Below are 230686 nucleotides of genomic sequence, written 5' to 3' on the forward strand. Positions count from 1 at the left end.
TGACGCCGCCGCCGCCGGCGGTATCTGGTCCCAGACGGCTGACACTTTCGCGCACACCCGCGTCGAGGGCGCGCCCGCTGGAGCAGTCGTCCGGGTGCTCGACGGCGGCGAGATCACCCACCGGATCGAAACTGACGTACCGTGCTTCTCATGCGCGCTCGGCGGGCCCCAGGATCGGCACTTGTTCCTGCTCTGCAACGAGTTCGAGGGAGTCGACCAGCTCAGGGCCGTGCAGGAGCGGCGCAGCGCCCGGATCTTCATGACTGAGCTGCCGAACTGACCGGCGCCTGAGTCACCGCGAGGATGTCATGTATGTGATGGAAACGTGAAGAAGCTCCGACGAGAAACCCGTAAGGAGCAAAGCATATGTTTGACAATAGACCAACCCTGGCACCACGCTGTTGCCTAAGGCGAGACTCGATGATCATTGCGGAACAGCATGCGGGTGGGGGTACTGTCACACAAGTCTTCTCGGTGCGGCAGGCACGGGACGGTCCCTCCCGATGGGCTCTCCCCAGACGCCCGTTTATGGCGCAATAGGAAACTTTGAACCGGCCCGAGCCGACGGCGACCTCGGCCAGATGAAAGGAAGAAGAATATGACCGATCCCCAAGAGCATCCCCCAGTCCCCACTCCCGGGAGCGCGCAGGGCTTGAACCAGAAGGTGGAGGGCGGATGCCCGGTGGCCCATGGCAGTGCCACGGCCCAGGGCAGCGAAAGTGAAAACCCGGCGATCGATTCCCCCCAGCCCAAAGGCCACCGACCGCGGACCAACCAGGACTGGTGGCCCAACCAGCTGGACCTTTCCGTGCTGCACACGCACGGCAAGTCAAGCAATCCGCTGGACCCGTCGTTCAGCTACCGAGAGGAATTCCAGAAGCTCGACGTCGAGGCTCTGAAGCGTGACATCACCCAGGTCCTGACTACCTCGCAGGATTGGTGGCCGGCGGACTTCGGCCACTACGGTGGCCTGATGATCCGCCTGAGCTGGCACGCGGCCGGCACCTACCGCGTCCATGACGGCCGCGGTGGAGCGGGAGACGGCAGCCAGCGGTTCGCGCCGCTCAACAGCTGGCCGGACAACGCCAACCTGGACAAGGCCCGGCGACTGCTGTGGCCGGTCAAGCAGAAGTACGGCCAGAAGCTCTCCTGGGCTGACCTGCTGGTCCTGGCCGGCAACGTCGCCTTGGAATCGATGGGCTTCGAGACCTTCGGCTTTGCCTTTGGCCGCGAGGACGTGTGGGAGCCCGAGCAGATCTTCTGGGGCCCCGAAGACACCTGGCTCGGTGATGAGCGTTATGTGGGTGAAGGCCAGATGTCCGAGGACGTCGGTTCCACTGAAATGGGCCTGATCTACGTCAATCCCGAAGGCCCCATGGGCAATCCGGACCCGGTAGCTGCTGCGGCCTTCATCCGGGAGACGTTCAAGCGCATGGCGATGAACGACGAGGAGACCTTCGCGCTGATCGCCGGCGGCCACACGTTCGGCAAGACCCATGGCGCCGGCCCCGCCGAGGCGCATGTGGGCCCCGAACCGGAGGCCGCCAACCTGGAGGCGCAGGGCCTGGGCTGGCTCAGCACCTACGGCAGTGGCAAGGGCGCAGACACCATCACCTCGGGCCTCGAGGTGACCTGGACGGACATGCCGACCCAGTGGAGCAACCGCTTCCTGGAGATCCTGTTCGAGTACGAGTGGGAACTGGTCAAGAGCCCTGGCGGTGCTCACCAGTGGGTTGCCAAGGATGCTCCCAATATCATCCCGGACGCGCACGACCCGGAGAAAAAGCACCGACCCACAATGCTGACGACGGACCTGTCACTGCGCTTCGACCCCGTCTACGAGGAAATCGGTCGCCGCTTCCTCAAGAACCCGGAAGAGTTCGCCCTGGCGTTCGCCAAGGCCTGGTACAAGCTGCTGCACCGCGACATGGGGCCCGTTGGCCCCCACATGCTGGGCCCGTGGGTTCCTGAAGCCCAGCTGTGGCAGGATCCCGTTCCCGCCGTCGACCACGAACTGATCGACGAGCAGGACATCGCTTCGCTGAAGACCAAGCTGTTGGGCTCCGGCCTGACCATCCCGCAGCTCGCGGGTACGGCCTGGGCCTCGGCAGCCACCTACCGCAAAACGGACCGGCGCGGCGGCGCCAACGGTGCAAGGATCCGCCTGGAGCCGCAGCGCAGCTGGGAAGCCTCCGAACCGGAGCAGCTGGCAACCGTTCTTCCGGTGCTCGAACGGGTGCAGGAGGAGTTCAACTCTGCGGAAGCTGGCGGCAAGAAGGTCTCCCTTGCAGACCTGATCGTCCTCGGCGGTGCCGCCGCGGTGGAAAAGGCCGCTGCCGACGCCGGATTCCCCATCACCGTGCCATTCCGGCCGGGACGCACCGATGCCGCCCAGGAGCAGACCGACGTCGAATCCTTCCAGTACCTGCAGCCCAAAGCTGACGGGTTCCGCAACTACCTGCGGCCCGGCTCGAAGCTCCCGCCCGAGGCCCTGCTGYTGGACAAGGCCTACATGCTGGACCTCACCGCACCGGAGATGACGGCGCTGGTAGGCGGCATGCGCGCCCTAGGCACCAACCTGGGCGGTTCCAGCCACGGCATGCTGACAGACAAGCCACAGGTCCTGAGCAACGACTTCTTCGTCAACCTGCTCTTGCCGGGCACCAAATGGAGGGCGTCGGAGTCGGAGGAGAACGTCTATGAGATCACAGACGCCGCCACCGGCGAGCTGAAGTGGACGGCCACCCCGGTGGACCTGGTCTTCGGGTCCAACTCACAGCTGCGCGCCCTTTCCGAGGTCTACGCCAGCGAAGACGCCAGGGAGAAGTTCGTCAATGACTTCGTGGCCGCGTGGGCCAAGGTCATGGAGCTGGACCGCTTCGACCTCAAGTAACAAGTTCAACTGAACCGCGGTGTCAGGGCTGGTTGCAACTGCAGCCGGCCCTGACACTTTTCGAAACCTAGTGTTCAGCGGGGAGGCTGACCTCAGGAACCCTCCCATAGTCGCTGAGCAGGGTAACGTGCCCGCGATCTGCAGCGCGGCGCGCTCCTGCTCTAAGAAGTACTGCGATTCTCACAAGACCGGCACATCTTGTTCAGCTGCATCAGCGCCTGATACGCGCCGGGGTGCTGCTTGCCGATGTTCACTTGGCTCATCCGTGTTGGTCGTCTTCTCTCCACACGGTGAAATCGTGCGTTCATCGACAGGACGATGCAGTGCCGCACGTTGGGAGGTCGAGGGGAGGCTTATGCTTCCGGAGCCCACAGCGAGAGCTTTTCGGGGTTCACCACCATCCGCGCCTTCGTTACCAACCCGCCGAGGACGCCAAGGGTGACGACACCGGTGATGCGTCCTTCGCGCCACATCGCGAAGCCGAGCCACGTCGTGGGTGTCCTGCTCGACGACGTCTGTTCGAGGATCTTTCGTCAAGGCACCGCGGAGAAACCGTGCGACCTTGTCGGCACAAAGATCGGGTTGCGTGCGACGGTACCACCGCGGAAGAAATATGGGCGGACATCGACGGTTGGCTCCGTTCGATGGAGTCCTGTTCCACGTCAGAAATCGGAAGATCAACAATCCACATCCAGCCAGTTCGACCCATAAAACCCCGACGGCCAACTCTGCTGAGGACGCGCACTGTCCGGCGTCAGTCATGGTCGCCCCGTGGAGGCATGGTTCGTCCCGCGGTCCCGGCCCTGAAGTAGCTGTCGTTCGGGGTCACGGAACGGGCCTCTGGTGAAGTCAGTCCTTGGCTTCCTTGCGGGAGGTGAAATACCCGAGCCCGTCGTCAGAGCCGTGCCTGCTGTGAAGTTCACATGATGGCTGTCATGACGTTCCAGCCGACACCGACTCGCACTCTGGGGTCGTATCCGCCTACTGCGTCCCAGGGTAGAGCCAGAGGTCGCCGGACCCGTCGCGGGCCAGGACATCGGGATGGTCATCGCCGTCCAGATCTCCCGGGGTGAGCATGGCGGTCATGACGTTCCAGCCGATGCCGACCAATTGTCGATCGAGCCATTGGCCGGTGGTCGTTAGTTGGTAGAGCCAGAGTCTTCCCGCTTGGTCGCGTCCGAGTATGTCGCTGCCCGGTTCGGAGGTGTTTCCCTGTCCGAGAATGGTCGTGATCTCGTTCCATCCGGTCCCGATTTTCACGCGCGCGAGCCATCCCCCCGTGCCATTGCCCGGGTAGAGCCATAGATCCCCGGCGGCGTCCCGGGCGAGGACATCTGCTTTGCCGTCGAGGTTGAAGTCTCCAGGTGTTACGACGGCGGTCACTGCGTTCCAGCCAACCCCCACCTTGGATCGGGGCAGCCAGTTCGAGTCCCCGTCGCCGGGGTAGAGCCACAGGTCCCCATTGCTGTCGCGTGCAAGAACATCCGGGTTCAGATCGCCATTGAAGTCGCCCGGAGTGGTGATCAGGTTCATGGTGTTCCATTCGGAGCCGACCTGCTTGCGGCGCAACCAGTTTTTGTCCGCGTTGCCCGGGTAGAGCCAGAGCGCCCCGTTCGCGTCACGCGCCAGCACATCGGTGGCGGCGTCGGAGTTGTGGTCTTTCCAGACGTGCTCAGTGACAGGAGCGTGGAGCACCACTGCTACATCGCCGTCAATGGGTGTCCCATAGCCCTTGGTGCCGTGCGGTTCCATTTGGAAACTGTCGATGCTCCTGGACATCAGGGTACTGGTCAGCACCTTATGCGAGGGCAGGGCCAGTACCACAGCGAAGTCCCCGACGATGTAGAGCCGTGAGCCGTCAGGGCTGATCTGCAGGGTTGGACGCCCGCGACCTGAGTATCCTGTCCCGAGGGGGGTGGCAGTGTTATTTACCAGGTCCACCTTTGCCACGAAGTAGGCCCCTGGTTCGTAGCGGCCGTTAACGTACCTGCCCACTTCCTGGTCCACGACATAGGCCGTCTTGCCGTTGGGGGCGAAGACTGTCAAGGATGGTGGGTATGTTGTTTTGATCTTGCCCAGCACAGTGTCGTTGGCGACGGAAATGATGGCCAGCCCGTTCTCTTGCGGCCTGTTGAAGGGGTAGTAAATCCTGGACTTGTCCACCGACAGCGCGCCGTTGGTTCCCACAGGAACATGGATCGTCTTGATGAGGGTGTTGGTCACCGTGCTAATGACGGACACGGTGTCATCAAACATGTTCGGAACATACACTTTCCCCCCGGAGACCAGTGGCTGGCCGGGCCCCGAACCCACCGCAACGACGGTGTCGACCCGTCGCGAGGCGACGTCGATGACGGTGACAGAACCGGGCGCAAGGGGTTCGGGCGAGGTCGCATCCACGGCCATAGAGCGTGGAACCGTCGGGGGTAACAGCTAAACGTCCGCCCTCTGCCGCCAGCCGAAGGGTGCCCGGAACCCTAAGCGTGGCGATGTCCACGAACGTTACCGTTGAGGTGTCGAAGTCGGTAATCAAAAAGGCAGTGGATTCATCGGGGGAAATCACCATGTCCCCTCCCGCTCCAGGGACCTCGATGCTGCCAGAAACGCTGTCGCTTGCACGTCGATGACCGAAAACCTGCCGCCTCCCACAGCGAATGCCTTGGACCCGTCGCGGCTGAACTGGATACGGCGTGCTCTCACGCTAATGGTCGAGGGCTGTTCCACGGTTGCTGCCGGCACGCCCATAAGCCGTGTGGCTTCACGGTGATCTGGAGATGGGACTCCTGTGGCGTGCGCCACCCCGGGCATGCCGCAGGCTACCAACCCCAGGGCCATGACCATGCCAAGAAACCCCGTGCGGGGGCGAATGAATGGTGTGCGGAACATCATGAATGCCCCGATTTCATGCACCGCTTCCCTCAGAGCACGGCGCGCTAGGGGCATAGCCTATCCACCATCAATTGGAAAAACCATGCAAGGACCCAGACGAGAGCATATTCGCTCCTCCAAGGTTGGTTTGCTGATCGGGTCGATCCACCAACGACTCGCAACGAAACGCCAACTCGACATTCCAGCCAAGGGCATGTTCCCGTCCATGGTCACGAAGGCCCCTGGCTCCTTACAAGGACACGTACCCCCTGCCGCCGGTGTCCATCAAATAATCCCAGTCTGCTTCCCAGAGGCCGATTCCGGCTCCGCAGGGGGAACCGGAACACGTGCATACAGAGGGTTTGGAACGGGAGTGTTTCCTGGAACCGCTTGAACTATGTGCTCGTCACATCGACACCGAGTAAGTGCGCGAGCTCATCAAGAGAGTCAACGCCGCATCGCTGCCGGTACCAACCGGTCTTCAATTTTAACTGCCGGCCCCTCCTCAAACACGGCGATAAACCTGTCTATTTCCCTGCATCCCAAGGGGCCACCAGAGGGCTGCGGCCCTCCAGTAATGAACACCAGGCGGAAAGTTTGGCCGGGTCGTCGGTCATGCTGTTGCGACCCTTTACGCCATGAATAGGTGACAAGCAACTTCACTCCCCTGCAAGCGAAGGAGCAACCAGGTCACACAAACGGCCAACGAAAAAAAGGGCCCCGAAGGGCCCATTCGTGAACATTTGGCCACGCCCACCGGCCAACAGACTGCCGACATGCGACAACACAGCGCCCCAAGTGGGACTCGAACGGGACTCCAGGCCTTGGAAACACCGGGCACCTGCAAGAACATGCGGAATCCGAAGCAGTCCAACGGATGTGCGACGTGCTCCGACGGCGAAAGTGTGGACATTGTGCACACCCTCATTTGCCCCTGAAATGGGTCCCACGGGCCAAGCCGGCGTGCTCGCCCCGGTATGCCTAGGCGGGTTAAGTGGCTGGTGCCACAACGTCCTCCAGCACTGACCTGTCGAAAAAGCGGATCTCGCCCGTTGCCTCGAAGAACACAGGAACTACTGATGTGCTCAGGTCTTTGGACGTTTCGTAGATTTCAGCCGCACTCCCGTGCTTCCTCGCAATTGTTCCAACCAGTTCGGTACCGCGAACCCGAACAGTTCGATATTTATAGCTCATCGTGACCCCTTCGTCGGCTAAGGCACACCCTACCCCTTGGGAGTGCCGCTTCGGGGGGGGTGGGCTCCTATGGCGCCAACACCATTGGTAGCGGCGGCTTCGGATCACTTCCCCATAAATGCAGCGGAAGCATGGAACTGCACTCGAGTCCTTACGAACACTGGGGAATCCGCGAAAACGTGATCCTTGCCGATACGAGACCAGTAGGAGCCAAACCAAGGCTAAAAGCGTCGACAGCGACCGCATTTTCCGACGCAGTGCCCCTGACGTCGTGGCACTGAGGCCGTGAACGGTCATCACCGCAATCGAAGCCGCCGTGCGAACCAAATCATCTAATTCTGCCGCTGCCGCAGCAGAAATATCTGCCGTACTAATGGGCAGGCATGACATCCACGAGGGCATCCACCCTTCCGTCCCCTTTCTCAAGGAAACGGCGCCGGTCACCGCGGGCACCCCCCTAGCCAATAGGGATCAACAGCCCTCCGGCTGAAACACGTCCGAACACTGTGGCCTGCCGGGAGCGACCTAGCATGGGAGGAACAACGCAAGCGGCGCCCTGGGAACGGAATCATTGCTGATGCCGAATTCATGCCGCTTCGTTCCTTCGCTTCGATAGACAAGCGGAAGTTCTATCGCTGCTTGTCATTCTCATATGCCCCATGCTCGCTGGGCGGGCAGTCCGCGCAATCAGGACGCGACCGCGCCGGCCCCCGAACTGGGAACTCCTTCATTGAAAGATCGAAGCATTGCCTCCGACTGAAGTTTTCGCCCCGGCCCCGGTTCCCCAAGTTGCACTCCGGCCCCTCAGCCCAGCGTGTCGTCCATACCAGAACGACCCCTACAACCAACAACCGCAGAAAAAGACACGGCAACACAAAGGGTGAAGGGAACCACGGGATCATGAATACGCTCGGTCGAACGTAGCTTGCGGATCGCCGTCATGTCGCTAGGGCCACTTATATGCGATGAGTAAACGTAGGCCGAAGGAGGGGACAGTGATGGCCGCAGTCAACCGCAATAAAGAAGATGTAAGTGTGGACAGTGTCAACACCCCTTTGGCCTCACAAACCTTGGCCGGTCATGCCTCCTCACCCAGGAACGAGCCCGAGCCGGGTGGTCTCGAGGCACGATCCCGAAGTCATGTTGTGCTCAGTCCACCTACCCATGAAGAGGTGTAGGACAACCACGACCTACCTGACGAATCAAGAGAGGAATGCCACAGCCCCAGTTCAAAGCCAGCGGAGAGCCCACTTGCCAGGACCCTGAACCCGCTCCCCCACAACCAAACAGGCGACCCACGGCGCCAGGCACACCCCGTGGCCCGTGTCAGAGGGGCCTGACCACCCGGAATGTACACACGTTAAAGCAAAAAACCCCCTCTGACGAGGGGGTATGCCGTGCCCGAGGTGGGACTCGAACGGGATTCCAGGCCTTGGGGACGCTGGGAAGTGGCGGAAACATGCAGAATCCGCGACAATCCTGCCGATATACGACCCGATCCGAAGCGGAAAGTATGTACGTTGAACACACTTCCTTTCTGCCCCCGCACCAACGAATACAGTATGTCACCGTTCGGTGACATACTGGAAGTGACAAGGGAGGCGTCATGACATCAGGAACCAGCATCAACACCCCTGCCGCAGTAGGCACCGTCATCCGTGCCCGGCGCCAGGACCGCGGACTGTCGCAGCAGACCCTTGCTGACAGGGCAGGGGTCTCGAGGAAGTTTCTCATGGACCTCGAAGCCGGCCATGACCGTGCCGAACTCGGCAAATCCCTAGCCATTCTGGCGGCGCTCGGCTTGTCATTGGAAGCCACAGACCCCCTGCCCCGGGGCAGGGACTACGACCCAGCGCGGCGCGACTACGCCCAAACCTTTTCACGGCTTCTCGCGGACCGGGACTTCGAGTTCGCCATCAAAATGCTTGCCGACTATGCCACTGCTTCCCTCAAGGCCGGCAAGCCCCTGCTCCAGCGCAGTCCGCGGCTCAAGGAGCCCCACTGGTCCGCCGCTCTCGCCGGTATCACGAAGTACACCGCACACCGCCTTGGCCAACCTGCACCATCCTGGACCAAACGCATCAAGCCCCTCAACGAGCCATGGATGCCCGCCGAGTCCTACCGGCACATCCGTGAACCCATGAAGCAGCTCACCATGTCCGAAACGCCACAGGAGCTCGCCGCGATGAACGTCTACATCCGCGAACGCAGCCTGGCCACCGCATGAATGGCGGGGAACTCAACGCCGAGCAAATACGGGCTCTCCTCCGGGAACTCGGCCGGCGCCTGCACGCCAAAGGCGTCCATGGCGACATCAAACTCGTCGGCGGAGCCGCACTTATCCTTCAAGGGATTGGCAACCGCCCCACTGCCGATATCGATGCCAGCTATGCCGACAAGGCCGCCGTCGATGCCCTCGTCACTGAAATGGCGGCCGAATTCGACCTCGCACCCGAATGGCTCAATTCCAACGCCGCAGCCTTCGTCCCAGACAAGGCCACTTGGGTAGAACTCGAACACCTCGACGGACTCACCATCCAAGCAGCAGACACCGAAACACTCCTCGCCATGAAAATCGCTGCCGAACGCGACAAAGACACCCTCGACATCGCCCGCCTCCTACGCCGGCTGAACATCACGAACGCCAACGACGCCGTCGACCTCGCCTACAACAAATACGGCGAAGACTCCATCCCCCTCGCCGCCGGGCGAGAGAACTACCTGATCGTTGTCGACGACGCACTCGACGCCGCCACCGCACTTGAAACTGAAAGCGGGCCCTGAAATCGTTCGCGTGAACGCTCGTCCGTAAGGGGCGTAAAAACACGGAAGCCAGCCGACTAGAACCTCAGCGCGACACCCACGCAGGACAGTCGAACGATCCCCCAAAGCCTGAAGATCCCAGGACACTAGACCGCCGCTAACGGCGCATATGTCGGCGCCAAAGCAGTTCGCCCTTCCGCAACGGTTGAGACGATCCGCAAAGCACGAACTGCCGCCGCGGAGAGTTGGGCGGCTTCGTCTTGCCGTGGCTCCCTAACCTGTCCATGGACGGTCAGAAGCAACATCGCTGTTTGTCATTCTGATATCCGATCATCGCCAGGCGGGACCTCCGCGCAACCAGGGCGCTCCGCGCCGGAACCGATCCGGAAACTTCGCTCGGCGCTCCTGCGTCGATTGAGAACCAGCCCCCAACACGTGGCACCCATCCTCACCACCATCGGCTACATCAACTGGTGGCAAGGCCGAGGATCCCAAGCACACCAATACATGTAGCTAGCCCTCGACATCGACCCCGGCTACCGCTTCGCCAGGCTCAGCGACCAAATGCTCGGAGCCGGAATCATCGCCGGCTGGAACACCAATAGAGACACCGCCTACAAAACCCAACTCGACATGCCCTAACCGGAAGACAATCACAGTTCGTATAGGTAACTCGAGTAAAGCGAGCGTCCAGCAATGCGGCGCTCGCTTCGTGTAAGAAACCCGCTGAAATGATGCCGCCTCCATGGGCAACTTCCGAAACTGCCGGTCCCAGCCTGCACTTCACGAGCGGCTCCAACGACTGTGGTGCAGGTCATGGAAAACCCTTGACAACCTTGTACAACTCTTTCCATACTTGAGGGACAAGGTTTCAATGAAGCACCTGGAGGACTCATGTCGGCAAAACTCACGGACGTCGCAAAGCTCGCAGGCGTATCACTGGCCACGGCTTCGCGGGCCTTCGGGGATCCAGGGCGGCTGGCCGCAGAAACCCGGCTGAAGGTGATGGCGGCAGCGGATGAGCTGGGCTACGAGATTCCCGGGGTGAACGGCAGCCGCACTTTTGGCGTCATCGTTCCGGACATCTCAAACGCCGTGTTCGCTGCATTGATCAAGGCAATCCAGAACCAGGCTTGGCATGGCCGTCACCGGATGGTCCTGGCGGACACGTCGGAATCCTCCTCCAGGGAGCGGGCACATCTTGAGAGTTTCGCCATCGGCGTTGACGGCATCATCCTGTGCTCGCCCCGCCTCCCCTCGGACCAGATCCACACCCTGGCAGGCAACGCACCACTTGTCGTCATCAACGGTGAAGCCGAGCATGCCGCCTGCGTCCTGATGGAGGCCGGTGAGGGGCTGCGACAGACAGTGGAGCACCTTTACGCTTTGGGTCATCGCAAAATCGCCTACATCCCAGGCCCTGCGTCATCGTGGGCCAACCGCCAGCGCCTGGCCGCGATCACCCAGTTCTGCTCCGATTGGAGCATTGATCTCGTCACGGTCGGGAACCAGAATGCCACGGTCGACGGCGGACTGGCGGCTGCGGCTTCTGTCGTCGCCAGCGGCGCCACGGCCGTCATCGCCTACAACGACCTCGTGGCCATTGGCATGCTGGCCGGAGCCCGCACGCTGGGCTATCACTGCCCCGAAGACATCAGCGTGGTGGGCATCGACGACCTCGACATTGCCGCTGCGGCCGAACCAGGCCTGACATCCGTCCGAGTCCCCATCGACCGAAGCGGCGCCCTTGGCCTCGAACTCCTTCTCGAGCAAATGGCTGGAAAGCCAACCGCCACCGAAGCTGTCCACCTCAGCTCCCAACTCATCGTCCGCGGTTCAACATTTGCCGCACGCACAGCAAACCAAGCCCTCCAGGGAAAGTAACCATGAGAATCGTCATCGCAGACCCCAACCTGCTACCCCACCGCTCCACCTTCGAAGCTGCTCTGCCCGAAGGAGCACTCGCTTCCTGGCATGACAGCTGGAACGAGCATTCGGTGCTCACAGACCTCAAAGACGCAGACGTTTACGTCGGCCCGCGCTTCACTGGCGCCATGGGCGCAGCGGCGCCCAACCTTCGCTTGGTTCATGTTGGCGGCGCCGGCTACGACGGCATCGAGGCCGACGCCCTGCCTTCCGGTGTTGTCTGCGCGAATACCTTTCACCACGAGAGCTCGATCGCTGAACACGTCGCTACTGTGCTTGTTGCCCTCCGCCGAAACCTGCTCGGACAGGACGCCGCCCTCCGGTCGGGTGTGTGGTCCTCGTCGGTTTACTCGACATCCATCAGCCAGCCCGAAACTCTTCGTGGCGCGGTGGTGACCTTCCTCGGCTTCGGCCACATCGGCGGCGCAGCATGGAACCTTCTGAAGGCATTCGGCGCCGAAGGAATCGCGATAACGCGCAATGGAAATATCGACGCCAAAGCCAATGGCCTGCGCTGGGCAGGCCCCGTCGACCGGCTAGGCGAAGCTCTCAGCGAATCTACAGTCCTCGTCATCAGCATCCCCTTGGCCGAAGAAACCGCAGGCATCATCGGAGCTGCCGAACTCGATGATCTCGGGCCGGACGGGCTTCTCGTGAACGTGGCCCGCGGACCCGTTGTGGACGAAGCCGCCCTCTACGAAGCCCTAAGGGACCGGCGTATCGCAGGTGCCGCCGTCGACGTCTGGTACCAGTACCCGGGGACCGACGGCCGCGGCGAACCGTCAACCCATCCTTTCGGGCGACTCGACAACATCATCATGACTCCACACTCCTCCGGTGTTACCGCGGAGACGTTCCGCAACCGCGCCCGCGAAATCGCGGAGAACATCACCAGACTGTCCAACGGCGAACCTCTCAAGAACGTAGTGATTTCCAAATGACCCGCAAAATCGTCAACGTCGACGTCCTCGTTACCAGCCCCAGCCGCAACTTCGTCACCCTCAAAATCACCACCGACGACGGCCTGGTTGGCTGGGGCGACGCCACCCTCAACGGCCGCGAACTGTCGGTGGCGAGCTACCTGCGGGACCACCTTGCGCCCGCCCTTCTGGGCAGGGATGCGGACCGCATCGAAGACACCTGGCAGTACTTCTACCGTGGCGCCTACTGGCGCCGCGGCCCGGTAACCATGGCCGCTATCGGCGCCATTGACCTCGCCCTCTGGGACATCAAAGGCAAGGCCCTCGGCGTCCCCGTGTACCAGCTCCTCGGCGGCGCCGCGCGGGACAAGATACTTACCTACACGCATGCGACCGGCTGGGACCTGCCCGAACTCTTGGATTCCGTTGACCAGCGCCGTGAGCAGGGCTTCCGCGCCGTGCGCGCCCAGTCTGGAGTTCCCGGCTTGGACAAGGTCTACGGCGTCACCAAGGGCGCGGCGAGTTACGAGCCAGCGGGCCGCGGCGTAGGTCCCGTGGAGGAGGACTGGGACACCTCGGCGTATCTTCGCCACGCCCCCAGGGTACTTTCCGCGGTCCGAGACCACGTTGGGCCGGAGCTAAAACTCCTGCATGACGTCCACCACCGGCTCAACCCCACCGAAGCTGCACGCCTGGCCAGGTCTTTGGAAGACGTGGACCTCTTCTGGCTTGAAGATGTGACGCCCGCCGAGAACCAGCGCCTGCTGCGGACACTCCGCCAGCAGACCACCATCCCGCTGGCGATCGGTGAAGTGTTCAACACCATCTGGGACGCGGAACTACTCATCACTGAGCGACTCATCGACTTCATCCGCACTGCCGTGGTCCATGCCGGCGGCATTTCGCACGTCCGCAAGATCCTCGCCCTTGCCGAGGTTTACCAAATCAAGGGCGCACCGCACGGCCCCTCGGATGTCTCCCCCATCAACCTCTCCGCCTCACTGCACCTCGGCCTTGCCACGTCCAACTTCGCCATCCAGGAGTACATGGGCTATGACCCCCTGGTGTCGGAGGTCTTCCGTTCCAGCTTCCGTTTCGAGGACGGATACCTGCATCCCGGCGACGAGCCCGGCCTCGGCGTAGAGGTAGACGAAGAGGCCGCCGCCCGCTTCCCGTACAAGCAGGCCTACCTGCCGATTGCCCGTGAGCTCGACGGCTCCATGAAGGACTGGTAAACCATGGCATCCCCAAAGACCCCACCACTCTCGCTGGGCACACCTGGCCTCATCAGCAGCCGCACCGCCCCTCCTGCGGGCATTGTCCACTTGGGTCTTGGCAATTTCCACCGGGCACACCAAGCCGTCTACACCGACGCGGCCATTAAAGCCGGCGGCGGCGACTGGGGAATCATCGGCGTTTCCAGTCGGTCCTCGACTGTCACCGACGCGATGCACGCCCAGGACATGCTCTATACCGTGGTGGAAATCTCCCCCGAAGGCTCGGGATTTTCGATCCCCCGGGTACACACTGACGCGTTTGTGGCAGCCAAGGATCCGGAGCGCGTCCCAGCAGTCATCGGTGACCCAGCCACCAGAATTGTCTCCCTCACCGTGACCGAAAACGGCTACACCTATTCACCCTCCACAGGATCGTTGAACCTGGCAGATCCCGCCGTACAACACGACCTGGTCAACGCCAAAGCGCCCAAAACGCCGATCGGCCAAATCGTCCGCGGACTTCAACACCGTGCCCGCATACACTCAGAACCCATCACGATCCTGAGCTGCGACAACCTGGCCGACAACGGCCACCACACCCAGCGGCTGGTCCGCGAATTCGCCTCCAGGCTGCCAGCTGCCGAAGCAACGGAAACCCTGGCGTGGATCGAGGCCCATGCGAGCTTCCCGTCATCCATGGTGGACAGGATCGTACCGGCCACCACCGAACAGTACCGAGCCCTTGTCGCGGAAGAACGCGGCTACATCGACGCCATCCCGGTCCCGGCGGAACCCTTCTCCATGTGGATCATGGAAGATAACTTCATAGCGGGCCGCCCCATGTGGGAAGCCGGAGGTGCTGTTTTCTCCAACGATGTCGCCGGGTATGAACAGCTCAAGGTCCGGCTCCTCAACGGCACCCACTCCCTGATCGCCTATTTGGGTGCGCTCACCGGAGCCGCCACTATCCCTGAATCGGTAGCGCAGGCCCGCATCGAACAGGCAGCCCGTACGGTGCTGCGCGACGAGTACCTGCCCAGCGTCAACGTTCCCGCCGGCGTGGACGTCAGCGCCTACGAGGAGCAACTCTTCTCACGCTGGCGCAACTCGGCCTTGGGCCACCGCACCAGCCAAGTCGGTTCCGACGGTTCGGTGAAACTCAGGCAGCGTATTCCGCTCCCGGCGCTGAAAATGCTCGACGCCGGGACCATGCCGCAGCTTCTGGCCCTCACCACAGCGGCCTACCTGACGTGCCTCGCACCGTTGGGGGGCTTCGAGCCCGGGGAACATGCAGATGCCATGGAAGATCCCGCCCGTCGCCTCCTGTCCGGTCTGGCGGCCCAGTCCCGCTCCGGCCATGAGCTGGCCGAAAGTGTCCTGGCCGACCACCATCTCCTCGGCGAGGAACTGGCCGAGCGCACTGACTTCATCGAACGCACCGGCGAATTTATCGACATCCTGCATTCCCATGGCCCACTGGCCGCGATCGCCGATGCCAGCAATCCGACATCCCGTCCCCACGCAGCCCACCGGAGCACCACATGAACACCCAAACCATCCTTTCGGAACATCGCACGGATCTGCCAACGACCACCGAAGCAGCCGTCCTGCATGGCGCCGGCGATATCCGCATCGAGAACAAACCTCTGAAACCGCTTGGCCCCAACGACGTGCTGGTGGAGATGCGTTCCGGCGGCATCTGCGGCTCCGACATGCACTATTTCGCAGAGGGTCGCAACGGCAGCAACGTCCTTGGCCAACCCACCATCCTCGGCCACGAAGGCGCCGGCGTGGTGATTGCCGCCGGCGAAAAGGCCCGCACCGCCGTGGGTACCGCCGTCGTCATCGAACCGGCCATGCCATGCCGCGAATGCCCGGCATGCCTCTCCGGCCACTACAACGTGTGCCCAACAGGAACCTGCTTCGGCTCCCCGCCCACGGACGGGCTCTTTGCCCGCCACGTGGTGGTGCCCGACGCCACCCTCCACGCCCTACCTGAAGCCGTACCAGCCGAAATCGGAGCTGCGATCGAGCCACTCGCCGTCGCGGTCTGGGCCGTCGAACGCGCGCAGGTCCAGAGCGGGCATCGGGTGCTGGTCACTGGTGCCGGACCCATTGGCCTTCTCGTGGCCCAGGTCGCAGCGGCCCAGGGCGCCAGCGAAATCGTTGTCACGGACGTCAACGACGACCGGCTCGCCGTCGCTGCCCGGCTGGGAGCAACACGCACCATCAACACCTCCACGGAACCACTTGACCTCAAAGACATGGACCGCCTCATCGAATGCTCCGGAAACATCCGCGCACTCGCGGATGGCATCCACACACTGGGTCCGGGCGCCCGCGCCACGGTGGTCGGGCAAGCCCGGCCCACAGTAGACGGCATTCCGCTTGGCTACCTGCAGCGTTACGAAATCGACCTTGTGACGGCGTTCCGGTACGCCAACGCGTTCCCGACGGCGATCGACCTGGCCTCGTCCGGAAAAGTGGACCTGCGGTCCATCATCACTGCCACATATCCGCTCAAGGACGCAGCAGCGGCCCTCACGGCTCCCGTCAACGATCCGCGGAATCTCAAAGTATTGATCAGCTACTAAACACCCCCGCATGGCACGGATGCCGCCGGAAAGCATCAAAGAAACATCCATTCAAAGGAGTATGGAAATGACGACAGCAGCAAACCTCCCACCCACGCCCGTGGACCAAACCAAGGTCCGGAAGGCCGCCGTCGCAGGTCTCATCGGTACCACGCTGGAACTCTATGACTTCGTCATCTACGGCACGGCCTCGGCCTTGGTCTTCAGCAAACTCTTCTTCCCCAACATTTCCCCAGCGACCGCGCTCCTCGCAAGCTTCACCACCTTCGCCGTAGGCTTCCTTTTCCGGCCCCTGGGTGGAATATTCTTCTCCCACTTCGGCGACAGACTCGGCCGGAAATGGATCCTGGTTGTAACCCTTCTGCTCATGGGCGGCGCAACGCTGGTCATCGGCCTGCTGCCCACCTTCGACCAAGTCGGACTGCTGGCACCGATCCTCCTGTGTGTCTGCCGGGCCGCCCAAGGCTTCGGCGCCGGCGCAGAACAATCCGGAGGTGCCACGTTGCTGACAGAGTCGGCTGCTCCAGGTACCCGAGGACGCTTTGCATCACTGATCATGGTCGGCGCGGCAGCCGGCACCGCACTAGGTGCACTCGTATGGATCGCCGCCCAAGCGCTGGCACCGAACGACATGCTCACCTGGGGTTGGAGGCTGGTGTTCCTCTCCAGCATCTTCGTCACCATTGCCGCCCTCGTCATCCGGCGCAAACTCGACGAGTCTCCGGTATTTGAAGAAATCAAACAAACCCGCACAGTCCCGCCCGCACCGCTGAAGGAAGTTGCCAAGAACGGCAAGGCCAACGTCCTGCGCGTCATCCTCATGAACTTCGGCGTCAGCACCCAGTCCTACACCATCCAGGTCTTCATGGCCTCCTACCTCATCACCGTCGTGGGCACCGACCCGAAATTCATTCCACCCGTACTCCTGATCGGTTCACTCTGCGGCGGCGTGGCGGCAGTATCCTTCGGCATTCTGTCCGACAAGATCGGACGCAGGCGCGTTGTTTCCCTCATTACCGGAGCCCTGATCCTCTTCCCCGCCCCAGCGTTCCTGCTGCTGACCACGGGCTCCCCGGCAGCAATCGTCATGGTCATCATCATCGGATTCATGCTCGCCTGCCAAGGCGTGGTCGGCGTCCACATGAGCTACTTCCCCGAGATTTTCGGCAGCCGCTACCGCTACGCAGGCGTGACCCTGGGTCGGGAGTTCTCCTCCATCATCGGCGGCGGCGTCGCTCCCATGATCTGCGCAGGCCTGCTGGCAATGTTCAGCAACTCCTGGATCCCGATCGCCATCTACATGTCCTTGACCATGGCCGTCAGCTTCATCGCCACACGGATGTCGCCGGAAACACTGAACCGAGATCTGACCGATCCCGAGGACGCCCGCCCAAACCGGCCCCTGCTCCAAACAACGGTCGTAAATAACCAGCTCTCCGCCACCGACGCCTAGCACCCCAGCGCTCATTGACTGATCACCCCACACCACGAAGGAACATCATGCTCCAGCTCGATACCAAGGAGATTCCCATCCGTCCTGACCTGTCAGCGATGCTCCGCGATACCGGCGTCGTCGCTGTCCTTCGGGCCCGGCACGCACGGGAGTATGCGCCGGTGATCGACGCACTCCAACACGGCGGTGTGCTGAGCATCGAACTGACGCTGAGCACACCAGGCGTCTTCGATGAACTCCCACTGTTGCGGGATCGATTCGGCGACGGTGTGGAAATCGGCGTCGGAACGGTAACTACGGCCGGAGAGGCCGAAACGGCGTTGGACCTCGGCGCTGCGTACATCGTGACCCCCACTACCCAGCCGGAGATCATCGCTGCGTGCGTACAGCGGGACGTCCCAATCTTTGCCGGTGGATTGACGCCCACCGAACTGCATGCCAGCTGGAAACTGGGCGCCACGGCCGTCAAGATCTTCCCCGCATCCGCGGTGGGTCCAGCATATGTTCCGCAACTGCGTGGCCCTTTCCCGGACATCCAAGTGGTTCCCTCCGGCGGGGTAGAGATCCAGGACGTCCCGGCCTGGATCAAAGCCGGAGCCTTGGCGGTCAGCCTGGGAGGCCCGTTGCTGGGTGATGCGTTCGACGGCGGGGACCTCGGTCAGCTGACGGAAAGGGCCCGTCGCCTTCGAGCCCTCGTTGACGAAGCGCGTGCACTGTGAAGCCCGGAACGTATGTAGTCACGTTGGGCGAAACCATGGCCCTCATGGCCGCGGACCAACCGGGACCCTTGGCACATGTACCAAGCATGAGCCTGGGCATAGGAGGCTCGGAATCAAATGTCGCAATCGGCCTCCAACGCTTGGGAATCCAATCAGTGTGGTGTGGCAGGGTCGGTGACGATTCCCTGGGCCAACTCGTGGAACGTGAGATCCGTGCCGAAGGCGTGGACGTCCGCATCACCGTTGATCACGAAGCCCCCACGGGCCTGATGATCAAGGAGCGCCGGACGTCCGCCTCCCAAAGAGTCATGTACTACCGCTCAGGCAGTGCAGGTTCCCGTATCGCCCCGGACGATGTCGATGAACAACTCATCTCCGGGGCCGCGTTGCTCCACGTCAGCGGCATAACCCCCGCGCTGTCACCACAAGCCGCCATAACGCTTCACTATGCCATTGGTACCGCCAGGGCCGCCGGTGTTCCCGTGTCCTTCGACCTGAACTACCGTTCGCGACTCTGGGACGAAGCAGCGGCTGGAAGCGCTTATCGGGACATCATCGCCTTGGTGGACATTGTCTTTGCCGGCCTTGAGGAAGCTGAACTCGCCGTAGGCGAAGCACCCTACAGCAATGGTCCTGAGATTGCCGCCCGAAAGATCGCAGCATTGGGCCCAAGCCAGGTAATCATCAAGTTGGGCGCCGCGGGAGCGTTTGCACTCATTGATGGCACCGAATTCTCCCAAGAGGCCACACGCATAGATGCCGTGGACACCGTCGGCGCCGGTGACGCCTTCGTGGCGGGCTATCTGGCTGAATTGGTTAACGGAATGGAGCCGCAGAAACGGCTGGAGACCGCAGCAAGTGCCGGCGCATTCGTTTGCCTCGTCCCCGGTGACTGGGAAGGCCTCCCGCGCCGCGAAGAACTGCCGTTGCTGAGGGCCCATGAACCGGTCAGCCGTTGATCACAATCCTTCTGCATCCTGGCGCCAGCAGTGAGACGCGCCCTGAGTTTGGTGGACGGAATGGACTGGGACGCCTTCGAATACGGGGCGAAAGATCTGTCCTGGCAGGCGCGCCGTCGGCATCAGTTGGTATGCCTTGGCTGCGGCGGCCAGGCAGTCTTCAAGATGGGTCCCGTGCGGCAACCGTGCTTCGCCGCACGGCACCGCCGCGGCTGCTTGATTGCCGCAGCATCATGTAGCGCGTACCGCTACCTGCAGTAAACACCCCCAATTCAGCTCGTCACACCACCCCTAGTCCGGTCAAGAACGTGGAGCGACAATGCCTCAACACTACGAACAAAATGCTTTCTTCATCGGAGCGTATGCAGCTGCACCAAGCCTGATTGCGTGGGACCCGGTCGCCGAAGGAACATTCCTGAAATCTGTTCTGGCGCTGCAAGGCGTCGCTGGCCTGGAAGTTCCGTTCACCGGAGCCCTTCATAAAGACGACGAAGATTGGTTCCTCCGGCAGCTTCCCGAACATGCAGACTATGTCGTGACAACCATCCCCGGAACCATGGCCAGGCTCGGAGCGGACCCGGCATTCGGCTTGGCCTCCACCTCAGCAACGGGCCGCCGGGCGGCCATCGGATTCGTGCATGAAGCCCTGCAGGCCGTGACCAGGCTGAATTCACGTGTTGGACGCCCGGCCGTAATCGCGGTGGAAATCCACTCAGCCCCTGTGGCCTCCAGCGGCAAAGCCTCAGTCACCGCCTTGAGCGAATCCTTGGCCGAGATCTGCTCCTGGGACTGGCAGGGAGCACGCGTCGTCCTCGAACACTGTGACGCTTATATCGCTGGCCAAACACCTTCCAAGGGCTTCCTGACACTGGAAGCTGAAACCGAAGCGGTTCATCGCGCCAAATCCTCAGGCGGTGCTTTGGGCATGTCCATCAATTGGGGACGTTCAGTCATCGAGCAGCGGAGACCGGAGGCCGCACTTGACCACATCACGTACCTCCGCGATGCCGGATTGCTGGCAGGAGTCGTTCTTTCCGGCTGCGCCGACGCAGACACACGCTTCGGGCCTGCATGGGCCGACGTCCATGTCCCCCCGGCTCCTGCCGGATCCGGTTCAGGCACGGAGACGAGTTCACTCGGACCGTTGGACGGACTGCTGGAGCCCACGTCCCTGATGACAGCCGAGCGAATCCAGGAATGCCTCCTCGCTGCAGGACCGGAAGAAGAGACAGGGTTTCGCGGTCTGAAGGTAGCAGCAGCGCCAAACGCCACTGTGGAAGAGCGAATATTAACAATTGCTATGACCTTGGAAATGTCATCCGGCCTTCAAGAAGTCCCCGCTCCGGCCGAAGGACATTGGTGACTCCTTCGGCATCTGCCGGACGATGATTCGGACCCTTTCCATGCCCCGAACTGATCATCGTTATGTCCGGAAGATTGCCGGTCCGGTTCTTCACATGCAGTCTGTCGGAATTGTGTCACATCGCGAATTTGCGATGAAGCCGAGACCGCTCGTTCCCCATGTCTGCGATCGGGTGGCTCCCAGTGCCGTCCGAGCCAGAGCAGGGCCATGGTTTACGGCCGTCCATGATCAGTCCGAACTCTGCTCGGGTGAGGAACATCATCTCCTCCTCAGCCTTCTCAACGCTCGGCAACTGCACACCTCGGCAGGGATTGCGCGTGATGTACCCCAGCATCTCCTGCTGTGTTCATCGACGCGGAGATCAACCCATGGACATTCTGATCGTTTTCGGTGAGCGGCCTTTGGCCATCATCGACTTCACCCAGTAGGCGATCATCCGGTAATCCAGCTTGTCTACAGGCACGTGCCCGATGACCTTCTTCACATGAAGGTCGAGCATGGTCTGATAGGTCTTCACGGTCCCGCTCGAGGGCCGCACCAGCAGGTCGATGTGTTCCTGGATCACTTCGCCGACAGTCGGAATTTTCGCCCTGTTGTCCAGCAGTGCTTGCTGGGCGATTTCGAAAGACTGTCCGTTCGCATCGAGCAACCGTTTCAGAGTTCCAGCCTCATGCGCGGAGTCGACAGTGATGCCCTGTTGTTTCCGGATCTTGGGGTCGCGCCAGACCACCATGAAGGACGAAGAGCCGTCCTTTTTGACGCGTTTCCGGATACTAGCCACATAAAAATGCTAGATCCGTATCAACAGATTTGGGGGTTTTGTCAACAGTCAGGGGCCATATAGGCCCCTGACCTGCGACAATACAGTGCCCGAGGTGGGACTCGAACGGGATTCCAGGCTTTGCGAACTCTGGGAAGTTGCGGAAACATACGGAATCCGGGCCAGTCCGATGGCTGTACGGGCCAATCCGGGGCGGAAAGTGTGGACATTGTTCACACTTCTTTTTTGCCCTGTCGCGACCACTCCCGAGGCCGTAACTGGCCATGAAAGTTCGGGCGAAAGCACCATGTTCCCGATGGGCAACAACGCAGCAATTTCCATCAAATCGATTCACCTCCTTTCATATCCTTCATGGCGCGCACGTCCTGAAGTACATGACGGAGATCAGCAACTCGTGTGCCACATCGGAAGCCCGATGCGCTGGTCAGCCAACCGCGGGTTCACTGGATCGAGTGAGGATTTGCCCAGGTGGAGTTCAGCGGAGGTCGGTCCTATAAGGATGCACCGTCCGGTCCAGCGCTCCCGCAGTTCCCAGCCGCGCAAGCCCCCGGAGCTAGGAACCCAGCCGCATGTTTCAGCTCGTAATTCCAGATCCCCCAGTGTGTGACCCCCGAAGCTTGCATGAGGCATTGCTTCAAAGACGTGCAATCAATCGGGACGCCGGCGGCTAGGAGTTTTCGGTGCACTTGTCGTCATTTCGCTTCGTCGCTGCGCCTCATCACGGTGATCGGCTGGCCAAACGTAGACGCCGGCTACGAAGTACCCCGTCCCATGAAGGACGAGACAAGACCATGATGAGGAACCTCGCACCTACGTAAGGTTACTGGCTACTGATCGCAACGCCAGCTTGTCATGCCAGACCGTTGCCCACGTTCATCTATCGGAGGCAAAGCGATTCACGACAGCGCCAATGGGTTCTATTGAATTCGAGGCATCGCTCCGAGTGCCGTGGCGCCGGACTGGTGGCTCATGGGCCGGGCCGGCCTCAAAGCCGTCGGCGTTCTAGGCGCGAAACCATGAAGTACAAACGCGACAACCTCATGGGCACTCTGAACCTGCTCCTTAGCCTTATCTAGCCCCCTGGCATCCGTTTCGAGTGCTGCCTGGCTTGATCCACAAGCTCAGTCATCCATGGCCGGTGCCCACGGTGGAGTGTCAAGCCCTCGGCCAGTCCGCTCACTGTGCATTCGGACCCGAAGACATCGATAGTGACGGGTCCGCGGCCCGTCGGGGCATTGGTGATATGTAGTCGGCCAAAGGACTCCGGGAGCGCCGGATCCAGCCACAAGCCTCCACGGGAAACGTGCGCGTCGTATCGCATCAGGCTCGTCACCAGCGCGATCGGAGCAGTTGCTGCCCATGCCTGCGGCGAACAAGCAGTGGGATAGGGCACGGGCTGCGCCACCTGTCCCCTATCAAAGCCGCAGAAAAGCTCGGGCAGCCGTCCGTTGGAGTACTCGGCGCCCTCCAGCAAGGCGGTGGCAATACGTTGTGCCTGCTCAACGAAGCCGTAACGTACTAGGCCCATGACAATGATGGCGTTGTCATGGGGCCAGACTGAACCGTTGTGATAGCTCGCGGGGTTGTAGGCTCCCATGTCGCTGGCCAGAGTCCGGACTCCCCAACCGCTGAACATTTCTGGAGACATTAGTCTTTCAACCACCAACGGCGCCTTGTCGTCGTCGACGATGCCAAACCAAAGACAATGACCCATGTTGGACGCGCACGCATCGACCGGACGCTTGTCGCGGTCCAGTGCGATGGCGTAGTAGCCACGCTCTGGCAGCCAGAACTGCTCATTGAACTGCTTCTTTAGCCGCTCCGCGCGGTCCATGAGTTCGGCCCCCAGCGACTCGTCACCGACGTCGTACGCCATCCAGGCCCGTGAAACATACGCGCCGTAGACATAGGCTTGCACTTCGCATAACGCCATCGGTGGCTCCGCCAGGGTACCGTCGGCAAAATTTATGCCATCCCACGAATCCTTCCAACCCTGGTTGATTAGGCCCTGATCGTTGAGGCGCGCGTACTCGACAAATCCGTCGCCGTCTTTGTCCCCGTAGTCCCGGATCCAAGCTAACGCACGGTCGGCATGGGGTAGCAGAGCAGCGGTGGTATCCGGGGAAAACCCCCAGCGGCTCACCGCCCCGAGCATCATCACGAACAGCGGTGTCGCGTCGACGCTGCCGTAGTAGGCGGACTTGCCACCCAAAGCCAGCCCGCTGGAGACATCAAGCCTGACCTCGTGGAGGATCTTGCCGGGCTCCTCCTCGGTAACCGGGTCCACCACCCTGCCTTGGCGGTCAGCCAGCGTTTGCAGGGTGCCCAAGGCCAGGGATGGGTCAACGGGAAGCGCCATTAGAGACGTCCAAAGCGAGTCCCGGCCAAACAAGGTCATGAACCATGGCGCCCCTGCGGCTACAACCACACGCTCCGGATGATCCGGATCCTCGATCTGCAAGGCCCCCAAATCGTCGTAGCTGCGTCGCAAGGTCCGCTCGATGGAATGGTTACCCATCTGCAACACTGGAATTTTGGCCACCCACCCCCGGCGGCGCAGATCGCTGGGTGACGGTCCGCGGAGGTCCGGATGCATGAACGGTTCCACGTGATCGGCTCGGTCACCAGACGGCACTACGCTCAGTACAGCTTTCCAGTCGCTCGCTGGCCCCACCACCGTCCGGTATGTCAGAGCATCCGCCTCCACCTGAGCACCAATGGCCGTAATAACAACCCCTTTGCTGACCTCCTCCCAGAGTGCCTGAATGGTGAGTGAATCACTGTTCGGTCGTCGACTTTCGTCCCAACGCCGCTCGATCTTGGCTTCCTTCACTTCGAACACATCGGCGAAATCAGCCTCAACGCTGAGGCGGATCAGACATTCGACTGGACTTACCGAATAATTCCGAACGGTGATCTGCTCCAAGAGCCCAGCACCTACTTCGCGTAGCCGCTCAACAATTAGCGGGCTGTCTGCATAGCCGTCTGAACGGGGAACACGGCCGATAAAAAGTGCCCGGTAGGGTTCCTTCGTCTCCGCTGACAGTGGTTCAAGCGATTGGCCGTTGATAGTCAGGGCCCAGTTGGACAGAATCCGCGTGTCTTGAACAAAAACTCCCTGGGGGTAGCCCGGCAGGATGTCGCCGTTGGACGAGGAGATGCAGAAGGACGATCCTTCCACTAATGTGACCGCCGCGCTCCCCAACGGCCCTGCCGCAGTTTCTGCATTCCATCCCGCCATGTCCGATCCCTTCGAAAGGGTTTTTATGCGGCAATCGATGCGAGCTCCGGCCCGACTGCGGCCACCGTATTCATTGACATATCAGACGCTACGCTTCTCTTTCTTCCGGGACCAGACCGTGAATTGACTCGCAAAACCTCCACCAGGCGGTTCGACCGTGGAAGGGCCCTACAGAAGTAAATCAGCATCTTCACGCCGACGAACGGAGCCGCTGCGTTGGAAATAGATGCCGGTGCTGGATCCGACCATGCCGAAGTCGCTTTGCTCGGCGAACGGTCCTGCCATTACTACCGCGGCGGTGTCGGGCGAACGGTTCGCCACACGCCTGGGAGCCGCTAGCGCCTAAATCCTGCCTAGCGGCCTCACTTCACGTTTGGTTGAGACCTTGACAACCAAAGGGTGTGTGCTGTGTCATATTCCTAATGCCTAAAGGTATTAGGTGTGAACCACAAGCCTAATGCGCACACCCCATGGGCCTCAGTCCACGTTCACCCCCTGGTCCCCAAATCTCAGGGACTTTTCTCCGTTCTAAGACGCAGCATCCCACCCCATAGGAGTCATCGTGACCCAAGCTCCATCAACCGCGGCCAGGCCACCAGTTACTGCAGGCTCCATCCCGCGGCGCCAGCTCGCCGCCGCCGCCGTTGGAAACCTCATCGAGTTCTTCGACTGGAACGCGTACGTCTTTCTGGCGGTCTACTTTGCAAAGCAATTTTTCCCAGCGGATACGGATCCGATGGCTGCCTTGATTGCCACTTTCGGAATCATGGCCATAGGCTTCCTTGTGCGTCCGATTTCGGGTCTGGTCATCGGAAAGATCGCGGACCGCCTCGGACGCAGATTTGCCCTCATGCTGACCGTTTACGGCATGGGCGGCGCAGCCCTCGTGATCGGGCTGACCCCAACGTACGCCCAGATCGGCATAATGGCGCCCATCATCCTGATTCTTGCCCGAGTGGTCCAAGGGATCTGCATCGGTGGAGAGTTCGGCGCGGTGACTGCTTTCTCCATGGAAGTCGCTCCCGAAGGACGCCGCGGATTCATTTCGGGCGTGATCTACGCCGTCGCGTGCGCCGGTCAAATTCTGGTCACGCTTCTTGTCGCCCTCGCGACATGGACGCTCTCACCGGCAGACATGACCAGCTGGGGATGGCGTGCCATCTTCATGTTCGGCGCCATGCTGTCCTTTGCCGGTATCTGGATTCGGCGCGGAATGGCAGAGACAATCGACACCGAGCCTGCCAAGTACGAGCCGCTGGGGATCTTCGACGCCATCCGTCAGCATCCGAAAGCGACCCTGAAGGTCGTTGGCCTGACGATCGGCTACACGGCGATGACCTACGCATGGGGAAACTACATGCCGACTTACGCGGCGACGTATAAGGGCCTGGACCCCAAGTACGGGCTCGTTTCATTGGCAATAGCAGTGTCCATAGTCGGCGTCGCTTCCATCGGGATCGGCCGACTGACCGACCGCTTCGGCCGTAAGCCCATTCTGCTGACAGCAGGTGTCCTACTAACCGCCGGCACCGTACCCGCCCTGGCGCTGCTCAACGACCAGCTCATTACCCTGGTTATCCTCCAGACGATCGCCATGAGTACCCTTGCTCTGATCGCCGTAACGGCGGCACCGACGTTCGCTGAAATGTTCCCGAAGAAGTTTCGCGCCGCAGGACTGGGCTTCCCATACGCCGCCACTGTGGGCCTCGTGGGCGGCACCACTCCACTGGTCGGCACTCAGTTTGTCGCTTGGGGAGCGCCCCTTGCATTCCCGTGGTACCTCACCGGTTTGATGGTCATCTCAGTCATCTTTTACGCAACCATGAAAGAAACTGCGTTCAAACCAATTCCCAGCTAGTAGCTGAACCTCTTCATCATGATCCGGTTTGGCCACGAGAGCAGGTGGTTTGATGCCGTTGGTGGCATCAAACCACCTGTTCTGGCGCATCCCGATGGGCCATGGCCAGGAACTGTCAGAGCGTTGACCGCGCCATCAGCCCTGCCCTGGATGAACGCCGGCGGAGCTTTGGGCCGAAAGACCCCTCAACTACACCATCCCAGTCAAGCTCGACACACGCTCGCCGGAGACATGGCCGCCCGCCTTGACATGTGCTCCGGGTGAGGACCATTCTTTTAAGGTATGTGGTGTAGACCTCATACCCTAAGTATAAGAAGACTGCAGCCAATTCATTGCTCGCTAAACGCCTGAGGAGAACACCTTGACCATGACAGAACCAACTCGCCCGAGAATCGGCATTACAGCCCGGCTCTCCCGCTTGGGTTGCGGGTCGACTGACCCGGCCATGCAAGAGGCAGAAAAGGCTTTTGACTCAGTAGTCGCCCTGATTCTCGAATCCGGCGCCGAACCTGTCATCATCGGCCCTGGAACCGACGAGGAACTCATGGAGAGGTTCGCCTGCTGCCACGGATTCGTTCTGCCTGGCGGCGGAGATGTCAACCCTGTTCTATTCGGCGGGGCGGACGATGATCCGACCCTGTTCGGGGTCGACCCGGAACAAGACCGCATTGACATGGCTGCCATCCGATTCGGCCTCGACAACGGCCTGCCTGTGTTGGGCAGCTGCCGCGGGATGCAGTTATTGAACGTTGCCCGTGGCGGTTCCCTGCACACCGACCTGCGTCCCAGCAGCGTCTCCCACTACGAATTGCGCCATAACAACACCATGGATTTTGCGGTTCACGAGGCTGAACTGGAGGCCGAAAGCCGGGTTTCAGCCGTCTTTGTAGGCGCAGCCCGGATTAAGGTCGCGTCATTCCACCATCAAGCCATCAATGTCCTCGGTGACGGCCTGCGCGTCACAGCCCACGCCGACGACGGACTCGCCGAAGCCATCGAACTCACCGGAGAAAACTGGGTACTTGGTATCCAGTGGCACCCGGAGGCAAACCTGCCTGAGGCCGAACTGGGGCAACCCCTCTTCACCGCACTGAAAAAGGAGGCGGAGCTAACGCTCCTTCCCCTGACGACTCCCAACTTCGAATGCCAGGAGGCCTAACATCATGAGCAAGATTGCGGGCTTCATCCGCCCCGCAGAGCGACTGGACAGCGTCCGGCCTTCGACCATTCGCGGCCGTCTTCAATCGTTCCGTGCAGATTGAGAGCCCGGCAACTACTTCCCGGCCACCGTCCTGACCGATATCCCCGCCAATGCGGATGTCCGCACCGAAAAAATCTTGGCCCCGTCGCAGGGATTTACACCTTCGAGACGGGTGGCAGACGCTCTCGACGCCGGCATGACCGCACCACCGCCGGCTTGCAGCCGGCCCCTCCGCCCCTCGGTGGAAAAAACCAATCCGGACTCCACGGGCACGGGGGCACTGACGGCCTCGAGGCCTGCCAGGAAACCAAATACACCGGAATCCTGCTCTAAGAACCAGCCCGCCCCATCCTCCCCGAACTGGAGCCACTTTGCACACCGTACCTGCTTATTCCGCCGCCGGCCCCGGCGAACCACTCATTCTCACCACTGTGGAACGACGGGAGCCTGGGCCTAGCGACGTCCTGATCGAAATCAAGTACGCCGGCATTTGCCGTTCGGACATTCACACGGTTCGGGGCGACTGGGGAGCCCAGAAGTATCCACTCTGCCCCGGCCACGAGATAGCCGGCATCGTTGCGGGCAAGGGCTCCGACGTGACCCGGTACGCCGTCGGCGACAGAGTGGGCGTCGGATGCTTGGTCGATTCCTGCCGCGAATGTGCGCACTGTCTCGCGGGTCAGGAGCAGTACTGCCTGAACGGTGGCGTCGGCACGTATGGTTCCATTGACCGCGACGGGAGTATCACACAGGGCGGTTACTCCACTCACGTTGTAGTGACAGAGGCATTCGTACTTCGAATCCCGGACGCGCTAGCCCTTGACGTGGCTGCGCCACTGCTCTGTGCGGGCATCACCACATACTCGCCGTTGCGCCACTGGGGAGCGGGCGCTGGGCGGAAAGTGGCCGTTGTTGGCATGGGCGGCCTGGGGCACGTGGCCATCAAGATTGCGGCCGCCCTAGGTGCCGAAGTCACAGTCCTGTCCCAGTCACTCGCCAAGCAAGAGGATGGGCATCGTTTTGGAGCAACCACTTACAAGGCAACCAGCGACCCGGAGACCTTCAAAGAGCTAAGCGGAGTCTTCGACCTTATCCTCAACACCGTCAGCGCACCGATCGACATTGACGCGTACCTCGGGATGCTGGCGTTCAAGGGAACTTTGGTAAACGTAGGAGCCCCAGCTCAGCCCTTGCCCGTCAACGTCTTTTCGTTGCTCCGCAACCGCCGCTCGTTTGCCGGCTCGGCCATTGGGGGCATTTCTGAAACCCAGGAAATGCTCGACTTCTGCGCCGAACACGCCATCGGCGCGGAGGTGGAGGTTATCTCAGCCCGGGACGTCAACGACGCTTACCGACGAGTCATCGATTCTGATGTCCGATACCGTTTCGTCATCGACGCCACCACTATCGCCGGAAGCAGTGAGTAGGGTCACAACTGGCCTTTTCCATGACCCTCTGGGAGAGGATGGCATCCACAAGACCGAGGTGACCACTGCTGCAATCCATGGTCCGAGGTCCTTCCGGAAGGACGATGGGCCGACGCCGGACCGCCGCCGGCAATCCGTGGAGGAGGTGCTCGGCGATCTCAACGAGTTGCAGGCAAACAAAAAATTTGCTGAAGTCTGGGCTACCTCCACCAAAAGGACACCCTTTGGCCTTAAGCTGGGACCTATGTCCGATCAAGTAACTTCCGTCTCTGTTCCCCAAGGCGTGGCCGAATACGTCAAAGGCTTGATACATCGCGGCGAACTGGGCCCGGGTGACAGGCTCCCTCCTGAGCGGCAGCTCGCAGAATCTCTCGGCGTGGCAAGAGTAAGTTTGCGGGAGGCCTTCAAACAGCTTCAGGAAGAGGGCTACATCGTGGCCCGCCGGGGCAAGAGCGGCGGTAACTTCGTTACGGCCCTAAGCCAACCGCTCGCCGAATGGCGCCGGAACATGCTCGAACGCGAAGATGAGCTGGACGATCTCACAACGATGAGAGTTGCCGTAGAGTGCCACGCGGCTAGCTTGGCAGCATCGCGTCGGACATCAGCCGACTTGGAAGCTATGCTCGCCGCGATTCACCAGCAAGCCGCCGCTACCAACCACACCGAGTTCCGGTTGGCGGATGCTTCCTTCCACGATGCAGTTGCCAAGGCGGCAGGGAGCAAAAGGCTGGAAAACGCGGTCCGGCACGCCCGCAGTGAATTATTCAGCCCCGCGGACATGTTGGACCACCCCGATCCAATGGAAGATGATCAACTGCAACACAAGCTCGTGTTCGAAGCCATACGGGACGGTGATCCCTCACGCGCACATCAAGCGATGCAGGATCACATTGAGCACACACGGCAAGAGATCCGCCGAGTCATCGAAAGCGGACGCAAATAGTTTCCACTACCGTCCCCTGATCGAATAGCAGAGCGGGGCAGGGGGAACCGCGCTAAGCCGTCCTGGGCAGTGCCCGCCGCCACCCTGGCAGCGCCATCGCAGTGCCTTACTGTCTAGGACGATTCTGACCAGTCCTCCGCTGCCATCCTTCGATCAAGACAGTATAGGGATTCTTCTAGGCATGGATCCATACAGCTTCGAGACTTCCCGCCTCTACCCCACCGCCTAAATAGGATGGCAGTCTCGACCAACAGATTCACTCATGACGAGCCGTAGAATCCACTGTCGGGCAACAGATGGCGGTGGCTGGCGGTACGCCAGTGTCCCAACTGAACCTCCTGATTCAGCTGGGACGTGTAACCGGGCAGGTCATGCGCTAGGACTGCGGGTGGTACTTCGGCGCAACAACCGCATCGTTCCATGACCTTGTGGACGTAAATTCGGGATGATACTCGGCGCCCCTTGTCACGACCCCCATCACGTTTCGAAGAGAGGCAAGGTTCCTGCGGGGGTCACCCATGATGGCAACGAGATCCGCGTCATGGCCCGGGGACAAGGCCCCTGTCACACCTTTCAAACCCAAGGAAGTCGCCGCAGAAGCCGTGGCCGCCAGCAGCACCTCATCATTGGTCATGCCCAGTGCCGCCATGCCCTCCAGGCCAGCCACATATTCAAGATGGCTCGCGTGACCGATACCGGCATCCGTACCGGCAACAATCCGGATGCCTTGGTCCACGAACTTACGCATCATGTCGAACGGCACAAATTCGCTGCCATCCATGACGGTGAACCACGCGATGTTCAGGGTTGAGCAGACGAAAACGCCACGGCTCGCCGCCAACTGAATAAGTTCGGGACGTTCCTGCCGCGATCCGTCCGCCATCCGGAAGCTGAAATGCTCCAAGCTGTCCACTCCAGCTTCGATGGCGCGACGGATACCTTCTTCGCCGTGGGCATGCGCCGTGACCATAAGGCCATAGCGATGTGCTTCCTCGACGATGGCCCGCAGCTCCTCAAGCGTGAACTGAGGCTGCGAGGGCATCGTTCCGGGAGTCAGGTCTCCACCGGTCGACATAATCTTTATGCAGTCTGCCCCGTCACGCCGGGCGGCTCTGACCTTGCGCCGGACTTCCTCCACACCTTCACACTCACCACCGAAGAACCAGCAATGACCCCCCGTGATGGTCAGAGGCGCCGTGACCGTCAAGAGGCGGGGGCCCCTAGCGTTGCCTGAATCAATTGCCCTCTTCGCTGCCTGGTCCAAGAGATCAGGCGCGCCCAGATCACGCGCCGTCGTCACACCAGCGCTGAGCAACTCCCGGGCGTTTTTCAACATGCATGCGAATTTTTGGCGGTCATCTGAATTGTTAAATGCGGTCAGCGGGTCCGGACTCCCGTCCAAGGCCAAGTGGACGTGTGTGTCTATTAGCCCGGGAAGGATCGTGGACCCCGGCCCGAAATCGCGTAAGGAATGGCCTTCGTCGACCAAGTCGCCCAGAGGCGCCAGCGCAATGATCTTGCTGCCGTCCACAAGAATCCCTGAGCCGTGGAAAGACTCAATGGAGACTCCTCCATGGTCAGCCGTGATCAGCGTTTCTGCCGTATAGATCGTTCCCACTGAAGTCCTTTCAACGTGCCTTTGTCGGCACGCGGCGGTTTGTCACAACAGCGGCTCTCCGGGTGGACCTGCAAGACGCCAGCCAGGAGGAGCTACTCCTGCTCCGGCCGACCGCATTGTTGGACGCTCTGTTTAGCTAAATTAGACAAGGTATTAGGTGTGTACCATACACCTTATGATGATGGCAGGCAACGGCGTCTCAATCACATCGTCCGACCTGATGTTCCTACGACTCCTCAAGAGGACGATGCAATAAACGAAACCTTTGATCTTCGAGCATCGCCAGGGCCAAATCTGGACGCGCCGGCGCCGGGGCAACGCGTCACATTCCGGAAACCAAACGGTGAATCGGGGATCAATAAGCGGTCTTGGGACAACGCCAGCACCTCCCCAGTGCCTGGAACTGTCCTGCTGAGGATCCCCGGCCCGACGTCCCGGCAGCCGAAGTATATGGAAAGTCGAAGCATGCGCCGTCGCTCCGCCGGAATCCGGGAGGTGTGGATCCTGGCGTGCGGTTAACATGCCTTCAGCTACATTCTCGGCAGCGATTCCCAAACACTCCCACTAAACGCCGAGTTGGAAGGCCTGGGACATCTCCAAGGCGTGCCGTCGCTTCAGCGTCTGAGAGGTTGCCGATGCTTTCATCGGGCCGGTCATGGCTACTGCTGAGCCCACCTGCCTGACAATGCTGGCTGTGGCGTCGATGCTCCCGTCTGGCAGGTAGGCGCCGCGCTGTGGACTAGGGCAACTAGCCGGCTCCTGAAGGATCCGGTTCCCACTCCCACCAAGGCCATCACAATCATTTGCAGCCACATCCGGAGTCATAAGGCAGCCCCGCTATGGCTACATTGTCGTCCGGCCAGAGAGACCGGCGGCAACTTTGCCAGCGCAGGAGCCAGCCGCTGCAGAATGGCGCCGCAGCATGCTTGGAAGTGCAGAGCAGCTGGACGACCTTACAACCGTGAGAGTTGCCATAGAGTGCGGGCCGCGACTTTGGCAGCAACGCGGCGAACAGTAACGGTCTTGACGCCATGCTGGCTGCAATCAGCCAGCATGGCCTCTGCATCCAATTCACGAAGATGGCCCGGCTGGCCTCCTCTTGTGAGGAAGCCTGCCGGGCAGCTTTATGTTTCAGTTTTCGAGTCATGGAAAGACCTGGGAACTTGTGGAATGCTCTCCCGCGAGTGCCGGACTAACCCTCCGGCCGGTTGAAGCGTGTGTCGTGGGTCGATCCAGGGTTTAGAGGCGCCCGGCCTCCACAATCTGGCGAAGGAATTCGCGCGTCCGTGGCTGCACGGGGTCGCCGAACACCTGTTCGGGAGGGCCTTGTTCCAAGAGGCGTCCTTGTTCCAAAAAGACGACAAGGTCAGAAACTTCGCGCGCGAAGTGCATTTCATGTGTCGCCAGCATCATCGTCATCCCATCTGCCGCGAGCTCACGAACTATGTTGAGAACCTCAGCGACTAGCTCTGGGTCAAGTGCGGAGGTGATTTCGTCCAGAAGCACAGCTTTGGGCTCCATCGCGAGTGTTCGCATAATCGCTACACGCTGCTGCTGGCCCCCGGAAAGTTGTTCCGGGAAATAGCTCGAGCGGTTTCCGAGGTTGACCCGCTCGAGGAGTGCGTAGGCGCGTTCACGCGCTACATCAGGGCGAAGTCCCAGGAGCTTGATCGGACCAAGGGCAACGTTATCCAATACGCTCATGTGCGGGAAGAGGTTGAATGACTGGAATACCATTCCTACCGCCCGGCGCAGACTATTGACGTTCACCCCGGGGCCACTGACCACGTCTCCGTCAATGCGGATCTCGCCTGTATCTATCGGCTCCAGAGCATTAATGCAGCGCAGCAAGGTCGATTTGCCCGATCCGGAGGCACCAATCAACGTGACGACCTGATGGCGCTCGACCTGGAGGTCGATGCCTTGCAGCACGGTGTGGGCGCCGTAACTTTTATGCAGGCCGGCCAACTCAATGAACGACATTATTTACCTCCCTTTCGTCCGCGGCGGGTAACGCCTCGCGCCAGCATCCAATCAACGAAGCGGGTTTGCGGGATAGTGATCAGAATGAAGAGTACGGCGACAACTGTTACTGACGAGAGGTTGAAGTTCGCCGATGAATAGAATTTGGCCTGGTTGAACGCATCCATGGTGCCAATAATGTTTACCAGCGAAGTGTCCTTCTGAAGAGAAATGAACAAGCTAAGCAGCGGCGGGACCACGCCCCGCACGGCTTGGGGCAAGATAACAAATCGGAGCGTCTTGCCGAACGAGAAGCCGAGCGAACGGGAAGCGGACCACTGGGACGGATGGATTGCTTCTATGCCCGCCCTATAGGTCTCGGCGGTATAGGCGCTGAAAGTCAGAGTCAGCGCGATGATCGCGAACCATTCCGGCGGCAGATCGGACAATACTGGAAGCTGCAGCAGAGGCAAGCCGAAACCTACCAAGTAGATGACGATAATCGCCGGCACTGCGCGCAGGCAATCGATGTAGGCGATGGCAATGGCCCGAACAGGCCGCCAGGCATTTCCGGGGGCAAGGCGAGCTACTGCCAGCAGCAGACCGAAAGTAAGAACGAAGATCTCGGTGATGACCGCAATCCAAATGTTCAGGCCGAAGGCTGCGAAGATGTCACCTACGCTTTCAGCCATGAAGTCCCAGCGCAGGAAAGTCCTCTGGATGATGGCTTCGTTTACGGTGAGCAGCACCGCACCTGTGATGACGATGAGGACTGCAATGCCCAGCCCGAAGGTGAAGGTCGCATCATGCAGGGATGCTGCGCCACTCGCCCGGGCGTCGAGAATCCGTCCTTCACGCACTTCCTTGGAAGCACGGAGAGACCGGCGCAAGGACCGCACCGCGATCCACAACACGGCAGCTGCCGACAATACGCCGACAGTACTCAAGAGCCAGCCGACAACATACGTGGTGGTGCCTTCTTCGGAGCCATTCATCGCGGCGGCACCGAGTGCCGCGACTGAAAGTACGATGAACAGGGCGAAAACTGCAGCCGCCGCCGAAAGAGCGAGACTCCTTGGCGGAGGGCTGAGACGTGGCGCCGCCGCTAGAGGCGAGGCAGCAATCGACGTCACTTGACGACCCAGAACGGGACGGAATTAGGGTCAACTCCGAACGTGGGCTGAAGGTAGTCAGCGGCTAGAGACTTCAGTGTCCCGTCAGAATCCAGGTCGCCGACGGCCTTGTCGACAGCCGCGGTATTCTCCGAGTTGCGCGGTAGCACAACGCCGTAGCCCTGATCGAGAGCTATCTGACCCGTTACGGCGAGAGCACCCCCTGTCTCTTTCACGCTGGTCAGGGCGATTGTTGTGTCGGTAACGACTGCGTCGACCTGTCCGGCACTGAGCGCAGTGAAGATGTCCGCAGCGGATTGGAAGACTGCTGCGGACTTGGTGGGCTTGAGCACTTCTGCCACCCACTGTGCGCCTACGTTGCCCTGGAGGACTGCGATCTTCGAGTCACGGAGGGTGTCGGCCGTGACTTTTGAATCCTTCTTGGTCGCTATGCCAAGGTTTGAGGAAAAATACCTCCGCGAGAAGTCAAAAACTTCCTTGCGCTTATCGGTAATTGTCACTGTTGCCAGTCCAATGTCGTAGCCGGATGCCGTTCCGGAGATGAACTGATCCCATGCAAAGTTTTTCAGTTGAACTGATTTGAGGCCGGCACGGTGGGCGATATCTGCGGCCATGCAGTATTCAAATCCGCTCTTGACCGAATCGGGGCTAGTGCCATTGGACCATCCAGGGTTTGGCAGAACGACGGCGACCGTCAGGACATCGGGCTTTTGAGTTTTGAGCTTGATGCTGTCCGGCTGGCCAGTGACTTTGCAGTCTCCGAAGCCGGAGGCGCTGCTGGACGAGCTCGAGTTTGCGTTGCCACCACATGCGGTCAGGGCGAGAGCCCCGATCGTCACAGCGACGGCGGCAAGGAAGTGCTTCTTCATCTGGATGCTCCCAAGGAGAGTAGTGAGAAAGGACGGCAGCCTAAAGGTGCGACAGAGATCGCAGTGAATAGGTAGCCCATCCTTGGCGTAATGGTCCTAGATATGGTCCATTGGCCTGCAAACTATGAAACATGACACAGTTTCAGGTGTCAAGGGCTTCTAAGTGTCGGAGCCGAAGGCCGAGCGCAGCGGCTTGACATCACCTCACAAACCCGCCATTCTTCTAAGGTATTTGGATCACACCTAATACCTAATTCCCTTAAGCCGACGCTAACCGATCGACACCTCGCTCAAGGGCACATTTCGGCCATATCTGTGACGCACTTCCCGTTGATCGGCATTCCAGTCCGCCTCTCCGGCCCTTGGTTGCGGGGTCCCCCGTCCGCACGAGGGTGAGAGTGCTTTTGATCCAGCGGTCGCCCTGATTGGGCTGCGTGGGTCGCGGAGCGGCCCACGTCCGTCTTCGTCAGTTCGGACCAACAGGCAGTGTGCTGCTGTGCGCCCTCCACGAAGCTGGCCTGCGAGTACTGGAAGACCTCGCGGTTTTAGCTTTTGATGGCTCACCCGAATCCGAATACACTTGGCCCCGGCTTAGTACAGTCGCCCGGCCCGTGAAGGACCTCGGACCGCCCTGGAAGCCCTCCTGGCCCCCCCGGCTGGAAGCGAAACCCAAACCAAGATCTTCCCCAGCGAACTCGTACTGCGCACATCCTGTGGCTGCCACTGACACCAACAAAGCCATTCCGACGACTTTCTTAGGCATGGAATGGCCCCCGCCCCTGTTGCGAGCAAAGGGCGGGGGCCAGCGTGAGGGCGACGATCAGCGCTTATCAGCGCGAGGACATCGCGTTTAGACTGCGTACGGGTCGGGGATGGCGATGTACTGCGCAGTGGTGTATTCGGCGAGGCCTTCGGCGCCACCTTCCCGGCCGAGTCCGGACTGCTTGACGCCACCGAACGGAGCCGCAGCGTTGGAGATCATGCCGCTGTTGAATCCGACCATGCCGAACTCGATCTGCTCGGCGACCCGTAACATTCGGGCGTGGTCGCGGGTGAAGAGATACGACGCCAACCCGTACTCCGATGCATTCGCGAGTCGGATGGCTTCTTCCTCGGTTTGGAAAGTCGCGACCGGAGCAACGGGACCAAAGATCTCGCTGGCCAGGATCGTTGCATCGTGCGGGACGTTGGCCAGAACGGTGGGCGGATAGAAGTAGCCCGCGCCGTCGCGCGGTGCCCCGCCGGTTGCCACAGTGGCGCCCTGCTCTACTGCTTCGGTGACAAGAGCGTGGATGTCCTTGCGGGCGCCGCCGTCGATGATGGGGCCGACGGCGGTGCCCGGGTCAGTGCCTCGGCCCAGCGTCAGTGAACCCATGGCCGCAGCGAACTTCGAGGTGAATTCGCCGGCCACTGTCTCGTGGACGAGGAAACGGTTGGCTGCGGTGCAGGCTTCGCCCATGTTGCGCATCTTCGCTGCCATCGCGCCTTGTACAGCCTCGTCCACGTCGGCGTCCTCGAACACGATGAACGGAGCATTGCCGCCCAACTCCATCGAGGTGCGCAGCACGTTGTGCGACGCGTCCGCAAGTAGCCGTCGGCCTACCGGCGTCGAACCCGTGAAGGAGACCTTCCGAAGGCGCGAGTCCTTAATCAGGGGCCCCGAGATCGCTGACGCGGATGATGAAGCGACGACGTTCAGCACACCGGCAGGCAGGCCTGCTTCCTGCATCACCTGGGCGAACAACAGCGACGTCAGCGGTGTGAACTTGGCTGGCTTGAGGACCATGGTGCAGCCGGCCGCAATGGCCGGAGCAACCTTTCGAGTGGCCATCGCCAGCGGGAAGTTCCACGGTGTGATCAGCAGGCACGGCCCCACGGGCTTGCGCTGGACCAGTATCTTGTTCTTCCCCTCAGGGGACGTGAGGTACCGGCCGTAATCGCGGACGGTCTCCTCTGAGAACCAGCGCAGGAACTCGGCGCCATAGGTCACTTCGCCGCGTGCCTCAGCCAGAGGCTTACCCATCTCCAGGGTCATCAGCAGCGCAAAGTCTTCGGCCCGTTCGGTGACTAGTTCAAAACCGCGACGCAGGATTTCCGCCCGGACGCGAGGGGCCGTCCGCGCCCAGGACGCTTGTACGGCGTCGGCAGCATCGAGTGCTGCCATCGCATCGGCGCTGGTAGCATCCGCGATCTCCAGAAGCTTCCTTCCGGTTGCGGGGTCTTCGACGACGAACGTACCGCCACCGCTGGCATCGCGCCACTGGCCATTGATCAGCAATCCAGTGGGAACAGTCGAGAGCAGAAGGCGCTCGAGTTCGGGGGTGACAGTGGCCGTTTCAGACATTGTGGGTTCCTTCCAAGGCAAATGGGTCGAGATCACTGACGACCTCTGGGTGGAGCTCATCAAGGATCGGCAGCAGGTGAGTCTTGAACAGCGGGTAGTTCTCGGCCATCGGGAAGTGCCCGATGTCCTTCATCGCGCCACCCTTGGCCCCCGGAATTTCGGCGATGGCATCTGCGGTGTCGGCTGGAGTGCAGGCGTGATCGTATTCGCCCGTGAGAAGGTACACGGGGCAGGCTTCGGTGTCGATCTCGTGGCCCCTTCCCCTCAGGTCCAGATCCTGAGAGTAGAAGTAGGTGTCACCCCGGTAAATCCCCGGGCCACCTTGACTGTAGATCCACCAAACCTCTCGCCGGGAAACCTCAGGGCTTTGCGGCGCCATGAGGCTCGACGTCCAGGTGGGCACAGATTGCTGGGCATTAACATCCGGCCGCAGGGACCAGTCCTGGAAGCGCCCGTTGACCTTGAGCGCTCCTGACAGGCCAATGACTCCGCCGATTTCGTCAGCGTGCCTGCGAGCCAATTCGAGCACGAGGGACCCAGCCATGGAACAACCAATCACTGTCGGTTGATCCAGGTTCAGGGCGGCGGCAAAGTCGCGGACAATAGCGACGTAAGCATCGGCGGTGAGTAGATATTCTTCTTCCCACCACCCTTCGGGTGGGAGTGACCGGCCGTGCCAGGGAAGGTCGAACGCTACCACTCGGAATCGGCTGGTGATCTCCGGATCATTAAGCAGGTGCCGGAACTGTCGGGAATCCGCTCCCGCCGTGTGCAGGCAAAGCAGGACAGGTCCGGTGCCGGCTTCTTCGAAGTAAATGCGCTGCTCCCGGCCCGACGAGCGCAGGTTCACGTAGCGGCCAACGACATCTTCGATGCTGGCTAATGGTGTGTCAGTGCTGGACATGGAGGGCCTTTCCGAGGTCCACGAGGCGTGAGAGGACCCTCAAGTTGCGGACGAGTTCGACGTCGGAACCGCCTAGCGTTACATCCGGGCTGTTCTTTCCGAGCGCAAGTAGGTCATGCAGCAACGGTTTAGGTTGGGGGTCGAAGATCTGTCCCCAGCCAACTGGTGTGGCCGAAATGACAATGTGGTCAAGCGGCAAGTCTTTCCAGGGCGTGGGAATGAGGCTGGAACCGTGGAAGTTCAGGGCAACCCGCCAATGGCCTGGCGAAACGGCGTCAATCCAGAAGTTGCTGTATCTGCCGATGACCTGAAGCTCCCGATCACCGTGCACTGCATTGGCTAGATGGGTGAACCACAATTCCGAAATGGCAGGGGGTGTGCCGGTAGTTGAATTCATGAAATATCTTTCTGCGTTCGGGGACGGACTCACAGTGCTCGGTTGGGAGGCCCGGACAATAGCCCCGGCCCTGCAACCGCGATACGACTCAGATGCTTAGTTCGTCCACGCGGACGGCGGAGTTGGCCCTGCTGTCACGAATTGTTTTTGCAGTGACGATGGCGATGAAACCCAGCGCTGCCGAGATGACCATGTACCAAGCGACCGCGTTGCTGGACTGATACTGCTGAATCAGGAGGGTCGCGATGATCGGCACTGGTGCGGAAGTGACGATGCCACCGAGCTGATATGCGAGGGACGTCCCTGTGTAACGCACTTCCGTGGGGAAGAGTTCTGCCGTGAAACCTGAGATCACACCATACGAGACCCCATGAAGGATGGGAAGCGCGATCACGAGGGCCAAAAGGATCCCCCAAAAGGTTCCCGTGCTGAAGAGAGCGAAGACCGGAAAGGCACCCAATCCCACCAGGACGCAGCCGGTCAGCAGGACCTTCTTCTGGCTGTACTTATCCGCGAAGGTGGCGAAGAAGGGCAACGTGAATACCTGAAGTGAGGCGGCGATCATCAGCGCAACGAAGATCGTGCTTGACGGGATGCCGAGCTGTTTGGGGCCATAGCTGACCAGGAACACGGTTGCGATGTAGAACGTAAAGTTCGGAGCGAACCCGCAGAGAATACCGTGCATGAGTGAGCGCTTGTGGTGCTTGAAGACCTCGAACGCCGGTACCTTGGGGACTTCGTTCTTTTCCTGGATTTCCAGGAACTCAGGAGACTCGGTGACTTTGAGCCGGATCCATAGGCCAATGATGACCAGCAAGATGGAGGCAACAAAGGGAATCCGCCAACCCCAGGACAGAAGCTGGTCCTGAGGCATGAGGGCAATAAGAGMAAAGGTGCCGCTGGAGAGAACCGTGCCGGCCGGGACGCCGGCCTGGGGGAAGCTGGCAAAGAATGCACGCTTGTTGGCTGGGGCGTGCTCCAAAGACATCAGTACGGCGCCTCCCCATTCACCGCCGACAGCGAAGCCCTGAAGGAAGCGGCAGACGACGAGCAGGATCGGAGCCCAGATACCGATGGTCGCGTAGTTGGGTAGCAAGCCAACGACCAACGTGCCAAGTCCCATCGCCAGCACCGACCAAACGAGCATCTTCTTCCGGCCGATCTTGTCACCAAAATGTCCAAAGAAGGCGCCACCGAAAGGGCGGGCGATGAAAGCGACCGCAAAGGTGGCAAATGAGGCAAGCGTGCCTGCGAACGGGTCCAAGGTTGGGAAAAACTGGCTGTTCAGCACCAAGACTGTGGCGGCACCAAAGATGTAGTAGTCATACCACTCAATAGTGGTGCCGATGAAGCTGGCCATGGCGACCTTGGCCGGTGAAGGCGGCGACGCCAGTGTCGCGGATGATGCGCGCATTACGCTCAACCTTTCGAAGCAGAGTTGGAGAACCAGCTAGAGCTGGAGGTCATAAGACCGTATTACGGTCTTATGAGCTTAGAGGCCCTGTGTGACCCACGTCAACCGCGACGAAACAAAAAAGGCCCCGCTTCCGCCATCGGACGGAACGGGGCCAGAAAGGTGCCGGAATCAATTCGCCCGAAGTTTACGCATCTCCCCCAAGGCGGCTTCGGCAGCATTGCGAACATGCTCTTCGCACGCCGAACGGGCTTCATCAGGATCGCGATTGACGGCCGCCGCAGCCGTGATCCGGGTTATCTCAGCGATGGTGCGGGCGTCGCGGCCGGGTGACGCCAAGGAAAGCGTTCGGAGCATCTGCGTCCGCGCATTGACGCTTCGCAACATTCGTGCGATCTCAGCATTTCCCGTGCCGTCCAGAAGAACGTCGTAGTAGCGATCCTTCGCGGCTAGACGCTTTTCGGGGTCTCCTGAAGCCACTGCGGCTTTGACTTCGCCCAATCGGGAGACCAGCTCCGCGCACTGCGAATCGCTTGCCCGCTCCGCGAAGAGACTGCCAGCGAGGGATTCGAGGGCGCGGCGGACTTCGTACAGACTTTCCGCGTCATGGATGCTGAGCGTGGCAACTTCGGGACCCCGATTCGGAACCATTGTCACGAGGCCCTCAGACTCGAGCTGCCTTAGAGCTTCGCGTATCACGGTCCGACTCACGGAGTATTTCTCGCACATTACCGTTTCAACGAGTCGGTCGCCCGGAGCAAATTCCTGGGCAACAATGGCGCGGCGTAGCGCGTTAACCACTTCCGTACGGAGTGGCGCTGCTGTCCTGCGGATAGCGTCAATAGTCATGGCATTCCTTCTAAAGGGTTTCATCATCATACGCGATAATGCCGATAGTGGGACTGGACACACTCGCAAGTATTACTGTAATACTGGATTAGCGCGAAGTGCAGCTCATGAGAAATATGCCGCCGGCGACGGCGGGGACTGGAGTAGAACGATGAAGTTCAGAGGAGCGGTTCTGGAAACCATCGGGGCGCCCACGCCCTGGGAGGAAACAACCCCCATCAACGTTGCTGAATTGACCCTTGATGCCCCGGGCCGCGGTGAAGTACTCATTCGAATGGAAGCCGCGGGAGTGTGCCACTCAGACCTCTCGCGCGTCAGTGGTGTACGCGTCTGCGCAGTACCGATGGTCCTGGGTCACGAAGGCTCGGGCATCATAGAAGAGCTTGGGGAAGACTGCGACGATCTGAAGGTCGGGCAGCGGGTCACGATGACTTTCATGCCGCGCTGTGGTGAATGCGCTGCATGCACCTCCAGCGGTTGGGCACTCTGCCTTGAGGGCACCAAGGCCAACGCGGAAGGAACGCTGCTTCATGGCGACCGGCGTCTCCGCATTAACGGCAAGCCCCTTGACCACCACGGCGGGGTATCGGCGTTTGCCGAGTATGCCGTCGTGGACAAGCACTCGGTGGTCCCACTGCCCGAAGGAGTACCAGCCGACGTCGGGGCCCTCCTTGGATGTGCCGTCCTCACGGGTGGAGGCGCAGTCATCAATGCAGCGAAAGTTCGGGCAGGTGAGTCCGTCGCCATCGTCGGTATGGGTGGCGTGGGCCTGGCCGCGGCACTTGTGGCCATAGCCGCTGGTGCCGGTGAAGTTGTTGCCATCGACATGCTCCCCTCGAAACTGGAAACATCCCTGGAAATCGGTGCAACTGCTGCATATACACCAGCCGACGCAGCAGCCGCCGGCCTGAAGTTCGACGCCGTTATCGAGTGCGTGGGAAACCCTGCCGCGCTTTCCGGAGCCATCGACTTGACCAAGCCAGGTGGCCGAACTGTGACAGTCGGACTTCCACGCCCTGAAGCACGTCTGGAAATCTCGCCGTTGAGCCTGGTGGTTGAAGCCCGGCAGTTGATCGGCTCCTACATGGGCTCCGGTATTCCTTCCGAAGACATAGCCCGCTATGCCCAGATGTACCTGGATGGTGTCCTGCCGGTAGAAAAGCTCATCTCTGGCACCATCGCTCTGGACGACATCAACCACGCCATGGATGAACTCCGCGAAGGCAAAGTCATCCGCCAGATCATTGACCTTAAGGGAAGCGCCTCGTGAATTTCACCGACCAAACTGTCATAGTGACCGGCGCCGGCAGCGGTATCGGCAGGGCAGCTGCCCTCCGATTCGCTGAGCTTGACGCCAACGTGGTCATCGCCGACAAGAACGAAACGGCTGCCCGGGAAGTTGCCGACGAGGCCGGCGCCAAGGCCCTTGCAGTCACCGTCGACGTCAGCGACTCAGCAAGCGTCCAGTCAATGATCAAGACGGTCGTCGATAACTTTGGGGGCATCGATGTCCTCTGCAACAATGCAGGATTCGGTTTCCCCGGGAACGTCCTGGAAATTGACGAGGACAACTGGGATCGCCTCATGTCCGTTAACCTCAAGGGCGTATACCTCTGCTCAAAGTACGCCATCCCGGAACTCGCGAAAACCGGTGACGGCAGGATCGTTAACACTTCCTCGTACACCGCGAGCGTTGGCATCCGCGATCGCGCCGCATATGTGGCCTCGAAGGGTGGGGTCTCTGCCTTGACCCGGGCCATGGCCCTTGACCACGTGGATCAAGGCATTCGCGTCAATGCCGTCGCTCCAGGAACCATCAACTCGCCCTATTTCGACAAAATGATCTCCGAGTCAGAGGAACCGCAAAAGCTCGTAGACGCCCTTAACGGCCGTTCGCCCATGCATCGCATGGGCCGTCCGGAAGAAGTAGCCGAAGCCATTGTCTGGCTTGCCGCCAAAGAGTCCAGCTTCGCCACGGGATCTGTACTCACCATCGATGGAGGAACGTCGACATGGTAATCGCCGACACTCACGCTTCCCTGTTTGTAGGACTCGGCAACATGGGCCGGCCGATGGCCATCAACTACTCCCCCGGCCGCGAACTGTTCGTATATGACACGAATCCTGCAGTCGCCGCGGAGGTAGCCGCGGCGACGAACGGCACAGCACTGCCGGACCTGGAGAACATCCCGTCACACGTGGGGACCGTGATCCTCATGCTCCCCAACAGCCGGATCATTGAGTCCGTCCTGCGCACCAGTCCGGGACTACTTCGGCAACTGGCAGCTGGAACGTTGATCATCGACATGAGTTCCTCCGAACCCGAAAGCACTGCCGCCCTCGCTGCTGAAGCCGCTGCTCTCGGCATTGATTACGTCGATGCACCGGTGTCCGGTGGTGTCGCAAAAGCCCTGACCGGGAAGCTTGCCATCATGGTTGGAGGCGAAAGCACCGCCGTCGAACGTGCCAAACGGCACCTTCGTAACCTTGGTGAGTCCATCACTCACGTAGGGCCCCCGGGAACGGGGCACGCAGCAAAAGCACTGAACAACCTGCTGTCGGCCACCAACCTCGCCGCCGCCGCCGAAATCCTTACAGTTGCCGCGACGGCTGGTATTGCGCCGGAAAAGATGTTGGAAGTCATCAATGGCTCCACGGGGCGCAGCCAGGCGTCGGAGTTCAAGTACCCCCGCCATATCCTGACCGGCAGTTTTGATTCCGGCTTTGCCATGGACCTGATGCTCAAGGACCTCAAGATTGCTAGGAACCTCATTTCCAAGCAGTCCGCTGAAGCACCGATCGTGCTCACTGCGCAAGAAACCGCCGAGAAAGCGCGGGAAATCCTGGACAGTGACGTCCCGGACCACACCGAATTTGCCCGATACTACGAAAAACTCAACGGCACACCGCTGCGCGCCAGCTGATCGCCGCACCATCCGGAAGGACTCCAGTATGACCATTGACCTCAACGACCAGACGGCCGAGGCCCAGACCTACATCGACGATATGGCGCGCAAGCGCGGGTACGTGCTCGATTACCACAAGGTCATGGCCAAGCACGATTTTCCCGTACTTCAGGCGGCGAACCATGTCGTTTCCGCCGCTTACTTGGATGAGCGCACCCTTGACCGAAAGACAAAGGAACTCATCTTCATTGTCAGCCTCACCGTCATGCGCGCGTCAAAGGGCCACATCCAGTCCCACATCCGCGTAGCGCTCGACCTTGGCCTCACGCCGACCGAAATCCTCGAAGCGATCGAGATTTCGCTCCCCGAAGCCGGCGTCGTAGCATTCCAAGCTGGTTTCGAGGCTTGGCGCGGAGTGGTCGGCGCTGACGGAATCGAACCCTCCGTGGCCGTTCACGAGGGCGGCAATGGCGCCGGCTAAGAACGACGGCGGCTACCGGGTTGTCGCCGTTCGCGTCGGGACCCGGGCCACAGAACGCAGCGACATCTACCTTAACTACCGCTTGTACGGGGAAGACGACGGCCCGACCACGGTGGACTACTACTTCTGGGTCCTTCAAGGGTCGGAAGGAACCGTTGTCGTGGACACCGGCTTTGGCGAAGATGCCGGCCGCCGACGTGGCCGCACTCTGCTGTTGCACCCTGCCGAGGCACTTAACCTGCTGGGCATCGCCCCGGCCGGTGTTGATGACGTCATCGTGACCCACGGTCACTATGACCACATTGGCAACCTGGATCTGTTCCCGAACGCGCGGATACATATGGCGGAAGCAGAATACAAGTTCTGGACGTCCGCCACAGCTGGGCACATCCAGTTCTCCTTCTATTCAGAAGACGTCGAGATTGATCAGCTCCGCCTGGCAGAAGCCCAGGGGCGCCTGAAACTATTCTCGGGCGAAACATCACCGGCGCCGGGACTCAGGCTCGTGGAAGTCGGCGGCCACACGCCGGGGCAGGCAGTTGTCTACGTCCCCACCTCGGAGGGCGAAGTGCTGCTGGCCTCAGATGCTGTCCATTTCTACGAGGAGCTTGAGCGGGACATGCCTTTTACGGCAATCAGTGACCTGCCAGCCATGTACGAGGCCTTTGCCTTCATCCGGGAAGAAGTGCGGCAGCGCGGACTTACCGTCGTCGCGGGCCATGATCCAGACGTGCTCACGCGTTTCCGCGCCTGCCAAGAGCTCCCCGCCGGGGCCGGCGTGGCCATCGGCGCATCCCACCAAGACCAATAGGAGACATCATGACCAGCACTTTCAATGTCGTTGCCAGATACAGAACCAAGCCTGGAACCACGGATGAGGTTCTTGGGCATCTGGGAAGAATGGCAGCCCAAACCCGCGACGAACCCGGCAACATCTCCTACGAATTCTTCCGTGGAGTTGAGGATGACCGGAAGATTGTCATCCTTGAGAGCTATCACACTGCCGAGGACTTCGATCTGCATCGGCAGACGCAACACTTCCTCACCATCGGGGCTGTACATATCATCCCCGAGCTGGAAGCGCGGACCGTTTCCACCTATGTCACTGCCAATAGCCCCGCAGAAGCTCCTTAGGAAGGCACGCGGATGGAAACAGCCTCCACCACCGAAGCCCGGACCAGTCAGAACTGGTCCGGGCTTCGGCCTACCCAGAACGTCCTGGTAAGTGAATCTGTTGGCGAGCCGTATCGGGCAACAGTAGACGCGATCACCGAAGACTGCACTGTCATCTGGGTATTCTCCGACACTACCCACCAGCGCAGGGCTTTCGACTACCGCGAAGGCGTCATCGTCTCCCCGGCCTAGTCATTAACCCGCCGCAGAACGCACCCCCGGAGGACCGTGAAACACTCACCACCCGCCACGTCAACAATGCGTGCACTGGCCGTCAGCCCTGAGGCGCCCGGCCGAATCGCCATCCAGGACGTCCCCATGCCTTCAGTACAGCCTGAAGAAGTCCTGGTTGAGGTTCATGCCATTTCCCTAAACCGAGGCGAGATGCGTGCACTTCGCGCTGCGGCCGCAGGCATCATCCCAGGCTGGGACTTCGCTGGTGTCCTCATGGAGGACGCCAGCGACGAACTGACGGCTGGTTCGAGGGTTCTCGGAATAGTGGAACATGGCGCTTGGGCAGAGATGGTCGCCGTGCAGCGAGACTCGATTGCAGCCATTCCTGATGAGCTGACGTTCGCTCAGGCCGCTGCCCTGCCGACGGCCGCACTCACCGCCTTACGCACATTGCGGCTGGGCGAGACGGGCCTCGGCGATCATGTCCTGATCACCGGCGCCTCCGGCGGTGTTGGCCAGTTCGCTGTTCAACTCGCCGCGCGAGCAGGAGCCATGGTTACGGCTCTGGTCTCGAAGGGCACCGACGCTGAGGCGATCAGGGCCATGGGCGCCAAACAGGTCGTATCCAACATCGAGCAAGTCCACGATCGTTTCGACGTGATCATTGAGTCGGTGGGCGGCCACGTGCTTGGACGCACACTTTCCATGCTGGATCCACGGGGCCGCCTGGTTGCCTTTGGTAATTCGTCCGACGAGCCAAGTACGTTCAATGTCCGTGATGTTTACAACGGGGCCTTGGTCAGGATCCTGGGTTTCGAACTGTTCTTCGATCCTCTTCCCTTCGGACGGGACCTGGCGAAGCTCCTGGAGCTCATGGTGCAAGGTGCACTCGACCCGCACGTTGCCGCAGTCCTGCCATGGGATGAAATGGCCGTCGCGCTGGACCGTTTAGAGAATCGCGCTGTTGGTGGGAAACTGATCCTCACGATGAGAGGCTGACGCGAGCCATCGATGCGTAAGTCCGCCAAACGACTAAGAAAAGTAAGCCGCCCCAGCCCGGGGCGGCTTACTTTTCTTATGCGGGAGTAGGCGTCGATCCTAGGCGTCGTCCGCCGTCGTTGAGAGCACGCGGCCGAGTCCTTCGTATGCCGCAGGGCGCTTGGCCTTCAGCCAGAATGCGATGAGGAGGCTGAAGACAAACCAGCCGATGCAGAACCACGGGATGAGACTGACCCAGATGATATCGCCCCCGAGGGAGCTGAGATTCGACCACAGCAGGTAGAGAGCGCCACCCAAACCGAGTGCTCCGATTCCGGGGGCCAGCATGGTCCGCCACCAGTGCGCGTGCATGCGGTGCGCTGGCAGCCGGTGGTACCGGATGGTCGCAATGGAACACAGAATCTGATTGAGCATGACCCAGAAAGTACATGCAATGGCGAACCAACCAAAGACCTCGGAGTAGGCGGCCGTGTTGAAGTCGTTGCCAGCGAATTCCTGGGCCGAAGGAGCCGCAAAGTAGAAAGCCGTGAAAAGTGCCAGAATGAGTGCCGCTCCAAAGAACGTCGCAACGGCAGCGTGGTGGGGGCTTCCATAGCGCGCGTGTGTGTGGCCCAGCTTGCCCGGGAACAGAACACCCTCACGTGCAATCGCGTAGATATAGCGTGAAACAGTTTGGTGGAATGCCAGCACAGACGCGAAACAACCGGTAATCACAAGCCAGTTGATGCAGTCGGCTGCCCAGGCGCCAACATACGTTTGTGCGAGAGAGATGTAGGACTGGCCCAACAGGCCGGTTGTTTCATCGACTACTTTGCCGGTTCCGAAGCCCGTGATTGTTGCCCAAGCCGTGACGAAGAGAATCAGGCCGATGCCAATGACTGCAAGGTAGGTTGCCAGCGGCACAAGTTTCTTGGGGTTCTTGGATTCTTCAGCGTAGTTGGGTACCACTTCGAATCCGAGCCAGGACCAGAAGGCGAAGAAGATCCCGATGCCTGGGGCGATTCCTCCGAAGGCGTTGATGGGGTTGATCGGTTCAAGGCTTACGCCCTCCGGTCCACCGTTGATGAAGATGGCACCATTGACGATGGCAAGAATGATAATTTCCCCGATGAACAGGACGCCGAGAACCTTAGCTGAGAGTTCGACTCCGAAGTACGATGCCACAGCGGCGAGGACCAGTGCGATACCTGCGATGACAAGCCAAGACACGTCCATCCCGAAGGACTGCTTCAGTGCGGCAGAGCCGAAGTAACCGATCGCCCCCAACACTGCCACCTGGACGCACAGGTACCCCAGCATCAGGGATAGCCCTGATGCCAGCCCGAGCGGTTTACTCAGACCGTTGCTGATAAAGCTGTAAAAGCCGCCGGTCGCACTGAGACGTCGTGTCATTGCTACATAGCCGACGGCGAAGCAAAGGAGTACGCCCATTGCGACGATGAATCCGGCTGGAGCTCCAACCCCGTTGCCGAATGCGACCGCAAGCGGAATGTTGCCCAAGCAGCCCACCAAGGGCGCTGCACTGGAGAAAGCCAGCAGAAGAATGCCTACCAGCCCAAGGGAACCGGACTTGAGGCGATGGACTTCTGTCTGTTCAGATGACGCGGAAAGGGCACTGGAAGTTGCCATGGGGGGTCCTTCTTCAAATTTTGGCGCACTGTTGGGGAGCACGACAAAGAACATTGGGAGGATGCGGAACCGTCGTTGTCATGAGACGGAGTTGGACCGCATCGTTCTGCCACCTCCTGTGGAGGGTTTACCGCACATAGGGGTGGCAGATCAGTCGTAGTCAGGCAGGACATCGCTGCGTCCAGCGAGAGTCCGAAAGAATGAAACACATTCATCTTTCATATTTGAAGTATGAGGCATGGCTCACACTTCATGCAATAGGCAATTTCCGGCAGCGACGCATGATCCGTAATGAACGCCTTAGACTGGGCTGAGGTTAAAGGTGAAACATCTACGTATTTGGGCAGGCCGAAGGGGGCGCCAGATGAGTCAGGCAGCACAGCACGAGGTAGACGGACTTCTGCCAAGCCCTGACGGGGTCGATCCCTTGGCGACGTCGGGACCACCGCACTCCCTGTCCGAGCTGCTGACCGAAGCATCCGCCACGGTCGGCGCTCATAGGACGGCCGTACAGAAGCGGAGCCGGTCGAAGATGGAGACAGTGCTGAATGCCGCAATCGATCTTCTCGTCGAAGGCGGGCCTGAGGCCGTCACTACTACTACCGTAGCGGCGCGGGCAGGTGTATCTGTGGGCTGGCTCTACAACTTCTTCGATGGCCGGGAGGCCTTGCTTGAGGAAATCCTTGTATCTTGCCTGCAGGACCTGGATAACCGTCTGGACAAGGTTGATTTCGACCTGGGCGGACCTGACTGGAAACAGAAGGCCGAAGCCGGCGTAGAGGCCCATATCGAATTCTTCAACGAGACGCCGGCCTTCCGTGCTATCTGGTTCTCCACAGAGTTCACCGGCCGCATGATCCGGGCCAACCGTATGCACGACGACGAATTGGCAGCCTTTTTGGCCCGAACCATTACCAACGTCAAGCCCGAAGCGCCTCAGGTTCCGCTGGGCGTTGTGACCCAGATTTTTGTCGGCATGCTGGACAAGGGATTTGACCTTGCGTACCGAGAGTCGCCTGATCGAGGCAACGAGGCGCTGCTGCAGGAAATGAAACGCTCCAGCATCGAATATCTGTCCACATATCTGCCGTAGGATCCCGCGCCCGCGGCCGGCCGAGACAGCTGTCAACGCGTCGGCCCGGACGCGAACGCCCGGGCCGATCCAGAAAGCCGTATTAATTTCAGTTGGGTCCCGGGGCGCGAAAGCCGCCCCAGGAATTCGTCAGTACTCGAGGAATCCCTAGGTGGGACGTGGAGCCGTCAGCTCCCGGTCCCCCAAATGAAAAGGGCGGAGGTGCGACCAGGGCCTGGCGGCTTCGAATGCTGCGGCGGCCCTCAGAACCTTCGCATCCGAGTGAAAACCGCCCGCAATTTGCAGTCCAACGGGCAGCCCTCCCGAGGTAAATCCGGCGGGCACCGTGATGGATGGCGTCGTCATCATGTTGAATGGATACGTGAGCAACCATCCGAGGATCTGCTCCCGGAGCGGCTTACCCTCAAGCCAGCTGGGCGCGAACTGTTCCAGAGGAAAAGCCGCTGAGGTCAGGGTTGGAGAAATCAAGAGGTCGAAACCTGACATGAACTCTCTGAAGGTCTGCCACATCTGACCGCGGTAGAGGTCGGCCCGACCCTTATCTTCTCCATTCAGCGTCTTGCATTGACTCATGATCTCCAGAAGGTTTTCATCCAACTGTCCCGTCATGCTCTGCCAGTCCAGCAGGTCAACCTGGCTGGCAAATCCAGGAAGCCAGACGCCGTTCCACATCGCTTCCTGGGCTCCGCCCCATGACGGAGTGGCCTCTTCGACAACCGCACCAAGTTCCTCGAAAGCGTCCATGGCAGACCTGCAGATCGCCGAGACTTCCGGGTCCACGTAGCCAAGGCCCAGATCTGAGGACCAGGCGATCCGTAGGCCGTCGATCGGCTTCTTGATCACCTCGGTGAAGTCAATATTCATGTCCGGAAGACTGGTTGGGTCTTCGTCGTCCGGGCCAGCCATGACATTGAGCATGAGCGCAGCGTCAGCCACTGTCCGGGCAATCGGCCCATGATAGATCCAGGTATAAAAGCGACCCCCCAGAATTGTCTGTGGGATGAGCCCATGGGTTGGTTTCATTCCGACAACACCACACATTGAAGCCGGGATCCGAACCGACCCCGCTCCATCGCTCCCCTCTGCAATGGGCGCAAGGCCTGCAGCCACAGCAGCAGCCGATCCCCCGCTGGACCCGCCGGCCGAGTAGCCGCTTTTCCAGGGATTGTGAGTGGGCCCGTACAAATGGTTGTCCGTCCCCCCGTAGTAGCCACCTTCGGGCATATTCGTTTTTCCCAGAAACAACCCCCCAGCCGCTTTGAGACGCTTAACGACGGCAGCATCGTGCTGAGCTACGGTTCCTTTCAGCGGCAAGTAGCCGTACGTTGCCGGCAGTCCACTCATGGCGGTGAGTTCCTTGACTGCGAAAGGGACCCCGTGAAGCGGCCCAAGCTCTGCACCCGAGTCCACCTGTGTCTGCAGGCGTTCGGCGTCCGTGTTGACCTGCTCCTCGTCGAAGGTAACGTACGCGTTCAATTGCGGATTCACAGCCTTGATGCGGTCCGTCATCGATGTGGCGATATCGACAGGGGAAAGTTCCTGGCGGCGTACCTTTTCGCTTATATGTGTCGCGCTCATCCAGGGGATGTCTTCAGTGGTGACGTGGTCCATGATTCTCTCCTTGAGTTTGAGGTTTGTGGTGTAGTCGTGGCTGGTCACTGAGCGCGTCACTTGGACCGCTGCACCCAGAAGCGAATTGCCTCAAGGCCGGCGGCCAGGACCAGAACACTGCCCGTCACGATTCCGGCGATTTCCGGCCCCAAGTTGAGTAGCGTTAGCCCGTTCTTAAGGATGGCGATGAGCCATACTCCAAGAACCACGCGAAGGACGCTGCCACGTCCACCGTTGAACGGCACACCGCCAAGGAGCACGGCGGTCAATACGGTCACTTCGAATCCGACCCCAAGGGTGCCAGAAGGGGCGCTGTCCAGTCTCGCCACCTGCAGGACACCTGCAATACCGGCCGCCAGTCCTACTACAACGTAGAGAAGCACTGACAAGCGTTTGACTGGGATGCCTACAAGGTAGGAAGCCCTTGCATTCACCCCGATTGCGATAATTTTGCGGCCAACAGGGAGACGATTCATGGTGAGCAGGGCTGCGCCGATGACCAACAGGGCTGCGAGGCCCAGATAGGACACACCGAAAATGGAGCCATTGCCCAGGATATTGACATCAGACGGAAAGCCGTAAAGCGAATCGGGGGCGAGATACTGAGCAACACCCCGAGTAGCTGCGAGCATTCCCAGCGTTACTACCAAGGGAGACAGTTCCAGCCATCCAATCAGCAATCCATTGATGGCGCCGATTGCTGTACCTACTGCGATTCCTACTAAGAGCCCGGGGATGAGACCGGAACTCAGGAAAGTGAGCCCGGAGCACACTCCGGCCAAGGCCAACGTCGAACCGACGGACAGATCTACGAATCCGGCCATCAGCAACACTGCAGCCACCACGGCCACTATGAAGGTCGGCCCATTCTGGGTTAGTACCGCAAGGAGGTTGCCGCCGGTAAGGAAAGACTTGGTCGCCAGAGAAAAATACACCATGAGACCGAGGGTGGCGGCCGGCATAAACCAGTTGATGCCCTGAAGAACCAGCTTTTTGCCGGCAAGGACACGCTGTTTGGTCCCTGGGCTGTTGCTTGGGGGACTCATGGTGGTGGACTCCAACGTAGTCACTTTGATGTTCCTTCCGCTTCGCCAGAACTGCCCTGGGCAGCTGACAGTAGGTAATTTTCTGTGATGTCTTCGGGGGCGATTTCCCTGGGCACTCCATCCACCAGAACGAAGACACGGGTGGCAAGCGCGAGGATTTCCTCGGGTTCGCTGCTCGCGAAGATCACGCATCGCTCAGGACCGGAGACAAACTCGCGGAGTAATTCGTAGATCTCGTGTCGGGATCCGATGTCCACCCCTTGAGTTGGTTCATCCAGGAGCAGAACCGATGTGTCGCCAAGCTCACCGGCCCAACGCCCCACAACCAGCTTTTGGGCATTTCCCCCCGAGAACGAATCCGCTGGATTCCCTGGAGACATCGGACTCAGCCGGATCCTCCCCGCGGTCTCAAGAAAGGCCGCCCGTTCGCGGCCACGGCTACGAAATCCTCGTGAGAGCTGGAGGTAGTGCGGAAGAAGTACGTTTTCTTCAGCCGTCATGCTGCCGAAAAGTGACTGTTCTTTTCGATCGGAAGCCACCAGGGAAATGCCTGCCCTCAGTGACTTGGACCGAGTGGAGGCAGGGGACGTCCGCGACAGGCTTACGCCGCCTCCCACGGGCCTCCTTACTCCTGCCAGAGACTCCAGAAGGTTCGTCCGTCCCGAGCCCAACAGCCCGAACAGTCCGACGATTTCATTGGCGTGCACTGTCGTCGTCAAAGGCCCCGTGAAGGAGCACTGTAGTGCCTCCAGCTGCAGCATCGGCGCACCTGGTTCGCAGTCTGATGCCCGGCCGGTCAGTGAGCTGCCTGGGGAGATGCCATCAACCAGGTCCTTCATTTCAAGGTCCAGGCGATCCCGGGTCCAGTGCACCCGGCCGTCGCGGAGGACAGTCACAGCGTCGGCGACCTGCAACACCTCGTTCAGCAGGTGCGTCACGTAGATAACAGTGAGTCCCTGCGTCGTGGCCAGCCGGCGCACGAGCCGGATCAGGGCCGTCACTTCATGAGGGCCGAGGGCTGCCGTTGGTTCATCCAAAATGAGCAGGTCCGGTTTCCGTCGCAACGCCCGGGCGATTTCAACGATCTGCTGCTCCCCCACTGATAGTGAACCGACCAAGGATTTGGGGCTTATGTCCACGTCCAAAGATTCGAGGATGCTTTGTGCTTCACGCTCCTGCCGGCGGGTATCGATGGCCCCGAGGACGCTACGACGCTCTTGGCCGAGAAATATGTTGTCCGCGACGGAGAGCGACGCGATGAGCTGAAAATGCTGGTAAATGATGGCGCATCCAGCTTCAAAAGCTTGTGTCGGCGTGAGCCCACGGTATGGGCGTCCCCCGATGACGATTTCACCATCATCGGGACTGGTAGCTCCGCTGAGGCAGCCCAACAGTGTGGACTTCCCCGCACCATTGGCGCCCAGAAGTGCGTGAACTGTGCCCGCAGGAATATTCATGTCAATGCCCCGCAGCACGTGATTTGCCCCATACGATTTGCGGATACCCGATAGCATCAGGCCGAAAGTCACAGACTTTTCCTGGTCCAGAGCGTCCCGTGGCATCTCATTGGCCCTTACGCTCAAAATTCCCGATGAGATCGGCCACCAGTTGCGGGTTGTCAGCCTTGGCCAGAACCGTTGGCGTGACGAGGTTGGTCTCGCCCTTACCCGTTGCGGCGGCCATGGCAGCGTCAACGATGGACGCTGCCAGGGCATCCATGGGTATCGCGGAGCTTGCCCGGTACATGCCGCCCTCCTTGACCGCGGCCAGACCTTCCGGTGAGCCGTCCTGGCCAGCTATGTAGACGGTTTTTGGGTCGATTCCAGCGTTTTTGAAGGCCTTCATTGCGCCTATCGCGGACTCGTCGCTGAGCCCAATGAATATGCGCAAATCGGGGTGCTCGCGAAGGGCGTCTTCGGCAATTTGCAGACCACATGCTTGATCCGTGCAGTTCTGTTCAGAAACGACCTTGAGCCCGGCCGCTTCAATGGCCTTGATGGGAAGTTCGTATCTGGGGCGAGAAGGCGGCAGTGTGGTCAACGTAGTGACCGCGGCTGTTGCCCCGCCGTCGGGGTAGTTCTTCTCGATCCACTCTGTGACATCCGCCGCGATTTGCTCTCCTTGGAGCTTGTTGTCAAATCCCACGCTGCCATCTTGTCCGTCCATGCTGGTCAGATAAGTGAGCCACTTGGTGCCCTGGCTCTGCGCCTGCTTCTGGAGACCGGCGAAAGCCGTCGAGTCGACCGGCCAAAGGACGATGGCGTCTACTTGCTGCGTCACCCAGCTTTCGACCGTGGCGCGCTGGCTTTCCAATTTCATTCCCGTGGTGTTGTCCAGAAGCAGGTCGACGCAACCAACCTTGGTGGAGTACTCCTTCGCCAATGACTTCAAAGCTTTGATCACCTCGGCTTCCCCGATCGGGTGACTGAAGCCGACGGTGTACGTCTTGGAACACTCGCCGTTGGACGAACTGGATGTTGGTGCGCTGCAGGCCGAAAGCGAGGCCGTAGACGCCAGGGCCAAGGCCGCGACGCCGGCAACGAGGGCTGGTTTGAGATGCATGGTGGTGAGCCTCCTGGGGGATGGATTGTGGGGCCGCAGGGTTGTGATTCCTGGGGAGTAGATCCAGCCTAGGAAGGCCGCGCTCTGGCTACCATCGGTGATTTCACGTATATTTGTGATGCGGATCGCTTTTACAAAGTGCGAGCCCTTCATGCGAACCCCAACAGACTTGCTGTCCGGGTCATTGTCGCCGTTGGTTTTATCTGACAACCAATGTGAGCTTTTCCCTACGAACCATGGAGGCCACATGGACTCCGCTTCCCGGGTTCTCATCTTGCAGGACCTACAAAGCGAAGACATTATTCGCCGGCGCAACGCATACTTCGACCTCGTTCGCTTCGAAAGCGGTGCAGGGGCGATCCTTCTGACGTATGTGGATCCTCTGGCGCACACTCACATCGCGGTCGGCAGCTCAGGCTACAGGGACAGCGTTGTGGACTACATCACCCGGGATCTGCTTCTCCACGACAAAGCGGCCAGACAAGCACTGCGGGATGAGTCCACCATTTATGACTGGGATAACCTGCCAGGTTACCGGGCCTCAGCGCCCGCGCTTCTGCATTTCGGACCCGAAGGTTTCAACAACGGAGTCACGATGCCGTTGACAGTTAAGGGACAGATCGTGGGGACTTGCAACCTGAGTACGGATCGCGCGGCCTGGCCGGCGCCTACGGCACCCATGTTGACGGCTCTGCGACCGGTTCTAGCGGATATGGTCGAACGCGCCAGGCAAAGCCGGAGCCTGGGGCTTACTCCGCGTGAGTTGGAGATCCTTCGAATGGTAAAATGGGGCCTGACGGACACCCAAATAGCCAGCGAACTCTTTCTCTCACCACGCACGGTTTCTACGCACATGGAGAACGCAAGGGGCAAGCTCTCTTCGACAACCAGAACACGGGCCGTCGTCGTTGCCACGGACCTTGGGCTGATCTAGCAAATGCCACCATCCAGAGCGCAGCCCTGATCGCGGTCCGACCAAGCGGACGGATCGTCATCCGCAGGCGATAGACCTCGGAGCGTCCACTTTTCAGCGTATTCCTCAACCTGGCTGGCAATGGCCCTCGTGGAAGTGTCGAGCCGAAGCTGGTCCGCAGCCAGCGCCATCAATTGCACGGCCCGGGATGCGATTCCCGGATCGTCGAGTCCTATCCGGGCAGCGGCTTCCCAGTCCGGGGAGCCGGCGCAGATGCCTCTGGCTTGGTCTGAGACAGCGGGATTGGAGATGAGCGCGGAAACGACGGCGGCGGGGACAGCCCACCAGCAGCCGGGCTGGGCATCGATGTATCTGATTTCGAAATACCCTTTGGGCCGAACGTGCGGGAAAAGTGTACTCAAGTGCTGCTGCAAATCTTCAAGGTTTGCTGGCGGCCGGTCCGGTACCACCGCTGTCCCTAGACGGAGCCAATCACGGAACGTCAGACCGGCGGGGGCATGCCACTCCCCCGCTACACGTCGAATCATCATCAGGGGGGCGTCCAGGGCCCACCGAGCGTAGGACACCCCGGGATCCTGGGCCGCGCTGAAATGTGGTACGCCAGTCCTGGCCGGGTCCAGAGCGAGCCACGCTGCGAGCCGTGTGCCCTTCCAACCGCTTCGCCGGCCACCGATCCAGCCGGAATTCGCGAACGTCGCTGCCAGCACTGGCCCCATTGAATACAGCAGGTTCCAGCGATGACGGATTTCGACATCGTCCGCGCCCGCTTCGACGTTGACCTGCACTGACGCGGTGGAACACATCATGGTGGTGCCCGCCGGCGCCCACGGTTCAAAATACTGCTCCATGGCAGCGTAGCGGGGGGCTTGAGTGATCCGCCTGGGTTCGAGATGGGGTGATACTCCGGCACCCACAAGGATTGCGTCCAGATCGGCGGCCTGCGCCCGCAACAATTTGAGGCTGCCATGCACTGACAAAATGAGCTCCTGCAAAGAGGCTTCGGGGTGCGAGCTGAGCTCAAGCTGACCACCGGGTTCGAGCGTAAGACTTCCGCGAACGTCCAGATGACGCAGTTCTGAGAACAAACGCCGGTAGTTGTCGTCAGCAAACGGACGCTGCAGGGACGGGTCTCCGATTCGACCCATGAGCAACTCAAGTTCAAGTCCGATGCGCCCGGCAGGACCGGTCGAGAAGCATGTGCGCTGAATCCACTCCTCGGCAGCAGCGACTGTGAGGGGTACTTCCTGCTGATCAGCGATGGTGCTGTCGCCGCGGAGAAACCCGGTGGAAGTCATCATGCTTTGGTCCTTTCGAAAAATAAAGAAAGGGGTCCGGGTGGACCACCTCCAGGAAGCGATCCACCCAACCCCAACTCCGCGCGGCCTCCCGCGCGCAAGCCCAATCAGGCCGGGATGTCGCCGTCGTACCGCTCGGCACCCGGGAGAGCCTCGACCCATGGCTGCGCGGACCGGCACCAGACTTCCACGGTCGGCTTGAGCCATGACGTGTCGTTGAGTGTYCCCGCCTTGACGAAGGCCAATCCAGGCATCGCGTCAATGCGCCCAACAATTGGCGAACCGCATTCCCCGCAGAACGACCGGTTGGTGTTGGTCTCGTGCTCAGAGCCGACGGTAATAAACGTCTTCACCGCGTCGCCTGTGATTTTCAGCTTTTCGTCGTCAACACCGATGACCAGCGAGTACGCGCCACCTGTCTGACGCTGGCAATCGGTGCAATGACACAAGGCCGTGAACTTCGGCTCGCTGTCAATCGTGTAGGTGACTTCACCACAAAGGCACTGTCCGTCGAGTTTCATGTCTGCTCCTTGAGCTTCATTGGTAAGGGACTTCAGGGGAGGTCGCACTGCTGTCGTGTCGATCATCACATCCTAAACTGAAACAATATCGTATTTCAGAATTTACCAAAAGATCTTGCGAGTCCAACCCACTGGCCCTAAACTGAAACATGAATCTGTTTCAGCATTCGATTTGTTCACCGCTCCACGGCAAGCCGCCGCACGACAGGAGAGATCACATGGGAGTTTCCATCACAGAGGGCGCGCGTACCACCACGCCCCCGAACTTCAACGGACCCTACGGACTGCTCATTGATGGCAACATCGTTCAGACTGAGGACCATTTTGACGTCTACAACCCAGCCACAAACTCGGTCCTCGCATCCGCACCTCAGGGCACACGGGAACACATGGAACGCGCCATCGGTGCCGCCAAGCGGGCTTTCCCCGCGTGGGCTGCGCTGACCGCAGACGAGCGCGAAGCGATCATCGTCGAATTCTTCGAGGCCCTCGAGGCCCACAAAGAAGAGTTCATTACCTTGCTCTCACTGGAGCAGGGCAAGCCACGACACAATCAGGCGACGTTCGAAGTTAACCTTGCCAACCCCTGGATCCCCAACACCGCCAAATCGAGGCTGGAGGACAAGGTACTGGTGGAGGACGATGAGAAGCGCGTAGACCTTCGCCGCTCACCGCTCGGTGTCGTGGGGGCCATCATCCCCTGGAACTATCCCTACCTCCACGTTCTGTGGAAGACCGTCCCCGCGCTGATCACCGGCAACACCGTAGTTCTCAAGCCTTCTCCCTATACCCCGCTCTGCGCATTGCGGATCGGGGAGCTGGCAGCCCAGGTCTTCCCTCCCGGCGTCTTCAACATCGTCACAGGCGGCAACGAACTTGGGCAGATCCTCACCGAGAGCCCCGACGTCGGGATGATCACCTTCACGGGATCCACGGAAACCGGGACCAAGATTATGGCTTCAGCCGCCCGCACCATCAAGCGGGTCACTCTCGAACTGGGTGGAAATGATCCTGCGATCCTACTCCCGGACGCGGACTGGCAGGACGCCGTGCCGCAGGTATTCAACGCCGCCTTTGGTAACTCGGGTCAGTGGTGCATCGCGGCCAAGCGCATCTACGTACACCGTTCCTTCCATGAAGACTTCGTCACAGCGCTCGTGGACTATGCCAAAACGCAAAAGGTCGGCGACGGCATGGATCCCACCAGCGATCTTGGCCCCATCAACAACCGCATGCAGTACGACAAGCTTCGTGACCTCTTCGAAGACACTCGCCGCCATGGGTACGACGTCCCACTCGGAGGCACCATCGACGAGTCCCTGGACGGCAACTTCGTTCCAGTCACCATCGTCAACAACCCTCCCGAAAACAGCCGCATCGTCCAGGAGGAACCTTTTGGACCGATCGTACCCGTACTCGTGTACGACGACGTCGAGGACGTCATCGAGCGCGCCAACGCCACAATCTTCGGCCTTGGTGCCACCATCTGGGGGCGAGACGAAGAGCGGGCACTGGCCGTGGCGGACCGCATCGACTCCGGCAACGTCTGGGTCAATCAAGGCCAGAGCCACCCGGATCATGCGCCGTTCGGCGGCCACAAACAGTCCGGCCTGAGCGTCGAACACGGTGATGAAGGCCTGGCTTCGCATACCAACAACAAAACCGTCGTGATTCGAAAGCGCTAGCGGCTTTTCTTCAGCCAAACCATCCCAGGGTGCCGCAATAGGACCCGCTCATTCACAAGGAGAAACCATGCCCAAGAACCTCAAAGTCGTCCCGACCGACGAATATGACCAGATCGTCACCACCGTTCAGAAGTATGTCGAAGGCCTGCGCGTCGGCAGCCCCGAAGGCGTTGCAGAAGCCTTCCATGAAGACGCCACCATGTACGGCTTTACCAACGGCCAGCTTCTGGGCGGCCCCATCAAGAACTTGTACGACTTCGTCGCCGACAACGGCGCGGCTCCTGATGTCAAGACCCGCGTGGACATCATCGGCATCACCCAGACAACTGCCGTGGTGAAGGTTGACATGGAAAATGACGCCATTGGAGCTGACTACACCGACTTCCACACCCTGCTGAAGCAGGACGGCGATTGGAAGATCATCGCCAAGGTTTACCACCAGTACGAGGCCTAGTCGAACAGAACCGGGGGAGGCTCACCGCCTCCCCCGGTTTTTTCGTTCGTACTGGTATTCAGCACGCGAGGGGCGAGAATGATTTCGGAAACAATCCAGCGAACAGCCGCGCCATTGCGCCAAGAGGTGGTCGCCGCCCTTCGCCGGGCGATCGTTACCTCCGAGTACAGTCCTGGAGAGAGGCTGGTCGAGACTACGCTTTGCGATAGGTTCTCCGTCAGCCGAACAGTGGTTCGTGAAGCACTGCGGCAGCTGGAATCCGAGCGGCTGGTAGTGACGGCGCCGAACAAGGGTCCCGAAGTTGCAACCCTCACACCCACCGAAGCCCGAAGTCTCTATGAAGTTCGCGGCGCTTTGGAATCGCTCGCTGGAAGCCTGTTCGCTGAACGAGCCACAGAGGCTCAGCGTGGGCAACTCGTTGCGAGACTTTTTGACATCCGTAGAGCAGAGTCAGCTGGCGGGGCGCAGCTGTTGCTGGCCGCGAAAGACAGCTATTACGAAGTGCTTCTGGCTGGTGCTGGCAACAAAGAAATCTCGGGCATGCTTCGGCAAATCAATGCCCGCACTCAAGTACTTCGGGCCCTATCAACGAGTTCCCCTGGGCGGAGTCCGCACATGTTGTCCGAGCTGACGGACATCACCACGTCAGCTGCCATCACTAGAGATCCGGAGGCGGCCCGGCGAGCATGTGAAGTGCATGCATCCAACGCCGCGGAAGCCGCACTCATTGCCATGGAGTCGACGCCTAAGTCCGGACATGCGTGAAGCTGTAGGGAAGCGCGAGGAGGGGAGGCACGCGCTTCGCATGCCTCCCCTCCGTTCTTGCAAAAAGCTCGTCTGCTTGTTAGCCAACCAGCCCGGACACAGCATCTTCCACCGCGGTATCGCCATCGGTTAGCTCGACAATGGTCCGGCTCAACTGCGGGTTATGGAGCGCCGCGTCAATGAACGCCGCGACGTTATCGCGTCGAATGTCTCCGTACTCAATCGCAGGACCGGCCGTTACCCGCCCATCTCCTGGGGCGTCGGTCAGAAGCCCCGGGCGAACTATCAGCCAATCCAGATCAGTGCGTGTGAGGTAGACGTCTGCTGTCTTCTTCGTGCGCATATAGTGCTCAAAGCGTTCGTTCACCGATTCACCCCGCCCTGACTCCGGGAAGGCAGATACCAGGACAAAACGGGACACTCCGGCGAGGGCGGTGGCATCGGCAGCCTTCTCCAGCCCCTTGCCGTCGATGAGGGTGGTTTGGTCCATCCCGGTGCCATGGGCGCCCGCAGAGAAGACGACGGCATCGTGTCCCTTGAATTTTTCGGCCAACACCTCAGTGGAGTCCTTAATCAGGTCTCCCTCTACGGGCGTCGCGCCGCTGGAGGCAACGGTGTCAGCTTGAGCGGGATTCCTGAACATTCCCGTGACGGTGTCACCGCGGCCGCTCAGGCGCTGGGCCAGACGTCGGCCTACTCCCCCGGCTGCGCCTACTTGGAACACCTTCATGTGCGTCTCCCTTCACTTTAAGTTCGATATTCATCGTAGTACGACAAGCGTAGGATTTGTAAATCGCCAGGTCCTCGAACTTCTTGGATAATCGAAGCATGCGAACTCTGGACCACCCTACGCCCGACGCGATTCACATCGATGGCGTGCTGTCGGCGCTGGCCGATCCCATCCGGCGTCGGATCGTGACCCAACTGGCCGATGGCCATGACGACCAGGCGTGCATCGCGTTTGAGTTGCCCGTGAGCAAGTCCACGTCCACCCATCACTTCCGCGTGCTACGCGAAGCGGGAATCATAGAGCAGCACTACCAGGGAACGGCGATTCTCAACACGCTTCGGACCGGTGTTATGGAATCGCTGTTTCCAGGTTTGCTCAATGTCGTCATTGCGGCTGAACGCAATTCCGGACTGAGGCAACGAGCATCCTGACGTATGATCGCCCGCATCTAGGGCTGGGGAACCAGGACGTCGCCAACCTTTGACTCGGCAGGGGCCTTGCGGCCGCTTCGGAGTCGAAGCTCAATGTACGTTGCCAGTCGCGATAGTCCCAGATTGATGACAATCATCACAAGCGCGATCACTACCAGCGCCGGTATGTAATTCGAATACGCAGAGCCGGCCTGGATTCCTTGCCGCACTGCTTCCACGTAGGTGATTTGATAACCAAGCGCAGTGTCCTTCAGCGCCACAACCAATTGAGCGACGATTGCCGGGAGCATTGCCGTGATTGCCTGGGGCAGAAGAATCATACGGAGGGTTTGTCCACTGCCCAGCCCAAGAGCCACAGCAGCTTCCCCTTGGCCTCGCGGAATGGCTTTGATTCCTGCGCGCACAATCTCTGCAATCACGGCCCCGTTGCTCAGGGCAAGTCCTGTAACTACTGCCGCCACTGTAAGATCGGTTGACGGGAACAGGTCGTAGTCGGCGAAGAGCTGGAAGCAGAAAATCATCAGAATCAGCAGCGGAATCGCCCGGAAGAACTCCACCACGGCGGCGCACCCGTAGCGCACGAATCGATTGTCGGCGAGACGTCCGACGCCGAGCAGGATACCCAGAATTATGGCGAGGACGATGGCTAACACCGCAGCCTGCAGCGTTCCCACAATCCCGGGCAGAAGGTACGTCTGCCACATTTCAGGCGTGAGAAACGGCTGCCACTTCTCCGGCGCCAGTTGCCGCTTCTCTGCCAGGGCTGCCATGACGAACCATCCGGCCGCTGCCAGCCCAACGACGCACAGAGCACTGATGACGATGTTCAGAATTCGGCCCTTGGGGCCCGGCACGTCATACAGATTGCTGATGGCCGCTCGAGTGTTGCTCATCGCTTGACCTCAAACTTCCTACTTAGGTATCCGAAAGCCGCGCCGGTCGGAAGAGTCAGGCACATGAAGCCGGCCCCGAAGATCAACCCAACGACGATGAGGGCGGAGGTGTTCTCGATCATTTCCTTCATCAGAAGAGCGGCTTCAGCCACGCCTATGACGGAGGCAACCGTTGTGTTCTTGGTCAACGCAATGAGGATGCTGCCCAGCGGTGCAATGACGGCCCGAAACGCCTGTGGCAAGACGACGTGGCTCAATCCCTGCATGAAGTTCAGGCCCAACGACCGGGCTGCTTCCGACTGGCCGGGAGGGACCGTATTAATACCGGCCCTTAGCGCTTCGGATACGAACGTCGACGTGTACAGGCTGAAGGCCAGGACGGCCAGCCTGAACGAGCTGTCTGTGATGGATGTGGGTGACTTTGGATCTGCCAAGGTAATCCCGAGTTGCTGCGCCAACCCGAACGATGCGAAAAGCACCACAAGGGTCAGAGGGGTATTCCGGACGATGTTCACGTACCCGGTAGCAAGCGTCCGCATCGCCCAAATTGGTGAAACCCGCATGGCTGTCAGTACAGTGCCCATTACCAACGAGCCCAGTGCAGACAGCGCCGTGAGTTGCAGGGTGATGAGGAAGGCCGCCAGGATCTGATCCCCGTATTCGTTGAGGATGTTCATGTTAAGTATCCAGTCTCTTGTCTGGCTGCTTCGACTAGTAGCGGTCTACCACTGGCGTGGCGGGCAATGCATAACCGGACGGTCCAACGTTGCTCTCAAACGCTTTGGCCCACGATCCGTCGTCGATCATGGACTGAATGGCGTCGTTGATCTTGGCACGGCCCGCGGTGTCATCTTTCTTCAGACCGATGCCGTAGTTCTCCTTGCTGAAAGTGCTGCCAACAAGCTTCAGCTTTCCCTGATTGGCAGCTGCGTAACCGGCAAGTTGAATATCATCCGTCGTCATTGCGTCAACGGCGCCGCTCTTCAGGGCTTCAACGCATGCGGAAGGGGTGTCGTACTCCTGAAGCTGCGCGTCCTTGCTGTAGTTCTTCTTGATGTTCTGTGCTGGTGTGGAACCGGTCACCGAGCACAACTTTTTGCCCCCATTCAGGGACTCCGGGCCAGTGATATCCGTGGAGTCAGAACGAACCAGGAGCGACTGGCCAGCCAGGAAGTAAGGCCCCGCGAAGGCGACCTTCTCCTTTCGGGCGTCGTTGATGCTGTAGGTATTCACCACATAATCCACCTGCCCGTTCTGGATCAGGCTCTCGCGCTGCGCCGGAGTCGCTTCCTTCCAGGTGATGGAAGACTCCTCAACGCCAAGCTTCTTGGCGACGTACTTGGCAACGTCAACATCGAAACCCTTGAATGATCCGTCCGGAGTCTTGATTCCAAGCCCTGGGCGATCAAAGGAAATACCGATGGTGAGGTGGCCCGACTGAGCGCTTGCTTCAACTGTTTTCGCTTTGTCGGAAGCACCGGAGCAACCGGCGATCGAGCTGGCAAGGAACAGCGCTGCGGCCGGAATGGCCAGGAACTTGAGCTTCACGATGTGCTGCTTTCTAGATTGGGGTGGCTTGTCAGTGGCTGAGGATCTTGCCGAGGAACTCTTTGGCCCGCTCGGTGGTTGGGTTGTCAAAAAACCGGTCAGGGGTTGTGTCCTCGAGGATCTGACCATCGGCCATGAACACCACCCGGTCGGCGGCGCGTCGAGCGAAGCCCATCTCGTGCGTGACTACGAGCATCGTCATGCCTCCTTGTGCCAGCGACGTCATGACATCCAGTACTTCGGTGACCATTTCCGGGTCAAGAGCCGAGGTAGGTTCGTCGAAAAGCATCACCTTCGGCTCCATGGCCAACGCCCTGGCAATGGCAACACGCTGTTGCTGCCCACCCGAAAGCTGGGCGGGGAGCTTATGCGCCTGATTTGCTATTCCTACTCGCTCGAGCAGGGTCATTGCCCGCGTCTGAGCCTCGGCCTTTCCGATTCGTCGCACCTTGAGTGGCGCAAGCATGACGTTTTCGAGAATGGTTTTGTGGGCAAAGAGGTTGAATGACTGAAAGACCATTCCGACGTCGGCCCTGTAGCGCGTCAGCGCCTTGCCTTCCTTGGGAAGAGGCTTGCCGTCGACGGCGACTGTGCCGGCTTCGACGGTCTCCAACCTGTTGATAGTTCGGCAGAGAGTCGATTTTCCCGAGCCAGAGGGACCCAAGACAACCACAACCTGACCCTGGGCAACCTCAAGATTGACATCACGGAGGACGTGCAGAGGTCCGAAATGCTTGTTGACCCCCCGGATGGAGATCATCGCCTTCTTCTCATCACCAGCAGCTTCAGAAGTGCTGTCAACAAACTTTTGCAGTTCCATGTTCGCCATTCGTTCGGGGATATTTCGTCTCGACGGTCGTGGCGGGAGGTGCAGGGCTTCTTCCCTGAATTCCCATGTGACCTAAGTTACGAAAGTAAGAATGTTAACATTTGTACTGCAAAGACACTGAGAGGGCAAGTCCGCCGAGAGAGCTCCAAACCTGGACGAAGCCGGCACCGGGCTTCGTCCACCGGCGGACTTTCAGAAGGACATGTGACTAGCCCGCCCCTTCGAGGTGTTCCCTGCTGTCGAGGTCGGCTTTGATTCTTTCGAACGCAGTCTCGATGTGCTCACGCACCAGCCCTTCGGCCTTCGCACCATCCTTGTCGCGGATCACGCGGAACATTTCCCTATGCTCAGGGCCGATGCGGGTCCTGTAGTCATCATGGCCTTGCTGTCGATTAAGGAGAAGCAGCGCGATTTGCGAACGCAGGCCCAACCAAACCTGCTCCAATCTCTCGTGACCGGCACAGGCGTAGATCGCATCATGAAACGCAATGTCCGATTGGAGCATGTCGCCCCTATCCCCCAGGGCGGCAGCCCGTTCAATGTCCTCGGCACGCACCTGAAGTAGGTCCAAATCCCTCTCGGTGCGGTGTGCAATCAGCCGCTGAACGGCGAGCAACTCTATCGAGTACCGGAGCGAGTAGATCTCTTCGAGGTCTTTGTGCGTAAAGACGGTAACCCGCGATCCCCGGTGCCAGTCGCCTTGAAGCAGGCCCTCCTGCCGCAGCAAAACGATGGCATCCCTCACTGGTCCACGACTAACGGATAAGGACGCAGCCATCTCCACTTCATTGATCCGCTCCCCGGGAGGTATTTCACCGGCCAGAATCGCGTCACGGATCCGGTCCGCGACATCCTGGGCCATACCGCGACGTTTCAGGGGTGCACGAAGGGTTCCGTTCTTGACATTTGCTGTGGTGTCAGATTTCATAATGTTAACATTCTTGCAGTTGGAGGCTTGCTGGTCACGTCTACCACACTATCCCAGCACTCCATTCGGAACCTGTCCGGATCGCGGGATGCTGCATTCAAGAAGACCGCCTGCTTTCGATGCAGGCTCGATTCCACCACCTGTATCCCCTGAAATTGGAGTATCCCTATGAGTACCGCTACCACTACACGGTTTGGACGGTTTGCTGATCGGTTGCGGGATATTGGTCCGTCGCCTATTCGGGCGATCTTTGATAAGGCTGCGGCGTTGGAAGCTGCAGGTGAGAAGGTGTATCACTTCGAGATCGGACGCCCGGATTTTGATACCCCGCAGGTGGCCAAGGACGCTGCTGCTGCTTCGTTGGACCGCGGGGAAGTTCATTACGGCCCGAACGCGGGAACGTTGGATCTTCGCGAGGCGATCAGCGGGTATCTTCAGGAACGCCGCGGGACCAGTTATGACCCGGGCACCGAAGTGCTCGTCACGATCGGCGCGAACGAAGCGGTGTTCCTGGCGTTGATGGCTTTCTGCGGGCCCGGTGATGAAGTGATCTTCCCCGTCCCCGCCTGGGCGCATTACGAGTCCTGCATCCGCCTGGCCGGGGCCACTCCGGTCCCTGTCCGGCTCGACGCGGACAATGATTACCGCCTCGATATCGACGCGATCGCCGCCGCGATCACCCCCGCTACGCGCATGGTGATCCTTTGCACCCCGAACAACCCCACCGGCGGTGTCGCCACGCCTGAGGAAATCGAAAAACTCGCCAGCGTCCTGGAACCCACCGACGCGCTGCTGATGTCCGATGAAATCTACGCCGACCTCGTCTACGACGGGATCCGCCACCAGTCCCCGGCCTCCGTAGGGAACCTCCGCGAACGGACTTTGGTCATAGGCGGCTTTGCGAAAGCCTTCGCCATGGACGGCTGGCGCCTCGGCTGGCTCGCCGGCCCCAAAGAACTCATCACACCGGCACTAAGAGTCCGCCAGTACACCACCGTCTGCGCCCCCACCTTCCTCCAACCCGGCGCGGCCGCAGCCCTCCGCCACGCGGGCCCCGAGGCGGAAGCGATGCGCATCCAATTCCAGGAACGACGCAAAGCCGGTCTCAAGATCCTCACCGGCGTTCCCGGCGTCACGGTAAGCCAACCCGACGGCGCCTTCTACTTCTACCTCACCTATACACCCGACACCGCCGAACCAGCCGAACAACTGGCACTACGACTCCTCGATGAACAACGCGTCGCCGTCGTTCCGGGGACCGCGTTCGACCCCGACGGTGGTACCCACTCCATCCGGATCTCTTACGCCTGCCACATCGATGACCTCACTGAAGGCCTGCGACGCATCGTCCAGACCCTGACCACACCACACCCCAAGGGAGCCTGACCACCCATGACTACCACCATCACCCAGGACCGCCACACCGAAGTGGTGGACGCGATCGTGCGCCTGGCCCCCGACGGCGTCGCCTACGTCCCCTCCGCGTCCATCGCCCCGATCATCAACGGCGTCCTCACCGCCCAAACCAACGGCGACCTGCCCCTGGTCTACCCCGTCTCCCGCGAAGAAGAAGCCATCGGCGTCGTCGGCGCCTACCCCCTCGCCGGGAAATTCGGGGTCATCATCATGCAGGACAACGGCTTCGGCAACGCCCTGACCGCACTCACCACCTTCGCCGTGTCCTACCACCTGCCCCTGCTCATCGTCGCGAACACCCGCGGCGGGCTCGGCGAATACAACTCCATGATCCACACCATCTCCGCACCCGTCCCGGCCCTGCTGGCCTCCACCAACATCCCCGTCTTCCAGGTCGACCGGCGCAACACCGCCCAGGACTGGGGCGCGACCGTCGCCGAAGCCGGCAACCACGCCCGCATGACCTACCGACCCGTCGTGGTCCTCATGGAATTCTTCGACCCCAAAGACGCAAAGGCAAAAGCATGAAACGCATCGAAGCCCTCCGGGCCATTGTTGAGACCACCCCGGACGTTCCTGTGATCGCGACCTGCGCCGCGACCTCCCGCGAACTGGCCTCCATCGAAGACCGCCCCAACCACCTCTACCTCCTGGACGCCATGGGCCTGGCCATCTCCGTCGGCACCGGCATCGCCCAAGCCATCAAAAACACCCCCGTCACCCGCGCCGTCGTCATCGAAGGCGACGGATCCCTCCTGATGAACCCCGGCTCAGCCATCACCGCCGGCTACCTCGCCCCCGAAAACCTCGTCATCATCCTGCTCGACAACGGCGTCTACGCCTCCACCGCCTCCATCCCCACCCAAGCCGTCACCATCGACCTCGGACGCTTCGCCGAATCCGTGGACCTTAAAGTCCTCCGCGCCGAAACCCCCGAAGAACTCACCCTCGCCCTGAAACAAACCCTCACCCAGGACGGGCCCTGGTTCATCCACACCCGCACCGAACCCGGCAACGAACCAGGCACCAAACTCCTCCTCATCGACCCCGTCACCCACGGCAACCGCTTCCAAAACTGGCTCACCCCACAACTGGCCGAGTCAAAGTAGCCAACAATCAAACACTTGCCGGGCCCGAGGGGGCCCGGCAGTGCCCATCTGCTGAAAGCACGAGAACTTCCATGGAAATTACCACCACTGCCTCCGCTTCCCCGCTTGGATTTCCGGAGAAGCTTATGCCCATCGGCGGCTCGTGGATCTCCTCGAGCAACGCTGCAACTCTCACAGTCGCCAACCCGGCCACTGGAGAACCCATTGCGGATGTTCCCTCTGCAACGGTTCAGGACGGTATGTCTGCTGTCGATGCCGCGGTCGACGCACAGCCTGCCTGGGCTGCTACCCCTGCGCGGGAACGTGCCGACATTCTCTTTCGCACCTACGAGGGAATCCTGGCTCGTCGCGACGAGTTCGCGGCACTGATCACCGCGGAAATGGGTAAGCCCCTCCCGGAGGCCCAGACTGAAGTCGATTACGGTGCCGGGTTTTTCCGCTGGTTCGCCGAATCCGGCGGCAGGATACACACCGAAGGCCAGTTCGGCATCGAACCCGGAGGCAACTACCAGATCGCAGTCTCCAAACGCCCCGTGGGACCGTCCCTGCTGATCACGCCCTGGAACTTCCCGCTCGCGATGGGCGCACGGAAGATCGCACCGGCCCTCGCCGCAGGGTGTACAACGATTCTTAAGCCCGCCGAGCTGACCCCCTTGACTTCGCTATTACTGGCGCGGGTTCTTGAAGAAGCAGGCGCTCCTGCCGGTGTTGTCAACGTCATCACCACCTCCAATTCCCGCGACGTTATCGCCGCAATTATGAAGGACTCACGAGTCCGGAAGATCTCCTTTACCGGATCGACACAGGTTGGGCGTGCGCTCTTGGCCCAAGCAGCTGAGAACGTCATGAACACGTCCATGGAGCTCGGGGGCAACGCTCCACTGATCGTGTTCGATGACGCCGACCTTGAGCAGGCTGTCGAAGGCGCCATGCTGGCCAAACTCCGCAACGGCGGCCAATCCTGCGTCGGCGCCAACCGCATCTATGTGCAAAGTGGCATTGCTGCCGAATTCACTGCCCGTTTCACCGAGCAGATGGCTGCTGCTCGTCTCGGCGACGGCGCACACCCCGACACGGATCTGGGTCCGCTTGTGGATGCAAAACAAGTAAATACGGTGGCTGGATTGGTTGCCGACGCCATCGCCAAGGGCGCCGTTTGCCTGACGGGCGGAACTATTCCCGAGGGCCCTGGTTCTTACTACCCTGCCACGGTCCTGACTAACATCCCAGCAAACGCAGACATCCGCACCGAGGAAATCTTCGGTCCCGTCGCAGCAATATACGAGTTCGCTACTGAAGCCGAAGCTATTCACGAAGCCAACAACACCCCCTACGGACTGGCCTCCTACGTCTTCACCGAAAACCTCTCCCGTGCGCTGCGCGTCGCAAACGCCATAGATGCCGGTATGACCGGCATCAACCGCGGACTCGTCTCCAACCCGTCCGCACCCTTCGGCGGAACAAACGCCTCCGGACTGGGACGCGAGGGCGGAACCGAAGGCCTCGAGGCCTACCAAGAAACCAAATACACCGGGATTCAGCTTTAGCCGGATGGAAGTCGCTCAGGTCGACCAGGAATGTGGGGCTGATCCATGCAGACGGTGATGATTTTCCTGGGGATAGGTGCGGGTGTTGCTTCAGTGGTCCTGTCCGTTCCGTCTCTCCGTCGTCGTACCAGTGCCGCAGAGTCGCTGTCTGTGGCAGCAACCGGGGCCGTGATATCCGGTTTGCTGGCGTTGGCTTTTAGTGGTGAGGACCTAGCCGGTCCTGTGAGTGCACTCAATCTATTGGCATCGGCGACCGGTGCGGCAGCATTGCTGGGGTTAACGCTCGCCTCAGGGCGGACACGCACACCACCTCACCAGCGATACTGACTGTACCGGGAAGCGACCGGCCCAAGGAACGGTCCTTTCCCGGTCTGATGTCACCAATTCTGGCGGGTTGGGGAGATCACCAAATCGTTGACGGTGGCATTTGCTGGTTGGTTTAGGACATAAACCACGGCGTCGGCCACGGCCTCCGGGGTAATAGCCAGTGCATTGAGCTCCTTGGCCGCTGCTCGTCCCGCAGGGTCGCCCACCTTGTCCGCCCACCCGGTGTCTATGACTCCGGGGCTGATAGTGCTGGCCTGAATACCGTGTTGTACTCCCAGTTCCTTGCGCATGCTTTCGGTGATGGCTCGTACGAAGAACTTGGTTGCGCTGTATACGCCGGCAGATTCACCAATCTGATGACCCGCCACTGACGCCATGTTCAAGATGTAGCCCGATTGACGCTCCAGCATGATTGGCAGGACGGCCTGGATACCGTTGAGATACCCCCGGATGTTCGTATCGATCATCCGGCCCCAGTCGTTCACAGCCAGATCTTTCCAAGCGGAAAATAGCATTAGCCCTGCGTTGTTGACCAAGATGTCTATGCCGCCGAAGGTCTCGACGGCATACAGGGCCAGACCCTCCATATCTGCAGAATCCGTAACGTCGGCGACACGCGCTGCCGCGGTTCCCCCAGAGGCACGAATCTCCCCGACGAGGGCGTCGAGGCGGTTCTGGTCCCGGGCAGCGAGCACCAGTTTCGCGCCATGTGCTGCCAGTGCCTTGGCTGCTGCGGCACCGATGCCCGATGACGCGCCGGTGACAATGATGGTCTTGTTGAACAAGTGATTCATGGAGAGACCTTCCTACTTCTTACGACGTTGTACGGCGTAGCCATATTGTGCGGGCCACTGGGGTTCGATGCCGAGCTCACTGGCAGCCTGCTGCGGCCAGTACGGGTTGCGGAGCAGCTCGCGGCCCAGGAATACGGCATCTGCCTGTCCAGCCGTCAAAATGTCCTCAGCCTGGTGGGCATCGGTAATAAGACCGACAGCACCGGTAGCAATTCCAGCTTGGTCGCGTGCTTTCGCCGCAAAGGGAACCTGATAGTTGGGACCGACCGGAATCTTGGCGTCCCGAACAATGCCTCCGCTGGAAACGTCAAGGAAGTCAACCCCGTGAGCCTGTAGTTCTTTGGCCAGACGGACGGTGTCGTCGGCGGTCCAACCCTCGCGGGGATCATCGTCGTTCTCGCTTAGCCAGTCGGTGGCTGAGGTACGGAAGAAGACGGGGAGGTCCTGAGGCCAGACTGCCCTGACGGCGTCCACTACCTCGAGCGCAAAACGCATCCTGTTTTCGAAGCTTCCACCATAGGCATCCGTGCGTTTGTTGGACGCCGGAGACAAGAAGGAGTGGATCAGGTATCCGTGAGCGCCGTGGACTTCGACAACCTCAAACCCAGCTTTGAGAGCCCGCTTCGCGGATTCGGCGAAATCGGTGACAAGCTGCTTGATTTCGGCGACGGACAGCTCCGTTGGCTGAGACAGTCCTTGGAAGGCTTCCGGGCTGGGGCCGACCGCAGTCCAGCCGCCGTCGCGTTCGCCCAAGTACCCATCAGAAATCCAGGGCTTGTCAACGGACGCCTTTCGCCCCGCATGCGCTAACTGGATAGCGGGCACCGACCCAAAAGAACGGATTGCTGCCGCGATGCGAGCAAAAGACTCTTGCTGTTTGTCATTCCACAGCCCCAGATCCCAGTGGCTGATGCGCCCATCGGGCCTCACACCGGTTGCTTCGACCATGACCAGGCCGGCACCGCCTGCCGCACGACTGGCCAAGTGGGTCAAATGGAAATCCGTGGGGACGCCGGTTTCCGGGCCCTCGGCAGCGGCCGAGTACATGCACATCGGGGACATCCAAACCCGGTTCGGAATTGTTAGATCCCGCAGCTTAAGTGGAGCGAAAAGGCTACTCAAGGAAATCTCCTTCTTGGTTCTGTGTGGAGGACGACGGCCAGCGTTGTGCACGAGCCGACCCAAGTACGATAAGCCTCGTAGTATGTCGGTTGTCAAACTACGATGAGTGTCGTACCTTTGATGTTGACCAACGAAAGGGGCACCATGCGCTCTGCCGCAGCTACATCTGAGGCGCGACTATTGGATCACCCCGAGCCTGAAGAGATTCGACTCGAGGCAGTTCTACACGCACTGTCGGATCCCATTCGCCTGAAAATTGTCGGCGACCTGGCCATGGGGCACGACGACATGGCATGCATCRCATTTGAGCTGCCCGTGAGCAAATCCACGTCGACGCACCACTTCCGCGTGCTTCGGGAGGCTGGCGTCATTCAACAGCATTACCGGGGGACATCCCGGATCAGCAAACTACGCAACGACGACCTTCAGGCGAGATTCCCGGGACTGCTGGATGCCGTACTACTGTCGTCGGCGGACGCGTCAACGACGACGGAACGCACCGGGGATTGACTTTCCGGACGGACATTCGGGTATTGAGGTGAGCGACTGAAAGGCCTACCACTACTCCCCCACTGCAGCGAAGCGGGAAGTGACAATGCCCAGATCGAACTAATTTGCCCCCACGGCAGTGTGCCCGTGGGGCGCACTTTCGGCATCATTCGTGAAACTGGCAAGCGCAATGTCACCGGCGTTCTTAACGTGGGCACGGCACAGCCTGCTGGCTTCATCCGCATCTCGGCTACGGACCGCCCGAACGATCTCGTCCAACTCAGCCACCGTCTGGTCAAATCGACCCGGAGAGGACAGGGTCATCCTGCGCAGCATGGTTACACGGTTGTTCAACTGCTGGAGCATCTGCGCGAGTACGTGGTTTCCGGACCCAGCCAAGAGAACCTCATAGAAGCCGTTCTTCGCCTGGAGTACGTTTATCTGATTGGACGCAATGTCCGACTCGTGGAGAGTTCGAACAGAGGCGGCGAGCTTGTCGATTTCGGCGTCTGACGCCTTAATCGTGAAGCAATATGCGAGGTGCCCTTCAATGAGCCCCCGGGCCTCATAAATTTCACGGGCATCTTCCTCGGTGATCACCGCAACTGACGGGCCCTTGTGGACCACGTTGGTTATCAGCCCTTCGGCCTCCAATTGCTTCAGCGCTTCCCTCAGGAGAGTACGACTAACACCGAGCCTGTCGCAGAGGTCCCGTTCTATAAGCTTTTGCCCGGGTGTGAAGGCGCCGTACAAGATAGCGTCCCGCAGCGTGTTTTCGGCTAGTTTCCGCAGCGACATGTCGTCGCGCTGCAGCCTCAAACCCAGTGGTGACTCCATGACAACCTCCCCTCCCCGTCGTGAATATGCCTTGACCTAGGGTACTACGGGCAGGGCCAGACCGGCCATAATGACTGGCGATCCGATTGTCCGACACGCCACCCCCCCGAGAAGGCGGACGAAACCGCGCCAAAAGTCTATTGCCCTGACACTCTCCCACTCCTATACTCATCCAAAGAAACTGTTTTGTATGACAAAAATGCATTGGGACAATCGTACTCAGCAGTTTTGGTGTGATCTGCACTTCCCGAGGAGGGGATGGAGCAGATACCGACCGTAAGGACAAAGTAATGGTCAATGAAGACCTGAACCTCGATTCGGCCCCGAGAGCAATGGCGGCCGAAAATCACGAGACAGCTGTAGCAATCCAGGACGTGAAGAAGTCCTTCGGGGAGACACAGGCCCTGCGAGGAGCCAGCTTCTCCGCGCGTGCTGGGGAAATCCACGCGATTGTCGGTGAGAACGGCAGCGGGAAGAGCACGCTGGCGAAAATCATGTCCGGCATCGTTCTCCCCGACGAGGGATCCGTGGACATCCATGGTCACCACGTGTCGAGTCCCGCCGAGGCACTCAAGACAGGCGTCGCGACCGTGTTCCAGGAAGTCCTCGTCGCAGAAGGCGCCAGTATTTCGGACAACGTTTTCATCGGATCGCAGGGCGTATGGCGCTCCCGCATGTCCAGGAGCGAGCAGCACCGACGTGCAACCGATGTGCTGGAGCAGCTTATGGGCCATCCCGTCGACGCCTCGGCATTGGTGGAAACCCTGAGTCTGGCAGACCGGCAATGGGTCACCATTGCGCGCGCCCTTGTCCGTTCCCCGAGAGTAGTGATCTTCGATGAGTCCACGGCGGCACTCGACCTATCGGGGGCCGCACGGCTTTACGCCCAAATGGAGAGGCTCCGTTCCGACGGTGTCTGCGTCGTGATTGTTACTCACCGTATCGCTGAGCTCACGACTTTCGCCGACAGTGCAACTGTTCTGCGCGACGGAATCGACGTCGGGATCCTCAGAGGCAGCGAGATCACCGAATCCCGTCTCATTGAACTCATGACCGGCGTCAAGGAGCGGAACGGCCTGGCAACTCAATCGCGCAGGCTCTCCAAGGGCGGAACGGCAGACATCGTCCTTCAAGCCGCCGGTCTCGTGGCAACGCAGGGAGCACGGCCTTCGGACTTTGTGCTGCATAGTGGGGAGATCGTCGGCTTTGCCGGGCTGGATGGTCAAGGTCAGGCTGAGTTCCTCCAAACCCTCACGGGCGTTCGACAGGCGATCAACGGCGAAGTTACCGCCGTTGCCAGGACCGGCGCGGAGCACCCAATCAGCAACCTGGCAGGGGCTATAGCAGCGAACGTCTCCTATATTTCAGGCGATCGACGCAAGGAGGGGATTTTCCCAAACCTCAGCATTTTCGAGAATTTCGGAATGCCGTTGTACCGTCATCACCGCCGTGCCGGCGTCATCGACAGGACGGCCATCTCCGCGCGCTTTGATGACATGTCCAAAACCCTGAAGCTACGGGCAGGCGCATCGTCGAATCCCATCACCTCCCTCAGCGGCGGTAATCAACAAAAGGTCCTCATCGGTCGGGAACTGGCTCAAGATCCGCAGGTTGTTGCCCTCAACGATCCCGCACGGGGAGTCGACATCAGCACAAAGCGTGAACTGTATGCCCAGTTGGAACATCTCGCCTTGGAAGGAGCCGGAATCATTTATCTCTCTACTGAGATCGATGAACTCATCGGGCTCTGCGACCGTGTGGCTGTTTTCCGCGACGGCGCACTCCTTGGTTGGGTGACCGGCGACAACATCACCTCCGACCGCGTTCTTGCCGGAATGTTCGGTCACCTTGAAGCAGACTTCGACGTCGAGAAAGCACTGGTGGAGCAGCAATGAAACAACAAAGCCGATTCGGCAGATTCACCAGCAAATCTGCCTACGCATTCGCCGCGTGGGGTTTGCTTGCCGTCCTTCTCATCGTGTGCGCAGTACGCGCGCCTTACCTCTTCACCGCCAGCGGAATCGGAGGGCTGCTGGTCTCGGCCGTACCTCTGATCCTTGTGGTGATGGGAATTACCGTCACGGCCCTGGTGGGCAGCGGTGTCGATCTGTCCGCTGGTCCGCTGATGATCTTCGTCAATGTCACCCTCGTCAAAGTCCTCTTCGACCAACAGATAGGGTCACCCGTTGCTGTCATCGCGTGGGCACTTAGCATTGGAGTCTTGATACAAATCATCCAGGCCGTCGTCATTACGGTCGCCCGCATCGAACCTGTGATCGTGACTCTGAGTGCATTCCTGGCATTGTCCGGGATCAACCTGGTTATTCTGGCACAGCCTGGCGGACAAGCTCCGAGGTGGCTCGCTGAATGGGGGTCCGGCAGGTCGATACTCGCCCCAATGACGATCGTTCTGATCACGGCAATATTGGGTTGGTGGGCATTCACCAGGACCCAACTGTTCACGAATCTAAGGCTCGTCGGGTCGAACCAGCGCACCGCGTTTGTCAGCGGCGTACCCGTAACAATGATCCGCGTCGTCGCTCACGGTATTTCCGGGTTGCTGATTGGTGCGGGTGGCCTGGCCTACACCGGTCAGATAGCGTCGGGAAACCCCACCCAAGGAGGCACCTACACACTCGCAGCGATCACGGCCCTGGTGCTTGGAGGTATCAGCCTTGCGGGTGGCCGCGGCGGCGTATTGGGCTCCATTCCCGGGGCCATCGCCGTCACGCTTATCTCATTCACGCTGACCACGTTCTCACTGGGGTCATTGGCTTCATTCGTTGTGCAGCTCTCGTACGGCCTCATCCTGGTTGCAGCACTCCTGATCAGCGTGATAATTCCATCACTGTGGCGCAAGCGCCAGGAGGTAAAAGCATCATGACCACCGTCAAAGCGCAACAACGCACCATCCGGGTACCGCTGCTGTCCAAGGCCTCAGGGCAAAAGAACGTCATCCTCGGGCTCATCATGCTGGCGGCTTTACTTGCCGTCGGCGCCGCCACAGTACAAGGTTTCCTCTCCGGCTCGAATGTTCGCTCCATGCTGCTACTCGGCGCATTCCTTGGCCTGGCATCGGTTGGGCAGACTCTCTGCGCGTTGCTCGGCGGGCTTGACCTCTCCATTCCCTACTTGATTGGTTCGGCCAACATCGGGACCCTCTACATGATCAGCTCTGGCGTACCGGCCGGCATGGCGATCGCGATAACTCTTGTTCTCGGCATCGTTATCGGAACGATAAACGGCCTCATAAGTCTCCATCTCCAGAATCAAGCTCTCATCGTGACGCTGGGTGTTGGATTCGCCACGGTAGGGGCAACACAGGTTCTCACCAGCGCAGGCGCATCGAATGCCGGGGGCACGAGCGGAGTGGTACCTGATTGGCTCGCCAACATTTCCTCACTGAGCGGAGAAACGTTGGGTCTCCCTGTACCTCCAGTCATCCTCATCTGGCTTGTTCTCGCCGCTGCCCTGATCTTCATCATGCGTTCAACATGGTTTGGTCGGAGCACATACGCCTTGGGTGGAAACCGCTCAGCCGCACGGCTCATGCTCATCTCCGAACCGCGCCGGTGGGTCACTGTCTACGCGCTCAGCGGCCTCTTCTCAGGAGCCACAGGAATACTCCTGCTCGGCTTCACTGGTGGAGCGTTCGTGCGTGTGGGCGATCCCTACCTGTTCCTCACCGTGGCCGCAGTTGCCGTGGGCGGAACCTCGTTGCTTGGCGGCAGGGGAGGATATGGCAGCACTCTGGTCGGCGTGCTCGTCCTTATCGCCCTGACCTCGCTCTTGGTGGGCTACGGATTGAACAACAACGCACAACAATTTGTACTCGGCCTACTGATCGTGCCTCTCGTCGGCTTCTACGCGCGCAATCCCCACATCAGACAGCAAATCTAAATCCCGATATCCCCATCAACTGTCTGCCCAAGGGAACTCCGGCAGTGGCGCCGCTCCCCGGGACCGACTGAATACATGAAGGACCGAAATGACTAACCAGTATGAAGCAGACGAACACAGCGAACTATGGAATGACGGAATTAAGGTACGCCGGGAGGTTCTCGGGGATTCATACGTCACTGGTTCCCTCGAGCGCACAGCCGGAACCGAAAGTGAAGCCCTGCAGACCCACATCACCGAAACAGTGTGGGGTGCCGTGTGGACACGACCCGGCCTTGACCGTCGAAGCCGTAGCCTCCTCAATATCGGTATGCTGGTCGCGCTCAACCAGCACCACGAACTTTCTGTGCATGTCCGGGGCGGCCTAAGGAACGGTTTGAAACCGAGCGAGATCGTAGAGTCAATCGTCCAGGCCACCGCCTATTGCGGCGCACCTGCGGGGCTCGCAGCGATGCGCGTCGTCCAGGAAACGCTCAATGAAGTTGCCCGCTCCGCCGGCGCCAACGAAGTCACAGCCGCCGATGCTGACGCCGACGAGATGAAGGCTATATAAGGCCCCCACGATGACATGATCGCCTGAGTTGGAAAATGCGCTCAAGCCCGGCTGGGAACCCCGTCGGGCTTTTGCGTGTCCCCTGCGCGATTCACGACGAGTCCCCAAGTTCCTTGGCACTGCGGCGGATTGTGCCAAAGCCGCGGCTATCCAACGGACAGTCTGGCCGTATTTCGGCTGATACAGCCCTCCCTGTCGACGTTAAAGACGTCCGTCGCCGCGGCCCCAATTATTTGGGTGTCGCGACGACCGACGGGAACCGCTGATTGCGAGCTTGGGCATCTGCTGCGCTGCACGAAAGAGAACCACGTGTTCTCCGCTTTGTATGCCGCTCGCTAATACGCCTTCTGTAAGAGCTCCCTAACATCATCGGCTGACACCGGTCGCGGTGCTTGACGAATGACGGCTTCCGCCTCGCCCATCGTCGCGCGAACAACGTTCTCCAACGCCTCCGGGCTCAGGCCAAATTCACGGATTTGCCGCGRCACGCCCAGCTTGTCGAAGAGTAGCTCCAGCTCTTCAGGAGCTGACATCGCGTTCGTTGCTCCTCTTGCCGCTGCCATGGCGGTCGCCATAATGGCCTGTTGGCTTGCGGTCGCTCCAGCGTAGAATCGCATAACGTGCGGCAGCGTAATGCAGGACGTTACGCCGTGAGGAACACCGGCCGCACCCAGCTGGTGGCCTATGGCATGGGATAACCCCACTGGTACGTTGTGAACTCCGACCAGTGACATCCAGGCCGCCTGCTGGCAGCGCAGAGCCGCTTCGTAGTCATGAGGGTCAGACGCCGTCAGGGGAAGATCCTCGGCCAGGGTGCGGAGAGCAGCAGTGCACAGCGCGGTAGTGACCGGGTGCGCATTCGTGGCATAAGCAATTTCGATCGCATGATCGATGGCCCTTACACCGGTTGTGATCCACAATTTCCTGGGAGTTAAGGCACACAGCTCCGGATCCAGCACAACAATCCTTGGTGTAAGGGCGAGGTATCTGGTGAGTTCCTTGGTGTTGGTCGTGTCGTCGACAAAGGCGGCAACGCCATTCCACTCTGCCGCCGATAGGGTTGTCGGCACCCCTATGACAGGAAGCGGGACACCCTGCAGCTCCGGCAGCCCGTGGGAAATGCTGTAGCGCAAGAAGTCCTGCTCCGAATGAATACCCTCCCCCACTCCCAAGGCGGTGAGCTTTGCCGCGTCAACAGCAGAGCCTCCGCCGACGCCTATCACGACGTCGGCATGTGCGTTCCGAGCAATCTCCACAAGCTCAGCCAGTCGCTTGACTGGGTTATGGGCCTCGACCCTGCTGTAAACCTCTACGGCTCTGGCTCCCAGCGCGCTGACGAGCTCCTCGAATGGTTGGGTGGCGCTGATTGACTTACCTGTTATGAGAAGAGCGCGTTTAAGTCCTCGCCGCTCGAGTTCGGCAGGAATTTGCTGGATTGCACCACCGCCCTCGATGACTCGTTCGATACGCGGCATGTCGAAGACACGTGGTTGACTCATTCTTCCTCCCAAAGGGAGTGGCACGCCCCGTTCCCGAGGCGTGCCAACTCCTGTTATCTAGTTTTATGCCCGGATGGGGACTTGGCGAGGTAACCCCGCGGCAGGCCTCTCACCTGCATCAGCTACCGCCTGCTTCCGGCTGCCTCAGCAGCCTTCGACGCAGCTTCGGACTCCGGCACTGCGGGGATGGCCGAGCCTTGGCTGTCTGCCGCCTCAGCCGCACGGCTGGCGAGTGGAGTCGCCGGTCCCGAAACGGAGGCGTCGCCTGATTCCAGCTCGTTCAGGTAGCCCACAGCGTTCGCTCCTGCGACTCGGCCAAAGGTCATGGAGCGAATTGAGGACGTCGCCGGCGGGTACTCGTGGTAGAACAATCCCGTGATTTCGCCCGCTGCGTAAAGGCCTGGGATCGGCACTCCCCCGCCGGAGATAACCCGCGCCTCGGTGTCTGTTTTGAGCCCACCAAAGGTGAACGTGATCCTAGCCTCAAGCGGGTATCCGTAGTATGGCCCGGATTCGATCCGATTCGCCCAATTGGACTTTGGCGGGACGAGACCTTGGGTGCTCAACCCGTCAAGGATTTCGGGTTGGAATGGTCCGCCGGTGGTAGCGGCGTTGAATTCCTGAACGGTCGCTTCGAGTGCTTCCGGGCTGAGGCCCAGCTTGCCTGCCAGTTCAGCCAGTGTCGCGCCTTCCTCAGGCTCCAAATCGGTGGTCTCATAGACCCAGCCTGGACGCATGCGTTCCATGACTGGCTTATCAGTGATGAAGTAGGCCTTCTGGTTCTGGTTTTTCCAGACTTCGTATGCCAGCAGTTCGAAGTGGGCAAACAGGTAGTCTTCGCCCTCGTCGAAGAAGCGCTTGCCCTGTTGGTTGACACAGATGCCGTAGTTGTGGCCCCAAATTACAGAGTCAGGGCGACTGGTCCGGGAGTCGACGACCTCCGAGTGGAACATGTCGAACTGTCCAGCGGTGTCGGCCCCGATGTCCATGGCCATGCGGATACCTGCGCCCTTATTGCGGTGCAGCCCTGGAACGATTGGCTTAATGTCGACAGCGTTGTTGCCAAGGTACTGAGTCAACATTTCGGGATTGCCCTCGAACCCACCCGATGCAATGATGACGGCCTTCGAGCTGAGCGTTCGAAGAAGCCCGTCCTTACCGCGGACCACTACGCCGTTAACACGCCCTTCATCCGAGATGCTGAGCTTCACCGCCTCGGTTTCATAGAGGATTTCGGAATTATCGAACTTCTTGAAATGCGCCAGGAGGTTATTGACGATTTGAAGGCCGCCTCCGACCGGCCATTTGATGCTCTTGTCCGTTTCGTATTCAAGAGCGACATCGTTTTCCCAGTGCTGGTACAGCTCGACCCCGTGGGCTTCCAGGTACTTGATGGTTCCAGGGACTTCGCGCTCGAGTGCCAGGCAGTATTCCAAGTCAGCCAGCCCCTTGGAAGTTTCCTGCACTCGGTCCTTCCAAGATTCGTCGAGCCTGCCGTCTTCGTAGACGCGAAGCCAAGCCATGGTCCAGCGGGACCCTCCAGAACGTTCGTCTTCTGCTCCAACTTCGACCAGTGCTACGCGGCCGGAACGACCTTCGTCGGCTGCTTTTTCGCAGTAGCTCAGAGCCGCGGAGGCCCCGGCAAAACCGCTACCAATTACGACCAGATCATACTCAGACATTTCTCGTATTCTCCATCCATCATCTTTGATGTCTGTCAGCGCATCTGACAGCTTCTTGGTTTTGTTTCTTTGGTAACTATCGCTTCCGGTGATCAGCTATCTCGGGAGCGGAGCATGCCCGACTTCTACGGCTTCTTCCAGGCAAAGGGATCACTTGGCTTCTCGAAGAAAGCATCAAGCTTGGTGCCGGTAAGCCACCCATCCTTAGGTTCCAGCCAGCCATCGGCGTTAGGATCACAGTTGGACCCGAGGGCCTCCTTGGCTTCGTCGTAACTTATGGGCGACACGCTTAGAACAATGGATTGAATTTTCGGCCCCTGCTGCTGAAGGATCCGGACTGCGGTCTCGATGCCAAGTTCCATCTCACCCTTGGGCGGCCAAATATTGTAGCCAGTGTCAGCGAATTCCGGATGGTTCACCCAATAGCACGCAGCTCCTGTTTCGCCACCGATGTTAATCGGAACCACGGGACGGCCAGACTGCTGCAGTGCCTGCAAGGCACCGGTAGCGGAGGCAGGCTGAGCGACGATGCCGTCGAGCTGGCCTGGGTGGGTCGCTAGGAACTTCTGCACCTCGGTCTTTGTCACCGGCGCTGACCACATCCCGTTTACAGAGCCTACAAGCTTAACCTCGGGGTATTCCTTCAGCGCATCCTGAACCCCGGCTTCGAAATCGATGGCATTTGTGGCTCCCGGCACACCTTGAACATCCAGGACGTTGCCCTTGCCACCGATCTTGTCGAAGACTGACTTCGCAAAGACGCTTCCGGCCTGACGGTAGTTGGTCACAGCACTGACGGTGTAAGGCGAATCCACATGCCCACTCCATGCAACGAAAGGTACTCCCTTTTCATGAGCGTACTCAATGGACTGGTTCAAGGCGGTTTTTGCTGAGCAGCAAGCGATCAGGATGTCGGCGCCTTGGTCTACGAGTTGCCGGATCTGCTGGTTTTGCACCGTGTCGTCGCCCCCTGATTGGGCGACGATCACCTCTTTGATGAGGCCAGCCTTCTGGTACCGCGGAACTACATCCTTCATCAGGTGGTCCATGGCCGTTGTCTGCCAGGAATTGCCCGCGTAGGGACTTGTATAGCCAATGGTCCATGGTGCAGGCCCCTTGGGCTGCCATGATTCACCGTAGGGCGTTTTTCCGGTCAACGCGTCAGCATTCTGGTAAGCGGTCTGTGCATCAGGCGGAAGGGATGACAATGCTGACTCGGAAGACGTTGAAGTCCCAGAACCACCCGCCGGACCAAAGTCATTACCCCCGCCGCCACAGGCAGTGAGCGCCAAGACCGATGCCACGGCAAATGCCCACCCCGCACGCCTGACCAGTTTCTTCCCGCTGCCGGGAGAAGAAACGCAATCGTGGTCTTCTTTGACCATTCTGAACTCCTTATAAGTTGGCTGACAGCCACTTCAACGTCAGCCGGCGACGGATACGCACCAACTCGTTTGTATGAAGAACGAATGTATGACAATCATAACGAGCTGTTCCATGAGTATAGGTATGAGGCAGGTCACGCGCAATAGCTTTTGTGTGCAAGTGCCAGTCTTGATGATCGGCCGATCGTCTGACAGTATGGCGATCTACTGCTGTGACCTTGATTAGGGAATGGAGTGCGATGACAGATCAGTTGAAGGTCCGTGTTCTGGAGACCGGGGTGATGGAAGCCGACATGGCGTGGCTCCTGTTGAAGCCAGGAAGGATCATCGCGGACCGCAACAATAAGGAGCGTCAGCGTGAGTGGGGCGAAATCCCAACGCATGCAGTCCTGATTGAACACCCCGAAGGACGCATTCTCTGGGACACCGGCGTCCCCCGTGATTGGAGTTCGCGCTGGCAAGAGAGCGGCATGGACAATTTCTTTCCGGTCAAGACTGATGCATCCAGCGCATCTGGTTTCCTGGACTCTTCGCTCGCACAAGTCGGCCTTGAACCCTCGAACATAGACTTACTCATCCTTTCCCACCTGCATCTTGATCACGCAGGTAACGCGCGGCTCTTCGACAACGGCAAGACCAAGATCGTCGCGAACCGTAAGGAACTGGAGGGAGTCAAGGAAATAATGGGCTCGCACCTGGGAGGACACCTAAAAGCGGACTTCGAAGGTCTCAACATCGATGCCATCGAGGGCGATACGGAAATTGTCCCTGGGGTTTCCGTCATAGACACCCCCGGCCACACTTGGGGAACAATGTCGCTTCAGGTCGACCTGGCGGAGGACGGGACCAAGATCTTTACCTCGGACGCAGTCTACTTGCGGGACTCCTTCGGCCCACCAGCAGTTGGTGCCGCCGTTGTGTGGAACAACCTCCTCTGGCTTGAATCAGTAGAGAAGCTGCGGCGAATACAAGAGCGGACGAACGCCGAAATGATTTTCGGGCACGAGTCCGAGCAGACGAGCCAGATACGGTGGGCACAGCAAGGGCATTACCAGTGATTCTCTATGACTTCCGTTGCGCCAATGGACACGATTTTGAAGCTGGCCTCACGTCGATGTTTGCCAACGATCCCGCCTGCCCCATCTGCTCTTCTGCAGCCAAAAGGAGACCTCCACGTGTAGGCCTGAGTGGTCGAGTCGATCCTGGGCCATCAAAAGAGGACCGCCCCCGCAGCTGGCAACAGGTGAACGGCGGAGACCCGGAGACTGTCCGCGCATGGCAACGAAGCATCGAGAAAAGAGAAAAACTCGAAGAGCGCTACACCGAACTTGCTGGAGACAATCGGCCGGTGCTGGCGCACGAGGGGATCTTCGCCCGCCAACCCCTCAGAGCTGGAGACGACATCAGCGTGACAGTGGCACAGACTGCAAAGTCGGCGGAACCATAAGCAGGGATAATCCCCCGCGCTCCTTCACCCCGAGGTGCCTCACAGCGCTCTGTACTTTCCAGCGGCGGCGCAGTTGGCGACAGCATTCGATCCTGCATCCACGTCTGCGCCTTTCCCGGCCAGGTGGCGAGCCAGCGTGAGGCCCCTTTTTTTCTCACAAGTGCTGTGGCCCAAGCCGTCACCGTCCCCATCGCCCAATCAAAAAGAACTTGGTGAGCACCGAATCGGATATCTGCAGCGCGATTCGAGCGCTCATGGAGGGCGCCCCATCGTCGACCTCCTAAGCCATTGGCGATGCGGGCAGTCGAACAATTCAGCTGTGCACAGCATCCACAGGACCTCCGATCGCACAAGCGGTCGGACACGAGGGCCTAATGTCCTGATAGACACGAGCCTTCAGGGACTTCCGACGAAGATTCCCCTACATCATGTTGTGTTTCGCGGGCCTACCCATGAAGACGTGTAGGCCAACCACGACCTACCGGACGCACCAAAGAGAGGATCGCATAAACCCAGTTCAGAGCAAGCGGAGGGTCAACCCGCCAATACCCTGAGCCCGCTCCCCCGTAACTGAACAGGCCAACCGGCGGCCAGGCACCAGCCGGCACCACATCAGAGGCTCCTGTCAACAGCTGTCAACACGTTAAAGCAAAAACCCCCTCTGACGAGGGGGTATGCCGTGCCCGAGGTGGGACTCGAAGGCGATTCCTGGCCTTGGAAACACTGGGAAGTGGCGGAAACAAGCGGAATCGGGGCCAGTCCGACGGCAGTACCGGCCAGTCCGGGGTGGAAAGTGTGGACATTGTTCACACTTCTTTTTTGCTCGATCGCCACCGACGAAAAGGGGACCCAAGCTGCTCTGCACAGTCGGAGCGGCACCAGCAAAAGGGGAGCCGCCACACACTGGAGATCGCCTGCTAAGGCTCAGCCTTTTAGCCCGCTTGGAGCCTCCTGCCGGGATGAGGCGGCGGCCCCTGGGGCACGACTCACACCCATCCGTCGAACGAACCAAAATCCGACCACACCCTACCCGGCAGAACGATGAAACATCCAACACGACGGCGGCACCTCCTTCCTTGTTAACATGGCGGAGAAGACCACGAGCATCATGACAAGACCTTCCGACCGACCCGACGACAGAACATCGGTATCGGCCAGCAAGTGGGACGAGTAGAAAGACGGAAGAGAACCCGTCTCGGCATGCTTTTGCGCGTTTTCCCATGTCAGGGGCCCCAAGAAGACTCTGCACCTTCGCAGCACTTCATCGAACACCCACGACCAATCACCTTGGACTCGCAAACATTTTTTCTACCCTGCGTAGAATTGATACGTGCGCAGACACCCTACCCTCCTGGGAGGTCCGCGGCGTCCCGGGAGGAACCCGGCGCCGATGCGCCACTGCTCCGTGCATCAGGGCTATTGGCCGCTGATTACTCACACTCGTTGGAGGAGAGGGGGACGGTCCCACGCACCCGCTGGGGCTAGGCACAACCGTCCGGCCGAGCCAGCCCGATGAGCGTGTGGTCACCCCGGATGGTCAGCAATGCAGCCTTCACAGCTTTAGAAAGGCCACTTCCGGTGCAGTAGACTCTGCCGGGTTTGAACGCGAAAAGAACCATTTGGAGGAATACCTACGGTTCCGAATAGCGGATTCCGACAGGTGTCCGCCCCGATCTGCATCAAGCAAGTATCCCTATCAAGTTCCGGATGTGAGCTCCGGGCAACCCAGGCTTTGGCCTGACGGGAACGAAGTTGGTGTAGCTCGAGGCGGCCTGACGAGGCCACCCCTATGCACCCACTTCAGACGGCTCATCTCGGCCTGCCGTGACATTCCACGGGTGGGCATCAACCGTTTTGGGACGCCGAGGATCTTGAACCGCTATCTCGTTGGGTCCTCGCGCCATCCACGGTTCCGCTGGTCGGCCTTTCGCATTTCGATGGGCAGCCGTAAAAGCCTCTTCCACTCCGCGAAATCGTCCATGGTTTCTCTAGCGTTTGGGCGGACATGACCAGTCAGGTCAGAGTTGGATGCCGGTGTATTTGGTTTCCTGGTAGGCCTCGAGGCCTTCGATTCCCCCTTCGCGCCCGAGGCCTGATTGTTTGGTCCCGCCGAAGGGTGCGGCCGGGTTGCTGATGAGTCCGCGGTTGATTCCTGTCATGCCGGCATCAATCGCGTCGGCGACGCGCAGTGCCCGCCCAAGGTCCTGAGTGAAGATGTAGGAGGCCAGGCCATAAGGGGTGGCGTTCGCTTCGACGATGGCTTCTTCTTCGGTGTCGAAGGTGTAGATGGCTGCGACGGGGCCGAAGATTTCTTCTTCCCTGATGTTGGCGTTGGTTGGAATGTTGGTCAGGACGGTGGGTTGGTAGTAGTAGCCGGGGCCGTCGATGACCTGGCCGCCGGTGAGGCAGGTTGCTCCCTTGGCGACGGCGTCGGTGACGAGGTTGTGGACGGTTGCGCGTTGCTTGTCATCGATCAGTGGTCCTAGGCCGGTGCTGGGTTCGTGGCCGTTGCCTACGTTGACGGCGGCGAGGCGTTCCGTGAAGCGTTTGGTGAACTCGGGCGCGATGCCGGCCTGGACATAGATCCGGTTGGCTGCGACGCAGGACTGGCCGCCATTGCGGAGCTTGGCGAGGTAGGCGCCTTCGATGGCGGTATCGAGGTCGGCGTCGTCGAAAACAATCAATGGCGCGTTCCCGCCGAGTTCCATGGAGGTGTTCATGACGTTCTGCGCGGCTTGGGCCAGGAGTACCCGGCCGACTTCGGTGGAGCCGGTGAAGGAGATCTTTCGGGTCCGTTCGTCGCTCATGATGCCGCCGATCAGATCCCGGGAGTTGCTCGTCGCGACGACGTTCATCACACCGGCGGGCACGCCTGCTTCCTGGAGGACCTGGGCGAGTAGCAGGGACGTCAGTGGGGTCTGGGCGGCAGGCTTGAGGATGGTGGTGCAGCCGGCGGCCAAGGCCGGTGCGATCTTGCGGGCGCCCATGGCAAGGGGGAAGTTCCATGGGGTGATCAGCAGGGAGGGGCCCACCGGGCGTTTGGACACTGCCATGTGGTAGTTGGAGCCCGGTTCGACGCCGAACTGGCCTTCGGTGTGGATACGTCCGGCGGATTCTGCGAACCAGCGGAAGAAACCTGCGCCGTAGTCGACTTCGGATTGGGCTTCGGCCCAGGGCTTGCCCATCTCATCCACGATCAGGCGGGCGAAATCGTCGCGGCGGGCGATGATGCCCTGATAGGTGCGGGCGAGGATGTCCGCGCGTTCCCTTGCCGGTGTTGCTGCCCACGCGTCCTGGGCCGCGCAGGCGGCGTCCAGGGCCGCCACTCCGTCCTGGATAGAGCCGTCGGAGACGTGCGCGATCGCTTCGCCGGTGGCGGGGTTGATGACCGGCAGCATGGCTCCTGTGCCGGATCGTCTCCATTCCCCGCCGATGAACAGCCGGGTTTCGGTGAGGTTCAGGGCAGTACTCATGGGCGTTGCTCCAGTTTCAGACTTTGTTGGGAAGGGGGCGGGACCCGGCGGTGGACCGGGCCCCGCTGTTTTTGTGGATCATGCGCTGCTAGAAGGCGGTGTATCCGCCGTCTACCGGGAGCGTCGCTCCGGTGATGTAGGACGCTTCCTTGGATGCGAGGAAGAGGATGGCGTCGGCGACTTCTTTGGGCGTGGCAAGGCGTTGGAGTGGGATCTGGCCTTCGCGTTGCCGACGGTAGGCCTCGGGGTCGTCCCTGCGCTGGATTGAGGCTTCGATGATTGGGGTAGCGGTCAGGCCTGGAGCGACGACGTTGACGCGGATGTTCCGTGAGGCCCACTCGATGGCCGCGCCCTTCGCCAGCATGATCAGGCCCCCCTTGGCCGCGGAGTACAGGACTTGATCTGCCATGCCGACCATCCCGAGCCGTGAGCTGACGAGCACGAACGAACCTCCGGCGGCTGGCATCAGCGGCGCGAAGTGCTTCATCATCAGGAACGAGCTCAGCAGGTTGCTGTGCAGCACGTTCTTGGCATCCTCATAAGCCATTTCCGTGAGCGGTCCGGTGACCTGCAGGCCGTGGTTGAGGACGACTACGTCAACGGTGCCGAAGGATTCGGCGGCCTGCCGGGCGAGGCTTTCGACGAATGCTTCGTCGTTAAGGTCGCCAGGCACGTACAGGTCCTCATCTTGGGCACTGCCGAGTTGCGCCCGTCGGCCGGTCAGCAGCAGGCGGGCGCCTTCCCCCCGGAAACGTGAGCTCACTGCCTCGCCGATTCCGCTGCTGGCGCCGGTCACCACGGCGGTGGTCTTGTCTAGTCTCAAGTCGGTCACTCCATTGTGTGAGGTTGGTTGTTTGGGATGAGGACTGGGGAATGCCGGGGGACGAATGTTCAGTCCCCCGGCACTCCAGTCAGTTGAGGAATCCGCGGGCGTCCACCGGCCACCGTTCCAGTGACGTTCCGGTGCTGTCGGTGACGATGTACTCCTCGAAATTGACCACCACCGGGCACACGTGGTTTGGCACCACGGGAAGCACGGTCCCGACGCGGGGGCGGAATCCGTCCCCGGGCAGGGGAAGGAAGCCGTGGTACTCGTTGAGCTTGGACAATACGGCCGTAGTGCCCGCAATGCCGCCGTACCCGATCTCGGGGCTGCCTTCTCGGCCGAGGGCTTTGGTTCCGATATCCAAAAGAACCTGATCGGGGACCCAGTCGCTGACCACTGTGCCAGCGAGGAACAGCGCGATCTGGTCCTCAGTGCAGGCACCAAGCCTGGTGTTGTTGAGGTCGTTGAAGACGTACTCGCCGGGCCGGATCTCGGTGATGACGCTGTTGGTGGCGAATTCCACGGTGGGTGTGGAGCCGGCGCTGACCACCTCCGGTGTCACGCCAACTGCGCTGAGGCTCCGTACGGCGGTGATGAGTGCGGCGTCCTGGTCCTCCGCGGCTCGCTTGCGGGCGTCCGGTCCGGCACTGCCGTGGCCGGGATAGGTGAAGACACCGGCCGGGATCAGGCCACGCTTGCGGGCTGCGAGGGCGAGGTCACCGGCAGCCTCGGGAGCGGCCCCGGACCGTCGGGCACCGCAATCGACCTCGATCACTACCTGCAGCAGCTCCGCTTCTGATCCCATCGCGTCGGCCAGGGCATCGATCGAGGCGATATTGTCGACGCCGACCCGGAGCCTGGTTGTCTCAGCGAGCTTGCGGATCCGCGGGCCCTTGGTTCCAGCCGGCCAGATCGGATAGGCGATGAAGATGTTGTCGAACCCGGCAGCGGCGAAGACCTCTGCCTCGCCGACGTTGCCTGCGGTGATTCCGACGGCACCTGCTTTGAGCTGGCGCCGGCCGATTTCCACGCATTTGTGGGTTTTGACGTGTGGCCTGACTTCGAGGTTCTGCTGGATTGCGAAGGCCTGCATCCGGTCGATGTTGTCCTGCATCACGTCGGACAGCACGATGGGTGAGGGCGTGTCGATCCGACCGATGAGTGTCCCTAGAGCTTGCTGAATGCGGTTCACGCTGTGCTCCTTATTGTTCATGCCCTATGCCTCCGTGCAGACCATCTGGATCTCGACCGGGCTCCTACGCGGCAGTCCGGCGACACCGATCGCAGTACGGGCGTGCCGTCCGTTCTCGCCCAGCACCCCGATGAGCAAGTCACTGGCTGCATTGGCCACCTGCGACTGCAGGCCGAAGTCCGGAGTGCTGGCCACAAAGACGAGCATCTGTACGATGCGGACCTTGTCCAGATCCCCCACCGCTTGGACGGCGGCAGCGAGTGCGTTAAGCGCGGCGTGGCGGGCCAGCTCCTGCGCTGTTTCAAGCTCCACGTCGCGGCCGACGATCCCGGTGCCCAGGAGCTCGCCGTCTTTGTACGGCAGTTGGCCTGAGATGTGAATGCTGGAGTCCATCGAGCGGTGGTGAAGGTAGTACGGGTTGTCAGCGAGTCTGGGCAACTCCAAACCCAGAGCCTGAAGCCGGTGTGATGGCGAGCCGGACACGCCGTTGGCGACCAGCCCGATTCGAGTATCAGTGGGGGCGAAGGGAAGGCTCATATCAACGCTTTCACTAGTTGTGGGAAGAGGAGTGTCCGGCCGCGGCAGCCTGCGTGCTGTGGACGCTCATGAACCGTTCCGGACGCACGAAGTCCAGCCCCTCGAATGTTTGCGAGCCAAGTGCTTCGCGTGCGGCGATCTCGCCGTATCCGGTGGCCATTTTGAAGCCCCCGCCGGAGAACCCTGTCGCGCAGTAGACCCTGCTGCCTGGATCCAACCGGCCGAGCAGGGGGTTGCGGTCGGTCGTGAAGAGGTCCGGGAAAGCGTCCGAGCGGACGATGTTCGGATACAGGCCGGGGAAGAACTCGCTGACCGTCTCGATCGTCTCGGCAACCTCTGCCGGAGTAAGTTCCCTGGGAACTGCATCGGGGTTCCTGGTAGGCGTTGGCCGGAAATTCAGGGTTGCCTTAACGGTGACCCCGTCAACGGCGGGCGCACCATACATGGAGCGGTCTCCGGAGAGCCGGACGAAGACAGGAAACCGCTCTGGAGAGAAGAGCGCTGGATTTTTCGCGACGAACCACGTGAGGAAGACCCTGTTGGGTTGGGTGTGTGCTTGGAGCGACTCCGGCATGAGCTTCTGTGACCAGCCGCCGGAGGCGACGATGACGTTCTCGAACGTCCAGGACTTGTCCCCGGAGGTCACCACGACACCGTCTACAGTTTCCCGGATCCCGTCTACTGGGGTGTTGGTGAGCACGGTCGCACCGTTGGCCTGGGCTGCGGAGACCGCAGCCGTGACGGCCCGATCCGTCCTTATCGCGCCGCCATTGGGGTCGAACACACCGATGTCGTCCGAACGCAGGTTGTGCTGCGGATACCGCTCGGCCATCTCCCTCCGGGAGAGGATCTGGTGCGCTACGCCGGTCGCCCGCGCCGACTCGAGCAGCTGCGGGATGTACTGGCCGTTCGCCGTACCAATGTAGATTCCGCCGCAGCGCAGGAGGATGTCCTGTCCGGTTTCGTCCTCAAGCTCGGCCCAGAGACGTTGGGAGCTCTGCAGGATGGGGTTGAAGCCCGGGTTTAGGTTGAGCATGCGGAACAGGCGGGTGTCTCCGCCAACGGCACTGCGTCCGTGGGCAGGGAGCTGCGCTTCGAATCCGACCACGGAATCGGATAGCCGGGAGGCCTGCCATAGGGCCATGCTGCCAATGGTGCCGAGGCCGATGACGGCCAGTTTTCCATCTGTCATTTCAGAGCACTTTCTCGAGGAAGGACTGGGTGCGGGACTCTTGGGGGTTGGCGAGGACTTCCCGGGCGTCGCCGCGTTCGACGACGTAGCCGTCGTCCATGAAGATCAGGGAATCGGCCACTTCGCGGGCGAAGCCCATCTCGTGGGTGACTACCACCATGGTCATGCCCTTCTTGGCGAGCTCCTTCATGACTGCCAGGACTTCACCGACCTTTTCGGGGTCCAGTGCAGATGTTGGTTCGTCAAAGAGCATGATGTCCGGGTCCATGGCCAGCGATCTGGCGATCGCGACGCGTTGCTGCTGCCCACCGGAGAGCTCGGCGGGGTAGCGATCCCCGAACGCGCCGAGCCCGACGCTTGTCAGCAGTTCCTGGGCTCGTTTGGCTGATTCCTTCTTGTCCGCGCGCTTGACCAGGACCGGTCCGGACATGACGTTCTCCCGGGCGGTCATGTTCGGAAACAGGTTGAACTGCTGGAAGACCATGCCAACCCTGGTGCGCTGCTGGGCCAGTTTCTTCGTTGGCAGGGCGTGGTAGGCCTTGTCGGTTTCGTAGTAGCCGAAGTCCTCGCCGTTGACCTTCAGAACACCGGAGTCCACGGTCTCAAGACCGTTGATGCAGCGAAGGATGGTGGACTTTCCCGAGCCGCTGGGGCCGATGATGCAGCAGATCTCTCCGCTGGCAATCTCCAGGTCGATGTCCTTCAGGACTGTCTTGGGTCCAAAGGACTTTCGGATTTTCCGGGCAAGGATAGTGCCGTCGGTGCTCATCGGGCGATACCTTCCGGGTCGGTCAGCACAACGGGTTTCGACTTCCGGGGAAGCCTGGCGGTTGCGCGGGAGTACTTCTGTTCGAGCTTGGACTGCGGGTAGCTCAGCAGCAGCGTCATGACCAGATACCAGAGGCTGGCCACGATGAGCAGCGGGATGGTCTCAAAGGTGCGCGCGTAGATCAACTGGGTGCTCTGCAGAAGCTCGGCCACGCCGAGAACGCTGACCAGTGATGTCTCCTTGAACATTCCGATGAACTGATTGCCGGTTGCCGGGATGATGGACGGCATGGCCTGCGGGATGATGACCTTGCGCATCCTCATGGACGCGCTCATTCCGAGCGAGTCGGCGGCCTCGAGCTGGCCTTTGCCTACCGCGGAAAAGCCGCCGCGGATGATCTCGGCCATGTACGCGGCCTGGTTGAGAGTCAGGCCCACGAGGGCTGCGGTGATCGGGCCCATGATCGTGTTGACGTCGATGGCGGTGCTGATGTCGGTGAACGGGATCCCGATGCTCAGGTTCGGGTAAAGGGCGGAGATGTTGAACCAGAAGATCAGCTGCACCAGCACTGGGGTGCCCCGGAACAACGTGATGTAGAGCCCGGCTGTCATGGAGACCGGCTTCACGTGCGAAGCCCGCATGATCGCAAGGGCAAGCCCGAGCAAGGTTCCCAGGGCCATGCTTGCAACCGTGAGGAAGATCGTGAGCATGAGCCCGCGAAGGATCGTCTCAGCGAAGAAGTACTTCCCGACGATCTCCCACTTGAAGTTGGAGTTTGTCAGGACGGAGGTGAGGATCCCGACGCCGACGAGGATGCTAAGGATCCACCCCGCGTATTCCGAGCGGGTCCGAAGCCGAAGCCGTGGCTTGAGCGCTGCATCAATGCTTCCCATGGCAGCTTTGTTTCCTTTGCTGATAGCCGTTGTCATTCAGGCACCTGCTAGTTCAACTTGGCGTCGGTGATGGCCCCAAACTCGAGGCCCCAGGTTTTGAGCGACTCTTTGTACTCCGGGTCCGCGAGGATCGACTGGACTGCTGCCTGGATGGCCGGGGTCAGCGGCGAGCCCTTCTTCAGCGCAACTGCCGTGATGCCGGTTCCGCCGACGTTGAGCGGAGGTGTGAGCATCTGGAAGGAGCCCGGCTGCTGCGTCTGTGCCCAAGCGAGTGCCGTGGTGTCGTAGAGGATGCCGTCGATGCGCTTGGAGTGCAGCTGGACAAGGGCTTCCTGGATGTTGGGCAGCGTTACCGCGTTGATCGCGGGCTGTCCCTTGGAGGTGCAGGTCATCTCGTTCAGGGCCGGAAGGCGCAACAGCTGACCGGTGGATCCCTGGGTGACGGCGATGCTCTTCCCGCACAGAGTCTCGTTGGTGAGTTTCTGCGGGTTTCCGGCGGTCACCCCAATGGAGCTGCCAGCCTTGAAGTAGTCGATCATGTCTACGACCTTGAGCCGGTCCTCGGTCTTGGCCATGGTCGAGACTGTGAAGTCGAAGCGGCCACCGTCAAGTCCCGGAATGATGGTGTCGAACTTCGTGTCCTCGAACTTCACCTTTACGCCAAGCTTCTTGGCAATGAGCCGGGTGATGTCCGGGTTGAGGCCGATCGGGGTTTTGTTGTCTTCGGCGAGGAAGACGGTCGGCGGGTAGTGCAGGTCCGCGGCCACCGTGAGCTCGCCCTTGTCCTTGTACGACTTCGGCAGGAGGCTTACAGCCTTCGGATCGGGCTGGACACCCTCCGAGATGTCCCTCAGGCCCAGCTCGGTGGGGCTGGCCGAAGGTTCGCTACCGGCGGCGCTGCCACACGCGGTTAAGCCAATCAGGAGGGCCAGTGAGGCCACAGCGGCGTGGACCTTATTTTGTGTCTTCATGGTGTTTTCCTTGGAATTTTTTTTGGTTGGGATGGTGCGGTTACAGGTAAGCCGTGCAGTGGTGCCAGATGGATGCAGTTAATGACCGGGACGGGGCCTTACGTCACCTCACGGGTTCGCCGTCGAGGTCTGGACGGTAAGGAACCGCTCGGGGCTCAGGAGCGGGATCGTGCTGTCACTGGCACCGTGAAGGGCGTAGTCCGCGGCGATTTCGCCGAGCGCCGGCGCAAGCTTGAACCCATGACCGGACAGGCCCGTGAGGACAGTGATGCGGTCCTCGCCGCCAAGCCGCCCAACGATCCCGTGCCCGTCCTGGGTGTAGCCCTCCATGTAGGCGGCCACACGGACAGGATCCGGATAGAGTGCCGGGAAGGAATCGGCCACGAGTTGCCTGAATGCCTTCATTTCGTCGATGGGGACCGTGCGGTCGAGGGCGTCGGGGTCATCGACCAGACGGTTGACGGTGCCGGACAGGCCTAGTTTCAGCCCGTTCCCGTCCATCGCCGGCAGTCCATAAAACTCTTCAGGCGTCGTGCGTATGAAGCATGGGAAGTTGGCCGGATCAAATGCTCCGCGTTCCTTCGTGACGAACCACGCTGATACCGCCTTGCGAACCTGCACGAGTGGCGCGAGTTCCGGAAGCAGCTTCGCAGCCCAGGGGCCGGTGGTGACCACAACGTGGTCGTATCGCTCGCTCCGGCCATGGGCGCTGACCCAGACCCCGCCCTCCTTGACTTCGACCCCTTCAACTGGGCTGTAGGTGCGGAGTTGGGCGCCCAGCGACATGGCTCGGTAGGCGGCCTTCAGCACCGCGAGCTCAGGGCGAAGATAGCCAGCCTCACGGTCCAGGACAACGGCGTCGCCCTCGTGGAACGGATGATGCGGCCAGCGGGTGCGCGCCTCGTCGAGCGGAATGATGGAGGCGTCCACCCCGAACTTGTCGATGGAGTCACTGACGTTGGCCATCTGCGATGATGCCTCCCCCAGCATGAGATTGCCGGCAAGGGTAAGGAGATTGGTGCCTGTCTCGCCCTCGAGCTGTTGCCACAGTGCCTTGGCGGTGCGAAGCAATGGCACGTATTCGGGGTCTTCGAAGTAGGCGGTGCGGAAGATACGGGACTCGCCCGCGTGGGCGCTGCGGTCGTGGGCGATTCCGAACTGCTCGTAACCGACTACCTCCATGCCCCGTGAAGCCAGGCGCCAGGCAGACATGCTGCCTGCCGTTCCGAGACCGATGACGGCCACTCGCTTCTTGGTGGTGCTCACTCTGAAACCTCCTGGGTTAGAACCATAAGGAGTCCGTCTGCGGCGATCGCGGGACTCGTGGTGATGATCATGGGTATTCCGGCGTGCGTTGCCTTGACTTTGTGGATGACGTCGCCGAAGAGGTCACTGACCTGTCCGAGAAGCTCCCCCTTGGAAACAGGCTTGCCAAGTTCGACGCTCGGTTGCCACCAACCGCCCACCGGCGAATGAATCCAGCTCCAGCCTTGGTCGTGCTCCGCCTGGCCAGGGGTCTGCTCAACGTCATAGGGGAGCATTCCCAGGGTCGCCGCCACATTCCGCAGGCCCCTGACATGAATGGCGACAGCCTTGCGATCGATGATGCCGCCGCCTCCTGCCTCAGCGGTGATCGCCGGGACACCGGCATCCGCGGCCGCAGAACTCGTGGTGCCGGTGGTAACCCGTGAGGCGGCAGGCTGCCTGATCACGTGCTGTGTTCCGTACGCCACCGCGATCCGCCGTGCAGCCTCACCCACCGGTGACTCGTCGTAGATAACTACCGGCTCGATAGCTTCCGGTACGTCTCCGGAATGAAGGTCGACGACGAAGTCGGCTTCCCGGATGAAGCGTTCGAACACATGGTGTGCCAGTACGTCCGAAAAGCTGCCGTTCGGGTCGCCAGGAAAGCACCTGTTCAGATTCTTGCCGTCCATTGGAACGATGAAGGGCGTCCGGCTCAGGTAAGCCGGGAGGTTTACCACGGGAACCGCGGTGATGATCCCCCTCAGTTCCGCAGGATTGACCTCTGCAACAAACTCCCGCAGAGCAGCCATGGCCGCATACTCACAGCCATGGACGCCCGCGAGCATCGTCAGCCGCGGCCCGGGCTCCCCGCCATGGATCTGGATGTACGGCAGATCCAAACCGCCGCCAGGGAGAGCAGCGATGTGGAAGTGGCCGCGAACCACGGCCTCTTGGCTTCTGAAGCCATCATGCATTTTGATGTCCTATCCGACCATAGTGTCCGACAATCGTGTCCGACATGATTGTTTGATACTATCGTTTGGTGATCTAGTGTCAAGGCCCACTCCAAAGCGCGGGTGGCTGCCATTAGCCGATAGGGGTGTGAGCGCAATGGAGAGTCAACCTACCTCTGAGCCAGCAAGGACGTCTCTCGCGAGAACGCTTGCGCCTCGGGTTGCGGAGCGAACAACGCTCGTGGATCAAGTGGCGCACCGAATCAGGAGGGAAATCATCCTGGGAACCCTCGATCCGGGTCGGCATCTCGTAGAAAAGAGGCTCGCTGAAGATCTGTCTGTGAGCCGCGGCACAGTCCGCGAGGCCCTGACGCGCCTTGCCGCAACCGGGCTCGTCGAATTCTCGCCGGGTTCAGGTAACCGGGTTCGATACTTCAGCGACGGCGACATCGCCGAGATCGGGGAAGTCTTCGCAGCCCTCGAAGGACGAGCTGCCATGCACGCCGTGCTTCCGCCGTCCGAAAGCGTTGAGAAAGAACTGAGGCGCATCGCCGAACGCATGCGGGGGCTTCGTCTGCCAGAGGACGTAGACGATCTCATGAGGTTGGACCGCGAGTTCCACGGAACGCTGATGAATCAGCAGCCAAAGGCCAAACTGGTGGAGGCATGGCAGAGCCTGGAGTCGCTTCTCGCCGTCATGATGGTGCCGATAATGCGGCGCGGCGTGGGAACCGCCGACAGCCAGGCGGACAGGCATCTGCTGCTGGTCGACGCCGCAATGAGCGGAGAGCCCGAACTGCTCATCAAGGGTCTCGAACAGCACTACTACCAGGAGTAACAGCAGATCGGCCACGCCGTGGCCTCGTATTTCTTTGCGGCACCGAACCAGAATGCTCACCGCTCGAAAGTGGTTGATCGAGACCTGGCCTAAAAGTAGTGGGCTGCTATCTGACGACTCTTTGGATCAGGTAAGGAACCGGTCGGGCGTGGTGCTGCGCACTCGCCCGCGTCACGTTGCCGTCGTTCGCCTCAGCCACGAGGGCACCGGATCCGAACTCGAACCGCAACCTCTGGCGGGCCAAGTCCCCGCCGCGGCTCAGCAATCAAACGGTAGCTCTAGAGACATTTCCCGGGAGCGCCACCAAAAACTGGAGTGAGATTTCGGATCCCTTCCCTAGAATTTCCCACTTTTCTTCCAGGACGAATCACGTCAGAGACAGAATGTCAGGAGTCCCTGACTGCATCGACGAGACGATAACTAGTGAGTTGGAGGCGGATGCGCGTTTCGCTGCCGATGCCATCGCCGCCCGGATCGGAATCACCCGGAGAATGCGCAGCCCGAATCGCATGGTTGGTATGCGTTTCGCCCTCTCCGGGTCCGAGGATCTTTGTGCTCCCCGTCATAATGAGAGCTTGTCTTCTCCGGCGGAAGGTACGGGCGCTGAGTCGGCGGTTACGTCGTTCAGCCACTCCAGCGCTTTGGGCCAATACGAATGATCGGGCTGCAGGACGAACATGTGGTCGCCCCCCTGAACTTCCCGAAGTTCAACATTGTCCCCCACCCCGGCGGCTCTGGAGACGTATGCCTTGCTGTGGCTCAAGGGGACCCGGACATCATCCGAGCCGTGGACGACCAATTGGGGAACACGGATCGGTGCCTGCTCCAAAGGCGAAGCTTCTTCAAAGACTTTCTTGGTAAGACCAGCCTTTTCGAGGAAGACCGGCGTCGCTCCCTCTCCCAGTCCTTCAGCCGCGCAGCGGGCGACATCCGTGATCGGGGCGAGCGCAACGACAGCAGCCAGTCGCGCTGTCTTGGCCGCGAGCAGGGCCAGGTGTCCGCCGGCGGAATGTCCAATGACCGCAATGGATGACGGGTTTACCCGCAGCGGCTCTGAGGTCAGGTGGTGAATGGCTGCCAGGACGTCGTCCAATGTCCCAGGCCAACCGCCGTCGTCGCCATCGATCCTTCGATACTCTACGTTCCAAACCAAATACCCCCTCTGATGCAGATCAGCAGCCAGCTCATCCATCAGATGCAGGTCGTGTTTAGCACGCCACCAGCCACCATGGAGCAGCACGACAGCACTGTCCTGTGACCAGTTCTCGGGAAACCAGGCTTCGACAAACTGAGAAGGATGCTTTCCGTAGTTAATGACTTGCTTTGTCATTGCCACGCCCCATGGAGGACGCTGCGAACCACGGTTTCGGGGTTCTGAACGGTGTGCGCAAACGCCTTGGCACCTTGCGACCAAGGGAACTGGTCAGTGATAACTGATGCCGGATCAACCACGCCCTCCTGGACCAAGCGCACCGCCTCGGAGTACATGCCTGGGCCTCCCTTGATTCCCAGCACCGACAGCTCTTTGAGCAAGATGCTCGCTGGCGACGGGGAATGCGGCCCACGGCCCACGATGGCAACAACGGAACCCGGGGCTGCTATCCGTTCGGCGAGGTCGACGCCCGCGCCGGCCGCGGATGTCTCGATCACCAGTATCGGGCCGCCTTTAAGTGTCTCGATGTCCTCAGCTTCCGCCGGATCGAACATCTTCACGCCAAGGGAGCTGCCCAGGTCCCGGCGTCGCTTCTGGGGCTCGAAGACAACGCAATCCCATCCAAAGTGCTGGGATACCTGTGCCTGCAGGATGCCCAACGGGCCTCCACCAATGATGGCGGCGGCCCCCTGGCCGGGCATTAAGGGCGCCACCCGGCGAAGTGTGTGAAGGGCCACGGCGACGGGCTCCAAGACGGTGGCCGCCAGGTCTGATACCGCGTCCGGCAGCGGAATGAGTTGTGCCGCCGGAAGCTGTACATATTCAGCGGCCAAACCTGGGCCGAGCATGCCGAGGTATCCGCCGTCCGCGCAGAGCTGCACCTTGCCTTGCCGGCACATCGCGCATTTCCCGCATCGGACGACGGGGTCAACGGCAACGCGTTGGCCCTCTTGGAGATCGACTCCAGGCCCTACCGATTGGATGATTCCGGCTCCGTCATGCCCCGTTACCCATGGATACATGGATCCCCGACCGGAGTAGATGTGAAGGTCTGTGCCGCACAGGCCCAGAGCGACCATGCGGACAACGACTTGACCGGGGCCGGGCTGACCTAGGTCAGGGCGTACGACAGTATCCATCTCATAGGGTGCTGTCAGCTCAAGAACACGGCCACCGAGGCTGATGGCTGCAGCACTCATGAGATGCCGTACTTGCCCGGCGCGATGGTTCCCTTGGGATCCAGTGCCGCCTTAATTTGATGCGTGACCTGCTGCAGTACCGGCAGACGGGCCATGGCCCGTTCCTGCCAGTCAGTCGGGGTTCGTCCGATGGGGTAGCCGATCTCGTCGTATGCTTCGACCAAGGCAGCATAGGCGGCGTTCATGCGGGCTACCTCATCAGCGTCCTGACGGTTGAAGATGATGAGGTGCAGGCCGCGTGCTGCCCTGGTGCTGCAAACGAACTCGACGAAGTACTCAAACCCGTGCTCGGCAAGGACGCGGCGTGAGGTTTCGTGCTGAAGCTCAGCAGCTTCGCCGATCATAGGTGTGGCGGGCAGGAACCAGGTCGCGCCACCGCCAGGGCGCCAGTTGAGCATGTCGACTTCACTGTCTGTGGGTTCACCACTGTAGGTGTCGAGATGGATCTTGTAGATGGGGTTATCCAGCATTTCCTTGTGGGAAATGTAGGTGGCCTTACCTGATGCCTCGAAAACGGCGCGGATCCTACCGAGCGTGGGCTGCAGCGCCTCCTCGGAAGGCCCATACAGGGCGCCGGACACGAGCCACGCTCCGGTGCCATGCTTTTCCTGCAGTTCCCGGCGGATGGCATCCGGCAGTGGCACCTGACCGTCGGTGCGGTTATAAGGGTAGGTATCCTCCGTAGCGAAGCCGTAACCGCCGGAGGTCACCTTGATGAGGGTAGGAACCACCGAGTTGAGCTTCAGCGGGCGCACCATTTCAAAGATCTCGGAAAGGTCCTCGTCCTCCGCGAAGGAGAAAGCAAATCCCACAATGACCGGCGGGCGTGGCATCAGCCAGACAGCAGTCTGCGTGACAATGCCGAAGTTGGATTGAGTGAAGATGCCGTCCAGGAGCGGTCCGAACCCCGACTTATTAGTAAAGCGGCTATTGGAATTGGGAAGGGACCCGTCTCCGGTGTTGAAGATTTCCCCGTTGGGCAGAACTACTTCCATCCCGCAGAGCGTGCCGAAGTGATCGAAGTGAGGGGTGTAGCCGGCACCGCGGTCGAGGGCATTGCCGATGATGCTGCCATCGGGCGGACCGGAGGTTCCGCTGATCATGAACTTGTCGCCGAGTTCGGCCATTTTTGCCCGAAGCTGTCGGAAGGTTACTCCCGGTTCGATGACGGCGTAGCCGAGTCGTTCATCAACTTCCAGGATGCGGTTCATCCGTTTGCCCAGGTGCATAACCACCTGGCCTTCCCGGACTGGGGAAAACTCTCCCATGCCCCAGTTATGGCCCGTGCTGGTCGGCCACAAAGACACTCCATGCTCGGCGGCCAGGCGAACAATGGTGGAAACGTCTTCAGTGGAAGAAGGAAAAACAATCCCATCGGTTTGACGGTCTCCGCCAGGGAGCCGGTTGCTGCTGTATGAGGCGCGGCCAGCATCCGAAACGTCAACGGCATCTTGACCAAGGATCTGGGAGACTGCCTCAAAGAACTTTTCTGACATTAGAAGAAACTCCTGTTTGAAGGGTTTTTTGTTTGGCGGCTAAATCGCCGACCAGCCGCCGTCGGAGGCCAGAACCGCGCCGTTTAGGTTGGTGCCGTCGTCGCTGAGCAGGAAAGTGATTGAGGCTGCCAACTGTGCGGCGTTAGCGGGCGTGGGGATATTGGCCTGCATGAGTGGGATGAGCCGTTCGGTGGCCAGTTGGGAGCCGAAGTTTGCCTCGATGCCAGTGAGTGTGGGCCCGGGAGCCACGGTATTGAAGCGAAGACCCTTCGGGCCGTACATCACGGCGGAGTTCTTGGTCAGGCCAACAACGGCATGTTTGGAGGCAGTGTATGCAGCCCCGGCAGCCGAACCGCGGATGCCGGCCTCTGAGGAAACGTTGACTACCGACCCCGCCCCGGCTTCCAGCATCAGCGGTACAACGGCGCGGGTAAGACGCATGAGGGCGGTGACGTTGATCCGGAAAACGCGGTCCCAAAGGTCATCGTCCACCTCATGGATTGGTGCGAAGTTATCCATGATTCCGGCAATGTTCGCCAAGGCGTCGATGCGCCCGCCGGCGGCAGAAACCACAGCGGCAATAGTTTCCTCAGTAGAGATGTCACCGGCCACTGGCACCAGGTCCAGGTTCTTATTCTCTTCAACGAGAGCGTCGAGGCGCTGCTTGCTGATGTCCGCGGCGATAACCTTGCCGCCCTCCTTGGCGATGCGCATGGCAGTCGCCTGCCCTATGCCGGACGCTGCACCCGTTACGACGACGGTTTGTCCCGCAAAGCGGCCATTAGTGATGGTTTCCTGCCACGAGGCTTCGCTGCCCATGATGTCCTTCCAGACGCTGATGATGTCGCAGCCAAGATTACGACACTCAGTGTCATAATGGAAGGGTGAATACTGGTGAGATGCTTTCGAACGATTCAATCACTATCCACCGGTCGCCGGGGCGGCCGGTGAGCATCGACCCTGAAGCGGTTGCCGCCCTTGCCCTCAAAATGTTCGCCGAGCGGGGGTATGAGCAGACCTCGATGGAGGATATTGCGCGGGAGGCCCGCGTTGGGCGGAAGACTTTGTACCGCCATTTCGCCAATAAAGCAGAGTTGGTATGGGGCGGGATGGGACCTGTAATAGAAGCCTCCGCCGCCGCCTTGGAGTCGGCCCCTGCACATCCCCTGTCCCGACAGGCGATTCTGGACGGACTTCGGGAAGCCGTGCTTACGGGTATTGCCGCCCTCCCGGACCTCGCCGTGACCCGCGGGAGACTCCGATTGATCGCCGAACACCCGGAGCTGCTGAGCCGCAGCCAGGAATTCTTAGGGACTCGCAACGACCAGACCCGCTCCTACCTCACCGCCCGTGGCATTCCTGAAGACACTGCCCGGTACCTGTGCGCCGCTCTTGCTGGCGCATTATTCGAAGCCTGGCTGCAATGGGCGGCTAATGATGACACTGACCCTGCCCCCTACCTTCGGCGGGCGCTTGCCGTCCTCCAGCTGGGCTAACCAGGTCTTCGCCCCCATCTTGGACGGATGACGTACGCTCCAGGGTCAAAGTTTGGCCCGGAGGATCAACTGCTTCGCATTTCGATGCTTGAGCTGGTGCGATCCACTGGAGTGGCTCTTCAAGGGCTTTGCTGCAGCCGACACCCATCTGTGCGCCGCGGCCGCTCAATGCACTGCATTCCCAACGGGAAATTTCAGCCCCTATTGACGCGTGTCACCCACGCGTGATTAGATCGGTGACGCGCGTCACCCACGATGTCGCGACTAACCGCGAGAGCGCCTGACTTCACGAATAGTTCACGATCGATCCCCGCAGAGGAGAACGTTCCACGATGACCGAATACCCTGTTCCAACCACCATCAGCCTCGAGGCACAGAATGTATTGGCCATGGCCGCCGGAAGGCCGCCGCAGCCTGATCCCGCCCCTGAGGATGTCGAGGTCTGGCGTGCCCTGGCGGCGGCCGCCGAATCCTCAGACCCTGTCTTCGTCGAAACCATGGCGCGAGCGACAACTGGCGCCGTGACATCAGACGTTGCAGTAGCAGTAGAAGCCGGCAAGGTTCATGGGGCGAAATTCTTTATGGCTGAGCCGTCGGACATCGCAGCTGACGACGAGCGGGTCCTTCTGTACATCCACGGCGGAGGTTTCCTTTGGGGCGGCGGGCCCACTGCGCGCCGCTCCACCGAGCTCATCGCCGGCAACATCGGCGTGCGCACCTGGGGAATGGACTACCGGCAACTCCCGGACAACCCGTTCCCGGCTGGCCTGGATGACTGCATGACGGTATACCGCGAACTGCTGAAGAGCCATAGGCCGGAGACGATCGCCATCGCCGGGCAATCCGGAGGCGGCAATCTCTCAGCAGCCCTTCTCCTTAGGGCCCGAGACGAGGGTCTGCCAATGCCAGCCGCCGCCTGCCTCATTTCTCCTTGTGTCGATTTCACGCTTGCCGGCGACACGTACACCACCCTCGGGTTTGGCCTCAGCGAATGGCACCCGAAGAACATGCTCGAGCTATACCGCGGTGATCAGTCACTCGAGCACCCCTACATCTCACCTCTGTTCGGCACATATACCGCAGACTTCCCGCCTGTCATGCTGACCTCCGGGACGCGCGACTTCCTCCTCTCGGATACCGTGCGGTTGCACCGCAAACTCCTTCAGGCCGGCGTCCGCGCCGAACTTCATGTCTGGGAAGGTGCCCCGCACGGCATGTTCATGGGAGAGGCTCCGGAGGATCGAGAACAGATCGAGCAGGCGCGCCGATTCCTTGAAGCCTCCTGGGCAGCAGCATGAGCTTCATGAGAGACGACGACGCTCAACCGCGGGAATCAACCATCCGTTGACGTGCACCAGCGCGTGGTTAAGCCGTGACGAGTCACTGACAATCGCTATTGATTTTTCTAGGAGTGCTAATGGCCAGGAAACCATTCAACGAAGGATGGGCCGTCCGGACGAGGGTCAGTGCTTTCGCTGAACTGGGCGGAGCAAGTGAACAGTGGGTTGATGTAATGCTTCCGCATGATGCGCTGATCTCGAAGACCAGAAGCGGTGATGCTCCTGCCGGCGCGGCTGGCGGATATTTTCCCAGTGGTGCTTTCGAATACCGCAGGATGCTCGATGTTGATGAGGCAGATCGCGGCAAGGTGTTCGCTCTCGAGTTCGACGGCGTTTACCGGGACGCGATGGTGTACGTCAACGGTGCCCTGGCCGGCCAAGACGCTTATGGCTACTCGCGCTTTACCGTGCGCATTGACCCGTTCCTTCGGTTCGGTGCCGCGAACGAGGTCCGGGTGGTCTGCCGGGCGCATAAGGACAGTCGCTGGTACACCGGTGCCGGGATCTACCGGGACGTGCACCTGATTGTTAAGGAGCCTATCCACATCGGGGTAGATGGTGTCCGTGTCACCACTGCTGACATCGACAGCAATCGCGCGATGGTGGAGGTGACTGCAAGGATCACCAACACCACCGCCGTGACCACCACGGTCAACTTAGCAGCGTCGGTCAATGAAGAAGGCATCGCCGAGGTCGCCAGCGACGAGTCCCCTGTCACACTGCTTCCAGGCACCTCGGCTGTGGTGCGCCATCGGCTGATGGTCGAGAATCCTGCCTTGTGGGGATTCGATTCGCCGTCCTTGTACACGTGCGTCCTGCTGCTGCGAGACGCAGGCGCGGTCATCGACAGGGAATCCGTCACGTTCGGGATCCGTCGGATCCAGGTCGACGCCAAGAGAGGGTTGAGGCTCAATGGTGAGACGGTGAAACTGCGCGGTGCCTGCGTTCATCACGACAATGGACCTTTGGGTGCGGCGACTATTGCCGCGGCCGAGGAGCGCCGGGTCCGGGTCCTGAAGGAAGCCGGTTTCAACGCCATCAGGAGTTCGCACAACCCCGCGAGCTCGGCACTCCTGGATGCCTGTGACCGGCTCGGGATGCTCGTCATCGATGAAGCGTTCGACGTTTGGACCTCGGGTAAATCCGATTACGACTACGCCACTGATTTCGCGCAGTGGTGGGAACGTGATCTTGAGGCCCTTGTGGCCAAGGACATCAATCACCCCAGTGTGATCATGTACTCCATCGGCAATGAGATTCCGGAAACCGGAACTGCTGATGGCGGGGTGTGGAGCCGCCGGCTTGCCGAAAAACTGCGGTCGCTGGACGGGACCCGGCCCATCACCAACGGTATCAACGGTTTTGTATCGAGTCTGGACATTGTCCTGGCCGGCATGAAACAGCACCAGGGCGCAGCTGGCGACACCGGAGCGGGCGTGAACGGGATGATGACCCAGGTCGGAGACATGATGAACCATATCTCGGCCTCCGAAATGGTCAGCGAACGGACCGCCGAATCCTTTTCGGTGCTTGACGTGGCAGGAATGAACTACGGTGACGGACGCTACCTGCTGGATAAGACGCTCTTTCCGAACCGCGTCATTGCCGGCACTGAGACTTTTCCGGGGCAGATCGCCAAAAACTGGGACCTCGTCAAAGCCAACGATCATGTTATTGGCGACTTCGCCTGGACCGGGTGGGACTACCTGGGAGAAGCCGGCTTGGGCTCGGTGGGATACGCCGACGGCGGCCATGGTGCAGCAGCAAGCGTGGCACGTCCCTACCCGTGGCTTACCGCGTGGACAGGCGACATCGACATCACAGGTGAGCGCCGCCCCGCCTCCTACTACCGGGAGATTGTCTTCGGGCTCCGGTCAACGCCATACATCGCGGTCCAGCGCCCGCAGTTTCATGGGCGCACACCGCTCATGACGCCTTGGTCCTGGAGTGATGCGATCAGCAGCTGGACCTGGGAGGGATTCGAGGGACAGCCGATCCAGGTGGAGGTGTACTCGGACGCCGACGACGTCGAACTGCTCCTCAACGGGGTGCCTGTCGGACGATCCAAGGTAGGAGAAAACCTGGCCTTCCGTACCGATTTCGACATCATCTACACCCCCGGTGACTTGACCGCTGTCGCGTATAAGGACGGCCAGGAGCATTCCCGTGTGCAGCTATCCACGGCACGCGACCGATTGCACCTTGACGTGAGCTCCGACGTCGACCTACTCACAGCCGGCACCGGGGACCTCGCCTTCCTGCGAATAGCACTCACGGACGGAAGCGGCGTTCTTCACAACGGCCGGGACCGCGAGGTCGCCGTAACGGTGGACGGACCCGCGGTCCTCCAAGGCCTCGGAAGCGCCAATCCCGCTACAGACGAGCCCTTCACAGCAGGCTCACATACAACCTTTGACGGCCGCGCCCTGGCCATCATCCGCCCAACCGGGCAAGGCCCTGTCACCGTCACCGTGACAGCCTCCGGATGCCAACCGGCCACCGTCACCATCGGTGCCAACGCAACCGAAGCAACGGGAGAACGTCAGCTCGTCTCCTAGCACAAGCACCACCGCTCCAACTGTGTTTACTTCACCTCAATCCCCCAACACCCGTACATCAAGACGACGGAGTCCTGCCGTGAAAAACAACAACAACCTTCCTCCGGCCACCGCCACCATCGGGGGCACACCAGCCGAGGTGGCGGAGGAGCAAATACTTCTTGCTCCTCCTGTCACCGGGCAGGTGGACCTGCCCAAGGTCAGCGCCAAGTACATTTGGCTCCTGCTGCTGGGCATGTTCGGAACCTACATCGCCCTCGTGACACCCATTGCCCTGTCCCTGGCCATCAAGATCAAAGCAATTGCACCGGATCACGAGGAGTACCTGGGGTTCGTCATCGGCGCCGCCGCCGTAGTCTCGCTGGTCTCCGGTCCCATCATCGGGGTGCTCAGTGACCGCACCCGAAGCCGCTTCGGGCGCCGCCGCCCCTGGCTCGTAGCCGGCTCCCTTCTCGGAACCCTGGGCCTGCTCATTATCGCCCTCGCACCGGACGTGCCCATGGTTACCGTGGGGTGGGTTGTCACGACGCTGGGCTGGAACACCGTCATTGGAAACTTGACCAACTCCCAGGCAGATCGCCTGCCGGAGTCCCAGCGCGGAAAAGTCGGCGGCCTGGTCGGCTTCGTCACCATGGCAGCACCGGTGACAGGCGCCATCCTCGCCGGCAGCCTCGCCAAAGACGCCTTGCTGCTCTTTATGATCCCCGCGGTGCTCGGCCTGGTCCTTACCGTTCTGTTCACATTCGTCATCCGTGAGGACGACAGCCGCACCCGCAACTTCGAGGACAGGCTGAACCTTCGCCTGGTCCTGTCCAAATTCGTGTACAACCCCCGCACGCACCCCGACTTTTCGTGGAACTGGCTCGGACGATTCCTTTTCTACTTCGGCCTCACCATGAGCTCAACCTTCACTGCGTTCTACTTCGCACAGCGGCTCGGGGTTCAGATCACCGAAATAGGCACCCTCGTGGCAATCGGCGGGATGCTCGGTATCGTCACGGTGATCATCGGCTCCATCGGAGGCGGCTTCCTTTCCGACAAGCTGCGCAAGCGCAAGCCCTTCGTGCTCAGCGCCGGTTTCATGTTCTCCGCCGGCGCAGTAGTCATGGCTTTCGGTGACAACCTGCCCATGCTTCTCATCGGTTCAGCCATCTCAAACCTGGGCCTTGGCATCTTTTCCGCCGTTGACCAGGCTCTGGTCCTGGACGTACTGCCCGAGCGGGACACCGACGCCGGACGGTTCATAGGCATCAATGGACTCGCTAACTCCCTGGCACAGTCAGCCGCCCCGCTGATCGCACCGCTTTTCCTGGGCATTGGTGTAGCCGCTGGAGGAGACAAAAACTACTCCCTGCTTTACCTGCTGGCCGGAGCCTTCACGATCCTCGGCGGCGTCGTCGTCCTGAAGGTCAAAGCCGTCCGCTGATCCCGCGGTCCGACACGGAATGCAGCAGACAAGCGTGCAACCGGGCCACCCCTACTACAGAGGAATTCCATGCAGAACATCGACGTCAGCCAGCTGACGCTGCAGCAAAAAGCGTCCCTGTTGATCGGAGATACCTTTTGGTCAACCACTGCCATCAAGGACCATCACATTGGTGCCGTGACCATGGCGGACGGACCCCACGGCGTCCGCATGCAGAAGCATGGGACTGACCACCTCGGGCTATACCGCAGTCAGCCCGCAACGTGTTTTCCGCCTGCGGTAGGAATCGGATGCAGCTGGAGCGAGGACGTCGCCGCACGCGTCGGCGCCGCCTTGGCCAAAGAATCACAGGCCCATGGCGTGGACATCCTCCTCGGCCCGGGCGTGAATATCAAACGCTCACCTCTGGGAGGCAGGAACTTCGAGTACTACTCCGAGGACCCGCTGTTGTCCGGCGTACTTGGGAGCGCCTACGTCAAGGCTTTGCAGGAGCACGGTGTGGGAGCATCCGTGAAGCATTTGGCGGCCAATGACCAGGAGACCGAGCGCATGGTCATCAGCTCCGACGTCGACGAACGCACACTCCGCGAAGTGCACCTGTCAGCCTTCGAACGAGTCGTCACCGAAGCGCAACCGGCGACGGTCATGTGCTCATACAACAAGATCAACGGCGTCCACGCCTCAGAAAACCGCTGGCTTCTCACTGATGTACTGCGCGGCGAATGGGGATTCAACGGCGTTGTGGTGTCCGACTGGGGCGCGGTCCGCACACGGCCGGCAGCACTGAACGCCGGCTTGGATCTGGCAATGCCCGGACCAGGGCAGTACGCCACCGAAGCGCTCATCAAGGCCGTCCAAAACGGGAGCGTGAACGAGTCGGCGATCGATCTGGCAGTGGAACGGGTTCTGGACCTTGCCGCCTACAGCGAACCCCGCATCACCGGGACCGCCCCAACTGAGTTCGATTCCGCAGCGCACCATGAACTGGCACGTGAGCTCGCCACCGAGTGCGCTGTCCTGCTCAAAAACCAGGACGGCGTACTGCCCCTGAAACCAGGAACATCCCTTCTGGTTGTCGGAGAATTCGCCACCAACCCCAGGTACCAGGGCGGGGGCAGCTCACACGTCAACGCCACACTCATCGACATACCCCTGGAGGAACTCAAGGCGGGGGCCGCTGTCTCTGATGGCAGCGTCCACTACTCGCAGGGCTTCTCTCTCCAACCCGGCGAGAACGATGCTGAACTCCGTGCCCACGCCGTGGAGGCGGCCCGCACCGTGGACGTCGCTGTCATATTCGCGGGCAACCCCGAAGAGGAGGAATCCGAAGGGTTCGACCGGACGAGGCTGGAACTCGCCGCTGTGCAGGTCGAGCTCATCCGGGCGGTCGCGGCCGCCGCCCCCCGTACCGTCGTTGTCCTGGCGAACGGGGGTGTTGTCTCCCTTGAAGAATGGCATGACCAGGTGGACGGCATCCTGGAAGGTTTCCTCCTCGGCCAGGGCGGCGGTAGAGCGATCGCTGACCTGCTGTTCGGTGTGACGAGTCCCTCCGGACGCTTGGCCGAATCCATTCCTTTCCGGCTGCAGGACACGCCCACTTACCTGTCCTTCCCCGGCGAGCAGGGCCACGTCCGTTACACCGAAGGCGTCATGGTCGGCTACCGCTACTACGAAACGGTGCAGCGGCCCGTCCGGTACCCTTTCGGGCACGGGCTAAGTTACTCCACCTTCGAAACAACGGACCTCCGGGCCGAAGCGCGCGGCCATGACGAAATCGCTGTTACGGCGAATATCACCAACACCGGAAAGATCCCGGCAAAACACGTCATACAGATCTACCTTTCAACCGACGCCGGGCCGGTCCTGCGCCCGGAACGGATCCTCGCCGCCTTCACCAAAGTCCTCCTTCAACCGGGCGAAACCCGGGAGGTCCATTTCCTCCTGGACCGCAGGAACCTTCGGTACTGGGACGTTATCCTTGACCGCTGGGTTGTCGCCCCGGGCTGCTACACCGTGCAAGTATCCGACAATGCCTCACACGTCCTGCTGGAGCAGGACGTGGCACTTGACGGTGACGAACTGCCACGCCTCCTGTCGCTGCAATCCGACGTTGCGGAGTGGCTCGCACACCCCACGGCGGGGCCGGCACTGGCGAACGAACTCAACCCCATCATGGCGGCATCCGGCCAACAGCTGGACGACGACAGCGACGGCACCCGCATGGTGCTCTCCATGCCCATGAACCAGATCCTGAGCATCCTCGGCGGTGCCATTGACGGCGATTGGCTTGTCTCCCTGCTTGAGCAGCCCGCTGAGGCTACTTCCTCCCCCGCCTAGCCCACCGGCCTGAAACCCACGGAAAACACACCCATGACTGAGATTCCCACCCCGCACATGACACCACGCCCCATCGAAAGGACACCAATGACAACGTTTGGCCCGGATTTCCTCTGGGGTGCTTCGACGGCGCCGCACCAGATCGAGGGAAACAACATCAACAGTGACTGGTGGGCCCGGGAAGGGCTCTTCCCTGGTATGGAGCTCAGCGGTGACGCGAACGACAGCTATCACCGTTACCGGGAGGACATGACCCTCCTCGCCGAGGCTGGCTTGAACTCCTACCGGTTCGGAATCGAGTGGGCGCGCATCGAACCCCGGCCCGGAGTGTTCTCCCCTGCACTGCTGGCTCATTACCGTCACATGATTGACACCGCCCTGGAGCTGGGCATCAAACCGGTCATCACCCTCCACCACTTCAGCTCCCCGCGATGGTTCGCAGACGAAGGCGGATGGAGTGCCCCCGCTGCACCCGAACGCTTCTCACGCTACGTGGAGGCCGCTTCGTCCATTCTGGGCGACGTCGGACACGTCATCACCATCAACGAACCCAACATGCTCGCCATGATGCTCAATCTGGAAGCAGCAGCCAGCCGTGGTGAACTGGACTCGTGGCAGAGCCCCACTGTCGAAAACCAGGGTGAGACCGAATATAGGCAGCCTCCGCTGCCGGTTCCGGTGCCAGACGACGGGAAGTACGTCGTCGAAGCCCACCATCTGGCGCGCGAGGCACTGCGCCAGCGCACGGACGCCCAAGTTGGCTGGAGCGTGGCAAACCAGTCCTTCACTGCAGCACCGGGAGGAGAAGAACGCCTCCTGCAGATCCGGTGGAACTTTGAAGACCTTTACCTTGAGGCCGCGAAGGGTGATGACTTCGTCGGTGTTCAGTCCTACACCTCCCAGCAGGTAGACGCCAATGGTCTGGTGCCGCATCCGGCCCATCCGGACAACACCATGATCGGTACCGCATACCGGCCGGACGCGCTTGCTATGGCGGTAAGGCACGCCGCCCAAGTGGCAAACGTGCCCATCCTTGTCACCGAGAACGGTATCGCCACCCCGGATGACACACGGCGCATCGCCTATACCCGCGAGGCCCTGCAGCACCTGGCCGCGGCCATGGAAGATGGTGTCGACGTCCGCGGTTACCTGCACTGGTCACTGTTGGATAACTACGAATGGGGCCATTGGGAACCGAAATTCGGCCTCGTCGCCGTAGACCGGACCACCTTTGAACGTAAACCCAAAGAAAGCCTCGGATGGCTCGGAAACATCGCCCGCTCCGGCGGCGCGAGGCTCAGCGGGTCCTGACAGGCCCGGGGGAACGCCGCCATGGGCAGCCCGCCCTGAAGCCGAAGCTATGATAATTAGACCTCGAACAACGGAAGGCGGGCGGTCGTGATACCCACCAGCCAGGATGTCGCCAACCGTGCCGGGGTGGCTCGTTCCACGGTCAGCATGATCCTTAACGGGAAAAAAGCCTTTTCGCAGGAGACGCGGGACCGTGTTGCCAAAGCTGTGGCTGAGCTAGGCTACGAGCCATCGTCAGCAGGACGTACGCTGGCCCGCGGCGCCAGCGATATCGTGATCGCGCTGATTCCTGACACAACCTTCGGACGCAACCTTCAAGACATCTACGGTCTGCTCACGGATGAACTCGCTGCACGAGGCCTGACACTTGTCCTGCGTCTATCGAGCCGTACTGACGCTGATTTCGACAGGCTCATCGTCGGGCTGAAGCCACGTGCAGTCCTGACGCTGGCTGCCCTTTCCGAGGGACAGCGCGCGCTGCTTGAACGCCGGGGCGTCAAGCTGCTGGAGACCGACGAATCCGGCAGTCACGGCATCAACGCGCAAATCGGAAGACTGCAGGCGCGATACCTCATCGAACGCGGCTATCAACAGCTTGCGTACGCGCACCTGCGGGACGCGCGCAGCGACCCGTTCGGCGGCCCCCGCGAACGCACCTTCAGGGAAGAGTGTCTTAGGCAGGGCCTTGACGAACCCCACGTTCTGCATCTTGATATCACACCCGTGGACGCCCGAAAGGCGCTGGAAGAATTGGGACACCGAGGATTTGCCGTGGCCTGCTACAACGACGACGTCGCCACCGCACTTTTGCACGCTGCCCACGAGAAAAGCTGGAACATCCCCGAAGACATCGCTCTGATCGGAATGGACAACACCCCATTGTCGCAGCTGACCATCCCCCCGCTGACCACGATGGGATACGACCCCACTCAGGTCAGTCAGCTCTCGATGCAGTCGCTGCTTAACCGTTTGGATGAGCAGCAGTCGGACCAACCCCTTCCCGAGCTTCACATCGACATCATCGAGCGGTCGACCGCCTAGGCCACCAGCCCAGGATCACTACCCGCGGGCGGATGAGCCCTGCCCGGTATGCACACCCCTCCGCCCGTGAAAAAAGATCACCCCCGCCCAGGCCTGCGGAGTGTCTAAACAAAAACATCAACGGATAGTGAGGAAGATCATGGACATTAACCGTCAGCAAACAGAAACGCCGGGCATGCTGGAAGTACATGCCAAACATGCTTCCGAAGTAGACGAGGCCCTTACGAAAGCAATCGGCGTCGTCAAGATCGCCGCAATGGAACACAAAACAGGGATTCTTATATCGCGCATCGACGCTGGCATATACATGGTGCGGGCACATCCGGCCGTCCCGTTCGGGCTGGTCCGCCAACAGCACTAACCTCTGGATGGACGGCAGAGTGGTGCAGCGGATGATTGATGTAGAGGACACAGTGCAGTCACCTGACGGAGGTTGAGGGAACGTCCGTTGTCGGCGTTTGAGTGGGACGCAGCCGACTCCGTCTTCGTTAGACCCCTGCGCAGGGGTCGTTCGTTCGCTCTTCAGCAGCTAGCAGTCCTGCCAGAGTCAGGAAGACGCTGGAGGTCCACGTGTATGCTCGATCGCGCAGACCGGCGCCGGTGACCGCGTCAAAGTTTTCGGCCATTCCCGAGGCAGAGGCCATTGCGCACAAACTTTCGGCGAGATCCAGGGCCAGTTGTTCTTCCCCGCCATCGATGAGACCGTCAATGATCAAAGCGGTACACGGCGCCCAGATCGGACCTCGCCAGTAGCCATCGGCGATATAGGCCGGGCTATCCGTGGCTTCGGTTGCCAGACCATATTCCGTCCGGAACCGCCCCAGGTCACTGACAAGTGTGTTGAAGACCTCTGATGGTAAACGGGATCCGAGCACTACCGGTAGGAGGTGAAGGAGCGATGCGGACTCGATGACTGTTGAGTCGAGCTTGCGGGCGATGAATCGGCTACCGTCCCACATTTCCTTGAGCAGCGAATTGAGGAGAGAGGATGAAACGGTTGCCCATTTCTTGGCTTCGTCCGGACGCGACAGTCGCGAGGCAATCTCACTGAGCGCTTCTGTCTGCAGGACCAGGAAGGCCGCGAGATCAGGAGACTCTACAGGCACCGTTGTGGCGAAGATCGTGCTGTTGTCCCACCCGGAGTCATTCCCGTGGAAGTAGTGCGGCAGAATGCGTCCGGAGGCGACTCGTTCCGTCAGCCACCATTGCGTCCACCGTTGGAGAGGATCATAGGCACGAAGCAGCCACTCGTCGTTGACCGCGCCCGCCCTAAATAGCGCCATCAGAGCCCATCCGTGAATTGGAGGCTTGGTGAAGGTGTAATCGATGACCTTGTCGTTGACGGAGTCCGGCAGCCGACCGCTTGTCGCTTGGGCGTCAAACGGCACGAAGAACTGGTCTTCAGCGAGCTCGGGAAGCTGTGCTAATGCGATTGCGTTGAAGCAGTTGTCCCAGCTCCAAACGTTGGTCATCGTTCCCTTCGACATGTACATCGCCGGCCGTTGCACTGCTCCGGAGGGCTCTACTATCGAGGACCACATGATGTAGCTGGCGAGCTGTTTCGCCGCCTGATGCTCGGGTTTTACCTCGGGCATAGCGGCGGCGAATACATCGAATGACGGTGGCGACCAGGGTTTCCGAGCGGTCGGCGTCGCATCATTCGTCTCCTCAATGAGCACGACGCTGCCGGGCGCGAACTGGAGTGTAGCCATGGTGTGACGTTCTCCAGCCCACGTCGATTCCTCTATGCCTCTGCCCCTGAGAACGCGGATGGCAATCGTTACCTGTGAGGAGAATCTGAGGTAGCGCCATTCATCTTCGGCCACACGGACCAGCGTGTCGTAGTTGCTTGCCGCCTCCATGATGAGCTCGAAGCCAACGCCTGCGCCGGAAACACTGAGAACGCGGTGTGTGTTGAAGTCGACGCTGACGTGACCTGCCGCTGCGGGAAGCACAAGGTGGTCGATATCGAACGCTGCTTTGCCGTGAAGTCCGTCGCGAGGCGCGATGCGCAGAAGTGCACGCGTTGCCGCCCTGCCCCGGACCGTCCGCAGCTCCACCCATTTCCCGGCGTCTTCAGTGTTCACGGCTGATGTCACGGCGAAGTACGAGCCAGCCGTGGCGAACGGGAGGTGTTCGAGGTCAAAGGGATTCACAGAGTACTCAATTGCAAGGTCGGTTGAGGGGGTGGAAGAGCACTGACTGGACATGGGTCAGACTCCGATGGTCCCGAAAATCGCTGACCCGGACTGAGTCGCGCGGATGACAGCACGGCCGTCCGGGTTTAAGGAAACCTCAACGCCGTCGCCGCTCCAATAGCCTGAATCCACCGGAACTGCCGTCACGTGTTGGATCGATTGCCCGCGGGCAGGGAACAACGACACGATGCCACGACCAGTTTGCGGGAGAATCTTCTCCCGTATCTCTGCGGCTCCCGCACCCAGCCCGATGGTAACCATGCTGGCCCGGGCCGAGTCCATGGCGACTGCCCGGTACCGGTCAAGCGTTGAGCGGATTCCCTCCACGCCGTCCTCAGAGATGGTGAGCAGGTCCCCCCAGATTCCGTGGTGTCCGAGCATGATCGCTGCGAGGCTTTCCTGCTGGTGGCCGTGCGGGTCGTCCGGGAAATAATGGACCAGGGTCAGCACGGACGGGATCCATCGGTCGAAGGCATATGGTTCCCGGCATATCCAACCGCGTGAACGACCCGGGTGGAAGAACATATTGGTGTTCACCCCGTTCAAGTCCGCGGGCAGCTCGTAGTCCGAGTAGTACGGTCCGTTGTTGACGAGGAAGTACTTGCCAGCCGAAAGGAAGCTCAAGCCGAAAGATCGGTGATTCTCGGTCACGTCGAAATCGACAATTGAACCGGGCACCGCGGTCATCAACCGCTCTGCGATCTCCGTCATCCTCTCACTCATCATGAAAGCGAAACGGTCCGCTCGTTCGCTCGGGGTGTTGGTGTCGTCTCCGTGATGGTGTTCCGGGCTGTCGCAGCCGTACTGGCTCACCGCATCAAGTTTGAAGTATGTAATGCCGAGTTCGCGATTGATCCGGATGAGGTGACCCACGAATGTCTCGAACCAGTCACTAACTAAACACATGGGGGCGCTGGGCTCGGTCTCCCACACTTCTCGTGGCCGAAGGGGTTCTCCTTGCCACGTCTTCATGTCACGGGGATGCGCGGCCAGAGCGCGGCTCGAGAATGCCGCCAACGTCGGATCGAACCAGATCCCGAGGCGGAGGCCAAGTTCGCCTGCTCGTTGCCTGACATTCAGCAGGGCGCCAGGGAAACGTTCCGGGTTCACCTCCCAGTCTCCGGTTGCGGTGTACCAGCCGGTGTCGATCACGTAAGTATCGATTCCCATCCGAGCTGCCACTTCCATCTCGGCGAGCACGCGCTCCTCAGTCAGACCATCGATGTAGGTCCTGTCGTGCCAGTAGCGCTCACGCTCCTGGAAGTTCCATGTGTTGTAGAAGATCTGCGGTCGACGGGACTCCGCGTTTTCGGACTGGTACTTCAACAGAAACGTACGGAACGCTGCCGCCACGTCGTCCAGATTGCCTTCGACAGCGGCCGCTAGAAGCCAGGGAGTCCGGAATCCCTGGGCCGTGTCCAGCCGCTGACCGTTAAGGTAGGCACCCTTGACTGAGCCAATTCGAACGCCGCGGGCGCCATCGACCCAGAACCCGCAGAACAGATCCCCGCCAGAGGTTCCATGCTCGTAGGCCAGCAGCCAAGAAGCCCCGTCCTCAACGCCTACCAGAATGGGGCCGATCAAAGGCGACAATGCCTTGGCAGCCGCAGAATCGATGGGGACCTCGTTGGGCATGAAAGAGTGGCCAAGCTCGACGAAATCGGAGATCCTCACTTCAGTGATGGCACTGGTGGGACGGAGCAACTCGACGTATGAAATCCCTTCCTTGCCAGCACTTTTGGTGAGCCGCCGAGGCGTCGAACTGCGCAATTCGTAGCGGAAGCGCACCACTGGGCTTTCCGGTGTCACACGCAGCCGCATCGCGAGCTGGAGCCCGGGCTCGCCGTCGACCTCGCCCTCGAATAGGAATTCCTCAGCGCGGCTGGTCAAGATACGGCGTTTGACTTCGCGATTAAATTCGCGAACTGTGCACGTTACAGCTCGTCCATCGATTTCAAAGACCGGCGCAGCGATAATGAGGCGCATCTGAGTGCTGTTGTTGGTCAGCTCCCAGAGCGGGCTGGTTTCGGTGTGAGATGGCCCAGAGGCGATGATCGACCACGACACGACGGAGGCGGATTTAACATTTGAATCGATGGTCACTGTTTGACAGCTCCAGACAGAAGACCGGCAACGAAATAGCGCTGCAGGAAGATGAATACAAGACATACGGGGATGATGGAGAAGGTTGTTGCCGTGATGAGGGTGCCGTAGTCGGTCAGATTGACATCACGGAAGGATGCCAGGGCCACCGGCACCGTGTAAGCAGATTCTGCGCGCAGGATCACCAAGGGCCAGACGAATTCGTTCCAGATCGCCAGGAAGAGGAAAATCGCCAGAGCGGCCATTGCCGGGAGGATCGTTGGGAGCACGATCTGGAACAGGATGCGGAACTCGCCCGCGCCATCGATGCGGCCGGCCTGGATCAATTCGTCAGGTACTGATTCCATGGCCTGCCGCATTAGGAATAGTCCAAACGGGTAGGCCAGTCCCGGGAGGATGAGGCCTTGATATGAGTTGAGCCATCCGAGTGTCACCATCGTCTGGAACAGGGGAACCAGGGTTACCTGGCTCGGGATGGCGAGGGTCGCAATAACCACGCCGAAAAGTAGCGTTCGGCCTCGGAACTGAAACTTCGCGAAGGCGTATCCGCCACAGAGGCAGATCAACGCACCAAGAATCACGAAGATGACCGAGACAGCAGCGGAGTTCGCGATTGCACGCCCGAATCCGAGGTCACCGAACAGGACCTGAATGTTTGTCCACAGCTGATCTCCCGGCAATAGATTTGGAGGGTTGGCGAAGATTTCATCTGAGCTGTGCGTTGAGCCGATGACCAGCCAATAGAAGGGTGCCACCATCAAGATGAACCCTAGGAAGATGACTGCCGTGAGCAGTGCGCTCGAAGCTTTGGTGTGCCGGATGCGCGCGGAAGTACGCATTTTCTCTACTGAAGTGCTCAACTTTTCTTCTCCTGAATGAACCGGAACTGGACCAGGCTGACGATGACAACCATTCCGACAAGGACGAAGCCGATAGCTGAGGCATAGCCGAAATCAAAGAACTTGAAGGCGTTCTGGTAGAGATACATGCCGATCGTCATGGTTGCGTTGTCGGGACCGCCGTTGGTCAGGATGTACGGTTCATCGAACAGCTGAAGTGTGCCGATGGTTGAGGTGACGACCGTCAAGAGGATTGCCGGGCGTAACCCCGGGATGGTTACGTTGAAGAACTGTTTGACTGTATCTGCGCCGTCCATGGAGGCCGCTTCGTAGAGGTCCCCGGAGATGCTCTGCCGCTGGGCAAGATAAATGACAGCGTTGATCCCCGTGTAGTGCCACGTCATCGCGATTCCGAGCGAAATTTTCGCCCAGAACGCGTCCTGAAGCCAAGGGATCGCCGGTAGACCAACCGACTGAAGCGCGACGTTCACGATGCCGTTGTCCGTGGCAAGCATCATGCTGAAGACAACACCATAAGAGACGAGACCCATGACGACCGGAACGAAGTAACCGAGACGGAAGACCGCACGGAACTTCAGGAGGGTCGAATGGAGAGCCACAGCCAGCAGGAGCGCCAAAATGAGCATCACCGGTACTTGGATCACCAAGATGATTAAGGTATTGCCCAGAGCGTTGTAGAACAGGGGGTCGCTAAAAATGCGCTCGTAGTTCGCGAACCCAGCGAAGCCCTGCACTCCCCCACGGTTGGTCGTGAAACTTAGCCACGCAGCATAGCCGACGGGGTAGACCTTGAACGCGGCGAAAAGGATGATCACCGGAGAGAGCAGGACATATGGCACCTTGCCCGGAGTAAGCCAGGGCCGCCTGGAAGGGGGTACTCGTCGTGCCACCGGCGGCGATTCAACTTGTGGCGATTGGACGTGCGTATCGGTCATGACCGTGGTGCTCCCTCGGTGGCGCCTGGCTCCGCCACGCCTACCTGGTGGGGCGGGGCCAGACGCTCTATCGGATTTGGTGAAAAGCGGCTTCAGCCGGTGTTTCAGCTGGCGATCTTTCGGCCAGTTTGAGCGGCGAGGAGCTTGGCAGCCTCGTCGAGCGCGGCCTTCGGGTCTGCTCCGGAGAGCATCACTTTTGTCTGGGCATCTGTGTAGATTCTGATTGCGCGAGCGTAGTCGCTTGTGTAGTTCGACACGGCGAGGTCGGGCTGAGTGATCGAGTCGACGAAGACCTTGCTTGGAGAGTCGCCGACCCAGTAGCCGCTATTGTCAGTGAAGCCTGGAGTCTTATACATCGGTACGAAGCCGGGGGTGAAGGGCTGTGCGGTCTGCATCACCCGCTGACCATCCAGTGTGCCCAGGGCAAAGTGAACAAATTTCCACGCCAGGTCCTTGTTGGCGCTATTGCCTGCGATGGAAAGGTAGGTGGATCCCGCCAGGGCAGCAGTTGAGCCTCCTGCGTCTACCACCGGGCGCAGTGCGGTGGCCATTTTTCCTTTGAGCTGAGGTTGCTTGGCCTCGATGTAACCGGGCCACCATGACGCACTCGGGCTTATCGCCACCGACCCGTCTGCGAACCTAAGCCCATTGCTACTTGTAAAGGATGCAGAGTCCGCGAGGACTCCCTTGTCATTCATCTTCTTGAGCAGTGTCAGCGACTTGACCCCTTCCGGGCCATTCAGCGTGATGTCGCCGTCTTTGTTGAAGTAGAACGCGTTCTGCTGCTGCGTAAGTGTCTGCCAAAAGTCGGCTGCGTTCGTATTCGCTGCAGCCTTGTTGAGTTCGAAGAGACTCGCTCCGGTTTTGGCTTTCAGCGTAACACCGGCGTCGATGAGCTCGTCCCAAGTTTTGATGGATGCCATGTCGATGCCTGCGGCATCCAAGAGGTCCTTGCGGTAAGCAAATCCGGCCGTGTTCACCTCAAACGGGATACCCCATACCTGCCCGTCCTTGCCCAGTCCTCCACCCCAGGCGCTAGGTACGAAATCGCCAGCGAGATCCTTGGCCCCCAGGGGGCCCATGTCCGCGAAGCCGTTCGGGAACTTGTCGGTGTAGCCGGGCAGCTGGTCGATGGCGGTGTTCATGATGTCCGGGAGTCCTTGGCCGCCAGCAGCGAGGCCGGTAGTGATTTTGTCCCAGATGGCAGGGTTTCCTACATCGACAATGTCGACTTTGGTTCCCGGGTTGGCTTTCTCAAAAGCGTCCGCGGCCGGTTTGAGAAGCGCACCCGCCGTCGTCCATGTCCAGACGCTGAGAGTCTTGCCGTCGCCGGATGATGACCCGCCCGAGCTGCAGCCCGCGAGTGCCGTTGCGGCGAGGGCGGCGATGCTGAACACGGCAGCAAGCCGTCTGGTGAAGGGTTTTAGCTTCATTGGTAGTTCCTCTTTCATGTGATGCGGGTCCGGTACAACGTTTGGGCTCGATCAGGTGCGCCATTACAGCTGCTGAACGCGTCGTTCTGAGCCTGCCGCGAATACAGCCAGGCATCGTCGACCGGGATACGGAGTGTGACCGGGCACGGAGAATGACCAGGATAAGGAGGGGATAACCGGGTACGGAGGGTCGACCGGGATAGGGAGGACTTAGGAGAGATCGTACCCACAATTTAATGACGTTACAATTCTTTTTTGAGAAAATTTTTGACGTTACAATAAATCCAGCACCCACCGTGGGTGCGTAGTGGCCACGACACCCCTCGCTGCGTTTTCCCCATCCATACTGCCGCTCGTCGCCGAGCCAGCACCCTGGGGACACCGCGTGAGTCAGGTCGGGCTCAACCGGTTCGCTGATTGAGCCCGGCTTGAGGCTGAATGCTCGCGAACTCGAATCCGAGCCGGGGTTAAATGCGTCTCTATAAGCAGGGTTGGGGCCAATCGCGTTCCACTACGAGCTGGCAGGCAGGGAGGGCAAAATGGCAGCCGACTACAACGAACCGGGGGGCGCCCCGCGTCATACCAACATGAACGATGTAGCCTCACACGCGGGCGTTTCGGTGATGACGGTCTCGAATGTCATCAATCGCCCGGATATCGTCTCCGAGAAGACCAAAGCAAAGGTCCTCGCGTCGATGAGAGAGCTCCGTTACCGGAAAAGCACTGCCGCCACGAGCCTGCGCCTGTCCAAGCCGACTCAGATCGGATACGCGCTTCCCTCCACCCAGCGCAGCGGTGACGGGTATATGGATGACTTCCTATACTCGCTCGCGGCCGCGTGCCAGGCAAAGGGCATGCATCTGACCCTCATCGCCGCAGCAGACCCTGAGGATTGGCTCAGTGCATGCGATGCGCTCTACTTCGGAGGCTCAGCCGCAGGCATCATCATGGGCAGTATCGCCCCCCATGATCCCCGCCCTGCGCAGCTGGTATCGCGTTCCATTCCCTTCGCCGGGTACGGCCAGACCTTGGAAGGAAAATCGGCGCCTTGGAGTTGGGTGGAGATCGACGAAGCACGCGGAATTGAGCTGGCAGTCGAGCACGTCGTTGAACGCGGTCACCGGCAGCTCGCCTTCATCGGCCTCGGGGTCGATGCCGTGTGGAGCGCGGCGCGTCTCGAGGGATACGTCGCGGCGTGCCGGAAGCACGGGCTTCAGCGCTCCGTCGTCGCGGACCGCGTTTCCCTCGCGACCGATGAGATCGCCGCAGGGGAAGAAATAGCCATGCAGCTCCTCCAGTCGGAGTCGCCTCCAGACGCCATCATCTGCGCGTCTGATTACCTTGCAGTTGGAGCGATCTTCGCGGTGCGTGCACACGGTCTCGTTCCAGGCGTTGACGTGGCCGTGACCGGGTTCGATGACACATCCTTGACGTCATTGGGCGCCATCGGCATCACGTCAGTACGTCAGCCTTCGACCCGCATCGCCCAGGAACTCGTGAAGATGATCATCGACCCCCCTGACCAAGCGCTCCATCTGCTCCTCGAACCGGGGCTGACGATTCGATCGAGTACGACAGGCAAAGCCCCCACGGCCAGTTTTCGAACACGTATTGGACCAGCCGACCCACTCCCTGACTGAGTCACCGACCTGTTCCGCATGGGCAGCCATGCGGAAATAGCTATCGCAGCGCTCGAAGCCGGTCAATTTCCGGTCCGGTGCAGGAATGGCAGTCGTCGTCGCCGCCATTGCTCTCCGGCCGTAGGAGGCGGTCGGCTGTGGTTTGGCCAGTTCTCATCGGGGTTCTTCATGTTGCGCGTTCCGCTTGGTGAGGTTCTTGGAAATGTACTGACTGAGTAGTGAGGAATTCTTCAATGCCGTGGGCTCCTCGTTCCCGGCCAAACCCTGACATCCGGAAACCTCCAAATGGGGCATCCGGATGGGTGGCCGCCCCATTCACTGAAACGCTTCCGGTCCTGATCTTTGTGGCCACCAAGCCAGCTTCTTCCGGACTTGGCCCCCACACAGCTCCACTTAGGCCATACGGTGAGTTGTTGGCGATGAAGATCGCTTCCTCGACGTCGGCGTATGGGACGACGGCCAGCACTGGACCGAAGACTTCCTCTTGGGCCAGTTCGTCATTGGCGCCGGTGAGAAAAGCTTGAGCCGGGACGTAATAGCCTTCCGGATCCCCTGAAACAGGGCCGGAGGCCAGAACTTCAGCTCCGGATGCACGGGCTGCGGTGGTGAGGTTGAGGACCTTGTCGCGCTGCGCGGCCGTGGCGACCGGTCCCAGGACAGTGGCCGTATCCTGAGGGCTGCCGACGGCAAAAGCAGACACCTGTGATTTCAGTGCCGAGGAGACCTGTTCCAGCGTCTCGGACGGGACCAGAAGCCGCGTGAGGGCTGCGCACGTTTGCCCGGAGTTCTGGAAACTCTTCTCGAGTGTTTTGCCCACCGCGTGCGGGAGGTCGGTACCGGGGAGAATGAGGCTTGCCGATTTTCCTCCGAGTTCCAGCGAGACCTGCTTGATGAGGCCGCCGGCGACGCTGGCGATCCGCCCACCAGCCCGGGTCGATCCGGTGAAGGACACGAAGTCGATTGCGGCGTGGCTGATCAGTGCCTCACCGGTGGTCGGGCCTTCGCCGAACACGACATTGAAGACCCCCGGGGGTAGTCCCGCATCGGCGGCGACATCTGCCAAAATCGCTGCGTTGCTCGGCGCCACCTCGCTGGGCTTGAGCACGATCGTGCAACCGGCCACGAGGGCCGCTGCGACCTTGGATGCAATCTGGTACAGCGGGTAATTCCACGGGGTGATGCACGCTACCACCCCGACTGGAACTTTGTGGATTTGGGTCGAGTCCAACTGTTCGGGAACCAGGACTCCGGGACCGAGCCGGGCCGCGCTGCGGAAGCTGTGCAGGGCTGGAACCACCTGCATGCGCACACATTTGTGCCGCGGCGTGCCCACTTCAGCGGTAATGCCATCGGCCAATTCCTCCGCACTTGCCTCAAGGCCGTCAGCAATCCGGGCGATGATTGCGGCCCGATCCCCTACTGACGTGGTGCTCCACGATGGAAAGGCCTCAAGAGCGGCCAGGCTGGCAAGGTCGACGTCCGTCTGGCTGGCCGCGGCCACCTCTCCGATGAGCTGTCCATTGGCCGGGTTGTACACACCCAGAACATTCGAGCCAGTAGCCGGCCGCCAGTGGTTGCCGACGAAGATCCCCTTCAACACTGCGGTTTCAGCCATTGTCCTTTTCCCCTACCGTGTATAGAATCATATAGGAAAGTCTATAGGAGAACTTAGGATTGGTAAATATGCAGACCACCGCAAATGAAAACGGAGCCGGCCCCAGGATCCGGGCAGCGATCGATGGGCTTCCCCCCTACAGTGCGGGAAGGAGCGTTCGTGATGCCGCTGGGGAAGGCGCCGTACTGGAGCTCCTCGGGTTGGCCGCCAATGAAGGCCCCTACGGCCCGTTCCCGTCCGCCGCGAAGGCCGCACTGGAGCAGGTAGGAAAGGCCAACCTGTACCCAGAGTCCGGTTTCCGCACCCTGCGCGGAGAATTGGCCCGGATGCTAAACGTCGACGTCGCTGAGGTCGCCGTTGGCGCCGGCGGCATCGGACTGATCCACCACTTGTCCGTTGCCCTCCTCGATGAGGGGACTAACATTGTGGTTTCAACCCCCACCTTCCACGCCTACGCCCTCGACGCACGGAAGCAGGGAGCAACCACGCTGAGCACGCCCGTGCGCGAAGATGGCAGCTACGACCTCGAGGCGATGCTGGGCCTGATCACTGAAGACACCCGCATCGTCTACGTCTGCAACCCCAACAACCCCACCGGCGGCATCGTAGGCCGCGAAGAGCTGCTCCGCTTCATCGATACTGTCCCCGAGTACGTCACCATTGTTGTGGACGAAGCCTACTTCGAATACGCCCAGTCCCCTGAATACACCGACACGATTGCTGAACCCGCATTCAACCGCCGCAACCTCGTCACTCTCCGGACGTTCTCCAAGGCCTACGGTTTGGCCGGGCTGCGCGTGGCCTACCTGGTGGGGTCCCGCGAACTCATCGCCGCTGTCCAGAAGGTGCAAAGCAACTACGAAGTTTCCAACGTCGCCCAGGCTGCAGCCCTGGCGAGCCTGCACGAGGAAGCCGAACTCACCCGCCGCGTCGGGCTGAACAAGGACGGCCGTGACGCCCTCACCACCGGCCTGCGCGAGCTCGAATTTGAGCCCCTGGAGTCACATGGGAACTTCGTCTACGTCAAAGTCGGCGACGCCAAGGCATTCACCAAGGCCCTGGAAGGCGAGGGAATCATTGTTCGCCCCGGTAACGCCATGGGGGATCCCGAGAGTGTCAGGATCACCGTTGGAACACCGGAACAGGTGAAGGCAACCATCGCCGCCATGGGCCGCGTCATCCTCAGCAGGGCACAGCACAGCACATAAGAGCGGAGATTTTGCGAGTGGATCCCGTCGCAGCCGGACACGATCGCATAGGATTGGCTATACGACCCTTTTGGGTTGTCGTGAGCTGCCCCTGACCGTCGCGGGAAAGGGCATTGCCAATGCCTGAGTTTTCGTCGTTACCGCTCCGAGGGGGAGACATGACAGTTACAACACCAGCCGCTGCTACCCAGTCCAAGGTTGATTTTGCCCATGAAATCCTTCGCAATCGCATAGTTGGCTCACAGTACGCTGCGGGCCAGCGTCTGATCATTGACAATCTTGTCAAGGACATCGGAGTCAGCCAGGCTCCGATCCGCGAGGCGTTGCGCCGGCTCGAGGCTGAAGGTTTGGTCGAGTACGGGGCGAACTCGGGTCCTTCCATCGTGCAGCTGGACAAGACGCACTGGTTCAACCTGATGGAGATGAAGGCCGTCATGGAGGCCTACGCGACCCGGGCGGCGGCGCCGCTGCTCACCGCCGAAGAGATTGCGGCCCTGCGGGAAACCAACGGCCTCCTCATGGGCGCACTGGATGAGTTCGATTTTGAATCCTGGACCAGCCTGAACCGGCGCTTCCACGAGATGATCCATAACCGTTGCCCCAATGCCCTGCTGATCCAGGAACTGCAGCGACTGTCCCAGTGGACAGACACGGTCAGCAGCCTTGTGTTCGCGCGCGAACGGGGCATCATCATTCAGACCCTTGGGCTTTCTGCGGGCAAGGAAACCATTGGCTTCCACACCCGGATTCTTGATGCCATCGAGAACGGAGAGGCCAACTCCAACCTTGAAGAGATCAGCCGCGAGCACACCCTGGTTCTGGTCCGCCGCGTGCAGGAGAAATTGAGTTCCCGGCCCGCAGCCTAAGTGCCGGAGGCATGCCCGGTAAATCAAAGAAAAAAGAGAGGTGGTAACGGCCGCAGAGCCAGTACCACCTCTCTTTCTGTTGCCATCTTTACGTCCTGAACCAAGTTGCAGTGCGCTGCATGAGTTCGGTCGAGGACAGCGATGCCACCGAGTGCAGTGATTCACTGACTTCCTGCTCGGTGGCCCATATCCGGTTCGAGCTGACACCCAGTGAGTAGACCGAACCAGTGACCTTCATCAACGCGTCAGGACGGACCAGCAGGACATGCCGGTGGCGCAGGACATGCTGCATGAGACCGGCGTACAGTTCCGGGTCGTACCCGGTGGAGGTAGATCCGGAGATCCCTAACTCTCCGGCAGGAGCCCGAAGCGAGTTGGTCAGTTCATCCAGAAGGTCAGGGGAAGCGTTGTTGCTCTCGTAGGAGCCTTCGCTGGATTCCATGTCCTCAGCCCGCTGGCGTTTGAGCGTGAGCTGCAGCTCCTTGGTAGGAGCTACCACGACAAAAAGTGTCTCTGGCCCGGCCAGGGGTCGTTCTGCCTCATCGCCGGTGATGTGGGACAGCTCAGAGAACCTGCCCCCGATATGAGGAGCTTCCACGATCAGCATTTCTTCGCCGCCGGGGTGTTCTGCGAACCACTTTCCCACCGCCGAACGGACCCAGGTGCCCATGGCGAGCCTGATCCCCGCATGGGTGATCCCGTCAACTTCGGGATAGAGCGCCGACGCCGTGGAATGGGAATCCCAGGACTCCCGTGAGACATCCCATTGCAGGACGGTACTGATTCGCCCGGTCGATTCCACAGCTGCTGCGAGTTCACGCACCAGCAGGCTTTTCCCGGTCCCGGGCAGCCCGACGATGACGACGCAGCGCAGCTCGTCCAGCTTGCCCCAAAGTTCTTCCAGGTACGGCGCCGGCGGCCTTTTCAGCGTCTGGCTCACCGGAACTGATCCACACTGATCATGTTTCCAACCACAACTTCAACTACCGTGGGCTTGCAGGACCGGAAGGCGTCTTCAAGTACCGGCCCCAGTTCCTGCGGGGATGCCGCCCGGCCATAGGAGGCACCAAACGAGGTGACGAACTGTTCAAAGTTCGGGTTGACGAGGTCCGTGGCGATAACCTTGCCGCCGTAGAGATCGCGCTGCATTTGTTGGACGTTGCCGTATTGGGAGTTGTTGAACAGGACCGTTACGAGGCCAATGTTGTGCTGGACTGCTGTCGCCAGTTCCGTAGCAGCGAACATGAATCCGCCGTCTCCGGTAACGGAAAGCACCCGCGTGTCCGGCTTTGCGACTTTCGCACCAAGCGCTGTCGGGAACCCGTATCCAAGTGTGCCCATGTACCCGGTGGAGATGAAGGTGCGGGGTTTGTAGACAGGGAGCAGGATGCGGCTTGCGAAACCAATTTGGGTCAGTTCGTCAACGAAGATCCCGTCCACGCCCAGGGCTTCGCGGATCACTGCGAGGTAAGCTGTCTGCTGGTCCAGGACCGCGCTGCGTTCCTTCCATTCCTTGTGCACCAGTGTCATTTGTTCGGTGATGTCGGCGTTCTGGACACCGCGTTTTTCCAGTCCCTCGATCAGGGCAGGCAGGTGCGATTCGAGGCGTCCGGTGATGGCGGCATCGGGTTGGCCGTAGCGGCCGTGGACCGTCTGGTCGACGTCGATGCGGATGAGTTTACGGTTGCCACGTCCCCAGCCCTGCAGAGCAGACCTGGCACTGCCTCCCAGAGCGATGACGACGTCGGTTTCGGCCCACAGCGGCTTGGCTTCGGGCAGGAAGCAGCTCAGCGGATGGCGGCTGTCAACAATGCCTCGTCCGGTGCGGTAACCGACCACGGGCGCCTGAAGGATTTCGGCGAGCCTGGTGACTTCGGCGGAAACATCCTGGGCGCCGTTGGCGACGAAGATCATGGGGTTCTTTGCGCTGGCCAGGATGCTCAGGGCCTTTTCGATGCCCTCTTCGTCGATGATGTCTTCGGCCGTGTCGGCCACCGGGACGTGGTCCGGGACAGGAGCGCGTTGTTCCAGAACGTCCATGGGGACTTCCAAGGCAGCGGGGCGGGGCCGTCCTGTGTTGAGGGCGCGGATAGCGTCGGCGATTTTGGTACCGGCTTCGGCAGGGTGGGTCACACGGTCGTAATGCTTGGTAAGTGAGCGCAGCAGTCCAGGCTGGTCCGGGACTTCGTGAAGGGTTCCCAGTTCACGGCCGATCAGCTTCTGGGGAATCTGGCCGGTGAGGAACAGCATTTTGGCGTTCAATCCGTAGGCGGTGGCCAGGGCGGCTCCTGCATTCAATGCGCCGGGGCCCGGAACGACGTTGCACACACTGGGCTTTCCGGTAGCCATAGTGTGACCCAGTGCCATGTAGGCGGCGCCTTGCTCGTGCCTGGTGTGGATGATGCGGATGTCATCCCCGGCGTCGTAGAACGCGTTGTACAACCAGTCGTTCTGGACGCCTGGCAGTCCGAAGACAGTGGTCAGACCGTTGGCCTTGAGACTGTTGACGACGGCTTCGCCGCCGGTGTTGTAAGTGGTCATGGAATTAGTTCTCTCCTGGTTATGAAAGTGGTATGCGTAGGAAGTCGCTGCCGACCCGGGTCCTGCCGGTGAATTCGCCGGCCGCCTCGGCGAGGATTTCGTCGTCGGACGCCGGGCCGAACGTGCCTACCGGGCTTAGCAGAAGCTCCCTGGACCCAGCCTCGGCTGCAACATGGGCGGCTCCCCGGGGGTCGCTGTGGACGCTGCGCATGCGGGGAAGCACGCGAGCAGCCCGTTCAGCGCTTAGATAATCAGTGGCGTTGGTCAGGTAGGTCGTCTCATGGATCAAAAGGTCCGCGCCCCGCGCCAGAGAGGTGATCGCTTCGCTGGGACGGGTATCCCCGGAGAAGCACACACTCAGGCCGCCCTGGTCGATCCGGTAGCCGAAGGCGTGTTCAACCGGCGGGTGATCCACCAACACTGCGGTGATTGTGGTGGAGCCGTCATCGATGGTTTCAGGGCCGGTTATTTCCTGCACACGGACAAATTCGCGCAGGTGGGGGCGGCCTTCATCATTCATTCGTGACCGGATATCGAAGTCGAAAGCCTCGTAATGCAGCGCGAACAGACGCGCCAGCGGCGGTGGACCGATGACGTGGACAGGGGCCTTCAGCTGGGACCATGCCAGATGCAACAGCATGGCCACGTCCGCGACGTGGTCAATGTGGTGATGCGAAATCAGGATCCTGCGGAGCCGCCCAAGATCCAAACCGGCGCTGACGAACTGACTGACTGTGCCGTTACCGCAGTCCACGAGGGTGACGTCCTCGTCGATCACCAGTGCATGGGAAACGGGACGCCGACCGGATTTAGGGGTTGGACCGCCCGCTGAGCCGAGCACAACAACTTCGTTGACCTGCGGCGTCAGCCCCGGGTCCTTTGATTCGCTCATGCGTGCCGCTTCCTTCGAGGGATCACTTTGAAAGCACGGGAACGCGCGCGGGGCTCACAGATGCGTCGGTGAGGTTCCTCTTATAGGTCTCCGGCAGCTTCAAGATCGCGATCATCCCGATAGCCCCGATCACGATCAGGTAGAACGCCGGCATGAGTTTCAGTCCTGTGGAAGCTACAAGGAACGCCGCGACATATGGGGCGGTGCCGCCGAACAGGGCGTAGGCGACGTTGTAGCCCAGGGACGCTCCGGAGTACCGGACCTCGGTCGGGAAGAGCTCGGTTTGGGCCACGACCACGGCTACGGAAATGGCTGTTCCCGGGACGATGGCCATGATCTGTCCGACGATGGCCCCGACGAGGCTGCCGGATCCGATGAGCAAAAAGGCCGGGACGGCCAGAACCATAAGTCCAAAGGTGCCGCCGATGAGGAGTGGCTTACGACCGATCCTGTCGCTGAGCATGGCGTAGAAGGGAATCAACGCCGCCGCCAGCAACAAAGTCACCGATGTGGACAGCAGAGCCGCGCTGGAACTCAGACCGATCGTTGAGATGAGGTAAGTGGAGGCATACGTCTTGGCCACGTAGGAGGCGACAGCTTCGACCATGACGATACAGATCAGGAGCAGCAGGGCTTTTTTGTGGTGACCGAGCAGCTGCCTGATCGGCACGGGCCGGTGTTCGGACTCCTCCTTGGCCACGGCTGCCTGGAACGCAGGGGTTTCTTCGACTTTGAATCGGAGATAGAGTCCGATGCCGGCAAGCGGGAGCGACAGCAGGAAGGGAATCCGCCAACCCCAGGCGATCAATGCCTCTTCACCAAGGACGGCCGTCAGGGCCGCTACAAGGGACGCCGCACAGACAAACGCAACGATTCCCACTGCCTGGATGCTGGAAGTCCACAGCGCACGCCGGCCTTCGGGAGCTGATTCGGCAAGGAACGCTGCTGCACCGGATGTCTCACCTCCGGCGGAGAGTCCTTGAAGAAGGCGAAGGGAGATCAGCAGAATGGGCGCGAGGACGCCAATGACCTCGTAGGTGGGCAGCAGGCCGATGGCTGTTGTGGCGGCGCCCATAAGCAAGATCGTGGTGGAAAGGATGGCCCGGCGGCCGAGTTTGTCTCCGAGATTGCCAAAGATCACAGCACCGACGGGGCGGGCCAGGAAGGCTACGCCAAATACCGCCAATGCCGACAGGATCGAGGTTGCCGGATCTGCGCTGGGGAAGAACAGTTTGCCCAGCACCGTCGCCAGGTATCCGTAAACGCCGAATTCGAACCATTCAACGGCGTGACCGAAGCATGCGGCGAGAACGATCCGCGGTTTGGGTCGGGGTAGGTTGTTGGTTTGGGTGGCCACGTGTGGCCTCCTTTCTGTGGTGCAACCCGGGGTCAGGAGCGTGTGACCTGCGGGGCTGTTGCGTGTGTGTGGTCACTTGCCTGGGAGGCGGTTCGGGGTCGGCCCAGGTGTTCTGCCAGTGTGAAGGCCGCTGTGAGGGCCGGGCCAAGGGAAGCTCCTGATCCTGCGTATCCGGGGCCCATTAATGCCGCTGCGCTCTCACCGACGGCGAAGAGTCCTTCGACCGGTACGCCGTCGTGATCCAGGACTCGTGAGAGGTGGTCCGTAGCAAGGCCGCCTTTGGTTCCGTTGGCACCAAGGACGACTGGGACAGCGAAGAATGGCGGCTGCGCGATAGGACCCAGGCAGGGGTTGGGCTTGTGTGTTTCGTCGCCGTTGAACCGGTCGTGGGGGCTGTTCCCCCGGCCGAACTGGATATCAGTGCCGGTTGCAGCCATCTGGTTGGTTTGGGTGACGGTTTGAATCAACGACGTTGCGTCGATACCGGCGCGGTCGGCCAGGGACTCAAGGTCCTCTTCCTGGATAAATTCGTTTGGAAGGCTCGCCGTGGGGGCCACTCCGGCAACCGTTCGGGTGCTGCGGAAGTCGGCGTCGAAGATCAGCCAAGCAGGTTGGTTAGGGAACCGGTGGCTGGCTGGATCAAACGCAAAGAACGCTTTGCCGAGGTCGTTGTAAGAACTTGCTTCATTGACGAACCTCTCCCCTGACGCGTTGACGAGGATGGATCCCGGGTAGGCGAGTTCCCGGACGACGTTGCGATGCAGGGGCGCATTGTCTATGGACTCGCCGCCGATGGATATCGCAGCGGTCCACCACGCTTCGCTCATCCCCCTCAGAGACCCGCCAAGGGAGGTGCCCAGCTTCAGACCATCCCCCAAGGATCCAGGTGCCGCGGTGGGGACGATGTCAACACGGGGCAGGAAGGCGGAGCGAAGGGTCGCATTCCTGGCGAAACCGCCGGCGGCCAATACTACGGTTCCTGCACTGATCTTGCCCTTGGCAGTGTCCAGAACAAACTGTTCGGATGCCCTTGTGATGGCCGTGACCCGCGCATTAATCTGCAGATCGACGCCGCGCCGCAGGGCCGCCTTCACCAGACCCGCAACAAGCCCGGAACCTTGTGTACGCACGTCGGCAGCGGAGCGCTCACGAAGGACAGACTCCTGGACCCCGGTACGTCCTTCAGGGCCGGTAATGGGTCCCCTTATCGGCGATGTCCGGGTGCGATCACGCCAGGGGCCAAGTTCCTCCGTGGAGACCGGCAACGGCTCGAGGGAACGACCGGAGGCGGCGCCCGTCCAGTCTGGGTGGTAGTCCGGACGGTCAGTACTGACCACCGGCATGTCCAGTTCGTTCTCAAGGTAGTCAATGAAGCGTGGCGCGTTGGCAACGAAAGACTGCAGGGATGCCTCCGAGGTGGTTCGGAGGGTGGTGCGCCGCAAGTACTGCAGGGCATCGTCAGCGGAGTCTTCGACGCCGGCACGAGTCATGGCCGGAGACCCTGGAATCCACATCTGACCACCAGAGAGCGCTGTTGTCCCGCCAAGCAGACTCGTCGACTCCAGGACGGCGACGGACAAACCGTGGTCGGCCGCGGCGCATGCGGCAACGAGCGCAGCGCCGCCCGAACCGACCACGGCCACGTCGCAAAAGAATCTGCTCATCGCCTGTGTTGCCCCACTTTTGTTGCTTCGCTGGATTGTCTGCTGTCGGTGCTTGTTGCGGGTTTCATCGGCGGTGGTTCTTCCCTCCCGGGCTGCTTAGGGCAAACGGATTGTTCTCTGCGGCACCTACTGCGACGCGAATGATGCTATTGGAAATCCTATAGGAGATCCTTTAATAGTGAAATTGCTTTTGGGAAGATTTTCTGGACGGCGGGGTCCCAGGATTTGATGTGAACCGTACGCTGGTGGACTCAGCCGAGTCGTGGACCTCATGCCCAAAGGACCCGTCGGCCCTACAGCACCAGAATCTTCGAGAGGAAATCCCTGGCACGTTGCGTTGTGGAGTTCTGAAAAAACTCTTCAACGGGCAGGTCTTCAAGGATCCTGCCCTGGTCCATGAAAACCACCCGGTCCGCGGCCCTTTTGGCGAAGCCCATTTCGTGGGTGACACACAGCATTGTCATGCCCTCCTTTGCCAGACCAGTCATGACTGAGAGCACTTCGTTGACCATTTCCGGGTCCAGCGCGGATGTCGGCTCGTCGAAGAGCATGATCTCAGGGTCCATGGCCAGGGTGCGCGCGATGGCCACCCGCTGTTGTTGCCCACCAGAGAGGTTTTGCGGGTATTTGTCCCCGTGCGCTTCCAACCCGACACGGGCCAGTAGTTGTTTCGACCGTTCCATGGCTTTGGCCTTGCTTCGGCGAAGAACCTTGACCTGGGGCAATGCAACATTCTGCAGGGCCGTGAGATGCGGGAAGAGTTCGAAGTGTTGAAAGACCATGCCGACATTGAAGTGGAGTTTGCGTGGCACCTTTTTGCCCGGCTCCAGCTTGAACCCGGCGATGTCAATTCGTCCCGCGTTGATCGGTTCGAGTCCGTTGAGGGTCTTGATGAAAGTGCTCTTGCCGGAGCCGGATGGGCCGCAAATAATGACGACTTCCCCCTTCTCCACCTGCAGGGAACAATCTTTGAGAACCTCCACAGCCCCGTAGGATTTGGAGACGCCCTGAACAGTGATCATGTGATGCGTCCTTTGCTTGCGTAACTGCTGTGGGCTCGACTTGGGGCGAAGCCGGCCGGCGTGTCAGTGGTGAAGTGCACGGAGGAACTCGATGAACCGTGGGTGCGTGGGGTTGTCGATGGTTTCTTTGGCTGGCCCATCCTCGGCAATTTGACCGCTTTCCATGAAAATGACGCGGCTGCCGACCTCCCGCGCGAAGGCAAGTTCGTGGGTGACGACCACCATGGTCATTCCCTCGGATGCGAGCTGCTTCATTTCCTCAAGTATGTCGACCCGCAACTCAGGGTCCAGAGCGGAGGTTGCTTCGTCAAAGAGCATGACGTCAGGCTGCATAGCAAGCGCACGGGCAATGGCAACGCGTTGCTTCTGACCTCCGGAGAGGGAACTGGGGAAGAAGTCTCTCTTCTGTTCCATGCCGACTTTGCGCAGCCCGGCAAGGGCAAGTTTCTCAGCTTCGACACGATCAATGTTCTTAGCCCTGAGCGGACCTATCATGGCGTTCTCAAGCACTGTCTTGTGGGGAAAGAGATTGAAACTCTGGAAAACCATACCCATGGACATCCGCCACTGTGCCATCGCCTGCATTTCTGCCCGGCGACCCCTGAAATCGAAGAAGTCGATCTCACTGTTGGTCCAGGTCTTGCCCTTGAAGGTGATGGATCCCGTGTCTGGGGGCGCAATGAGGTTCATGGACCGCAGCAGTGTGCTCTTGCCGCAGCCGCTGGGGCCGACAAGGACCACTACTTCGCCGGCGTAGACGTCCAGATTAATGCCTTTGAGTACATTGACCTCTTTGGCGGTGCCGGCGTTGTAGGTCTTGGACACTTTGCGAAGTGCAAGAATCGGTACGCGCTGTTCAGTTTCGTCGCGCTGGGGGTCCGCGTCAGGGAGATCTTCAATGTCTCCAACGGCTATATCCTCGTGCGTCATGAGTTCTTCGCCGTTTTCGACTAGCGGATCGTTCATGGCTTGTGGCCCTTTCATACTGTGAGGCCGCCATCAGCCGTGAAGGCAGCGCCGGTGACATACGACGAATCATCGCAGGCAAGGAAAGCAACGAGGTTAGCGATCTCCTCATAGCGCCCCTCCCTCTTAAAGGGAACAATTTCCCGCACTCTGGCCCGCCGCTTTTCCATCATTTCGTCGGAGGAAATGACCTTGCGGTCTGCCATGAAATTTTCCAGAATTCCTGGGCAAACTGCGTTGGCCCTGATGTTGGCATCGGCGAAGTCTCGGGCCGTCACTTTGGTCAGCTGGAGCAACGCTGCCTTGGAGACGCTGTACGCGGCTTCGTTGGTGGAGGCCTTGAACGCGGCGATGGAGGCTGTGTTGACGATGACGCCGCCTCCGGCTTCGATCATCGACGGGATGACGCGTGAAGTCATCATGAACGCTGAGCGGACATTGACTTTCATGGTCAGATCCCAAACGTCCAGCGGGGTGTTCACGACGTTGCCAGTTGGATTGATTCCGGCGTTATTGAACAGCACATCGATGCTCCCGAACGCCTCCAGGCCGGTCGCCACCACCCGGTTCACGACCTCTTCTTCCGAGACGTCGCCGGCCACAGTCACGACCTCCGTCCCGAACCCGGCACGGCACTTGGCCGCCAGAGTCTCGACTTTGTCCTGGTCCAGATCGATCAGGACCAGCGAGGCGCCTTCAGCTGCAAAGCGTCGGGTGCAGGCCTCCCCCAAGCCGCCGGCAGCTCCAGTGATGAGGACTACCTTTGATTGAAAACGCATGGGAGCCTTCCGGTTTGATGTGCACCATATGCCTGGCGTATAAGGGGTGCTGGCTTGAAGATCTGTTGCCCGACGGCCGTGGAAGGCCGCCGGGGAGCATGAGTGGGGGACCAGATCACGGAATCCGCAGCTTTCGCTCGACCCATGAACTGAAGATAGTCATGATGAAAACGACCACCACATACATGAGTCCCACAAGGGTGTAGTACTCGAAGTATTGGAAGGTCTTGGCAGCTGTGTGGCTTGCCCTGTACATGATGTCGGCAACGCCAATAACACCGATGATCGACGAATCCTTGAGGATGATCGTCCACTGACTGACCAACGAAGGGATGGCCACCCGGATGCCTTGCGGCAGGATGATGTCGGTGTAGGTGCGGGTGGCCGACATGCCCAAAACGGCCGCCGCTTCCCGCTGGCCGCTTCCAACGCTGGACAAGGCCGAGCGCAGGATCTCTGCGATATAGGCGCTGTTGAGAATGGTAAGACCGATAATTCCAGCCACGATGGGTGGGATCGGAATGCCGGTGACGGCAGGGAGTGCGAAGTAGATAAAGAGGATGTAAACAAAAGCCGAGAGCGACCGGAAGATCTGCGTCAATGCAAATGCGGTCTTTTCCAGCCACTTGAGGCCGCTCAGACGCATCAGGGTCAGGATGAGCCCACCGATGCAGGCAAGGCCGAAGGATGCGAAGGTCACCGCGAGTGTCACGTAGATGCCCTCGGAGATCGCACCGGTGGAACCCAGAACAGGACCCCACGTGGCCCAAAGCTTTTCGAACCAGTCGCTCATTTGATCCGTAGCCCCCTTTCGGCGAGGTTGAAGGCAAAGGACGCCGCGAAGGCCATCAGGATCAGGATTATTGCCAATCCTGCGTAGGCCTCGAACGGCAGGAACAGGCTTGTCGACATGTCCTGGGCTACGAAAACGGCTTCAGCGACTCCGATGACGGCAGCGTAGGTGGCCCCTTTGAGTTGCATGACGAAGACGTTCCCCAGCTGGGGTAAGGCAATCCGGATTGCTTGGGGAAACAGCACGGAACTGTAAGCCTGCCAGCGTGTCATTCCGAAGGATTTGGCCGCCAACGCCTGTCCCTTGTCGAGGGCAAGGAATGAGGATCGAAAGACCTCGGCCGTGACTCCGGACGTTGCAATGCCTAGCGCGACGATCACGGCAGCCACCGGCGGGATGTTGAAGCCGATGACCTGCGATACGCCGAAATAGACCCAGAGAAGGAGAACGTACAACGGGGCCCCGCGCACGAACTGGACGAGGATGTAGGAAATCGTTCTGAAAAAACCGTTTCCGCGGGACATCGAGGCTAAGCAGAGGCCGACGACGACTGTTAGCACAAAGCTTGCAAGGGCAATGTAAATGTCCACTGCTGCCCCGGCAAGGAAGAGATCATACCGGCTGAGTACTTCGCCCCAATTCATATCAGGCATTATTTCCTAAGTGGCTGTGGGGAGGCTATCCCGGTTAGACCTCAATGAGGGCGCCGCCGGGTCCGACGGTGACGACCGGGAGCTTGAATTCGGTCCGGAGCGCATCTCCGACCCATTTGTTCCACAGTGTCGCGATCGTGCCACGGCCAGCGTGGTGGCGAAGCCAGTTTGAAACCCAGACCTGCGACTTGAAGTCGCCCTGGGGCAGAAGGAAGGTGTTGACGTCTACGTACAGCGGATCGCCGGGCAACACCGTCAGGCCCGGGTTGTTGCGGAGCCCGTTCATGACATTGAAGATCGATGCCAACGTGATGTCCGCACGGCCCGAAGCAACCTCTGCGATAGCCACAGTTGCATCGGCCAAAGCAACGAACGTTGCCCTGGGGTATCGTTGGGCGCCGATAATGGCCTGCGAGGATCCCTGGATCACAGCGATCTTCACGGCTGGATCGTTCAGTTGGGCGTCCTTTTCAAGAGTGCTGCCAGGCCTACGAAGAGCGTAGATGGCTGCATAGTTCGCCGGGATATCCGCGAACATGCCCTCGTTTGCCCGAGTCGGCAGGTTCGTCACCGGTTCGAGCATTTCGACTTTGCCCGACACCAGCGCAGGGACCAGCTGAGCGAAGGGCATCTCGGTGAAGTTGATCTTAATGTCCTTGTCCAGGTCCGCCATCATCATCTTGATCATTTCAACGCTGAACCCGTCCGGCTCCCCTGCGGAGTTGCGGAACTGCATCAAGGGGGTGGAGAACTCCCAGCCCAGGTTGGCTTCCTTTGTACGACGCCACTTGTCCACCAAAGGTTCTTTGTCCGGCGCGCCGGCACCCCCAGAGCTCGCACCGCCGTCGGCGCCCGGAATGAGGCGGGTCAGGCCAAATACGGCAGCACCAGCGGCTGCGCCGGCAATGAGCCCGCGGCGTCCGGGGTGCTCAGTGGCCTTGGTTGCCTGGGCTTCCTGCGTGTCGTTCTCGGTCTTGTCGCTGATGGCCATCTCAAGTCCTTCCTTGTGGGGACGCGGCTCATTCGATCCACGTTGCTGTGATGTAAATCATGCTATCTCATATCGTATAGGAAAACCTACAGGTTCTTGATCGTATTTGAAGTTTCGCCAAATTTGTCTGGGCAGCGTTTGATTGCGGCTTTGACTAGGCCGGTTGTGCCGGCAATTCCCGGGTCATGAATACCCGTGCATGCGCGTCAGGCTGCCGAGTACCGTTCCTCGCTCTGGCAGGCAGTAGTGTTATCTCATCTGCCGTTGCCGTCGTACCACTCGACTTTCCTGGGGAAATCTATGAATGAGAACGCTCTGCATGGATTTGGGGCTCGGCACTGATCGTCATCGCTTTGACGGCTTGCGGAGGCAGCGGCACGTCGAGCGACGCCGTGTCCAAGCCTGCCAGCAAGACAGCCACGCCGACGCCGACTGCGGCGAAAAGGAATTGACACAATGACTGAAATTGCTTGGACCGAGGGAACTTGGACGACCGAACCTGCGAACGTGGAGTTTGCCGAAGACGGCATGCTGGTGACCGCCGTCGAGAAGAGTGACGCCTGGCGCGTCACTTCGTACGGATTCATTCACGACACCGAACACGCCCTCCTCGCCCCTTTCGGGCAGGACACTGCCATGGAGGTGTCTTTCCATCTCGATTTCTCGGCCCAGTTCGACCAGGCCGGGATCTTCGTCCGTGTCGATGACACGACATGGATCAAGACGGGCATCGAGTGGAGCGACGGCGAGGGAAGCCTCGGAGCGGTGGTGACGCGTGGTGTATCTGATTGGTCTTTGTCCCCGGTTCCCGGCTGGGATGGCCGGTACGTCACTGTCCGGGCCAGTAGGTCCGGCAACGCCCTGACCGTCCGGGCCCGAGTTGATGACGACCTATGGCAGCTGGTAAGGGTAGCGCCTCTTGACCCGGAAGCTGTCGTCACCGCAGGGCCCTACTGCTGCGCCCCTTCGCGCCCTAACCTCACCGTGCTCTTCACGTCCTGGCGAACGACAGCCCCGGACGACAGCTTGCACCCCGACGCTTAGGTGCCCATCGAAGGCCGCGCTCCCCCGCCTGCCCTAACTGTCCTGCAGTCTCCCAGCACGGATATCCTCCTCATCCGTGCAAGAAGTCTTGACGGGGTGGGCGAGCCTCGTCTTCGAGATAGAGCCGCACGACCGGACCCGCCGCCGTCGACGATTGGGGCGGCAACGTCACATCAAGCGACTCAGCGGAACGCTGCCAAGCAACGTCGTCGGCAGAACCGAGGACTCGAACCTCCCGGATTCCTCGGGTAAGGAGCCCGGCGCCGCTTCCAAACGATCGGATTCTGGCCTTTCCATCCTGCGGATGTGCAAGCAATGTCGCATAAACGTAGTCGCCGGTGACATCGTTCCGAGTCGTGAAACGAACATCGGCGCCGGTGTAATCAGGCGAGGAAGTGTCGACGAACGAGCCGGCCGTGACCACCGTTGGACCTTCCCCGGGAATGATCCACGGTCGACTGCCGTAGATCGCTTCCCCGTTTCGGGTCAGCCACTCCCCGATGGCTTTGAGGAGCTGTCGTTCCCTTTCCGGGATGGTGCCGTCGGGCTTCGGTCCGACGTTCAGGAGGAGAACGCCGTTTTTTGAGACGGTGTCAACCAGTTCGGCAATTAGCTCGTCGGCGCCTTTGTACACGTGTCCTTCGACCCAGCTCCACGATGTTCGCGACACCGACGTGTCATTCTGCCAAATGTCGTCGCGAATGCCGCCCATCGTCCCGCGTTCGATGTCGTAGACAGCGCTCCCGGGCGCGAATGAATTCCACTTGAAGTTGATGACGACCTCACGGCCCCACTCGGCGGCGCGGTTGTAGTAGTACGCAGCGAAGCGACGCAGATACGGCTCGAACGCAGCCGACTCGATCCACCAATCGAAGTAGAAGATCTGCGGCCGGTATTTGTCGACGATCTCGACACACCTCAGAAGCCAGTCCTCGAGAAAGCGCTCATTCGGAGCGATCTCCTCACGCTGGGCCGGTCCATAGAAGTCCGCGTAAGCGGGATCGCGAACGTCGGAGTCGAACCGGGCACCTCCGTTCATGAAGAACCAATGCTCTGCGCGATGACTCGACGCGCCGAGAACCATCCAGGCACGATCCACTGCGTCGCCGAGCTGCCGGAACACGTCCTGGCGCGGGCCCATCTGCGTCACGCTCCACCGCGAACGGCCGGTGTCGTACAGGGCGAAACCGTCGTGGTGCTCGGCCACCGGCACCACGAACTGCGCCCCGGCCTCCTTGAACAGCGCGGTCCAGTCGTCGGGCTGGAACTTGTCCATGGTGAAACTTGGGATGAAGTCCTTGTACCCGAATGTGCGCTGCGCTCCGTATGTGGCGATGTGATGCTCGAATGACTTCGTACCCTGCAGGTACATGGAGCGGGAGTACCACTCGTCCTCAAACGCAGGGACGGAGAACACTCCCCAATGGAGGAAGATCCCAAACTTGCCGTCGCGATACCACAGCGGTGCCCGGTACCTCTGTAGCGACTCCCAGGTCGAGTCGTAGGGCCCGGCATCGATGACCTGCTTCACGCCCGCCAACGCCGCGGTGTTATCAGAAACATCGACCGGAACGGGGAGGTCGTCAGGGTTGATCAAGGGCAACGTCATTGTGGATCCTTCTCACGAGCGTCATCGAATCGAGGTTTTTGGGCCAAGCCGACCTGTTGGAAGGTTGACAGCATTGGGCGTTCTGCAGGACAGTGTACCTCAACTTGGAGCGCTCCAAGGATATGACTGTTCAAAGGAGAATGGAATGGAAATCCCATGCTGAAAAGTCCGAAACGTCCCCGAGCCATGCTTTCCCTCCTCGCCGCCGTACTCCTCACGGTGGCGGCACAAAGCAACGCCGGGGTGGCAAACGCTGCAGGATCAGACCACTTCGTTGATTGCTCGGCCAGCACGAATGGCCTGGGGACTCAGGCGAGTCCGTGGAATTCGCTGGCACCGGTGAACTCCCTGCAGTTCGGCCCTGGCGAACGAGTCCTGTTCAAGGCGGGAACGACCTGCGTTGGTCAGCTGACACCGTCCGGGTCGGGAGCGGCAGGCAGCCCCGCCGTCATCACAAGCTATGGATCTGGTGCCAGCCCGACCATCGATGGCAACGGCGTGGTGGGTGCGGTGATCAAGCTCCTCAACGTCCAGCAGTGGCAACTCTCGGGTCTCGAGGTCCGTAACGCCGCGGCGTCCCCCGCGTTCAGGAGCGGAGTGCTGGTCGAGAACTCGTCGGGGACGACGCTCTCGGGCATTTCCATTACCAACATGACGGTTCGCAATATCTCCGGATGGTCAGGCGGCTGGTACTCGTCGAACGCGGGAATCGGCGTCCAGACCGACCAGACGGCGTCCGTCTCCACCTGGAACGACATCACGATCGCCAACAACACCTTCGACCACGTCGACCGCATCGCCATTGCTGTCACACCAGACGGCAACGCTCGTGGTACGGGCCAGACGACGAACGTTCGCATCCTGAACAACAACATCCGGTACTCCGGCGGCGACGACATCCTGGTCGTCAACGGCGCTGGAGCGCTGATTGACGGGAATGATGCGGCATACGGCGGGGTCAAAGCGACGACCGGCTGCCCGCCCTCCGGGAACATCTGCAATACGGCCGCAGCTTCAATCTGGGTGGCCGGCAGCAGCGACACGACGATCCAGAACAACACAGTGGCGTGCACGATCAACCAGCAGGACGGCATGGCGTTCGACGTCGACTGGGGCAACCACAATACGACGATCCAGTACAACTACTCGCGCAATAACTCCGGTGGCTTTCTCTTGATGATGCAGCAGATCGGGAGCGAACCCCCAAGCGACGGAACGGTCGTCCGCTACAACGTGAGCGAAGACGATACGAACACGGCCGGTTGCCCGATTACCAGCAACTTCAACCGAGCTCACAACGTGTTTGACTTTCCCGGGGCCATCCCCAACCAGAGCGGCTCAGCCGCGCCCCTTCCGGACATCTACAACAACACGATCTATATCTCATCCGGACGGGCGACATCGGTGATCGGAACGCGAACCGGCAATACGCAGTCAGGTTCCTACAAGCTCCGAAACAACCTGGTGCTGAACTTCGGATCCAAGGGCTACCTGCAGACGACGGGTTCCGTCTTCGCCAACAACCTGCTGTATGGGCCGCGCAATAACAATGAGCCGACGACGGGGACCATCTATCTGTCGCCACAGTTGGTCGGTCCGCTGCAATCCGCGACGCAGGCATCGGGCGGCGCGGCGGCCTATCAGCCGCGCGAGTCCTCGCCCGCCTTGGGCGCTGGCGTCCCCATCGCCTCGAACGGCGGCCGGGATTTCGTCGGCAACCCGGTTGCGGCTGTACCCAGTATCGGTGCCTATGAGACAGCCAGCACGAATCTTGTTCCAAATGGCAGCTTTGATTCGGGAGCCCTCACGCCCTGGACGCTGAGTGGGTCAGGATCGTCAGTGACGACAAGTACGTGGTCGAACGGCCCCTCTGCCCTGCAGACCGGCAATGCGAACAGCGGAGCCGAAAACACTGTCAGCGGGCTCACTCCCTCGACCACGTACCTCCTCTCGGCATGGGTCAAGGTGGGTGTCGTCGGCGAGCAGCTCGCGATAGGAGTCAAGAACTACGGCGGAACGGAGACCTTCAGCAAATCGACCGACACGGCCTGGGCGCTCAATACGGTGGCATTCACGACCGGATCCACCAACACGACCGCGACGATCTACTGCTACAAGAACGCCGGGACCGGCCCGGGCTTCTGTGACGACTTCAGCATCGTCAAGCTCACCAACCCAGGAAGCCTGGTGTCTAACGGAGGGTTCGAGACCGGCTCTCCATCACCCTGGACGCCGTCGTCGTCAGTCCCCGTCAGCCTCAACGCTGGTGCCGCCCACAGCGGGTCGTTCGGGCTCGCGACGGGACCGGCGAACAGTGGGGTTCAGCAAACGATCAACGGGCTCCGGCCCGGCACGACGTACGTTCTCACGGGGTGGCTGCATGCGGTGGCGGGCGAGGAGATTGCTCTCGGCGTCAAGTCATTCGGCGCTGCCGAGTCATTCCACGCGGTGGCCGGGGCGACATACGCTCCCGCGGCAGTGGTGTTCACCACGGGCACTGCCAGCACGCAAGCAACCGTCTATTGCTACAAGAACGCGGGATCGGCGGCCGGGGCATGCGATGACCTCGCGCTGAAAGAGGTGGGCTAGTCACCAACTCAATCTGTGGCTGTGTCGGCAAATCGCCGACACAGCCACATCGCGCTACTGTCTTTCGTACGCTACTGTCTTTGTTACGCTCCAAATCGGCCGCCGGCCGATGGATCTTCAGGCGGCGAGTTAATTATCGAAGGACGGGAATGGGCCGGCAAGTAACACTGGAAGACGTCGCCGCCGAGGCGCACGTCTCGAAGAGCAGCGTTTCGAACGTGATCCGAAACCATCCGAATGTTAGGGAATCGATGCGCCAGCGCGTCAACGCGGCCATCGAAAAACTCGGCTACCGCCCCCAGGCCATTGGCCAGAATCTCGTCTCAGGGCGGACGGGTCTCGTGAGTCTTGCGATCCCCAATTTTGCGCAGCCCTACTTCGCCGAGTTGGCGCGGGCCGCGGTTGCCGCAGCCGACGATGCCGGGATGCGCCTGATCGTTCAGCAGACCGATAATCTCCTGGAGCGTGAACGAGAAGCTGCGGACTCGTGGAATCTGGGCTCCGCGGATGGTCTCATCTTCAGCCCATCGGTGATCGAGGACGAAGAGATCGAACTGAGGCGTGGCCGGGCACCGCTCGTGCTGTTGGGTGAGCGATCGAAGTTGTCGTCCGTTGATCGCGTCGGCATTGACTCGGTGGCGATTTCACACACTGCCACCAAGCACCTGTTGGATCAGGGCCGGTCGCGACTGGTGATGATCGGGGACAAGACGTTCGGTGACCCATTCGTGGTGTCGGAGCGTGAAGCCGGTTTTCACCTGGCGCTGGAGGAGGCCGGTCTGCGCGAAGCCGGGCCCGTCACGGCCGTTCGGGATTGGACTCGCGACGACGGAGCCCGCTCAATCGAAGAGCTCGTCGACGCCGGCGTCGAGTTTGACGGGGTTTTCTGCGCGAACGACCTGCTCGCACTGGGCGCGATGTCGGCGCTTCGGCGACGCGGCCTGAAGGTCCCGGAGGACGTCGCGGTGATCGGAATCGACGACATCGAAGACGGCCGGTTTGCTTCACCGACGCTTTCCACGATGTTCATCGACAAAGAGTGGATGGCGCGTGAGGCGATCCGGCTGCTAGCCAAGCAACTCACCGACCCGGACTCGGTCCCCGAACAACTCAGCGTTCCGTTCCACCTCGTCGCGCGCGAATCAACCGCTTAGCCCGCTGACCCCGGGGAAACCACATCAGTTGTCGCCGGCACCTGCGCAGCGACTGCCCCCTGCCCTGCCCAGCAGAACCGCAGAGCCTCCATCACCGGCTCCCCGAAGGGCGGACGCTGCGGCGCCCGCGGGTGCACGGCCCTCAGCCTCCGGTGCTATCCGCACGGCCTTCCGTCCATGGTCCCGATGCAGCCGGTCCTCGCACACAAACTCCTCCGGAACCTGCTTCTCGCTGCCAGATTGAAGCGGGCGTAGCGGGTCGATATCGCCTTCGTGACGTCACTGCGTTCGCTTTTTGAAAGCTCCCCGGTGGAGCGTGCCGTAGCGGCGCGCGCCAGACGGCGCCCGCCGCTACGGGACATTCACAGAGGATTCCTCGAACACCGCTCCCGGGCATCTCTGAGAAGTCGAAAGCGCTGACTTGACAAATCCATGGTGCGAGATCATTCTGTAGATGCGCCCATTTGGAGCGTTACAAATTCTCAATGGAGAGGACACCATGAATCACAGCACCCGACCTGTTCGCAGGGATGTTGCTCCTTCAGACAGCACTAGAGGCCGTCGCGGACGCCTGGTCGTGGGAGCTGTTCTCGCCCTGTCCGCGCTCCTGATGACGGGTTGCTCGTCGACTGGCGCAAGCGGAACCGGCGACAAGACTGTCCTGAAGGTGTATGGCTGGAAAGGCGGCGACGCCGAGCCGGCGAACGTGAAAGAAATCAACGCCGCCTTCGAGAAGGCGAATCCTGATATTTCGCTCAAGTACGAATTCATCCCGTCAGCTGCATATCCCCAGCGTGTGCAGTCCGAACTTCTCGCCGGAAACACCGCCGACGTCATCATGACCGACTCGGCCAAGGTTCAGGACTGGGGATCCTCGGGATACCTCGAGGATCTGTCGTCGCAGCCCTGGGTGGGCGGGGTGCGCAAGGAGATCAAGCCGTTCGTTGAGAACGAGGGTAAGACCTATGCGATGCCGATGGAGGTTATTGGCATTTCGCTGTTCGCCAACAACGCCCTGCTGCAGAAGGCAGGAATCACGTCGACGCCCGCGACGTGGCCCGAGTTCGAGGCGGCCCTTCAGAAGGCGAAGGACGCCGGCATCACTCCACTTTCTTTGCCCAACAAGGGCGGGTGGACGGGAGACGCGGCGATCAACGCCATTGCTGCCACGCTCGTGTACAAAGACAACCCGACGTTCGACGCGGACTTCGTGCAAGGAAAGGCGTCTTTCTCTACGTGGAAGTCGTCGCTGCAGCAACTGATGGATCTGCAGTCGAAGGGGTTTGTTGATTTCAAGAGCGAGCTTGGCGTTGATGAGTGGAGCACTGGGATCTCTGACTTCCAGGCGGGCAAGAGCGCATTCTATGTGCAGGGCGCGTGGAACCAGTCAGCGTTCACGAAGGCCGGGCTGGATGACTCGTTGATCCCGTGGCCGGCGACCAGCAAGGCCGATTCGAACGCGAACCTGTTTGTCGGGACGATGTTCAGCGTCAATGCCAAGTCGAAGGTCAAGTCGGCGGCAGAGAAGTATGTCGAGTTCTGGTCTGAGAGCAAGAACGCCTCTCCTTATCTGGAGGCCGAGAATGCAGTGTCGCCGTTCACCAACGGCGAGAACCCGTCCGGAGCCGCGACAAAGGCCTTCGTTGCGGCGGTGAACGAGGGAAGGTACCGCATCCTTCCTTCCAACACGTGGGCGGATGCCGCGGGCGAGAAGACATTGCAGGAGCAGATCCAGGCCCTCTGGCTTGGTCAGCAGAGCATCGATCAGACGGTCAAGAACCTCGACGAGAAGCTCAAGCCCAAGAAGTAGGCAACGGCGGCAGGGGCCGTGTGGCATCCAGCTCGGCCCCTGCCGTTCAGTTCAATTGAAGGAATTTCGATGATCCACCGCAGACCGCTCGTAGCCGTCGCTTTCATGGCCCCCGCCCTGGCGTTGTACTTCGCCATTATTGTGTACCCGCTGGTGCAGGGGCTCGTGTTGAGCGTCACGGACAGCAAGATTGGCAATGCCGGCGACTTCGTCGGAGCGGCGAATTACGCCGCCATGGCAAAGGACGGCGACGTCATACGAGCATTGGGCGTCACGGTGGCGTATGCGGTCGTGGTGGTCATCGCACAGAATGCGATCGGTCTGGTCCTGGCCAGGGCTCTGTTCATGCGCCCGCGCGTCCGCCAGCTGGGCAGCACAATCATTCTCGTTCCCACTCTCATGTCAGCCGTGATGGCCGCGTTCGTCTGGAACTCGCTTCTGGCACCAGACGGAGCTGTCAACTCCCTCCTTAAATCGCTGGGTTTGAACACGCTCACACATGTGTGGCTCGGCGATCCGTCAACGGCACTCTGGGCGATCGCGCTGGTCAACATTTGGATGTTTTCGGGCTATTCAGCTGCCATCTTTTTAGCCGGGTACATGAACCTCCCGGCCGAACTCCTCGACGCATCGAGCGTGGATGGAGCGACAGGCTGGCGCAGATTTGTCTCGGTCGAGTGGCCGCTTCTCGCCCCGGCCACGACCGTAAGCGTCACCCTTTCCCTTCTGGGGTCGCTCAAAGTTTTCGAACTCCCCTTCGTGATGACGAACGGTGGGCCAGCCGGTTCAACCACGACCCTGACCATGCTGATCTTCCAAAAGATCTTCGGAGGACAGGGAAGTTTCGCCTATGGCACGACCATTGCCGTCCTGCTTCTGGTTGTCGTCGTGCTGTTTGCCGGAGCCACCCAATCCCTTCTTCGACGTCGCGAGGAGCGAATCTAACATGGAGAACACAACGATCACCGCAGCTCCAACACCCCCGACAGCATTCCGAGGGGAACGTCGAGCGGAACGTCGAGCCGGGGCACGACGTCGGCGCGGGCCCCTATCGCTGGTCGGCGACGTGATCCTGGCCATGTCCGTCATCCTGATCTTCGTCCCGTTCGCCTACACAGTCGTGACATCCTTGCGCCCGCCTTCCGACGTGATCAACGATCCGCTGGGCTGGCCGACGAGCCTGACGATCGATAACATCACGAACGCCTATTCGAAGATGAACTACACCCAGGGGGTGCTCAGTTCGACCATTGTCTTGGCGGGCGCGTTGATCTTGACCATCATCGTCGGAGCGCTTGCCGCGTACCCGCTTGCACGTATCACCCGTTCGTGGACGACGTGGGTGTACCGCCTCTTCCTTGCGGGCTCGACGGTCCCGATCTTTGTACTAATCGCACCGCTATACCTCTTGCTTCGAGACGTTGGCCTTCTGAACAGCTACGCGGGAATCATTCTCGCCTACACCGCCATCAACCTTCCGGTCGCGATCTTCTTCTACACGTCGTTCTTCCGACAGATTCCGATCGAGCTGGAGGAAGCGGCCGCGATCGATGGATCGGGACCGGTGCGCACGTTCTTCGTTGTGCTGTTCCCTCTCCTCCGACCCGTCACTGCGACCCTTGCCACGTTCCTGACTCTCAGTGTCTGGAATGACCTGCTCATTCCGCTGGTCTTCGTGCAGGATCCATCGTTGAAAACGGTGATGGTGAATGCCTACTCCCTTGTTGGCAGCTACACCCTGGACCCGAGTTTGCTCTTCCCCGCCGCGTTGCTCGGCGTCGCGCCCCTACTCATCGTGTTTGCCTTCTTGCAACGGCAAATCGTAAGCGGACTCACGATGGGTGCCGTGAAGTCCTGACAATGGCGAACAACAACTTACAACAGGCAACCGCTCTCCAAACAACGAACCCACGCCACGCCACGATCGAACGGTCCGAATTGCGCATCCGAGACCCGTACATCGTGGAGTACGAGGACCGCTACCTGCTCTTCGGGACGACGGATCCGAGCCCCTGGCACGGGCCGGGGGCCGGGTTCGACCGTTACGAGAGCGATGACCTCGAGCAGTGGAGTGGACCCTTCCCTGCCTTTCGTCCGGGTCCTGGATTCTGGGGCGAGACCCAATTTTGGGCGCCAGAAGTGCATTACTACAACGGCACATGGTGGATGTTTGCGACCTTCGCCGACCGCGCGGGCCGCCGCGGCACCCAGGTGCTGGCAGCAGCAGCCCCAGATGGGCTGTTCCAACCATGGAGTGACGGACCTGTCACACCGAGTGGATGGATGTGTCTTGATGGCACCCTGTACCAGGATCGCTCCGGTGCGCCATGGCTGGTCTTCTGTCATGAATGGCTTCAGGCAGGGGATGGCGCAATTTATGCGCAGCGTCTCAGTGACGACTTGCGAACCTCGAGAGGGGATCCGATTCTCCTGTTCACGGCCTCCGAGGCGCCCTGGACACGACCCTTTCGCAATGAGGAAACGGGTTACGACGACATCGCGTTCATCACTGATGGTCCCTTCGTGATCCACGATGACGCGGGGCTTGCACTCCTCTGGTCCAGCGGCGGCGAAGGAGGCTATTCAGTCGGAGTGGCCCGCAGCTCCACCGGACTCATCACCGGACCTTGGGTGCACGAATCGCAACCCCTCGTTGGATCTGATGGCGGACACGCAATGCTGCTCACAACACGAAATAGCCGCTTTCTGGTGTTTCACCAGCCCAATGAACTGACCTTTGAGAGGCTTACGATCCGATGCGTGGCCGAAACCAACGGGATCTACCGGGTCCCAGCTCCAAATGACGACTATTCCAACTAAACAAAACAATCGCCTCAGTGGCTTAGCCGGGCGACCTTTCCTTAGTGTCCTTTTTTGAACTGATCGGGAGATCTTGTGAATCAGAGAATTTCCGTTGGCTTCGTAGGACCTCGTGATGCTGAACTACTTGAGGGTCCCGCGCTGTCCAGAGCACAGGTGAATCGCGAATATTTGATGAGTCTCACCGCTGAGAACTTACTTCGCCCCTATCGCATGGAGGCGGGGTTGTGGCGATACTCCGGCTCTGTAGGGACAACTGTCGGAGAAACTGCAGCCGACGGCCCCGAAAACTGGCACTGGGGATGGGAATCGCCCACGAGTGACCTTCGCGGACATATCCTCGGTCACTGGTTGTCGGCCGCAGCCTACCTGTCAACACACGACGAGGAAGTACGAGCGCGAGCCAACCACATTGTCAAAGAGCTGGTCAGATGCCAGGAGGCGAATGGCGGTCAGTGGGTGGCTGGGATTCCGCGCGGATATATGGACCGGGTTGTGCAGGGTCAGGAGGTGTGGGCACCCCAATATACGGTTCACAAGATCCTCATGGGGCTGTGGGACATGTACGCGATCGGAGGCAGCGCCGCAGCGCTGAAGCTGCTCACGAACTTCGCTGATTGGTTCGTGCAGTGGACGGATCATTTGAGCCGCGGGCAGCTTGACGATGTTCTGGATGTGGAGACCGGGGGGATGCTGGAGATTTGGGCGAATCTCTACGGCGAAACGGGCGAGAATAAATACTCAGTGTTGATGAGCCGCTACGACCGCCCACGCTTCTTCGATCGTCTGCTCAGCGGTGAGGACGTGTTGACCAACAGGCACGCCAATACGCAAATCCCTGAAATACTGGGCGCTGCCCGAGCGTGGGAGGTTACGGGAGACCGGCGCTGGCGTGACATCGTCGAAGCGTTTTGGTTTCAGGCCGTTACTTCCCGTGGCACTTACTGTACGGGTGGGTCTACATCGGGAGAGGTCTGGCAACCTTCGAAAATTGTACTTTCGCGTTTGCACCGCGTGCAGGAGCATTGCACTGTTTACAACATGATGCGTTTGGCGCAAACCTTGTATAGCTGGACGGGCGAAAAGAGCTATGCGGACTACTGGGAACGGAACCTCGTAAACGGAATTTTTGCGCAGCAAAATCAGAGGACAGGCATGGTGACCTACTTTCTTCCCCTCGCGCCTGGCAGTGAGAAACAATGGGGTTCGCGCACCAACGACTTCTGGTGCTGCCACGGCACCCTCCTGCAAGCGCACTCTCACCACGCGACGGCTGCCGTGCAGCGGGACGAGGATGGTCTCCGCATCAGCCAATACATACCCTCGGACACACGTTGGGACGATGTCGCCGACACAAGCGTCGCCATTCGGATTCAGCAGGATCCTCTCGACGGTGTGGTGTTCGGACAAACTGAAACCCTGGACGGTCTAAACGCTATCCAACGTCTGGAGCCGGATCTGCCGACCGAACGCCCCGACCGAATGGTCTTCGATATCAAGGTGCGTCCAGACCAAACGACGCGATTCACCTTGCGACTACGAATACCAGATTGGGTCCGTGCCCCACTTCGCGTGTATTGCAACGGGAATGAGCTTGCTTACGTCGAGGAAGAAGGGTGGGTTCTCGTCGATCGCGACTGGTCGGCGGGAGATCTCCTACGCGTCGAATTCCCGACCCGGGTTCGCGCCATCCCGGCTCCCGAGAACCCTGGCGTACTGTCCTTCGAAGACGGACCCTATGTTCTCGCTGGATTGACCTCACGGCGCGTGCCAGTCGAACGCGCACATGGCGGGGACGCCACCACTATTCTCGCGCCGGATGAGACCAGGACGCATCACTGGTGGAATGCAGGCACGTACCGCACCATCCGCACCCCTGACATACAATTCGTACCCCTTTCCGACCTAACTGAAGGCGACTACACCGTCTACTTTCCCGTGGAGTCCGGCGATGACAGAAGTACAAGGAGCTTCAATGAGTAAAAGCACCCCGATCCGGGTCACAGTTTGGAACGAAAACCGGCATGAGCAGGAACACGAGCAGGTGGCAAAACTCTACCCCCGCGGCATTCACGGCGCAGTGAAGGAGGGTATCGAGGAGAACCTGGGTGCCGCCGTCGTCGTCCGCACCGCCACCCTGGACGAGCCGGAGCACGGCCTTACCGAAGAGGTCCTGGCCACCACGGACGTCCTGACCTGGTGGGGGCACATGTCCCACGCCGATGTCGATGACGAGATCGTGGAGCGGGTGCACCGCCACGTGCTCTCGGGAATGGGGCTGATCGTGCTCCACTCAGGCCACTGGTCCAAGATCTTCACCAAGCTCATGGGCACCACGTGCACCCTGCGCTGGCGGAGCGAGCAGGACCGCGAGCTGGTGTGGACCGTGGACCCCACCCACCCCATCGCCAAGGGCGTTCCGCACCCCATCATCATTGATGAGCAGGAAATGTACGGCGAATTCTTCGACATCCCTGGGCCGGAGGAACTGGTCTTCATCAGTTCGTTCAGCGGCGGCGAAGTCTTCCGCTCCGGCTGCACTTTCCGACGCGGCCACGGCAAGATCTTCTACTTCAGCCCCGGCGATCAGGACTTCCCGGTGTATCACCACAAGGACATCCGCCGGGTCATCTCCAACGCCGTCCAGTGGGCATTCACCGACCGGTCGCGCCGGGAACTTCCGGAACTGCTGCAATATGACACCGATGAGTTCTACAAGGGCGCCGACTACAAGGGCGCCACCGCGATCTACGAGGAAACCACGGCATGAGCCGCCCGTTCGCGACAATTGAGGACGATCGGGGTCCGCTAAAAGTGCTGCTGGTCGGCGCCGGAGCCATGGGCCACACCTGGCTGGGGGCGGTGGAGGCCTCGCCGCTCGTGGAGCTCAGCGGCATCGTTGACCTTAACCTGGACGCCGCGCGTGCCAGCGCCGCCTCGATCGGCAAACCTGACCTTCCAGTGGGGAGGGGAACAGCGCAACTGGCGTCCGACGTCGGCGCCCAGGCGGTCATCAACGTCACGGTTCCGGCCGCCCACCACCCCGTATCCGCCGAGGCGCTCTTCGCCGGGCTTCCCGTGCTGGGCGAAAAGCCGGTTGCGTCCACCGTGGCTCAGGGCCTGAGCCTGGTCGCTGCCGCCGAGCTCACCGGCCAGTTGTTCATGGTCAGCCAGTCCCGCCGCTACAACCGCGACCTGTTCGCCGGCAAGGCTCTCGCCGGCGGGCTCGGCCGGCTGGGCACGCTGTCCGCCGATTTCTTCAAGGCACCGCATTTCGGCGGATACCGCGACCAGATGGAGCACCCGCTACTGCTGGACATGGCCATCCACCAGTTCGACATGGCGCGCTTCCTCCTGGACGCGGACCCCGTCTCCGTATTCTGCGAGGAATACAACCCTGCTTGGAGCTGGTATCGAGGGGACGCGGCAGCCGTAGCGTCCTTCGAAATGTCCGGCGGCGAGCGGTTCGTGTTCAACGGAAGCTGGTGCAGCCCCGGGCAGGAAACCTCCTGGAACGCAGCCTGGCGGCTCGGCGGCGAAAACGGGACTGTCGTGTGGGACGGTGATAATCCCCCGACCGTGACCCCATCCTCCCCCGCAGACGCCGCTGCTGACATTGCTGTAGAGGATACTGTTCAGGTGCATGCCCCCGTTCACCCGGGCCGGAGAGTGGTGGAGGAGCCGGGCCCGGACGTCCACGGATCCTTGCACGAGTTCGTTTCAGCGCTCCGAACAGGAACTCCGCCCATGGGTCAGGTTCACGCGAACATCCTCAGCCTGGCCATGGTGGAAGCAGCCATCGAAAGCGCAGCCACCGGCTGGCGGGTGCAGATCGACGCACTACTGGAACGTTCCTATGAAGAGGCTGTCCGGGACGAGAAGCGGCAGGACGTGGCCGCCGTCCTCCACTCCTGGTCCATCGATGGTGCCTTCTCCGCCGCAGCCGCCCTCGGAGCTGCTCCTGGTACGGAAATGCCAAGCCAGATCCAGCCAGCCCCTCCAGAAAACAACAGAATCGGACGCGATGCCACTTTTTGACCTCCCGTTGGCCCAGCTCCGCAGCTATACCTCCGATGTGACGATGCCGGAAGACCTTCGCGAATTCTGGGATGCCACGATCGCGGATGCCAGAGCCTACCCCCTGAACGCCCGGTTTGAGCCCGTCGAGAACTACCTTTCTGTGATCGACACCTTTGACGTGACCTTCGCAGGGTACGGTGGGGAACCCATCAAGGGATGGCTGCACCTCCCTGCCACCAGGGACTCAGGTTCCAGGCTGCCTGTGGTGGTCCACTACGTCGGCTACTCCGGTGGGCGGGGACTGGCGAACCAGGAAACAGGGTGGGCGCAGGCGGGGTACGCGCATTTCATCATGGACACCCGTGGCCAGGGTTACGGTTTTGCTGTGGGTGAGACTGCTGATCCCCATCCGTCGGCTGGCGGCGTGGGTTATGCCGGCTTCATGACCCGGGGCGTCGGCAGCCGCGAAGACTACTACTACCGGCGGGTGTACACGGATGCCTTCCGGGCAGTGGAGGCAGCACAATCCCACCCTGAGGTGGATGCGGCACGAGTCGTCCTCGCCGGCGGAAGTCAGGGCGGCGGCATTGTGGTAGCTGTCTCCGGGCTGGTGGCCGGTCGGCTCGACGGCGTCGTGGCAGCTTTGCCCGACGTCCCGTTCCTGCAGGATTTTCCGCGCGCTATCGACATCGCCCCGCGTGGCCCGTACCCGGAAATCGCCGCCTTCCTTGCCCGTCATCGGGACCGGTATGAGCAAGTACTTGACGTCCTGCGCTATTTCGACGGCGTCAACCTCGGACGATGGGCTACGGCGCCTGCGCTCTACTCGGCAGCGCAAAGTGACGACATCTGCCCGCCCTCTACTGTCTTCGCCAGCTTCAACGCGTACGGCTCGGGCACTTCTGACGCGTCCCGTCCCGGCCCAACGAAGGAGATGGAGGTGTACAGGTTCAACAACCATGAAGGAGGGCAGGAACACCACTGGATAAAGCAGGTTCTGTTTCTCCGCCAGCTCCTAGTCTAACTCCCGGTTCAAATCGGCCGAAAAGACAAACCTGCTACTAGTGGGTTTGTGCATTTTCGACGGCAATCCTCATCAAGAACCTCGCCGCGTGCTGTCAATGCTCCCGGTCTCTGTGTCCCGTGGGTACTTCGACGTTGCCCTCATGTCGGCAACCTTGGCGATCATCGGCTACCGCTGCATCCATAAGTTCTCCCACATCGTAGCGGTCCTCAGCGCCGTCGTGTTCGTGATCCTGCTTGTCCGCATTATCACCGACTCGAACCTGGGCGCGGTCGTCGAAACGAACGTCTTCGATGGTGCCGCATTCGTCCTCGGGGTTTCCCTGTCGGCCGAGTTCCAAGGCGAGTCTGAGAAATCAACGCCCCTGACGGTCCCCTCTTCCTTAGCTTGACGACAGGGCACTTATCGGCAGACTGGCCGCTTCCGCACGCTCGGCCGTCAAGCGCGTGATCCGGCAAACCTCCACAGCCCCTGCCAACGACTAAGAGCCCGCGCCGCCCCCCTTGCATTCGTAGTGCCGCATCGACTAAACGGATAAATCCGGCCTGAATGCCCTCGGTCGGCTCAGCGACGGAACCGCGCACGCAATGAAATTCAAGACCGGCGTCATGTCGTCATTGCACGCGCATGCGATGAGCAGAATGTGGGCCGAAGGAGGACTAGGCAAATGGCTGCGAACAGCTACGAAAAAGCGGATTTAAGTGTGGACAATGTACACACCCCCTTTGGCCTGACAAAGCCGTCCCCAGCTAAGGCTCTCCGCTCCGGCAATGAGCCAGAACTGAAGAACTTTGACGCAGGCTCTCGAAGTCATGTCGCGCTCAGTACCCCTACCCATGAAGAGGTGTAGGCCAACCACGACCTACCGAACGAACCAAGAGAGGAACATATAACCCCAGCTCACAGCACGCGGAGGGCCAACCAGCCACGACCCTGAACCCGCTCCCCCACAACAAAACAGGCGAACCGCGGCGCCAGGCACACCCCGCGGTCAATGTCAGAGGGAACTGACCACCTAATTTGTACACACGTTAAAGCAAATACCCCCTCTGACGAGGGGGTATGCCGTGCCCGAGGTGGGACTCGAACGCGATTCCTAGCCTTGTAAACACTGGAAAGTGGGGGAAACCTGCGGAATCCGGGGCAGTTCGGCCGGTGTACGAGCCAGTCCGAAACGGAAGCTGTGGACATTGTCCACAGCTCTTTTTTCGACGTTCAGCGTGGCACCAGATGCTTCGAAATCACGGCCGCCGAATCCCGTAGTTCAACGTCCCCAGCGGCGACGCCCACCACTAGTCTGAAGCCCTCGTCAGTTGTGAAGTCATGGCGGTAGCCGTTGATCCATAACAGCAGCACCATAAGTGTCCAGGCAGTCCGTTTGTTCCCGTCAAGTAGTGGATGGAACCGCGCGACCGACTCAAGTAAGGCGGCCGCCTTCACGGCGAGGTCCGGATAAGCTTCCGCCCCCATTACGGTTGTCGCGGGACGCGCAAGCGCCGAAGCCAACAAGCCGACGTCGCGGATGTGGAAGCCATACCGATCAACAACCTGGAGCGCGTCTTCAATGTCCAGGTAAGCGGTCACGCGTCCTCAAGGCTAGTGAGCAAATCAGCGTCGTGACTCATGACAAAATCCAGACCCTCACTGATCTCGCGCCAGCGCGCACGGCGCTGCAAAACCAACTCGGCGCCCTGCAACAGGAGTGCGGACTTGGAAGTGTGCTCCTCGGCAGCCAACTTCTCCAGCCGACGATCAAGGTCCTCAGGGACACGCAGATTCATAGCCATGAACCAATGGTACCAAAACGGTACCTCGAGCGGCCCTGGGCTAAGAGATCCACCGAGGGAAGTAAAACCGATAACGGCGCATACGTCGGCCCGACCAGCACTTCTTCCTGCAGATCCCTGAATAAAGGGATCCATGAGACTCGGACCCCTCGGTTGCCCACTTTGCGTCCGAGGCCCGTGCGCGCCGCCACGCATCACAGCCGGACCACTGTCCCTCGCGTGGAGCTGTCGACGTGCCATGAAACTTCGACCGTTCACGATCATGATGCAGCAACCATCGATCCCCATGAATACCAGATGCGAATCCGCCGCTCAGCTTTCTGGATATCCCCACGCTGTCGAGGGCCTACTGCTGACACCACGATCGTCGGATTCGAAGGGCCACCACTCCGAATCACGTGAGACAACAGAAAAGGCAAGAGGAGACAGGAAAATGAATGCGCTCACCATCAAGGACCCAGCTGACCTTCTCAGCTTCATCGGCCACACCCTCGGATTCTGGCCACAAGAAAGCCTCGTCTGCATCACCCTCGACAAAGACAAAGTCGGCGCTACCCTCCGCATCGACCTGCCCAAACAACCAGGCTACGAGGTCCATTTCGCCCGCACTGTCGCCGCCTACCTCACATCCGACGAACGAGTCACCGGCATCGTCTTCGCCCTCGACACCACCCAAACCCCAGAGCCAGGCGAAGCAAGACCCCACCGGGCCACCATCGCAGCCCTTACCGGAGTCCTCGCCCACGAAGGCATCACCATCCGCGACGGCATCTACGTCACCGCCACCACCTACTCCCCCTACGACACCCAGCCCGGTGACAACATCGCCATCCCCCTCAGCAGCACCGAATACAGTCAGGTCAACGCCGAGTTCATCTACCGCGGCAGCACCATCGAACCCACGAATCAGGTGACCCTCCCCGCGGCGACCGACCAGCGCGAGTACGCGACCGCCGTCGAACACTACAAACAAACCATCCTCAGTGGAGAGACTACGGCAGCCACCCAGGAAGCCCACCAGCTTTGGATCAGCATGCTCGACAGCAAGGACTACCCCACCGATAAGGACGCCCTGAAGCTCGTCGCGTATTTCCAGTTCCCGCACGTCCGGGACCGGCTCATGGCAGTCATCCCCGGCATCGACGAATTACCCGAACGCATCCTCTTCGCCCAAACCGGAACAGCGCCGGACTGGTCACGCGTCGAATGGGCCAAACAACTCCTCACCAACGCCTACACGCTCATCAGCCCTGAACACGCAGCACCCATCCTCACCACCATCGGCTACATCAACTGGTGGGAAGGCAGAGGATCCAAAGCACACCAATACCTCCAACTCGCCCTCGAAACCGACCCCGGCTACCGCTCCGCACGCCTCACCGACCACATGCTCGGAGCCGGCATCATTGCAGGCTGGAACACCCAACAAGAACACCGCATACAGAAACCGACTAGACATTCCCTGATTGCAGCCCTCGCCAGCCAGCTTGACGGAAGATTCAATTTCGGCATTGAACTCACGAGAGTACAAGTACCTGCGAAGACTCGCCTGGATTGCCGGACGTTTTCGCACATCGGAAGCGTTTTGTATGCTCGGTAGCCTTCGTCCGTGGCGCAGGGCTCCGCTCGCCATCCCGGACGGTGCAGAGCTAACGGCCATCCGCACACCCGGCTTCACCTCGCTCGCCGTGAGCCACACACTCGCAGCTACTCCGGCCCGAGCCGACGGCCCTTATGTACTTGTCTTCGCCACGGGAGTCCAGGCTGCAGAAGCAACACTCGTCCTCGCCGTCTGCGTACTGGTCCGATCCCGAAGCCTGCGCCAGGCCACCGCCGGGCCACCCGCTCCACTCCTGCGGGCTGCTGCGGCATCTGCCCTCGGCGTGGCAAGCATCCGCCGCTGCCTCCGTCGCTCCTTCGGCCTAAGACGCTTTGCGCAGACAGACCCGTCCCGACCGCCCAGGGCTTCGGGATGTACCAAAGCGCCACGCCAGTGGCAAGCTTCCACGCTCAATACCGCGCGCGGCCGTGGCCAAGGCAAGACTTGTCGTACAGGTGCAGAAAACGGACTCATCCGGAACGCTGACTCCGGCAAGCGCACCTTGGGCGTGTCTCCTAAATTCTGGAGTTCTGGTCGGGGAAACTTGATGGGTGTCTCCTAGTTCTGTTTTGACTGATGGGCAGTAGGCCCGCATTCAGCCGTTGCTGCCCTCGTCCGCTGGGCGGCGGGGTCGTCCGTTCCGGGACGACCGCCGGGTGGTGGAGGGCATCATTTACCGGTATCGGTGCGGGATTGCTTGGCGGGACATGCCGGCCGCGTTTGGTCCGTGGCAGACGATTTGGAAGCGTCACCGGCGCTACAGCGGTGACGGTACCTGGGACAGGATCCTGGCCGGGCTGCTGACGGTCGCTGATGCCCGCGGTGAGGTGGACTGGTCGATCTCCGTTGACTCGACGGTGAACCGTGCCCACCAGCATGGACCAACCTTCCCCGCCCCACAGGGGGCCTGTTCGAATTACATGAATCTGTTTGATAAGCCGGACGATCATGCGATTGGCCGTTCCCGCGGTGGTTTGAGTACCAAAATAAACGCCATCGTCGACGGTAAGGGCAGGCCGTTGGTGCTGCTGGTCGCTCCCGGGCAGGGCGGAGATGCGCCGATGTTTCCTCACTTGACGGAGCAGTTGAAGATCAACCGTGTCGGTCCGGGCAGGCCTCGAACTCGCCCGGACCGTGTCCGCGGTGACAAGGCCTACTCATCCAAGGCGATCCGGACACACCTGCGCGACCGCGGCATCGTGGCGGTCATCCCGCAACCGTCCGACCAGATCGGCCATCGAAAACGACGTGGATCCACCGGCGGCCGACCACCGGCTTTCAACAAGGAGGACTACAAGGGCCGCAACGTCGTCGAACGGAACTTCAACACCTACAAGCAGTGGCGCGCACTGGCAACACGCTACGACAAACTCGCCCTGACCTACCGCGGCGGAGCCGTCCTCCGGGCCGCCAGCATCTGGCTGACCGCTTTAGGAGACACACCCTAACGCTCAGAGTGCAATGACATGCCAAGTTCTCGAATCGGATGTCAATCGCAGGTGGCCCCTCCAATCGAGATAAGCACTGTAGCTACGCAGGCTCCTCGCTATGCCAGCGCTGCGAAGGTAGGACTCGAGTCGAACGGTATTCACGTGATCATCTCCCGTGCCAGTTCACAGCCTGAGAAATGCCGCCGGACAATAACACAAGTATTAGAAACATTCATGTCAAACAGCGCCCGCTGACCGTGCTTACTTAGAGTTTCCCCTCTAGAAAAATGTAGTATGTTAGTACTGGTTTGCACTTGATGCGAACGAATCCCTTTGGGGGGGAGAGTTCTTCAGCTTTATAAAGAACACTGCAAGGGAGCGGACCTAATGTTAATTAGTCCAAAATGATCGGTTGATTATGAAAATCAGTAGAACCTTTAAAACACTCGGGGCAGGGCTAGCAGTTGCCGCTTCCGCCGTATTGTTCACCGCACCCGGCGCTCAGGCGGCCAACATGGTGACGCCGTGCAACAGCAACGCGTACTACCAAACCATTAAGACCAATGGCGAAGCGTTCTGCTTTGCCAACTATGGCGATGTGTACGTGACAGTGCTGAACACGATCACCCTCTCAACGGGAAACAACTCGGGCATGGTGACGTACAAGTCGAGCATTACACCCGAGACCACCTCACCGCTGCGTCCCAAATGGTGGCGCGGTAGTTTTGGTGGAGCAGTGAACGTCATCACCGTTCACATCCGCTAGAGGCAAGTTCCCGGGCGATGCCTAATGGCATCGCCCGGAACCAACTAGTTTCACCAGACAATGCCGGAAGGTTGTCTCCTAAATTCTCATGAAGCTCAGCAACATTCTTAAGACTTCAGTCACCATTTCTGTACTTGGACTGGCAGCCTGCTCCAGTCCCCCGAACGTCACAGCATCCAGCACACCCCAGGCAAGTAGGCCCTACAGCCCCCCTTCGACGAGTGTCGATAAAAATGATCCCTATAACGGTTATCTAAGCAAGGAACTGCTGAACATAAACTCGTCTCTTACTGAACTGCAATTCAAGTGCTATGCATCAAATGGTTACCCTGAATTCCTTGAGGTTCTTCCGGATCAGAAAGCCGATGATTTCCGGACGTTGGCTGAGACGCCTGACTTTTCCTCCACGTTCAACTCGTACGGCGAAGTGCCGTGGCGTACTTCCGCTGAAGAAGCCAGAATGCGCGGGTTTGGACACGATCTGACGCCACTCGTTCGCTCAGTAGTAGTCATGGATGGAGCATTCTCTGCTGTCCAACAGGATTGCCATGGCTGGGCTGTGAAGAAGATCGGCGGAGACGCGTCCTTGATCCGCAACTACACTGCTCTCGGCAACACACTCGCGAGTGAGCTCAACGCTGCTGCAGAAAAGATAAGGCCCGCCCTCAACGATCGCGTTTTTGCCTGCATGTCCGAAAAAGGAACACCTGTCGACAAGGACGGACCCAACAAGAACCCTGTCTGGCAGGTCGATTTTCAGATTCCAACTGGTAACGCGTCCGAACCTCCTTGGCCTGATCTGACTAAGGGCGGCAGCGTAGTCATCAACCCGGGGCGTCCCGGCACAGCGTACATGCCTACTTCTGAGGAGTCACGGGCCGCTGAGGTGATGTACCAGTGCTCCGTGGATATAGGGGCACAGCGTGAGTGGCAGCGAACTCTGACGGATGCCAAAGCTTCGGCAATAGCTGCCCAGGAAGGGCAATTGTCCGAATTGAACCCTTTGATTAGAGAGCTAGCAAAATCGGCCGCAGCGGCAACTCAACAGAGTTAGCGCGTAGGTTGGCCATATCAGCAGCACTGGCAGCTGTGCCGGGGTTGTACGTCTGGAGTAGTACATGAGCACCAATGAGCCCGAGTTTGAATCACTTGATTCGACCACTGACAGCAGGAACGGTTCGCCGCGCCCCAACGCGCCAAAAGATAGTCGTCGTCGGGCTATTCTTTGGATGGGTATCAGTGGACTGCTTGTAGCTCTGCTGGTTGTGGTGGCACTGATCGCATTGCCGCTGCTCAAGTCGCCGGCTCAGATAGCTGGTGATGCCTCGCCACCACCTGCGGAACCTGTCACGGCAGTCGTGGAAAAGCGATCCTTGACCTCGCAGGTTGTCATGCGTGGCGTTGTGTCGCCGGGCCCGAGTTTCGCATTTAAGCCTTCAGATGCACTGATCGCTAAGGCTCCTGTCGTGACGGCAACTCCGCTCAGCATCGGAAGCCGATTCGGCGTCGGCGCTGTAGTTCTTGAAACTAATGGTGAGCCACTCATCGCAATGAACTGGCCGTTTCCGGCCTATCGCGACATCGAAGCAGGCAATACTGGGCCAGACGTAGCGCAGCTACAGCTTTCCCTCGCAGCCCTTGGTTATTCAACTAGCCAAAATTCAGTGTTTGACGCTGCGACGCAAGCAGGTCTTACTAGGCTCTATGCAGACCTAGGCTACGAAGTTCCAAGAAAAGCGCCCACCTTCAGCACCGGTCTTTCTGATGAAGGACCAGCGACTGGAAGTGGTTCATCGGTTAGAGAGGTCGCTTACCTCCCCGCTCGGAATATTGCCACTGTTCCAAAATCCGAGAATGTCCTTACGAGCCTCACGGTCAGCATCGGATCCAAGATCATTGCAGCAGACGCGCCCCTAATGACACTGGACGGTGGAAGCAATATCGTGACCGCTTCGACCTCACCCGAACGAGCCGCCACCCTCAAAGTTGGCGACAAGGCACAACTCACCAGCATCGACGGCGGCACGGTGATCGACATGGAAGTCCAGTCGATGGGAACGGAACCTGGCGAAATAGCGGGACTGGGAACCGGTGTACGGATAGACCTAAGGTTTCTCGACAGTTCATCGATACCGCCAGTAGGCGCAGCTGGATCAACCCAAAAAGTAGCTGTAACGACAGGCGGTGAGCTGCAACCCGTTCTGGTAATCCCCATCACTGCCGTCTACTCCAACGCCAATGGGACCAGTTACGTTATCCCTGCCACCAGACCCGACGAAACCATAGAGGTCAGCGTGGGTACAAACGTGGACGGATGGGTCAAGGTCACCCCAACAGACCCCTCGCAGTTAGGTGAAGGAGACCGAGTCATAGTTGGAAGATCCTTTGAATAGGGGTAAAACAGACGTCCCACTCATCGAGCTGACCGACCTGTCCAAAACATACCCTGGCGTCGTGCCTGTAGTGGCACTTAGCCCCACCCGTCTCCGCATCTACGAGGGAGACCAGATAGCAATCGTCGGGCCGTCAGGATCTGGGAAGTCGACGCTACTCAACATGCTGGGTTTACTAGACGCTCCGACGGTGGGGAGCTACAAGCTGCAGGGCGTCGAGGTGGCAGTTGAAGACGATCTCATTCGGGGAACAGTTCGGGGACAGAGGTTCGGATTTGTATTTCAGGCATTCCACCTCCTAGCAGGACGCACGCTCGCTGAGAACGTCGAGCTAGGGATGGTGTACGCGAACGTTAAACCGAAAGAGCGTGTAGATCGGGCTACTAGGGCTTTGGAACGTTTGGGACTCGGACACCGAGCACATGCCGACCCGAGGCACCTTTCCGGCGGTGAACGGCAACGAGCGGCAATTGCACGAGCCATCGCCATGGAACCACGCGTTCTGTTCTGCGACGAGCCCACAGGCAATCTAGACAGCAAGAACACAAGACTGGTGATGGACCTCCTAGACGGGTTAAACGAATCAGGGCTCACCGTCGTCATGGTGACGCACGACCAGCATCTAGCGCAGCAAATGAAGCGTTGCATCACCGTCCAGGACGGAGTCATCAACGAAAATGAGTCTCTTCAACATGTCTAACCGGCGCTCACGAAACCCACTTGCCATGCGGAAATCACGGCGGCTTCGGGCAGCAAGCCTGGGCTTGAGACCGACACGTCTGACCTTGCGGGATCTCATAGTCGAATCTTGGCGTTCTGTAAGCCGCAACTATTCGAGATCGCTCCTCACGGCAGTCGGCACCCTACTTGGCTGCGCCGCCTTCGTTGCGACGCTCGGAATCACAGGTACGGCGAGCAACCAGGTTTCTACAGCATTTGACGTCAGACGTGCCACCGAGGTTACAGTCGTGGCCGACACTGCAGCCGGTTCCAAGGACGAAAGCGTCCAGCAAGCGGACACTTGGTTCTCGCCATCGGCCGTGACTGAAATTCGCAACCTTAGCGGCGTGGAACACGCGGGCAGGATCATGTCAGCGAGTGCCATCGACGTCAATCGATTTTTCGTAGAACAGAGTCAGCCTGTCCCTGTGGAAATGTACGGTATGGATGAAGGCTCCCTTGCTGCGGTCGCTCCCCACGTGCTGATGGGGCGGCTCTTCGATTCCGGGCATGAATCGAGAGCTGATCCGGTGATCATGCTCTCTAAGTCCCTCGCTCAGAAGATCGGCGTCACGCAAACAGGAGCCGCTGTATTCATCAACGACCTCGGATACACAGTCATTGGTATCTACAGCGACACAGAGAGAATTCCAGCTCTTGCCGGCGGAGCAATCATTCCGGTTTCCAGCTTCCAAAAAAACGCCGTCTCCGGGGACCAAGTCCCGAAACGTCAAATACTAATCGAAACCGTCGCTGGGGCTGCTGCCCAAGTTGGAGAACAGGTCCCTTACGCGGTAACTCCGAACAACCCTAAACTTCTGCAAATTGCAGCCCCACCGGACCCCAAGACACTCCGGCAGGAGATTGAAGGGAGTGTGACTCAACTCAGCCTGATGGTCAGCCTGATCACGCTCGCAATCGGAGCCGTATCTATCGCTAACGCAACTGCCGCAAGCGTGGTTCTTCGAACTCCCGAAATTGGTTTGCGGCGAGCCCTCGGTGCGCGTAGGGGTGATATCTTCATGCAGCTTTTAGGGGAAACAGTGGCCCTAGGCACGTTCGGCGGGCTCATAGGCTCGGCCCTTGGACTGATCACTACTATCGTTGTTTCGGCAATTAATCGATGGGTCCCCGTCTTAGATCCCGTTACTCTTCTGTTGTCCGTAGCCGCAGGAACGACGGCTGGTGTGCTCGCAGGCGCCTGGCCTGCGGCCAAAGCCACAACGATCAGCCCAGCCCAAGCACTGGCTCGCTAAAGCAGGAAGCGGACATCGATATCAGACATCGCTCTTGGACGAGCTACCAAACGCGAAACCCCGTACTGTCTGGGGGCGCCTAGAGGTTCGACCGAACATCATCGGCCCCGGAGACTGACTCACCAAACCCGTACTGTGAGCCGGCTGAAGGCTAGTACCCACGCGACGACAAGCGTAGCGTCAGAAATACTGACGACGAGGCATCAGATGGCACTGTGACGGTGAGCATCCGTGAACGACCACTCCGATGTCGATCCTCAAAGGAGCCGCAATGGCTGGGTGGAATGCTGACACGGCGGCCGGAGCATTGGGCGCGGCCGTCACGCTGGTGGAAGGATCCAACTTCTGCATCTCGTTAACCAATGGGGACATAGTTCCGGGCCTTCCGCATGGCGTTTTCTACGAAGACACACGCATCCTGTCTTGTTGGAAGCTTTCGGTGAACGGACAACCCGTTGAGGCGCTTGCAGCGGACGTCAAACAGCCTTACCGGGTTCTCTTTGCAGGTCGAGTGGCACGCCGGGACGGGAGGGCAGACAGCCCGCTGGTCGTGGAACGACTACGGGAAGTGGGCACTGGCATCACCGAGCAGATCACCGTCCGGAATTACTCTGGACTGCCCGCGGAGTGTGTCATCGCGCTGACGGTTGAGTCGGATTTTGCGGACCTCTTCGAAGTCAAGGAGGCGCACGTGCAGCGAACCTGGCAGGAAACCCGGCAAGTGGAGGCCCACTCGCTGATCATCCGGGCAACATGGCAGGACATTACCAAGGGCGTCAATATCGACGGCGGCCCCGCCGCAGTGGTGACGCCCAAGGCCGTGACGTACCGGACGACCGTTCCTCCGCACGGACACTGGAACGCGCGGCTTAGGGTGGCGCCGTGGGGCGTGGAAGACATTCTGCCCCGTGTTCACTCCGGCAAAGACGCCCTTTCGCCACGCGACCGTCGGCGGCAGGAGTGGGTGGCCAAAATCCCCCTGGTGCACATGGGCAATCGGTCCATCGAACGAACGCTGCGGCGCAGCTATGAAGACTTGGGGGCATTGCGGATCGAGGACCCGAAGCATCCCGAGCGCGTGGTAGTTGCTGCAGGGGCGCCGTGGTTCATGGCACTCTTCGGCCGGGACTCTCTCTGGGCCTCGACAATGGCACTTCCGGTTGATCCCTCCTTGGCACTGGGTACGTTACAAACGCTAGCGGACCTGCAAGGCAGTGTCGTAGATCCCCTGAGCGAGGAAGAACCCGGAAAGATCCTCCACGAGGTACGTCTGGACGTATCCAGTGGCCTTGCCCTTGGCGGAAAGTCGGCGTACTACGGGAGCGTCGATGCTACGCCGCTATTTCTGATGGTATTGGGCGAAGTCAGCCGATGGGGTTTCGCTAAAGAGACCATCGCTGACCTGCAGCCCCATGCGGACCGCGCCATGGACTGGATCTGGAATTACGGCGACAGAGATGGAGACGGCTTCGTCGAATACGCCCGCCTTAACGATAGAGGCCTCATCAACCAAGGATGGAAAGACTCATGGGACGGCATTAACTTCGCCGACGGAACGCTAGCCGAAGCCCCAATAGCGCTGAGCGAGGTGCAGGGCTATGTTTACAGCGCATGTTTAGCATCGGCTTGGATGGCGCACGAGGTCGGCGACGAGGCCAAAGCGGCCCAACTCCGCGCCCGCGCTGTACGCCTGAAGCAGCAGTTTAATGAACTGTTTTGGTTGCCGGAAAAGGGCTACTTCGCAATCGCCCTGGACCGCTACAAGCGTCCGGTCGATGCCTGCGCCTCCAACATGGGACACTGTCTGGCCACCGGCATTGTCGACGACGACAAGGCACCGCGCGTAGTAGAGCACCTCATGTCTGATCGAATGTTCAGCGGCTGGGGAGTGCGTACCCTGGCTGACGACATGGACGCCTATAACCCCGTCAGCTACCACAACGGATCTGTCTGGCCGCACGACAACGCCATTATCCAGGTAGGCCTTATGCGGTATGGCTTCGTGGAGGAAGCGCAACGTATCTCGACGGCGTTGCTGGAGGCTGCAGAGTTCTCCGATGGCCGGCTGCCGGAATTGTTCTGTGGCTTCAGTCGGGAGGCGTTCTCAGCTCCCGTGCCCTACCCCACTGCCTGCTCGCCACAGGCGTGGGCCGCCACTGCACCCATCATGCTGGTGTCCACTCTCATGCGCTACGATCCCGACGTATCCCAGGGCGGCATCTGGATGGACCCTGTCCTTCCAGAAAGTTACGGCGATTTGCACATCGCCAACGCGCCGATCGGTGAGGGCAGGATCAATATCAAAATATCCGGCTCATCGGTTTCCGTAGACGGGCTGCCAAAGGGAATGGTCTTCCACCGCGGATACCTGCCATGGGTAGGCGATCTCATGGAAGGTGACCCGGACCGGCGCCTATAGGGAGTTCGAATCAGTCGATCCTTTGGCGACCCAAGCGCGCGTAAATGTCGGGCCGCTTTGTCCGCAGGAAGAAGGCGTAGACGATGCCGCCGAAGAAAAGCGCGAAGGTGAAAGTCATGAAGATGGCCGTCATAACCGTTGAGCCGCCAATGAGCTCCGGGTAGTTGGCAATAGCCAGATAGGTGATAGCGCCCAGGAACAGCACGCTGATGAAAGGTGCGATGACCGTCTTCCAGATTGATTCCGGAGCGAAGCCGCGGCGACGGATAAAGTACACCAGGACAGCGAAGCTTGTGATGAACATCAGGAGCAGCACGGCGAAGGTTCCGCTACCGCTGGCGATCGGATACAGCACCTCCGGAGCCACCCCGACGACTGCAAACAGCACGATTGCTACCGCCCACACAATACCTACGGCCAGTGCCGAGGCGTACGGCGACTTGTGCCTGGGATGCACCCGGCCTAGGAAAGAAGGCAAGGCGTGGTCCGAGGCCAGCGCGAAGCTGTACCGTGCAGCGATGTTCTGGATCGACAGCATGCAAGCCAAGACGGACGTGATGAGCAGAACGACGGCGACGTCGGCGAAGATCCTGCCCACGAGGCCGACGAGTGCGTCATTGAAGAAATTCACCGTGTTGTTCTCTGCCTCGGCCTGGATCTTGTCCGCACCGAAGAAGGCGATGAAGGCCCACGCTGCCACTGCATAGAAGATGCCGATGCCAGCCACGGCCAGATACGTGGCGCGAGAGATGGTCTTGTCCGGGTTCTTGACCTCGTCCCGGTAGATAACGGTGGCTTCGAACCCGAAGAAATTGCCAACGGCGAAAAGCAGTGCCAGGCCAAGGGTTGCGTCAGTGATGGACGGCAGAGCGAACCCTGCACTCTGCACTGCCCCTAGTCCGTTGGCCGAGAACGAAACGACGTCGAACACGACAATGATCGCCACTTCAAGCAGCATCACAATGGTCAGCAGCTTGGCCGACAGATCGATGCGGTTGTAGGCCAGCACAGTAGTTACGGCAGTAATGGCCAGCGCATACCAGTACCAAGGGATGTCTGGACCGCCAAGGGTATTAAGAACGAATCCCTGAAGCGTCACCCCGAAGAATGATGGCGCAAAGAATCCGATGAAAATGTAGCCAAACAGTGCCAGGAAAGCGCCCCCGAGGCCGGCCGGCTTGCCCAGTCCAGCTGTGACAAAGGAGTAGAAGCCACCCTGGCCTTTGACGGTCCGGCTCATCTTGACAAATCCCACCGAGAAGATCAGCAGCATGAGCGTCACGAGCAAGTAGATGGCCGGTGCAGTTTGCCCGCTGAACATGAGCAGGACCGGCAGCGTTCCGGCCACCGTGGCCAGGGGCGAAGAGAAAGCGAGCACGTTCATCACGAGTTCGCCCACTCCCATGTTGCCGCTGAGCCGGTTCTCCTGGGTCTGACGCGACACCTTTGGTGCGTCAAGAGTGGTGTTATTCATGTAATCCTCGTCACTAAATATTGAGTTCTGAATCACAGTATCGACGGGGCAAGGGAGGGCGTTGTGTCATGTTGGGACAGCCCGGCTATGCCCCCCAACGGGCTTGGGGTCCCCGCCTCAAGCAAGGAACGGCTGAGGGCCACCCCGTGGTCCGCCAGGCTTTCCAGATGAGCCACCGTGCCGTCCCAAGCGGACCAGTGAGCGGCCCCGTCGAGCAGCGTAAAAATGGCTTGGATTGTTTGCCGCGTGACCGCGAGTCCCATCTCTTCGGCCGCAGCGGTATACATCTCCTCGTGCAGGCTCTGCCAAAAGGCCAGCTCTTCACGCAGTCCTTGACCAAGGAACCCTGCCACCTTGTCCGAAGCAACCAGTAGATTCCAAAGATCAGCCTCGGGCGTGCTCACTTGCTGGGCGACATGGAAACGGACAAGGGCCGCCCAGTAGTCTCCCGCACACGAAGCTTCCTGCACTGCATCAAGGAGGTCACGGGCGAATCCGTGGGTGAACCACAGGAGCGATTCGGCCACGATCTGGTCCTTGCCCTGCGGAAAGCTGGAATAGAGGCTTGGCGCCTTCAGGCCCAACTCGCGGCCCAGCGTACGCATGCTCACTGAGTTGTAACCGTTGGCGGCAGCCAGCCGGAGGAAAGCTACGAGGATCCGCCTCCTGGCGGGCGTCTGTGCCGACCAGTCGCGTTTGGACAGGAATTCCCGGACAGGAGCGTTCGCCTGCTCACGCGGAGATGGACTCATTTCATCCTCAAAAGGGTCGTAACGGAATGAGTCTAACTAACAGTCGTTAGGTTGAGAAGACCTAAACCACACAGAGTCACCTCTACCGATGAGACAGTCAGCAAAACACTCCCGTACTCGGCCCACCACGAGGTCGTCCGTGTACCCGTCGCAGCTGGTGAGAGTGACGCCGAGGACAGAAAGGGTAAGGGAGCCCTGAGGGACCGCTTTGATCCGTCTGCCGGCGTAGGCCATTTGGTGCCAATGCCTCCCCCACGGAATCTCTATCAGGGCGGAGGCCGCGGGTGCAGCGAACGACCTGACGGTGTGCTTGGTCCTGCACAGGCGCCTGATCATAGTTCGCGGTGGCATATCGAGGAGCAGGCAAGCCGTAGCCAGGTCTGGCCCCGCGAAACCGCCGAAGTCGACAGGCAACACGTAGGACGTTGGCGAGGCCTCCCAGGCCCCGGACGCCGCTTGCGGCGAAACTGCCCTGACCGCGGATCCACGAATGCCCAACTCTGCCTCCTGGCGTAAAGGAAGCGGGCCGTAGCGCTTGGACACAGTGCCAGGAACAAACGCTACGGACCCGCGGCTTGAGGGGCTAGGTGCCCGGCGTTGGCCACGGCGAGGCGTCGCTGTCGCGGCCTCCTGCCATGTCTTGGAGGAGACGGTGAACGAGTTTCCCGGAGCGCTTCAGCTGAAGGTCGGTCCGTTCACCGAGATCGGTTTCATTGAAGTGTGCCGATGCCCGCAACCATTCAACATGCCGTCCCTGCGCGAGCTTCCTGTTCATCATCGAGATCAACTCTCAAAAGTAATGGGGCTATTGGGTCACTTCCAGCATCTGTCACGGGACCCCGAAGCAACCGTGTCAGTTTGAGACACGGCTCAACCGTCTACGCTGATGCCCACAGCGAAGATAAAGACCCCGCTGGCAGCCACCAGGAAAGCAGCAGCTCCCAAGGGAACAGCGTGGACGCCACGGAAGCTGGCCGTTACCCGGGGCCCGCGGGACGGTCCGGCTAAATGCCCGCCTGCCAAACGCAACCCCGCCGCCACCAGAATGAGGAAAATGCCGAGATACGCCACCTAGTTCTCCGTCCATCGGGCACTCAGGGGATCCAAGGCAATCGCCAGATGCTTGCTGGAGCGTTCCGGATCAATTTGCGATACCTGCATGGCACAGCTGAAACCGTCGGTGAGGACAAGCCCGTCGCTGCTCTCCAGCGCCGGCGCAATGGAGTGATCGGCCACCTTCATGGACATGTCGAAGTGCTCGGCCTCAAAGCCAAAGTTTCCGGCCACTCCACAGCACGAGGACGACTCCACAATGTTGGGTACTCCCCACGCCTCCAGGACCCGTTTTTGTGCGCCCGAACCGAAGACCGCATGCTCGTGACAATGGGTTTGCAGTACAGCGGTTTTGGGGGGAACGGCGGACGGCTTCCAGCCACGTTTGATAGCCTCATCGACAGCCACGGAGAACGAGCGGATCCGGGCAGCCACGCGCGCGGCTGCTGCACCGCCCACCATCTTGGGACCTTCGTCCCGGATGGCCGCCGCGCAGCTGGGTTCCAGCACCACGATATCGCGATCCGTGCCGTCGTCGAGCCTGCTGATCAACCGGGCCAGCCGGCGTCGCGCTCCCCCGCGTTGACCCGTGGAGATCCACGTCAGTCCGCAGCAGGCGTCGGGTGTGCAGCCCACAGAACTGCCCGATGCGCGCAGCACCCGGGCTGCGGCCGGGACCACTTCGGGCCGGAAGGCCCGGGTGAAGCTGTCGATAAAGAGCAGAACGTCTGCGTCGTCCGTAAATACGGCCTCGTCCACCCGCCGCCGGATACGGCCCGACACCGCAAAGGCCGGGAGCCGCCGTCGTGCGCTAATGCCCAACTTTTCGCCCACCCACCGAAACGGCCGGAAGCCGGTCCCCGCGTTGGCGATAGGCGCAATGCGCGTCAAAAGTGGTAGCCACCGCGGCAGCCAACCGATCGAATAATGCGTAAAGGGTCGGATCTTCCCGCGATAGTGCTCATCCACCAGTTCCGACTTGGCCTCTGCGATATCTACCCCGGTGGGGCAGTCAGCCGAGCAGGCCTTGCAGGACAGACACAAATCCAGGGCTTCCCGGACCTCCGGGTTTGACCAGCCGTCGTGGCTGGTGCCTTTGGTGCGGGTAAGTTCCTGGAGGACTCTTGCCCGGCCTCGCGTGGAGTCCTTCTCGTCCTTGGTGGCACGGTAGCTGGGACACATGAAGCCGCCGGTGGTCGCACGGCAGCGCCCAACCCCGATGCACGCGTGGGTATTGCCTACGAACGGGCTCACCACCGGCAGCAGGTTGCGGCCAGCTAAAGAAGGTACGACGTCGGCACCCAGCACTGCGGCCGGCTCACCGTGCGCTGGACCCGGCTCGGGCGCGCCGTCAAGAGCCAGCGAAGCAGCGAAGGGCTCGGGGTCCACGATGATTCCAGGGTTGAGGACTCCGGCAGGATCCCAGAGGTGTTTGAACGCCTTGAAGGTGGCCAGCATCGTGGGCGAATACATCACGTCCAGCAGTTCGCTGCGTGCCCGGCCGTCGCCATGTTCCCCCGAAAGCGAGCCGCCGTGGGCCACCACGAGTGCCGCTGCTTCGCGGGTGAAGTTCTCGAAAGCCTCCCGCCCGGTGTCGCTTCGGAGGTCGTAGTCCAGGCGCATGTGCACGCAACCTGCTCCGAAATGCCCGTACATAAAGGCCGTGTAGCCGTACTTCTCCACGAGGGGCAGCAGTTCCGCGAGGTAATCGGCCAAACGCCCGGGAGCGACGGCTGAATCCTCCCATCCGGGCCAGGTCTGGACTCCGTCGATCCTGCGCGAGGAAAGTCCGGCGCCGTCTTCCCGGACCCGCCAGAGTTTGGCTCGTTCGCCCGGCTGGGTGACGATCGCATGGTCTACAACGCGGCCATCGGCGTTGAGTTTCTCCAACAGTTGTTCACAATCGGAGGCCGCCTGTTCCATGGTGTCCCCAGGAAATTCAACCATCAGGAACGCTTTACCCTGCGGGAGGGAGTCGACGCTCGCGGCACCCCGTCGGTGGCGCATGATGTCCACGATCGATGCGTCCAGCCCCTCGATGGCACTCGGCTTGGCAGCGAGGATGGTCATCACATCGCGTGCCGAATCGATGGTGTTCGCGTAGCCAAGGCACAGGAGTGCCGTGGTCCGGGGCTTCGGCACCATTCCCACTTTGGCCCGAACCACCAGGGCGCACGTTCCTTCGCTGCCTGCCAAGGCGGCCGGGACATCCAGGCCGTGCTCGGGCAGGAGGTGTCCCAAGTGGTAGCCGGACACCTGCCGGGGAGTGTTTCCCAGCTCAACCCGCAACGAGGCCAGGTTGGCTTGGGCCAACTCCTTAAGGCCTGCCAGCAGTTCCGCGGCCCGGACAACAGAGTGCTGGTCACCCGTGTCCACGGCCCGGATGAAGCCGCGTCCCGCATGCAAGTGCGCTCCGTCGGCCGTAATCACTTCCACTTCCTGCACATGCTGGGTCATTCGTCCGTAGGCCACCGAGTGGTTACCGCAGGCGTCGTTGCCGATAGAGCCGCCGATGGTGGCACGGGTCATGGAAGAAGGGTCCGGAGCGAAGGTCAGCTCGCCGCCACTCGCCTTCTCTACGTAGGAGCGCAGCTCACCAAGGACCACGCCGGCGTCCGACCAAATCGCCCCCTTACTCTCGTCGAACGCGTCCACGTTCGTCAAGCGGCGCGAGAGGTCGATCACCAAAGACTCACCGATGGCGTTTCCCGCCATGGACGTTCCACCGCCGCGCGGGGTGATGGGGACGCCCAGGGCGGAACATTCGCGCACCACTTTCCTGACGTCGTCGACGCTGGCCGGAAAGACGACGGCGGCAGGCCGGACACGGTAGTTGGACGCATCGTAGGAGTACTCGGAGAGCCGTCGCGGAGAGTTATCCACCTCGATGCCTTGCCCGCGCAACACGGCCAGCACCTGCCCAACTTTCGTGTCTCCATCGTCACTATGGGGCATGTTCGCCTTCTCCAATTCGTAGTGGTCCGCTGGAATTTTAGGCAGGTGGTTACCCTGCCGGAGTGTGCCAAAACAGAACGGGCACAGTGGAGGGATCCACTGTGCCCGTTACTGAGTCCGTGTCCGGAGGAGAGTTACTTCAGGAACTCAGACAGGTTGTCCTTGGTGATGAGCGTGAACGGCAGCGTGTAGCGGTTGTCCACGTTTGCGCCGTTCAGGAAGTCAGTCACTACCTCAACGGCCTTGACGCCCTGTCCCGCGGAGTCCTGGCGGACCGTTGCGGACATGGTGCCCGCCTTGATGTCCTGCAACGCGGGATCGGTACCGTCGACGCCAACCACTGCCTTGAACTCCGCGGTGCGTCCCGCATCGGCAATGGCGGAAGCCGCACCGATGGCCATTTCGTCGTTGTTGGCCACAACCGCGTCAATCTGGCCGGACGGGAAGCGCTGAAGGGTGTCCTCCATGTTGCGCTTGGCGTCATCCCGGCTGCCCTTGGCCTGGAATTCGGCCACGATCTTGAAGTTCTTATTGATGGTCTTGTCGAAGCCGGACTTGCGGCGGTCGGTCCAGGATGCACCGTAGATGCCTGCCGCGAACACGAGGTTGCCGCCGTTGGGCATCATCTTGTTGAGGTATTCGGCCTGCATCTGGCCGGCCACGGTGTCATCCACGCCGATGTAGCTCTTGTAGCCGACGTCCGATCCGTCGGCGAACTCGGTAGACAAGATGAACAGCGGAATGTTGGCCGCAATGACCCGCTTGGCCGCGTTCTGGCTCGCATCGCCGTCCAGCGGCTGCATGATGACGGCGTCCACCTGACGGGTGAGGAGGTCCTCAACCTGGTTCAGTTCACTGCCGACATCCTTCTTGGAGTCGGTGATGTTGAGCTTGACGCCCTTTTCCTCCGCCGTCTTCTTCATGGCCTCGGTCATGTGGGCCAGGTCCGGGTCTTGCAGGTCAAGGACCACAACGCCGATGTTGTAGGTCTTGGCCGCCCCTCCGCTGCTGCTTGCGTTGCTGCTGCCGGCACACCCGGTGAGGGTGAGTGCTCCTGCAGCCATCATGGCGACCGCCGCGGCGATCTTACGTCGCATACCCATGGTTGTTCCTTTCAGTGGTTTGTGTCTGTGCGTTGGGAGATTGTTGTGATGCGTTGTTTGTTGCTGGGTCAGTCGGACTTCCAGCGGTTCAGTAGGACGGCGAGGACCAGGATCACGCCCTGTACGCCTTGCTGGAAGTAGGAGGAAACGCCCATCAGGTTCATACCGTTCATCACCACGCCCAGCAGAAGCACGCCGATGACGGTTCCTCGGATGGTGCCCACGCCGCCAAAGAGGCTCGTTCCGCCAATGACGACGGCGGCAATCACCTGGAGTTCGTAGCCGGTACCTGCCACCGGCGCCGCGCCGTCCAGACGCGCTGTGAGAACGAGTCCGCCAAGGGCGGCAGTGACGCCTCCAATGAGGTAGACGGTGAACAGTACGCGGCTGGTGGAGATGCCGACTTTCTTGGCCGATTCCTCATTGCCGCCCACAGCGTAGACATGGGAGCCGAATTTGGTTCGGCTCAGCACGAACTCGCAGATGATGGCGGCCACCAGGAAAATGATCACGGGTACCGGGACGGGCCCAATGAAGCCGGATCCCAGCCACTCGGCCGGTCCGCTCAGGCCGGAGACAACCTGCCCGTCTGTGATCACCAATGCTGCTGTGCGGGCTATGGCCATGGTGGCCAAAGTGGCCAGGAAGGGAAGGATGGCTCCCCAGACAACCATCGCCGCGCTCAGGAAACCGACCAACAGCCCGAGGCCAAGTCCGGCGATCAGCGGGAGCCAAAAGGCGCCGCCGCTGGCAGGAGCGAGCAGGGCGAAGGTCATTCCAGCCAGACCGACTACGGAGCCCACCGACAGGTCGATGCCTGCCGTGATCATGATGAAGGTCATTCCCAGTGCGATCAGTCCGATAATGGAGGACTGCCTGACGACGTTCACGATGTTGTTCAGGGTAAGGAAGTTCGGCGCCGCTGCTGCGAGGAAGACCAGGATCACCACGAACAGGATGATGATTCCGTAATCGCCAATGAAGCGCTTGACCTTGGTGGCGGTCATGCCTTCCTTGAGGTCGGCGGGGCCCAGTTTGGTCTTGATGTTGTCCATGGTGATGCTCATGAGTCGCTCCCGTTCGTCGTACCGCGCGCGGCCAGGGCATCAACGGTTTCCATTGATGAAGTGCTTCCGATCCTGCGGCGTTCCTCAGGGATGCCGCTGCCGGTGTCCACGTAGTCGTCCAGAGTGCCGTGGGAAATCAGGTGGGCCACTTGGGCTTCGGAAACCTCGCCGACGCGGAACCGCCCCACCACTTGCCCTTGGCGCATGACGGCGAAGCGGTCTGCCACTGCGAAGGCTTCGTCGAGGCGGTGGGTGATGATGATGACGGCGATGCCCAGGTCCTTGAGGCGCTGGGTTACTTCGATGAGCTTGTCCACCTTGGCCACAGACAGGTTCGCGGTGGGCTCGTCCATGATGATCAGGCGTGCATCGAAGGCAAGGGCGCGTCCGATTGCCACTGCCTGCCGCTGGCCACCGGAGAGTCGCTTGACCTTCAGGCGCGGGTTGATGGGGATGTCCAAGCGTTCCAGTACCCGTTTGGTCTCGGATTCCATCTTCTTCCTGTCGATGATCCTCAACAGCGGACCCAGGATGTTCTTCTGCGGCTCCCGCCCCAGGAAAATATTGGTCCGGACATCGAGGTTGTCTGCCAAGGCAAAGTCTTGGTACACCATCTCGACGCCTTGGTCGCGGGAAGCGGAAGGCGTTGGGAACTCGGTCCGCGTCCCGTCCAACTCAATCGAACCGCGGTCAGGCTGGTAAACGCCCGTCAGCACTTTCATGAGCGTTGACTTGCCGGCGGCGTTGTCTCCAAGAAGTGCGAAGGTTTCGCCGGGCATGACATCGATGCTGACTCCGCGTAAAGCGGACACCGCCCCGAATGTCTTGTGTATGTCCTTGAGGGCGACTAGCGGAGCTGTCGCCGGTGGTGCGTCGGTCATCTCATCCTCTTTTGATAGGGCCATGCAAATGAACCGGTGAAACACCTTTGACAGATGGCCCATCAAACGACGTTGTTTGACTTTGCAGACTTGGGGTATTTCCAAGGAAGCCCCGCAGCTGCGTGACCCTTGCCACACTGTTTCACTTACTTGAACTTTGGCGGACCGGAGAATGCGGCAGATGTGCCACTTTGAAACACCGCCTCGCCTTGAATTGTTGCCGTGGGAAACAATTCACTTTCCTTAAAGGGCAAAGCCCGGCCCGGGCACGGATTGTTGCGAAAGAATCCGTGCCCGAACCGGGCAATCCAGGGTCAGGCCGAGAGGTCCACTGCTATCGCTCCCCCGGTCCGGGCGGATTTCTCCGCCGCGTCAGCCAGAATCAGGGCCGCACGGCCGTCCTCGAAGCCGGGGCTCCGGGAGGGAAGCCCGCGGACAGCGCGCAGGAACTCTGCCACTTCAAGCCGGTACGCCTCCGCGTAGCGCTCCAGGAAGAAGTTCTGGTATGGACCTATCCCCTCGACGGACCGGGCGCCCCAGTGCCGGACCAGGCTATCGTTCTTGTTCGCCACCTGAAGCAAGCCCCCGGATCCGAAGGCCTCGATGCGCTGGTCATAGCCGTACGCAGAGTGCCGCGAATTGAGGATGGTCACGAGTTCATCCTTGGACCCACGCAGCGTGACGACGGTCGAATCGAAGTCATCGGCCGCGCGGATAGCGTCGCTGAAGACGTTTGCTCCCTTGGCCGAGACCTCCACGATGTCAGGGATGAAGTAGCGAGCCATGTCCAGGTCATGGATGGTCATGTCCCGGAAGATCCCACCGGACTGAAGAAGGTACGCCGCAGGAGGTTCTCCGGGATCCCTGCTGGTGATAATCAGTTGTTCCAAGACACCGATCTCGCCCGCCCCCACACGCCGCCTGAGCTCCACGAAATGCCTGTCAAAGCGCTTGTTGAAGCCCAGTGCGATGGGAAGGTCGGCAGCTGCCGCCTTGGCCCGGAGAGCATCGACCCGCGCAATCTCAAGGTCGATTGGCTTCTCGCACAGAACCGGGATCCCGGCGTCGATCGACTGTTCAATGAGGTCCACGTGAGTGGCCGTCGGAGAGGCGACAATAACGGCGTCGACTTCCCCGGAAGCAAAGACCTCATCCGGATCGTCGCTCACGCGCCCACCGTATTCGGCGGCTGTTCGCTTGGCACCCTCTATAAAGGGATCGCACACCCAGGCCAACGTTGCTTCTTCCAAGGTTGCCAAACTCATGGCGTGTACTTGACCGATCCTGCCGGTCCCGAACAGGCCAACTCTGATCTGTTTCGTCATTGAGTCTCCAGGTGTTGAAGTGTCATTGGTCGATTTTCTGCCGGCCCAAGCGTGCATAAACATCCGGACGCTTTGAACGCAGGACGTACGCGTAGATAATTCCGCCAACGAACAAGGCGAAAGTGAAGGTCATGAAAATCGCAGTCATGAGGGCTGAACCGCCGATCAGTTCCGGGTAATTCGCAATGGCCAGGTAGGTGATCAAGCCGAGGAAGATCACGCTGACTATTGGCGCCACAATGGTCTTCCATACGGATTCCGGAGCGAAACTGCGACGGCGAACAAAGTAGACCAGCACAGCGAAGCTCGTGATGAACATCAAGAGCAGAACGGAGAAAGTGCCACTACCGCTCGCGATCGGGTAAAGAGCTTCAGGAGCAACTCCCACCACAGTGAAAACCACTGTGGCTACGGCCCAGAGAAGGCCCACGCCCACTGCCGAAACGTAGGGTGACTTGTGGCGGGGGTGCACCCGGCCCAGGGCCTTCGGAAGCGCCCCATCAGCGGCAAGCGAGAAGCTGTACCGCGCAGCGATGTTCTGGATGGACAGCATGGAAGCCAGGATGGACGTGATGAGCAGGACAATCCCGACGTCTGCAAAGATCTTGCCAACCAAAACAGTTGCGCCGTCGTTGAACAGGTTTACCGTGTTGRCCTTGGCTTCTTCCTGAACGTGGTCAGCTCCCAGGAATGCCGTATAGGCCCAGGCGGCCGCCGCGTAGAACAGACCGATGCCAACCACCGCCAGGTAAGTTGCCCGGGGAATCGTCCGGTCCGGATTCTTAACCTCATCGCGGTAAATGACCGTTGCCTCGAAACCGAAGAAGTTGCCAACCGCAAACAGCAGTGCAAGGCCCAATCCGGCGTCGGTAATCCAAGGCATGGAGAATCCGACGCCTTGGGACACATCGCCTGAGGCAAACGCCGCAACATCGAAGATGATGACCACGGTGGACTCCAGCAGCATGACAACTGTTAGCACCTTCGCAGAAAGGTCGATCCGGTTGTACGCCAACATAGTGGTGATGACGATGATGCCCAGCCCGTACCAATACCACGGGATTTCCGGACCGCCCATGGTATTGACCACAAAGCTCTGCAGCGTGAGGGCGAACAGGGACGGCGCGAAGAATCCGATGAAGATGTAGCCCACCAGGGCCAAGAGCGCCCCGCCAAGCCCCGCCGGCTTTCCCAGCCCTGCGGTGACGAAGGAGTAGAAGCCACCTGGCGCCTCGACGCTCCGGCTCATCTTGACGAACCCCACCGAGAAGATCAGCAGCATCAGCGTCACCAGGAGATAAATCCCCGGAGCAGTGTGGCCGCTGAAAAGTAGCATTACGGGCAAGGTGCCGGCAACGGTGGTCAGCGGGGAAGAGAACGCGAGCACGTTCATCACGAGCTCGCCCACCCCCATATTTCCGCTGAGCTTGTTTTCCTGGGTCTGGGTAGGCGTTATTGGCTTGCCTTTTATTGAGCTAGACATGTAATCCTCGTCACGAAATTTAGAGTGCTGAATCACACTATCGACGCGGATTGTGGGAGTACTGTACCAGCTTGAGACAGCCCTTTTGGAGCAGTCCCGCCGAGCTTTTTCAGGTCCACGACGTCGCCCAGCGGCTGCCCTGTCTTCCACTGCTGCAGGTTCTTTGCAAAGCAGTCCACCACACGTCCGCGCCACCCGATCAGGTCACCGGAGGCATGGGGCGAAACCAGGATGTTGCTGCGGCTCCACAGCGGATTTTCGGCCGCCAAGGGTTCGTTCTCGAAAACGTCCAAGGCTGCCGCACCCAAGTGACCTGCGTCGATCGCATCGAGGAGGTCCTGCTCCACCACCACGGCCCCGCGGCCTACGTTGACCAACCGGGCACCGGCACGCATCTTATCGAACCGGGCGGCGTTGAACAGGCCGCGGGTCTCCTCCGTGAGGGGAACAGTCAGCACCACGTCCTGGGCCTTTCCAAGGAGCGCATCCAGCTCTACGAAGGAGGCAATGGCGCCCAACTGCTTGTCCTCGCGGGCGGTCCGGCCCACCACCGACACCTCCATGCCCGCCGCGCGCAACAGCAATACAGTTTCGCGTCCCACCGGTCCCGGGCCGACCACCAGCACGTTGCGGCCCAGCAACGGCTCGGTTTCCCGGTGCTGCCATGTCCGCGCCTGCTGCAGCTCGATGGTTCGCCGCAGATCCTTGGTGAACATCAACAGCACGCCAAGGACCCATTCCGCGATGGGCCTCTCGCACACGCCCCGTGAGTTGCTGACAACAATGTCGCTGTTGATGATCTCCTCGGTCATGAGGCTGTCGACGCCGATGCTGGAGGTGTGGATCCACCGCAACTGTCCCGGGCCAACGTCGCGCAGGAGCTTTGTCCGGAAATCGTTGAGGAACAGGATCTCCGTTCCCGGCAGCGCCGCCCGGAACTCGTCCGCCGTCCGGACCACCACCACCTCCGCTTCGTCCTTCAGACGTTCCACGGGTGGCACCGGCCGGCCCTCCTGGACGATGACAATCACTTTAGGTCGTGACATATTTTCTCCTTATTAAGGGGCGCTTCCGCAGGAGCGCCCCTAAAACTCGTGCTTAGTATCGGCGGCGGCCTACCAGCCGCCCTGCCAACCGCTCATCAGTCCGTACGGCAGCCGTTGCGGCTCTTCATCCGGCAAACCCTTGAGGAAGTCGAAGTCGCAGCCCTCATGTGCCTGGTTCACGTGGTCGATGAACAAACGTCCGTAGCCGCGCCGGTATTTTGGCGCGGGGAGCTTGAGCTCGGCCAATCGGGCCTCGATCTCTTCGGCAGGGACGTCCAGGTCGAGGCGCTGATTTTCGACGTCCAGCACGATCGGATCGCCGTCGCGGACAATGGCCAGCGGACCGCCCACAGCAGCCTCCGGCGAAACATGCAGGACCGTGGTGCCGAAGGCCGTGCCACTCATTCGCGCATCGGAGATCCGGACAATGTCCCGGATGCCCCGGCGCAGCAGCCTCTCCGGAATGGGAAGCATGCCCCACTCGGGCATACCGGGAGCTCCTACGGGGCCGCTGTTGCGCAAGACCAGTACGGAGTCTTCCGTGATATCCAGATCTGGATCATCAATCCTGCGGCCGAGGTCGTAAATGTCCTCGAACACCACCGCCGACCCCTTGTGCTGCAGCAGGTCCTTGGAGGCTGCGCTTCTCTTGATCACGGCACCATTGGGTGCCAAGGAGCCACGGACGACGGCGATGCCACCTGAAGCGTCGAAGGGTTCTTGGAGGGTGCTGACTACGACGCCGTCCGGCTCCGGTGCCGTCTTGTAGCCATCTTCAAGGGACTCACCCGTGACGGTGATGGCGTCCTTGTTCAGGAGTGGCGCCAGCTCCTTGAGTACCGTGGAGATGCCACCTACCTGGAACAGCTGCTGCACCAAGTATTCACCCGATGGGCGGACATTGACGATGCGAGGCGTGCGCTGCGAGATTTCGTGGAAGCGATCCAACGGCAGCTCGTAACCAACGCGCCTCGCTAGCGCCAGGAGATGCACGACGGCATTGGTGGAGCCACCTACAGCCATCAAGAGCGTGATGGCGTTATCAAAGGCTTCTTTGGTCAAGATTTCGCTGGGTTTCGGCCCCTGGGTCAGGGCCATTTCCACTGCCCTGCGTCCTGTGGCTTCGGCTGCTTGGGCGCGGCGCGCGTCCACTGCAGGGATTGAGGCAGTACCCGGCAGGCACATGCCCAGGGCTTCGACGAGGGATGTCATGGTGGAGGCAGTGCCCATCTCACTGCAGTGTCCGGCAGATGGTTTCGCTGCGGATTCAAGCTCGTCGAAGTCCGCCTCGGTGATCTTTCCTGCACGCAACTCATCTGCGTACTTCCAGGTGTCAGTGCCAACCCCGAGCTGCTTCCCCCGGAAGTGGGCGGGCTCCTGGGGGCCTCCCGTCAGCATGATGGTGGGAACATCCGCACTGGCGGCACCCATGAGCTGTGCTGGGACGGTTTTGTCACAGCCGCCCAGAAGCACGATGGCATCCAGCGGGTAGGCGCGGATGGACTCTTCAACGTCCATGGCCATCAGGTTCCGGAACTGCATGGCAGAGGGCTTCATCAAGCTCTCACCCAGGGAGATCGTCGGGAACTCCAGCGGCAGCCCGCCAGCCATGAGGACCCCGCGCTTCACGGCGTCGGCCAACAGTTTGAAGTGGATGTTGCAGTTGACCAGTTCCGACCAGGAGTTTGCTATGCCAATGACTGGCTTGTCTTTGAGGGCGAAGCGTGAGAAGCCTTCAGCCTGGATGGCGGTGCGGTGTACGAATCCGGTGAGGTCGTGTGGCGCGAACCATCGTGCGCTGCGGAGGTCGTTGTAGTTCGACTCGGACATATCTTTCAAGGCTCCTTGGCTTGTTTGTCTCTATGAGGTCTTGGGTGTGGCAGTTACGCGGCGGATGTGCCGCCGTCGAACGCCATGCTGGTGCCGGTGGCGAAGGTGCCGTCAACGGCCAGGAAATAGATGGCTGCTGCCACCTCCTCGGGATCAGCGAACCGGCGCAGCGGCACAGTGCTTTGCTTCTGTTGCAGAGCCAGGACGGGATCCGGCTCGGCGTCCAGGCCCGAGCGCAGCATGGGCGTATCAATCGGACCGGGGCAGACGGCATTGACGCGGACATTGGGCGCCAGCTCCACGGCAAGCGCCTTGGTAAGCCCCACCACGCCCGCCTTGGCTGCGCAGTAATGGGCCAACCCGGCGACCCCCATGGTTGCAAGGTCCGAGGCGACATTGACGATCGCCCCTCCCCCGGTTCTGCGCAGGTGGAGTCCTGCTTCTCGCGCGACGTAGAACGTACCGGAGAGGTTGGTGTCCAGCGTTTCGCGCCAGCGGTGCTCGTCCAGGTCCTCAAGGGCCGCGAAGCCGGCAACACCCGCGGCGTTGACGGCCACGTCCAGCCCACCGAGGGAGTGAATCGCGCCCCGGACGCCGTTCCGGACTGATTCGGCGTCGGCAACGTCGGTGATCACCTGGTAAGCACCGCCGTCGATGTCGTCCGCCACGCGCTGAAGTTCCCCCGCACGTCGGCCAAGCAGGGCTACGCGTGCACCCCGGGCTGCGAACAGTTTCGCGGTCGCTTCCCCGACGCCGGACGTGGCGCCTGTGACGAGCACCCGCAAGGGTTCCGTCCGATTCCACGTGTTGCGGTCCATCATCGTCGACAGGCTCCTCTTTTTTGGCGTTGCTGGACTAGTACGTTCCACTCAAACAGCAGGAGGCCTTCGCTGGATGTCTCAGATTGAGACACAGCGCACACTCCTGGCGTTAATAGGCTGATCCGCAGATGCTGCCTTTCTGTGCGGCACAGCACACCGCCGGAGAACGGCACAAACTAAGGAGTCCACTTTGGAAGACCAGAACCGTATTGGCGTTGGCCTCATCTCGGTGGGGTGGATGGGGCGCCTGCATTCCCGCGCCTACCTCGCCACCAAACAGTTCTTCCCTGAACTGCCGCGCCACCCAGAGCTTGTGATCGCCGCCGACCCCGACGACGCCGGCCGCCACCACGCCGAGGACGCGCTCGGATACAAGGAAACGGCTACCGACTACCGCAAAGTGCTCGAGAACCCAGACGTCGATGTCGTCTCGATCTGCTCCCCCAACTTCCTGCACCACGAAATCGCCCTGGCAACCATCGAAGCGGGCAAGCACTTCTGGATCGAGAAGCCCATGGGCCGCAGTGCCCGGGAATCCCGCGAGATTGCCCAAGGTGCCGAGGCTGCTGGACTCATCACGTCCGTGGGGTTCAACTACCGGCATGCACCGGCCGTAGCTGAAGCCAGGCGGCTCATCCGCTCCGGGGCGCTGGGCAAGGTGACCAACGTGCAGATCCGACTGCTCACCGGTTACGCTTCGGACCCCACCCAGGTTTTCACATGGCGCTACGAGCAGGCACGAGCGGGCTCCGGTGTCCTGGGCGATGTCCTCAGCCACGGTTTCGACCTCGCACAGTTCCTGGTTGGGCGCATCACTTCGCTCAATGCCGTCACGGAGACATTCATCAAGGACCGCCCGCTGCCCGCCGGCAATTCTTCCAACTCCTTCGATATGGGCCAGGCCTCCGATGTCACCCGAGAGGTGGAAAACGAGGACTACACCGCTATGCTGGCCCGCTTCGAAGGCGGCGCGATCGGCATGTTCGAATCCACGCGCGTTGCCATTGGGCCGCACGCCGAATACATCATCGAGGTGTACGGCACGGAAGGCTCGCTGCGCTGGAACTTCGAACGAATGAACCAGCTTGAGCTCGCCACCGACCGCAGCGGGTACCGCACCATCATGACACCACCGTCCTATGGCGAATTCGGTCGCTTCCAACCGGGCCCCGGCCCGGGCATCGGCTTCAACGACCTCAAGACCATCGAGGCCGCGCTGTTCCTGCGCTCCGTCGCTGAAGGAAAGCAGTTGGGACCCTCCGCCGCCGATGGTTGGTCGGCTTCGGAGCTGGTGGATGCCTCGCTGCGCAGCGCCGGTTCCGGCGACTGGGTGGAGATTCCGGAAGTCTCCGGGAAGACGACGTACGGGGCCTAAGCCCTTTGGACACAGAAGGAGGCCGGATCGCGATGATCCGGCCTCCCTTTTGGTGCGCTGATTTTGCTGCGCTGAAGCTACTTGGCGAAGCGGAACAGCTTCTTGTTGGCGAATTCCAGCATGCCCACCTTGCCGAGTTCGCGGCCGTACCCGGACTTCTTGACGCCGCCGAACGGCACGTCCGCACCGCTGAGGTCGTAGGCACCCACGAAGACCATACCGACGTCGAGCTGGTTGCCGACGCGCTCGGCGCGCTCCACGTCGTCGCAAATCACCACGGAGCCCAGGCCGTACGGCGAGGAGTTGGCCAGTTTGATCGCTTCCTCGTCGCTGCCGACCCTGTACAACTGGGCCACGGGGCCAAAGAGCTCCTCGCTGTAGACATCCATGGACGGGGTGATGTTGGTGATCACCGTCGGCGTGAAGACGTTGCCCTTGGGCTCATTGTTGCCCACCAGGATCTCGGCGCCCTGGTCCAAGGCGCCCTGCACCTGCGAGGCCAGGAATTTGGTGGCCGAATCGGAAGACATCGGCCCGAAATCGCCGTTCTCGTAGGACTGTCCGGCGATGGCGGCCTTGAACTTCTCCGAGAACTCGTCGAAGTACTTGTCCATCACCACGATCCTCTTGGAACCGTTGCACGACTGGCCCGTGTTGCCCATGCGGCCCATTACGGCCTTCTTCACCGCAAGGTCCACGTCGTCCGTGTCCAGAACAAGGAACACATCGGCGCCGCCAAGCTCCAGTACGCACTTCTTCAGCGCGCGCCCCGCCTGCTCAGCCACGATCGCTCCCACCTGCTCCGAACCGGTAAGTGAGACACCCTGCACACGGTCGTCGGCAATGATCTCCGAGATCTGCTGATGGGTGGCGAACAGGTTGACGTAGGCGCCCTCCGGGAAGCCTGCGTCGCGGAAGAGTTCCTCCAGCGCCAACGCCGATTCGGGGCACTGGCTGGCGTGGCGGACGATAACAGTGTTGCCCAGAATGATATTCGGAATCGCGAACCGTGCCACCTGGTAGTAGGGGTAGTTCCACGGCATGATGCCCAGGATCACGCCAAGGCCCTGGTACCGGAAGAAGCTCCGGAGCCCGTCGGCTACTTCGAGTTGCTCATCGGCCAGCCATTCCTCGGCATGCTCGGCGAAAGCAGCTGCGATGGACCCGGAGAACTCGGCCTCGCCCACGGCCTGCTGCAGCGGCTTGCCCATTTCACGGTTGATGATGGCGGCCAGCTTGTCCTTGCGCTCGACAAACAGGTCCGCAAGACGCTTGGCCAAGGCCGCGCGCTCGGCCACCGTGGTGGTGCGGGACCACTCCTGGTAGGTCTGCTGGGCGGCGCTGAGCCCGGCTTCCACCTCTGCGTCAGTGGCGGCGGGGTACTCAGCATGGATGGTTCCGGTGGCCGGATCAGTAACGGCAAATGCGCTCATAATGAATGCTCCTTTGTTACGAAAATCAGAAAGAACGGGCAAGCCCGTAAGACGACGGGCGGGACCGCTGCGTAGCGATCCCGCCCGGTGCGCTTAGCGCGTTTCAGGTGCGGTGGTGGCAGCGTAGAAGCGCTGGCGCTCACGGCCCTTGAGGTGCTTGGCAGCACCCTCCAGGGTGGCGGGTCGCTCCGAAGTCATCGGAGCTCCAACGTCCCAGAAGGCGCCATTGCCGGAAAGGTAGCGCCACGGCTCAACACGGGCCACGATCACGGCGGGGCCCTCGGCTTCCTGTGCTTCGGTGAGGGCGGCCGAGAACTCTTGGATCGTCGTCGTGGACCAGGCAGCACAGCCCATGCTGGCTGCGTTGGCTGCGATGTCGAAGTCGAGGATCGCCCCGTCCAGTCGACCTGACTCTTTGCTGCGTTCCCGGTACTGGGTGCCGAATTCGCGGCCCGGACCACCCTTAGCAACCTGGAGGGGCCAGATGCACTGGTGTCCGCGGTTGTCGATCACGATCGTGATGATCTTCTTGCGTTCCTGGACAGCCGTGACCAATTCCGTGGGCTGCATGAAGTAGGTACCGTCACCGATCAGGACGTACACCTCGCCCGGCGCTTCGGGACGGGCCAAACGGTAGCCGAGGCCGGCCGGGATCTCATGGCCCATGCAGGAGTTGGCGTATTCGAAGTGAATTTCGGTGCCGTTGGAGGGATCCCACGCTTTATGGATGCCTTCAACCACGCCGCCGGAGCCCAAAATCAGGGCATCGTCGCTGGTGGTGCGCTTGTTGAGTACGTCAATCACCTGGGCCTGGCTCATCAGTTCGCCGGCGAAATCCTGAAGGTCGTGCTTGCGCACCTCCTGCGTGGCCTTGCGGGCATCTGCGATGTCGCTGCGGAACTCGTCCGACGTCGAGTATCCGACGGTGGCGAGGCGCTCCCGCACGGCGGCCAGGTTCAGCTTGGCATCCCCGATCACGGGGAACGAGCCCATCTTGTGGGCGTCGAACGAACCCACGTTGAGGTTCACGAACTTTACGTCCGGGTTTTGGAAGAGCGAGTGGGAAGCGGTGATGAAGTCCTGCAGGCGTGAACCCACTGTCACCACCACATCAGCACCATCTGCGATCTCGTTGGCGCCCACGGTTCCGGTCACACCCAGCGCACCGAGGTTGAGATCGGTGATGGGTCCGCTGCCCTTGCCTGCGTAGGTCTCTGACACCGGGATGCCGAATTCCGCGCTGAAGCGTGCCAGTTCGTCTTGTGCCTTGGAGTAGCGGACACCGCCACCGGAGATCAGCAGCGGACGCTTGGCGTTGCGGATGATTTCGACGGCGTCGCGCAGCTCGTCTTCAACGGCCGGGCGACGGCGGATGTGCCAGACGCGCGGGGTGAAAAAGGACTCCGGGAAGTCGAACTCGGCACCTTGGATGTCTTGCGGAAGGCAAACCACCACGGCACCGGTTTCCACCGGGTCGGTGAGGACGCGCATGGCCTCCGGGAGCGTTGACAGCAACTGTGCAGGGTGGGTGATCCGGTCGAAGTATCGGCTGACGGGACGGAAGCAGTCGTTGGCGGAAACATCTCGCTCAACGGGGTGCTCGATCTGCTGCAGCACCGGGTCGCCGAACCGGTTGTTGATGATGTCCGCGGGGAACAGCAACACAGGGAGGCGGTTGGTGGTGGCCGTGGCGGCACCGGAGACCATATTGGTGGATCCTGGGCCTGCTGAAGCGGTGCAGGCCAGAGTGGCAGCACGGTTGGAAGCCTTCGCGAAACCAATGGCCGCATGGACCATGGATTGCTCGTTCTTGCCCTGGTAATGCGGGAAGTCCACGCCGTATTCGTCGATGCCCTGGGCCAGGCCAACGGAGTTGCCGTGCCCGAAGATGCCGTACATACCGGCGATCAGACGCCGTTTTTCACCATCGAGTTCGCTGTACTGGACCTGCAAATACTCAACGATCGCTTGTGCGACAGTGCGGCGGCGGACGGCCTTTTTATCGGCTGCGATATTGACCTCGGTGCCGATATCAGCAGCGGCTGTGCTAGTCATGGGTTCTCCTAAATTCGTAGGTGCGTCGGCATTTGCAAACCGATTCGCCCGAACATCAGGTTTTCACCATGGGGAAGCAAAGTTGTGTCCCAGTTTGGGACGCAGCAACCCATGTGCCCGGACACGAAAACAACAGCAGCCGACGGCGGTACGCGCGTACCGCCGTCGGCTGCTGTTTGTTTTCGGTTGTCTTAGTCGAAGCGGTAAGGCTCCTGCGGTCCCACGGAGGGCAGCGGCCGGGGCCGCTCGCAGGTACTTTTGATCGCGATGTGCTTGCCCTGCTCCGAGGACGCCTCGAAGGCGAGGAGGACTTCCAGGACGTGGTAGGCGAAGTCGCCGCCGGTCCGGGGTTCCACGCCGTTGCGGATGGCGTAACCGAATTCGGCCAGGCCGATGCCACGGTAGGCGTCGTCCCGGTGGGTGATGGGTGTTTCGCGCCAATCTCCGCCACCGGGAGGGGTCATGTCCAGTGCAAGGTCGCCAGGCTCGCCGCGGCGCAGCACGGGAGCGCCGGAGAAGTGGTCCGGGTTCGGGGCGGCCAGCGAACCGCCCGTGCCGTAGATTTCCAGGTGCGGCAGGTTGTGGTTCCAGATGTCCCAGCTGACGATCACCGTAGCTGTGGCGCTGGACTCGAAGTCGAGGGTGCCCGTGACGTGCGTAGGGGTCTGGATCTGGATGACTTCGCCCTCCTTGCCGGGGCGGGGACGGGTCTCGGACGAACGCGGCGTGGTTGCTGAGACGCGGGAAACGGGGCCGAAGAAGTTCACCAGGTTGGTGATCAGGTACGGTCCGATGTCCAGCATGGGGCCAGCTCCGGGGCTGTAGAACGGGTCCACGTTCGGGTGCCAGTGCTCATAACCGCGGCACGCGAAGGACGCGAAAGCTGCAACAGGCTCACCGATCCAGCCGTCGTCGATGAGCTTGCGGCTGGTCTGCATGCCGGAACCCAGGAAGGTGGTGGGAGCGGAGCCAACCTTGACGCCGGCTTCCCGTGCCGCGTCCAGGATCTGCTTCGCTTCCTCAAGGGACGTGGCGAAGGGCTTCTCGGAAAGGACATGCTTGCCGGCCGCGATCGCCTGGAGGGTGACCGGTGCATGGAGCTTGGGCGGCGTGAGGTTGAGGACCAACTCCACGTCTTCATCTGCGAGCAACTCGTCCGGGGTGAGGGCCTTGGGAACGTCGTACTCGGCAGCACGCTTCCGGACTGCCTCGGGGTTCACATCCGCGAGCGCAACGATGTTGACGTCGGGGTGGACGCCGATCTTGTCCAGGTATTGGTTAAGTACATTTCCGACGCCGATGATGCCGACTCGAATGGGTTCCATGTGAATCTCCGTAAATGTTTGTTGGAACATCCCGAGGCGAGGAATATACCCCGCCTCGGGATGGGTTGCGATAGCTGTCGGCTAGCCGGCCAGGCGTTCCTGGCGGGCCTTCGCTGTGGCTGCCTCGTCAACTGCGCCGTCGGTGATGACCACGCCGTAATCGGCAGCTGCTGCCTCGGCAGTGACGCGGGATTCCCGGTAGTCGTCGAGGACTGCGAGGACGTCACGCTCCAGCGGATCGCCGTAGCCGCCACCGCCGGGGGTGATGGATACGACCTTCTCGCCCGACTGCAGGTCGTAGCGGCCTACTACCGGGATCTCGCGCCGCTCGCCGGTCTTGAGGTCCTCTACCCAGGCGGACGGTTCTGCCCCGTCGTGGCCACCACGGACACCTTTGGGCGGGTTGATCTTGCCTTCGATGCCGTAGGTGAGGGTGACGCTCTCCCCACGGGGTTCCATGGTGACGCGGGTTGCGAGTCCGCCGCGCTGGCGGCCGGCTCCGCCGGTGTCTGCTACCAGGGTGCGTTCGTGAACCAGGATCGGGTAGCGCTGCTCGTCCACTTCCACGCTGTCGTGGTACAGCAGGGCGCCGCACACTGGACGCTGGTAGGTGGGCCATCCGTCGACGAACGGGGTAGCCGGCCCGCCGACACCGCCTACCAGGATCTGGTTTACATAGGCGTTGCCGTTGCGTTCGTCCGTGCCGGAGATGACCGACTTGGCGGGTGCCTGGCCGGCCGCACCCTCGGCGGTGCCGTATCCGTCGTCGATCTGGGAGAACGCGGCCTGGACGATGTTCACTACGCGGTCGGCGAGGTTGGTGGTGCCCGAGGAGCAGGAGTACGGGTGCTTCGGAACACCGACGGCGCAGCCGTCACGCAGCAGCACTTCCACCCGGCGGAAGGTTCCAGCGTTGCTCGGCAGGTTCTCCGGAATACCGGAAAGGATGCCGGCCAATGCGGCGCCGGTGGCCGTTGCCTTGGTGAGGTTTAAGCCGTTGGGAAGGTTGTCCGGGTTGTCGCGCAGGTCGATCACAATCTTGCCCTGCTTGGGCTTCACCTCGAGGGTCGCCTGCAGCTGCACGCCGTCCGGTCCGGTGCCGGGGAAGGGATCGTGGGCAGAGGTGCCGTGGAGGACGTACTCGGGCAGCTTCTCGATTGCGCCGGCGGTCAGTCGCTCGGAGTAGTCGAACCAGGCGTCCACAAAGTCCACCAGGTCATCGACTCCGAACTTTTCTGCGAGCTCGTGGATGCGGCGCTCGGCGATACGGGAAGCACCCACGGATGCGAGGTAGTCGCCGTACCACTGGTCGGGCACACGGATGCGGGACCTGCACATGCGGATGATGTCGTCGATGTCTGTGTAGTCGCGCTGGATCCGGACGCAGGGGAAGATCAGCGCGCCTTCCTCATAGACATCCCGCGCTGTTGCGAAGAACGTGGTGGGAAGCGAGTTGCCGCAGTCGGCCTGGTGGGCCTTCGTCACGGCGGTGAAGAGGTGGCGTCCTTGGATGAAGATGGGCACCAGGATCACGTGGTCTGCAGCGTGCGAGTTACCCATGTAGGGATCGTTGTGCAGGAACGCGTCGCCTTCCCGGATGTCCTTGTGCAGTTCCACCATGTCTTCGCCCAGCGGACCGGCACCGAAGACGTGCACGGGGACTCCTTCGGCCGCGGCGAGCAGTTGGTTGTCTGCAGTCAGTACGGCGCAGGAGAAGTCGCGGGCGGTGTTGATGACTGATGAGCGGGCGGAGCGGAGCAGGCCGTTGGTCATTTCGCGGACGATGCCGTCGAATGCGTTGGCAAGGACCGAGAGCTTTACGGGGTCGAATACGCGGGTCACGGTTACGCCTCCTTACGGGTGAGGTAGATGTTGGATCGTTCATCGAGCGTGGCGTCCCACTCCGGCGGCACGACGATGGTGGTGGTTGGCTGGTCGATGACGGCAGGCCCGATGATCTTGTCGCGGGGGGCGAGCGTCACGCCGCGGTAGCGCTGGGTGCTGAAAGGTTCGCCGCCAAACACGATGTCGTCGGTGCGGTGGATTTCCGCCGTTCGGCTGAGTTCGCTTTCAGACTTGGCGTTCTCCGGACGCGGGATCTCCACGCGGACGCCCCAGGTGATAATCTCCACGCGGCTGTCGGGGTCGTGGGTGCCGTTGCGGCGGTCGTGCTCTTCGTGGAAGGCGCGCTCGATGATGCCTGCCGCATCGCCGGTGGTGTCCGGGGCGGCGTCGAGGTAGACGCGGAGGTCCCAGGCCTGGCCGGGGTATCGGGCATCCACGAAGTAGGTGACCTTGGGTGCCTCGCCCACGCCATCGAAGCGCTTCACGAAGGCCTCAGCCTTGGCTGTCAGGTCCTCCACAGCGCGGGAGGCCGAACCGGCGTCGAAACTGCGGGTGTCGTTGTGCAGCGGGGAGAGGAACTCTGTGGCGATCGGGGCGCGGTGGGCGCCGTAGGCGGCCAGGACGCCGGCGGTCGCCGGGACAAGGACGGTGTCGGCTTCCAGAAGCCTGCCGATGATCGCTGCGACCATGGCACCTGCGCCACCGCCGGCAACAATGAGCGCGCCCCGGGGATCAACGCCCTGTTCGAGGGCAGACTGTCGGATGGCGGTGGCCATGTGGTTGGCGGAGACATCCAGGATGGCCTGGGCGGCCTGCAGGGTGTCCATCTTCAACGGCCCGGCGATCCGGGTGTCAATGGCCTTGATGGCAGCCTCGCGGTTCAGGGTGAAGCCACCTTCGAAGCCCTCTGTGTCGAGGTAGCCGAGCGCCACGCAAGCGTCCGTGACGGTTGGTTCTTCGCCGCCGCGGCCGTAGGCTGCCGGACCGGGGGTGCTGCGCGCACTCTGCGGGCCCACGCGAAGCAGCCCGCCGCCGTCGATCCAGGCGATGCTCCCGCCGCCGGCGCCAATGCTCGACACCGCTACGGAGGACAGGCCGGTGAGGTGACCGACGAACGGCTCCCCCAGCCACGCTTCACGGGTGTGACGGACCACGCCGTTCTCCACCAAGGACACATCGAAGGTGGTGCCGCCCATGTCGCAGACCACCACGGTGTCGTGGTCTGGAGCAGCTGCCGCACCCACCAGCGGTGCCATGGACGGGCCGGAGTTCAGAAGCAGGACGGGACGGTCAAGGACATCGGCGACGTCGAGGACGGCACCTTCTGAGGTGACCACCAGCAGGTCCCCGGCGAAGCCGTATTCCTGGAGGTCGGAGCGGAGCTTGCCCAGGTGGTCGGCCATCAACGGCTTCAGGGAAGCGTCAATCGAGGCTGCCGAGGAGCGGCGGTATTCGCGGATGGTGGGATTTGCCGCGTTGGAGAGCGTGTACGGAACGCCGGGAAGAATTTCCTGGATCAGCTCGGCAACGCGCTTCTCGTGGAGGTCGTTGATGATGGACCACAGGAAGGAAACCGCAACGGCCTCGATGCCCTGTTCCTTGAAGGATCCGAGGACTTCGCGGACCTGTTCTTCGTCCAGTGCCACCAGGACTTCGCCCTCGGCAGAGATGCGTTCGGTGATTTCGAAGGTCAGCTGGCGGGGAATGTACGGCGGCGGGTAGGCAGCCTTAGAATCGAACGCGTCACGGCGGCCGCCTTCGCGCAGCAGCAGGGTGTCGGCGAAACCGTCCGTGGTCAGCAGTGCCGTCTTGGCCACCTTCCCGGTGAGCACTGCGTTGGTGGCGTGGGTGGTGCCATAGACAATAACGTCTGCGTTGCGCAGGACCTCGTCACCGCTCCAGCCAACGGACTCGGCTGCGCGGCGTACGGACGCTTCGAAGCCGGTGAACACGCGGTCGTAGGTGGTCAACGCCTTGCCGACCGCCATGTCACCGCTGTTGGAACCAACCACGACGTCGGTAAACGTACCGCCGGTGTCGACGGCGATGCGGTACCTGGCCTCACTTGCTTGTGTTTGTACATCACTCATGGTCTTCATTACTTTCGTAGAGTTTGCAGGGGGTTATACCTGGGGCTTGCCCACGGTGTTGCGGAGCAGCCCCACCTTGTCGATCTCGATTTCCACCGTGTCTCCCGGTTCCAGCCAGACAGGCGGATTCCGCTTGGCACCAATGCCCTGCGGGGTCCCTGTGGCAATGACATCGCCCGGTTCCAAGGTGAGGAAGCTTGAGAGGTAGGAGACGATCCGCGCGATCGGGAAGATCTGGTGGCTCGTGTTCGAGCGCTGCACTTCGATGCCATTCACACGCGTTGCGAGGCCCAGGTTTTGGGGATCGCCCACTTCGTCCAGGGTGACCAGAGCAGGGCCCCACGGGGTTGACCCGTCCACAGCCTTGCCTGCCAGCCACTGGGTCCCGCGGTACTGCAGGTCGCGGGCGGTGACATCGTTCAGCGGGGAAAGTGCTGCAACATAGTTCAGCGCTTCTTCTTCGGTGACTCCGCTGGCCTTGCGCCCGATTATGACTGCCAGCTCGCCCTCGAAGTCGAGGCTATCGCTGACCTTCGCACCGCCGATCTCGTCCTCGGGTCCAACCATGGTGGAGGCGAACTTGGCGAAAACGTCCGGGTACTCCGGGAACGCTCGGCCGGTCTCGGCAACGTGGTCCTTGTAGTTCAGTCCGATGCACAGCACCTTGGAAGGATTGGGTACAGGGGTGGTCAAACGGATTTCGGAACGGGTACCCACATGGGCTTCGGGGTCCTGACCAGCCAATGCGCTGACCTCGGCCGAAATGGCCTCAAGCCTGTCACCGTAGAATTCCAGGAACTCCCGGACGGACGTCGTGGCTCCGTGCACCGCCTGGCGGGAACCCTGCAGCAGCAACTCCAGGTCATAGACGGTGTCATCGATCAGGACGCCGCCGCGAACGCCGGACTCGTGTTCGTAGGAAACAATCTTCATGGCTACTTTGCGCCTTCCGTGGTGGGAGCCCCTGCGGCGACTGCCAGGACAGCGTCGGCCAGGCGGTCCGTAATGTCAGCGACAACCTTTTCGTCCATGGGCGTGGACAGCGACAACAGGTTGGCCGGGGAGCCCAGCAGGCCGCGCTCGTAAGAGGCCCACCACAGCTTGTGCTGGGTGTGTTCGTCCACCTTCTCTGCACCGGCCGGAACCGCGCGGAGGAGTGAGCCGCGGCCGCGGATCTCCCAGCCGGCTTCGGCAACACTGGCGTTGACCGTGTCGCGAGCGGTGTCGCCCAACTGGTTCAGGCGCTTGACCTCATCTTCCGTGTAAAGGCGCAGGGCGACGGAACCCGCTGCCATGCTCACTGGGTTGCCGGAGAAGGTGCCACCGTGAGGCAGGCTGCCAGGGAGCGTCGGGTCCACTTCGGCCATCAGCTCGGCCGTGCCGCAGACAGCTCCAACGGGGAATCCGCCGCCGATGAGCTTGCCCGTGGTCAGCAGGTCCGGGGTAACCCCGTATTCGCCGCTGAAGCCGCTGTAGCCAAGGCGGAGGCTGATGACCTCATCAATGATCAGGACAATGCCGTAACGGGTGGCCAGCTCCCGGGCAGTCCGGACGAAGTCCTCGTTGATGGTAAGGAGGCCGGCACGGTTGGGCAGCAGGTCCAGGATGATGGCAGCGTAGGCGTCCGGAGCGGCCTCGACCGCTTGGCGAAGGAATTCGACGTCGTTCAGCGGAACCGCTGTGACGTCGTCGATCACGCCGCGGGTGACGCCGCGCTGGTAGGACGGTCCACCGGGAACCAGGGCAACCTCGGACGTTCCGTGGTATCCGCCCTTGGTGACGATAACGCGCTCTCGGCCAGTGCTGGCACGGGCGATGCGGATCGCGGACATGACGGCTTCGGTGCCGGAGTTTGCGAAACGGACCTGGTCCAATTCGGGAAGACGGCCGAGCAGGAGTTCGGCGAGTTCCCATTCGTAGAGGTTCGGGATACCCCAGCTTGCACCAGTGGTGAGGGCCTTGGTTGCAGCTTCGGTGATTTCCGGGTGGGCATTGCCGTGGATCAGGGACGTGAAGTTGTTGTTCGCGTCGATCAGTTCACGGCCGCGGTCATCCCACACCCGGTAGCCCTCGCCCTTGATGGCGTAAGGGCTTGGTGCGCCGGTGTAGTAGGTTGACCGGCCGTAGCCGCCAGGCAGCAGCGGGAAGCCGCGCGGCCCACGGCGCAGATGCGGATCCTCCGCAGGGTTCTGCAACGCAGCGAGGTCTTCCAAATGATTGGTGGTAGCCAAGTCGGGTTTCTCCAGTCTTTTCAGTTCACGAGTCGTTTCAGTTCACGAGTCGTTTCAGTTCACGAGGTCGATGAGCGGCTGGCCGGTTAGCGCGAGGCGTACGCGCTCCACGGCACCGTCCTGCAGGGCGCCCGTGGACCGGTTGGAACGCCATGCGATGTGTGGCGTGAGGATGGCGTTTGGCGCCGTCCGCAGGGGGTGTTCGGCCCCGAGTGGTTCCTGGGCGAAGGTGTCGATGCCGGCGCCTGCGATGTGTCCGGAGACTAGTGCCTCCGCGAGCGCGGCTTCGTCGATGAGGCCGCCGCGGGACACGTTGACGATCACCGTGCCTTTGCGCATTTTGACGAGCACTTCGGTGGAGATGAGGTTCGCCGTTTCGTTGTTCAGCGGCAGGTGGAGGGAGACGACGTCGGAATTCTCCAAGATGTCTTGCAGCCCGGTCATCTCCACGAAACTCTCCGTGACAAAGGGATCGTAGGCGCGGACGCGGGCTCCAACAGCCGAGTACATGCGGGCCACGTGCTGCCCGATGCGGCCCATGCCCAGTACGCCGACCTCAAGCTCGGAGAGGACAGGGGTGTCGTAGCCGATGGTTCCGGCCCAGCCAAGGTTGTCGATGGCGGCGTTTCCGGCAGGTAGGCGGCGGGCCAACGCCAGGCCCATGGCGAAGGCATGGGAGGCGACTTCTTCCGAGGCCGTGCCCGGAACGATCGAGACCGGGATACCCGCTTCGGTAGCCGCGGCGACGTCGATGTTGTCGTAGCCGATTCCGTACCGGATCACTGCACGGCACCTGCTCATCAACGGGAAGTCGGCGGCAGTGAGCTTGGCATAGGGCGTGATCATCACAATGTCGGCTTCGGGAAGCCCTTCGCGGAAGGCATCGGTGTCTGCCGCGGGGTTGAGTGTGTAGCCGAACTCCTCCGCGAGCGCGTGCTCACGGTCCAGGTCCGGGAAATGGTGAGGGGCCACAAGAATGGTTCCCTGGGCATCGCGGGTCATAGTCAGTCGTCCTGTTCGTGTTCGTACCCTCGGTCGCTGCCGGACACTCCTTGGGACGGGTGCCGGTGCCGGGTGATTTCCAGTACAACGCGATATCGCGGCGGCCATCCGTGCCATATCGAGACACCACAGTGGGACACTGTGTCCCACCGACTGGGGAGGGCCGGGCAGCACAAGCGGCCACCCGCCGTCCGGCTTTCGCCGCCTGGGCAGCGCGCAGCAGCCGGCCTCTTTAGGAGGTCGGCTGCTGCCTGCGTGGAATCAGAGGTCGAAGCCGCGGCTGCGGAAGTAGTCCATGCGCCGGTACAGAGTGGAGCGCCCGATCTGCAGGGTCTCCGCGGCAAGGCTGCGATTGCCCTTTGCTTCCTGGAGCGCCGTGCGCAGTTCGCTGAGTTCCGCGTCTTCCAGGCGGGAAAGCCGACCCTTCGTCAGGACTCGGTGGAATCCCTGTGGCAAGTCATCCACTGTTACTTCGGCACCGCCTGCCCGTTCCACGGCGTTGGAGACGACGGCCCTCAACTGGTCGATGTTACGTGGCCAGTCGGCTTGCGTGAGCGTCGTGAGCAGCCTGCGGGAAAGCCGCCGCTCCCCCATCTCCCCGGCAATCGCATTCGCCAGCTGTGGGATGTCTTCCCTCCTGTTGCGAAGTGGTGCCACCGAGATTTCAAGGACGTCGAACGCCTCGGAAAGCAGCAGGGTCGCGTCCGTGGGGCGGGTAATGGTGAAGATCAGCTTGGTGGTGGAATGGCCGCGAAGGTTCCGGGCGATCTCGACTGCTTCATTCTGTGAGAGCTCGTCAGCGTGCTCCACGATCAACGTGGCTGGAAGCTCCGTGGCCACCCGGTGCAGGACGTCCCTGAAGTTGGGGTTCCTGAGGTCACCGTTGCGTGCGTCAACTATCGCGCGGCCACCCCGCAGTGACCCGATTGCATCGGCCAGCCGCAATTTCCCGCTGCCCAATTCACCGATCAGCACCACGGACCGGTCCTGGTCCACAGCCTTCCGCGCCAGGTTAAGGGTTCGCTTAAACTCCGTGCTGGTGCCGTCCACGTGCTTCAATAAGCGATCCGCAGTTCCTTGCGGCGCCGATTCCAGCGTTATTGCAGCACCGGCGGCGGCGTTTGCCCGCTCCTTGGCGGGCGCGTGCGGCCGGACCACCACAATTGCTCCGACGTTGGCCGCGGAAAGCGTTACCGGTGAAATTTCCAGCGTGGAACGCCCCGGCCCTTGCAGCATAACTTCGCAGTTCATGTCGCGGCCGGACGCCATAACGGCCTTGGCATAACCGGAAATGATCGAAAAGTCGCTGTCCACCAGCGTGGCAGTCGCGGATGCGTTCTGGAGCGCGTTTTTACCGTCGACGGCAATGACCGCCCGGTTGCCCCTTCGGCGTGAGATCCTGAGGTACTCACTGAGCAGTGCCCGCTCCTTCGATGAGGTGCGGACTTCGATGTCGCGCTCAATCCGGGAAGCGACGCCTTCGAGCATGAGCAGGGTCGATGATGGTTCCAGCGTGCTGACCCGGTTTGCCGGGAGCGTCAGACCTATCACGGCCCGCACACGGTTATGGAACGGGTCCCGGACCAAGGAAGCAAAGCACCAGTTGCCCCTCATGTCCTCCCGAAAGTGTTCTTCCGGGGCCAGCCAGATGCCGCGCCCTTCTTCCAGGGCCAAACCTTCGCCATTGCTTCCGCAACTCTCCTCCAGCAGGGAATACCCAGCGGGGAATCCGTCATCCCGCAGGAAGCTGGCCTTGACCAGGACACCGTTAGGGGCGGTGATGTTGACGTAGCCGCCCAAGTCGGCAGCCACTTCATCCAGTTTCTGCAGGTGCGGTCCCGCCGCCGCGATCGTGTACTCGTCCACCCGCCCTTCGTCGTAGAACCCGCGGTCCGCGAAGGCATCGACGCCCGCAGCACGGCTGCGGTACCACGAACGGGCCACCATGGGACGGATGCCGCTGAGGTCGGTTTGGGGTTGCATGAGGAAGAGCTCGCGGACGCGGTTGGTTTCACGTGGGGTTTCATTCGGCCACGGTGACAGTACTTCTGCAGACATGGGAGGTTCTCTCTGAGTATGCGGTTCAGGACGCCAACGCCGGGCCAGATCCATCTGGCCTGGACTTTCGTGGCCGCCACCTCGGCAGCTTGGGACGGAACACCCGCTCGGCGGTCCAGTTCTCATCTTGTGATGCGTTTTCCTCCAGCGCACGTGCGCCGATGTACGCGGCAACCATTCCCGAAAGACCACTTCCGAGGATGATGGTGTTGTTGTTCCGAGGGGCCCCCAGGCTCGTGTTTTCGGTGACCATTGTTTGCTCTTCCGCTCAAACCATCCGGGTTGGTGGGTGCATGTGCTCCACGCCACTTCCAGACTACCTAACTAACAGACGTTAGGGAAGCGCTCATCCCGATTTACCTAACGACTGTTAGGATGGCGGATTATGAGCATGACGTCCTACGAAGCCGCGAAGGCAGCCCTCCAGACTAGACTCGAGGAGTGGAACTGGGCGGGCCAGAAAGCCGCCAGGCAGAACATTCTTGAGGCGTTCCTTCAGCTCGCCATTGCCAACGGCTTCAACTCTGTCTCGATGCGGACCATCGCAAATTCGGTCAACATCAAGCCACCCAGCCTCTACTCCCACTTCCCCGACGGCCGGGACGAAATCGTTGCCGAATCGCTCCGCTGGCATTTCCACCGCTTCGGCGTCGCCCTGCTTGAGGCGGTAGCGCCGGCCACAAATGCGGACGAGTTCTGGGACGCCATGGTGAGGCTTCACTTCACGCGACAGGTGCGGCTCCCGGAAAGCAACCTGTGGGATTTGCTCGTAGCCACCGACAGGATGGCAGAAGTCCTGCCCCAGGATCTCCGAGCACAGGTGGACGATTGGGTGACGCTACACGAACGGATGTACGAGGCAGCTGCCCGCGACATGGGCTGTCCTAATCCGGCGGAGCACGTGCGGGTGGTGATCACGCTCCTGGAGGGCGCCACGCGCTGGGCCCCCGCCGATTGCACCGACGCCGAGCTTGAAACGCTAGCGGACCGCGCCGTCACCCTGTCCCGGGCAATTTTGGCCGTCGACTTCCAGACCGCGAGGACTTTGGCGTCGTAAGGCTGCCTTGCTCATTCCCCAGCCGCGCGTGTGTCCCGGTGATACCAGCGGCTCGCATGCAGCACCACGCCGTTAGCAGGACCTTCGGGGCGTGTGAAGGACGCGCACCTGCACCCAGGATTAGAACCCTCGCACATTTCGCAAAAGACTTACCAAGTCGGCCACATCGGTTTCCCGGCGATGCCGGTTGCCTGGTTCGCCATGGTGGAACACGGCGTTGAAAAACAAGCCGACTCCTATATAACGGATCGCTAGGGCAAGGTCTGGGCCGACTTCTGCTTCCAGGACCTCTAGCCACTGCTTTTGGACGTCGGCCAGCCTGCGCTGCGTCTCAGCGGGTGCTATGGGCGCAAGGCGATTCACGGCCACAAACGCTTTGTCCAAGGGCGAATTGCTCCAAAGAGAAGTTTGGAGAAAGTGCATGACCGCCCCTCCGGCGGCTGCCTTCATGGCGCGGATGTCTTCCAGCACCAATTCATCAAAGCGCTCAAGCTGTGCAGAAACCAAATCTTCCCTGTTTGGGTAATAGTGGAGCAAGCCCCCCTTCGATACGCCAGCGAGCTTTGCCACAGCTTCCAGAGTGGCAGCCCGCTCGCCCGCCTTTACGAGGATGGACTCAAACGCATTCATCACTCGTTCGGCGACACCGGGTTCTTCGGCGGAAACGGTTCGCTGCTTCGACGATGGGCGCAGACTAAAGGGTCGATTCATGATCAGAGTCCTTGTTGATGGGACTATTGGATTTCAGCGGTAATGGGCGTGACGCCGCCCCTGGACGCGTGCGGGACCAGGGAATTTTTCACTCACGCCTGGCCCGTTGGTCCAAATAGCCAACGTGCGGCGCGAGCCATCTCCTACTCAGCCGCTACGCCGAAAATGTGGCAGCTTGTCGATGACCTGCAGCGTGAGACCGGTCCGGGGATCCAGAGGTGCCCCTGACCGGCCCCGGGGTGGAAGGTACGTCATAGAGGTGAGTACCCGAATTCCCGGACAGACCACGCGTCAGAAGTGGGTCCCGCCGTCGATGCGAACTTCGGTGCCGGTGATGAATTTACCGTCATCGCTGGCCAACATGGCGACAACACTGGCAACAGCTTCTGGTCCGGCGAATCCTTCTCCGAGCGCTGGGACCAGCTTGCTGGCCAAACTGTAGTCCATATCGTCGGGGAGGCCGGGACCCTGATTCTGCTTGCTCTGCCCCGACCCGTCCGTCATCCCCGACGAGATGGAGCCGGGCTGCACGGAATTGAAGCGAATACCGTCTTTTGAATATTCAGACGCGAGTGCATGGGTCATCGATTGGATGCCACCTTTACTCGCTGCATATGCGCTCATGTAAGGGTGGGCGAACGTTGCCGATGTGGATGAGAAGTTCACCACGGCGGCTGCGCGGCCGGCCCTGAGATGGGGAACGGCTTGTCTGATGACCAAGAAAGTCCCTGTCAAATTCACCCGGATGACTTGTTCGAATTGTTCGAGCGATGTCGCCTCTGTGTGCGAAGAGCGCAGAATCCCTGCAGCGTTTACTAAGACATCCAGCCCACCCAGAACCTCCGTGCTCTGACGTACGCCGTGATTCACGGACGCTTCGTTGCCGACATCCATGACCACCGTTGTGAGCTGCCCGCCAAGGTGAACAGCCGCCGTCGTGGTGTCCTCCAAGCCTGCTTCCGAGATGTCGGCAGCAACCACGGTCCCTCCCTCGGAAAGCAGGCGCAGAACTGTGGCCTGCCCGATCCCCGACCCTCCACCGGTAACGAGTACTCGACGTCCTTCATAGCGGTTCATGTGTTCTCCTTCGATTTTCCACCGGAATGCCCGGCCGTTCGTTACATGCGTGGTTGGGGTTTAGCGGAGCGACGGCTCCAAAAGGGCAGGCGTAGCTGTTGAAACGACTGCCTGGACAACCAGCTCGGCTGAGCCGGCATTCTGTGCGTGTGCGGTGATGGTGATGGCTCCAGCTGCCCCGGTGGGGCGCACGATGGCGAGCGCGCGGCCGCGATACGTGGTGGTTGTGGTGCCTGTAAATGCTTCAGTTGGCGCCGGTGCTCCGGTCCCGAAACCGATAAGTTCACCCGGACCGGTGACAGTCAGTCGCACTTCCTCGTCGCCGAGCATCTCCACCTGACCGTTGGCGCCGACGACGGCCAGTTCCGCGAAAACCAGGTCAGCTCCGTCCGCTGCGACGTCCGCGCTACCAGCGGTGAGACGCAGGCCCAACCGGCCTTCGGCGCTTTGAAGGGTGGTCCTGGAAACTTCATTGCCGCCTCGGTAGCTCACAGCGGTGAGCGACCCCGGCTCGTATGGCACTGTGAACCTGGCGACGTAACCCCGGCTTCGGCCGGCTCTGCGGCGCCCGATCCGGCGGCCGTTGAGGAATAGCTCTATATGGTCATCGGCTGAATAGACCTCGATCTCTGCCTTGCGTCCCTCGCACCCGCGCCACGACCAGCTTTCGACGGCGTTTGTTACGCGCCATGCCGACCGCACCATGGGCACTCCGCTGCGGTCCAGGGGTCGCACACCGATCGCCGGGGCGTCCAGGACACCCCAAGCAGCCTGCGCCAGGCGCAGGGTGATGTCCGGCTGGCCTATGAGATCGAACATGCCAGGGCCCGCCAGGATGTGGGGATAGGGCTTGGAAAAGCCCGCTCGTTTCCCAGGAACCCAAACCGCGACTCCGGCTTCGCCCAGGTACTCCCAGCCTGCCCACACAAAGTCCCCTATGACCGCGGTGTTTTCCTCCACCAAGTGCCAGGAGCGGGCAACGTCCCCGGGCAACGTTTCCGAGCCGAGAATCACCCGCTGCGGGTAGACGCGCAGGTCCCGCTTGTACCGGGCCAGGCCGTAGTTGTAACCCGCGACATCAACTGCAGCGAACCCATCCTTGGATGCCTTGTCCGCCTGTGGGAGCCTCGAAACGAGGTCCATCATGCGTCCGATCTGGTTGATCCAAACATTCGCTTCGGTACTTCCGGCCAGCGATGTCTCGCCCTCAGCCTCAGGAGTTTCTTTGTAAGGGGACTGCTTGAAGACCACCATCGCGTTCAGGAAGAGGTTCGTTGCAAGGGTGACCGGCCGGTCCGGGTCCAAACGATGCAGGTATTCCGTGATCTCCCGGGCCACAGTGACCCCTTCAGGCGTTGCAGTTTCCGGGATCTCGTTTCCGGCGGCATACATGATGACCGACGGGCGGTTGCGGTCTTTTTCCACCATGCGGTCCGCGTCCTCGGACCAGGTGTCCCGGAACCTGCTTGCCGAGTCGTACCGGGTTTTGGAAGCGAACCAGTAGTCGGCGAGTTCATCCAGGACGTACATGCCCAATTCGTCGCAGGCATCCAGGAGGTGCCGTGACATCGGGTTATGGGCACTGCGGATAGCGTTGAAGCCCGCCTGCTTCAATAACCGGATGCGCCGGTATTCTGCTGCCCGGTGCGTAGCGGCGCCCAGAATTCCATTGTCATGGTGAATGCACGCACCCCTAAGCAAAGTGCTGACTCCGCTGATTCGCAGGCCCCGCTGGGCATCAACCGTGATCGTCCTGAGCCCCACCTTCTCGCGTCGTTCATCAATCAGCCCTTCAGCTGCATAAACCTTTGCCACGAGTTCATAGCGGTGCGGTGTTTCTGCGCTCCAGGGTTTGGGGTTCGGGACGTGCAAATCTAGTGTTCCCGCCGCTCCATTTGCCTTCGCGGCGGCGACCAGAGTGCCGCCGTCGAACAATTCCACATAGATGCCTGCAGCGTCGTGGGGTGTGTTCAGGTCATATTGCACTTCGAGCGTTGCGGCTTTGGCCGTGAGGGCCAGCGTGCGCACCCGTAGACCGTCATTGGCGAAATGGAGGGCAGGTCGCAGAATAACGGAAACTCCGCGATATAGCCCTGAGCCCGGGTACCATCTGCTTCCCGGCTGAAGTGAATTATCTACGGTGACGACGATTTCATTGGCAGCACCCCAAAGGACCTGGTCCTGCACTGCGAACTCGAATTCGGTGTACCCGCCGCGTATGGAACCCACTGCTTTGCCATTGACGGTAACCGTGGCGTCGCCCTGGACACCCTCAAAGCGCAGTGCCGCACAAGCAGCCGGATCCTTCGGAGCACTCCACGTGGTCCGATATGTGTAGAAGCCACCGGGGAAGTAGGCCACATCCGCACCTCCGGGCGCGTCAGGTGTGCGGGTCTCGTGGATCATGGCATCGTGCGGGAGCCTGACTGAAGTCCAGGAGCCAGCACTGGTATTGGCGAATTCCCAGTCAATGAGGTTGATAGCTTCGGTGGGCATGAGACTCCATCGTCGAGGCGGTAAGAGGTGCTTCTTGGTGTGTGCTGAAAAGACTAGCACGCGCAAGTAGGTGCCGCCGCCGATATGCCGGCACAATCAGAAGTTCAGATCGCGAGCCCTGCGATCGGCTCCACACGGGCCGCACAAAGGCCAGGCGGTGTTTTAGGTCGACGCCCGTCGGACGAGAGTGGCCACCGCATTGGGCTCCCCTTGGGGCACGTCCCTGCCGTCCACGGCGTTCAGTGCTGTCAGTGCCAACAGCCGGCCCAGTCCTTCGACGTCCATACGGATAGTCGAGAGTGCGGGCACAAGAATCTCGCCCCACGGGTCATCGTCATGCCCGATGACAGCAAGGTCACCGGGGACCGCCAGGCCTTGGCGCAATGCGGCACTGGTAACAACTGCCGCGATCTCGTCATTGAAGGCAACCACCCCGGTCACACCCGCATTCACCCACTCTCGGACGGCAACCTGGGGCGAATCGTCCTGGCGGTCGATCTGACGGCAATCCACTTCACCAAGACCAAGCTCCAGCGCCTTGTTGGTGACGATATTGCGACGGGCCTCACCAAAGGAGCGCAGACGGTTGTCTCCGGGCGCCGCGAAAGCTATTTTGCGGTGGCCGCGTTCAACGAGGTGCTCCACCTGCAGTTCCGGCCCCGCGACAATACTCGGCCCTGTCTGCCAGGCGGGCGTATGCGCATCCGGAACCGGGACAATGTTGGTGATACCACTCGCCCGTATCGATTCCACTTCCTCCTCCGAGAACGGGAGAAGCCCAATAACGACGTCCGGATCAAGGGACTCCCACAGCGGCCTGGATGTTTCGTGAATTGTGTAGGTGACCAAAGAGTACCCGGCCTCTTCCAGAAAACCGGAGGCCTCGGCGATGTGACGGCGCATGCTGTATTCGAGAGGCCAATCGGGAAGGACCAACAAGATGATGCGGCTTCGACCCCGGGCCAAAGCTTGAGCGGCCGTGTGCGGACGATACCCGAGCCTCGCAGCTTCGTTAATGACCCGCTTACGGGTTGCCTCCGAAATGGTCTGGCCTCGCGTTTTATTCAGGACGAAACCCACGGTAGCCCTGGAAATACCCAAAGACTTCGCGACATCCGCTGCGGTAACTCTACGGCCTTTATTCTCCGTGCTCATCCAAAAATCGTACCTTGCGCGAGCTAGTACCCCCTTCTGTCGTGGAGCGCACCGGACAACGCTTCAATGACTTGGCCGAAGCGAGGCAGCAATGATGTCTTTTGGCGAGGCCGAAGCGCTGACGACAGTTACTACGGCAACCCCACGATCAAGCCGAAACGGCAACACCGCAGCAAACTGTCTGCACCAGCTCGGGCTGTTTCGCAGCAGAGGGTTAATCGAGGATCTCGGTTTTTATCCGTTCCCTTAACAATTGGCCCTGCCGCGACCAACAACAGGAACAGGGCACGGAAAAGAAGGTCCGGGGCTCTGTCGGTCCCGGACCTTCCGCAGGTCGAAGCAACGGCTTACGTGATTTCCAGTACTGCCGCCAGGTCAGCCTCGGAATCTCCGCCGACCCAGATATCGATCGTTGTAGCGTCTTGAACGTAGTCGCGGGTGGCTGCACTCCAGTACCGGAGTTGGTCCGGTCCCAGCTCAAACTCCACGGTGCGGGTTTCGCCTGCCTTAAGCGAGATCCGCTGGAAGGACTTGAGTTCCCGGACGGGTCGGGAGGAGGTCCCGTAGCGTTGGTGGATGTACAGCTGGACCACTTCATCGGCGTCCCGGTCCGACACGTTGGTCACGTCGCAGTTGACGGTAACAACATCGCCTCGGGCGATTGCCGCCTGCCCGGTTGAGAGATTGCCGTACTTGAAGCTGGCATAGGACAGGCCGTGGCCGAAGGGATACAACGGCGCATTGGATCCTTCGAAGTAGCGGGACTGCTGATGCTCCGGTTCGAAGGTCCGGTGATGGGAGTAGATAAGCGGCACCTGACCTACGTGTTGGGGCCACGTAAAGGGCAACCGCCCTGCCGGACTGACAGCGCCAAGCAGCGTACGGGCCACCGCGTCCCCGCCCCGGGTACCGGGATACCACGTCTGAACGATGGCAGGGATATGCTCATCCGCCCATCGCAAGTCCAGCGGCCGGCCAGACATGACAATGAGGATCACAGGGGTGCCCGTGTCGTGGATGCGCTGCAGTTGTTCAAGCTGGCGACCCGGCAAATCCAGCGTACTTGTGGACGCCCGTTCGCCAATCTGGTTCTGCCGCTGGCCAACAACCACGATTGCGACGTCGGCACTGGAGGCGAGCTCCACGGCGTGATCGATCGCGGCGTCGTCGTCGTAATCATCCGGTGTCCGCTCGATGGAGGTGTCCAACTGATCGAAAGGCGTGGGGTAAAAACGCTCAGGAATACCCGCTCCGGGTTCGTGCAGCACTTCTGCGGACCCCTCCAGCGCCGAGCGGAGACCGTCCACAATGGTCACGGTCTCCGTCACGTCATGGTCAAAGACCCAAGGTCCAAGAGCGTCCCGTGAGGCCTGGGCCAGTTGGCCGATGACAGCAATTTTGCGAAGGGATTCGCCATCCAGGGGAAGCGCATCCGCATCGTTCTTGAGCAGCACCATGGACTGCTCAGCAACGGTCAGGGCCAGTTCGCGGTGCTCTGGCGCAGCGAGGACCGCCTCTGTGGCAGATTCCTCAGTGTAGGGGTTCTCGAATAAGCCCAGCCGGAACTTGGCAGTGAGGACGCGTTCGACGGCGGCATCCAGCACGTTCTCACTGAGGGTACCGTTTTGGACTGCTTCCGGAAGCCGTGTGTACGCGGGTTCCATCATGGCCATTTCCATATCCAGGCCCGCCGTCACCGCTCGCACGGCGGCATCTGCCTGATCCTTGGCGAAGTGCTGCGTCTCCAAAGACCGCACGGCGTTTGCGTCAGAAACCACAAAGCCATCGAAGCCGAGCTGGTCCCGAAGGATGGTGGTGAGCAGTTGGCGGTTTCCAGAGACTGGAACCCCGTTGAAGTCCATGTAGGCGCTCATCACGTTCGACGTCCCGGCGTGGATAGCGGCGCGGAACGCCGGGATGTGCACGTTCCAAAGTTCAGCGTCGGAGATGTCGACGTCGTCGTAATCCCTGCCCCCGCGGGCCGCCCCGTAGCCTGCAAAGTGCTTCACCCCGGCGAGAATCCGCTCGGGGCCGAGGTCACCTTGGAAGCCGCGCACGTTAGCGCCGGCTACGGCGGCACCAAGGACAGGGTCTTCGCCTGCTCCTTCGACGATGCGTCCCCAGCGAGGGTCCCGGGCAATGTCGACATTGGGGGCGAAAGTCCAGTGCACGCCCGCGGCACGGGCCTCCCGTGCTGCCACTGTCTGCGCCGCTTCGATCACATTTTCGGACCAAGTAGCAGCCATGGCGATTGGCACGGGGAAAATGGTCCGCCACCCATGCACGACGTCGAACCCAAAGAGGAGCGGAATGCCAAACCGGCTGTCCTCTACAGCGCGGCGCTGCAGGCGGTTCGCGAGTTCCGGGTTCCGGATAAAGAGAAGGGAACCGGCCTTTCCTGCGCTTACGGCCTCCTCAATCAGTTGCGGCAGCTTGATGTGGACACGGTGCTCAGGGGGAAGGGACTCGATGTCAAAATCGTCCGGAATCGGCTCCCCGTCCCCGGTGTAGAAATACTGTGTCAGCTGACCGGCTTTTTCCTCAAGAGTGAGCCGGCCAAGGAGGTCTTTGACGCGGACCTCCACTGGCAGTGTGGATTCACGGAAGGGCAGTACAGGCAATGGGTCCTCTGTTCGTTCTTGTTTGGTGGCGCCGGCTGCATCGTCGTGGAGGGTCATCAGTTGTCTCCGTTCGATGCAGCTGCCAGTGACTCTGAAAGGTCAGAGCGGAACTGGTCCGAGGCACCGGGGATGTATTCGAGCAGCGTGCGGATGGACATGGCAGCGGCTTCCGGGTCCTTGCCGTCCAGAGGAACACCGGGGTAATGGCTAGCGAAGGTGTTGCTGAACAGCCGCCATGCGGCCGGATCCTCGGCAACCTCGCGAATGGTTGAGTCCAGGTCAAAGGTGGTCCGGGCCGAGGCAATTTCAGCCGCATAACTCCATTGATGCTCACCAGCTGCAATCTCTACTCTCAGCCCATCCGGGTGCAGGGGCAGGACCACCTCGGCGCTGGTCCCCTCCGGAATGGCCACGTCCAGCAGGGCTGTGCCCTCTTTCACGCTCCAATTCACGCGCACTTCCCCGTGCGGGGTGACATGTTTCAGGTCTGCGGAAGTGAGATGTTTGCCCGGTTGGGGTGCGATTCGCATGCGTCGGTAGCCAGGTTCGACGGCGTTCAGCCCACCAATGGTTCGGTGCATCCAGTCCACAACCGCCCCGAGGGCGTAGTGGTTCAAGGAGGTCATTCCGGAGGGGTTGATGGTCCCGTCAGGCTGTACCGAATCCCAACGCTCCCAAATGGTGGTGGCGCCCATCGTCACCGGGTACAGGAAGGACGGGCAGCCCGTTTCCAGAAGCATAAGGTAAGCCTCGTCGAGGTGACCTGTGACAGAGAGGGCATCGGTGACCAGCGGCGTGCCGGCGAAGCCTGTTGAGATGCGGTAGCCGGCGCGGGCTACGATTTCCGCCAGCCGGTCACCTGCATGCGCTTTCTGGGTGTCGTCGAGAATATTGAAGGTGATCGCCAATGCGTATGCTGTGGCGGTCTCGTTGACAACCCTGCCGGTCTTGCTGACGAACTCGTCCAGGAACGCTCCGCGGACGCGGTAAGCAAGGGCATTGAATTCGACGGCGTCTGCCTCGTGTCCGAGGATGGCTGCGGTGTCAGCCATCTCCCGGGTGGTGCGGCACAAGTAGGCTGCAGCGACAAGATGCCTGTCGGTTTTACCACCGGCCGGGTTGTCGATCGGTGCGTCCGGATCGAGCCAGTCACCGTACTGGAAGCCAGTACTCCACAATCCGTTGTCATCCAGCAGGCCGGCAACCTGACGGATGAAGGCGGTCATCGAACCATAAGCGTCCGCAAGGATCTGTTCATCGCCATATTCCCTGTAGAGCGCCCAGGGAAGGCTGACTGCGACATCGCTCCACAGCGCCGTCGGGGAAGATGGCGTGGAGAGCACATCAGGGACAACCCATGGCACATAGCCACTTTCCTTTTGTTCAACGGCGAGGTCGCTCAACCAGGATCCGAGGACACCGCGGACGTCGTAGAGGAACGCCGCAGTGGGGGCGAACGCGTTGATGTCACCGGTCCAGCCAAGGCGTTCGTCGCGCTGGGGACAGTCGGTGGGGACGCCAACAAAGTTGTCCCGCATGGACCAGACCGCGTTGGAGTGCAGCTGGTTCAGCAACGGATTTGATGTCTCGAGCCACCCGATGCGGGTCATGTCGGAGTGGACAACAACGGCCCGCAGAGACTCGGAGGTCAACACTCCGGGCCAACCGTCGATCTCGACGTAGCGAAATCCATGGAACGTGAAGCGGGGCTCCCAGATTTCGCGTCCTTCTCCGCGCAGCGTGTACCGGGTAGTGGCCGCTGCTGTCCGGATCGTCTCGAAGTCCGCTTCGCCGGCAATCATCACCTCCGAGTGCTTAAGCGTCACTGTCGTACCGGCTGGACCTTGGACGTCGAGCCGTACCCAACCTGAGATGTTTTGGCCGAAGTCCACCACGGTGCGCCCTGAGGCCGTTGTCAGGATTTCCACGGGAGCCAGCTCTTCGATCCGCCGGATGGGCGGAGCTGTGGGCTCCACGAGTGCTTCGAGCGGCCAGTCGAAGATTTCAACAGCGGCCCACTGCGAATCGTCGAACCCAGGCTTGTCCCACCCGAAGGGTTCCAGACGCGCATCGTAAGTTTCGCCGTCGTAAATGCTGTTCGCGAGCACAGCACCGGTTCCGGCCCGGAACGAACCATCTGTAGTGATCCGTTCTGTCCGGCCGTCGGCGTACTCCACATCAAGCTGCAACCAGGCGGCTGGCCGCTCCGAATAGTGGTTGCGTTTTTCCTCCCAGCCGAGGCGTCCCAGCGCCCACCCCTCCCCCATAATTGCGCCCAGCGCATTGACTCCCGGGGTGATCAGCGACGTGACGTCGTGGCTGCTGACAACGAGTCGATGGCGATAAGAAGTCCAGCCGGGCGTCAAGACCTCATCTCCCACAACGTTCCCGTTGACGTGCGCTTCGATCAGGCCTACAGCTGTACTGTGGAGCGTTGCTTTGACCGGCAGTTCGGGTACTTCGAATTCACGACGAAGATACGAAGCGGGCTCTCCGGGTTCGCCTGTTGAATGCTTGGGGGTGATGAAAGATGCGGACCAGTCGGCGGTCATTGTGGAACTCCTTGTAACGCTGGGTATTGGCTGGCTGGTTGGGTTAGCGGACTGAGCGGACGCGCATGGCCACCATGCCGCCTATGAGGGTGAAGACGCCGGCGATGAGGTAGAGCAGGGTGTAGTTCTTTTCGCCACCCGCTACGACTCCGATTGCGAGGAATGCCGGTGCAATAAAGGGTGCAACTGCCTGCGGGATCGACACTGCGAAGCCGATGATGCCCATGAATCGTCCGGCGTTGGTGTCCTTCTCCGGCAGAACATCCAGGATGAGGGCTTGGTCGATTGCCGAGAACATGCCGATTCCCGCAGACACGATCATCGAACCAGTCACCAGCAGAGTGAAGTCGGAGGCAACGGCCATGACAACCGTGCCCAGTGTGAAAAGAACACCTGAGTAAAGGACGAAGACGCGCCGGCGACGCAGCTTGTCTGAGAGGAATCCGCCTCCAATGGCACCGGCGGTTGTAGCAACAATCCCGATCAGGCTGATGGTGGCGATGATGGGTGCGGAATCGGCAACACTGACGCCGAGACGCTTAGCGAAGAAGAACGCCGTGAACGTGGTGTTCAAGGTAAGACCGAAGTAGAAGAGGAACCGGCCAAGCCATACCCATGAGAAGTCCGGGTACGAGCGGGGGTTGTACAGGTACTTGCTGAACAGCGTACCCAGGGACAGTTTCTCGTCGAACCGGGCGTTTCGGGTGTCGTTTTCCTTCGTGAACAACACAAAGAGGGTCACAAAGATCACGCCGACCAAACCGGGCAGCAGGAAGAGCAGAAGCGCATCAGCAGCGAAGCTGCCAGCGATTACAACACCTACAACGGGCGCCACCTGGGTGGCGAAACCTGCAAGGCCGGCGACTTTCCCTCGCTGGGTTTCCGATAGCTTATCGGCCATGGATGTCAGCAGGGCCTGAAGGACTTGACCCCAGCCGAGCTGCGCGAGGACCCAGCCGATGCCGAGAACCAGCGCGCTTGGTGCCATCGCCATAACGAAGAGTGAAAGGATGCCCACCAGCATGCCGCCGATCATGAACGGACGACGACGTCCAATTCGTGAGCGCGTTCGGTCGCTGAGCACACCCAGAAGCGGAGCTGTGACCATCACTACCAAGGATCCAGCGCCGGTGATGTATCCCAGATACTCGTCACGGCCCGGCGCCAGCTCCGCCAAACGAATGGCCAATGAAATCGCCAGAGGCGTGATGAATGCTACGAATACACCGAATTGACCCAGTACTTGGAACCAGATGTACGAGGTGCTGGCTTTCTGTTCAGCCGGAGGTTGCGGTGCGTTCTGCATAACCTCCGCCAGCGCCCCCGGCGCGGTCGGCAGAGGCTGAGGGGCGGCGGGAAGATCGCCTGGGCGTATTGCCATCGAAGACTCCATCGTCAATGTCTACTAATAAGGATGCACAACTGTGAGCTGGCTTACGAGAGCGTACACCCGCAGAGCTAGCACGCGCAAGTAACTTTGTATCGATTCATTGCGATGAGGTCTTTTGCCTTTGTGTCCACACCGGTGAAGCGCGGCCGGCAGAACGAGCATGGCCTTTCGCCTCGATGCAACAATTGCCACAGCAGCGACCCGCCGGCGATGCGGGGTTGGTGGGAAGACCGCACGCCAAGAACCTGCGCCACGCCAGGCTGGAGTAGCCCGCTCCTCTCTGGGCGCACCTGTGCCCGGCATTGGTGAACCTGAACCATTGCCGATGCTTCGAACTTAGACACCGCCACGCTCCTGCTCGCACAATCGTCATGCGACACCCATCCAGCGCATTTCAGTCTGACCATTGCAGTCGCTAAAGACTCGCCAGCAGCCAACACCGGGCGCCACCCCTTCAAGCGGCCCTCGCAACCACCATGCGGGCCGCTCCCCACTGCCCTTGGCGCCCCAACCTACATATGAATTATTGACTAGGAGTTCGCCAAACGAAGGAGGCGTCGTGCAGCACGTCGCTCAGCTTGGCGGTCGGGGTCAGCTGTCGGCGAGGCGAGCAACAGGCTCCGTGTATATTCGTGCTGCGGGTTGGTGGTGACTTCTGGGGTTTGACCGGTCTCGACCAATTCGCCTTGATACATCACCGTGACGCGGTGGCTGATATGCCGTACCACTGACAGGTCGTGCGTAATGAACAGGTAGGCGACGCCGGTTTGGCGTTGCAAGTCGATGAGTAGATCGAGCACTCGTGACTGGGTGGTCAGATCCAAAGCCGAAACGGGTTCATCACACACGATAAGGCGTGGTTTAAGAGCCACAGCTCGGGCAATAGCAATTCTTTGCCGTTGCCCGCCGCTGAACTCTTTCGGGTAGCGTTGGGCGGCGTTAGCCGGCAGTCCGACCGAGTCCAGCAGTTGCCGCACGGAGTTGCGAGCCGCCTGTGAGGACGTTCCTTGGGCGATGAGCGGCTCAGTGAGGATGTCAGCAATCTGAAGGGAGGGGTTCAGGGACGTGTACGGATCCTGAAAAATCACCTGAATGTCGCGGGCGAGGGGTCGCCGTTCGCGGGGGTTCATGTGGGTGATGTCGCGCCCGTCAAACTTAATCGTTCCGCCGGTCGGTCTAGCGAGACCCAATACCGCCCTCCCAAGGGTGGTTTTTCCCGAGCCGGATTCCCCTACGACGCCGAGCGTCTCACCGGGGGTGATTTCGATGGAAACGCCGCGGAGCACCTCCGGTGACGCTGTGCGGAACCCGGTGCCAGGGTATCGGAGACGGAGGTCGGAGACTTTTAGCAGTGGGTTGCTCATCGAGCATGCTCCTTGTTCAGTGCAGACGGCGCCGCTGCGGGCGGGTCAGAGCGGGTCGTGTTCTCATCCAGAATCGCGGCGATGAGTTGTTGGGTATATTCCTTGGACGGCGCGTGGAAGATAGATCTCACGTCGCCCGACTCCACCATTTCCCCGTCCTTCATAACAACCACTCGATTGCAGAGATCGGCGACAACCCCGAAGTTGTGCGTTACCAAGAGGACTCCCATGCCGAACTCGCCTTGGAGATCACGCAGAAGGTCAAGGATCTCAGCTTGCACCGTCACGTCCAGGGCAGTGGTGGGTTCGTCAGCGATGAGCAGCTTTGGCCGCGATGAAACAGCCCCGGCGATAAGGACGCGTTGGGCCATGCCACCGGATATCTGATGAGGGTAGGACTTGAAGGTTCGTAGAGGATCGGGAATGCCGACCCGAGCCAGCAGGGCCAGAATGGTGGCCCGCGCTTCTTTCTTCGACATACCAGCTGTCAGGGGTTCTATGAGTTGGCTACCGACGGTGAAGGACGGATCCAGGTTCGACATAGGCTCCTGGGGAATGTATGCAAGGGCACTGCCCCGCATGCGCCGTAGTGTGCGGTCATCCTGCGCGGAAATCGGTTCGCCTGCAATTTCGAGTAAATCGGCGCTGACCCGGGCTTGGCGGGGCAATAGGCCGAGAATGGAGAAGGCTGTCTGGGTCTTTCCTGACCCGGATTCTCCGACGACACCCACGACTTCACCCAGGTTGACGTCCAACGACACTCCTTTGACGACACTCCTGTAGGTGCCATCGGCCTGCGGATACTCGACTCGAAGATTTCGAACCGTCAGCAGGTTGCCTTTGCTTCTGGCTTGATCCTGGTTGCCATCAATGCTTGCAGCGCTATCAGTGGCACCAGTCTCTTCTATTGGCGGCACTACTGTGTGCGTGCGCGGCTTCTTGGGTACGGCGTTTGGAGCTGCGAGGGAGTCCCGGTAGGCGTTGGCGAGCATCACTAAAGCGCCGGTCATGACGGCCAGGAAGAGGGAGGGCCAGAGCATCTGAATTGGATGCTGGTAAATGTTCAAGAACGCAGCTCCCGCCATCAAGCCGAAGCTCGGTAGCTGGCTGGACCCTAGCCCAAGGAATGCCAGGCCTGCCTGGATGCCAATGGAGGCGACGGCGAGAAACGCGGAGGCGATGATGATGGGGCCTCGAACGGCGTAGAGAACGTGACGGGAAAGGATGCGGACGTTGGAGAGCCCCGCTACGCGCGCGGCGTCCACGTATAGTTCGTTCCGCACGCCGAGGACGAGATTGCGGACCAGACGGAAAATGCCAGCCGAGATGAAGATCCCGAAGACGCCCATCATGATCTTGTAGTCGCCGCCGGTGATGGGGTAGAGAATCATGACAAGGATCAGTGCCGGGAAGGTCATGACCAGGTTGAACAGCCAGGACAAGGCTGCGTCTGTGCGTTTGGCTACATAGCCGGAAATGAGCCCGAACACCGTACCGATGGATACTGCCACACCTGCCCCGAGCAGCCCTGAAATGACGGAGACGTTGATTGCGACCAGACTGCGTGACCAGATGTCGCGTCCGTACTGGTCAGCACCGAGTAAGTAGTCCGGGGAGAAAGGCGGTGTGTTGACCGCCGTCAGGGAACTGAAATTTGGGTCGTGCGCGCTCAGCACAGGTTCCAGTAACCCGAGCATGACCACAGCGGTCAGAAGGACAAGTGCCCCTAGGCCAAGTGGGTTTCTGAGCATACGGGCAAACGATCCTTTGCGACGTTCTTCAACGTGATTTGCATCGAGGGTTGCCTGGCGTTCGGGGACTGTCATGTGAGCCTCGCTTTGGGGTTGAGCCAGCCGTTGGCAAGATCGACCAGGAGGTTGACAACAACGACGATAAGGATTCCGAAGAGGGATGCGCCAAGGAGCGCAGGAAGGTCTCCGGTGACGGTCGCTTGGTAGCCATATGTTCCATACCCCGGCAGAGCGAAAATTTTCTCGGCGAAGAGAGCTGCTCCAAACATGCCGATGAATTGAAGGGAGAAGGTGGTGAAGGCTGGGCTGGCAGCGTTTCGCAGTGCGTGCTTCAACAACAGTGAGCGTTCGGGTACTCCTCTACTGCGCAACGTCCTGATGTAGTCCTTTTCAAGCTCGTCGATCATCGAACCGCGGATTTGGGCGGCGAGGGCTGCAATCCCGCCGATTGCCAGGACGATGGCGGGCAGAATGACTCCCGCGAACCAACGCGTTGGCGAATCACTCAGGTCCGTATAGCCGACTGCTGGAACCCATTTCAAGGAGACCGCGAAGAGAAATACCATTCCGAGACCGAGGATCAATGTCGGGAAAATGAAGGTAATTACCGAGATGAATTGCAGGATGTTGTCAAGGATGCCCGGACGTGCGGCCGAGGCCACCCCGAGGATTGTGCTGAGGATCAGCATGAGGGCGGCAGCGACGAAGACTATGGACAGCGTGACCGGCAGCCGCGTTGCCATGGCATCCACCACGGGTTCATTCGAGAAATACGACCGGCCCAAATCCCCCTGCACCGCATTGATAAGCCAGTTGAGGTACTGCTGACCCATTGGAAGGTCAAGGCCCAGCTGGGCTTCCAACTTGGCGATTGCTTCAGGTGTTGCGTTCTTACCGAGGATGTTGGTGGCTACAGGGATACCCGCGCCGTACGTAAGAAAGAACGTGATTGCAGTAACGATGAGGATCAAGACCACGCCATGCCCTAATCGCCGAATCATGAAAGAGAACATTCATTCGCTCCTATGAAGGGTGGCGTGGAGCGACGCTCCACGCCACCTAACTGATGTTTCTATGAACCTGCCGGGGCGAAGGGCAGGACAGTCTGTCCATTTACCAAGGGCGGGGTGTACTTGACATCCTTCGTCGTGGCGTAGAACCCCGAGGTGTAGCCGATCGGTGCAGCCCAGCCATCCTCTACCAGGTACTCGTTGACCGCTCGGAATGCATCGGCCTGTTTCTCAATAGGTGCGCTGTTCGCAGCCTTCATAAGCTCGGTCAACTCGGGAGACGTGTTGTTGGAGGGGTTGAAGATTCCGACCAGGCTTCCCGCCAAGTCCTGGGCATCATTGCTTGTGAGGCCGTTGTAGAAGAAGTACGCACCGTAGTTACCCGCAAAAATCTTGGGGAACAGATCCTGGAACTGGATGGGTTCCCACGTCACTGTGATGCCAATATCACCGAGCGCCTGCGCGATCGCTGACTCGTAGGTCGTCGTCAGGGCAGTGCTGGGCATTTTCATCTCAAACCCGTCGGCGTAGCCGGCTTCGGCCAGAAGCGCTTTGGCTTGTTTGGGATCGTAGTCATTGACCTTCAAAAGATCTTCACTGAAGACCTTGCCGCGTGGACTCACCAACTGATTGGAGGGGTAGGTGCCGCCTTCACCGAGAGACTTCGCGATCAGTGATCGATCGAACGCCATGTTAATTGCCTGGCGGACGCGCTTGTCTTTCAGTGCGGGAATGATGTCCCCGTTTCGGTCGATCAACCACAGCGCGGCGATACCCGATGGTGTGCCTTCTCCAACGGTGAACTTGTCCTCAGGAAACTGGCTCCTCTGGTCAGCGGAGATGTTGACGAAATCCAGCTGGCCGGCCTGCATCGCGTTCTGCTGTGCAACCGGGTCTTCGATCACACGGAACTCAACGGTGTCGTAAGGGTATGCCTTGGAGTTCCAGTAGCCAGGGTTGCGTTTCAGGGTGTAGACAGCGCCAACTGTGGTTGCAGCGTCATCGATGACGTAGGGTCCGGATCCGACGGGCTTTAGCTTCGAGCTCTCATCGGTGAGTACCTTCGGAGAACCGATGCCCCCGATATTGCTGCTCAGGATGGGAAGTAGCGCCGCATCCGGTTCAGACAGGTCCAGGACCACAGTTGACTCATCCGGAGCTTCCACACCGGCGATCTTTGTAAGGGAACTGGCCGAGGCGGGGCCTGTTCTGGCCACCTCGAGCGAGGCCACAACCGCATTGGCGTCGACGGGCTCCCCGTCTGTGAAGGTCATACCCTCACGAATCTTGAACGTCAGTGTCTTCTGGTCCTCCGAGTATTTCCACGACTCTGCAACCGCAGGGACGACGCTTCCGTCGAGGCCGCGACCGACAAGGGTGTCGTACACCGAGAGGAACATGTAGGCCTCGCCGCCTGGCCAGTTCCCGATCTGGAAGTTCCCGGGCGCGGTTGAGAGTGGCAACCGAAGCGTCTTAATCGCGGATTTATTTGCATCTGGTCCGGTGTCACCTGTGGAGGAACATCCTCCGAGCGCGAGCGCTGTAACAGCGGCAACAACCGCCGCGAGACGCCTGTATCTCATGTTCACGTTGACTTCCTTGTCTGCTTTGGATGGCTACCGGCGAGGCCGTCGGCGTCGCGCGATGTACGCACACGCTAGCGCGCGCTATCTGCGTAGCTCATCCGACTATACGGACGCCAGTTAGCGCGCGCAAGTTAAGACGTGAAATTTCTCACACCCGGGCGTAGCGGGTGCTCCTGAGTCGACCTCGTAGTGGCCGTGGTCAGCTAGCAGCGGGCGATGCACTGTCCCCCGCGCGCAGAGGGTTGCGACAGACGGAACGTCTAGGACCAACAACGTCGCCAGGACGTGCCCTACCTCCCTCCAGTCGTGCGGGTTGCGGCACGACCGGGCGTGATGGTGGCTTGCGCGCCTGAAGCGGCCGTGCTCTTTGATGAATTCGATGCATACCGGAAAGTGTTTGTGGCCGTCCAGCCTAACCGGACACACGAGCGGCGACGATGGAGGTGACGGCTGGCTCGCCAGGGCTTGACGCGCCGGTGACGCTTGCAAAGGCTCAGGGCTCGGCTCCTATGGGGCCCGGCCCGGCAGGAATTAAACACGACAGCGCATCGCGGGGGCGGAGGCGCACGCGGGGATGACGGGAATCGGGGTGTATGACGACGACGTAACCGCGGCGAATATCAGCGCACAGGACTGGAATCCCCGTTCCTCACAAGACAAGCATCAGGCCGTATGAACGATCTGAGGGACCGCCTGCCAGGGGCGGTCCCTCAGATGCTGGTGGTCCTGGCTCCGTTGTCGTGACCGTCGTTGGTTCAGCGCCTATTAGCGACCACCCGGCCTTTTCGATTGGGAGAAGAGTGTGCAACTGGGGCAGAGCTGCCGGCGTCATGACTTCTCGTGCCGAGGCTTCGGTGAGACGGCTTACGAACAGGCCGCCCACTGCGGGTGACCCGACACTGGCACCGATCTCACGCGTATGAGTTTTGGGGTGCCGGTACATTGGAGCAAAGCAAGGCGAAACTCCGGGCGCGAGACATGGCTGTCCCGTTAAATGTCCTCCCTTGAGCTGACCGCCTTTTGTCTTCGCAGCCAACGACCTGTCTGCTGTCACAGTCCTCCCGGCCCAAGCCTTCTTCGTGGGTAGGAACGGCAGGCGCAGACAAGGTCGAACGCTGGGTGTTTGACAACAGGTGGGGCGCGACTATCCGCGTGGGGAGGCGGGCAGGTCGAGAAACCCCCAGGTTGGCGGAATTTCCCTTTTTCGGCTTTAACTAGGCGCGTAGGAGGCTGGCAGGGGAATCGGACGAAATCGTTGGACACGGACGAAGACCAGGCTCTACACACGATCATTCCGACAACAAACGTCGCCTGAGAGGTTGCGATGCGGCGGGAAGATCGCCTGGCTGTGTGTCCATCGAAGACTTCATCGTCAAGCTGTTTGGGAAGAACGCACGGTTGTCAGCTGGCTCAGGAGAGCGTACCTTCAGGACTAGCGCGCGCAAGTTTTGATTGATTTATAAAATCAAGCATGCAAATTGTCGGGTCTTTTCCGCTGGACCTCAATGTCATGAGCCAGCTCATGCACCTCTGCGCCCGCCTTGATTGACATTCACATACATCGCGTGACCAAAGGAGATCATATGTCGGTTCGGAAAATATCCCTCACACGGGGGTCAGCGGCACGCAAAGCGCTCGTCAGTGCGACGGTAGCCGTCGCCGTCTCCATCGGGAGTCTGCTCACCGTGCCCGCTGCCACCGCTGCCCCTGCCTCGAGCGCCGGGCAACCTGCGGGCAACGGCCCGTCGGCGTGCACCCGTGCCTTACCCATCGGCAGCTCCAACTTTGTGGTGGATTTCGGCGGTGAGCCGTTCAACGTGCAGGTGCACGTGCCCTCCGCTCCTTCGCATAAGCAGCTCCCCCTTGTGCTTGACCTCCATGGGTCCGATAGCAATGCCGCCTCACAGTCCTACGTATCCGGACTCGCGGAGATCGCAGATGCGGAAGGCTTCATCGTCGCCACCCCGGAGGGGAACATTCCCTTCGCAGCAGATGGACCATCCGGAGCCACCTGGGGATGGAACGTGCCGGGGGTCCCACTCACGCTGGGCAATTTGCCATCCCCTGACGCACGTGATGATGTGGCGTTCCTACGAGCCGTAGTCAAACAGATAGACGGTGCCGCGTGCGTGGATGGACGCCGGGTGTACGCGACCGGTTATTCCGGTGGTGGGCGCATGGCATCAGCACTGGCATGCGAGGCATCCGATGTTTTCGCGGCCATCGCACCGGTGGCCGGGCTTCGTGCAGGACGCAGCGCCGCGCCGGACTATTTGGTGCCCGCGCCGGGCACCTGCGAGCCGACTCATCCGGTTGCGGTGGTGACCTTCCATGGCACCGCGGATCCGGTCAATCCGTATCAGGGCAATACCGATCCGCGCTGGGGTTACAGCACGCAGGCCGCCGCGCAGGAATGGGCTCACTTGAACGATTGTCGTGTAGGTCCTGTTGTCACCCAGTACAGCCCCGACGTCAAGCAGTACACCTGGAGCAAGTGCTCGAAGCAGGCCGACGTAGTGCTCTACGAAGTTGCCAATGGTGGCCACACCTGGCCGGGCAGCGCTGTTCCCTTCGAAGCCTACGGCGCCGGTTACTCGACCCCGGAGATCAACGCATCCCAGACGATGTGGGACTTCTTCAAATCACACCAGCGCCGCGGATAAGAAGCAACGGCGGTGGGAAAAAGCAGTCGGGGTGACTGTCGCATCGATAGTCACCCCGGCTGCAGTTTGTCGGATCAGCCAGCCATGTGGCGCTCCCGACAGGGCGGTTCCCGCTGCCCCTTGTCTCCGGGCGGTTCCGCAAGCATCAACGCCATCTTCACGATGCGCGACGAACATGCCAAATTTTTTGAACTGCGCGCGTTGCTGGTACAGCCACGGTCCCTCGGGTGTCCTCCTCGAGTCGATTCATCCACTCGGAGCCCTGAGCCGAAATTTCAATTTTTACCGTGGTCTAGAAGTTATGGCGGGCCGGATCAACCGCCTTGCCGGAGGCGAGCGTCCGCGCGGTGTTGCGGCGGCCCGACTGCGGGCAGCAGCCAGGGAGGGCCCTGCCGGCGAGATCGCGCACGACGGCAGGGGCTCCTGTCGGGGTCGTCCATGTGGCCGTTGTGCCTGGGACATCTGCTTTCGGTGCGGGTATCGGTGCCCGCCTGCCAGTGTGGAGGCGGCATTGCTTGCGTTGAGCGGTTCGATGACGGTGGGGACGCCGGCTGCAGGTGCGAGGCATTCTTGTGTGCCATTCACTACAGCGTCCGGGTTGGAGGCGAGTGTTCCGCTGCCCGCCAGATATAGGTTGAGGGCGTTCGCCACTGGGTAGGAGGATGCGCTGCCGTAGGCGGGGCGGCCGAGCCGGCGAAGGCGACCCAGTCGCGCATGTACTCGAACTCGGGCCCTGTATTTTTCGGGCCTCCCTTGAGGTAGTGGTCGAACCAGTAAGCGAAGCGGACCATGACGTAGTCGGTAGTGAAACTGGGGTTGCTCTTTGTGAGCTCTCCGGGAGCGTCCATGCTGGTGCTGTCATGGCCATGTGAGATCCACATCATCTTCACCGGTGTGCCTTGCCTCTTCAGGGCCTGGTACGTGGCAACGGCCTGGTTGAGCGGGAACAAGGAGTCGTGTTCTCCCTGGACCAGCATCGCCGGTGCCTTTGATGCTTGAGTAGAAGGAGGCCACCGAGATGCGTTCGAGAGCGCCCGTAACGTCCGGTGGGAAGTAGCCCGTCGCAAGACCGGAGTTGACCGCCGAGCAGAAGACGTCGGTCAGCCAGGGCAGGAATCAATGGTCGACGGATCCACTGGACTAGTGAGGTAACTCTTTTCTGCTACTGCGAACAGCCTGGCAAGCCAGACAGACTTCGCCGCTCCCGGAGTGGAGGCTGTGACACCCGCAGTCTGGGCGGTGCTGTTCGGAGCGAGTGCGGAGGGCAGACCGTTCCACGTGTCGATGGGAATGATCGCATCGATGCGATGGTCGACGCTTGCCGCTGCAAACTGGATCGCACCGCCATAGGAGGCACCTAACATACCGACCCGCGGGTCGTAGGCCCGGGCGATGCCATCAAGGTCCTTTTGGTCGTGGACGACGACGTTGAGCGGAGGTGCGGAAATCGTGTGAGCCGCGTTAGTGTAGGCGATCGCCGGGGCGCCCCCGAGGTAGCTGACGAGCTGACTGGCAGCTTGGCCGTCGATGCCCGGATCGTCGAGGGTCACTGAGCAGCTCAAACCGCCAAACCCGAGCCCCGAGTATGCAAGCACTGCGTAGTCGCGCCTGGCGAAAACCATGGCGAGATTGGCCGGATCCTGCGTGTCCTTCGAGTTACCCCAACCGTTGGTCATCAGCAGCGCGGGAACCCGCTTCGTGCGGCTCGCGTAAGGGAGGTAGAGGTCACCAATGATGTCACAGCTGGATCCGTTCTGCAGGCCTGTGACCCTGAATGCAGAGTCTGCACCGAGAAGCCGACATCGGCATGGGCGGCGGGTACGGCAGTCCCTGCTACTAGGAGGCCTGCGGTGACCATGGCGACAACTTTGGTCACCGTCCGTAGCCTTGGGGCCGTGGTTAGACGCCTTCCTCCATCCATGGACCTGGGTGGTCGTCGTCGACCGCGGAAGAGCAGGTCGCTAAGGCGCTCCCCGACAGGCTTTCGGGGAACCGTGTGTGAGCCTGACGTGGCCCTCGCGCCGGTGGGCAGAAAATTGAACATCTTTGTACATACCTTCCTCATCGTGATCGTCATGCAGACGGTTCTTTCAAGAGCGGTGGTTTGTATGTCAGAGAACGGACAGGATGCGCGCATCGCCATGATTCCGGCGACGGCAGCGCAGAGCGTGCCGAAGATCAAGGGGGCCGGGTAGCCTCCGAGCCACGTGATGTGGCCGCCAGCGACGACCGAGGAGAGTACCTGCGGCAACACGGCAGGAAAGCGAAGTCCCGCCCCTGGTTTTTCCTCAGGTCCCTGCTCCTGGGAGCGGGATCTCGCGCAGTCGGGACTGGATGATGGTCTCGTGGGGGCGTGTCCGGCCAGTTCCCGGTAATCGGTGTAGCTCAATTTGTTGCGCTTTCCGGAAGGACAGCAGGGGAGGCTGGGTTTTCTGCATAGTGGGTGGCGAGTTCGCGTTTGAGGATCTTCCCGCTGGGGCCCAGTGGCAGTTCGGTCATGAGTTCGATGATGCGGGGGTATTTGTAGGCTGCCAGCCGCTCTTTTGCGTAAGCGCCGAGTTCGTCCGCTGTGATGGTGCTGCCCGGGGCTGGAACGATTGCGGCGGCTATTTCCTGTCCGTGGACCTCATGGGGAACGCCAAAGACGGCGACACTGACTACCTGGGGGTGTTGGTTGAGAATTTCTTCGACTTCGCGTGGGTAGACGTTGTAGCCGTTCCGGATGATCATGTCCTTCTTGCGGTCCAGGATGCTCAGGTAGCCGTCGCTGTCCTTGACTCCGAGGTCTCCGGTGCGGAACCATCCCTCCACGACGGCTTCGGCGGTGGCGTCGGGGCGGTTCAGGTAGCCCTTGAACAGGTTGTGGCCCCGCACGACCAGTTCTCCGAGTTCGCCACGGGGCAGCAGTTCAATGCTGTCGGTGATTTCCGGACGGGCGATCTCGACATCGACACCCCAGATGGGGGTGCCGATGGTACCGGGTCTCGGTGTTGTGCCCACGTGGTTGAAGCTGGCTACCGGGGAGGTCTCGGTCAGGCCGTAGCCTTCGTGGATCTCCGCCCCGAAGTGCTCACGGAATTTTTCCAGTACGGCTACTGGCAGCGAGGAGCCGCCGGAGATTCCGTAGCGAAGTCCTTGGGGCCGGGTTGGATTGGCCTTGGCGGCTTCGAGCAGCGCCACATACATGGTGGGCACGCCGAAGAACACGTTGATTTCGTGTTTGTGCAGCAGCCGCAGCGCGGCCTCCCCGGTGAACCGGGGGCACAAAACGATGGTGGCGCCGGCGCGCAGGCCGGCGTTGAGCACGCAGGTCTGGCCGAAGGTGTGGAAGAGCGGCAGGCCGCCGAACACTTTATCGCCGTGCCGGAGGTCGAAAGTGCCGGTCAGCAGCACATTGACCTGTTCCACCAGGGCGAAGTGCGTCCCGAGGGCGCCTTTCGGTTTCCCGGTGGTCCCGGATGTATACAGGATGGTCGCGGTGTCCTGTGCGCTGCGCGGGACATAGCTTTGGATGGGGGTTGCGGCCGCTACTTCGGCTTCCAGGCGGGCGGGACGTTCAGCGCTCTCCGGTGCCAGTACTGTCAGCACCTCGACGCCGGCCGCTGCGGCGCCTGGGGCGCCCTCGCCGAGCAGTTGGGCGGCGCAGATCAGCAGCCTGGCTCCGCTGTCGCGCAGCACGTACTCGATTTCGCTGCCCTTCAGCAGCGCGTGGATGGGGAGCACGACCCCTCCGAGCGCGAGGACGGCGTAGTAGACGCGGGCGAAGTCCGCCACGTTGGGGATGAGGATGGCGACGGGGTCTCCCGGTCCGATGCCGCGGGCACGCAGTGCCCCGGCGTAGCCGCGGGTTTGCTCCCAGAGTTCCCCGTAGGTGGTCTCTTCATCCCCGACGACGAGGGCGGTAACGTGCGGAATGCGAGCCGCAGCCTCGGCGAGGATGGCCGCGGCGGAGATGGTGCCGTAGCCGTCATTGGCTGGCGGGTTTGTCATGGTGGATTGTCCTTGGTTAGGGATAGTGCAGTTGGTTTATGCCTTCAGGACCAGGGCGTCGCCCTGTCCGCCGCCGCCGCAAAGGCCAACGACGCCGGTGCCGCCGCCGCGGCGCTTGAGTGCCAGCGCCTGGTGGAGGACCAGCCGGGCACCGGAGGCGCCTACCGGATGTCCGAGCGCGATGGCGCCGCCCTCGGTGTTGATGCGGTCCGTGCTGATTCCGAGGTCCCTGGCGGACTGGATGACGACGGCGGCAAAAGCTTCATTGATCTCAATAAGGTCCAGGTCTTCGGCGGCGAGCCCTTCACGCTTGAGGGCGTGTTCGATGGCCCGGGAGGGCTGGGAGTGCAGGGAGGCATCGGGGCCGGCCGCCTGTCCGTGGGCGCCGATTTCGGCGATCCATTCCAGGCCGGCCGCTTGGGCTGCCGCCTTGCTGGCGATGATCACCGCTGCGGCTCCATCGGAGAGCGGAGATGAGGAACCGGCGGTGATGGTCGCCTCCCCGCCCTTCGCGAAGGCGGGTTTGAGCTGGGACAGCAGCTCCGCCGTCGTTCCCGGACGGATGCCCGCATCGGAGTCGAGCACCAAGGCCGGCCCCTTGCGCTGTGCAATTTCGAGGGGGGCGATTTCCTCGGCGAAGATTCCGGCCGTGCGGGCGGCGTCGGCGCGTTGGTGGGAGCGGGCGGCGACCTCGTCCTGTTCTTTACGGCTAATGCCGCGGGTGGTGTTTCCGGCGTCCGTGGCGGTGCCCATCAGTTCACCGCTGAAGGGATCCTGCAAGCCGTCATGGTTCAGGGAGTCCACCATGGGCGTGTCGCCGATGGTGACGCCTCCGCGAATGCCTTTGACCAGGTGCGGGGCGTTGGTCATGGATTCCTGGCCTCCGGCCACGACGAAGTCGGCCTCACCGGCCCGGATCATCCGAGCCGCGTCGATCACGGCTGTGAGACCGGAGAGGCAAAGCTTGTTGACCGTCACGGTGGGCACGTCCCAGCCAATGCCGGCGACGAGGCTTGCCTGCCTGGCGGGGCCTTGGCCTGCCCCGGCCTGGATGACCTGCCCCATGATTACGGCTTCGATCTGGTGCGCGGCGACGCCGGAGCGTTCCAGCGCAGTGCGGATGGCATGGGCGCCCAAGTCGCTGGCGGAGAGGGAGGCGAGTCCGCCGCGGAAGCGTCCGAAGGGGGTACGCGCGCCGCCGAGAATGACGGGAACATTGTTGCCTGAGGTCATGGGGTTGCCTTTGGGATGGGGTAGTAAGCGTGGGGTGGAACGGGGTTCCGCAGCATTGCGGATGTGTTGTTCAGGCGAACGCGGCGCGTCCGGCGATGAATCGGCTTAACGGGCAGGGCGACCAGGTCCGATATATTCGGCTCCTTGCGGGATCCTTCACCTCCTATCGAGGTCGGCAGCAGGGTCATTGGCAGGCCCACGGATTTCTTCGAGCAGAGCTTGGGCGCCATTGGGAACAGCCGAGTAGAACCGCCTGCGTCCACACGCTTCGGCAGTGACCAGACCGAGTCCGTGCAGTGCTGCCAAGTGATTGGATGCGGTCCCTGGGGCTATGTTGAGTGCGGCTGCGATGGTGCCCGGCGACTGTGGTCCTTCGAAGAGTAGCCGCAGGACGCGGGACCTGGCAGGGCTTGATGCCATCTGGTGAAGGATATGGCTCGCGAACATCCCTGTTCCCTTCTTCTTAGACCTCGCAGAACGGATGGGCGGTCTATTGGGTTGTGGGTGCCGCAGGCGGATTCCTGCGTCACCCGCTGGTCGCTCTCGGCCACCGAAAAGGCGCCTCGGCGATCTGCTCAGAGTTCTTGCTGGAGTGCGGCGGAAGTGGTGAAGTTGAGCTCGTCTTCAAGCTCCTGGAACTCCTCGCCACCGGATGGTCGGGGTTCCGTTGACCAGAAGAAAGCTCGAAGGGCAGCGACGGCGGACTCACGCCACGCACGTGCTGCTGGCATGATCTTCGTGAAACTAGCTGAATTGTGCACATGTCCCGGCTCGAGGGTGAACTCGACTGGGACCCCTGCTTCGCGGAGCCGTTGGGCGTACTCGCCGCCATCGTCCCTGAGCATGTCGAATTCAGCGGATAGAATCCGTGCCGGCGGGAGCCCGCTGAAGTTCCCCGCATAAAGGGGAGAGGCATAGGGATCCTGCCGGTCGCCATCTTCGCCGAGGTAGGCATCGATCAGCACATCGCCGTCTGAACGATGGAGTGCGTAGTTCGTGCCTAGATCCGGGTCCAAGTGGGAGGGCAGCGAAAGGGTCAAGTCGAGGGCGGGAACCTCGAGCAGCTGGAACGCGATCTTCGGGCCACGGTTATCCCGAGCCTTGAGGGTCAGGGCAGCGGCGAGGTTCGCGCCGGCGGAGCCTCCGCCGACAGTGATGATTGAGAGGTCTACACCGATTTCTTCTGCGTGCTCGTGCACCCAGGTCAGGGCAGCTTCACAGTCCATGAGAGCGATGGGGTACGGGAATTCAGGCGCCTTGCGGTAGTTGACCGCGATGGCGACGCAATGCGCTCCGACCGCTCGCTCCCGGCACACGATGTCGACGATCAGACTGTGCGCCGTACCGGCCACCCATCCGCCACCGTGGATGTATATGTGGGCGGGGAGTGCTTCCTCCAGTGTTGGACGGAAGACGATCAGTTCGATCGTGCCGTCCGCGACGGGAATCGTGACCACCCGACGGTCGGCTACCTCTGGCCCCGGTTCCGCGACTTGGAGCGTCATCGCGTCCCCGTCGGCATTATGCTGTTCGCGCAGATTCGTGAAGTCTGTCCCGGCTTCGAGCGCAGGCCTCGGCAGGAACTGGGCGAGGATCGGATCGATTGGCATGGTGACGTCCTTGGTCGTGGATGGTTTGCGGGACCGGTTCGCCGAGTTCACGGCCGATTGGGGCCAGCGAGATCCGGCAATCGTGCGCCTCTGGGGAGTCCTTCTGCGCAATGTTCGTGGCGTTCTTGGAGTACGACGTGGAGATCCGGCGGGTGATCTGCACAACGAATGCGATCGAGTCCATCAATGCCCGCTACCGGCGGACCGTGGGGGCCGCGGGCACTTTCCAAACGAGGCCGCTGCTCTGAAATGCCTGTATCTGGTCACCAGGTCTCTTGAACCGCGCGGCGGCGATCGGGCACGTTTGGTGATGAGGTGGAAGCCTGCGCTGAACGCGTTCGCGATTACCTTCGCCGGTCGGTTCGAAGGAGCCACCCAATAATGAAAGCGCCGGACCCACACACCGCGCGACGGACAATCCCGATCGTCCACACATTCGATTCTTAATCCTTGCTGTTTAGTAGCGTGGCCGGCTCGTCGGAGAACGAGGAGGCTCGGCCTTGGGTGCCGAACCTAGTTTTTCCCTGAGGTCCAGCTCGCGGGTAGCGCCGAACGGAACAGAGTCGCTCAGTGCCACCGTGAACGACTTGTCGTCGTGCCGGGTTACGAGTATGCCCCGGATGGGGAAACTATGGCTTCAGCAATTGCCCGATAGACGGCCTTATCCAGTGCAGCTTCCAAGTCTTGACGCCGAGCTATTGAGACGAACCGAGAATAGGGTTTGGCGGTATAAGTTTCCATGAATTTACCCCTTAGGGAGTGCAGTTCAGGTCGCCGAATTGGCTGCCAGACATTCTTTCGTGCACGTGTTGGAGGAGCGCGAAGTTCTCTCGGGCGTAAGGTTTTGATGGCGGTAAACACGGCATATGGCTTGATGAAATGTCAAATACCGGCGTCTCGAAGCTCTCATTAGACGTGATAAGAGTGGCACCGCTTGCCTATGCTCCATGTGTGTTGTCAGCTTCCGCGTCCGGGCTCTTCCGATGTTGTGTTTTCGGCGATGCGGGCGACAATGTCTGGCCACAACGGACGTGGAAGCTGGTGGCCCATGCCCGGGTAGATCACAAGCGTGGCTTGGGGAACTACTTCGGCAATGGCCAGGGACCCTCCCATATCTATAACTGCGTCGGAATCACCATGAATGAGGGTCGTTGGAACTCTGATGCGGGCTAGATCGTCACGCATATCTTTCACCCCTGTTATGACCTGTCGATGCCGCTCGGCGCCATCTGGATAGTAGTCTCGTTCATACATGAGTCCTCCGAGGGTGCGGAGCCAGTCAATATCGGCTGGGTACGCTGGCCCGGCGCAAGGCTCCTGATATCGGACATGCATCTCGACGGCTTCCTCGCGATTGGTTGCGGGTGGGTTTTCTGACCGCTCTTTTAGCCTCTGGGCACCAATTAGGTGCTCAATATTTGGAGTGGTGTAGATAAGGGCGAGGGATAGGACGCGAGATGGAAAGTGGGTGGCGAGCTGTTGGGCGATCATGCCTCCCATCGATTGACCTACAACGTGCGCGGCCTCAATACCCAGTGCCTCCAAAAGGCCGGCCGTGTCGTTCGCCATCTCAGCCAGACCATAGGGCTGGTCCGGAAATTTATCCGAGAGACCTACATCGCGATTATCGAACCGAATAACGAAGAATCCATGCCCTGCTAGCTCGCGGCAGAAGTCGACGTGCCAGCCCAGCATGTGAGCCCCTAATCCTTGGATGAGGAGCATAGGTGTGTTCTCGGAGTCTCCGAATGTGTCGTACTCGAGATGCACGCCGTGAGGCGTCGTTGCCTGAGTCAATTCATGACCTTCCAGTGGGGTGGGTTTTCATCGGTTAGGAACTAGTTGTGTTCGTCCAACTGGACTCATAGTTTTTTGGCGAATATTTGTGGCGGGGCTTCTGCCACAGCCGCTCCCTGTGGAAACTGTGCCCGTCCGCCCAGCCCCGAACTCGTGGAGGCCGTCTGTGCCCAGTGTCTTCTGATGAGAAGGTCGTCTTGGGTTAGGGGTCCGTTCGGAGGAAGGCCGAGCCGGTGGAATTGGCTGGGCGGCGCCTGGGATTCGACCAGAAGGTCGCGGAGCTTTTCGGCCATCATTTGTTCCAGGGTGTCGTCGATGATCGGGTGCTGCTGGTGGGGGTCCTCCTGGAGGTCAAACAGAAGTGTTCCGTACGCCCAAGGACTGGTCACGGACTCTCCGGGCATCCTCAGTAGTGGGGCTTCTTTGGTGAAGGGGAACGGTTCGACGAGTTCGGCTTGGCGCAGCACTTCGACGGGGAACCGCTGACGCATGTTGTTCGGCATCAGGGTGTGCTCGAACAGGGGCTCATTCGACTCATCAACGCTTGCTCTCATGTAGACGTACCGGCCGTCGGTGATGCACGCGTGGCCACCGAATATTCCAAAGAGCGCTGATTCCCTCACCGGGGAGTCACGGCGCACGGTTTCGGAGAGTGAGAGGCCTTGCATGTCGCTGGTGGGGGGAATGCCAAAGGCATCCAGCACGGTGGGGCCCAGGTCGATTGTTTGAACAAGGCTTTCCCGTCGTTGGTCCTTTATTCCGGACCGTGGATCCCAGACGAACAGGGGGGTGCGGATGGTTTCGTCGTACCAGGGCTGAACGTTCTTCCCCCACCATCCGTGCTCGCCGAGTAGGAATCCATGATCCGTGCACACGAGCAAGAGGGTGTCTTCCCACATGGCGTGTTCATCCATGGCGTCAAGGACCCGTCCCAGGGAACGGTCGCACATGGTGAGCAGTGCGGCGTACTCGGAACGGGCATGCTGGACCTGTTCAGGGGTTTCGATTACGCGTTTGTAGTCGGGCCAGTCGAAGTGCGGGCCGGTGTATTCATGTTCGTAGTACTTGCGGTATTGGTCGTAGCTGAAGAAGGGCTCGTGGGGGTCAAAGGTCTCGATCTGAAGAAACCAGTTGTCGCTGTCCTTGTTGGTTGTAATGAATCCAAGTCCTGCATCGAAGGTGCGGGTCTGGGGGTGATCGGCCTCGTTCTTCATGTACTGCCGGTTGACCAGGTCTTGGCGGTAGGTGCTATCGCGTTGCCGTTTGAGGTCGCCCGGGATTCCCGGCGGATCCTGCACCTGGCCTTTCCACGGGTCTCCTTCTTGTCCGCGGAAGAACTCGAAGCTGGAGTATCGGCTGTGATAGGTCGCTCCGCCGTCCTCCCAATAATGCTGGTGATCGGTGACAAGGTGGGAATACACCCCGTTCTCCTTGAGCATTTCGGGAATCGAGTCATCGAATGGCTCGAGCGGTCCCCAGGAGCGGTGGAGAAAGTTGTAACGTCCGGTGTGAAGTTCCCTGCGGGCGGGCATGCAGGGCATACTGCCGGCGTAACAGTTATCGAAGGTGGCGGCGCGGCGGGCAAGGCGGGAGAAATTCGGGGCTTCGGTCCAGTCACCTCCGTACGGTGGCAGGAACCTCCTATTGAGGCTATCGAACATGACCATAATGACCTTCAAGACTTGCTCTCCTTACTTGACCGGAGGAATTGGGCGGTTGCCGTGGGTCCGGTCTACGTCTCGGACCGGTTGTTCAGAGTGTCGGCGAGGAGCCCGAATCCGAGGATGATGAGGGCGAGGGCGATCGTGGGTCCAAGGACGTACATCGGGGAGGTGGTGATGTATGGCAGTCCGCTTTGGACCAATCCGCCGAGGGATGGCGTCGGGGGTTGGACTCCCAGTCCGAGGATGCTGAGGCCGCCTTCGATGAAGACTGCGTCGGCGATGGAGATCGCCGACTGCACGAGGAGGGCTCCGCGGATATTCGGCAGAACCTGCTTGAGGAGAATACGCGTATTGGATGCGCCGAGTGACTTTGCCGCCATGACGTAATCGCGGTTGAGCTGGGCCAGCATCCCACCGCGGGCGAGCCGGCCAAACACCGGGATGTTGATGATTGCGATCGCCACAGCGACCGCCGGAAGGCCCGGGGTGAGAAGAAGCGCTACCGCGATTCCCAGGATCAAGGTGGGAAAGCCAAGGATCAGATCGAAGACGCGGGCCGAGACCTGTCCCAGAGATTTCGCCCAGATCCCCGACAGTCCAAGGAGCGTGCCGATGATGGCACCGACGGGAATCGCGAGCACGGCAAGGACCAGGTCAAGGCGCACGGCAAAGATGACTCGGGAGAGGATGTCGCGGCCGAACTCGTCGGTTCCAAGCAGGTTCCCGGCTCCGGGGCTAAGGAAGGACTGGGCGCCTTGCTGGTCAGAGCTGTAGGGGGCGATGACCGGGGCAAGTATGGCGATGGCGATCATCAGGACAGCGAGGATGGTGGAGACCAGGCCTCGGGACGTGCCCAGCAGGGCACTGGCTCGAATCCTGCCGCCGATACTTTGGCCACGTTCGAGGTCTTCGGCTGTGTGGGCTGTTGGTGCAGTCATGCGTGGGGTTTGCCTTTCGTTCAGCTCAGTCGGATGCGCGGGTCCATGCTGGCCAGCGCAACTTCGGAGAGAGCCTGGACGATCACGGCAATGGCGACAGCGAGCATAATGAGGTCCTGAACCACGACGTAGTCGCGTGAAAGGACGCTGCCGATCATGAGTTGACCGAGACCGTTGCGGCTGAAGAGCGCCTCAACGACGACGGCACCGCCGAGCAGTCCGCTGAAACGGATGCCGATGGCCACAATCGCGGTGCCCATGGAATTGCGGAGGACGTGTAGCCAGAGGATGCGTGCCCGGGAAAGGCCTTTGGCGATGCCGAAGCGGACGTAGTCCTCGTGCATGGCCTCCTGCATGCTGTTTTGCAGGAGTCGTCCGATGACGGCTGCATGCGGGATGGCTAATGCGGTGGCCGGGAGGACGAGGTATGTGAGCACTTCCCCGATGCCGTCTTCGAAGGTCGCTTCTCCACTGATCGGCAGCACGGGGATCAGGACACCGAAGAGGACCAGCAGGAGGACACTGGTGACATAGGTGGGAAGGCTCAGCAGGACGGAGTAGAAAGCATCGAGGTAGGACCGGAGCCGTGCTGAGCGGGAGGAACCGCCCAGCACGCCAAGTGTTATTCCTAGAAGGCTCATAAGGACCGTGGCCGCGAGAGCCAGCAGCAGGGTGCTCTCGACCCTGCTGCCGATAAGTGTCGTGATCGGTTGGTCGTTGATGATCGAAACGCCGAGATTGCCGGTGACCAGTCCAATAAGCCATGTTCCGTATTGCTGGGGCAGTGGGGCGTTGAGCCCCAGCTTTTCTTCGACGGCGTGGATCTGCTCTGCGCTGGCATCAGGTCCTGCAATGGTGGCTGCGGGGCTGCCGGGGGCGAGACGGAGGATGAGGAAGATGAGGATGGACGCGGCGAACAGCGTCACGAGCATCGCCGGCAAGCGGCGTATCAGATAGTTGCCCATCGTTACCCAGCCGTTGTCTGGTCCAGGATGATGTACTGGAAC

General features: G+C 60.7%; 191 protein-coding genes and 2 pseudogenes (1 of these 193 cut by a window edge). 81 read left to right on the plus strand and 112 right to left on the minus strand.

Annotated features, from left to right (window positions below):
• A pseudogene (locus AC1DCM_RS00005) lies at window positions 1-280 on the plus strand (hypothetical protein); the annotation flags it as partial.
• A 318-nt stretch (window positions 281-598) separates the two neighbouring features.
• Window positions 599-2893 carry a catalase/peroxidase HPI gene (gene katG, locus AC1DCM_RS00010; RefSeq protein WP_477516915.1) on the plus strand — a complete coding sequence of 765 codons (2295 nt, stop codon included), beginning with the start codon at window positions 599-601 and terminating at the stop codon, window positions 2891-2893.
• A gap of 981 nt (window positions 2894-3874) precedes the next feature.
• Here the strand turns inward: katG and AC1DCM_RS00015 are convergent.
• The 3 genes from AC1DCM_RS00015 to AC1DCM_RS00025 all read right to left on the minus strand — a co-directional run bounded on the left by AC1DCM_RS00015 (window position 3875) and on the right by AC1DCM_RS00025 (window position 6955).
• The gene (locus AC1DCM_RS00015) at window positions 3875-5299 is read right to left on the minus strand and encodes an FG-GAP-like repeat-containing protein (RefSeq protein WP_477516916.1); all 1425 of its coding nucleotides are present in this window, start codon (window positions 5297-5299) and stop codon (window positions 3875-3877) included.
• A gap of 153 nt (window positions 5300-5452) precedes the next feature.
• The gene (locus tag AC1DCM_RS00020) at window positions 5453-5836 is read right to left on the minus strand and encodes a hypothetical protein (protein WP_477516917.1); all 384 of its coding nucleotides are present in this window, start codon (window positions 5834-5836) and stop codon (window positions 5453-5455) included.
• 915 nt (window positions 5837-6751) lie between these two features.
• Window positions 6752-6955 carry a hypothetical protein gene (locus tag AC1DCM_RS00025; protein WP_416416328.1) on the minus strand — a complete coding sequence of 68 codons (204 nt, stop codon included), beginning with the start codon at window positions 6953-6955 and terminating at the stop codon, window positions 6752-6754.
• Window positions 6956-8561: 1606 nt separating this feature from the next.
• On the opposite strand from AC1DCM_RS00025, the gene AC1DCM_RS00030 reads away from it, so the two are divergent.
• The 11 genes from AC1DCM_RS00030 (at window position 8562) to AC1DCM_RS00080 (ending at window position 20869) form a co-directional block, all read left to right on the plus strand.
• Entirely contained in the window at window positions 8562-9182 is a 621-nt protein-coding gene (locus AC1DCM_RS00030; RefSeq protein WP_477516918.1) for a helix-turn-helix domain-containing protein, read from the plus strand.
• Window positions 9179-9739, plus strand: a complete 561-nt coding sequence (locus AC1DCM_RS00035) for a DUF6036 family nucleotidyltransferase (protein ID WP_477516919.1) — start codon at window positions 9179-9181, stop codon at window positions 9737-9739. The genes AC1DCM_RS00030 and AC1DCM_RS00035 overlap by 4 nt, the downstream gene beginning before the upstream one ends.
• Before the next feature lie 873 nt (window positions 9740-10612).
• Complete coding sequence (locus AC1DCM_RS00040) at window positions 10613-11602, plus strand: LacI family DNA-binding transcriptional regulator (protein WP_477516920.1); 990 nt, start codon at window positions 10613-10615, stop codon at window positions 11600-11602.
• Window positions 11603-11604: 2 nt separating this feature from the next.
• Window positions 11605-12585 carry a 2-hydroxyacid dehydrogenase gene (locus AC1DCM_RS00045; RefSeq protein WP_477516921.1) on the plus strand — a complete coding sequence of 327 codons (981 nt, stop codon included), beginning with the start codon at window positions 11605-11607 and terminating at the stop codon, window positions 12583-12585.
• Entirely contained in the window at window positions 12582-13799 is a 1218-nt protein-coding gene (gene manD / locus AC1DCM_RS00050; RefSeq protein WP_477516922.1) for a D-mannonate dehydratase ManD, read from the plus strand. Before AC1DCM_RS00045 ends, manD begins: the two co-directional genes overlap by 4 nt.
• A 3-nt stretch (window positions 13800-13802) precedes the next feature.
• On the plus strand, window positions 13803-15326 hold the full coding sequence (locus AC1DCM_RS00055) for a mannitol dehydrogenase family protein (RefSeq protein WP_477516923.1): 1524 nt from the start codon (window positions 13803-13805) through the stop codon (window positions 15324-15326).
• The gene (locus tag AC1DCM_RS00060; RefSeq protein ID WP_477516924.1) at window positions 15323-16375 is read left to right on the plus strand and encodes an NAD(P)-dependent alcohol dehydrogenase; all 1053 of its coding nucleotides are present in this window, start codon (window positions 15323-15325) and stop codon (window positions 16373-16375) included. The genes AC1DCM_RS00055 and AC1DCM_RS00060 overlap by 4 nt, the downstream gene beginning before the upstream one ends.
• A 67-nt stretch (window positions 16376-16442) precedes the next feature.
• Window positions 16443-17828: an MFS transporter gene (locus tag AC1DCM_RS00065; protein WP_477516925.1), complete on the plus strand. Its 1386-nt coding sequence runs from the start codon at window positions 16443-16445 to the stop codon at window positions 17826-17828.
• 47 nt (window positions 17829-17875) lie between these two features.
• A complete protein-coding gene (locus AC1DCM_RS00070) occupies window positions 17876-18547 on the plus strand; it encodes a bifunctional 4-hydroxy-2-oxoglutarate aldolase/2-dehydro-3-deoxy-phosphogluconate aldolase (protein WP_477516926.1) in 672 nt (223 codons plus the stop codon).
• On the plus strand, window positions 18544-19506 hold the full coding sequence (locus AC1DCM_RS00075; protein WP_477516927.1) for a sugar kinase: 963 nt from the start codon (window positions 18544-18546) through the stop codon (window positions 19504-19506). Before AC1DCM_RS00070 ends, AC1DCM_RS00075 begins: the two co-directional genes overlap by 4 nt.
• Window positions 19507-19825: 319 nt before the next feature.
• Window positions 19826-20869 carry a DUF4862 family protein gene (locus AC1DCM_RS00080; RefSeq protein ID WP_477516928.1) on the plus strand — a complete coding sequence of 348 codons (1044 nt, stop codon included), beginning with the start codon at window positions 19826-19828 and terminating at the stop codon, window positions 20867-20869.
• A gap of 361 nt (window positions 20870-21230) precedes the next feature.
• Here AC1DCM_RS00080 and AC1DCM_RS00085 read toward each other — a convergent pair whose 3' ends face one another.
• Together AC1DCM_RS00085 and AC1DCM_RS00090 are read right to left on the minus strand one after the other, a co-directional pair.
• Window positions 21231-21650 (minus strand): hypothetical protein, encoded by a 420-nt coding sequence (locus AC1DCM_RS00085; protein ID WP_477516929.1) that lies wholly within the window; start codon window positions 21648-21650, stop codon window positions 21231-21233.
• Window positions 21651-22722: 1072 nt separating this feature from the next.
• Window positions 22723-24891 (minus strand): amylo-alpha-1,6-glucosidase, encoded by a 2169-nt coding sequence (locus AC1DCM_RS00090; protein ID WP_477516930.1) that lies wholly within the window; start codon window positions 24889-24891, stop codon window positions 22723-22725.
• 562 nt (window positions 24892-25453) lie between these two features.
• On the opposite strand from AC1DCM_RS00090, the gene AC1DCM_RS00095 reads away from it, so the two are divergent.
• The 4 genes from AC1DCM_RS00095 (at window position 25454) to AC1DCM_RS00110 (ending at window position 30320) form a co-directional block, all read left to right on the plus strand.
• Complete coding sequence (locus AC1DCM_RS00095) at window positions 25454-26749, plus strand: MFS transporter (RefSeq protein ID WP_477516931.1); 1296 nt, start codon at window positions 25454-25456, stop codon at window positions 26747-26749.
• Window positions 26750-27116: 367 nt separating this feature from the next.
• Window positions 27117-27908, plus strand: coding sequence for a gamma-glutamyl-gamma-aminobutyrate hydrolase family protein (locus tag AC1DCM_RS00100; RefSeq protein WP_477516932.1), 792 nt, complete (start codon window positions 27117-27119; stop codon window positions 27906-27908).
• Window positions 27909-28321: 413 nt separating this feature from the next.
• Window positions 28322-29377 (plus strand): NAD(P)-dependent alcohol dehydrogenase, encoded by a 1056-nt coding sequence (locus tag AC1DCM_RS00105; protein ID WP_477516933.1) that lies wholly within the window; start codon window positions 28322-28324, stop codon window positions 29375-29377.
• The gene (locus AC1DCM_RS00110) at window positions 29370-30320 is read left to right on the plus strand and encodes a FadR/GntR family transcriptional regulator (protein ID WP_477516934.1); all 951 of its coding nucleotides are present in this window, start codon (window positions 29370-29372) and stop codon (window positions 30318-30320) included. Before AC1DCM_RS00105 ends, AC1DCM_RS00110 begins: the two co-directional genes overlap by 8 nt.
• Window positions 30321-30696: 376 nt before the next feature.
• On the opposite strand, the gene AC1DCM_RS00115 is transcribed toward AC1DCM_RS00110, so the two are convergent.
• The 4 genes from AC1DCM_RS00115 to AC1DCM_RS00130 all read right to left on the minus strand — a co-directional run bounded on the left by AC1DCM_RS00115 (window position 30697) and on the right by AC1DCM_RS00130 (window position 35902).
• The gene (locus AC1DCM_RS00115) at window positions 30697-31938 is read right to left on the minus strand and encodes a metal-dependent hydrolase family protein (RefSeq protein ID WP_477516935.1); all 1242 of its coding nucleotides are present in this window, start codon (window positions 31936-31938) and stop codon (window positions 30697-30699) included.
• Window positions 31939-33177: 1239 nt separating this feature from the next.
• Window positions 33178-33921 (minus strand): amino acid ABC transporter ATP-binding protein, encoded by a 744-nt coding sequence (locus tag AC1DCM_RS00120; RefSeq protein ID WP_442017951.1) that lies wholly within the window; start codon window positions 33919-33921, stop codon window positions 33178-33180.
• Window positions 33921-35033, minus strand: a complete 1113-nt coding sequence (locus AC1DCM_RS00125) for an amino acid ABC transporter permease (RefSeq protein ID WP_477516936.1) — start codon at window positions 35031-35033, stop codon at window positions 33921-33923. Before AC1DCM_RS00125 ends, AC1DCM_RS00120 begins: the two co-directional genes overlap by 1 nt.
• Window positions 35030-35902: an ABC transporter substrate-binding protein gene (locus AC1DCM_RS00130; protein ID WP_477516937.1), complete on the minus strand. Its 873-nt coding sequence runs from the start codon at window positions 35900-35902 to the stop codon at window positions 35030-35032. The genes AC1DCM_RS00125 and AC1DCM_RS00130 overlap by 4 nt, the downstream gene beginning before the upstream one ends.
• A 488-nt stretch (window positions 35903-36390) precedes the next feature.
• Here AC1DCM_RS00130 and AC1DCM_RS00135 point away from each other — a divergent pair, with 488 nt between their 5' ends.
• Window positions 36391-36756, plus strand: a complete 366-nt coding sequence (locus AC1DCM_RS00135; protein ID WP_477517156.1) for a substrate-binding domain-containing protein — start codon at window positions 36391-36393, stop codon at window positions 36754-36756.
• Here the strand turns inward: AC1DCM_RS00135 and AC1DCM_RS00140 are convergent.
• The 5 genes from AC1DCM_RS00140 to AC1DCM_RS00160 form a co-directional block, all read right to left on the minus strand.
• Complete coding sequence (locus AC1DCM_RS00140; RefSeq protein ID WP_477516938.1) at window positions 36753-38246, minus strand: NAD-dependent succinate-semialdehyde dehydrogenase; 1494 nt, start codon at window positions 38244-38246, stop codon at window positions 36753-36755. The two genes, AC1DCM_RS00135 and AC1DCM_RS00140, sit on opposite strands and share 4 nt — an antisense overlap.
• Window positions 38239-39150 (minus strand): alpha/beta fold hydrolase, encoded by a 912-nt coding sequence (locus AC1DCM_RS00145; protein ID WP_477516939.1) that lies wholly within the window; start codon window positions 39148-39150, stop codon window positions 38239-38241. The genes AC1DCM_RS00140 and AC1DCM_RS00145 overlap by 8 nt, the downstream gene beginning before the upstream one ends.
• Window positions 39137-39547, minus strand: coding sequence for a hypothetical protein (locus AC1DCM_RS00150; RefSeq protein WP_477516940.1), 411 nt, complete (start codon window positions 39545-39547; stop codon window positions 39137-39139). The genes AC1DCM_RS00145 and AC1DCM_RS00150 overlap by 14 nt, the downstream gene beginning before the upstream one ends.
• 88 nt (window positions 39548-39635) lie before the next feature.
• Window positions 39636-40961: an MFS transporter gene (locus tag AC1DCM_RS00155; protein WP_477516941.1), complete on the minus strand. Its 1326-nt coding sequence runs from the start codon at window positions 40959-40961 to the stop codon at window positions 39636-39638.
• Window positions 40962-41132: 171 nt separating this feature from the next.
• Window positions 41133-41810: a GntR family transcriptional regulator gene (locus tag AC1DCM_RS00160; protein WP_442017943.1), complete on the minus strand. Its 678-nt coding sequence runs from the start codon at window positions 41808-41810 to the stop codon at window positions 41133-41135.
• Window positions 41811-41961: 151 nt separating this feature from the next.
• Here AC1DCM_RS00160 and AC1DCM_RS00165 point away from each other — a divergent pair, with 151 nt between their 5' ends.
• The 8 genes from AC1DCM_RS00165 to AC1DCM_RS00200 are packed head-to-tail and all read left to right on the plus strand — an operon-like array spanning window position 41962 to window position 47543.
• A complete protein-coding gene (locus tag AC1DCM_RS00165) occupies window positions 41962-43080 on the plus strand; it encodes an alcohol dehydrogenase catalytic domain-containing protein (RefSeq protein WP_477516942.1) in 1119 nt (372 codons plus the stop codon).
• Window positions 43077-43829: an SDR family oxidoreductase gene (locus tag AC1DCM_RS00170; protein WP_477516943.1), complete on the plus strand. Its 753-nt coding sequence runs from the start codon at window positions 43077-43079 to the stop codon at window positions 43827-43829. The genes AC1DCM_RS00165 and AC1DCM_RS00170 overlap by 4 nt, the downstream gene beginning before the upstream one ends.
• The gene (locus tag AC1DCM_RS00175; RefSeq protein ID WP_477516944.1) at window positions 43823-44734 is read left to right on the plus strand and encodes an NAD(P)-dependent oxidoreductase; all 912 of its coding nucleotides are present in this window, start codon (window positions 43823-43825) and stop codon (window positions 44732-44734) included. The genes AC1DCM_RS00170 and AC1DCM_RS00175 overlap by 7 nt, the downstream gene beginning before the upstream one ends.
• Before the next feature lie 28 nt (window positions 44735-44762).
• Window positions 44763-45197: a carboxymuconolactone decarboxylase family protein gene (locus tag AC1DCM_RS00180; RefSeq protein WP_477516945.1), complete on the plus strand. Its 435-nt coding sequence runs from the start codon at window positions 44763-44765 to the stop codon at window positions 45195-45197.
• On the plus strand, window positions 45184-46008 hold the full coding sequence (locus AC1DCM_RS00185) for an N-acyl homoserine lactonase family protein (protein ID WP_442017938.1): 825 nt from the start codon (window positions 45184-45186) through the stop codon (window positions 46006-46008). The genes AC1DCM_RS00180 and AC1DCM_RS00185 overlap by 14 nt, the downstream gene beginning before the upstream one ends.
• 8 nt (window positions 46009-46016) lie before the next feature.
• Window positions 46017-46331: a putative quinol monooxygenase gene (locus tag AC1DCM_RS00190; protein WP_431114755.1), complete on the plus strand. Its 315-nt coding sequence runs from the start codon at window positions 46017-46019 to the stop codon at window positions 46329-46331.
• 12 nt (window positions 46332-46343) lie between these two features.
• Complete coding sequence (locus AC1DCM_RS00195) at window positions 46344-46562, plus strand: hypothetical protein (protein WP_442017937.1); 219 nt, start codon at window positions 46344-46346, stop codon at window positions 46560-46562.
• A 36-nt stretch (window positions 46563-46598) separates the two neighbouring features.
• Window positions 46599-47543, plus strand: coding sequence for a zinc-binding dehydrogenase (locus AC1DCM_RS00200; protein WP_442017936.1), 945 nt, complete (start codon window positions 46599-46601; stop codon window positions 47541-47543).
• A 99-nt stretch (window positions 47544-47642) separates the two neighbouring features.
• Here the strand turns inward: AC1DCM_RS00200 and AC1DCM_RS00205 are convergent, their stop codons facing one another.
• Window positions 47643-49172 (minus strand): APC family permease, encoded by a 1530-nt coding sequence (locus AC1DCM_RS00205; RefSeq protein ID WP_442017935.1) that lies wholly within the window; start codon window positions 49170-49172, stop codon window positions 47643-47645.
• Between the two features lie 364 nt (window positions 49173-49536).
• Here AC1DCM_RS00205 and AC1DCM_RS00210 point away from each other — a divergent pair, with 364 nt between their 5' ends.
• Entirely contained in the window at window positions 49537-50265 is a 729-nt protein-coding gene (locus AC1DCM_RS00210; RefSeq protein ID WP_442017934.1) for a TetR/AcrR family transcriptional regulator, read from the plus strand.
• A gap of 147 nt (window positions 50266-50412) precedes the next feature.
• On the opposite strand, the gene AC1DCM_RS00215 is transcribed toward AC1DCM_RS00210, so the two are convergent.
• Genes AC1DCM_RS00215 through AC1DCM_RS00230 form a run of 4 tightly spaced genes read right to left on the minus strand, consistent with a single transcriptional unit; the run spans window position 50413 to window position 55484 of the window.
• The gene (locus AC1DCM_RS00215; RefSeq protein ID WP_477516946.1) at window positions 50413-51876 is read right to left on the minus strand and encodes an amidase; all 1464 of its coding nucleotides are present in this window, start codon (window positions 51874-51876) and stop codon (window positions 50413-50415) included.
• A 56-nt stretch (window positions 51877-51932) separates the two neighbouring features.
• Window positions 51933-52946: an ABC transporter permease gene (locus AC1DCM_RS00220; protein WP_442017932.1), complete on the minus strand. Its 1014-nt coding sequence runs from the start codon at window positions 52944-52946 to the stop codon at window positions 51933-51935.
• Entirely contained in the window at window positions 52943-54484 is a 1542-nt protein-coding gene (locus tag AC1DCM_RS00225) for a sugar ABC transporter ATP-binding protein (protein ID WP_442017931.1), read from the minus strand. The genes AC1DCM_RS00220 and AC1DCM_RS00225 overlap by 4 nt, the downstream gene beginning before the upstream one ends.
• Before the next feature lies 1 nt (window position 54485).
• Window positions 54486-55484 carry a sugar ABC transporter substrate-binding protein gene (locus AC1DCM_RS00230; RefSeq protein WP_477516947.1) on the minus strand — a complete coding sequence of 333 codons (999 nt, stop codon included), beginning with the start codon at window positions 55482-55484 and terminating at the stop codon, window positions 54486-54488.
• 247 nt (window positions 55485-55731) lie between these two features.
• Between AC1DCM_RS00230 and AC1DCM_RS00235 the strand changes: the two genes are divergently transcribed.
• Complete coding sequence (locus AC1DCM_RS00235) at window positions 55732-56418, plus strand: response regulator transcription factor (RefSeq protein ID WP_442017929.1); 687 nt, start codon at window positions 55732-55734, stop codon at window positions 56416-56418.
• Here the strand turns inward: AC1DCM_RS00235 and AC1DCM_RS00240 are convergent.
• A complete protein-coding gene (locus tag AC1DCM_RS00240; RefSeq protein WP_442017928.1) occupies window positions 56415-57716 on the minus strand; it encodes a glutamate-cysteine ligase family protein in 1302 nt (433 codons plus the stop codon). The genes AC1DCM_RS00235 and AC1DCM_RS00240 overlap by 4 nt on opposite strands.
• Before the next feature lie 104 nt (window positions 57717-57820).
• Window positions 57821-58234 (minus strand): GFA family protein, encoded by a 414-nt coding sequence (locus AC1DCM_RS00245; protein WP_442017927.1) that lies wholly within the window; start codon window positions 58232-58234, stop codon window positions 57821-57823.
• Window positions 58235-58452: 218 nt separating this feature from the next.
• Here AC1DCM_RS00245 and AC1DCM_RS00250 point away from each other — a divergent pair, with 218 nt between their 5' ends.
• From AC1DCM_RS00250 to AC1DCM_RS00260, 3 genes are all read left to right on the plus strand, one after another.
• On the plus strand, window positions 58453-59919 hold the full coding sequence (locus AC1DCM_RS00250) for an aldehyde dehydrogenase family protein (RefSeq protein WP_477516948.1): 1467 nt from the start codon (window positions 58453-58455) through the stop codon (window positions 59917-59919).
• 67 nt (window positions 59920-59986) lie between these two features.
• The gene (locus AC1DCM_RS00255; protein ID WP_431114747.1) at window positions 59987-60373 is read left to right on the plus strand and encodes a nuclear transport factor 2 family protein; all 387 of its coding nucleotides are present in this window, start codon (window positions 59987-59989) and stop codon (window positions 60371-60373) included.
• Window positions 60374-60451: 78 nt separating this feature from the next.
• Complete coding sequence (locus tag AC1DCM_RS00260) at window positions 60452-61138, plus strand: GntR family transcriptional regulator (RefSeq protein WP_477516949.1); 687 nt, start codon at window positions 60452-60454, stop codon at window positions 61136-61138.
• Between the two features lie 79 nt (window positions 61139-61217).
• Here the strand turns inward: AC1DCM_RS00260 and AC1DCM_RS00265 are convergent, their stop codons facing one another.
• The gene (locus tag AC1DCM_RS00265; RefSeq protein ID WP_477516950.1) at window positions 61218-61868 is read right to left on the minus strand and encodes an NAD(P)-binding oxidoreductase; all 651 of its coding nucleotides are present in this window, start codon (window positions 61866-61868) and stop codon (window positions 61218-61220) included.
• 98 nt (window positions 61869-61966) lie between these two features.
• Here AC1DCM_RS00265 and AC1DCM_RS00270 point away from each other — a divergent pair, with 98 nt between their 5' ends.
• Window positions 61967-62299 carry an ArsR/SmtB family transcription factor gene (locus tag AC1DCM_RS00270; RefSeq protein ID WP_477516951.1) on the plus strand — a complete coding sequence of 111 codons (333 nt, stop codon included), beginning with the start codon at window positions 61967-61969 and terminating at the stop codon, window positions 62297-62299.
• 17 nt (window positions 62300-62316) lie between these two features.
• On the opposite strand, the gene AC1DCM_RS00275 is transcribed toward AC1DCM_RS00270, so the two are convergent.
• The 5 genes from AC1DCM_RS00275 to AC1DCM_RS00295 all read right to left on the minus strand — a co-directional run bounded on the left by AC1DCM_RS00275 (window position 62317) and on the right by AC1DCM_RS00295 (window position 66497).
• Entirely contained in the window at window positions 62317-63192 is an 876-nt protein-coding gene (locus AC1DCM_RS00275) for an amino acid ABC transporter permease (RefSeq protein WP_477516952.1), read from the minus strand.
• Window positions 63189-63869, minus strand: a complete 681-nt coding sequence (locus AC1DCM_RS00280) for an amino acid ABC transporter permease (RefSeq protein ID WP_477516953.1) — start codon at window positions 63867-63869, stop codon at window positions 63189-63191. Before AC1DCM_RS00280 ends, AC1DCM_RS00275 begins: the two co-directional genes overlap by 4 nt.
• A 34-nt stretch (window positions 63870-63903) precedes the next feature.
• Entirely contained in the window at window positions 63904-64743 is an 840-nt protein-coding gene (locus AC1DCM_RS00285) for a glutamate ABC transporter substrate-binding protein (RefSeq protein ID WP_429331906.1), read from the minus strand.
• A gap of 28 nt (window positions 64744-64771) precedes the next feature.
• Entirely contained in the window at window positions 64772-65500 is a 729-nt protein-coding gene (locus AC1DCM_RS00290; RefSeq protein WP_477517157.1) for an amino acid ABC transporter ATP-binding protein, read from the minus strand.
• A gap of 277 nt (window positions 65501-65777) precedes the next feature.
• Window positions 65778-66497: a GntR family transcriptional regulator gene (locus tag AC1DCM_RS00295; RefSeq protein WP_477516954.1), complete on the minus strand. Its 720-nt coding sequence runs from the start codon at window positions 66495-66497 to the stop codon at window positions 65778-65780.
• 168 nt (window positions 66498-66665) lie between these two features.
• On the opposite strand from AC1DCM_RS00295, the gene AC1DCM_RS00300 reads away from it, so the two are divergent.
• From AC1DCM_RS00300 to AC1DCM_RS00315, 4 genes are all read left to right on the plus strand, one after another.
• A complete protein-coding gene (locus tag AC1DCM_RS00300; protein WP_477516955.1) occupies window positions 66666-67883 on the plus strand; it encodes a pyridoxal phosphate-dependent aminotransferase in 1218 nt (405 codons plus the stop codon).
• Window positions 67884-67889: 6 nt separating this feature from the next.
• A complete protein-coding gene (locus AC1DCM_RS00305; protein ID WP_477516956.1) occupies window positions 67890-68441 on the plus strand; it encodes a thiamine pyrophosphate-binding protein in 552 nt (183 codons plus the stop codon).
• Window positions 68438-69022 carry a thiamine pyrophosphate-dependent enzyme gene (locus AC1DCM_RS00310; RefSeq protein WP_477516957.1) on the plus strand — a complete coding sequence of 195 codons (585 nt, stop codon included), beginning with the start codon at window positions 68438-68440 and terminating at the stop codon, window positions 69020-69022. Before AC1DCM_RS00305 ends, AC1DCM_RS00310 begins: the two co-directional genes overlap by 4 nt.
• Window positions 69023-69093: 71 nt before the next feature.
• Window positions 69094-70569 carry an NAD-dependent succinate-semialdehyde dehydrogenase gene (locus AC1DCM_RS00315; protein WP_477516958.1) on the plus strand — a complete coding sequence of 492 codons (1476 nt, stop codon included), beginning with the start codon at window positions 69094-69096 and terminating at the stop codon, window positions 70567-70569.
• A gap of 377 nt (window positions 70570-70946) precedes the next feature.
• Here AC1DCM_RS00315 and AC1DCM_RS00320 read toward each other — a convergent pair whose 3' ends face one another.
• Together AC1DCM_RS00320 and AC1DCM_RS00325 are read right to left on the minus strand one after the other, a co-directional pair.
• Window positions 70947-71690: an SDR family oxidoreductase gene (locus AC1DCM_RS00320; protein WP_477516959.1), complete on the minus strand. Its 744-nt coding sequence runs from the start codon at window positions 71688-71690 to the stop codon at window positions 70947-70949.
• Between the two features lie 12 nt (window positions 71691-71702).
• Complete coding sequence (locus AC1DCM_RS00325) at window positions 71703-72812, minus strand: NADH:flavin oxidoreductase/NADH oxidase (protein WP_477516960.1); 1110 nt, start codon at window positions 72810-72812, stop codon at window positions 71703-71705.
• Window positions 72813-72956: 144 nt separating this feature from the next.
• Here AC1DCM_RS00325 and AC1DCM_RS00330 point away from each other — a divergent pair, with 144 nt between their 5' ends.
• Entirely contained in the window at window positions 72957-73322 is a 366-nt protein-coding gene (locus AC1DCM_RS00330; protein ID WP_477516961.1) for an ArsR/SmtB family transcription factor, read from the plus strand.
• 99 nt (window positions 73323-73421) lie between these two features.
• Here AC1DCM_RS00330 and AC1DCM_RS00335 read toward each other — a convergent pair whose 3' ends face one another.
• Window positions 73422-74138: a GntR family transcriptional regulator gene (locus tag AC1DCM_RS00335; RefSeq protein ID WP_442017911.1), complete on the minus strand. Its 717-nt coding sequence runs from the start codon at window positions 74136-74138 to the stop codon at window positions 73422-73424.
• A 290-nt stretch (window positions 74139-74428) separates the two neighbouring features.
• On the opposite strand from AC1DCM_RS00335, the gene AC1DCM_RS00340 reads away from it, so the two are divergent.
• The 4 genes from AC1DCM_RS00340 to AC1DCM_RS00355 all read left to right on the plus strand — a co-directional run bounded on the left by AC1DCM_RS00340 (window position 74429) and on the right by AC1DCM_RS00355 (window position 78591).
• Window positions 74429-76033: a sugar ABC transporter ATP-binding protein gene (locus AC1DCM_RS00340; RefSeq protein WP_431114733.1), complete on the plus strand. Its 1605-nt coding sequence runs from the start codon at window positions 74429-74431 to the stop codon at window positions 76031-76033.
• Entirely contained in the window at window positions 76030-77022 is a 993-nt protein-coding gene (locus AC1DCM_RS00345; RefSeq protein ID WP_431114732.1) for an ABC transporter permease, read from the plus strand. The genes AC1DCM_RS00340 and AC1DCM_RS00345 overlap by 4 nt, the downstream gene beginning before the upstream one ends.
• Window positions 77019-78038 carry an ABC transporter permease gene (locus tag AC1DCM_RS00350; protein WP_431114731.1) on the plus strand — a complete coding sequence of 340 codons (1020 nt, stop codon included), beginning with the start codon at window positions 77019-77021 and terminating at the stop codon, window positions 78036-78038. The genes AC1DCM_RS00345 and AC1DCM_RS00350 overlap by 4 nt, the downstream gene beginning before the upstream one ends.
• An 88-nt stretch (window positions 78039-78126) precedes the next feature.
• Entirely contained in the window at window positions 78127-78591 is a 465-nt protein-coding gene (locus AC1DCM_RS00355) for a carboxymuconolactone decarboxylase family protein (RefSeq protein ID WP_477516962.1), read from the plus strand.
• Between the two features lie 335 nt (window positions 78592-78926).
• On the opposite strand, the gene AC1DCM_RS00360 is transcribed toward AC1DCM_RS00355, so the two are convergent.
• The 3 genes from AC1DCM_RS00360 to AC1DCM_RS00370 all read right to left on the minus strand — a co-directional run bounded on the left by AC1DCM_RS00360 (window position 78927) and on the right by AC1DCM_RS00370 (window position 83157).
• Window positions 78927-80090: an iron-containing alcohol dehydrogenase gene (locus tag AC1DCM_RS00360; RefSeq protein WP_477516963.1), complete on the minus strand. Its 1164-nt coding sequence runs from the start codon at window positions 80088-80090 to the stop codon at window positions 78927-78929.
• A 122-nt stretch (window positions 80091-80212) separates the two neighbouring features.
• On the minus strand, window positions 80213-81772 hold the full coding sequence (locus tag AC1DCM_RS00365) for an FAD-binding protein (protein WP_431114728.1): 1560 nt from the start codon (window positions 81770-81772) through the stop codon (window positions 80213-80215).
• Window positions 81773-81897: 125 nt separating this feature from the next.
• Window positions 81898-83157, minus strand: a complete 1260-nt coding sequence (locus tag AC1DCM_RS00370; RefSeq protein ID WP_431114727.1) for an ABC transporter substrate-binding protein — start codon at window positions 83155-83157, stop codon at window positions 81898-81900.
• Window positions 83158-83396: 239 nt separating this feature from the next.
• Here AC1DCM_RS00370 and ahlD point away from each other — a divergent pair, with 239 nt between their 5' ends.
• A complete protein-coding gene (gene ahlD, locus AC1DCM_RS00375; protein ID WP_477516072.1) occupies window positions 83397-84215 on the plus strand; it encodes an N-acyl homoserine lactonase AhlD in 819 nt (272 codons plus the stop codon).
• On the plus strand, window positions 84212-84604 hold the full coding sequence (locus AC1DCM_RS00380; protein WP_477516071.1) for an FmdB family zinc ribbon protein: 393 nt from the start codon (window positions 84212-84214) through the stop codon (window positions 84602-84604). Before ahlD ends, AC1DCM_RS00380 begins: the two co-directional genes overlap by 4 nt.
• Window positions 84605-86622: 2018 nt before the next feature.
• On the opposite strand, the gene AC1DCM_RS00385 is transcribed toward AC1DCM_RS00380, so the two are convergent.
• The 10 genes from AC1DCM_RS00385 to AC1DCM_RS00430 form a co-directional block, all read right to left on the minus strand.
• Window positions 86623-88077 carry an NAD-dependent succinate-semialdehyde dehydrogenase gene (locus AC1DCM_RS00385; RefSeq protein WP_476900910.1) on the minus strand — a complete coding sequence of 485 codons (1455 nt, stop codon included), beginning with the start codon at window positions 88075-88077 and terminating at the stop codon, window positions 86623-86625.
• An 88-nt stretch (window positions 88078-88165) separates the two neighbouring features.
• Window positions 88166-88900 (minus strand): SDR family NAD(P)-dependent oxidoreductase, encoded by a 735-nt coding sequence (locus AC1DCM_RS00390; protein ID WP_477516964.1) that lies wholly within the window; start codon window positions 88898-88900, stop codon window positions 88166-88168.
• An 88-nt stretch (window positions 88901-88988) separates the two neighbouring features.
• Window positions 88989-90095, minus strand: a complete 1107-nt coding sequence (locus AC1DCM_RS00395; protein WP_476900908.1) for an alanine racemase — start codon at window positions 90093-90095, stop codon at window positions 88989-88991.
• A gap of 24 nt (window positions 90096-90119) precedes the next feature.
• Window positions 90120-90632: a RidA family protein gene (locus AC1DCM_RS00400; protein WP_476900907.1), complete on the minus strand. Its 513-nt coding sequence runs from the start codon at window positions 90630-90632 to the stop codon at window positions 90120-90122.
• Between the two features lie 13 nt (window positions 90633-90645).
• Window positions 90646-91824 carry an FAD-dependent oxidoreductase gene (locus AC1DCM_RS00405; RefSeq protein ID WP_476900906.1) on the minus strand — a complete coding sequence of 393 codons (1179 nt, stop codon included), beginning with the start codon at window positions 91822-91824 and terminating at the stop codon, window positions 90646-90648.
• A gap of 1 nt (window position 91825) precedes the next feature.
• Window positions 91826-92593: an amino acid ABC transporter ATP-binding protein gene (locus AC1DCM_RS00410; protein WP_476900905.1), complete on the minus strand. Its 768-nt coding sequence runs from the start codon at window positions 92591-92593 to the stop codon at window positions 91826-91828.
• Entirely contained in the window at window positions 92590-93522 is a 933-nt protein-coding gene (locus AC1DCM_RS00415) for an amino acid ABC transporter permease (RefSeq protein WP_477516965.1), read from the minus strand. Before AC1DCM_RS00415 ends, AC1DCM_RS00410 begins: the two co-directional genes overlap by 4 nt.
• An 11-nt stretch (window positions 93523-93533) precedes the next feature.
• Complete coding sequence (locus tag AC1DCM_RS00420) at window positions 93534-94457, minus strand: ABC transporter substrate-binding protein (RefSeq protein ID WP_476900903.1); 924 nt, start codon at window positions 94455-94457, stop codon at window positions 93534-93536.
• Window positions 94458-94565: 108 nt separating this feature from the next.
• Window positions 94566-95723, minus strand: a complete 1158-nt coding sequence (solA, locus tag AC1DCM_RS00425; RefSeq protein WP_476900902.1) for an N-methyl-L-tryptophan oxidase — start codon at window positions 95721-95723, stop codon at window positions 94566-94568.
• A complete protein-coding gene (locus AC1DCM_RS00430) occupies window positions 95720-96679 on the minus strand; it encodes a succinylglutamate desuccinylase/aspartoacylase family protein (protein WP_476900901.1) in 960 nt (319 codons plus the stop codon). Before AC1DCM_RS00430 ends, solA begins: the two co-directional genes overlap by 4 nt.
• Before the next feature lie 136 nt (window positions 96680-96815).
• On the opposite strand from AC1DCM_RS00430, the gene AC1DCM_RS00435 reads away from it, so the two are divergent.
• Window positions 96816-97496: a GntR family transcriptional regulator gene (locus tag AC1DCM_RS00435; RefSeq protein ID WP_441437327.1), complete on the plus strand. Its 681-nt coding sequence runs from the start codon at window positions 96816-96818 to the stop codon at window positions 97494-97496.
• A 562-nt stretch (window positions 97497-98058) separates the two neighbouring features.
• Here the strand turns inward: AC1DCM_RS00435 and AC1DCM_RS00440 are convergent.
• The 4 genes from AC1DCM_RS00440 to AC1DCM_RS00455 are packed head-to-tail and all read right to left on the minus strand — an operon-like array spanning window position 98059 to window position 102163.
• Entirely contained in the window at window positions 98059-98826 is a 768-nt protein-coding gene (locus AC1DCM_RS00440; RefSeq protein ID WP_441437328.1) for an alpha/beta hydrolase family protein, read from the minus strand.
• Window positions 98823-99848 carry a zinc-dependent alcohol dehydrogenase gene (locus tag AC1DCM_RS00445; protein ID WP_441437329.1) on the minus strand — a complete coding sequence of 342 codons (1026 nt, stop codon included), beginning with the start codon at window positions 99846-99848 and terminating at the stop codon, window positions 98823-98825. Before AC1DCM_RS00445 ends, AC1DCM_RS00440 begins: the two co-directional genes overlap by 4 nt.
• On the minus strand, window positions 99845-101344 hold the full coding sequence (locus tag AC1DCM_RS00450) for an FAD-binding oxidoreductase (protein WP_441437330.1): 1500 nt from the start codon (window positions 101342-101344) through the stop codon (window positions 99845-99847). The genes AC1DCM_RS00445 and AC1DCM_RS00450 overlap by 4 nt, the downstream gene beginning before the upstream one ends.
• A 39-nt stretch (window positions 101345-101383) precedes the next feature.
• Complete coding sequence (locus AC1DCM_RS00455; protein WP_441437331.1) at window positions 101384-102163, minus strand: SDR family NAD(P)-dependent oxidoreductase; 780 nt, start codon at window positions 102161-102163, stop codon at window positions 101384-101386.
• Between the two features lie 128 nt (window positions 102164-102291).
• Between AC1DCM_RS00455 and AC1DCM_RS00460 the strand changes: the two genes are divergently transcribed.
• The 8 genes from AC1DCM_RS00460 (at window position 102292) to AC1DCM_RS00495 (ending at window position 113214) form a co-directional block, all read left to right on the plus strand.
• Complete coding sequence (locus AC1DCM_RS00460; protein WP_477516966.1) at window positions 102292-102840, plus strand: TetR/AcrR family transcriptional regulator; 549 nt, start codon at window positions 102292-102294, stop codon at window positions 102838-102840.
• Window positions 102841-103172: 332 nt separating this feature from the next.
• Window positions 103173-104138 carry an alpha/beta hydrolase gene (locus AC1DCM_RS00465; RefSeq protein WP_476900899.1) on the plus strand — a complete coding sequence of 322 codons (966 nt, stop codon included), beginning with the start codon at window positions 103173-103175 and terminating at the stop codon, window positions 104136-104138.
• 119 nt (window positions 104139-104257) lie between these two features.
• Window positions 104258-106738 (plus strand): glycoside hydrolase family 2 TIM barrel-domain containing protein, encoded by a 2481-nt coding sequence (locus AC1DCM_RS00470; RefSeq protein WP_441437334.1) that lies wholly within the window; start codon window positions 104258-104260, stop codon window positions 106736-106738.
• A gap of 79 nt (window positions 106739-106817) precedes the next feature.
• The gene (locus tag AC1DCM_RS00475) at window positions 106818-108164 is read left to right on the plus strand and encodes an MFS transporter (protein WP_441437335.1); all 1347 of its coding nucleotides are present in this window, start codon (window positions 106818-106820) and stop codon (window positions 108162-108164) included.
• A gap of 69 nt (window positions 108165-108233) precedes the next feature.
• Window positions 108234-110501: a glycoside hydrolase family 3 C-terminal domain-containing protein gene (locus AC1DCM_RS00480; RefSeq protein ID WP_476900898.1), complete on the plus strand. Its 2268-nt coding sequence runs from the start codon at window positions 108234-108236 to the stop codon at window positions 110499-110501.
• 33 nt (window positions 110502-110534) lie between these two features.
• Complete coding sequence (locus tag AC1DCM_RS00485) at window positions 110535-111812, plus strand: glycoside hydrolase family 1 protein (RefSeq protein WP_477516967.1); 1278 nt, start codon at window positions 110535-110537, stop codon at window positions 111810-111812.
• A gap of 87 nt (window positions 111813-111899) precedes the next feature.
• Window positions 111900-112853 (plus strand): LacI family DNA-binding transcriptional regulator, encoded by a 954-nt coding sequence (locus AC1DCM_RS00490; RefSeq protein ID WP_441437338.1) that lies wholly within the window; start codon window positions 111900-111902, stop codon window positions 112851-112853.
• Between the two features lie 139 nt (window positions 112854-112992).
• The gene (locus AC1DCM_RS00495; protein ID WP_441437339.1) at window positions 112993-113214 is read left to right on the plus strand and encodes a hypothetical protein; all 222 of its coding nucleotides are present in this window, start codon (window positions 112993-112995) and stop codon (window positions 113212-113214) included.
• Window positions 113215-113341: 127 nt separating this feature from the next.
• Here the strand turns inward: AC1DCM_RS00495 and AC1DCM_RS00500 are convergent, their stop codons facing one another.
• The 5 genes from AC1DCM_RS00500 to AC1DCM_RS00520 all read right to left on the minus strand — a co-directional run bounded on the left by AC1DCM_RS00500 (window position 113342) and on the right by AC1DCM_RS00520 (window position 120382).
• A complete protein-coding gene (locus AC1DCM_RS00500) occupies window positions 113342-115009 on the minus strand; it encodes an amylo-alpha-1,6-glucosidase (protein ID WP_442003126.1) in 1668 nt (555 codons plus the stop codon).
• A gap of 57 nt (window positions 115010-115066) precedes the next feature.
• The gene (locus tag AC1DCM_RS00505) at window positions 115067-117154 is read right to left on the minus strand and encodes an alpha-galactosidase (RefSeq protein WP_442003125.1); all 2088 of its coding nucleotides are present in this window, start codon (window positions 117152-117154) and stop codon (window positions 115067-115069) included.
• Window positions 117151-118014, minus strand: coding sequence for a carbohydrate ABC transporter permease (locus tag AC1DCM_RS00510; protein WP_441437342.1), 864 nt, complete (start codon window positions 118012-118014; stop codon window positions 117151-117153). The genes AC1DCM_RS00505 and AC1DCM_RS00510 overlap by 4 nt, the downstream gene beginning before the upstream one ends.
• Window positions 118011-118949 carry a carbohydrate ABC transporter permease gene (locus AC1DCM_RS00515; protein WP_441437343.1) on the minus strand — a complete coding sequence of 313 codons (939 nt, stop codon included), beginning with the start codon at window positions 118947-118949 and terminating at the stop codon, window positions 118011-118013. Before AC1DCM_RS00515 ends, AC1DCM_RS00510 begins: the two co-directional genes overlap by 4 nt.
• Before the next feature lie 104 nt (window positions 118950-119053).
• Complete coding sequence (locus AC1DCM_RS00520; RefSeq protein ID WP_441437344.1) at window positions 119054-120382, minus strand: ABC transporter substrate-binding protein; 1329 nt, start codon at window positions 120380-120382, stop codon at window positions 119054-119056.
• A 539-nt stretch (window positions 120383-120921) separates the two neighbouring features.
• Here AC1DCM_RS00520 and AC1DCM_RS00525 point away from each other — a divergent pair.
• Window positions 120922-122022, plus strand: a complete 1101-nt coding sequence (locus AC1DCM_RS00525; RefSeq protein ID WP_441437345.1) for a LacI family DNA-binding transcriptional regulator — start codon at window positions 120922-120924, stop codon at window positions 122020-122022.
• A gap of 166 nt (window positions 122023-122188) precedes the next feature.
• Here the strand turns inward: AC1DCM_RS00525 and AC1DCM_RS00530 are convergent, their stop codons facing one another.
• Complete coding sequence (locus AC1DCM_RS00530) at window positions 122189-123637, minus strand: aldehyde dehydrogenase family protein (protein WP_441437346.1); 1449 nt, start codon at window positions 123635-123637, stop codon at window positions 122189-122191.
• Window positions 123638-123705: 68 nt separating this feature from the next.
• Between AC1DCM_RS00530 and hisC the strand changes: the two genes are divergently transcribed.
• Window positions 123706-124845: a histidinol-phosphate transaminase gene (gene hisC / locus AC1DCM_RS00535; protein ID WP_476900896.1), complete on the plus strand. Its 1140-nt coding sequence runs from the start codon at window positions 123706-123708 to the stop codon at window positions 124843-124845.
• 158 nt (window positions 124846-125003) lie between these two features.
• Window positions 125004-125711 (plus strand): GntR family transcriptional regulator, encoded by a 708-nt coding sequence (locus AC1DCM_RS00540; RefSeq protein ID WP_441437348.1) that lies wholly within the window; start codon window positions 125004-125006, stop codon window positions 125709-125711.
• 88 nt (window positions 125712-125799) lie between these two features.
• Here the strand turns inward: AC1DCM_RS00540 and AC1DCM_RS00545 are convergent, their stop codons facing one another.
• From AC1DCM_RS00545 to AC1DCM_RS00595, 11 genes are all read right to left on the minus strand, one after another.
• On the minus strand, window positions 125800-126651 hold the full coding sequence (locus AC1DCM_RS00545; RefSeq protein WP_441437349.1) for a P-loop NTPase family protein: 852 nt from the start codon (window positions 126649-126651) through the stop codon (window positions 125800-125802).
• Complete coding sequence (locus tag AC1DCM_RS00550; protein WP_441437350.1) at window positions 126648-128252, minus strand: thiamine pyrophosphate-dependent enzyme; 1605 nt, start codon at window positions 128250-128252, stop codon at window positions 126648-126650. Before AC1DCM_RS00550 ends, AC1DCM_RS00545 begins: the two co-directional genes overlap by 4 nt.
• A 19-nt stretch (window positions 128253-128271) precedes the next feature.
• Window positions 128272-129144, minus strand: coding sequence for an MBL fold metallo-hydrolase (locus AC1DCM_RS00555; protein WP_441437351.1), 873 nt, complete (start codon window positions 129142-129144; stop codon window positions 128272-128274).
• 22 nt (window positions 129145-129166) lie between these two features.
• Entirely contained in the window at window positions 129167-130501 is a 1335-nt protein-coding gene (locus AC1DCM_RS00560) for an MFS transporter (protein ID WP_441437352.1), read from the minus strand.
• Window positions 130502-130533: 32 nt separating this feature from the next.
• Window positions 130534-132165: an FAD-dependent oxidoreductase gene (locus AC1DCM_RS00565; protein ID WP_476900895.1), complete on the minus strand. Its 1632-nt coding sequence runs from the start codon at window positions 132163-132165 to the stop codon at window positions 130534-130536.
• Window positions 132166-132458: 293 nt separating this feature from the next.
• Window positions 132459-133187, minus strand: a complete 729-nt coding sequence (locus AC1DCM_RS00570; protein WP_441437354.1) for an amino acid ABC transporter ATP-binding protein — start codon at window positions 133185-133187, stop codon at window positions 132459-132461.
• A 63-nt stretch (window positions 133188-133250) separates the two neighbouring features.
• The gene (locus tag AC1DCM_RS00575) at window positions 133251-134153 is read right to left on the minus strand and encodes an amino acid ABC transporter ATP-binding protein (protein ID WP_441437355.1); all 903 of its coding nucleotides are present in this window, start codon (window positions 134151-134153) and stop codon (window positions 133251-133253) included.
• A gap of 14 nt (window positions 134154-134167) precedes the next feature.
• Entirely contained in the window at window positions 134168-134932 is a 765-nt protein-coding gene (locus AC1DCM_RS00580) for an SDR family NAD(P)-dependent oxidoreductase (RefSeq protein ID WP_441437356.1), read from the minus strand.
• Between the two features lie 115 nt (window positions 134933-135047).
• Window positions 135048-135725: an amino acid ABC transporter permease gene (locus AC1DCM_RS00585; RefSeq protein ID WP_441437357.1), complete on the minus strand. Its 678-nt coding sequence runs from the start codon at window positions 135723-135725 to the stop codon at window positions 135048-135050.
• Complete coding sequence (locus AC1DCM_RS00590; RefSeq protein ID WP_441437358.1) at window positions 135722-136378, minus strand: amino acid ABC transporter permease; 657 nt, start codon at window positions 136376-136378, stop codon at window positions 135722-135724. The genes AC1DCM_RS00585 and AC1DCM_RS00590 overlap by 4 nt, the downstream gene beginning before the upstream one ends.
• Before the next feature lie 34 nt (window positions 136379-136412).
• On the minus strand, window positions 136413-137369 hold the full coding sequence (locus tag AC1DCM_RS00595) for a transporter substrate-binding domain-containing protein (protein WP_441437359.1): 957 nt from the start codon (window positions 137367-137369) through the stop codon (window positions 136413-136415).
• A gap of 456 nt (window positions 137370-137825) precedes the next feature.
• Between AC1DCM_RS00595 and AC1DCM_RS00600 the strand changes: the two genes are divergently transcribed.
• A complete protein-coding gene (locus tag AC1DCM_RS00600) occupies window positions 137826-138413 on the plus strand; it encodes a DUF1349 domain-containing protein (protein WP_441437360.1) in 588 nt (195 codons plus the stop codon).
• Window positions 138414-138483: 70 nt separating this feature from the next.
• Here the strand turns inward: AC1DCM_RS00600 and AC1DCM_RS00605 are convergent, their stop codons facing one another.
• Window positions 138484-140022 carry an alpha-L-fucosidase gene (locus AC1DCM_RS00605; protein ID WP_441437361.1) on the minus strand — a complete coding sequence of 513 codons (1539 nt, stop codon included), beginning with the start codon at window positions 140020-140022 and terminating at the stop codon, window positions 138484-138486.
• A gap of 156 nt (window positions 140023-140178) precedes the next feature.
• Here AC1DCM_RS00605 and AC1DCM_RS00610 point away from each other — a divergent pair, with 156 nt between their 5' ends.
• The 11 genes from AC1DCM_RS00610 to AC1DCM_RS00660 all read left to right on the plus strand — a co-directional run bounded on the left by AC1DCM_RS00610 (window position 140179) and on the right by AC1DCM_RS00660 (window position 153830).
• The gene (locus AC1DCM_RS00610; RefSeq protein WP_441437362.1) at window positions 140179-142611 is read left to right on the plus strand and encodes a carbohydrate binding domain-containing protein; all 2433 of its coding nucleotides are present in this window, start codon (window positions 140179-140181) and stop codon (window positions 142609-142611) included.
• Window positions 142612-142760: 149 nt separating this feature from the next.
• Entirely contained in the window at window positions 142761-143765 is a 1005-nt protein-coding gene (locus AC1DCM_RS00615; RefSeq protein WP_441437363.1) for a LacI family DNA-binding transcriptional regulator, read from the plus strand.
• Window positions 143766-144342: 577 nt separating this feature from the next.
• On the plus strand, window positions 144343-145575 hold the full coding sequence (locus AC1DCM_RS00620) for an ABC transporter substrate-binding protein (RefSeq protein WP_477516968.1): 1233 nt from the start codon (window positions 144343-144345) through the stop codon (window positions 145573-145575).
• Window positions 145576-145644: 69 nt separating this feature from the next.
• Window positions 145645-146520 carry a carbohydrate ABC transporter permease gene (locus AC1DCM_RS00625; protein ID WP_441437365.1) on the plus strand — a complete coding sequence of 292 codons (876 nt, stop codon included), beginning with the start codon at window positions 145645-145647 and terminating at the stop codon, window positions 146518-146520.
• 1 nt (window position 146521) lies between these two features.
• A complete protein-coding gene (locus AC1DCM_RS00630; RefSeq protein WP_441437366.1) occupies window positions 146522-147433 on the plus strand; it encodes a carbohydrate ABC transporter permease in 912 nt (303 codons plus the stop codon).
• A 2-nt stretch (window positions 147434-147435) separates the two neighbouring features.
• Window positions 147436-148395 (plus strand): glycoside hydrolase family 43 protein, encoded by a 960-nt coding sequence (locus tag AC1DCM_RS00635; protein ID WP_441437367.1) that lies wholly within the window; start codon window positions 147436-147438, stop codon window positions 148393-148395.
• Window positions 148396-148470: 75 nt separating this feature from the next.
• Window positions 148471-150378, plus strand: a complete 1908-nt coding sequence (locus AC1DCM_RS00640) for a beta-L-arabinofuranosidase domain-containing protein (protein ID WP_441437368.1) — start codon at window positions 148471-148473, stop codon at window positions 150376-150378.
• On the plus strand, window positions 150371-151165 hold the full coding sequence (locus AC1DCM_RS00645; protein ID WP_441437369.1) for a ThuA domain-containing protein: 795 nt from the start codon (window positions 150371-150373) through the stop codon (window positions 151163-151165). The genes AC1DCM_RS00640 and AC1DCM_RS00645 overlap by 8 nt, the downstream gene beginning before the upstream one ends.
• A complete protein-coding gene (locus tag AC1DCM_RS00650; RefSeq protein ID WP_441437370.1) occupies window positions 151162-152433 on the plus strand; it encodes a Gfo/Idh/MocA family protein in 1272 nt (423 codons plus the stop codon). The genes AC1DCM_RS00645 and AC1DCM_RS00650 overlap by 4 nt, the downstream gene beginning before the upstream one ends.
• The gene (locus tag AC1DCM_RS00655) at window positions 152420-153439 is read left to right on the plus strand and encodes an acetylxylan esterase (RefSeq protein ID WP_441437371.1); all 1020 of its coding nucleotides are present in this window, start codon (window positions 152420-152422) and stop codon (window positions 153437-153439) included. The genes AC1DCM_RS00650 and AC1DCM_RS00655 overlap by 14 nt, the downstream gene beginning before the upstream one ends.
• Before the next feature lie 88 nt (window positions 153440-153527).
• A complete protein-coding gene (locus AC1DCM_RS00660; RefSeq protein WP_441437372.1) occupies window positions 153528-153830 on the plus strand; it encodes a hypothetical protein in 303 nt (100 codons plus the stop codon).
• Between the two features lie 824 nt (window positions 153831-154654).
• Here the strand turns inward: AC1DCM_RS00660 and AC1DCM_RS00665 are convergent.
• Entirely contained in the window at window positions 154655-155023 is a 369-nt protein-coding gene (locus AC1DCM_RS00665; RefSeq protein WP_442016917.1) for a type II toxin-antitoxin system death-on-curing family toxin, read from the minus strand.
• Window positions 155020-155220, minus strand: coding sequence for a ribbon-helix-helix protein, CopG family (locus AC1DCM_RS00670; protein WP_477516969.1), 201 nt, complete (start codon window positions 155218-155220; stop codon window positions 155020-155022). The genes AC1DCM_RS00665 and AC1DCM_RS00670 overlap by 4 nt, the downstream gene beginning before the upstream one ends.
• Window positions 155221-155659: 439 nt before the next feature.
• On the opposite strand from AC1DCM_RS00670, the gene AC1DCM_RS00675 reads away from it, so the two are divergent.
• From AC1DCM_RS00675 to AC1DCM_RS00715, 9 genes are all read left to right on the plus strand, one after another.
• Window positions 155660-156826: a DUF4192 domain-containing protein gene (locus tag AC1DCM_RS00675; protein WP_442016915.1), complete on the plus strand. Its 1167-nt coding sequence runs from the start codon at window positions 155660-155662 to the stop codon at window positions 156824-156826.
• Complete coding sequence (locus tag AC1DCM_RS00680; protein WP_442016914.1) at window positions 156816-157388, plus strand: hypothetical protein; 573 nt, start codon at window positions 156816-156818, stop codon at window positions 157386-157388. The genes AC1DCM_RS00675 and AC1DCM_RS00680 overlap by 11 nt, the downstream gene beginning before the upstream one ends.
• Before the next feature lie 31 nt (window positions 157389-157419).
• On the plus strand, window positions 157420-158274 hold the full coding sequence (locus tag AC1DCM_RS00685) for an IS5 family transposase (protein WP_442016951.1): 855 nt from the start codon (window positions 157420-157422) through the stop codon (window positions 158272-158274).
• A gap of 400 nt (window positions 158275-158674) precedes the next feature.
• On the plus strand, window positions 158675-159022 hold the full coding sequence (locus AC1DCM_RS00690) for a beta/gamma crystallin domain-containing protein (RefSeq protein ID WP_442016913.1): 348 nt from the start codon (window positions 158675-158677) through the stop codon (window positions 159020-159022).
• Window positions 159023-159110: 88 nt separating this feature from the next.
• Complete coding sequence (locus AC1DCM_RS00695; protein ID WP_442016912.1) at window positions 159111-160076, plus strand: hypothetical protein; 966 nt, start codon at window positions 159111-159113, stop codon at window positions 160074-160076.
• A 412-nt stretch (window positions 160077-160488) separates the two neighbouring features.
• Window positions 160489-161415 carry a hypothetical protein gene (locus tag AC1DCM_RS00700; RefSeq protein WP_442016911.1) on the plus strand — a complete coding sequence of 309 codons (927 nt, stop codon included), beginning with the start codon at window positions 160489-160491 and terminating at the stop codon, window positions 161413-161415.
• Entirely contained in the window at window positions 161396-162115 is a 720-nt protein-coding gene (locus AC1DCM_RS00705) for an ABC transporter ATP-binding protein (protein ID WP_442016910.1), read from the plus strand. Before AC1DCM_RS00700 ends, AC1DCM_RS00705 begins: the two co-directional genes overlap by 20 nt.
• Window positions 162116-162140: 25 nt before the next feature.
• Entirely contained in the window at window positions 162141-163391 is a 1251-nt protein-coding gene (locus AC1DCM_RS00710; RefSeq protein ID WP_477517158.1) for an ABC transporter permease, read from the plus strand.
• A 271-nt stretch (window positions 163392-163662) separates the two neighbouring features.
• Window positions 163663-165810, plus strand: coding sequence for an amylo-alpha-1,6-glucosidase (locus AC1DCM_RS00715; protein WP_442016908.1), 2148 nt, complete (start codon window positions 163663-163665; stop codon window positions 165808-165810).
• Window positions 165811-165820: 10 nt separating this feature from the next.
• Here the strand turns inward: AC1DCM_RS00715 and AC1DCM_RS00720 are convergent, their stop codons facing one another.
• The 13 genes from AC1DCM_RS00720 to AC1DCM_RS00780 all read right to left on the minus strand — a co-directional run bounded on the left by AC1DCM_RS00720 (window position 165821) and on the right by AC1DCM_RS00780 (window position 181600).
• Window positions 165821-167284, minus strand: coding sequence for an APC family permease (locus AC1DCM_RS00720; protein WP_442016907.1), 1464 nt, complete (start codon window positions 167282-167284; stop codon window positions 165821-165823).
• 32 nt (window positions 167285-167316) lie between these two features.
• Window positions 167317-168036, minus strand: a complete 720-nt coding sequence (locus tag AC1DCM_RS00725) for a TetR/AcrR family transcriptional regulator (RefSeq protein ID WP_442016906.1) — start codon at window positions 168034-168036, stop codon at window positions 167317-167319.
• A gap of 583 nt (window positions 168037-168619) precedes the next feature.
• Window positions 168620-168814, minus strand: a complete 195-nt coding sequence (locus AC1DCM_RS00730) for a hypothetical protein (protein ID WP_131134404.1) — start codon at window positions 168812-168814, stop codon at window positions 168620-168622.
• Window positions 168815-168906: 92 nt separating this feature from the next.
• Window positions 168907-169107 carry a hypothetical protein gene (locus AC1DCM_RS00735; protein WP_131134403.1) on the minus strand — a complete coding sequence of 67 codons (201 nt, stop codon included), beginning with the start codon at window positions 169105-169107 and terminating at the stop codon, window positions 168907-168909.
• Window positions 169108-172044, minus strand: coding sequence for an FAD-binding and (Fe-S)-binding domain-containing protein (locus AC1DCM_RS00740; RefSeq protein WP_442016905.1), 2937 nt, complete (start codon window positions 172042-172044; stop codon window positions 169108-169110).
• A gap of 134 nt (window positions 172045-172178) precedes the next feature.
• Window positions 172179-173147: a sugar ABC transporter substrate-binding protein gene (locus AC1DCM_RS00745; protein ID WP_131134401.1), complete on the minus strand. Its 969-nt coding sequence runs from the start codon at window positions 173145-173147 to the stop codon at window positions 172179-172181.
• Between the two features lie 68 nt (window positions 173148-173215).
• Complete coding sequence (locus tag AC1DCM_RS00750; RefSeq protein WP_477516970.1) at window positions 173216-174214, minus strand: ABC transporter permease; 999 nt, start codon at window positions 174212-174214, stop codon at window positions 173216-173218.
• Window positions 174211-175095, minus strand: a complete 885-nt coding sequence (locus AC1DCM_RS00755; RefSeq protein WP_442016903.1) for an ATP-binding cassette domain-containing protein — start codon at window positions 175093-175095, stop codon at window positions 174211-174213. The genes AC1DCM_RS00750 and AC1DCM_RS00755 overlap by 4 nt, the downstream gene beginning before the upstream one ends.
• Window positions 175096-175409: 314 nt before the next feature.
• Entirely contained in the window at window positions 175410-176420 is a 1011-nt protein-coding gene (locus tag AC1DCM_RS00760) for a Gfo/Idh/MocA family oxidoreductase (RefSeq protein ID WP_442016902.1), read from the minus strand.
• 22 nt (window positions 176421-176442) lie between these two features.
• Complete coding sequence (locus AC1DCM_RS00765) at window positions 176443-177903, minus strand: APC family permease (RefSeq protein ID WP_477516971.1); 1461 nt, start codon at window positions 177901-177903, stop codon at window positions 176443-176445.
• Window positions 177904-177935: 32 nt separating this feature from the next.
• A complete protein-coding gene (locus AC1DCM_RS00770; RefSeq protein ID WP_442016900.1) occupies window positions 177936-178949 on the minus strand; it encodes a D-2-hydroxyacid dehydrogenase in 1014 nt (337 codons plus the stop codon).
• Window positions 178950-179018: 69 nt separating this feature from the next.
• A complete protein-coding gene (locus AC1DCM_RS00775) occupies window positions 179019-180779 on the minus strand; it encodes an IlvD/Edd family dehydratase (RefSeq protein ID WP_165478340.1) in 1761 nt (586 codons plus the stop codon).
• Between the two features lie 53 nt (window positions 180780-180832).
• On the minus strand, window positions 180833-181600 hold the full coding sequence (locus tag AC1DCM_RS00780; protein ID WP_442016899.1) for an SDR family NAD(P)-dependent oxidoreductase: 768 nt from the start codon (window positions 181598-181600) through the stop codon (window positions 180833-180835).
• A 190-nt stretch (window positions 181601-181790) separates the two neighbouring features.
• Between AC1DCM_RS00780 and AC1DCM_RS00785 the strand changes: the two genes are divergently transcribed.
• Window positions 181791-182975 carry a Gfo/Idh/MocA family protein gene (locus AC1DCM_RS00785; RefSeq protein ID WP_442016898.1) on the plus strand — a complete coding sequence of 395 codons (1185 nt, stop codon included), beginning with the start codon at window positions 181791-181793 and terminating at the stop codon, window positions 182973-182975.
• Between the two features lie 77 nt (window positions 182976-183052).
• Here the strand turns inward: AC1DCM_RS00785 and AC1DCM_RS00790 are convergent, their stop codons facing one another.
• The 10 genes from AC1DCM_RS00790 to AC1DCM_RS00835 form a co-directional block, all read right to left on the minus strand.
• Window positions 183053-184408 (minus strand): aldehyde dehydrogenase family protein, encoded by a 1356-nt coding sequence (locus AC1DCM_RS00790; protein ID WP_442016897.1) that lies wholly within the window; start codon window positions 184406-184408, stop codon window positions 183053-183055.
• Between the two features lie 93 nt (window positions 184409-184501).
• Window positions 184502-186463 carry a 3D-(3,5/4)-trihydroxycyclohexane-1,2-dione acylhydrolase (decyclizing) gene (gene iolD / locus AC1DCM_RS00795; protein WP_442016896.1) on the minus strand — a complete coding sequence of 654 codons (1962 nt, stop codon included), beginning with the start codon at window positions 186461-186463 and terminating at the stop codon, window positions 184502-184504.
• Between the two features lie 191 nt (window positions 186464-186654).
• Window positions 186655-187788 carry a Gfo/Idh/MocA family protein gene (locus AC1DCM_RS00800; RefSeq protein ID WP_242633463.1) on the minus strand — a complete coding sequence of 378 codons (1134 nt, stop codon included), beginning with the start codon at window positions 187786-187788 and terminating at the stop codon, window positions 186655-186657.
• An 81-nt stretch (window positions 187789-187869) separates the two neighbouring features.
• Window positions 187870-189630 carry a hydantoinase B/oxoprolinase family protein gene (locus tag AC1DCM_RS00805; protein ID WP_442016895.1) on the minus strand — a complete coding sequence of 587 codons (1761 nt, stop codon included), beginning with the start codon at window positions 189628-189630 and terminating at the stop codon, window positions 187870-187872.
• Between the two features lie 2 nt (window positions 189631-189632).
• Window positions 189633-191723: a hydantoinase/oxoprolinase family protein gene (locus tag AC1DCM_RS00810; protein ID WP_442016894.1), complete on the minus strand. Its 2091-nt coding sequence runs from the start codon at window positions 191721-191723 to the stop codon at window positions 189633-189635.
• Window positions 191724-191756: 33 nt separating this feature from the next.
• Window positions 191757-192656 (minus strand): fumarylacetoacetate hydrolase family protein, encoded by a 900-nt coding sequence (locus tag AC1DCM_RS00815; RefSeq protein ID WP_442016893.1) that lies wholly within the window; start codon window positions 192654-192656, stop codon window positions 191757-191759.
• 2 nt (window positions 192657-192658) lie between these two features.
• Window positions 192659-193954 carry an aspartate aminotransferase family protein gene (locus AC1DCM_RS00820; protein ID WP_207307799.1) on the minus strand — a complete coding sequence of 432 codons (1296 nt, stop codon included), beginning with the start codon at window positions 193952-193954 and terminating at the stop codon, window positions 192659-192661.
• Between the two features lie 54 nt (window positions 193955-194008).
• The gene (locus AC1DCM_RS00825; protein WP_442016892.1) at window positions 194009-194956 is read right to left on the minus strand and encodes a C-terminal binding protein; all 948 of its coding nucleotides are present in this window, start codon (window positions 194954-194956) and stop codon (window positions 194009-194011) included.
• A gap of 261 nt (window positions 194957-195217) precedes the next feature.
• Window positions 195218-197014: a sigma-54-dependent Fis family transcriptional regulator gene (locus tag AC1DCM_RS00830; protein ID WP_442016891.1), complete on the minus strand. Its 1797-nt coding sequence runs from the start codon at window positions 197012-197014 to the stop codon at window positions 195218-195220.
• Window positions 197015-197039: 25 nt separating this feature from the next.
• The gene (locus tag AC1DCM_RS00835; protein WP_442016890.1) at window positions 197040-197267 is read right to left on the minus strand and encodes a hypothetical protein; all 228 of its coding nucleotides are present in this window, start codon (window positions 197265-197267) and stop codon (window positions 197040-197042) included.
• A gap of 132 nt (window positions 197268-197399) precedes the next feature.
• Here AC1DCM_RS00835 and AC1DCM_RS00840 point away from each other — a divergent pair, with 132 nt between their 5' ends.
• Window positions 197400-198071 (plus strand): TetR/AcrR family transcriptional regulator, encoded by a 672-nt coding sequence (locus AC1DCM_RS00840; RefSeq protein WP_442016889.1) that lies wholly within the window; start codon window positions 197400-197402, stop codon window positions 198069-198071.
• Window positions 198072-198191: 120 nt separating this feature from the next.
• Here AC1DCM_RS00840 and AC1DCM_RS00845 read toward each other — a convergent pair whose 3' ends face one another.
• The 11 genes from AC1DCM_RS00845 to AC1DCM_RS00895 all read right to left on the minus strand — a co-directional run bounded on the left by AC1DCM_RS00845 (window position 198192) and on the right by AC1DCM_RS00895 (window position 215781).
• Window positions 198192-198782, minus strand: coding sequence for a TetR/AcrR family transcriptional regulator (locus AC1DCM_RS00845; protein ID WP_442016888.1), 591 nt, complete (start codon window positions 198780-198782; stop codon window positions 198192-198194).
• 291 nt (window positions 198783-199073) lie between these two features.
• Window positions 199074-199859, minus strand: coding sequence for an SDR family NAD(P)-dependent oxidoreductase (locus AC1DCM_RS00850; RefSeq protein ID WP_442016887.1), 786 nt, complete (start codon window positions 199857-199859; stop codon window positions 199074-199076).
• A gap of 60 nt (window positions 199860-199919) precedes the next feature.
• Complete coding sequence (locus tag AC1DCM_RS00855) at window positions 199920-202355, minus strand: glycoside hydrolase family 2 TIM barrel-domain containing protein (protein WP_442016886.1); 2436 nt, start codon at window positions 202353-202355, stop codon at window positions 199920-199922.
• Between the two features lie 162 nt (window positions 202356-202517).
• The gene (locus AC1DCM_RS00860) at window positions 202518-203510 is read right to left on the minus strand and encodes a LacI family DNA-binding transcriptional regulator (protein ID WP_131134381.1); all 993 of its coding nucleotides are present in this window, start codon (window positions 203508-203510) and stop codon (window positions 202518-202520) included.
• Between the two features lie 347 nt (window positions 203511-203857).
• The gene (locus AC1DCM_RS00865; protein ID WP_442016885.1) at window positions 203858-206188 is read right to left on the minus strand and encodes a glycoside hydrolase family 3 N-terminal domain-containing protein; all 2331 of its coding nucleotides are present in this window, start codon (window positions 206186-206188) and stop codon (window positions 203858-203860) included.
• On the minus strand, window positions 206188-208683 hold the full coding sequence (locus AC1DCM_RS00870) for a glycoside hydrolase family 78 protein (RefSeq protein WP_131134379.1): 2496 nt from the start codon (window positions 208681-208683) through the stop codon (window positions 206188-206190). Before AC1DCM_RS00870 ends, AC1DCM_RS00865 begins: the two co-directional genes overlap by 1 nt.
• Window positions 208684-208726: 43 nt before the next feature.
• Window positions 208727-210064: an MFS transporter gene (locus tag AC1DCM_RS00875; RefSeq protein WP_477516972.1), complete on the minus strand. Its 1338-nt coding sequence runs from the start codon at window positions 210062-210064 to the stop codon at window positions 208727-208729.
• 539 nt (window positions 210065-210603) lie between these two features.
• Window positions 210604-211437, minus strand: coding sequence for an ATP-binding cassette domain-containing protein (locus tag AC1DCM_RS00880; RefSeq protein WP_131134378.1), 834 nt, complete (start codon window positions 211435-211437; stop codon window positions 210604-210606).
• Window positions 211434-213188, minus strand: a complete 1755-nt coding sequence (locus tag AC1DCM_RS00885; RefSeq protein ID WP_442016883.1) for a dipeptide/oligopeptide/nickel ABC transporter permease/ATP-binding protein — start codon at window positions 213186-213188, stop codon at window positions 211434-211436. The genes AC1DCM_RS00880 and AC1DCM_RS00885 overlap by 4 nt, the downstream gene beginning before the upstream one ends.
• Window positions 213189-213259: 71 nt before the next feature.
• Window positions 213260-214201, minus strand: coding sequence for an ABC transporter permease (locus AC1DCM_RS00890; RefSeq protein ID WP_131134376.1), 942 nt, complete (start codon window positions 214199-214201; stop codon window positions 213260-213262).
• Between the two features lie 59 nt (window positions 214202-214260).
• Window positions 214261-215781, minus strand: coding sequence for an ABC transporter substrate-binding protein (locus AC1DCM_RS00895; protein WP_242633469.1), 1521 nt, complete (start codon window positions 215779-215781; stop codon window positions 214261-214263).
• A gap of 1586 nt (window positions 215782-217367) precedes the next feature.
• On the opposite strand from AC1DCM_RS00895, the gene AC1DCM_RS00900 reads away from it, so the two are divergent.
• On the plus strand, window positions 217368-218447 hold the full coding sequence (locus tag AC1DCM_RS00900) for an extracellular catalytic domain type 1 short-chain-length polyhydroxyalkanoate depolymerase (RefSeq protein ID WP_442016882.1): 1080 nt from the start codon (window positions 217368-217370) through the stop codon (window positions 218445-218447).
• Between the two features lie 584 nt (window positions 218448-219031).
• Here AC1DCM_RS00900 and AC1DCM_RS00905 read toward each other — a convergent pair.
• Window positions 219032-219514: an alpha/beta hydrolase family protein gene (locus AC1DCM_RS00905; protein ID WP_442016881.1), complete on the minus strand. Its 483-nt coding sequence runs from the start codon at window positions 219512-219514 to the stop codon at window positions 219032-219034.
• Window positions 219515-219547: 33 nt separating this feature from the next.
• A complete protein-coding gene (locus AC1DCM_RS00910; RefSeq protein ID WP_477517159.1) occupies window positions 219548-220207 on the minus strand; it encodes a CocE/NonD family hydrolase in 660 nt (219 codons plus the stop codon).
• A 249-nt stretch (window positions 220208-220456) separates the two neighbouring features.
• Here AC1DCM_RS00910 and AC1DCM_RS00915 point away from each other — a divergent pair, with 249 nt between their 5' ends.
• Window positions 220457-220642 carry a hypothetical protein gene (locus tag AC1DCM_RS00915; protein ID WP_442016880.1) on the plus strand — a complete coding sequence of 62 codons (186 nt, stop codon included), beginning with the start codon at window positions 220457-220459 and terminating at the stop codon, window positions 220640-220642.
• A 190-nt stretch (window positions 220643-220832) separates the two neighbouring features.
• Here the strand turns inward: AC1DCM_RS00915 and AC1DCM_RS00920 are convergent, their stop codons facing one another.
• The 4 genes from AC1DCM_RS00920 to AC1DCM_RS00935 form a co-directional block, all read right to left on the minus strand.
• On the minus strand, window positions 220833-222437 hold the full coding sequence (locus AC1DCM_RS00920) for a long-chain-fatty-acid--CoA ligase (RefSeq protein WP_442016879.1): 1605 nt from the start codon (window positions 222435-222437) through the stop codon (window positions 220833-220835).
• A 36-nt stretch (window positions 222438-222473) separates the two neighbouring features.
• Window positions 222474-223670, minus strand: coding sequence for an acetyl-CoA C-acyltransferase (locus AC1DCM_RS00925; RefSeq protein WP_131134370.1), 1197 nt, complete (start codon window positions 223668-223670; stop codon window positions 222474-222476).
• A 156-nt stretch (window positions 223671-223826) separates the two neighbouring features.
• Complete coding sequence (locus AC1DCM_RS00930; protein WP_131134369.1) at window positions 223827-224117, minus strand: ArsR/SmtB family transcription factor; 291 nt, start codon at window positions 224115-224117, stop codon at window positions 223827-223829.
• A gap of 128 nt (window positions 224118-224245) precedes the next feature.
• Window positions 224246-225280 carry an alpha/beta hydrolase gene (locus tag AC1DCM_RS00935; RefSeq protein WP_131134368.1) on the minus strand — a complete coding sequence of 345 codons (1035 nt, stop codon included), beginning with the start codon at window positions 225278-225280 and terminating at the stop codon, window positions 224246-224248.
• 34 nt (window positions 225281-225314) lie between these two features.
• Here AC1DCM_RS00935 and AC1DCM_RS00940 point away from each other — a divergent pair.
• Window positions 225315-225662 (plus strand): annotated as a pseudogene (locus AC1DCM_RS00940) (transposase); the annotation flags it as partial.
• Between the two features lie 575 nt (window positions 225663-226237).
• Here AC1DCM_RS00940 and AC1DCM_RS00945 read toward each other — a convergent pair.
• The 5 genes from AC1DCM_RS00945 to AC1DCM_RS00965 all read right to left on the minus strand — a co-directional run.
• Window positions 226238-227077 (minus strand): alpha/beta fold hydrolase, encoded by an 840-nt coding sequence (locus tag AC1DCM_RS00945; protein WP_477516973.1) that lies wholly within the window; start codon window positions 227075-227077, stop codon window positions 226238-226240.
• 65 nt (window positions 227078-227142) lie between these two features.
• The gene (locus AC1DCM_RS00950; protein WP_442016878.1) at window positions 227143-228756 is read right to left on the minus strand and encodes a sulfatase; all 1614 of its coding nucleotides are present in this window, start codon (window positions 228754-228756) and stop codon (window positions 227143-227145) included.
• Window positions 228757-228809: 53 nt separating this feature from the next.
• Window positions 228810-229679, minus strand: coding sequence for an ABC transporter permease (locus AC1DCM_RS00955; RefSeq protein WP_442016877.1), 870 nt, complete (start codon window positions 229677-229679; stop codon window positions 228810-228812).
• A 20-nt stretch (window positions 229680-229699) separates the two neighbouring features.
• Window positions 229700-230644, minus strand: a complete 945-nt coding sequence (locus AC1DCM_RS00960) for an ABC transporter permease (protein ID WP_442016876.1) — start codon at window positions 230642-230644, stop codon at window positions 229700-229702.
• Window positions 230645-230646: 2 nt separating this feature from the next.
• Window positions 230647-230686 carry the final stretch of an ABC transporter substrate-binding protein gene (locus tag AC1DCM_RS00965; RefSeq protein ID WP_442016875.1) on the minus strand. It continues 1520 nt past the right edge of the window, so only the last 40 of its 1560 coding nucleotides appear in the window; the start codon falls outside the window, past its right edge; its stop codon occupies window positions 230647-230649.

This window comes from Paenarthrobacter sp. 10N417 (genome assembly GCF_056394745.1).

Coding starts and splice junctions, on each gene's coding strand:
- AC1DCM_RS00015 (WP_477516916.1), bottom strand. CDS start 5,299: ATGGCCGTGGATGCGACCTCGCCCGAACCCCTTGCGCCCGGTTCTGTC.
- AC1DCM_RS00020 (WP_477516917.1), bottom strand. CDS start 5,836: ATGCCCCTAGCGCGCCGTGCTCTGAGGGAAGCGGTGCATGAAATCGGG.
- AC1DCM_RS00025 (WP_416416328.1), bottom strand. CDS start 6,955: ATGAGCTATAAATATCGAACTGTTCGGGTTCGCGGTACCGAACTGGTT.
- AC1DCM_RS00030 (WP_477516918.1), top strand. CDS start 8,562: ATGACATCAGGAACCAGCATCAACACCCCTGCCGCAGTAGGCACCGTC.
- AC1DCM_RS00035 (WP_477516919.1), top strand. CDS start 9,179: ATGAATGGCGGGGAACTCAACGCCGAGCAAATACGGGCTCTCCTCCGG.
- AC1DCM_RS00040 (WP_477516920.1), top strand. CDS start 10,613: ATGTCGGCAAAACTCACGGACGTCGCAAAGCTCGCAGGCGTATCACTG.
- AC1DCM_RS00045 (WP_477516921.1), top strand. CDS start 11,605: ATGAGAATCGTCATCGCAGACCCCAACCTGCTACCCCACCGCTCCACC.
- manD (WP_477516922.1), top strand. CDS start 12,582: ATGACCCGCAAAATCGTCAACGTCGACGTCCTCGTTACCAGCCCCAGC.
- AC1DCM_RS00055 (WP_477516923.1), top strand. CDS start 13,803: ATGGCATCCCCAAAGACCCCACCACTCTCGCTGGGCACACCTGGCCTC.
- AC1DCM_RS00060 (WP_477516924.1), top strand. CDS start 15,323: ATGAACACCCAAACCATCCTTTCGGAACATCGCACGGATCTGCCAACG.
- AC1DCM_RS00065 (WP_477516925.1), top strand. CDS start 16,443: ATGACGACAGCAGCAAACCTCCCACCCACGCCCGTGGACCAAACCAAG.
- AC1DCM_RS00070 (WP_477516926.1), top strand. CDS start 17,876: ATGCTCCAGCTCGATACCAAGGAGATTCCCATCCGTCCTGACCTGTCA.
- AC1DCM_RS00080 (WP_477516928.1), top strand. CDS start 19,826: ATGCCTCAACACTACGAACAAAATGCTTTCTTCATCGGAGCGTATGCA.
- AC1DCM_RS00090 (WP_477516930.1), bottom strand. CDS start 24,891: ATGGCGGGATGGAATGCAGAAACTGCGGCAGGGCCGTTGGGGAGCGCG.
- AC1DCM_RS00100 (WP_477516932.1), top strand. CDS start 27,117: ATGACAGAACCAACTCGCCCGAGAATCGGCATTACAGCCCGGCTCTCC.
- AC1DCM_RS00120 (WP_442017951.1), bottom strand. CDS start 33,921: ATGTCGTTCATTGAGTTGGCCGGCCTGCATAAAAGTTACGGCGCCCAC.
- AC1DCM_RS00130 (WP_477516937.1), bottom strand. CDS start 35,902: ATGAAGAAGCACTTCCTTGCCGCCGTCGCTGTGACGATCGGGGCTCTC.
- AC1DCM_RS00140 (WP_477516938.1), bottom strand. CDS start 38,246: ATGTCTGAAACGGCCACTGTCACCCCCGAACTCGAGCGCCTTCTGCTC.
- AC1DCM_RS00145 (WP_477516939.1), bottom strand. CDS start 39,150: ATGTCCAGCACTGACACACCATTAGCCAGCATCGAAGATGTCGTTGGC.
- AC1DCM_RS00150 (WP_477516940.1), bottom strand. CDS start 39,547: ATGAATTCAACTACCGGCACACCCCCTGCCATTTCGGAATTGTGGTTC.
- AC1DCM_RS00160 (WP_442017943.1), bottom strand. CDS start 41,810: ATGACTATTGACGCTATCCGCAGGACAGCAGCGCCACTCCGTACGGAA.
- AC1DCM_RS00165 (WP_477516942.1), top strand. CDS start 41,962: ATGAAGTTCAGAGGAGCGGTTCTGGAAACCATCGGGGCGCCCACGCCC.
- AC1DCM_RS00175 (WP_477516944.1), top strand. CDS start 43,823: ATGGTAATCGCCGACACTCACGCTTCCCTGTTTGTAGGACTCGGCAAC.
- AC1DCM_RS00180 (WP_477516945.1), top strand. CDS start 44,763: ATGACCATTGACCTCAACGACCAGACGGCCGAGGCCCAGACCTACATC.
- AC1DCM_RS00185 (WP_442017938.1), top strand. CDS start 45,184: ATGGCGCCGGCTAAGAACGACGGCGGCTACCGGGTTGTCGCCGTTCGC.
- AC1DCM_RS00190 (WP_431114755.1), top strand. CDS start 46,017: ATGACCAGCACTTTCAATGTCGTTGCCAGATACAGAACCAAGCCTGGA.
- AC1DCM_RS00195 (WP_442017937.1), top strand. CDS start 46,344: ATGGAAACAGCCTCCACCACCGAAGCCCGGACCAGTCAGAACTGGTCC.
- AC1DCM_RS00205 (WP_442017935.1), bottom strand. CDS start 49,172: ATGGCAACTTCCAGTGCCCTTTCCGCGTCATCTGAACAGACAGAAGTC.
- AC1DCM_RS00210 (WP_442017934.1), top strand. CDS start 49,537: ATGAGTCAGGCAGCACAGCACGAGGTAGACGGACTTCTGCCAAGCCCT.
- AC1DCM_RS00215 (WP_477516946.1), bottom strand. CDS start 51,876: ATGGACCACGTCACCACTGAAGACATCCCCTGGATGAGCGCGACACAT.
- AC1DCM_RS00225 (WP_442017931.1), bottom strand. CDS start 54,484: ATGCCACGGGACGCTCTGGACCAGGAAAAGTCTGTGACTTTCGGCCTG.
- AC1DCM_RS00230 (WP_477516947.1), bottom strand. CDS start 55,484: ATGCATCTCAAACCAGCCCTCGTTGCCGGCGTCGCGGCCTTGGCCCTG.
- AC1DCM_RS00235 (WP_442017929.1), top strand. CDS start 55,732: ATGGACTCCGCTTCCCGGGTTCTCATCTTGCAGGACCTACAAAGCGAA.
- AC1DCM_RS00240 (WP_442017928.1), bottom strand. CDS start 57,716: ATGATGACTTCCACCGGGTTTCTCCGCGGCGACAGCACCATCGCTGAT.
- AC1DCM_RS00250 (WP_477516948.1), top strand. CDS start 58,453: ATGGGAGTTTCCATCACAGAGGGCGCGCGTACCACCACGCCCCCGAAC.
- AC1DCM_RS00255 (WP_431114747.1), top strand. CDS start 59,987: ATGCCCAAGAACCTCAAAGTCGTCCCGACCGACGAATATGACCAGATC.
- AC1DCM_RS00260 (WP_477516949.1), top strand. CDS start 60,452: ATGATTTCGGAAACAATCCAGCGAACAGCCGCGCCATTGCGCCAAGAG.
- AC1DCM_RS00265 (WP_477516950.1), bottom strand. CDS start 61,868: ATGAAGGTGTTCCAAGTAGGCGCAGCCGGGGGAGTAGGCCGACGTCTG.
- AC1DCM_RS00270 (WP_477516951.1), top strand. CDS start 61,967: ATGCGAACTCTGGACCACCCTACGCCCGACGCGATTCACATCGATGGC.
- AC1DCM_RS00275 (WP_477516952.1), bottom strand. CDS start 63,192: ATGAGCAACACTCGAGCGGCCATCAGCAATCTGTATGACGTGCCGGGC.
- AC1DCM_RS00280 (WP_477516953.1), bottom strand. CDS start 63,869: ATGAACATCCTCAACGAATACGGGGATCAGATCCTGGCGGCCTTCCTC.
- AC1DCM_RS00290 (WP_477517157.1), bottom strand. CDS start 65,500: ATGATCTCCATCCGGGGGGTCAACAAGCATTTCGGACCTCTGCACGTC.
- AC1DCM_RS00295 (WP_477516954.1), bottom strand. CDS start 66,497: ATGAAATCTGACACCACAGCAAATGTCAAGAACGGAACCCTTCGTGCA.
- AC1DCM_RS00300 (WP_477516955.1), top strand. CDS start 66,666: ATGAGTACCGCTACCACTACACGGTTTGGACGGTTTGCTGATCGGTTG.
- AC1DCM_RS00305 (WP_477516956.1), top strand. CDS start 67,890: ATGACTACCACCATCACCCAGGACCGCCACACCGAAGTGGTGGACGCG.
- AC1DCM_RS00310 (WP_477516957.1), top strand. CDS start 68,438: ATGAAACGCATCGAAGCCCTCCGGGCCATTGTTGAGACCACCCCGGAC.
- AC1DCM_RS00315 (WP_477516958.1), top strand. CDS start 69,094: ATGGAAATTACCACCACTGCCTCCGCTTCCCCGCTTGGATTTCCGGAG.
- AC1DCM_RS00320 (WP_477516959.1), bottom strand. CDS start 71,690: ATGAATCACTTGTTCAACAAGACCATCATTGTCACCGGCGCGTCATCG.
- AC1DCM_RS00335 (WP_442017911.1), bottom strand. CDS start 74,138: ATGGAGTCACCACTGGGTTTGAGGCTGCAGCGCGACGACATGTCGCTG.
- AC1DCM_RS00340 (WP_431114733.1), top strand. CDS start 74,429: ATGGTCAATGAAGACCTGAACCTCGATTCGGCCCCGAGAGCAATGGCG.
- AC1DCM_RS00345 (WP_431114732.1), top strand. CDS start 76,030: ATGAAACAACAAAGCCGATTCGGCAGATTCACCAGCAAATCTGCCTAC.
- AC1DCM_RS00350 (WP_431114731.1), top strand. CDS start 77,019: ATGACCACCGTCAAAGCGCAACAACGCACCATCCGGGTACCGCTGCTG.
- AC1DCM_RS00355 (WP_477516962.1), top strand. CDS start 78,127: ATGACTAACCAGTATGAAGCAGACGAACACAGCGAACTATGGAATGAC.
- AC1DCM_RS00365 (WP_431114728.1), bottom strand. CDS start 81,772: ATGTCTGAGTATGATCTGGTCGTAATTGGTAGCGGTTTTGCCGGGGCC.
- AC1DCM_RS00370 (WP_431114727.1), bottom strand. CDS start 83,157: ATGGTCAAAGAAGACCACGATTGCGTTTCTTCTCCCGGCAGCGGGAAG.
- ahlD (WP_477516072.1), top strand. CDS start 83,397: ATGACAGATCAGTTGAAGGTCCGTGTTCTGGAGACCGGGGTGATGGAA.
- AC1DCM_RS00385 (WP_476900910.1), bottom strand. CDS start 88,077: ATGAGTACTGCCCTGAACCTCACCGAAACCCGGCTGTTCATCGGCGGG.
- AC1DCM_RS00400 (WP_476900907.1), bottom strand. CDS start 90,632: ATGAGCCTTCCCTTCGCCCCCACTGATACTCGAATCGGGCTGGTCGCC.
- AC1DCM_RS00405 (WP_476900906.1), bottom strand. CDS start 91,824: ATGACAGATGGAAAACTGGCCGTCATCGGCCTCGGCACCATTGGCAGC.
- AC1DCM_RS00410 (WP_476900905.1), bottom strand. CDS start 92,593: ATGAGCACCGACGGCACTATCCTTGCCCGGAAAATCCGAAAGTCCTTT.
- AC1DCM_RS00415 (WP_477516965.1), bottom strand. CDS start 93,522: ATGACAACGGCTATCAGCAAAGGAAACAAAGCTGCCATGGGAAGCATT.
- AC1DCM_RS00420 (WP_476900903.1), bottom strand. CDS start 94,457: ATGAAGACACAAAATAAGGTCCACGCCGCTGTGGCCTCACTGGCCCTC.
- AC1DCM_RS00430 (WP_476900901.1), bottom strand. CDS start 96,679: ATGCATGATGGCTTCAGAAGCCAAGAGGCCGTGGTTCGCGGCCACTTC.
- AC1DCM_RS00435 (WP_441437327.1), top strand. CDS start 96,816: ATGGAGAGTCAACCTACCTCTGAGCCAGCAAGGACGTCTCTCGCGAGA.
- AC1DCM_RS00440 (WP_441437328.1), bottom strand. CDS start 98,826: ATGACAAAGCAAGTCATTAACTACGGAAAGCATCCTTCTCAGTTTGTC.
- AC1DCM_RS00445 (WP_441437329.1), bottom strand. CDS start 99,848: ATGAGTGCTGCAGCCATCAGCCTCGGTGGCCGTGTTCTTGAGCTGACA.
- AC1DCM_RS00450 (WP_441437330.1), bottom strand. CDS start 101,344: ATGTCAGAAAAGTTCTTTGAGGCAGTCTCCCAGATCCTTGGTCAAGAT.
- AC1DCM_RS00455 (WP_441437331.1), bottom strand. CDS start 102,163: ATGGGCAGCGAAGCCTCGTGGCAGGAAACCATCACTAATGGCCGCTTT.
- AC1DCM_RS00465 (WP_476900899.1), top strand. CDS start 103,173: ATGACCGAATACCCTGTTCCAACCACCATCAGCCTCGAGGCACAGAAT.
- AC1DCM_RS00470 (WP_441437334.1), top strand. CDS start 104,258: ATGGCCAGGAAACCATTCAACGAAGGATGGGCCGTCCGGACGAGGGTC.
- AC1DCM_RS00480 (WP_476900898.1), top strand. CDS start 108,234: ATGCAGAACATCGACGTCAGCCAGCTGACGCTGCAGCAAAAAGCGTCC.
- AC1DCM_RS00485 (WP_477516967.1), top strand. CDS start 110,535: ATGACTGAGATTCCCACCCCGCACATGACACCACGCCCCATCGAAAGG.
- AC1DCM_RS00495 (WP_441437339.1), top strand. CDS start 112,993: ATGGACATTAACCGTCAGCAAACAGAAACGCCGGGCATGCTGGAAGTA.
- AC1DCM_RS00515 (WP_441437343.1), bottom strand. CDS start 118,949: ATGACCGATACGCACGTCCAATCGCCACAAGTTGAATCGCCGCCGGTG.
- AC1DCM_RS00520 (WP_441437344.1), bottom strand. CDS start 120,382: ATGAAGCTAAAACCCTTCACCAGACGGCTTGCTGCCGTGTTCAGCATC.
- AC1DCM_RS00525 (WP_441437345.1), top strand. CDS start 120,922: ATGGCAGCCGACTACAACGAACCGGGGGGCGCCCCGCGTCATACCAAC.
- AC1DCM_RS00530 (WP_441437346.1), bottom strand. CDS start 123,637: ATGGCTGAAACCGCAGTGTTGAAGGGGATCTTCGTCGGCAACCACTGG.
- hisC (WP_476900896.1), top strand. CDS start 123,706: ATGCAGACCACCGCAAATGAAAACGGAGCCGGCCCCAGGATCCGGGCA.
- AC1DCM_RS00540 (WP_441437348.1), top strand. CDS start 125,004: ATGACAGTTACAACACCAGCCGCTGCTACCCAGTCCAAGGTTGATTTT.
- AC1DCM_RS00550 (WP_441437350.1), bottom strand. CDS start 128,252: ATGACCACTTACAACACCGGCGGCGAAGCCGTCGTCAACAGTCTCAAG.
- AC1DCM_RS00555 (WP_441437351.1), bottom strand. CDS start 129,144: ATGAGCGAATCAAAGGACCCGGGGCTGACGCCGCAGGTCAACGAAGTT.
- AC1DCM_RS00565 (WP_476900895.1), bottom strand. CDS start 132,165: ATGAGCAGATTCTTTTGCGACGTGGCCGTGGTCGGTTCGGGCGGCGCT.
- AC1DCM_RS00570 (WP_441437354.1), bottom strand. CDS start 133,187: ATGATCACTGTTCAGGGCGTCTCCAAATCCTACGGGGCTGTGGAGGTT.
- AC1DCM_RS00575 (WP_441437355.1), bottom strand. CDS start 134,153: ATGAACGATCCGCTAGTCGAAAACGGCGAAGAACTCATGACGCACGAG.
- AC1DCM_RS00580 (WP_441437356.1), bottom strand. CDS start 134,932: ATGCGTTTTCAATCAAAGGTAGTCCTCATCACTGGAGCTGCCGGCGGC.
- AC1DCM_RS00585 (WP_441437357.1), bottom strand. CDS start 135,725: ATGAGCGACTGGTTCGAAAAGCTTTGGGCCACGTGGGGTCCTGTTCTG.
- AC1DCM_RS00590 (WP_441437358.1), bottom strand. CDS start 136,378: ATGCCTGATATGAATTGGGGCGAAGTACTCAGCCGGTATGATCTCTTC.
- AC1DCM_RS00595 (WP_441437359.1), bottom strand. CDS start 137,369: ATGGCCATCAGCGACAAGACCGAGAACGACACGCAGGAAGCCCAGGCA.
- AC1DCM_RS00600 (WP_441437360.1), top strand. CDS start 137,826: ATGACTGAAATTGCTTGGACCGAGGGAACTTGGACGACCGAACCTGCG.
- AC1DCM_RS00605 (WP_441437361.1), bottom strand. CDS start 140,022: ATGACGTTGCCCTTGATCAACCCTGACGACCTCCCCGTTCCGGTCGAT.
- AC1DCM_RS00610 (WP_441437362.1), top strand. CDS start 140,179: ATGCTGAAAAGTCCGAAACGTCCCCGAGCCATGCTTTCCCTCCTCGCC.
- AC1DCM_RS00615 (WP_441437363.1), top strand. CDS start 142,761: ATGGGCCGGCAAGTAACACTGGAAGACGTCGCCGCCGAGGCGCACGTC.
- AC1DCM_RS00625 (WP_441437365.1), top strand. CDS start 145,645: ATGATCCACCGCAGACCGCTCGTAGCCGTCGCTTTCATGGCCCCCGCC.
- AC1DCM_RS00630 (WP_441437366.1), top strand. CDS start 146,522: ATGGAGAACACAACGATCACCGCAGCTCCAACACCCCCGACAGCATTC.
- AC1DCM_RS00635 (WP_441437367.1), top strand. CDS start 147,436: ATGGCGAACAACAACTTACAACAGGCAACCGCTCTCCAAACAACGAAC.
- AC1DCM_RS00645 (WP_441437369.1), top strand. CDS start 150,371: ATGAGTAAAAGCACCCCGATCCGGGTCACAGTTTGGAACGAAAACCGG.
- AC1DCM_RS00650 (WP_441437370.1), top strand. CDS start 151,162: ATGAGCCGCCCGTTCGCGACAATTGAGGACGATCGGGGTCCGCTAAAA.
- AC1DCM_RS00655 (WP_441437371.1), top strand. CDS start 152,420: ATGCCACTTTTTGACCTCCCGTTGGCCCAGCTCCGCAGCTATACCTCC.
- AC1DCM_RS00670 (WP_477516969.1), bottom strand. CDS start 155,220: ATGAATCTGCGTGTCCCTGAGGACCTTGATCGTCGGCTGGAGAAGTTG.
- AC1DCM_RS00675 (WP_442016915.1), top strand. CDS start 155,660: ATGAATGCGCTCACCATCAAGGACCCAGCTGACCTTCTCAGCTTCATC.
- AC1DCM_RS00680 (WP_442016914.1), top strand. CDS start 156,816: ATGCTCGGTAGCCTTCGTCCGTGGCGCAGGGCTCCGCTCGCCATCCCG.
- AC1DCM_RS00690 (WP_442016913.1), top strand. CDS start 158,675: ATGAAAATCAGTAGAACCTTTAAAACACTCGGGGCAGGGCTAGCAGTT.
- AC1DCM_RS00695 (WP_442016912.1), top strand. CDS start 159,111: ATGAAGCTCAGCAACATTCTTAAGACTTCAGTCACCATTTCTGTACTT.
- AC1DCM_RS00710 (WP_477517158.1), top strand. CDS start 162,141: ATGCGGAAATCACGGCGGCTTCGGGCAGCAAGCCTGGGCTTGAGACCG.
- AC1DCM_RS00715 (WP_442016908.1), top strand. CDS start 163,663: ATGGCTGGGTGGAATGCTGACACGGCGGCCGGAGCATTGGGCGCGGCC.
- AC1DCM_RS00720 (WP_442016907.1), bottom strand. CDS start 167,284: ATGAATAACACCACTCTTGACGCACCAAAGGTGTCGCGTCAGACCCAG.
- AC1DCM_RS00725 (WP_442016906.1), bottom strand. CDS start 168,036: ATGAGTCCATCTCCGCGTGAGCAGGCGAACGCTCCTGTCCGGGAATTC.
- AC1DCM_RS00730 (WP_131134404.1), bottom strand. CDS start 168,814: ATGATGAACAGGAAGCTCGCGCAGGGACGGCATGTTGAATGGTTGCGG.
- AC1DCM_RS00740 (WP_442016905.1), bottom strand. CDS start 172,044: ATGCCCCATAGTGACGATGGAGACACGAAAGTTGGGCAGGTGCTGGCC.
- AC1DCM_RS00745 (WP_131134401.1), bottom strand. CDS start 173,147: ATGGGTATGCGACGTAAGATCGCCGCGGCGGTCGCCATGATGGCTGCA.
- AC1DCM_RS00750 (WP_477516970.1), bottom strand. CDS start 174,214: ATGAGCATCACCATGGACAACATCAAGACCAAACTGGGCCCCGCCGAC.
- AC1DCM_RS00755 (WP_442016903.1), bottom strand. CDS start 175,095: ATGACCGACGCACCACCGGCGACAGCTCCGCTAGTCGCCCTCAAGGAC.
- AC1DCM_RS00760 (WP_442016902.1), bottom strand. CDS start 176,420: ATGACGAAACAGATCAGAGTTGGCCTGTTCGGGACCGGCAGGATCGGT.
- AC1DCM_RS00770 (WP_442016900.1), bottom strand. CDS start 178,949: ATGTCACGACCTAAAGTGATTGTCATCGTCCAGGAGGGCCGGCCGGTG.
- AC1DCM_RS00775 (WP_165478340.1), bottom strand. CDS start 180,779: ATGTCCGAGTCGAACTACAACGACCTCCGCAGCGCACGATGGTTCGCG.
- AC1DCM_RS00780 (WP_442016899.1), bottom strand. CDS start 181,600: ATGATGGACCGCAACACGTGGAATCGGACGGAACCCTTGCGGGTGCTC.
- AC1DCM_RS00790 (WP_442016897.1), bottom strand. CDS start 184,408: ATGAGCGCATTTGCCGTTACTGATCCGGCCACCGGAACCATCCATGCT.
- iolD (WP_442016896.1), bottom strand. CDS start 186,463: ATGACTAGCACAGCCGCTGCTGATATCGGCACCGAGGTCAATATCGCA.
- AC1DCM_RS00800 (WP_242633463.1), bottom strand. CDS start 187,788: ATGGAACCCATTCGAGTCGGCATCATCGGCGTCGGAAATGTACTTAAC.
- AC1DCM_RS00810 (WP_442016894.1), bottom strand. CDS start 191,723: ATGAGTGATGTACAAACACAAGCAAGTGAGGCCAGGTACCGCATCGCC.
- AC1DCM_RS00815 (WP_442016893.1), bottom strand. CDS start 192,656: ATGAAGATTGTTTCCTACGAACACGAGTCCGGCGTTCGCGGCGGCGTC.
- AC1DCM_RS00825 (WP_442016892.1), bottom strand. CDS start 194,956: ATGACCCGCGATGCCCAGGGAACCATTCTTGTGGCCCCTCACCATTTC.
- AC1DCM_RS00830 (WP_442016891.1), bottom strand. CDS start 197,014: ATGTCTGCAGAAGTACTGTCACCGTGGCCGAATGAAACCCCACGTGAA.
- AC1DCM_RS00835 (WP_442016890.1), bottom strand. CDS start 197,267: ATGGTCACCGAAAACACGAGCCTGGGGGCCCCTCGGAACAACAACACC.
- AC1DCM_RS00840 (WP_442016889.1), top strand. CDS start 197,400: ATGAGCATGACGTCCTACGAAGCCGCGAAGGCAGCCCTCCAGACTAGA.
- AC1DCM_RS00845 (WP_442016888.1), bottom strand. CDS start 198,782: ATGAATCGACCCTTTAGTCTGCGCCCATCGTCGAAGCAGCGAACCGTT.
- AC1DCM_RS00850 (WP_442016887.1), bottom strand. CDS start 199,859: ATGAACCGCTATGAAGGACGTCGAGTACTCGTTACCGGTGGAGGGTCG.
- AC1DCM_RS00855 (WP_442016886.1), bottom strand. CDS start 202,355: ATGCCCACCGAAGCTATCAACCTCATTGACTGGGAATTCGCCAATACC.
- AC1DCM_RS00860 (WP_131134381.1), bottom strand. CDS start 203,510: ATGAGCACGGAGAATAAAGGCCGTAGAGTTACCGCAGCGGATGTCGCG.
- AC1DCM_RS00865 (WP_442016885.1), bottom strand. CDS start 206,188: ATGACCCTCCACGACGATGCAGCCGGCGCCACCAAACAAGAACGAACA.
- AC1DCM_RS00870 (WP_131134379.1), bottom strand. CDS start 208,683: ATGACCGCCGACTGGTCCGCATCTTTCATCACCCCCAAGCATTCAACA.
- AC1DCM_RS00875 (WP_477516972.1), bottom strand. CDS start 210,064: ATGGCAATACGCCCAGGCGATCTTCCCGCCGCCCCTCAGCCTCTGCCG.
- AC1DCM_RS00880 (WP_131134378.1), bottom strand. CDS start 211,437: ATGAGCAACCCACTGCTAAAAGTCTCCGACCTCCGTCTCCGATACCCT.
- AC1DCM_RS00885 (WP_442016883.1), bottom strand. CDS start 213,188: ATGCTCAGAAACCCACTTGGCCTAGGGGCACTTGTCCTTCTGACCGCT.
- AC1DCM_RS00890 (WP_131134376.1), bottom strand. CDS start 214,201: ATGTTCTCTTTCATGATTCGGCGATTAGGGCATGGCGTGGTCTTGATC.
- AC1DCM_RS00895 (WP_242633469.1), bottom strand. CDS start 215,781: ATGAGATACAGGCGTCTCGCGGCGGTTGTTGCCGCTGTTACAGCGCTC.
- AC1DCM_RS00900 (WP_442016882.1), top strand. CDS start 217,368: ATGTCGGTTCGGAAAATATCCCTCACACGGGGGTCAGCGGCACGCAAA.
- AC1DCM_RS00920 (WP_442016879.1), bottom strand. CDS start 222,437: ATGACAAACCCGCCAGCCAATGACGGCTACGGCACCATCTCCGCCGCG.
- AC1DCM_RS00925 (WP_131134370.1), bottom strand. CDS start 223,670: ATGACCTCAGGCAACAATGTTCCCGTCATTCTCGGCGGCGCGCGTACC.
- AC1DCM_RS00930 (WP_131134369.1), bottom strand. CDS start 224,117: ATGTTCGCGAGCCATATCCTTCACCAGATGGCATCAAGCCCTGCCAGG.
- AC1DCM_RS00935 (WP_131134368.1), bottom strand. CDS start 225,280: ATGCCAATCGATCCGATCCTCGCCCAGTTCCTGCCGAGGCCTGCGCTC.
- AC1DCM_RS00955 (WP_442016877.1), bottom strand. CDS start 229,679: ATGACTGCACCAACAGCCCACACAGCCGAAGACCTCGAACGTGGCCAA.
- AC1DCM_RS00960 (WP_442016876.1), bottom strand. CDS start 230,644: ATGGGCAACTATCTGATACGCCGCTTGCCGGCGATGCTCGTGACGCTG.